The sequence below is a fragment of the Mycobacterium hackensackense genome (assembly GCF_025822555.1).
GTDB lineage: Bacteria > Actinomycetota > Actinomycetes > Mycobacteriales > Mycobacteriaceae > Mycobacterium > Mycobacterium fluoranthenivorans.
The window spans coordinates 168,914-395,761 of the sequence record NZ_JACKUC010000029.1; the positions used below are offsets into that span (position 1 = coordinate 168,914).

Annotated in this window: 221 protein-coding genes, 2 tRNA genes and 1 pseudogene (1 of these 224 running past the window's edge); 72 read left to right on the forward strand and 152 right to left on the reverse strand. The window is 68.2% G+C overall.

Annotated elements, in window-relative coordinates; genetic code table 11:
- A protein-coding gene (locus H7J86_RS03935; RefSeq protein WP_267289479.1) for a dienelactone hydrolase family protein crosses the window boundary here: on the forward strand, positions 1-379 show its 3' portion. The gene continues 371 nt to the left of window position 1, outside the view; only the last 379 of its 750 coding nucleotides appear in the window; its start codon lies off the left edge, out of view; the stop codon is at positions 377-379.
- 22 nt (positions 380-401) lie between these two features.
- The gene (locus H7J86_RS03940) at positions 402-1,319 is read left to right on the forward strand and encodes an HpcH/HpaI aldolase/citrate lyase family protein (protein ID WP_090356617.1); all 918 of its coding nucleotides are present in this window, start codon (positions 402-404) and stop codon (positions 1,317-1,319) included.
- On the opposite strand, the gene H7J86_RS03945 is transcribed toward H7J86_RS03940, so the two are convergent.
- Both H7J86_RS03945 and H7J86_RS03950 read right to left on the reverse strand, forming a co-directional pair.
- Positions 1,313-1,768, reverse strand: coding sequence for a hypothetical protein (locus H7J86_RS03945; RefSeq protein ID WP_090356619.1), 456 nt, complete (start codon positions 1,766-1,768; stop codon positions 1,313-1,315). The genes H7J86_RS03940 and H7J86_RS03945 overlap by 7 nt on opposite strands.
- Positions 1,769-1,790: 22 nt before the next feature.
- Positions 1,791-2,351, reverse strand: a complete 561-nt coding sequence (locus H7J86_RS03950; protein ID WP_267290571.1) for a TetR/AcrR family transcriptional regulator — start codon at positions 2,349-2,351, stop codon at positions 1,791-1,793.
- Between the two features lie 116 nt (positions 2,352-2,467).
- Between H7J86_RS03950 and H7J86_RS03955 the strand changes: the two genes are divergently transcribed.
- From H7J86_RS03955 to H7J86_RS03965, 3 genes are read left to right on the forward strand one after another with little or no spacing between them, the layout of a single operon-like run.
- Entirely contained in the window at positions 2,468-3,895 is a 1,428-nt protein-coding gene (locus H7J86_RS03955) for an ABC1 kinase family protein (RefSeq protein ID WP_267289481.1), read from the forward strand.
- Complete coding sequence (locus tag H7J86_RS03960; RefSeq protein WP_267289484.1) at positions 3,882-5,066, forward strand: cytochrome P450; 1,185 nt, start codon at positions 3,882-3,884, stop codon at positions 5,064-5,066. Before H7J86_RS03955 ends, H7J86_RS03960 begins: the two co-directional genes overlap by 14 nt.
- A complete protein-coding gene (locus H7J86_RS03965) occupies positions 5,066-5,971 on the forward strand; it encodes an NAD-dependent epimerase/dehydratase family protein (RefSeq protein WP_267289486.1) in 906 nt (301 codons plus the stop codon). The genes H7J86_RS03960 and H7J86_RS03965 overlap by 1 nt, the downstream gene beginning before the upstream one ends.
- Before the next feature lie 8 nt (positions 5,972-5,979).
- On the opposite strand, the gene H7J86_RS03970 is transcribed toward H7J86_RS03965, so the two are convergent.
- Genes H7J86_RS03970 through dapB form a run of 4 tightly spaced genes read right to left on the reverse strand, consistent with a single transcriptional unit; the run spans position 5,980 to position 8,606 of the window.
- Complete coding sequence (locus tag H7J86_RS03970) at positions 5,980-6,927, reverse strand: DUF1214 domain-containing protein (protein WP_267289487.1); 948 nt, start codon at positions 6,925-6,927, stop codon at positions 5,980-5,982.
- Between the two features lies 1 nt (position 6,928).
- The gene (locus tag H7J86_RS03975; protein WP_267290573.1) at positions 6,929-7,339 is read right to left on the reverse strand and encodes a flavodoxin family protein; all 411 of its coding nucleotides are present in this window, start codon (positions 7,337-7,339) and stop codon (positions 6,929-6,931) included.
- A gap of 44 nt (positions 7,340-7,383) precedes the next feature.
- Entirely contained in the window at positions 7,384-7,872 is a 489-nt protein-coding gene (locus tag H7J86_RS03980) for a hypothetical protein (protein ID WP_090356630.1), read from the reverse strand.
- Positions 7,872-8,606, reverse strand: a complete 735-nt coding sequence (gene dapB / locus H7J86_RS03985; protein WP_090356632.1) for a 4-hydroxy-tetrahydrodipicolinate reductase — start codon at positions 8,604-8,606, stop codon at positions 7,872-7,874. Before dapB ends, H7J86_RS03980 begins: the two co-directional genes overlap by 1 nt.
- 36 nt (positions 8,607-8,642) lie before the next feature.
- On the opposite strand from dapB, the gene H7J86_RS03990 reads away from it, so the two are divergent.
- Both H7J86_RS03990 and H7J86_RS03995 read left to right on the forward strand, forming a co-directional pair.
- Entirely contained in the window at positions 8,643-9,401 is a 759-nt protein-coding gene (locus H7J86_RS03990) for an META domain-containing protein (RefSeq protein ID WP_267289489.1), read from the forward strand.
- 9 nt (positions 9,402-9,410) lie between these two features.
- A complete protein-coding gene (locus H7J86_RS03995) occupies positions 9,411-10,319 on the forward strand; it encodes an NAD-dependent epimerase/dehydratase family protein (RefSeq protein WP_090356636.1) in 909 nt (302 codons plus the stop codon).
- Here the strand turns inward: H7J86_RS03995 and aldR are convergent.
- Entirely contained in the window at positions 10,308-10,823 is a 516-nt protein-coding gene (aldR, locus tag H7J86_RS04000) for an HTH-type transcriptional regulator AldR (RefSeq protein WP_090356638.1), read from the reverse strand. The genes H7J86_RS03995 and aldR overlap by 12 nt on opposite strands.
- Positions 10,824-10,948: 125 nt before the next feature.
- Between aldR and ald the strand changes: the two genes are divergently transcribed.
- The gene (gene ald / locus H7J86_RS04005) at positions 10,949-12,064 is read left to right on the forward strand and encodes an alanine dehydrogenase (RefSeq protein WP_090356640.1); all 1,116 of its coding nucleotides are present in this window, start codon (positions 10,949-10,951) and stop codon (positions 12,062-12,064) included.
- 54 nt (positions 12,065-12,118) lie between these two features.
- Here ald and bla read toward each other — a convergent pair whose 3' ends face one another.
- From bla to H7J86_RS04035, 6 genes are all read right to left on the reverse strand, one after another.
- The gene (bla, locus tag H7J86_RS04010; RefSeq protein ID WP_267289491.1) at positions 12,119-13,021 is read right to left on the reverse strand and encodes a class A beta-lactamase; all 903 of its coding nucleotides are present in this window, start codon (positions 13,019-13,021) and stop codon (positions 12,119-12,121) included.
- Between the two features lie 16 nt (positions 13,022-13,037).
- Positions 13,038-14,381 (reverse strand): M16 family metallopeptidase, encoded by a 1,344-nt coding sequence (locus H7J86_RS04015; protein ID WP_090356643.1) that lies wholly within the window; start codon positions 14,379-14,381, stop codon positions 13,038-13,040.
- Positions 14,359-16,605, reverse strand: a complete 2,247-nt coding sequence (locus H7J86_RS04020; RefSeq protein ID WP_090356645.1) for a polyribonucleotide nucleotidyltransferase — start codon at positions 16,603-16,605, stop codon at positions 14,359-14,361. The genes H7J86_RS04015 and H7J86_RS04020 overlap by 23 nt, the downstream gene beginning before the upstream one ends.
- A 273-nt stretch (positions 16,606-16,878) precedes the next feature.
- Entirely contained in the window at positions 16,879-17,376 is a 498-nt protein-coding gene (gene lppU / locus H7J86_RS04025; protein ID WP_443677653.1) for an LppU family putative lipoprotein, read from the reverse strand.
- Complete coding sequence (gene rpsO, locus H7J86_RS04030) at positions 17,373-17,642, reverse strand: 30S ribosomal protein S15 (protein WP_090356648.1); 270 nt, start codon at positions 17,640-17,642, stop codon at positions 17,373-17,375. The genes lppU and rpsO overlap by 4 nt, the downstream gene beginning before the upstream one ends.
- A 96-nt stretch (positions 17,643-17,738) precedes the next feature.
- The gene (locus H7J86_RS04035; protein ID WP_090356650.1) at positions 17,739-18,752 is read right to left on the reverse strand and encodes a bifunctional riboflavin kinase/FAD synthetase; all 1,014 of its coding nucleotides are present in this window, start codon (positions 18,750-18,752) and stop codon (positions 17,739-17,741) included.
- Positions 18,753-18,843: 91 nt separating this feature from the next.
- Between H7J86_RS04035 and mntR the strand changes: the two genes are divergently transcribed.
- Positions 18,844-19,545 carry a manganese-binding transcriptional regulator MntR gene (gene mntR, locus H7J86_RS04040; protein WP_267289493.1) on the forward strand — a complete coding sequence of 234 codons (702 nt, stop codon included), beginning with the start codon at positions 18,844-18,846 and terminating at the stop codon, positions 19,543-19,545.
- Positions 19,546-19,566: 21 nt separating this feature from the next.
- Here mntR and H7J86_RS04045 read toward each other — a convergent pair whose 3' ends face one another.
- The 4 genes from H7J86_RS04045 to pptH all read right to left on the reverse strand — a co-directional run bounded on the left by H7J86_RS04045 (position 19,567) and on the right by pptH (position 22,882).
- Positions 19,567-20,172 carry a type II toxin-antitoxin system Rv0910 family toxin gene (locus H7J86_RS04045; RefSeq protein ID WP_267289495.1) on the reverse strand — a complete coding sequence of 202 codons (606 nt, stop codon included), beginning with the start codon at positions 20,170-20,172 and terminating at the stop codon, positions 19,567-19,569.
- A 156-nt stretch (positions 20,173-20,328) separates the two neighbouring features.
- Positions 20,329-21,237, reverse strand: a complete 909-nt coding sequence (truB, locus tag H7J86_RS04050; RefSeq protein WP_267290575.1) for a tRNA pseudouridine(55) synthase TruB — start codon at positions 21,235-21,237, stop codon at positions 20,329-20,331.
- 20 nt (positions 21,238-21,257) lie between these two features.
- Positions 21,258-21,923, reverse strand: a complete 666-nt coding sequence (pptT, locus tag H7J86_RS04055; RefSeq protein WP_090357252.1) for a 4'-phosphopantetheinyl transferase PptT — start codon at positions 21,921-21,923, stop codon at positions 21,258-21,260.
- Positions 21,920-22,882, reverse strand: coding sequence for an ACP phosphodiesterase PptH (pptH, locus tag H7J86_RS04060; protein ID WP_167158614.1), 963 nt, complete (start codon positions 22,880-22,882; stop codon positions 21,920-21,922). Before pptH ends, pptT begins: the two co-directional genes overlap by 4 nt.
- Before the next feature lie 157 nt (positions 22,883-23,039).
- Between pptH and H7J86_RS04065 the strand changes: the two genes are divergently transcribed.
- Entirely contained in the window at positions 23,040-23,612 is a 573-nt protein-coding gene (locus H7J86_RS04065; protein ID WP_090356661.1) for a DUF3558 domain-containing protein, read from the forward strand.
- Positions 23,613-23,640: 28 nt separating this feature from the next.
- Positions 23,641-25,293, forward strand: a complete 1,653-nt coding sequence (locus tag H7J86_RS04070; RefSeq protein WP_267289497.1) for a CocE/NonD family hydrolase — start codon at positions 23,641-23,643, stop codon at positions 25,291-25,293.
- Here the strand turns inward: H7J86_RS04070 and H7J86_RS04075 are convergent.
- Positions 25,282-25,848, reverse strand: a complete 567-nt coding sequence (locus tag H7J86_RS04075) for a DUF1802 family protein (protein WP_090356662.1) — start codon at positions 25,846-25,848, stop codon at positions 25,282-25,284. The genes H7J86_RS04070 and H7J86_RS04075 overlap by 12 nt on opposite strands.
- On the reverse strand, positions 25,845-26,111 hold the full coding sequence (locus H7J86_RS04080; protein WP_090356664.1) for a DUF2277 domain-containing protein: 267 nt from the start codon (positions 26,109-26,111) through the stop codon (positions 25,845-25,847). The genes H7J86_RS04075 and H7J86_RS04080 overlap by 4 nt, the downstream gene beginning before the upstream one ends.
- Before the next feature lie 22 nt (positions 26,112-26,133).
- On the opposite strand from H7J86_RS04080, the gene H7J86_RS04085 reads away from it, so the two are divergent.
- The 8 genes from H7J86_RS04085 to deoC all read left to right on the forward strand — a co-directional run bounded on the left by H7J86_RS04085 (position 26,134) and on the right by deoC (position 34,911).
- Positions 26,134-26,895: an enoyl-CoA hydratase gene (locus tag H7J86_RS04085; RefSeq protein WP_090356666.1), complete on the forward strand. Its 762-nt coding sequence runs from the start codon at positions 26,134-26,136 to the stop codon at positions 26,893-26,895.
- A gap of 111 nt (positions 26,896-27,006) precedes the next feature.
- Entirely contained in the window at positions 27,007-28,005 is a 999-nt protein-coding gene (locus tag H7J86_RS04090) for a substrate-binding domain-containing protein (protein ID WP_267289499.1), read from the forward strand.
- Positions 28,006-28,048: 43 nt separating this feature from the next.
- A complete protein-coding gene (locus tag H7J86_RS04095; RefSeq protein WP_267289501.1) occupies positions 28,049-29,137 on the forward strand; it encodes a galactitol-1-phosphate 5-dehydrogenase in 1,089 nt (362 codons plus the stop codon).
- 2 nt (positions 29,138-29,139) lie between these two features.
- On the forward strand, positions 29,140-30,699 hold the full coding sequence (locus H7J86_RS04100; RefSeq protein WP_267289503.1) for an FGGY-family carbohydrate kinase: 1,560 nt from the start codon (positions 29,140-29,142) through the stop codon (positions 30,697-30,699).
- Positions 30,699-31,664, forward strand: coding sequence for a sugar-binding transcriptional regulator (locus H7J86_RS04105; protein WP_267289505.1), 966 nt, complete (start codon positions 30,699-30,701; stop codon positions 31,662-31,664). The genes H7J86_RS04100 and H7J86_RS04105 overlap by 1 nt, the downstream gene beginning before the upstream one ends.
- 1 nt (position 31,665) lies before the next feature.
- Positions 31,666-33,195 (forward strand): sugar ABC transporter ATP-binding protein, encoded by a 1,530-nt coding sequence (locus H7J86_RS04110; RefSeq protein WP_267289507.1) that lies wholly within the window; start codon positions 31,666-31,668, stop codon positions 33,193-33,195.
- Positions 33,188-34,189 (forward strand): ABC transporter permease, encoded by a 1,002-nt coding sequence (locus H7J86_RS04115; RefSeq protein WP_267289509.1) that lies wholly within the window; start codon positions 33,188-33,190, stop codon positions 34,187-34,189. The genes H7J86_RS04110 and H7J86_RS04115 overlap by 8 nt, the downstream gene beginning before the upstream one ends.
- Before the next feature lie 32 nt (positions 34,190-34,221).
- Positions 34,222-34,911: a deoxyribose-phosphate aldolase gene (gene deoC, locus H7J86_RS04120; protein ID WP_267289511.1), complete on the forward strand. Its 690-nt coding sequence runs from the start codon at positions 34,222-34,224 to the stop codon at positions 34,909-34,911.
- Between the two features lie 5 nt (positions 34,912-34,916).
- On the opposite strand, the gene H7J86_RS04125 is transcribed toward deoC, so the two are convergent.
- From H7J86_RS04125 to rimP, 7 genes are all read right to left on the reverse strand, one after another.
- Positions 34,917-36,230, reverse strand: a complete 1,314-nt coding sequence (locus tag H7J86_RS04125; protein ID WP_170847206.1) for an MATE family efflux transporter — start codon at positions 36,228-36,230, stop codon at positions 34,917-34,919.
- Positions 36,231-36,235: 5 nt separating this feature from the next.
- Positions 36,236-37,234, reverse strand: coding sequence for a DHH family phosphoesterase (locus H7J86_RS04130; RefSeq protein ID WP_267289512.1), 999 nt, complete (start codon positions 37,232-37,234; stop codon positions 36,236-36,238).
- On the reverse strand, positions 37,209-37,703 hold the full coding sequence (rbfA, locus tag H7J86_RS04135; protein ID WP_090356674.1) for a 30S ribosome-binding factor RbfA: 495 nt from the start codon (positions 37,701-37,703) through the stop codon (positions 37,209-37,211). Before rbfA ends, H7J86_RS04130 begins: the two co-directional genes overlap by 26 nt.
- 37 nt (positions 37,704-37,740) lie before the next feature.
- Positions 37,741-40,584 (reverse strand): translation initiation factor IF-2, encoded by a 2,844-nt coding sequence (infB, locus tag H7J86_RS04140; protein WP_267289513.1) that lies wholly within the window; start codon positions 40,582-40,584, stop codon positions 37,741-37,743.
- Positions 40,585-40,685: 101 nt separating this feature from the next.
- Positions 40,686-41,033: a YlxR family protein gene (locus H7J86_RS04145; RefSeq protein WP_139169925.1), complete on the reverse strand. Its 348-nt coding sequence runs from the start codon at positions 41,031-41,033 to the stop codon at positions 40,686-40,688.
- Positions 41,034-41,091: 58 nt separating this feature from the next.
- Positions 41,092-42,093: a transcription termination factor NusA gene (gene nusA, locus H7J86_RS04150; protein WP_090356678.1), complete on the reverse strand. Its 1,002-nt coding sequence runs from the start codon at positions 42,091-42,093 to the stop codon at positions 41,092-41,094.
- Positions 42,090-42,626 carry a ribosome maturation factor RimP gene (gene rimP / locus H7J86_RS04155; protein WP_235683620.1) on the reverse strand — a complete coding sequence of 179 codons (537 nt, stop codon included), beginning with the start codon at positions 42,624-42,626 and terminating at the stop codon, positions 42,090-42,092. Before rimP ends, nusA begins: the two co-directional genes overlap by 4 nt.
- Positions 42,627-42,778: 152 nt before the next feature.
- On the opposite strand from rimP, the gene H7J86_RS04160 reads away from it, so the two are divergent.
- Positions 42,779-43,309, forward strand: a complete 531-nt coding sequence (locus tag H7J86_RS04160) for a hypothetical protein (RefSeq protein ID WP_267289514.1) — start codon at positions 42,779-42,781, stop codon at positions 43,307-43,309.
- Entirely contained in the window at positions 43,306-43,767 is a 462-nt protein-coding gene (locus H7J86_RS04165) for a ferritin-like domain-containing protein (RefSeq protein WP_090356682.1), read from the forward strand. The genes H7J86_RS04160 and H7J86_RS04165 overlap by 4 nt, the downstream gene beginning before the upstream one ends.
- Positions 43,768-43,770: 3 nt before the next feature.
- Here H7J86_RS04165 and H7J86_RS04170 read toward each other — a convergent pair whose 3' ends face one another.
- The 11 genes from H7J86_RS04170 to mqo all read right to left on the reverse strand — a co-directional run bounded on the left by H7J86_RS04170 (position 43,771) and on the right by mqo (position 57,700).
- Complete coding sequence (locus H7J86_RS04170; protein ID WP_187099018.1) at positions 43,771-45,513, reverse strand: proline--tRNA ligase; 1,743 nt, start codon at positions 45,511-45,513, stop codon at positions 43,771-43,773.
- 11 nt (positions 45,514-45,524) lie between these two features.
- Complete coding sequence (locus tag H7J86_RS04175; protein ID WP_267289517.1) at positions 45,525-46,208, reverse strand: 4a-hydroxytetrahydrobiopterin dehydratase family protein; 684 nt, start codon at positions 46,206-46,208, stop codon at positions 45,525-45,527.
- Positions 46,205-47,839, reverse strand: coding sequence for an MFS transporter (locus H7J86_RS04180; RefSeq protein ID WP_372517217.1), 1,635 nt, complete (start codon positions 47,837-47,839; stop codon positions 46,205-46,207). Before H7J86_RS04180 ends, H7J86_RS04175 begins: the two co-directional genes overlap by 4 nt.
- Positions 47,736-49,055, reverse strand: a complete 1,320-nt coding sequence (locus H7J86_RS04185; RefSeq protein WP_090356689.1) for an alpha/beta hydrolase — start codon at positions 49,053-49,055, stop codon at positions 47,736-47,738. Before H7J86_RS04185 ends, H7J86_RS04180 begins: the two co-directional genes overlap by 104 nt.
- A gap of 73 nt (positions 49,056-49,128) precedes the next feature.
- A complete protein-coding gene (locus H7J86_RS04190; RefSeq protein WP_170847207.1) occupies positions 49,129-50,694 on the reverse strand; it encodes an MFS transporter in 1,566 nt (521 codons plus the stop codon).
- Positions 50,695-50,726: 32 nt separating this feature from the next.
- On the reverse strand, positions 50,727-51,926 hold the full coding sequence (gene cobA, locus H7J86_RS04195) for a uroporphyrinogen-III C-methyltransferase (RefSeq protein WP_267289521.1): 1,200 nt from the start codon (positions 51,924-51,926) through the stop codon (positions 50,727-50,729).
- A complete protein-coding gene (locus H7J86_RS04200) occupies positions 51,923-53,275 on the reverse strand; it encodes a cobyrinic acid a,c-diamide synthase CobB (RefSeq protein ID WP_267289523.1) in 1,353 nt (450 codons plus the stop codon). Before H7J86_RS04200 ends, cobA begins: the two co-directional genes overlap by 4 nt.
- Before the next feature lie 11 nt (positions 53,276-53,286).
- Positions 53,287-53,901 carry a cob(I)yrinic acid a,c-diamide adenosyltransferase gene (gene cobO, locus H7J86_RS04205; protein ID WP_267289525.1) on the reverse strand — a complete coding sequence of 205 codons (615 nt, stop codon included), beginning with the start codon at positions 53,899-53,901 and terminating at the stop codon, positions 53,287-53,289.
- Between the two features lie 10 nt (positions 53,902-53,911).
- Positions 53,912-55,756: a magnesium chelatase subunit D family protein gene (locus tag H7J86_RS04210; protein ID WP_267289527.1), complete on the reverse strand. Its 1,845-nt coding sequence runs from the start codon at positions 55,754-55,756 to the stop codon at positions 53,912-53,914.
- Between the two features lie 23 nt (positions 55,757-55,779).
- The gene (locus H7J86_RS04215) at positions 55,780-56,247 is read right to left on the reverse strand and encodes a GNAT family N-acetyltransferase (protein WP_090356696.1); all 468 of its coding nucleotides are present in this window, start codon (positions 56,245-56,247) and stop codon (positions 55,780-55,782) included.
- Positions 56,248-56,260: 13 nt separating this feature from the next.
- On the reverse strand, positions 56,261-57,700 hold the full coding sequence (gene mqo, locus H7J86_RS04220) for a malate dehydrogenase (quinone) (RefSeq protein ID WP_276065024.1): 1,440 nt from the start codon (positions 57,698-57,700) through the stop codon (positions 56,261-56,263).
- 207 nt (positions 57,701-57,907) lie between these two features.
- Here mqo and H7J86_RS04225 point away from each other — a divergent pair, with 207 nt between their 5' ends.
- On the forward strand, positions 57,908-58,924 hold the full coding sequence (locus H7J86_RS04225) for an alpha/beta hydrolase (RefSeq protein WP_267289531.1): 1,017 nt from the start codon (positions 57,908-57,910) through the stop codon (positions 58,922-58,924).
- A gap of 11 nt (positions 58,925-58,935) precedes the next feature.
- Positions 58,936-60,324, forward strand: coding sequence for a mycothione reductase (gene mtr, locus H7J86_RS04230; RefSeq protein WP_090356701.1), 1,389 nt, complete (start codon positions 58,936-58,938; stop codon positions 60,322-60,324).
- A 15-nt stretch (positions 60,325-60,339) separates the two neighbouring features.
- Here mtr and nicT read toward each other — a convergent pair whose 3' ends face one another.
- The 7 genes from nicT to H7J86_RS04265 are packed head-to-tail and all read right to left on the reverse strand — an operon-like array spanning position 60,340 to position 66,842.
- The gene (nicT, locus tag H7J86_RS04235; protein ID WP_187099010.1) at positions 60,340-61,410 is read right to left on the reverse strand and encodes a Nickel transporter NicT; all 1,071 of its coding nucleotides are present in this window, start codon (positions 61,408-61,410) and stop codon (positions 60,340-60,342) included.
- 48 nt (positions 61,411-61,458) lie between these two features.
- Positions 61,459-61,788, reverse strand: coding sequence for an ArsR/SmtB family transcription factor (locus tag H7J86_RS04240; protein ID WP_267289533.1), 330 nt, complete (start codon positions 61,786-61,788; stop codon positions 61,459-61,461).
- A gap of 20 nt (positions 61,789-61,808) precedes the next feature.
- Positions 61,809-62,555 carry a FadR/GntR family transcriptional regulator gene (locus H7J86_RS04245; protein ID WP_090357262.1) on the reverse strand — a complete coding sequence of 249 codons (747 nt, stop codon included), beginning with the start codon at positions 62,553-62,555 and terminating at the stop codon, positions 61,809-61,811.
- A 41-nt stretch (positions 62,556-62,596) separates the two neighbouring features.
- Entirely contained in the window at positions 62,597-63,370 is a 774-nt protein-coding gene (locus H7J86_RS04250; RefSeq protein ID WP_090356707.1) for a 3-oxoacyl-ACP reductase, read from the reverse strand.
- 19 nt (positions 63,371-63,389) lie between these two features.
- Complete coding sequence (locus H7J86_RS04255; protein ID WP_267289535.1) at positions 63,390-64,760, reverse strand: aldehyde dehydrogenase family protein; 1,371 nt, start codon at positions 64,758-64,760, stop codon at positions 63,390-63,392.
- Complete coding sequence (locus H7J86_RS04260) at positions 64,757-65,506, reverse strand: gamma-glutamyl-gamma-aminobutyrate hydrolase family protein (RefSeq protein WP_187099007.1); 750 nt, start codon at positions 65,504-65,506, stop codon at positions 64,757-64,759. Before H7J86_RS04260 ends, H7J86_RS04255 begins: the two co-directional genes overlap by 4 nt.
- The gene (locus H7J86_RS04265) at positions 65,493-66,842 is read right to left on the reverse strand and encodes a glutamine synthetase family protein (protein WP_267289537.1); all 1,350 of its coding nucleotides are present in this window, start codon (positions 66,840-66,842) and stop codon (positions 65,493-65,495) included. Before H7J86_RS04265 ends, H7J86_RS04260 begins: the two co-directional genes overlap by 14 nt.
- 166 nt (positions 66,843-67,008) lie before the next feature.
- Here H7J86_RS04265 and H7J86_RS04270 point away from each other — a divergent pair, with 166 nt between their 5' ends.
- Positions 67,009-68,583, forward strand: a complete 1,575-nt coding sequence (locus tag H7J86_RS04270) for an amino acid permease (protein ID WP_187099005.1) — start codon at positions 67,009-67,011, stop codon at positions 68,581-68,583.
- A gap of 26 nt (positions 68,584-68,609) precedes the next feature.
- On the opposite strand, the gene H7J86_RS04275 is transcribed toward H7J86_RS04270, so the two are convergent.
- The 4 genes from H7J86_RS04275 to map (H7J86_RS04290) all read right to left on the reverse strand — a co-directional run bounded on the left by H7J86_RS04275 (position 68,610) and on the right by map (H7J86_RS04290) (position 72,246).
- On the reverse strand, positions 68,610-69,173 hold the full coding sequence (locus tag H7J86_RS04275) for an alpha/beta fold hydrolase (protein ID WP_090356717.1): 564 nt from the start codon (positions 69,171-69,173) through the stop codon (positions 68,610-68,612).
- Between the two features lie 62 nt (positions 69,174-69,235).
- Positions 69,236-69,898 (reverse strand): hypothetical protein, encoded by a 663-nt coding sequence (locus tag H7J86_RS04280; protein ID WP_267289539.1) that lies wholly within the window; start codon positions 69,896-69,898, stop codon positions 69,236-69,238.
- A gap of 9 nt (positions 69,899-69,907) precedes the next feature.
- Positions 69,908-71,392, reverse strand: coding sequence for a cobyric acid synthase (locus tag H7J86_RS04285; RefSeq protein WP_267289541.1), 1,485 nt, complete (start codon positions 71,390-71,392; stop codon positions 69,908-69,910).
- Positions 71,389-72,246 (reverse strand): type I methionyl aminopeptidase, encoded by an 858-nt coding sequence (gene map / locus H7J86_RS04290; protein ID WP_090356723.1) that lies wholly within the window; start codon positions 72,244-72,246, stop codon positions 71,389-71,391. Before map (H7J86_RS04290) ends, H7J86_RS04285 begins: the two co-directional genes overlap by 4 nt.
- Positions 72,247-72,347: 101 nt before the next feature.
- On the opposite strand from map (H7J86_RS04290), the gene H7J86_RS04295 reads away from it, so the two are divergent.
- Positions 72,348-72,725: a PaaI family thioesterase gene (locus tag H7J86_RS04295; RefSeq protein ID WP_090356725.1), complete on the forward strand. Its 378-nt coding sequence runs from the start codon at positions 72,348-72,350 to the stop codon at positions 72,723-72,725.
- Here the strand turns inward: H7J86_RS04295 and H7J86_RS04300 are convergent.
- The 6 genes from H7J86_RS04300 to dxr all read right to left on the reverse strand — a co-directional run bounded on the left by H7J86_RS04300 (position 72,722) and on the right by dxr (position 79,781).
- Positions 72,722-73,312, reverse strand: coding sequence for a DUF1707 SHOCT-like domain-containing protein (locus H7J86_RS04300; RefSeq protein ID WP_090356727.1), 591 nt, complete (start codon positions 73,310-73,312; stop codon positions 72,722-72,724). The genes H7J86_RS04295 and H7J86_RS04300 overlap by 4 nt on opposite strands.
- Before the next feature lie 48 nt (positions 73,313-73,360).
- Positions 73,361-75,178, reverse strand: coding sequence for a penicillin-binding transpeptidase domain-containing protein (locus tag H7J86_RS04305; RefSeq protein ID WP_187099003.1), 1,818 nt, complete (start codon positions 75,176-75,178; stop codon positions 73,361-73,363).
- Between the two features lie 97 nt (positions 75,179-75,275).
- A complete protein-coding gene (locus H7J86_RS04310) occupies positions 75,276-76,130 on the reverse strand; it encodes a GNAT family N-acetyltransferase (RefSeq protein ID WP_187099002.1) in 855 nt (284 codons plus the stop codon).
- 57 nt (positions 76,131-76,187) lie between these two features.
- Positions 76,188-77,345: a flavodoxin-dependent (E)-4-hydroxy-3-methylbut-2-enyl-diphosphate synthase gene (ispG, locus tag H7J86_RS04315; RefSeq protein WP_090356734.1), complete on the reverse strand. Its 1,158-nt coding sequence runs from the start codon at positions 77,343-77,345 to the stop codon at positions 76,188-76,190.
- Positions 77,346-77,370: 25 nt separating this feature from the next.
- Positions 77,371-78,606, reverse strand: a complete 1,236-nt coding sequence (locus tag H7J86_RS04320) for a M50 family metallopeptidase (protein ID WP_187099001.1) — start codon at positions 78,604-78,606, stop codon at positions 77,371-77,373.
- A complete protein-coding gene (dxr, locus tag H7J86_RS04325) occupies positions 78,603-79,781 on the reverse strand; it encodes a 1-deoxy-D-xylulose-5-phosphate reductoisomerase (RefSeq protein WP_090356737.1) in 1,179 nt (392 codons plus the stop codon). The genes H7J86_RS04320 and dxr overlap by 4 nt, the downstream gene beginning before the upstream one ends.
- A 163-nt stretch (positions 79,782-79,944) precedes the next feature.
- Between dxr and H7J86_RS04330 the strand changes: the two genes are divergently transcribed.
- Positions 79,945-80,622: a fasciclin domain-containing protein gene (locus tag H7J86_RS04330; RefSeq protein ID WP_267289543.1), complete on the forward strand. Its 678-nt coding sequence runs from the start codon at positions 79,945-79,947 to the stop codon at positions 80,620-80,622.
- A 104-nt stretch (positions 80,623-80,726) separates the two neighbouring features.
- Positions 80,727-82,412 (forward strand): cytochrome c biogenesis protein DipZ, encoded by a 1,686-nt coding sequence (locus H7J86_RS04335; RefSeq protein WP_267289545.1) that lies wholly within the window; start codon positions 80,727-80,729, stop codon positions 82,410-82,412.
- Here the strand turns inward: H7J86_RS04335 and sigI are convergent.
- Entirely contained in the window at positions 82,403-83,242 is an 840-nt protein-coding gene (gene sigI / locus H7J86_RS04340) for an RNA polymerase sigma factor SigI (protein ID WP_267289547.1), read from the reverse strand. The genes H7J86_RS04335 and sigI overlap by 10 nt on opposite strands.
- Positions 83,243-83,313: 71 nt before the next feature.
- On the opposite strand from sigI, the gene H7J86_RS04345 reads away from it, so the two are divergent.
- Positions 83,314-84,168, forward strand: a complete 855-nt coding sequence (locus H7J86_RS04345; RefSeq protein WP_267289549.1) for an NAD(P)H-binding protein — start codon at positions 83,314-83,316, stop codon at positions 84,166-84,168.
- Positions 84,161-84,604: a nitroreductase/quinone reductase family protein gene (locus tag H7J86_RS04350; RefSeq protein ID WP_267289551.1), complete on the forward strand. Its 444-nt coding sequence runs from the start codon at positions 84,161-84,163 to the stop codon at positions 84,602-84,604. The genes H7J86_RS04345 and H7J86_RS04350 overlap by 8 nt, the downstream gene beginning before the upstream one ends.
- Before the next feature lie 2 nt (positions 84,605-84,606).
- On the opposite strand, the gene H7J86_RS04355 is transcribed toward H7J86_RS04350, so the two are convergent.
- Genes H7J86_RS04355 through H7J86_RS04375 form a run of 5 tightly spaced genes read right to left on the reverse strand, consistent with a single transcriptional unit; the run spans position 84,607 to position 89,501 of the window.
- Positions 84,607-85,371: an SDR family oxidoreductase gene (locus H7J86_RS04355; RefSeq protein ID WP_090357264.1), complete on the reverse strand. Its 765-nt coding sequence runs from the start codon at positions 85,369-85,371 to the stop codon at positions 84,607-84,609.
- On the reverse strand, positions 85,368-86,204 hold the full coding sequence (locus H7J86_RS04360) for a MerR family transcriptional regulator (RefSeq protein WP_267289553.1): 837 nt from the start codon (positions 86,202-86,204) through the stop codon (positions 85,368-85,370). Before H7J86_RS04360 ends, H7J86_RS04355 begins: the two co-directional genes overlap by 4 nt.
- 52 nt (positions 86,205-86,256) lie before the next feature.
- Entirely contained in the window at positions 86,257-87,141 is an 885-nt protein-coding gene (gene puuE / locus H7J86_RS04365) for an allantoinase PuuE (protein ID WP_170847227.1), read from the reverse strand.
- A 45-nt stretch (positions 87,142-87,186) separates the two neighbouring features.
- Positions 87,187-88,032 (reverse strand): TIGR03619 family F420-dependent LLM class oxidoreductase, encoded by an 846-nt coding sequence (locus H7J86_RS04370; protein WP_267289555.1) that lies wholly within the window; start codon positions 88,030-88,032, stop codon positions 87,187-87,189.
- A complete protein-coding gene (locus H7J86_RS04375) occupies positions 88,032-89,501 on the reverse strand; it encodes an amino acid permease (protein WP_267289556.1) in 1,470 nt (489 codons plus the stop codon). The genes H7J86_RS04370 and H7J86_RS04375 overlap by 1 nt, the downstream gene beginning before the upstream one ends.
- Positions 89,502-89,609: 108 nt before the next feature.
- Here H7J86_RS04375 and H7J86_RS04380 point away from each other — a divergent pair, with 108 nt between their 5' ends.
- Positions 89,610-89,864, forward strand: a complete 255-nt coding sequence (locus H7J86_RS04380) for a DUF2631 domain-containing protein (RefSeq protein WP_090356757.1) — start codon at positions 89,610-89,612, stop codon at positions 89,862-89,864.
- Positions 89,865-89,878: 14 nt separating this feature from the next.
- On the opposite strand, the gene H7J86_RS04385 is transcribed toward H7J86_RS04380, so the two are convergent.
- Both H7J86_RS04385 and H7J86_RS04390 read right to left on the reverse strand, forming a co-directional pair.
- Positions 89,879-91,234, reverse strand: coding sequence for an FAD-binding oxidoreductase (locus tag H7J86_RS04385; RefSeq protein WP_267289558.1), 1,356 nt, complete (start codon positions 91,232-91,234; stop codon positions 89,879-89,881).
- Positions 91,235-91,249: 15 nt separating this feature from the next.
- On the reverse strand, positions 91,250-91,798 hold the full coding sequence (locus tag H7J86_RS04390; RefSeq protein WP_267289560.1) for a hypothetical protein: 549 nt from the start codon (positions 91,796-91,798) through the stop codon (positions 91,250-91,252).
- 149 nt (positions 91,799-91,947) lie between these two features.
- Here H7J86_RS04390 and H7J86_RS04395 point away from each other — a divergent pair, with 149 nt between their 5' ends.
- Together H7J86_RS04395 and H7J86_RS04400 are read left to right on the forward strand one after the other, a co-directional pair.
- Positions 91,948-92,652 (forward strand): DUF427 domain-containing protein, encoded by a 705-nt coding sequence (locus H7J86_RS04395; protein ID WP_267289562.1) that lies wholly within the window; start codon positions 91,948-91,950, stop codon positions 92,650-92,652.
- Between the two features lie 22 nt (positions 92,653-92,674).
- A complete protein-coding gene (locus H7J86_RS04400; RefSeq protein ID WP_187098989.1) occupies positions 92,675-93,145 on the forward strand; it encodes an SRPBCC family protein in 471 nt (156 codons plus the stop codon).
- On the opposite strand, the gene H7J86_RS04405 is transcribed toward H7J86_RS04400, so the two are convergent.
- From H7J86_RS04405 to H7J86_RS04425, 5 genes are read right to left on the reverse strand one after another with little or no spacing between them, the layout of a single operon-like run.
- Positions 93,134-94,048: an alpha/beta hydrolase gene (locus tag H7J86_RS04405; RefSeq protein WP_267290577.1), complete on the reverse strand. Its 915-nt coding sequence runs from the start codon at positions 94,046-94,048 to the stop codon at positions 93,134-93,136. The genes H7J86_RS04400 and H7J86_RS04405 overlap by 12 nt on opposite strands.
- A complete protein-coding gene (locus H7J86_RS04410) occupies positions 94,048-94,767 on the reverse strand; it encodes an SDR family NAD(P)-dependent oxidoreductase (protein WP_090356769.1) in 720 nt (239 codons plus the stop codon). Before H7J86_RS04410 ends, H7J86_RS04405 begins: the two co-directional genes overlap by 1 nt.
- Positions 94,764-95,546 (reverse strand): HpcH/HpaI aldolase family protein, encoded by a 783-nt coding sequence (locus tag H7J86_RS04415; protein ID WP_267289564.1) that lies wholly within the window; start codon positions 95,544-95,546, stop codon positions 94,764-94,766. The genes H7J86_RS04410 and H7J86_RS04415 overlap by 4 nt, the downstream gene beginning before the upstream one ends.
- Before the next feature lie 14 nt (positions 95,547-95,560).
- Complete coding sequence (locus H7J86_RS04420; protein ID WP_267289566.1) at positions 95,561-96,523, reverse strand: zinc-binding dehydrogenase; 963 nt, start codon at positions 96,521-96,523, stop codon at positions 95,561-95,563.
- A complete protein-coding gene (locus H7J86_RS04425) occupies positions 96,523-97,707 on the reverse strand; it encodes a cytochrome P450 (RefSeq protein ID WP_267289568.1) in 1,185 nt (394 codons plus the stop codon). Before H7J86_RS04425 ends, H7J86_RS04420 begins: the two co-directional genes overlap by 1 nt.
- Positions 97,708-97,837: 130 nt before the next feature.
- Between H7J86_RS04425 and H7J86_RS04430 the strand changes: the two genes are divergently transcribed.
- On the forward strand, positions 97,838-98,659 hold the full coding sequence (locus H7J86_RS04430) for an SMP-30/gluconolactonase/LRE family protein (RefSeq protein ID WP_187098987.1): 822 nt from the start codon (positions 97,838-97,840) through the stop codon (positions 98,657-98,659).
- 26 nt (positions 98,660-98,685) lie between these two features.
- Entirely contained in the window at positions 98,686-99,498 is an 813-nt protein-coding gene (locus H7J86_RS04435) for a thioesterase family protein (RefSeq protein WP_267289570.1), read from the forward strand.
- A 10-nt stretch (positions 99,499-99,508) separates the two neighbouring features.
- Here the strand turns inward: H7J86_RS04435 and H7J86_RS04440 are convergent, their stop codons facing one another.
- Entirely contained in the window at positions 99,509-101,440 is a 1,932-nt protein-coding gene (locus tag H7J86_RS04440) for a flavin-containing monooxygenase (RefSeq protein ID WP_267289572.1), read from the reverse strand.
- A gap of 85 nt (positions 101,441-101,525) precedes the next feature.
- Here H7J86_RS04440 and H7J86_RS04445 point away from each other — a divergent pair, with 85 nt between their 5' ends.
- Together H7J86_RS04445 and H7J86_RS04450 are read left to right on the forward strand one after the other, a co-directional pair.
- Positions 101,526-102,167, forward strand: a complete 642-nt coding sequence (locus tag H7J86_RS04445) for a TetR/AcrR family transcriptional regulator (protein ID WP_267289574.1) — start codon at positions 101,526-101,528, stop codon at positions 102,165-102,167.
- Positions 102,168-102,209: 42 nt separating this feature from the next.
- On the forward strand, positions 102,210-102,908 hold the full coding sequence (locus tag H7J86_RS04450; RefSeq protein ID WP_090356781.1) for an NIPSNAP family protein: 699 nt from the start codon (positions 102,210-102,212) through the stop codon (positions 102,906-102,908).
- A gap of 10 nt (positions 102,909-102,918) precedes the next feature.
- Here H7J86_RS04450 and H7J86_RS04455 read toward each other — a convergent pair whose 3' ends face one another.
- The gene (locus tag H7J86_RS04455; RefSeq protein WP_267289576.1) at positions 102,919-104,175 is read right to left on the reverse strand and encodes a cytochrome P450; all 1,257 of its coding nucleotides are present in this window, start codon (positions 104,173-104,175) and stop codon (positions 102,919-102,921) included.
- Between the two features lie 87 nt (positions 104,176-104,262).
- Between H7J86_RS04455 and H7J86_RS04460 the strand changes: the two genes are divergently transcribed.
- Positions 104,263-104,808, forward strand: coding sequence for a TetR/AcrR family transcriptional regulator (locus tag H7J86_RS04460; protein ID WP_187098983.1), 546 nt, complete (start codon positions 104,263-104,265; stop codon positions 104,806-104,808).
- 9 nt (positions 104,809-104,817) lie between these two features.
- A complete protein-coding gene (locus tag H7J86_RS04465; protein ID WP_267289578.1) occupies positions 104,818-106,992 on the forward strand; it encodes a glycoside hydrolase family 3 C-terminal domain-containing protein in 2,175 nt (724 codons plus the stop codon).
- On the opposite strand, the gene H7J86_RS04470 is transcribed toward H7J86_RS04465, so the two are convergent.
- Positions 106,970-108,139 carry a CaiB/BaiF CoA transferase family protein gene (locus tag H7J86_RS04470; protein ID WP_267289580.1) on the reverse strand — a complete coding sequence of 390 codons (1,170 nt, stop codon included), beginning with the start codon at positions 108,137-108,139 and terminating at the stop codon, positions 106,970-106,972. The two genes, H7J86_RS04465 and H7J86_RS04470, sit on opposite strands and share 23 nt — an antisense overlap.
- A gap of 43 nt (positions 108,140-108,182) precedes the next feature.
- Here H7J86_RS04470 and H7J86_RS04475 point away from each other — a divergent pair, with 43 nt between their 5' ends.
- Together H7J86_RS04475 and H7J86_RS04480 are read left to right on the forward strand one after the other, a co-directional pair.
- Positions 108,183-109,298, forward strand: coding sequence for a phosphotransferase (locus H7J86_RS04475; protein WP_267289582.1), 1,116 nt, complete (start codon positions 108,183-108,185; stop codon positions 109,296-109,298).
- The gene (locus H7J86_RS04480) at positions 109,291-109,866 is read left to right on the forward strand and encodes a TetR/AcrR family transcriptional regulator (RefSeq protein ID WP_090356792.1); all 576 of its coding nucleotides are present in this window, start codon (positions 109,291-109,293) and stop codon (positions 109,864-109,866) included. The genes H7J86_RS04475 and H7J86_RS04480 overlap by 8 nt, the downstream gene beginning before the upstream one ends.
- Before the next feature lie 10 nt (positions 109,867-109,876).
- Here the strand turns inward: H7J86_RS04480 and H7J86_RS04485 are convergent, their stop codons facing one another.
- The 3 genes from H7J86_RS04485 to H7J86_RS04495 all read right to left on the reverse strand — a co-directional run bounded on the left by H7J86_RS04485 (position 109,877) and on the right by H7J86_RS04495 (position 114,091).
- Positions 109,877-112,060, reverse strand: coding sequence for a molybdopterin-dependent oxidoreductase (locus H7J86_RS04485; protein ID WP_267289584.1), 2,184 nt, complete (start codon positions 112,058-112,060; stop codon positions 109,877-109,879).
- A gap of 73 nt (positions 112,061-112,133) precedes the next feature.
- Positions 112,134-113,225: a dual-specificity RNA methyltransferase RlmN gene (gene rlmN, locus H7J86_RS04490; RefSeq protein ID WP_090356796.1), complete on the reverse strand. Its 1,092-nt coding sequence runs from the start codon at positions 113,223-113,225 to the stop codon at positions 112,134-112,136.
- A gap of 14 nt (positions 113,226-113,239) precedes the next feature.
- Positions 113,240-114,091, reverse strand: a complete 852-nt coding sequence (locus H7J86_RS04495) for a LysR family transcriptional regulator (RefSeq protein ID WP_090356797.1) — start codon at positions 114,089-114,091, stop codon at positions 113,240-113,242.
- A 164-nt stretch (positions 114,092-114,255) separates the two neighbouring features.
- Here H7J86_RS04495 and H7J86_RS04500 point away from each other — a divergent pair, with 164 nt between their 5' ends.
- Complete coding sequence (locus H7J86_RS04500) at positions 114,256-115,182, forward strand: DMT family transporter (RefSeq protein ID WP_267290579.1); 927 nt, start codon at positions 114,256-114,258, stop codon at positions 115,180-115,182.
- Here the strand turns inward: H7J86_RS04500 and H7J86_RS04505 are convergent.
- The 4 genes from H7J86_RS04505 to H7J86_RS04520 form a co-directional block, all read right to left on the reverse strand.
- A complete protein-coding gene (locus H7J86_RS04505) occupies positions 115,093-115,962 on the reverse strand; it encodes a phosphatidate cytidylyltransferase (RefSeq protein ID WP_267289586.1) in 870 nt (289 codons plus the stop codon). The genes H7J86_RS04500 and H7J86_RS04505 overlap by 90 nt on opposite strands.
- Entirely contained in the window at positions 115,963-116,520 is a 558-nt protein-coding gene (gene frr / locus H7J86_RS04510) for a ribosome recycling factor (RefSeq protein ID WP_090356801.1), read from the reverse strand. It lies immediately after the preceding gene.
- 25 nt (positions 116,521-116,545) lie between these two features.
- Positions 116,546-117,271 carry a UMP kinase gene (pyrH, locus tag H7J86_RS04515; RefSeq protein ID WP_090356802.1) on the reverse strand — a complete coding sequence of 242 codons (726 nt, stop codon included), beginning with the start codon at positions 117,269-117,271 and terminating at the stop codon, positions 116,546-116,548.
- Between the two features lie 96 nt (positions 117,272-117,367).
- Positions 117,368-118,048 carry a class I SAM-dependent methyltransferase gene (locus H7J86_RS04520; protein WP_090356804.1) on the reverse strand — a complete coding sequence of 227 codons (681 nt, stop codon included), beginning with the start codon at positions 118,046-118,048 and terminating at the stop codon, positions 117,368-117,370.
- 36 nt (positions 118,049-118,084) lie between these two features.
- Here H7J86_RS04520 and H7J86_RS04525 point away from each other — a divergent pair, with 36 nt between their 5' ends.
- On the forward strand, positions 118,085-118,516 hold the full coding sequence (locus tag H7J86_RS04525; protein WP_090356806.1) for a MarR family winged helix-turn-helix transcriptional regulator: 432 nt from the start codon (positions 118,085-118,087) through the stop codon (positions 118,514-118,516).
- A 37-nt stretch (positions 118,517-118,553) separates the two neighbouring features.
- On the opposite strand, the gene H7J86_RS04530 is transcribed toward H7J86_RS04525, so the two are convergent.
- The 12 genes from H7J86_RS04530 to rpsB form a co-directional block, all read right to left on the reverse strand.
- Complete coding sequence (locus H7J86_RS04530; RefSeq protein ID WP_276064968.1) at positions 118,554-118,823, reverse strand: EF-Tu/IF-2/RF-3 family GTPase; 270 nt, start codon at positions 118,821-118,823, stop codon at positions 118,554-118,556.
- Between the two features lie 19 nt (positions 118,824-118,842).
- A complete protein-coding gene (locus H7J86_RS04535; RefSeq protein WP_267289588.1) occupies positions 118,843-120,813 on the reverse strand; it encodes a primary-amine oxidase in 1,971 nt (656 codons plus the stop codon).
- Positions 120,810-122,330 (reverse strand): APC family permease, encoded by a 1,521-nt coding sequence (locus H7J86_RS04540; RefSeq protein WP_187098977.1) that lies wholly within the window; start codon positions 122,328-122,330, stop codon positions 120,810-120,812. Before H7J86_RS04540 ends, H7J86_RS04535 begins: the two co-directional genes overlap by 4 nt.
- Positions 122,331-122,354: 24 nt before the next feature.
- Complete coding sequence (locus H7J86_RS04545) at positions 122,355-123,092, reverse strand: ABC transporter ATP-binding protein (protein WP_090356808.1); 738 nt, start codon at positions 123,090-123,092, stop codon at positions 122,355-122,357.
- A 6-nt stretch (positions 123,093-123,098) separates the two neighbouring features.
- Positions 123,099-123,659 (reverse strand): ABC transporter permease, encoded by a 561-nt coding sequence (locus H7J86_RS04550; RefSeq protein ID WP_090356810.1) that lies wholly within the window; start codon positions 123,657-123,659, stop codon positions 123,099-123,101.
- 2 nt (positions 123,660-123,661) lie between these two features.
- On the reverse strand, positions 123,662-124,831 hold the full coding sequence (locus tag H7J86_RS04555) for an ABC transporter permease (protein WP_267289590.1): 1,170 nt from the start codon (positions 124,829-124,831) through the stop codon (positions 123,662-123,664).
- A 119-nt stretch (positions 124,832-124,950) separates the two neighbouring features.
- Positions 124,951-125,409, reverse strand: coding sequence for a DUF350 domain-containing protein (locus H7J86_RS04560; protein WP_090356813.1), 459 nt, complete (start codon positions 125,407-125,409; stop codon positions 124,951-124,953).
- Positions 125,410-125,425: 16 nt separating this feature from the next.
- Positions 125,426-126,589: a glutathionylspermidine synthase family protein gene (locus tag H7J86_RS04565; protein ID WP_267289592.1), complete on the reverse strand. Its 1,164-nt coding sequence runs from the start codon at positions 126,587-126,589 to the stop codon at positions 125,426-125,428.
- Positions 126,590-127,090, reverse strand: coding sequence for a hypothetical protein (locus H7J86_RS04570; RefSeq protein ID WP_308204837.1), 501 nt, complete (start codon positions 127,088-127,090; stop codon positions 126,590-126,592). It lies immediately after the preceding gene.
- Between the two features lie 121 nt (positions 127,091-127,211).
- A complete protein-coding gene (locus H7J86_RS04575) occupies positions 127,212-128,606 on the reverse strand; it encodes an amidase (RefSeq protein WP_267289594.1) in 1,395 nt (464 codons plus the stop codon).
- Positions 128,607-128,714: 108 nt separating this feature from the next.
- Entirely contained in the window at positions 128,715-129,530 is an 816-nt protein-coding gene (tsf, locus tag H7J86_RS04580; RefSeq protein ID WP_090356821.1) for a translation elongation factor Ts, read from the reverse strand.
- Positions 129,531-129,557: 27 nt separating this feature from the next.
- Positions 129,558-130,367 carry a 30S ribosomal protein S2 gene (rpsB, locus tag H7J86_RS04585; protein ID WP_090356822.1) on the reverse strand — a complete coding sequence of 270 codons (810 nt, stop codon included), beginning with the start codon at positions 130,365-130,367 and terminating at the stop codon, positions 129,558-129,560.
- Positions 130,368-130,679: 312 nt separating this feature from the next.
- On the opposite strand from rpsB, the gene H7J86_RS04590 reads away from it, so the two are divergent.
- On the forward strand, positions 130,680-131,210 hold the full coding sequence (locus H7J86_RS04590; RefSeq protein WP_267289596.1) for a M23 family metallopeptidase: 531 nt from the start codon (positions 130,680-130,682) through the stop codon (positions 131,208-131,210).
- Here the strand turns inward: H7J86_RS04590 and H7J86_RS04595 are convergent.
- The 8 genes from H7J86_RS04595 to H7J86_RS04630 all read right to left on the reverse strand — a co-directional run bounded on the left by H7J86_RS04595 (position 131,158) and on the right by H7J86_RS04630 (position 138,087).
- On the reverse strand, positions 131,158-132,045 hold the full coding sequence (locus H7J86_RS04595; protein ID WP_090357276.1) for a tyrosine recombinase XerC: 888 nt from the start codon (positions 132,043-132,045) through the stop codon (positions 131,158-131,160). The two genes, H7J86_RS04590 and H7J86_RS04595, sit on opposite strands and share 53 nt — an antisense overlap.
- A 38-nt stretch (positions 132,046-132,083) precedes the next feature.
- Entirely contained in the window at positions 132,084-133,244 is a 1,161-nt protein-coding gene (locus H7J86_RS04600) for an alpha-hydroxy-acid oxidizing protein (protein WP_267289598.1), read from the reverse strand.
- A 4-nt stretch (positions 133,245-133,248) separates the two neighbouring features.
- Complete coding sequence (locus H7J86_RS04605) at positions 133,249-134,112, reverse strand: siderophore-interacting protein (protein WP_187098968.1); 864 nt, start codon at positions 134,110-134,112, stop codon at positions 133,249-133,251.
- Between the two features lie 66 nt (positions 134,113-134,178).
- Positions 134,179-135,318 carry a DNA-processing protein DprA gene (gene dprA / locus H7J86_RS04610; RefSeq protein ID WP_267289600.1) on the reverse strand — a complete coding sequence of 380 codons (1,140 nt, stop codon included), beginning with the start codon at positions 135,316-135,318 and terminating at the stop codon, positions 134,179-134,181.
- Positions 135,308-136,825, reverse strand: coding sequence for a YifB family Mg chelatase-like AAA ATPase (locus tag H7J86_RS04615; protein ID WP_267289602.1), 1,518 nt, complete (start codon positions 136,823-136,825; stop codon positions 135,308-135,310). The genes dprA and H7J86_RS04615 overlap by 11 nt, the downstream gene beginning before the upstream one ends.
- A complete protein-coding gene (locus H7J86_RS04620; protein WP_090357278.1) occupies positions 136,825-137,187 on the reverse strand; it encodes a YraN family protein in 363 nt (120 codons plus the stop codon). Before H7J86_RS04620 ends, H7J86_RS04615 begins: the two co-directional genes overlap by 1 nt.
- A gap of 110 nt (positions 137,188-137,297) precedes the next feature.
- Positions 137,298-137,639 (reverse strand): hypothetical protein, encoded by a 342-nt coding sequence (locus tag H7J86_RS04625; protein ID WP_267289604.1) that lies wholly within the window; start codon positions 137,637-137,639, stop codon positions 137,298-137,300.
- Positions 137,640-137,727: 88 nt separating this feature from the next.
- Complete coding sequence (locus H7J86_RS04630; RefSeq protein ID WP_090356832.1) at positions 137,728-138,087, reverse strand: heme-binding protein; 360 nt, start codon at positions 138,085-138,087, stop codon at positions 137,728-137,730.
- Between the two features lie 98 nt (positions 138,088-138,185).
- Here H7J86_RS04630 and H7J86_RS04635 point away from each other — a divergent pair, with 98 nt between their 5' ends.
- The 5 genes and pseudogenes from H7J86_RS04635 to H7J86_RS33535 form a co-directional block, all read left to right on the forward strand.
- Positions 138,186-139,085: a DUF6745 domain-containing protein gene (locus H7J86_RS04635; RefSeq protein WP_267289606.1), complete on the forward strand. Its 900-nt coding sequence runs from the start codon at positions 138,186-138,188 to the stop codon at positions 139,083-139,085.
- A gap of 117 nt (positions 139,086-139,202) precedes the next feature.
- Positions 139,203-140,219, forward strand: a complete 1,017-nt coding sequence (locus H7J86_RS04640; protein WP_267289608.1) for an iron ABC transporter substrate-binding protein — start codon at positions 139,203-139,205, stop codon at positions 140,217-140,219.
- Positions 140,220-141,770 (forward strand): ABC transporter permease, encoded by a 1,551-nt coding sequence (locus H7J86_RS04645; RefSeq protein WP_267289610.1) that lies wholly within the window; start codon positions 140,220-140,222, stop codon positions 141,768-141,770.
- Complete coding sequence (locus H7J86_RS04650) at positions 141,767-142,807, forward strand: ABC transporter ATP-binding protein (protein WP_267289612.1); 1,041 nt, start codon at positions 141,767-141,769, stop codon at positions 142,805-142,807. The genes H7J86_RS04645 and H7J86_RS04650 overlap by 4 nt, the downstream gene beginning before the upstream one ends.
- A gap of 377 nt (positions 142,808-143,184) precedes the next feature.
- Positions 143,185-144,222, forward strand: a pseudogene (locus H7J86_RS33535) (non-ribosomal peptide synthetase); the annotation flags it as partial.
- A 965-nt stretch (positions 144,223-145,187) separates the two neighbouring features.
- On the opposite strand, the gene H7J86_RS04660 reads toward H7J86_RS33535, so the two are convergent.
- Both H7J86_RS04660 and H7J86_RS04665 read right to left on the reverse strand, forming a co-directional pair.
- Entirely contained in the window at positions 145,188-145,988 is an 801-nt protein-coding gene (locus H7J86_RS04660) for an acyl-CoA thioesterase (protein ID WP_267289614.1), read from the reverse strand.
- Positions 145,985-147,190 carry a CoA transferase gene (locus tag H7J86_RS04665; RefSeq protein ID WP_267289616.1) on the reverse strand — a complete coding sequence of 402 codons (1,206 nt, stop codon included), beginning with the start codon at positions 147,188-147,190 and terminating at the stop codon, positions 145,985-145,987. The genes H7J86_RS04660 and H7J86_RS04665 overlap by 4 nt, the downstream gene beginning before the upstream one ends.
- A 23-nt stretch (positions 147,191-147,213) precedes the next feature.
- Between H7J86_RS04665 and H7J86_RS04670 the strand changes: the two genes are divergently transcribed.
- Positions 147,214-147,909 (forward strand): dienelactone hydrolase family protein, encoded by a 696-nt coding sequence (locus H7J86_RS04670; RefSeq protein WP_267289618.1) that lies wholly within the window; start codon positions 147,214-147,216, stop codon positions 147,907-147,909.
- On the opposite strand, the gene H7J86_RS04675 is transcribed toward H7J86_RS04670, so the two are convergent.
- From H7J86_RS04675 to rplS, 4 genes are read right to left on the reverse strand one after another with little or no spacing between them, the layout of a single operon-like run.
- A complete protein-coding gene (locus tag H7J86_RS04675; protein ID WP_024450376.1) occupies positions 147,906-148,211 on the reverse strand; it encodes a DUF2469 domain-containing protein in 306 nt (101 codons plus the stop codon). The two genes, H7J86_RS04670 and H7J86_RS04675, sit on opposite strands and share 4 nt — an antisense overlap.
- A complete protein-coding gene (locus H7J86_RS04680) occupies positions 148,208-148,945 on the reverse strand; it encodes a ribonuclease HII (protein WP_267289620.1) in 738 nt (245 codons plus the stop codon). Before H7J86_RS04680 ends, H7J86_RS04675 begins: the two co-directional genes overlap by 4 nt.
- Before the next feature lie 11 nt (positions 148,946-148,956).
- Positions 148,957-149,772, reverse strand: coding sequence for a signal peptidase I (lepB, locus tag H7J86_RS04685; RefSeq protein ID WP_267289622.1), 816 nt, complete (start codon positions 149,770-149,772; stop codon positions 148,957-148,959).
- A gap of 46 nt (positions 149,773-149,818) precedes the next feature.
- The gene (rplS, locus tag H7J86_RS04690; RefSeq protein WP_090356852.1) at positions 149,819-150,160 is read right to left on the reverse strand and encodes a 50S ribosomal protein L19; all 342 of its coding nucleotides are present in this window, start codon (positions 150,158-150,160) and stop codon (positions 149,819-149,821) included.
- 347 nt (positions 150,161-150,507) lie between these two features.
- Between rplS and H7J86_RS04695 the strand changes: the two genes are divergently transcribed.
- Complete coding sequence (locus H7J86_RS04695; protein WP_267289624.1) at positions 150,508-151,452, forward strand: serine hydrolase; 945 nt, start codon at positions 150,508-150,510, stop codon at positions 151,450-151,452.
- Here the strand turns inward: H7J86_RS04695 and trmD are convergent.
- The 8 genes from trmD to H7J86_RS04735 form a co-directional block, all read right to left on the reverse strand.
- Positions 151,449-152,132, reverse strand: coding sequence for a tRNA (guanosine(37)-N1)-methyltransferase TrmD (trmD, locus tag H7J86_RS04700; RefSeq protein ID WP_187098959.1), 684 nt, complete (start codon positions 152,130-152,132; stop codon positions 151,449-151,451). The genes H7J86_RS04695 and trmD overlap by 4 nt on opposite strands.
- A 5-nt stretch (positions 152,133-152,137) precedes the next feature.
- Entirely contained in the window at positions 152,138-152,662 is a 525-nt protein-coding gene (gene rimM / locus H7J86_RS04705) for a ribosome maturation factor RimM (protein WP_267289626.1), read from the reverse strand.
- Positions 152,663-152,678: 16 nt separating this feature from the next.
- A complete protein-coding gene (locus tag H7J86_RS04710) occupies positions 152,679-152,921 on the reverse strand; it encodes an RNA-binding protein (protein ID WP_090356861.1) in 243 nt (80 codons plus the stop codon).
- Positions 152,918-153,397 (reverse strand): 30S ribosomal protein S16, encoded by a 480-nt coding sequence (gene rpsP, locus H7J86_RS04715; RefSeq protein WP_187098957.1) that lies wholly within the window; start codon positions 153,395-153,397, stop codon positions 152,918-152,920. The genes H7J86_RS04710 and rpsP overlap by 4 nt, the downstream gene beginning before the upstream one ends.
- A gap of 169 nt (positions 153,398-153,566) precedes the next feature.
- On the reverse strand, positions 153,567-154,016 hold the full coding sequence (locus H7J86_RS04720; protein WP_090356863.1) for a nuclear transport factor 2 family protein: 450 nt from the start codon (positions 154,014-154,016) through the stop codon (positions 153,567-153,569).
- A 34-nt stretch (positions 154,017-154,050) separates the two neighbouring features.
- Positions 154,051-155,286 (reverse strand): osmoprotectant NAGGN system M42 family peptidase, encoded by a 1,236-nt coding sequence (locus H7J86_RS04725; RefSeq protein ID WP_090356865.1) that lies wholly within the window; start codon positions 155,284-155,286, stop codon positions 154,051-154,053.
- Positions 155,287-155,336: 50 nt separating this feature from the next.
- A complete protein-coding gene (gene ngg, locus H7J86_RS04730; RefSeq protein ID WP_267289628.1) occupies positions 155,337-157,046 on the reverse strand; it encodes an N-acetylglutaminylglutamine synthetase in 1,710 nt (569 codons plus the stop codon).
- 2 nt (positions 157,047-157,048) lie between these two features.
- Positions 157,049-158,857, reverse strand: a complete 1,809-nt coding sequence (locus H7J86_RS04735) for an N-acetylglutaminylglutamine amidotransferase (protein ID WP_267289630.1) — start codon at positions 158,855-158,857, stop codon at positions 157,049-157,051.
- A gap of 145 nt (positions 158,858-159,002) precedes the next feature.
- Here H7J86_RS04735 and H7J86_RS04740 point away from each other — a divergent pair, with 145 nt between their 5' ends.
- The 3 genes from H7J86_RS04740 to H7J86_RS04750 all read left to right on the forward strand — a co-directional run bounded on the left by H7J86_RS04740 (position 159,003) and on the right by H7J86_RS04750 (position 162,368).
- Positions 159,003-159,875, forward strand: a complete 873-nt coding sequence (locus tag H7J86_RS04740) for a D-alanyl-D-alanine carboxypeptidase family protein (protein ID WP_267289632.1) — start codon at positions 159,003-159,005, stop codon at positions 159,873-159,875.
- 64 nt (positions 159,876-159,939) lie between these two features.
- Complete coding sequence (locus H7J86_RS04745; protein ID WP_267289634.1) at positions 159,940-160,761, forward strand: D-alanyl-D-alanine carboxypeptidase family protein; 822 nt, start codon at positions 159,940-159,942, stop codon at positions 160,759-160,761.
- A 74-nt stretch (positions 160,762-160,835) separates the two neighbouring features.
- The gene (locus H7J86_RS04750) at positions 160,836-162,368 is read left to right on the forward strand and encodes a diflavin oxidoreductase (RefSeq protein ID WP_267289636.1); all 1,533 of its coding nucleotides are present in this window, start codon (positions 160,836-160,838) and stop codon (positions 162,366-162,368) included.
- On the opposite strand, the gene H7J86_RS04755 is transcribed toward H7J86_RS04750, so the two are convergent.
- Both H7J86_RS04755 and ffh read right to left on the reverse strand, forming a co-directional pair.
- Positions 162,365-163,438, reverse strand: coding sequence for an amidohydrolase family protein (locus H7J86_RS04755; protein WP_267289638.1), 1,074 nt, complete (start codon positions 163,436-163,438; stop codon positions 162,365-162,367). The two genes, H7J86_RS04750 and H7J86_RS04755, sit on opposite strands and share 4 nt — an antisense overlap.
- Before the next feature lie 3 nt (positions 163,439-163,441).
- Positions 163,442-165,010, reverse strand: coding sequence for a signal recognition particle protein (ffh, locus tag H7J86_RS04760; RefSeq protein ID WP_267289640.1), 1,569 nt, complete (start codon positions 165,008-165,010; stop codon positions 163,442-163,444).
- A 114-nt stretch (positions 165,011-165,124) separates the two neighbouring features.
- Here ffh and H7J86_RS04765 point away from each other — a divergent pair, with 114 nt between their 5' ends.
- The gene (locus H7J86_RS04765; protein WP_267289642.1) at positions 165,125-167,311 is read left to right on the forward strand and encodes a molybdopterin-dependent oxidoreductase; all 2,187 of its coding nucleotides are present in this window, start codon (positions 165,125-165,127) and stop codon (positions 167,309-167,311) included.
- 216 nt (positions 167,312-167,527) lie between these two features.
- On the opposite strand, the gene H7J86_RS04770 is transcribed toward H7J86_RS04765, so the two are convergent.
- The 5 genes from H7J86_RS04770 to map (H7J86_RS04790) all read right to left on the reverse strand — a co-directional run bounded on the left by H7J86_RS04770 (position 167,528) and on the right by map (H7J86_RS04790) (position 171,800).
- Positions 167,528-168,187 carry a nuclear transport factor 2 family protein gene (locus H7J86_RS04770; RefSeq protein WP_267289644.1) on the reverse strand — a complete coding sequence of 220 codons (660 nt, stop codon included), beginning with the start codon at positions 168,185-168,187 and terminating at the stop codon, positions 167,528-167,530.
- Between the two features lie 235 nt (positions 168,188-168,422).
- The gene (locus tag H7J86_RS04775; RefSeq protein WP_267289646.1) at positions 168,423-169,427 is read right to left on the reverse strand and encodes an NAD-dependent epimerase/dehydratase family protein; all 1,005 of its coding nucleotides are present in this window, start codon (positions 169,425-169,427) and stop codon (positions 168,423-168,425) included.
- The gene (locus H7J86_RS04780) at positions 169,424-169,939 is read right to left on the reverse strand and encodes a nuclear transport factor 2 family protein (RefSeq protein WP_267289648.1); all 516 of its coding nucleotides are present in this window, start codon (positions 169,937-169,939) and stop codon (positions 169,424-169,426) included. The genes H7J86_RS04775 and H7J86_RS04780 overlap by 4 nt, the downstream gene beginning before the upstream one ends.
- A gap of 150 nt (positions 169,940-170,089) precedes the next feature.
- The gene (locus tag H7J86_RS04785; protein WP_267289650.1) at positions 170,090-170,953 is read right to left on the reverse strand and encodes a helix-turn-helix domain-containing protein; all 864 of its coding nucleotides are present in this window, start codon (positions 170,951-170,953) and stop codon (positions 170,090-170,092) included.
- A 55-nt stretch (positions 170,954-171,008) separates the two neighbouring features.
- Entirely contained in the window at positions 171,009-171,800 is a 792-nt protein-coding gene (gene map, locus H7J86_RS04790) for a type I methionyl aminopeptidase (protein WP_267290581.1), read from the reverse strand.
- Positions 171,801-171,884: 84 nt separating this feature from the next.
- Between map (H7J86_RS04790) and H7J86_RS04795 the strand changes: the two genes are divergently transcribed.
- Positions 171,885-172,151: a helix-turn-helix domain-containing protein gene (locus tag H7J86_RS04795; RefSeq protein WP_090356887.1), complete on the forward strand. Its 267-nt coding sequence runs from the start codon at positions 171,885-171,887 to the stop codon at positions 172,149-172,151.
- Here the strand turns inward: H7J86_RS04795 and H7J86_RS04800 are convergent.
- The 4 genes from H7J86_RS04800 to ftsY form a co-directional block, all read right to left on the reverse strand.
- A complete protein-coding gene (locus tag H7J86_RS04800) occupies positions 172,148-174,622 on the reverse strand; it encodes a [protein-PII] uridylyltransferase (protein ID WP_090356889.1) in 2,475 nt (824 codons plus the stop codon). The genes H7J86_RS04795 and H7J86_RS04800 overlap by 4 nt on opposite strands.
- An 80-nt stretch (positions 174,623-174,702) precedes the next feature.
- Positions 174,703-175,041 carry a P-II family nitrogen regulator gene (locus tag H7J86_RS04805; protein WP_003881099.1) on the reverse strand — a complete coding sequence of 113 codons (339 nt, stop codon included), beginning with the start codon at positions 175,039-175,041 and terminating at the stop codon, positions 174,703-174,705.
- Positions 175,042-175,046: 5 nt separating this feature from the next.
- Positions 175,047-176,402: an ammonium transporter gene (locus H7J86_RS04810; RefSeq protein WP_372517218.1), complete on the reverse strand. Its 1,356-nt coding sequence runs from the start codon at positions 176,400-176,402 to the stop codon at positions 175,047-175,049.
- A gap of 166 nt (positions 176,403-176,568) precedes the next feature.
- The gene (gene ftsY, locus H7J86_RS04815; RefSeq protein WP_267289652.1) at positions 176,569-177,930 is read right to left on the reverse strand and encodes a signal recognition particle-docking protein FtsY; all 1,362 of its coding nucleotides are present in this window, start codon (positions 177,928-177,930) and stop codon (positions 176,569-176,571) included.
- Positions 177,931-177,955: 25 nt separating this feature from the next.
- Between ftsY and fni the strand changes: the two genes are divergently transcribed.
- Positions 177,956-179,002 carry a type 2 isopentenyl-diphosphate Delta-isomerase gene (gene fni / locus H7J86_RS04820; protein ID WP_090356894.1) on the forward strand — a complete coding sequence of 349 codons (1,047 nt, stop codon included), beginning with the start codon at positions 177,956-177,958 and terminating at the stop codon, positions 179,000-179,002.
- On the opposite strand, the gene smc is transcribed toward fni, so the two are convergent.
- From smc to H7J86_RS04835, 3 genes are read right to left on the reverse strand one after another with little or no spacing between them, the layout of a single operon-like run.
- Positions 178,989-182,573, reverse strand: a complete 3,585-nt coding sequence (smc, locus tag H7J86_RS04825; RefSeq protein ID WP_090356896.1) for a chromosome segregation protein SMC — start codon at positions 182,571-182,573, stop codon at positions 178,989-178,991. The two genes, fni and smc, sit on opposite strands and share 14 nt — an antisense overlap.
- A 26-nt stretch (positions 182,574-182,599) precedes the next feature.
- Positions 182,600-182,884: an acylphosphatase gene (locus H7J86_RS04830; protein ID WP_267289654.1), complete on the reverse strand. Its 285-nt coding sequence runs from the start codon at positions 182,882-182,884 to the stop codon at positions 182,600-182,602.
- Entirely contained in the window at positions 182,868-183,317 is a 450-nt protein-coding gene (locus H7J86_RS04835) for an OsmC family protein (RefSeq protein WP_090356900.1), read from the reverse strand. The genes H7J86_RS04830 and H7J86_RS04835 overlap by 17 nt, the downstream gene beginning before the upstream one ends.
- An 83-nt stretch (positions 183,318-183,400) precedes the next feature.
- On the opposite strand from H7J86_RS04835, the gene H7J86_RS04840 reads away from it, so the two are divergent.
- A complete protein-coding gene (locus H7J86_RS04840) occupies positions 183,401-184,072 on the forward strand; it encodes an Rv0361 family membrane protein (protein WP_267289656.1) in 672 nt (223 codons plus the stop codon).
- 2 nt (positions 184,073-184,074) lie between these two features.
- On the opposite strand, the gene mutM is transcribed toward H7J86_RS04840, so the two are convergent.
- From mutM to H7J86_RS04855, 3 genes are read right to left on the reverse strand one after another with little or no spacing between them, the layout of a single operon-like run.
- Complete coding sequence (gene mutM, locus H7J86_RS04845; protein ID WP_090356904.1) at positions 184,075-184,944, reverse strand: bifunctional DNA-formamidopyrimidine glycosylase/DNA-(apurinic or apyrimidinic site) lyase; 870 nt, start codon at positions 184,942-184,944, stop codon at positions 184,075-184,077.
- Entirely contained in the window at positions 184,937-185,629 is a 693-nt protein-coding gene (rnc, locus tag H7J86_RS04850; protein ID WP_267289658.1) for a ribonuclease III, read from the reverse strand. The genes mutM and rnc overlap by 8 nt, the downstream gene beginning before the upstream one ends.
- A complete protein-coding gene (locus tag H7J86_RS04855) occupies positions 185,626-186,183 on the reverse strand; it encodes a YceD family protein (protein ID WP_090356907.1) in 558 nt (185 codons plus the stop codon). The genes rnc and H7J86_RS04855 overlap by 4 nt, the downstream gene beginning before the upstream one ends.
- Before the next feature lie 163 nt (positions 186,184-186,346).
- Here H7J86_RS04855 and H7J86_RS04860 point away from each other — a divergent pair, with 163 nt between their 5' ends.
- Both H7J86_RS04860 and H7J86_RS04865 read left to right on the forward strand, forming a co-directional pair.
- The gene (locus H7J86_RS04860; protein WP_267289660.1) at positions 186,347-187,516 is read left to right on the forward strand and encodes an LLM class flavin-dependent oxidoreductase; all 1,170 of its coding nucleotides are present in this window, start codon (positions 186,347-186,349) and stop codon (positions 187,514-187,516) included.
- Complete coding sequence (locus H7J86_RS04865; protein WP_267289662.1) at positions 187,513-188,724, forward strand: SfnB family sulfur acquisition oxidoreductase; 1,212 nt, start codon at positions 187,513-187,515, stop codon at positions 188,722-188,724. Before H7J86_RS04860 ends, H7J86_RS04865 begins: the two co-directional genes overlap by 4 nt.
- Before the next feature lie 10 nt (positions 188,725-188,734).
- On the opposite strand, the gene H7J86_RS04870 is transcribed toward H7J86_RS04865, so the two are convergent.
- From H7J86_RS04870 to H7J86_RS04905, 8 genes are all read right to left on the reverse strand, one after another.
- Entirely contained in the window at positions 188,735-189,997 is a 1,263-nt protein-coding gene (locus H7J86_RS04870) for an HNH endonuclease signature motif containing protein (protein WP_267289664.1), read from the reverse strand.
- 331 nt (positions 189,998-190,328) lie between these two features.
- The gene (gene sepIVA, locus H7J86_RS04875) at positions 190,329-191,072 is read right to left on the reverse strand and encodes a cell division protein SepIVA (protein ID WP_090356913.1); all 744 of its coding nucleotides are present in this window, start codon (positions 191,070-191,072) and stop codon (positions 190,329-190,331) included.
- An 87-nt stretch (positions 191,073-191,159) separates the two neighbouring features.
- Positions 191,160-191,636 carry a pantetheine-phosphate adenylyltransferase gene (gene coaD, locus H7J86_RS04880; RefSeq protein WP_090356915.1) on the reverse strand — a complete coding sequence of 159 codons (477 nt, stop codon included), beginning with the start codon at positions 191,634-191,636 and terminating at the stop codon, positions 191,160-191,162.
- Between the two features lie 11 nt (positions 191,637-191,647).
- Complete coding sequence (gene rsmD, locus H7J86_RS04885; RefSeq protein WP_267290583.1) at positions 191,648-192,196, reverse strand: 16S rRNA (guanine(966)-N(2))-methyltransferase RsmD; 549 nt, start codon at positions 192,194-192,196, stop codon at positions 191,648-191,650.
- Positions 192,193-195,585, reverse strand: coding sequence for a pyruvate carboxylase (locus tag H7J86_RS04890; protein WP_267289666.1), 3,393 nt, complete (start codon positions 195,583-195,585; stop codon positions 192,193-192,195). The genes rsmD and H7J86_RS04890 overlap by 4 nt, the downstream gene beginning before the upstream one ends.
- A gap of 36 nt (positions 195,586-195,621) precedes the next feature.
- Positions 195,622-196,242: a vitamin K epoxide reductase family protein gene (locus tag H7J86_RS04895; RefSeq protein ID WP_187098936.1), complete on the reverse strand. Its 621-nt coding sequence runs from the start codon at positions 196,240-196,242 to the stop codon at positions 195,622-195,624.
- Positions 196,239-196,970: a DsbA family protein gene (locus tag H7J86_RS04900; protein WP_090356920.1), complete on the reverse strand. Its 732-nt coding sequence runs from the start codon at positions 196,968-196,970 to the stop codon at positions 196,239-196,241. The genes H7J86_RS04895 and H7J86_RS04900 overlap by 4 nt, the downstream gene beginning before the upstream one ends.
- A 35-nt stretch (positions 196,971-197,005) precedes the next feature.
- Positions 197,006-198,091 (reverse strand): alpha/beta hydrolase, encoded by a 1,086-nt coding sequence (locus H7J86_RS04905; protein ID WP_276064970.1) that lies wholly within the window; start codon positions 198,089-198,091, stop codon positions 197,006-197,008.
- On the opposite strand from H7J86_RS04905, the gene H7J86_RS04910 reads away from it, so the two are divergent.
- The 4 genes from H7J86_RS04910 to H7J86_RS04925 all read left to right on the forward strand — a co-directional run bounded on the left by H7J86_RS04910 (position 198,090) and on the right by H7J86_RS04925 (position 201,821).
- Positions 198,090-198,929 carry an aldo/keto reductase gene (locus H7J86_RS04910; protein WP_090356925.1) on the forward strand — a complete coding sequence of 280 codons (840 nt, stop codon included), beginning with the start codon at positions 198,090-198,092 and terminating at the stop codon, positions 198,927-198,929. The two genes, H7J86_RS04905 and H7J86_RS04910, sit on opposite strands and share 2 nt — an antisense overlap.
- Before the next feature lie 6 nt (positions 198,930-198,935).
- On the forward strand, positions 198,936-199,778 hold the full coding sequence (locus H7J86_RS04915) for an aldo/keto reductase (protein WP_090356928.1): 843 nt from the start codon (positions 198,936-198,938) through the stop codon (positions 199,776-199,778).
- Positions 199,779-199,818: 40 nt separating this feature from the next.
- Complete coding sequence (locus tag H7J86_RS04920; protein WP_267289668.1) at positions 199,819-200,124, forward strand: intersectin-EH binding protein Ibp1; 306 nt, start codon at positions 199,819-199,821, stop codon at positions 200,122-200,124.
- 74 nt (positions 200,125-200,198) lie between these two features.
- Complete coding sequence (locus tag H7J86_RS04925) at positions 200,199-201,821, forward strand: serine/threonine-protein kinase (RefSeq protein ID WP_267289670.1); 1,623 nt, start codon at positions 200,199-200,201, stop codon at positions 201,819-201,821.
- A 4-nt stretch (positions 201,822-201,825) separates the two neighbouring features.
- On the opposite strand, the gene H7J86_RS04930 is transcribed toward H7J86_RS04925, so the two are convergent.
- From H7J86_RS04930 to H7J86_RS04940, 3 genes are read right to left on the reverse strand one after another with little or no spacing between them, the layout of a single operon-like run.
- Positions 201,826-202,521: an HNH endonuclease family protein gene (locus H7J86_RS04930; protein ID WP_187098931.1), complete on the reverse strand. Its 696-nt coding sequence runs from the start codon at positions 202,519-202,521 to the stop codon at positions 201,826-201,828.
- Complete coding sequence (recG, locus tag H7J86_RS04935; RefSeq protein WP_267289672.1) at positions 202,518-204,734, reverse strand: ATP-dependent DNA helicase RecG; 2,217 nt, start codon at positions 204,732-204,734, stop codon at positions 202,518-202,520. Before recG ends, H7J86_RS04930 begins: the two co-directional genes overlap by 4 nt.
- 2 nt (positions 204,735-204,736) lie before the next feature.
- Entirely contained in the window at positions 204,737-206,356 is a 1,620-nt protein-coding gene (locus H7J86_RS04940; protein ID WP_267290587.1) for a DAK2 domain-containing protein, read from the reverse strand.
- A gap of 210 nt (positions 206,357-206,566) precedes the next feature.
- Between H7J86_RS04940 and rpmB the strand changes: the two genes are divergently transcribed.
- Positions 206,567-206,761 carry a 50S ribosomal protein L28 gene (gene rpmB, locus H7J86_RS04945; protein WP_267289674.1) on the forward strand — a complete coding sequence of 65 codons (195 nt, stop codon included), beginning with the start codon at positions 206,567-206,569 and terminating at the stop codon, positions 206,759-206,761.
- Positions 206,762-206,827: 66 nt separating this feature from the next.
- On the opposite strand, the gene H7J86_RS04950 is transcribed toward rpmB, so the two are convergent.
- Both H7J86_RS04950 and H7J86_RS04955 read right to left on the reverse strand, forming a co-directional pair.
- Positions 206,828-207,511 carry a uracil-DNA glycosylase gene (locus H7J86_RS04950; protein ID WP_267289676.1) on the reverse strand — a complete coding sequence of 228 codons (684 nt, stop codon included), beginning with the start codon at positions 207,509-207,511 and terminating at the stop codon, positions 206,828-206,830.
- A 27-nt stretch (positions 207,512-207,538) separates the two neighbouring features.
- The gene (locus H7J86_RS04955) at positions 207,539-208,489 is read right to left on the reverse strand and encodes a thiamine-phosphate kinase (protein WP_187098928.1); all 951 of its coding nucleotides are present in this window, start codon (positions 208,487-208,489) and stop codon (positions 207,539-207,541) included.
- Between the two features lie 93 nt (positions 208,490-208,582).
- On the opposite strand from H7J86_RS04955, the gene H7J86_RS04960 reads away from it, so the two are divergent.
- Both H7J86_RS04960 and H7J86_RS04965 read left to right on the forward strand, forming a co-directional pair.
- On the forward strand, positions 208,583-208,825 hold the full coding sequence (locus tag H7J86_RS04960) for an Lrp/AsnC family transcriptional regulator (protein WP_187098927.1): 243 nt from the start codon (positions 208,583-208,585) through the stop codon (positions 208,823-208,825).
- A 9-nt stretch (positions 208,826-208,834) separates the two neighbouring features.
- The gene (locus H7J86_RS04965; protein ID WP_090356945.1) at positions 208,835-209,380 is read left to right on the forward strand and encodes a DUF3515 domain-containing protein; all 546 of its coding nucleotides are present in this window, start codon (positions 208,835-208,837) and stop codon (positions 209,378-209,380) included.
- Here H7J86_RS04965 and H7J86_RS04970 read toward each other — a convergent pair.
- Genes H7J86_RS04970 through H7J86_RS04980 form a run of 3 tightly spaced genes read right to left on the reverse strand, consistent with a single transcriptional unit; the run spans position 209,377 to position 212,611 of the window.
- Positions 209,377-210,480 carry a D-alanine--D-alanine ligase family protein gene (locus tag H7J86_RS04970; protein ID WP_090356947.1) on the reverse strand — a complete coding sequence of 368 codons (1,104 nt, stop codon included), beginning with the start codon at positions 210,478-210,480 and terminating at the stop codon, positions 209,377-209,379. The two genes, H7J86_RS04965 and H7J86_RS04970, sit on opposite strands and share 4 nt — an antisense overlap.
- Before the next feature lie 40 nt (positions 210,481-210,520).
- Positions 210,521-211,624 carry a cystathionine gamma-lyase gene (locus H7J86_RS04975; protein ID WP_267289678.1) on the reverse strand — a complete coding sequence of 368 codons (1,104 nt, stop codon included), beginning with the start codon at positions 211,622-211,624 and terminating at the stop codon, positions 210,521-210,523.
- A 6-nt stretch (positions 211,625-211,630) separates the two neighbouring features.
- The gene (locus H7J86_RS04980) at positions 211,631-212,611 is read right to left on the reverse strand and encodes an NAD(P)H-dependent glycerol-3-phosphate dehydrogenase (RefSeq protein WP_267290589.1); all 981 of its coding nucleotides are present in this window, start codon (positions 212,609-212,611) and stop codon (positions 211,631-211,633) included.
- Between the two features lie 64 nt (positions 212,612-212,675).
- Here H7J86_RS04980 and cofC point away from each other — a divergent pair, with 64 nt between their 5' ends.
- From cofC to mutT1, 3 genes are read left to right on the forward strand one after another with little or no spacing between them, the layout of a single operon-like run.
- Positions 212,676-213,329, forward strand: coding sequence for a 2-phospho-L-lactate guanylyltransferase (gene cofC, locus H7J86_RS04985; protein ID WP_267289680.1), 654 nt, complete (start codon positions 212,676-212,678; stop codon positions 213,327-213,329).
- A gap of 46 nt (positions 213,330-213,375) precedes the next feature.
- Complete coding sequence (locus H7J86_RS04990; RefSeq protein ID WP_267289682.1) at positions 213,376-215,538, forward strand: RNA degradosome polyphosphate kinase; 2,163 nt, start codon at positions 213,376-213,378, stop codon at positions 215,536-215,538.
- Between the two features lie 45 nt (positions 215,539-215,583).
- Positions 215,584-216,522 carry an 8-oxo-(d)GTP phosphatase MutT1 gene (gene mutT1 / locus H7J86_RS04995; RefSeq protein WP_187098926.1) on the forward strand — a complete coding sequence of 313 codons (939 nt, stop codon included), beginning with the start codon at positions 215,584-215,586 and terminating at the stop codon, positions 216,520-216,522.
- 79 nt (positions 216,523-216,601) lie between these two features.
- Here mutT1 and H7J86_RS05000 read toward each other — a convergent pair whose 3' ends face one another.
- The 3 genes from H7J86_RS05000 to leuC form a co-directional block, all read right to left on the reverse strand.
- On the reverse strand, positions 216,602-217,291 hold the full coding sequence (locus H7J86_RS05000) for an HU family DNA-binding protein (protein WP_187098925.1): 690 nt from the start codon (positions 217,289-217,291) through the stop codon (positions 216,602-216,604).
- Positions 217,292-217,493: 202 nt separating this feature from the next.
- On the reverse strand, positions 217,494-218,087 hold the full coding sequence (leuD, locus tag H7J86_RS05005) for a 3-isopropylmalate dehydratase small subunit (protein ID WP_090356958.1): 594 nt from the start codon (positions 218,085-218,087) through the stop codon (positions 217,494-217,496).
- A 14-nt stretch (positions 218,088-218,101) separates the two neighbouring features.
- The gene (gene leuC / locus H7J86_RS05010) at positions 218,102-219,547 is read right to left on the reverse strand and encodes a 3-isopropylmalate dehydratase large subunit (protein ID WP_090356960.1); all 1,446 of its coding nucleotides are present in this window, start codon (positions 219,545-219,547) and stop codon (positions 218,102-218,104) included.
- A gap of 77 nt (positions 219,548-219,624) precedes the next feature.
- On the opposite strand from leuC, the gene H7J86_RS05015 reads away from it, so the two are divergent.
- From H7J86_RS05015 to H7J86_RS05025, 3 genes are all read left to right on the forward strand, one after another.
- Positions 219,625-220,326, forward strand: a complete 702-nt coding sequence (locus tag H7J86_RS05015) for an IclR family transcriptional regulator (protein ID WP_090356962.1) — start codon at positions 219,625-219,627, stop codon at positions 220,324-220,326.
- Between the two features lie 185 nt (positions 220,327-220,511).
- Complete coding sequence (locus H7J86_RS05020) at positions 220,512-221,789, forward strand: DUF1800 domain-containing protein (protein ID WP_090356964.1); 1,278 nt, start codon at positions 220,512-220,514, stop codon at positions 221,787-221,789.
- A gap of 10 nt (positions 221,790-221,799) precedes the next feature.
- Positions 221,800-222,996 (forward strand): DUF1501 domain-containing protein, encoded by a 1,197-nt coding sequence (locus H7J86_RS05025; protein ID WP_090356966.1) that lies wholly within the window; start codon positions 221,800-221,802, stop codon positions 222,994-222,996.
- Positions 222,997-223,040: 44 nt separating this feature from the next.
- Here the strand turns inward: H7J86_RS05025 and H7J86_RS05030 are convergent.
- From H7J86_RS05030 to H7J86_RS05050, 5 genes are all read right to left on the reverse strand, one after another.
- Positions 223,041-223,116 (reverse strand) — tRNA-Glu (locus H7J86_RS05030).
- Positions 223,117-223,176: 60 nt separating this feature from the next.
- Positions 223,177-223,251, reverse strand: a tRNA-Gln gene (locus H7J86_RS05035).
- Positions 223,252-223,366: 115 nt separating this feature from the next.
- Positions 223,367-224,827, reverse strand: coding sequence for a glutamate--tRNA ligase (gene gltX, locus H7J86_RS05040; RefSeq protein WP_267289684.1), 1,461 nt, complete (start codon positions 224,825-224,827; stop codon positions 223,367-223,369).
- A gap of 6 nt (positions 224,828-224,833) precedes the next feature.
- Positions 224,834-225,616 (reverse strand): fumarylacetoacetate hydrolase family protein, encoded by a 783-nt coding sequence (locus tag H7J86_RS05045; protein ID WP_090356970.1) that lies wholly within the window; start codon positions 225,614-225,616, stop codon positions 224,834-224,836.
- Between the two features lie 9 nt (positions 225,617-225,625).
- The gene (locus H7J86_RS05050) at positions 225,626-226,804 is read right to left on the reverse strand and encodes an alpha/beta hydrolase family protein (protein WP_443677652.1); all 1,179 of its coding nucleotides are present in this window, start codon (positions 226,802-226,804) and stop codon (positions 225,626-225,628) included.
- Positions 226,805-226,848: the final 44 nt, after the last annotated feature.

Sequence of the window (226,848 nt, forward strand, 5' to 3'; positions counted from 1 at the left end):
CACCGGCTACTGCATGGGCGGGCGGGCCTCCCTGATCGTGGCCACCCGGGTACCCGAGCGCGTCGCGGCGGCGCTGTCGTTTCACGGCGGCCGGCTCGCGGTCGAGGACGATCCGGACAGCCCGCATCTGCTGGCCGACAAGATCACCGCGGTCGTCTATGTCGGCGCCGCCGAGAACGACGCCTCCTTCACCACCGATGACGCCAAGCGGCTCGAAGATGCCCTGTCCGGCGCCGCCGTCGAACACACCATCGAGTTCTATTCCGCCGCGCACGGTTTCGCGGTGCCCGATCACGCGGCGGTGTACGACGAGGCGGCCGCCCAGCGGCACTGGGCGAACACCGAGCGAGTATTCGGGGCCGCTTTCGCCCGGGCGTAGCCGGTAAGCGACGATTGACGGCGTGTACGACCAGCCCAGCACCTTCGAACCCGACCCCGCCGAGCCCGGATTCCGGATCGACCCGGTACTCGCGCGCAGCTGGCTGCTGGTCAACGGCGCCCAGTACGACCGTTTCGCGGCGGCCGCCCAGTCCCGCGCGGACATCGTCATCCTCGACATCGAAGACGCGGTGGCCCCGAAGGACAAGGAACACGCCCGCGGCAACGTGGTGCGCTGGCTGGGCGACGGCAACACCGACTGGGTCCGGATCAATGGATTCGGCACACCGTGGTGGGCCGACGATCTGGAGATGCTGAGCGGCACCTCGGTCGGCGGCGTCATGCTGGCCATGGTCGAGTCCGTCGACCATGTCACCGAGACCGCGCGGCGCCTGCCCGACGTGCCGATCGTGGCACTGGTGGAGACGGCCCGCGGGCTGGAACGCATCACCGAGATCGCGGCGGCCAAGGGTACGTTCCGGCTGGCTTTCGGCATCGGCGACTTCCGCCGCGACACCGGTTTCGGGGACAACCCCGCCACGCTGGCCTACGCCAGGTCGCGGTTCACCATCGCCGCCAAGGCCGCGCAGCTGCCCAGTGCCATCGACGGGCCCACGGTCGGGTCGAGCGCCCGCAAGCTCAGCGAGGCGACCGCCGTGTCGGCGGAGTTCGGGATGACGGGCAAGATCTGCCTGACCCCCGAGCAGTGCCCCACGGTGAACGAGGGGCTGTCCCCCTCACAAGAGGAAATCAGCTGGGCCCGAGAGTTTTTCACCGAGTTCCAGCGGGACGGCGGCGAAATCCGCAACGGCTCGGATCTGCCGCGTATCGCGCGCGCCAACAAGATCCTGGATCTGGCCAAGGCCTATGGCATCCACGAGTCCGACTTCGGCGACGATCCCGATCACATCCCCGCGCCGTCGGACACCTTCCACTACTGAGTGTCGTCGCGGTGCAGGAAGGTCCGCACCGCCCGCAGCACACCACGGCCAGCATAGATTCCGGCGGCCACCGACACGATGATCATCGCGATGAACATCACCAGCCAGTTGGCGCGACTGTGGCTGACGTTCCACCACACGATGGTGAACAGCACGGCACAGAGGAACACCACGATGTCGCGCCAGTTACCCCGGTAGGACAACGCCGCCTCGCGGATCTCACGGCTGCGCTCACCCGCGCTGATCAGTTCGTCGATGCGCATGTCGATGCTGGCCTGCAGCCGCGCTTTGCGCTCGACCTGATCCGGCGGAATACGCTCGAGCAGGTCGAGATCCTTGGCGATGAGCCCACGCATGTCCGGCGGTTTGAGGTTCCCCGCGATCACGCCCAACATGGCCCCACCGGCGATCGGGGCGGCGCCAAGTGCGAGTTCTGCGATCCCAGGCATAGCGGGGAGCGTACCGCCCGCGTCAGTTTTGACGCAGGGACTCGATGCGGTCGGCCAGCATGACGGTCCACTCCGCGACATAGTCCTCGTCCGCGATACCGGGCTGCGGTGTGTGGAACACGATGGTGCTGACTCGTTTTCCGAGCAGGGCGTTCACACCGAAGGTCGCGATCCGGCGGGCATCGACCGGCGCCAGGTTGGGCGCGCAGGCGGTGAGCCAGTCCGCGAGTTCGGTGCACAGTCCGTCGACGAGCGCGGCATAGGCATCGTGCACGCGGGCGGAGTCTGCGGCGGGGGTCCGCGCCGCGACCTGGAGGAATTCACTCTCCTGGTCCAGGACGCTCAGCAGGTAGCGGCACAGCAGGGTGAGCTCTGTGCGCAGATCACCCAGACCTGCGAACAGTGCACTGATGTCGCGCATCGCCCGGCGCCTGTCGAGCTGGCGGTCGATGCCGGCCGTGAGCAGGGCTTCCTTGGATTTGAAGTGGTTGTAGAGCGCGCCGCACCCCGGGACAAGGCCGGCCGCCTTCTCGATCTGGTTGATGCTGGTCGCCCGGTAGCCCTGCTCGCCGAACAGCCGCATGCCCTCATTGACCAGTCGTTCCTTGGTCGATACGTCCACCCTTGACCGTCCATAAGTGAGTACATATATTTGGTATGACTGCACTATAGCAAGCGGCCCGCCCGAGGAGGACCCTGATGTCCGGTGACGATCGCGCCGTCCCGCGCGGCCGGGTCCGTCGCACGATGCCGGTGGCCGGTTTCACCGCCCGGGCCGCCGGGGGCCGGGTGGTGGCCACCCTGCGGGAGAAGGCGGGCAACACCGGCGCAGTGGAGCGGTTCCATGAGCGCACCGCCGAGCGGTACGTGGAACTGCTCGGCCGCTCCAAAGGTGTCCTGATGAAGGCCGGCCAGTTGGTGTCGATGGTGGATGCCGGCGCGATCGGCGCGGGTGAGCTCACTCCGTATCAGAAGGCCCTGACCAGCCTGCAGGCCGACGCCCCGCCCATGGACAGCACGCTGGCGCTGCGCACACTGGAGAACGAGCTGGGCAGGCCGGTCGATACCGTGTTCGCCGAGTTCGACACCGAGCCGGTCGCGGCGGCCTCCATCGGTCAGGTACACCGTGCCGTCCTGCAGGACGGCCGTCGGGTGGCCGTCAAGATCCAGTACCCGGGCGTGGCGCAGGCCATCCGCGATGACCTGTCCAATACCGAGTTGCTCTCCACCGTCTTCCGGTTCGCCGCCGGCGCGGCGGGAACGCTGGGAGCGGCGATGCCCGATATCGGGGAGGCCGCCGCCGAGATCTCGGCGCGCATCTCCGAAGAACTCGACTACCGGCAGGAAGCCGCCCACATCGATGCCTTCGGTGAGCTGTATCGCGGCCATCCGTTCATCCGGGTGCCCGAGGTGATTCCCGAGGCCTCGGCCGACCGTGTGCTGACCATGACGTATCTCGATGGACTGGATTGGGCTGCAGCCCAACAGGCCGACCAGGATCTCAAGAACACCTGGGCCGAGGTGATCAGCCGGTTCCTCACCGGTTCGTACCGACACGGCAATCTGTTCCACGCCGACCCCCACCCCGGCAACTATCGGTTCGGCCCCGACGGCACCGTCGGATTCCTCGACTTCGGCTGCGTGAAGGTGCTCACCGAGCACACCCGCCAGATGATCGTCGCGATGCTGCAGGCCGCGATGAACTGCAGGAAGGACGAGCTGCGCGCTTGCATGATCGAGAGTGGTTTCTTCGCAGAAGATTCCACGCTCACCGCCGACGACGCCTTCCAGTGGTACGCGGGCATCATCCACGAGTTGCTCGGCTCCCAACCGGCCGCGTACACCGAAGCGGCCTCCGCACGCGCCATCGAGTACCTCATCGACGTGCGGTCCGCCGATCACCCGATGCGGCGGATGTCGGTGCCGCCCGACTTCGTGTTCTTCTCCCGGCTCAACCTGTCGATGAACGCCATCTTCACCGTCTTGCACGCCACCTTCCACACCCGCGCCGCGGTCGACGATATGGACGGGATAGCCGAGCCCGTAAGCGATCTCGGCCGAAGGCATATCGCCTGGGTCAGAGAGCGCGGCCTTCCGTTCGGACTGGATCACCATGACCAGCGCTGATATCACCGGTGCCCGCCTGCCGTGGGATGCCGCCGATCCGTACGAGTTCTACCAGGCGCGCCGCGCCGAGGGCAGTGTGGTGTGGGACGAGGCCGCCCAAGCCTGGCTGATCCTGAGTTATGACGCGGCCCGTCAGGTGCTCGGCGGCACCGGCTGGACCAGCGATCCGTTCTCCAACGCGCTGGCCCAGGCGTCCTCGGATGCCGTCAGCCGTGAGTTCTCGCGCAGATCCATGCTTTTCGCCGACGGCGCCGACCATCGCCGACTACGCGGGTCGGTCCGGGACGTCTTCACCCGCAGCTTCATCGAGAACCTCGGCTCGGGTGTGGAGTCCCTCGCCGACGATCTGATCGGCCATCCGCCCACTGGACACGACTTCGACTTCATGGCCGATATCGCCCTTCCGCTGCCCATCGCCGTGGTCAGCGCGTGGCTGGACCTCGATGCCGAGGCCGCCCATCTGCTACGCGAGGTCTCCCCCGTCATCATCCGCATGCTCGGGACCCTTGCCGACCCGGCCGAGATGGCCGCGGGTGCCACCGCCTCGGCGAGGCTGATGGCCCAATTCCTGCCCACCGCGGCCGACCGCCGGATGCACCCGGGTGACGATCTGTTGAGTTTCCTCGCCGGCGATCCCGACCTCCCGCTCGACGAAGTCGTCATGACAGCCATCCTCATCGCCGTGGCCGGACACGAGACCACCGCCAATCTTCTGGGCGCGGCAATGGTCACGTTGCTCACTCCGGACGGTGACGGCACCCGCATCGCCGACCGCATCGACGCTGCAGACCCAGCGGTGGTCACCGAACTGCTCCGCCTGGACGCGCCGGTGCAATCCACCGTCCGCACCGCCACCGAGCCCCACGAACTCGACGGTGTGGAGATCGCGGCCGGCGAGAGCACCCTGGTCGTGATCGCTGCCGCCAACCGCGATCCCGCCGTGTTCGAGCAACCCGACCGCTTCCGGCTCGACAGAACGGCACCGGCGCCGCTGTCCTTCGGATACGGCGCGCACTACTGCCTGGGCGGCGCGCTGGCGGCCCTCGAGATCTCGATCGCCCTGCCGAAGATCCTTGCCCGCCAACCCGTTCTGCACGGGGCGGTGCGGTGGCGGGACACGCCGGCCATCCGGGGTCCGCTTGTCGTGCCGATGGCGTTCGGCGGCCCGTAGTGCGCGTCTTCGTGACCGGGGGCACCGGCGCCATCGGTGGTTACGCGGTACCGGCGCTCATCGCCGCGGGCCACACCGTCTCGGCCCTGGCTCGCACCCCCGCGACGGCCGCGGTCCTGCGTGGTCAGGGTGCGACACCGGTGCCGGTGTCGCTGTTCGACCGCCACGCGCTCACCACCGCCTTTGCCGGTCATGACGCCGTACTGAACCTTGCCTCCGCACTACCGTCGACGAGCCGGTTCCTGCTGAAGTCGGCCTGGACCGAATGCCACCGCATCCGGACCGAGGGCTCGGCCGCGGTGGTCGACGCGGCGACCGCGGCCGGAGTCGGGCGGCTGGTTCAGGAGTCGGTGGTGATGATCTACCGCGCCGGCGCCGACCGGTGGATCGACGAAAGTTGGCCGACGGAGCACTATTTCATCGCCACGGGCAATCACGCCGCGGAGACCAACGCCCGGCGCTTCCCCGGTGCGGCCGTGATCCTGCGCTTCGGCATCTTCTACGGCCGCGGCGCCGCGCACAGCGAACAGCTCATGGCCTTGGCGCGCCGCCACATCGGGTTCGCGGCCGGGCGACCGGACAGCTATCTGTCGTCCATCCACCTCGCCGATGGCGCCGGCGCCGTGGTGGCGGCGCTTGATTGTCCGGTCGGCACCTACAACGTCGTCGATGACGAACCCGTCAGCGCGCGCGACAACGTGGCCGCGATGGCGGCAGCGGTGGGCTCCCGTGCCTGGTTGCGTGGCCCCGGCCGGGCAGCCCTCCTGCTCGGCGACCGGTCCACGTCGATGACCCGGTCACTGCGGGTGAGCAACGCGCGGCTGCGCTCGGCCACCGACTGGGCGCCGCGGTATCCCAGTGTGTGCGAGGGCTATCGGGCGATGGCGGCTCAGACCGCCGGGTGAGCTGTATGTCATCCGCCGGTGAGCGCAGGTACTGTCCAGGCGCCGGTGAAGAACTCGCTGCGCGGGCGGTACAGCCGAATCAGGTAGTTCCAGCCAATCGGTGTGACGATGCAATTGGGTGGAGCGTCGTCGCCGACCTCGGCCCGCAGGCGCACGGTGATCGAGCCGTCCTCGTTCGGCACTCCGGTAATACTGTTGACCGAGTATAGGTTTCGTGGATTCGGCTCGAAGAAACCTGCAGCGTTGTACACCGAGACCGACCAGAATGCCTCCACCGGAACATCTTTGAAGGTCAGCTCGTACTCGCCCGGCGGTAACGCCGGGTCGACACCGACATAGGAAGCCTCCGACGTCGGCAACCCGCCCCATCCTGCGGCGGTGCCGATGAGATGGTGGACCGGATCCACCTCGTCCGGACGTCCGAATGTCCGATCGAATGCGGTCAGACCACTGGCCAGGCTCAGCAGGGCTTCGCGTGTTTTGTCCAGACTTGCGCGGTCGTAATCCGGCGCGATGAAAGCTTCCGAAGAGCTCGTTTCCAGCTTCATACGATCCTGCAGGGCGCTTACCACAGCGACATCGTCAGGGTCGAGCGGATCGACCAGGGTGCGGACACCGACCATGACGTACCGCGATCCACTCAGCTCCTGTGTCAGAAGGTGGCGGCCCGGCTCGTGCAGGATGACGTTGATGTAGTGGTCCTCGTTCACCACCATCGCGGACATGTACCGCCCGCCGGAGTCGGGTAGGGAGAGCCAGGCCGGTTCCGCAAGGTCGAGGATGGCAAAGCTGTACAAGGTGTCCCGGTTCAGGCGGATGACGGTCTGCTCGTCGATCGACGCCGGTAGGCGGTTGTGCCGGAACACATTGACCCCGCCCGCGTCGCGCTGGATATCGGCGAACATCCTGTGCGTCTCGGCACGAACAAAGTTGTCGGCATTGACCAACACCGCCATATCAGGTTCTCCCGTCGATCAACTGAGCGGCGACCGTCGCGCCCAGATTCCAGCACGCTTCGAGGTCGGATTTGGCGGGCTTGCCCGAAACCACGACATACTCGGCCGCTTTCACCCAGCCCAGTCCCGCGGTGATCCCCGTGATCGCACGCTCGGCGCCTTCGGTGCCCTCATTGCCGTGCAGCCATAGTCCGAACGGTCTGCCCCGGGTGGAATCGAGGATCTGGTAGTACGACTCGTCGAAGGCATGTTTGAGCGCCCCGCTCAGATATCCCAGGTTGACCGGGCTGCCGAGCAGATAGCCGTCGGCTTCCAGCATGTCCACCGGCGACACCGTCAGCGCCGGACGGCGCACCACCTCCACGCCTTCGATCTCCGGATCCGTCGCACCCGAAAGCACCGCCTCGAACATCTCCTGACAGTGCGGCGACGGGGTGTGGTGCACGACCAGCAGCTTCACGCGCGTTCCACGGCCCGTTCCATATCGACCGCCGTGCGCATCGTCTCGCGGGCCCGGCTCCGGTCGCCGGCGTAGTCATAGGCCCGGGCCAGCCGGTACCACCGCACCCAGTTGTCCCGGTCGGTTTCCAGTTCCTCGCGCACCGTCTCGAAGAGACCGTCGGCCGCGTCGCGGTCGATCCGCCCCGACGGCATCCTCGGCAGGGCACTGACGTCCAACTCCATCCCGGCCTCGCGGGCCAGACGAGCCAGCCGCTGGTGTGCGAATCCGGCCCGCAGGGTGCTCACCATCGCCCACAGTCCGACGATGGGTAGCAAGAGCAACGCCACCCCCAGCCCGATGGCCGCGGCCTTGCCGGAGGCGATGAACGCCACGGCGATCCGGCCGAGGATGACGAAGTAGACGACCATCGCGACGCACATCAGGCCGATCAGGAGCTGGATGCGCAGGCTGCGCACACCTGACTGTCTGTCCGAGCCGGCCATTACAGGTCGAGGAGCGGTTCGATGCCGATGGTCAGGCCGGGGCGCTGGGCCACCTTGCGCACCCCGAGCAGCACCCCCGGGACGAACGACGTCCGATCCAGGCTGTCGTGGCGGATGGTCAGCGTCTCCCCCGTGGTGCCGAACAGCACCTCCTGGTGCGCGATCAATCCGGCCAGCCGGATCGAGTGCACCGGGATCCCGTCGACATCGGCCCCGCGTGCACCGTCGAGGCCCGTACTGGTGGCATCGGGGTTGGGCGGCAGACCTTTTCGTGCTTCCGCGATGAGCTTGGCGGTGCGCGTGGCCGTGCCCGACGGCGCGTCGGCCTTGTACGGGTGATGCAGTTCGATGACCTCGACGGACTCGAAGTGCCGCGCGGCCTGCTTGGCGAAGTGCATGCTCAGCACGGCACCGATGGCGAAGTTCGGGGCGATCAACACCGACGCCCCGGGCGTGGCATCGAGCCAGGCCCGGACCTGGGCGAGGCGTTCCTCGGTGAAGCCCGTGGTCCCGACGACGGCATGAATCCCGTTGTCGATCAGGAACTTCAGGTTGTCCATCACCACATCGGGATGGGTGAAGTCGATGACCACCTCGGTACCGCTGTCGGTCAGTGTCGACAGCGCGTCACCCGCATCGACCTCGGCCGACAACTCCAGATCGGCGGCATCCCGCACGGCGGCGACCATGGTCGCACCGACTTTGCCCTTGGCACCCAGCACCGCAACTCGCATGGGGGAAGCCTACTGCGGGGTCCGTACCGTGGAGCCATGCGCCTTGTCCCGTTCCTTGTCGCCGTGCTGGCCGTGGCCGGCAGCGCCGGTACCGCTACGGCTGATGAGACCCCCACGCCCGAAGGCCGCACCTTCGTGTCGGTGGCGGTCACGGGCGAGCAGATCCCCGGCAACGGGCCGTTGACGCTGGGTTTCGCCGACGGCCGGCTCTCGGCGTTCGCCGGCTGCAACCGCGGGTCCGGCCCGGCCGATCTCAGCGGTGGGCATCTGACGACACGGCTGGCCACCACGATGATGGCCTGCCCGGCGCCCCTGGGTGACGCCGACGCGTGGATGGCGCGGTTCCTCGAGTCCGGCCCGGCGTGGTCGTTGAATGCGGACACCCTGACGTTGAGCACCGCCACCGCGACCGTCACGCTGCGTGACAAGTCGGTCCTTGACCCCGACCGTCCGCTCGTCGGCACCGGTTGGCGGGTGGACACGCTGGTGACCGGGCAGGCCGCCATGACCTCGGTGGCGCTGGAGCAGGCCAGGCCCGGATTGACGTTGCGCGCCGATCGGACCGTCACCGGTTGGACGGGTTGCCACACCTTCTACGGTCGCGCCGAGATCGTCGGCGATACGGTCACGTTCGGCCCCCTCAACACCAGCGGGCCGGTATGCGACGGTGAACTCGGTGACCTCGAACGGTCGATCCTGCGCGTACTCCACGGCCCGGTCCAGGCCTCGATCGACGGCGATCACCTGACACTGACCGGCGCCGAAGGCACCGGATTGGTGCTGCGCGCCGAGTAGCATCTGGCCATGCGTGGCTCGAAGATCCTCATCACAGGTCCGACCGGACAGGTCGCGGCTCCCCTGGCGTTATCGCTGGCAGCCGAGAACGAGGTGTGGGGTATCGCCCGTTTCACCGACACTGCGGCCCGAGAGAGCCTGGAACGCGCGGGAATTCGCTGTGAGAAGGTCAACCTCGCCGCGGGCGACTTCAGTGGCATCCCGTCCGATTTCGACTATGTCCTCAACCTCGCGGTCGCCAAGAGCGGACGTTGGGACAAGGACCTGGGGGCCAACGCCGAATCGGTGGGTCTGCTGATGGCGCACTGCGCCGACGCGAAGGCATTCCTGCACTGTTCGTCGGCCGCGGTGTACGACCCGCCCGATGACGAGCCGCGCACCGAGACCGCAGCACTCGGCGACAATCACAAGTCACTGCTTCCGACGTACTCGATCTCCAAGATCGCCGGTGAGGTGGTCGCCCGCACGATGGCCCGCGCGCTCGGTGTGCCGACGGTGATCGCCCGGCTCAACGTGCCCTATGGCGACAACGGCGGCTGGCCGTTCTATCAGATGGAGATGATGCGCGCCGGGGTGCCGATCCCCGTGCCGCCCGGCGGTCCCGCGCGCTACAACCCCATCCACGAGGACGACATCATCGCGACGCTGCCGAAGATGCTCGCCGCGGCGTCGGTACCCGCGACAACGGTCAACTGGTGCGGTGACCAGACCGTCAGCCTGCAGGAATGGTGCACCTACATCGGCGAACTCGTCGGCAGCGAGCCGGTGTTCGAAGAGAGCGAGCAGGCCTTGCGTGGCGGCCCGACCGACACGACACGGATGCACGAACTGGTCGGCGGCACGGCGGTGGACTGGCGCGACGGTATCCGCCGAATGGTGGCGAACTTCCACCCCGAGTTGGTATCCCTAGAGCGGTGACGCGCCCCGCAGGTGCTCGAAGATCAACGAGGTCTGCGTACCGGCCACGTCGGCGTCGGCGTTGAGGTTCTCCACCACGAACGCGCGCAGGTCATCGGTGTCACGCGCGGCCACGTGCAGGATGAAATCGTCCCCACCGGCCAGGAAGTACACGTCCATCACCTGGGGCCGCTTGCGGATGTTGGCGATGAAGTCCCGGATTCGCCCACGCGCGTTGGACTGCAGGCTCACCGAGATCATGGCCTGCATCGTCAGCCCCACCGCCGCCGGGTCGATATCGGTATAGAACCCGCGGATCACCCCGATGTCCTGCAGGCGGCGTAAGCGGCCGTGGCAGGTCGACGGGGCGATCCCGACGATATCGGCCAGCGCGCTGTTGGAGATGCGGGCGTCGGCGTGCAGGGCCAGCAGCATGCGCCGGTCGATATCGTCGAGCTCCGCCGGCCGAACATCCTTCGGCGCGGGTGCCAGACGCGCGCGCGGTGCTGCTGATTGTTCACGCATGACGGCATCTTATCGAATTAACATCATAGTCATTGCTGTTGGGTCGAAGGTTCTTCACAATTGGACACAACATCCACCGTATCCACGGTATCCGCCGTATCCACCGGTTCACACAGGAGCATGAAATGCGCGTCGGCATCCCGACCGAGATCAAGAACAACGAGTTCCGCGTCGCCATCACCCCGGCCGGCGTGGCCGAATTGACCCGCCGTGGCCACGAGGTCCTCATCCAGGCCGGCGCGGGTGAGGGTTCGGCACTGTCCGACAGCGACTACAAGGCCGTCGGCGCGCAGATCGTCGCCACCGCCGATGAGGTGTGGGCCCAGGCCGACCTGCTGCTGAAGGTCAAGGAGCCCATCGAGGCCGAGTACGCGCGCCTGCGTAAGGGCCAGACCCTGTTCACCTACCTGCACCTGGCCGCGTCCAGGCCCTGCACCGACGCCCTGCTGGCCTCGGGTACCACCTCGATCGCATACGAGACCGTGCAGACCGCCGACAATGCGCTGCCACTGCTGGCCCCCATGAGTGAGGTCGCGGGCCGGCTGGCCGCCCAGGTCGGCGCCTACCACCTGATGCGCACCCAGGGCGGTCGCGGTGTCCTGATGGGCGGCGTCCCCGGTGTCGCCCCCGCCAAGGTCGTCGTGATCGGCGGCGGTATGGCCGGTGACAACGCGGCCGCCGTGGCCTGGGGTATGGGCGCGCACGTCACCGTGTTCGACCTCAACGTCAACACCCTGCGCAAGATCGATGCCGAGTACGGCGGCGCCATCGAGACCCGCTACTCCTCGAGCCTGGATCTCGAAGATGCGGTCAAGCAGGCCGATCTGGTGATCGGCGCGGTCCTGGTGCCCGGCGCCAAGGCGCCCAAGCTGGTCACCAACGCGACTGTCGCCCAGATGAAGTCCGGTGCGGTCCTGGTCGACATCGCGATCGACCAGGGTGGCTGCTTCGAGGATTCCCGGCCCACCACCCACGACGACCCGACCTTCGCGGTGCACGACACGGTGTTCTACTGCGTGGCCAACATGCCGGGTGCGGTGCCGCGGACGTCGACCTACGCGTTGACCAACGCCACCATGCCGTACGTGCTCAAGCTCGCCGACAAGGGTTGGCAGGCCGCGTGCGCCGCGGATGCCGCACTGGCCAAGGGACTCTCGACGCACGAGGGCGCGCTGCTCAACGAGCACGTCGCCAACGACCTCGACCTGCCGTTCACCGACCCGTCGACCGTCCTGATCTGATACCTCACCCCCACCGTCGCCCGGCTGGATTTCTCCGGCCGGGCGATGTGTACGTCACGGGTGATTCGGATCCAGCAGGTAGGGCAACACCAGGGTGGTGAGCTCACCGATCAGCGGCCGCAGGGCGTCGGCCTTGGGATCGTCGACCGCTGAGCGCGTCATGATCGCCAGCAGCACGCGCTGCCCCTCGGGTCCGAACGCGACACCGACGTCATTGGTGCTGCCGTAGTCGCCGCTGCCCGTCTTGTCCGCCGTCGACCAGCCCGCCGGCAGACCGGCCCGCATGCTGGATGTCTGATTGGCCCGCATCCACTGCTCCAGCAGCAGCCGTTGCGCAGGGGCCAGCACATCCCCGGTCAGCAGTGCGCGATACCCGCCGGCCAGGGCCGCCGGCGTGCTGCTATCGCGGGGGTCGCCCGGGATCGCCGAGTTCAGCTCCGTCTCCCAACGGTCCAGGCGGGTGCGGTCGTCGCCGATGCTGCGGGCGAACGCCGTGATCGCAGGCGGGCCGCCGAGGCGCCTCAGCAACAGGTTGGCGGCCGTATTGTCGCTGCGCTGCAACGCCGCCTGACACAACTCGGCCAGCGTCATCTGGCTGCCCGCCCTGGGTCCGGTTACCGGCGAGTTCGCGACCACCGCGCTCGGGTCGACGAACTCCGTTGTCTCCAGCGCCAATTCACCGCGGCCGACCTGCTCAAGCACCCGACCCGCGGCATAGGCCTTGAAGGTCGAGCACATCGCGAACATCTGGTCGGCCCGATGCGCCACCGCCCCCGGGGAATTCAGGTTCACGGCCGACAGACCGACCACGGCATTGTGCCTGCGCTCCAACGCACCGATCCGCTGGTCGAGCGGCGGCAGCGGTTCGGCGGGGTCGGCGTGCACGCGTTCGGCACTGCACGCGGCCACCGCGAAGGTGAAGCCGCCGATCAGGACAGTTCGCCGGGACAACCGCATGTCCCGACTGTACCCATCAGCCCGCGATATGGCGAAGACGTTGCGGCAGTGAGCGTTTCGATTTGTAGGGCCCCAAGACCGCGGCACCGAGCGGTTTGCTCAGCAGTTTGCGTGCCACCGCGTTCACCTCGTCGAGGGTGACGGCATCGATCTGTTCCAGGGTCTGGGCGATGGTGCGGTGTGCGCCGTAGTTGAGCTCGCTGCGGCCCATCCGGTGCATCCGCGACCCCGAGTCCTCCAGGCCCAGCACCAGGCCACCACGCAACGAGCCCTTGGCAATCCGGCATTCGGCTTCGGTGAGACCGTCGCGGGCCACCTCGTCGAGCACATCGGTGGCCAGCCGCACCACCTCGTCGAAACGCTCCGGCAGGCAGGCCGCGTACACCGACAGCGCACCGGCGTCGGAGAACATGTCGATGGTCGAATACACCGAGTACGCCAGTCCTCGGGACTCCCGGATCTGCTGGAACAGACGGGAACTCAGACCACCACCGAGCGCGGTGTTCAGTACCGACATCGCCCAGCGGTGTTCCCAGTACCGTCCGGGTGTACGCACACCGGCGAGCACGTGGCTCTGTTCGCCGTCGCGGTTGACCACCAGCAGACCCGGCCGTCCGGGCACCCGCCCGGCACCCTTGCGGGGCGGGAGCGCGGTGCGCCCCCGGACCAGATGCGGGCCGAAATACTCGCGCGCCAGGGCGACGACCCGCTTGTGGTCGACATTGCCGGCCACCGCGAGCACCATGCGCTCCGGCGTGTAGCGACGCACATGGAACGAGTGCAGCTGCGCGCGGGTCATCGCCTCGATGGACTCCGCGCTGCCGATCACCGGGCGCCCGACGGGGTGATCACCGAACATCGCGGTCAGGAACACGTCACCGAGGGTGTCCTCGGGGTCGTCGTCGCGCATGGCGATCTCTTCGAGCACGACATCGCGTTCGACTTCGACATCCTCGGCGGCACAACGGCCGCGCAGCACGACGTCGGCCACCAGGTCGACGGCGAGTTCCAGGTCGGCGTCCAGCACGTGGGCGTAGTAGCAGGTGTGCTCGCGTGCGGTGAACGCGTTGAGCTCGCCGCCCACCGCGTCCATCGACTGGGCGATATGAACCGCCGAGCGCGTGGGTGTCGACTTGAACAACAGATGTTCGAGGAAATGCGCGGCGCCGGCCACCGACGGACCCTCGTCACGCGATCCGACGTTGACCCACACCCCCACCGACGCGGAATGCACCGACGGGATGTACTCGGTGACCACCCGCAACCCTCCGGGCAGTGCGGTGACCCGCACTGCCTCGGAGGTGTCTTCGCCGCGACTTCCGCGGCGTAATGCGGGTTTAGGCGTCAGCGGTCGCGGCATCTGTGACTGCGGGCTCCGCCGAATCATCTCCGGTGGCCTCGCCCTCTTCGGCGACCAGCACCAGCGAGATCTTGCCGCGGTTGTCGATATCGGCGATCTCCACCCGGAGCTTGTCACCGACCTTGACGACATCCTCGACCTTGGCGATGCGCTTGCCGCGGCCCAGCTTGCTGATGTGCACCAGCCCGTCGCGACCCGGCAGCAGCGACACGAACGCACCGAAATCGGTGGTCTTGACGACCGTGCCGAGGAACCGCTCGCCGGTCTTGGGCAGCTGCGGGTTGGCGATCGCGTTGATCATGTCGATCGCGGCCTGGGCCGCCTCGCCGTTGGAGGCGCCGACGAACACGGTGCCGTCGTCCTCGATGGAGATCGACGCACCCGTCTGCTCGGTGATCGAGTTGATCATCTTGCCCTTGGGCCCGATGACCTCGCCGATCTTGTCGACCGGCACCTTGATCGTGGTGATCCGCGGTGCGTACGGGCTCATCTCGTCGGGCTCGTCGATGGCCTCGGCCATCACGTCGAGGATGGTCAGGCGCGCGTCCTTGGCCTGGGCCAGCGCACCGGCCAGCACCTTGGACGGGATGCCGTCGAGCTTGGTGTCGAGCTGCAGCGCGGTGACGAAGTCCTTGGTGCCTGCGCACTTGAAGTCCATGTCGCCGAACGCATCCTCGGCGCCGAGGATATCGGTGAGCGTGACGTAGCGGGTCTCCCCGTCGACCTCGTCAGAGACCAGACCCATAGCAATGCCCGCTACCGGCGCTTTCAGCGGCACACCGGCGTTGAGCAGCGACATGGTCGAGGCGCACACCGAGCCCATCGAGGTGGAACCGTTGGAGCCCAAGGCTTCTGACACCTGGCGGATGGCGTACGGGAACTCCTCCACCGAGGGCAGCACGGGCATCAGGGCCCGCTCGGCCAGCGCGCCGTGGCCGATCTCGCGGCGCTTGGGCGAACCGACGCGACCGGTCTCACCGGTCGAATACGGCGGGAAGTTGTAGTGGTGCATGTAGCGCTTGGAGGTCTCCGGTCCCAGCGAGTCGATCTGCTGGGCCATCTTGACCATGTCCAGTGTGGTCACACCCATGATCTGGGTCTCGCCGCGCTCGAACAACGCGCTACCGTGCGCCCGCGGGATGATGGCGACCTCGGCGCTCAGGGCGCGGATATCGGTGACACCGCGACCGTCGATGCGGAAGTGATCGGTCAGGATGCGCTGGCGCACAAGCTTCTTCGTCAGCGATCGGTAGGCGGCACCGATCTCCTTCTCGCGGCCCTCGAACTGGCCGGCCAGGCGCTCGAGCACCTCACCCTTGATCTCATCGGTGCGCTCATCGCGCTCGGCCTTGCCGGCGATGGTCAGCGCCTGCGACAGCGCCTCGGTGGCCACCGCGGCGACCTGGCCGTAGACGTCGTCCTGGTATTCGGGGAACAGCGGGTACTCCGCGGTTTCCTTGCCGGCGGCCGCGTGCAGTTCCTCCTGCGCGGTGCACAGCGCAGCGATGAACGGCTTGGCGGCCTCCAGGCCCTCGGCCACCACGGCCTCGGTCGGCGCACCCGCGCCACCGGCGACGAGCTCGATGACCCGGTCGGTGGCCTCGGCCTCGACCATCATGATCGCGACATCGTCGCCGGCCTTACGGCCCGCGACGACCATGTCGAACACCGCACCCTCGAGCTGCTCGACGGTCGGGAAAGCGACCCACTGGCCGTCGATCAACGCCACGCGGACGCCGCCGACCGGGCCGGCGAACGGCAGGCCGGAGATCTGAGTGGACGCCGAGGCGGCGTTGATGGCGAGCACGTCGTACAGATCCTTGGGATCCAGGCTCAGGATGGTGACGACGACCTGGATCTCGTTGCGCAGGCCGGACACGAACGTCGGGCGCAGCGGGCGGTCGATCAGGCGACAGGTCAGGATCGCGTCGGTCGACGGGCGGCCCTCACGGCGGAAGAACGAACCGGGGATGCGGCCCGCGGCGTACATCCGCTCCTCGACGTCGATGGTCAGCGGGAAGAAGTCGAAATGGTCCTTCGGGGACTTGCTGGCGGTGGTCGCGCTCAGCAGCATCGTGTCGTCGTCGAGGTAGGCGACGACGGAGCCGGCGGCCTGACGGGCCAGCCGGCCGGTCTCGAAGCGGATGGTGCGGGTGCCGAAGCTCCCGTTGTCGATGACGGCGGTGGATTCAAACACGCCTTCGTCGGTTTCAACTGCAGACATATGTGTCCGTACAGCCTCTCTTGGTCAGGTATTCAACTGTTTCGCGCGTCAGCGAACGTGAGACCCGTCCCGGATACGGCTACGGCCGTCGATCGAAGCGGCCGGGATGAACTCCCGGCAGCCACTACCGAAGACCGCCCGATACCTCGAACGGTGCGGTGACGCACAGGAACGGTGCGCGCGGAAACACGCGAACCGCACCAAGTGTCAGGGCCCAGTGGCCTAAAACACCCCCATGTTACACCGGGACGAAACTGCCACTGGCAAGCAGTGTCACGAGACGTCCTCGACGCACACGGTGAACTCGCGCTGGTCGTACGGGTAGCCCAGGCCACTCCCGCACTGATCGACGTTGGCCACCCCTTGCAGGATCTGCGTGGCGCGCTGGCGATGCGGCTGGGTGGTGTCGCCGCAATCCACCCGGATGGGGTCGCGGCCATGCTCCGGATCGATGCTCATGCAACCGCCGGGCACCCAGTCGATATCCATACAGGTGGTGCCGCCACCGTCACCGAAGGTGCTGTGCATGGAGTAGTACGAGTCGGCATCGGTCGGACACTCGTCGCCGGTGGCAACGGTGGCGATGACCTTGTAGTTCGACTCGGGGCTTCCGCACTGCGCCTTGATGGCCTCCGGACGGTCCGGCGGACCGCCCACTTTCAGGCAGTCCCCGGCCCGCAGATCCGCGGCAGCAGCCGACGAACAACCGGTGGTGAGTCCCCCCACGAGAAAACAGAACGCGGCCAGCGCGGCCGCGGCCCGCCGCGTCAGCGACGCAGACCGAGGCGCTCGATCAGCGACCGATAGCGCTCGACGTCGACCTGCGCGACGTACTTGAGCAGCCGGCGCCGGCGACCGACCAGCAGCAGCAGCCCCCGCCGCGAGTGGTGGTCGTGCTTGTGCATCTTCAGGTGTTCGGTCAGATCGGAGATCCGCTTGGTCAGCAGGGCCACCTGAGCCTCCGGCGAGCCGGTGTCGGTGTCATGCAGGCCGTACTGGCCGAGGATTTCCTTCTTCTGTTCGGCAGTGAGCGCCACGAAACAACTCCATCAAAAAGGTCCGCGAGGATTATCTGAGGCACGGCCGCCGCGAACTGCAGCACGCGCTGGGTCGCCGCGAAGTCTAGCAGCACCTCACTGCGCAGCGAGAATCGTGCGCGCCTTGGCGGTATCGCCTTGCATCGCGACCACCAGGTCGTCGACCGAGTCGAACTTCTCCTGGCCACGGATGCGCGCCACGAAATCGACGGCGACGTGCTGGCCGTACAAGTCTGCCTCGGTGTCCAGCACGAAGGCCTCGACCGTGCGGGTGCGCCCGGAGAAGGTCGGGTTGGTGCCCACCGACACCGCCGCCTGGTAGCGCTGTCCGGGGGTGACGGTGCCGACCACCGGGCCGTGCCCGAGCACGGTGAACCATGCCGCGTAGACCCCGTCGGCAGGGATGGCCGAATGCATGGGTGGCGCGACATTGGCGGTCGGGAAGCCGAGCACGCGGCCGCGCCCGTCACCGCGCACCACCACACCTTCCACCCGGTGCGGCCGGCCCAGCGCCTCGGCGGCGGCGACCACGTCACCGGCGTCGACGCAGGACCGAATGTAGGTCGACGAGAACGTCACGGTCTCGTCCCGGAGCAAGACCCCGTCGCTGCGCTCGCCCAGACCGGGTTCGGCCACTTCGGACACCAGGGTCATCCCTTCGACGGCGAAGCCGAACCGCTCACCGGCCTTGCGCAGCAGGTTCACATTGCCCGCCGCCTTCTTGCCGAAGGTGAAGTTCTCCCCCACCACCACCTCGACGGCATGCAGGCTTTCCACGAGGAGCTCGTGGATGTAGCGCTCCGGGGTCAGTTTCATGAAATCCGCGGTGAACGGCATCACCAGGAAGACGTCGATACCGGTCTCCTCGACCAGTTCGGCGCGCCGGGTCAACGTGGTCAGCTGCGCCGGATGGCTACCGGGAAAGACCACTTCCATCGGATGCGGGTCGAAGGTCATGAGCACGGTGGGTACACCGCGCGAGCGGCCGGATTTCACCGCATGATTGATCAATTCGGCGTGTCCGCGGTGAACACCGTCGAACACCCCGATGGTCACGACACATCGTCCCCAGTCTGTGGGGATGTCTTCCCGGCCCCGCCACCGTTGCACAACGCAAGCCTACGGCGCGCACGCCTCGCCGTCTGCTCCGGATCCCCGGATCAGGTGATGATTGCCTAAACTTTCTCGGTGTGAGGTCCACGTGAGTCCCAACGGCAACCCGCACGACCTGACGACGGTTGCTCAGGACTACCTGAAAGTCATCTGGACCGCGCAGGAGTGGTCCAGGGAAAAGGTGAGCACCAAGCTGCTCGCCGAACGGATCGGCGTGTCGGCGAGCACGGCGTCCGAATCGATCCGCAAGCTCGCCGATCAGGGCCTCGTCGATCACGAGAAGTACGGCGCGGTGACACTGACCGACGCCGGCCGGCGTGCCGCGCTGGCGATGGTGCGCCGACACCGATTGATGGAGACGTTCCTGGTGCGCGAACTCGGCTACGGCTGGGATGAGGTGCACGACGAGGCCGAGATCCTCGAGCACGCGGTATCCGACCGCATGCTGGACCGCATCGACGCGAAGCTGGGCTTCCCCACCCGTGATCCGCACGGAGATCCGATCCCGGCCGCCGACGGCAGGGTGCCCACGCCGCCGGCCCGCCAGTTGTCGGCATGCAACGACGGCGATACCGGGACCGTGGCACGCATCTCCGATGCCGACCCGGAGATGCTGCGCTACTTCGACAGTGTGGGCATCAGCCTGGACTCGCGGTTACGCGTACTGGCCCGGCGTGACTTCGCCGGCATGATCTCGGTGGGTATCGAAGGCGACGGCACCGAGGACGGCGGTCACGCTACGGTCGACTTGGGAAGCCCTGCGGCACAGGCGATTTGGGTTGTGCCCTAGCAGTTTCGGCGACCCGGCCGGCTAACGCACCAGGCGCAACTGCGGGCGTGCCGACGCCTCGCGGGCCTGCACTTCGCGGGCACGCATATCCAGCCCGGCCAGGCTGTCCACCAGCCGGCACACGCCGTCGGCCTCGACGGCCTCCAGCAGCGCCGGACTCAGCAACGCGCCGCTGAACTGTCCGCTGGCGGTGATCCACGACCCCGAGCCCGCGGGTGACACGCGGAACATCAACCGCACCGACAATCCCTCAGCGCCGGTGGCGGCCAATTCGATTCGGGTGCCCTCGTCGACCGACTCGACAACCCAGTCCAGAGTGTTGGTGACGCCCAGCATGCGCAGCTTGGCGCTGAGCCGGGTACCCGCGGCGACGGTGGCAGGCGGCGGCGTGACCCAGCTGTCGTGCACGGCGAACCACTGACCCCAGGTGCGGGGGTTCGTGAGTACCTGCCACACCGCCGCCGGGGAAGCGGACAGATGCTGCGAAGCATCGATATAGCCGACGGGCGCTTCACGTTCGCGGTGCGGGAAGATCCGTGCGCGGTCTCGTCGCGACACAAGGCGCCGTCCGTCGATGTGGTCTGCGGCGTATCCGAACCACTCGGAGGGATGAGCGGGCAGCTGCATCGTCATATCTGTAACAACGCAAGCCGAACGACCGCGGTTCCCGTGAATTCTTGTGGTGCTGATCTCGAATTGGTCACGACCCCGGGATGAACCACAACACGCTGGACGCGTGTTGTGGATGTGGCGCACGGGGCTGTCGAGGCCTGGTGTGGCGCGCTACAGCGTGGCCGGCCGCAGCACGACGATCGATTTGGTACGAGCGGGACCGTCCTGCAGCAGCGCGATCACCCGGCCGTCCGGCGCGGTGGCCGCGTACACCCCGTCGATACCCGCGGGCGCGAGCGCCCGGCCGTGCCGGGCGTCCTCGGTCTCGGCGTCGGTGAGATCACGTCTCGGGAACCCGAGCAGGCAGGCCTCGTCCAACCCGTAGGACAACCGCGCGGCGTCGGCCAACTCGTCGAGCGTGCGGGCCTCGTCCAGGCCGTAGCGCCCGACCCTGGTGCGCCGCAGCGCGGTCAGGTGCCCGCCGACCCCCAGGGTGGCGCCGACATCGCGGGCCAGCGCCCGGATATAGGTACCCGACGAGCAGTCCACCTCGACGTCGACATCGACGAATTCGCCGGCCGCCGGCACCGCGGCCTGAGCGTCCGATCTGCGCACGGCGAGCACCTCGAACCGGTCGATGCGCACCGGCCGCGCGGGCAGTTCGACCGTCTGCCCTTCCCGGGCCAGCTTGTAGGCCCGCTGCCCGTCGACCTTGATGGCGCTGACCGACGACGGCACCTGGGAAATGTCTCCGCGCAGGACCGCCACCGCCGACTCGATCTGCTCATCGGTGATATGCGTCGCGGAGACATCTTGCAGCACTTCGCCTTCAGCGTCCTCGGTGGATGTCGTCCGGCCGAGCCGAATGGTCGCGGCATAGGACTTGTCGGTGGCGGTGAGCAACCCGAGGATCTTGGTGGCCCGTTCGATGCCGACCACCAGCACGCCGGTGGCCATCGGATCCAGCGTCCCCGCATGTCCCACTTTGCGGGTACCGAAGAGCCGTCGGCAGCGGCCCACCACGTCATGGCTCGTCAGCCCGGCCGGCTTGTCGACGATCACCAGGCCCGGCGGGATCACGCTCTGGCCCGCTGCACCGGTCACAGCGTGATCGCCGTCAGCGCCAGACCGTCTCGCACGGTCCACCGCCCGGCCAGCACCTTCAGCGGTGGCCCGGACTCGGCGGCGGGATCGATGAGGATCCTCGACTCGAAGGTGCCGGCCGAACCCGAGGAGTCGGTGGTGAACCTGATGTGCGCATCCTCGAATCCCAGCCAGCGATGCGTGAGGGGAAACCACGCCTTGTAGGTGGCTTCCTTGGCGCAGAACAGGATCCGGTCCCAGTGCAGTCCCCCCGGCAGGCCGCCGAGTTCGAGGCGTTCCACGGGCAGACTGATCGCGTCGAGCACACCCTTGGGCAGCGTGTCGTGCGGTTCGGCGTCGATCCCCAGCGCGCGCACCTCGGCGCTGCGGCCCACCACCGCGCCACGGAACCCGTCGCAGTGCGTCAAACTCCCGACCACCCCGTCGGGCCAGCACGGTTCACCCTTGTCTCCCTTGAGGATCGGCACGGGCGCCAGCCCGAGTTCGCCGAGGGCTTGCCGGGCGCAGTGCCGCACCGTGACGAATTCGTTGCGCCGCTTGGCCACCGAACGCGCCACCAACGGCTCCTCCTCCGGTAACGGCGCCAGGCCGGGAGGATCGTCATAGGTTTCGGCGGTCACCACGACCTCCGACACCACCGTACGCAACAAACTCACGGTCAGTACCCCCGCCGGGTCTTGATGCGTTCCTGCATCTTCTGGGCGTTCTCGCGCATCTCGGTGGTGATCTCGAAGTGCCCGCCGAATTCGTTGAGGTAGCCGGGCGCGTAATTCGGGTCCGGCAGGATCTGTCGCAACCAGCGATATGGCTTGCGGCGCCGCCATTCCCGCGGATAGCCGACCGAGACCTCCTCGAACCGCACGCCGTCGTACCAGGTGGTGCGCGGGATGTGCAGATGCCCGTACACCGAGCAGATGGCGTTGTATCGGGTATGCCAGTCCTTGGTCGCCGTGGTGCCACACCACAGCGCGAACTCGGGGTAGAACATGGCGTCGCAGGGTTCGCGCACCAGCGGGAAATGGTTGACCAGCACCGTCGGGTTCATCCAGTCCAGATCCTCCAGCCGCTTGCGGGTCTGGGCCACCCGGTCCCGGCACCAGGCGTCGCGGGTGGCGAACGGTTCGGCGGACAGCAGGAACTCGTCGGTCCCCACCACGTTGCGTTCCCGGGCCACCGCCAGTCCCTCGGCCTTGGTCGCGGTGCCCTCGGGCAGGAACGAGTAGTCGTAGAGCAGGAACATCGGCACGATGGTGGCCGGGCCGCCCTCCTCGTTCCACACCGGGAACGGGTGCTCCGGGGTCACGATGCCCATCTCGTCGCACATGGTGACGAGGTAGTCGTACCGGGACTGCCCGAAGATCTGCATGGGGTCCTTGTTGGTGGTCCACAACTCGTGGTTGCCCGGCACCCAGATCACCTTGGCAAACCGTCGGCGCAGCAGATCCAGCGCCCAGCGGATCTCGTCGGTGCGCTCACCGACGTCACCGGCAACGATCAGCCAGTCCTCGGGCGAGGACGGGTAGAGCGATTCGGTGACGGGCTTGTTCCCCGTGTGACCGGTGTGCAGGTCGCTGATGGCCCACAGCACAGGCCGGCGCTGATCTCGTGACGTCGCGGACACAACGGATCAGCCTACTTGCGCCACCCGTGGGCCTCCGGGCGAGCACGCGCCGAGCAACTAGAACCTGTTCTCATTTCCCGTCCGGACGCCCGATGCACCCTTGTACACTCCCCCGCAGTGCTCGATTGGGACGCACTGCGAAGTTCGAGGGGGTGTGATGGCTGCCAAACTGCGTCTGCTGTCGGCGCTGTGCGCGCTGGTGGCCGCGGTGATCGTGGTGTGGCAGGCCAACCCGGCCGGCGCTCCTGTGCAGGTCCGCGCCGCCGACCTGCCGCTGACCAACGTCTCCACGACCATCAAGTGGCCGGTCATCGAGACCACCGATCCGTCCCCGTTCGACCCCTGCCGGGACATTCCGCTGGACGTGGTGCAGCGCATCGGGCTGGCCTTCACGCCGCCCACCCCGGAGGACGGACTGCGCTGCCACTACGACGCCGGCAACTATCAGATGGCCATCGAAGCCTTCGTCTGGCGGACCTACGAGCAGTCCCTGCCCGCCGATGCGATCGAACTGAACATCGGCGGCCACCGCGCGGCGCAGTTCTGGATCATGAAGCCCACCGACTGGAACGACCGCTGGTGGATCACCTGCATGATCGCCTTCAAGACCAGTTACGGCGTCCTGCAGCAATCGGTGTTCTACTCGCCGGTCGATTCACCGGATCGCCCGGACTGCCTGCAGACCAACCTGCAACGCGCCAACGAACTGGTTCCGTACTACAAGTTCTGAGCCGGCGGGCGTGGGTAATGTTCGTTAGGTGAGCTCCAGAATCTCGCAGCTGTCCCGGCACGCCCTCGGCCGCGCCCTTCACCTCCCTCCGCCGATCTGTGACTACGCCGTGCACCGGGCGCTGCCGGTACCGATGCGCGACGGGGTGGAGCTGCTGGCCGACCATTACCGTCCGCTGACCCCCGCCCCCGCGGGCACCCTGCTGGTTCGGGCCCCGTACGGACGCCGATTCCCATTCACCATCTTTTTCGGCAGTATCTACGCCGCCCGTGGCTACCACGTCGTATTCCAAAGCGTGCGTGGGACGTTCGGGTCCGGTGGCACGTTCACGCCGATGGTCAACGAGGTCTCCGACGGGATCGACACCGCCGCCTGGTTGCGCGAACAGCCCTGGTTCACGGGGACATTCGCCACCATCGGGTTGTCCTACCTCGGCTTCACCCAGTGGGCGCTGCTCACCGATCCCCCACCGGAACTGGTCACCGCGGTGATCAGCGTCGGTCCGCATGACTTCGCGCAATCCTCCTGGGGCACCGGGTCGTTCTCGCTCAACGACTTCCTCGGTTGGAGCCACATGATGTCCCACCAGGAGGACCCGAACCTGGTGCGGGCGGTCGTGCGTCAGGCCCAGGCCGGCCAGCGCGTCGGCGCCGCGACGATGGATCTGCCGGTGGGCGCGGCCGGGCGGCGGCTCCTGGGCGACGGCGCACCCTGGTACGAGTCCTGGCTGCAGCCACCGGACGAAGACCCCGAGCTGTGGGCCCGCCTGGCGGTGACCGAGGCGCTGGACCGGGTGGACGTCCCGGTGCTGTTGATCAGCGGCTGGCAGGATCTGTTTCTGGACCAGACGCTGGCGCAGTACCGGCGTCTGCGCGAGCGCGGCGTCGACACCGCGCTGACCGTCGGGTCCTGGACGCACACCCAGTTGATGCAGCGGGGCGCCTCGGTTGTCCTGCGCGAGACGCTGGACTGGCTGGGCACCCACCTGGCGGGCCGGCCCAGCGCCCCTCGCAGTCCGGTGCGGATACACCTCAACGGCGGTGCCCCCGGGGACGGCTGGGTCGATCTGCCGGACTGGCCGCCTGCATCGACGGACCACACGCTCTATCTGCAGGCCGCTGGCGGGCTCTCGGACGCACCCGGACAGGGTGGTCTCACCTCGAGCTTCACCTACCATCCCGCCGACCCCACCCCCACCATCGGCGGACGGCTGCTCTCCGCCAAGGGCGGCTACCGTGACGACACCGCGCTGGGCGCCCGCGCCGACGTCCTGACCTTCACCGGAGCCCCGCTGCCCGCGGATCTGTATGCGGTGGGAGTTCCGGTGATCGAACTGGCCCACCACACCGACAATCCGCATCACGACCTGTCCATCCGGGTCAGCGAGGTCGATGCACGGGGGCGGTCGCGAAACGTCACCGATGGTTTCCGGCGGTACACCGGCTGCTCCGAGGACGTCGTACGGATCGAACTCGACGCGATCGCCCACCGCTTCGCCGCCGGTACCCGCATCCGGGTCGTGGTGGCGGGCGGTTCGCATCCGCGGTTCGCCCGCAATCTGGGCACCGGTGAACCCACCGAGACCGGTCAGACGCTGCGCCCGGCGACCCACACCATCACCCACGACGACCGCTCGCGGCTGATCCTGCCTGCGGGCCGCCCGACCCCGTCAGCCGACTGAATCGCGGACCCGTCCGGCGATCGCCGCCAGGGTCTGCGCATCGTGCACCGGCGCGCCGAAATCCTGCGGTACGGCGAGCTGTACCCAACTGGCGCAGCCCGCGTACTCCGGTGTGCGGGGCAGCCGGATCGGCACCGCCAGCGGGTGGGCCTGCACCACCAGCACCGTCAGGCGATGCCTGGGGCGGAAATCCAGCCGATCGGTTCGCACCGACTCGGCGGTCCAGATGTGCAGGTCGGCGATCTCTTCGATGGCCTCGGGCCGATTCACCTGCACCGCGGCCACCACCGTCGCCCCGGCCCGCAGCACGACCGCCTCCTCGGTGCTGTCGGCCTCCTGACCGCCAGGGGCCAGCAGGTCCCGATGCTCCGGGCGTACCCGCTGCGCATGGCTGTGCGCCACCGTGGGAAACAGCAGAAACGGCGCCGCGGCCGCCGCCGGATCGAGGGAGAAGCGCTTCTCGTGGATACCGCCCTTGCGCAGCAGCACCGTCTGGCGGCCGTCGAGCAGGGCCCGCACCGCGGCGCTCCATTCCTTGAGGGCAGGTGAATTCACTTGGCCGCCAGGCGAGCCCGCACCTCGGGACGGCGCAGCGGCGGCACCGTCTTGGGCGGTTGACGGCGCGGCGGCAGTTGCCGCAGCAGCCTGGTGGTGATCTCGGTGACCTCGGCGACCGCCGTCTCGAATGCCGCTTCGTTGGCGGCGGTGGGTCGGGTGATACCGCTGACCTTGCGGATGAACTGCCGGGAGGCGGCTTCGATCTCCTCAGCGGTGGCGGCCGGTTCCAGACCGCGCAGCTCGGTGATGTTTCGGCACATACCCCCACGATATGTTCATGCGATGACCTCTGCTGACGTCCTTCTCATCGAGACGACCGACCGTGTCCGCACGCTGACGTTGAACCGGCCGCAGGCGCGCAATGCGCTCTCGGCGCAGCTGCGCACCGCGTTCTACGCAGCGCTGCGCGCCGCCCAGGCCGATGACGCTGTCGACGTGGTGATCCTCACCGGCGCCGACCCGGTGTTCTGCGCAGGGTTGGACCTCAAGGAACTCGGCGACACCACCGAGTTGCCCGATATCTCCCCCAAGTGGCCGCCGATGACGAAACCGGTCATCGGCGCGATCAACGGTGCGGCGGTCACCGGCGGACTCGAGCTCGCGCTGTACTGCGACATCCTCATCGCCTCCGAACAGGCCCGCTTCGCCGACACCCACGCCCGGGTCGGATTGCTGCCCACCTGGGGCCTGTCGGTGCGGCTGCCGCAGAAGGTCGGCGTCGGGCTGGCCCGGCGGATGAGCCTGACCGGGGACTACCTGTCCGCCGCCGACGCGCTGCGCGCCGGGCTGGTCACCGAGGTCGTGGCCCACGACGAGTTGCTGCCCGCGGCGCGCAAGGTCGCCGCCTCGATCGTCGGCAACAACCAGAAAGCCGTTCGCGCCCTTCTGGATTCGTATCACCGAATCGATGCCGAGCAGACCCAGGCCGGTCTGTGGATCGAGGCCGAGTCGGCGCGGGCCTGGATGGCGGACACCTCCGGTGACGATATCGCCGCCAGCCGGGCCTCGGTGTTCGAGCGGGGCCGCGAGCAGGTACGCCCCTAGCCGTTGCTCATATGAGCAAAAATATGCGCATGTGTTGACGCGGTCTCTTTGCCCTTCCTAACGTGATGGCCGTCACGCGCCTCGACGCCGAGGCACAAGTTAGGAGTAGCGATGAGACTGGCAAGAGTTGCGGCCGGGTTGGCAATCTCGGCCACGGTGGCCATCGGTTCCACCGCCTGCACCATGCCCGGGGACAAGGGCGCCACCGGCGGCAACACGGCCGGCGACGGCGCGGTCAAGATCGGGTTCAGCCAGGCGACCCAACAGAGCCCGTTCTACGTCGCCCTGACCGACGCCGCCAAGCAGACCGCCCAGCGGGATGGCAACGAGCTCTTCTTCGCTGATGCCAACGGTGACGTCACCAAGCAGAACAACGACGTCCAAGATCTCATCACCCGCGGGATCAACGTCCTGGTGATCAACCCCGTCGACCCCAAGGGCGTCGCTCCGTCGATCGCCGCCGCGTCGGCGGCGGGCATCAAGGTCGTCACCGTCGACCGCCCCGTCCAGAGCGGCGCGGCCGCCTTCGTCGGACGGGACAACAAGGCCATGGGCCAGACCGTCGGCGAGGCGGCCGTGACCGCACTCGGTCCCGCCGGCGGGACCATCATCGAGATCCAGGGCGACGCCGGCGGCGCGGTCGCCCGCGACCGCCACGACGGGTTCGCCGCCGCGGTCAACGGCCACCCCAACATCACCGTGGTCGACGGTCCGTACAGCGACTACATCCGGTCCAACGCCGTCACCGCCATGCAGGACCTGCTGCAGGCGCACCCGGACGTCAAGGCCGTCTACGCCCAGAACGACGACATGGCACTCGGGGCGCTGCAGGTGCTCGACGAGAACAACCGCCGTGACGTCTTGGTGTTCGGCGTCGACGGGCTCATGGAAGCCGTCCGGGCCATCGCCGACGGCAAGCAATACGTGGCCACCGCCCTCAACGACCCCAATATCGAAGGGCAGCTCGCCGTCGAGACCGCCGTCAAGGTGGCCAAGGGTGAATCGGTCCCCGAATTCATCGACGCCGGTACGGGTTTGGTCGACAAGACGAACGCCGCATCGCTGGTCGGCGACACCACCTTCGCCAAGGCGCCGGCGCCCCCGGCCTGATCCGCACCGACACTGCCACCTCGACTCCAGGAGATTCACACCGATGACCACCGAAGCACCCACCCGTGATCTGGCCGCCGATGACGTCATCCCGCAGACCATGACCGCCGCCGTCATGCACGCTCCGGGCGATATCAGGGTGGAGGATGTCGCGGTGCCCAGGCCGGGGCGCGGGCAGGTCCTGCTCAAAGTCGCCGCCTGCGGTGTCTGCGGCTCGGACATCCCGCGGATGCTGCACAACGGCGGCTACATCATGCCGATCATCTGTGGCCACGAATTCTCCGGCTGGGTCGTCGAATTGGGCGAGGACGTCACCGGTTTCGAACTCGGCGAACTCGTCTCGGTGCCACCGCTGATCCCCTGCCGCAGTTGCGATTTCTGCCTCAAGGGTGCGTTCGGGCTGTGCGAGAACTACGACTACTTCGGTAGCCGCTGCGACGGCGCCTACGCCCAGTACGTGGTGTCGCCGGTGGGCAATCTGCTCAAGATGCCCGCAGGTATCGACCCGCGGGCCGCGGCCATGATCGATCCCGCAGCGATCGCGTTGCACGGATTGTGGAAGACGGGGCTGCGCGCCGGGCACCGCGTGCTGGTCATCGGCGCGGGCCCGATCGGCCTGTTCGCCGTCCAGTGGGCCCGGCTGCACGGCGCGACCGAAGTCGTCACCGTCGACCTGAGCGAGGAGAAGGCCGCCATGGCACGCGAAGCCGGCGCCACGGCGGCGGTGCAGGGCGCCGAGGAAGCCCGCGCCCTGGGCGGGCGCGGATTCGACATCGTGCTGGAATCCGCGGGCGTGCCCGTGACGGCCGATATGGCGGCCAACCTGACCGGGCCGCACGGGCACGCGGTGTTCATCGGCATTCCGCACGCCCCGGTGCCGCTGGGTAAGGACACCTTCAACCGGTTCATGCGTCTGGAAGCCAGCCTGCACGGATCGTGGAACTCGTTCTCCGCGCCGTTCCCCGGCGATGAATGGCGCACCTCGGCCCAGTTGATGTCCACCGGGCAACTGAGATGGGAATTCATGATCACCCACGAACTGCCGTTGTCGGCCCTGCCGCAGACCATGCACCAACTCGGCGAACGATCGATCTTCTCGTCGAAGGTTCTGTTCCTACCCAACGAGGACTGATCATGGGAATCCTGCTGTCGATCGACCTGGGCACCGAAGGTGCCCGGGTGGGAGCGTTCACCGAGGACGGACGCGCGCTGGGTGAGGCGCACCGGACCTATCCGACCCAGTTCCCCAAACCGGGCTGGGCGGAACAGGATCCGCGAGACTGGTGGGAAGCCCTCACCGGAGCCACGCGCGAACTGCTGAGCACCGCCGAGTGCCGGGCTTCGGGTGACGTGGTGGCGATCGCGGCGGCCACCACGGCGTCCACCGTGGCCGTGGTCGACGCCGCGGGCGTGCCGCTGCGACCCGCCATCCTGTGGATGGACTGCCGCAGCAGCGCGGAATCCGAACGCACCGCGAAGATCTCTGCCGAGTTCCCGATCCTGGACTGGTCCGGGGGCTCCGATGCCGCGGAATGGCTTGTGCCCAAAGCAATGTGGTTACGTTCACACGACGCGGAGAACTATCGCCGGGCGGACCGGATCGTGGAGGCGGTGGACTACGTCACCTTCCGCCTCACCGGCCAGTGGGTCGGCTCGCAGATGAACGCGGTGTGCAAGTACAACTACGACACCATCGCCGGGCGGTTCCCCACCGAGTTGTACGCCGCGCTCGGGGTCGAGGATCTGGCGGCCAAACTGCCCGATCGGATCGTCGAGGTGGGCGGGGTCGCCGGCACGTTGTCCCCCACCGCCGCAGCCGATCTCGGTATCTCCGGCAGTCCCGTCGTGGCGGTCGGCGGCATCGACGCGCACGTGTCGTTGCTGTCCTGTGGCGATGACCTCGACGGGCTGGTCTCCCTGGTGTCGGGCACCTCCTCGGCGATCATCGCCGAGGTCGACGTGCCCACCGACACCCACGAGATCTGGGGCCCGTACCCGCACGCCCTGCACCAGGGCAAGTGGCTGGTCGAGGGCGGTCAGGTCACCAGCGGCTCCGTACTCAAGTGGACCGGCGAGTCGATCATGGGAGTGCCCAGGACCGACCTGCCCGGACTGATCGCGCAAGCCACCGCGGTCGATCCCGCACAGCACGGCCTACGCGCACTGGACTACTTCATGGGCAACCGCACACCGCATCGTGACCCGACGCTGCGCGGCGCCGTCCTGGGCCTGTCGCTGGGCACCACCAAGGCGGAGCTCTACCGGGCCATGGTCGAGGCGGTTGCCTGCGGCACCCGCGCGGTCATCGACTCGTTCGAACGCGCCGGGGTGTCCTGCCGGCGCCTGGTGTTCTCCGGCGGTATCGAACGAAACCCGTTGTGGCAGCAGGTCACCGTCGATGTACTGGGCCGACCGGCCGAATTCGTCGTCGGCGCGAACCTGACGCTGCGGGCGTGCGCGGCGATCGCCGCCACCGGTGCCGGGGTGACCGCCTCCCTCGTAGAAGGATCCCGGCTGTTCGCGCCTCAGGTGCGAACCCTCGAACCGGATCCGCAACGAATTCCCGTCTACCAGGACACTTATCGGGACTATCAACGCCTGACCGCCATGGTGGCGCAGTTCACGAAGGACGGCGCCCATCGGCCGGCCACCGGAGCTGCCACGCCGGCACGGCCCATCGAGCTGATCCGCTGATGACGCATCCGGCCGACCGCAGTCACATCGAACTGCTGCTGCACGTCGCCCAGTGCTACTACGAGCACGGGCGCACCCAGGAGGACATCGGGCACGAACTGCACCTGACCCGCTGGAAGGTGGGCCGCCTGCTGGACGAGGCGCGTGAGGTCGGCATTGTCCAGATCAAGATCGTGCATCCGCAGGCCCGCCGCGCCCACCTCGAGGTGGCGCTACGCAGCGAGTTCGGGCTGCGGGAGTGCATCGTGGTGCCCGGCCCCGAAACACCGGGCTCCGACGGGCACATCGCCGCCGCGGCGGTCGGCTACCTCAAGGCCAACGCATCGTGGATCACCACGTTGGCCGTCTCGTGGGGTAACACCCTGCAGCACATCGCTGCCGTGCTGCCGGCCGGATGGACCAGCGGGATCGAGGTGATCCAGGCCAACGGCGGGGTCAGCCGTTCGGTACGGCCCACCACCGCAGCCAATATCGCCACGAGCATCGCGCACAGCGGCAACGGCCGGGCCACGCTGCTACCGGTGCCCGCCATCGTCGAGCGGATCGAGACGCGCGACGCGCTGTACACCGAGGGATTCGTCGTCGACGTGCTCAGCGTCGCCCGCCGGGCCGACGCGCTGCTGTTCTCGCTCGGGGCGCTGGGGCCCAGCTCGGTGCTCGTCGAATCCGGTGCGGTGACGGCCGGCGAGCTGCGTGAGCTGGAGTCCCTCGGCGCCTGCGGGGACGTGCTGGCGCACTACATCACCGCCGCGGGTGAGATCGCTCATCCCGGGATCGACCGCAGGACAGTCGGGCTCGGCCTCGACGATGTCAAGAACGCCCACTGCGCGATCGCCGTGGCGGCGGGCCCGGACAAGGTGCCCGTGGTCCGCGCCGCGCTGCGCAACGGGCTGTGCACCGTGCTGATCACCGACGAACCCACCGCGACCACCGTTCTCGAACAGAGCGCGGTGTTGGAGGCATGACATGACATCGCTGCATCCCAGGCCGCCGGTCGTCTCGGCGGTCCCGACGGCGCTGAAGATGACGGGCATCGTCAAGACCTTCCCGGGCACCAGGGCCTGCAACGGCGCCGATCTGGAGGTCACCGAGGGTGAGGTGCACTGTCTGCTCGGCGAGAACGGCGCCGGCAAGAGCACCTTGATGAAAATCCTGTCCGGCTCCTACACACCCGATGCCGGGACCATCACCCTGGGCGACCGGACGATGGTGTTCGGCTCACCGCTGGACGGGGTGCGCGCCGGTATCAACACCATCTACCAGGAACTCGATCTGGTACCGGATATGACCGTAGCGCAGAACCTGTTCCTGTGCCACGAGCCCCGGCGCGGACCCTTCGTCGCCCGCAGACAGCGAGACCGGCTGGCCGCCAAGGTGATTGACCGGGTCGGGGGCACGTTCGGCCCGTCGAGCATCGTCGGTCAACTCTCGGTGTCCGACCAACAGCTCACGGCGATCGCCAAAGCGCTGACCACCGATGCCCGCATCGTGGTGATGGACGAACCCAGCGCAACCCTCACCGAACACGATCTGGCCGCGGTGTTCCGGGTGATCCGGGAACTCACCGCGGCCGGGAAATCGGTCATCTACATCTCGCACCGCCTCGACGAGGTCAAGGAGATCGGCGACCGGGCGACCGTCATGCGCGACGGCGCCACCGTCGGCGTGTTCGATGTCGCCTCGGTGTCCAAAGAGCAACTCGTGGAGGCGATGATCGGCCGCGCCGTGGCGGTTCGGCCTCCGCGCCGCGTTCACGACACCGTGGCAGATCCGGTGCTGCGCGTGCGCCGCGCGGTGGTGCCGAACCTCATCGACGTCCGCGACATCACCGTCGGCCGCGGCGAGATCGTCGGCCTGGCCGGTCTCGGCGGATCGGGCCGGTCCACCTTGCTCGCCGCGCTGTTCGGCGACCGGCGGGCCGATCTCGACATGACCTTCGCGGGCCGGCACGTCACCTCGCTCACCCCGCGGGGCGCCGTCGGCATGGGCATGGGCCTGGTGCCCGAAGACCGCAAACGCCAGGGCCTCTTCCTGGAGCAGTCCATCCTGCGCAATGCGGCGATCGCCACCTTGCGCCCGCTGCGGCTCAATCCGCTGGCGCGTGCCCGCCAGGTGTGCGTACCGCCTTTGCAGCGTCTGGGCGTCAAGTTCGCCGATCTCGGCCAACCGGTCGGCCAGCTCTCCGGCGGCAATCAGCAGAAGGTGGTGCTCGCGAAGTGGATGGCCCGCGGGGTCGACCTGCTGCTGCTCGACGAACCCACCCGCGGCCTGGACATCGGGGCGAAAGACGACCTGTTCGAACAGGTTCACGCGCTCGCCGACACCGGTGTCGGTGTCGTGATGGCGTCCAGTGAACTCAGTGAGCTGACCGAGAACTGCAATCGGGTCTGGGTCATGCACGAGGGCCGCAACATCGCCCAGTACCAGCCAGCGACCACCCCGGCAGCGGATATCGCCCGCTGCATCGTCACAGGAACGAAGCCCACCCATGACTGACCTGATAGATCGATCCGCAACCCCCGGCCCCCTCACCGTCGCAAAAGCTCAGCGCCGCAACATCATCATGCGGTTCAACCTGCTGTTCATCTTCATCGCACTGTTCGTGGTGGCCTCGGTGTCCGCGCCACAGTTCCTCACCAGCCAGAACATGGCCAATCTGCTCCAGCAGTCCAGCCTCACCGGCATCGTCGCGATCGGCATGACGGTGGTGATCCTGACCTCCGGTATCGATCTGTCAGTTGGCAGTGTCGCCGCGCTGTCGGGCATGCTGGTGGCGATCTTCATCGGCGCGGGCATCCCGTGGCCGGTGGCCATGGCGCTCGCGATCGGTGCCGGGCTGGTGCTCGGCGGCGTGATGGGCGGCCTCAGCGCCTATCTGGCACTCCCGGCATTCATGGTGACGCTGGCCGGCATGCAGAGCATCCGTGGCCTGACCTACCTGACCACCAACGGCACCCCCACCACCGCCGAGATCCCGATGGGGCTGCGGTTCCTGGGCGCGGGGTCCATTGCCGGCATCCCGGTGGTCGGGGTGATCTTCGTGCTCACCACGGTGATCGTCGGGCTCGTGCTGCGGCGGACCACCTTCGGTGAACACCTCTACGCCGTCGGCAGCAATCCGCAGGCGGCTCGCCTCTCCGGATTGCCCGTGCAACGCATCGCCACCGCGGCCTATGTCATCTCCGGTGGCCTGGCGGCGCTGACCGGCGTATTGCTCACCGCACGCCTGACCATCGGCCAGCCCACCGCGAACACCGGCCTGGAACTCGACGCGATCGCCGCGGTGGTTCTCGGCGGCACCAGCCTGTTCGGCGGAAAAGGCGGCGTGATGGGCACTTTCATCGCCGTGTTGTTGCTCTCGGTGCTGCGTAACCTGTTCAATCTGTTGGGGCTCAGCTCGTTCTTCCAGATGCTGGTCACCGGCCTGATCCTGATCGCGGCACTGATCATGAACTACCTGCTCGACCGCCAGTCCAAGAGCGCGGCCTGACCGCACCGCACGACCACCCCCGAAGGAACCCGATGAGCACCTCCCCCACGCCCACCGCCCCCGCCGTCGCGGCCGTCATCGACCACACCCTGCTCAAGCCGGAAGCCACGGCCGCCGACGTCGCCGCACTGGTCGCCGAAGCCGAGGAACTGGGCACCTACTCCGTGTGCGTGTCACCGTCGATGCTCCCGATCACGGTGCCCGCACGTCTGAAAGTGGCCGCGGTATGCGGGTTTCCCAGCGGGAAGCACACCTCGGCCGTCAAGGCTGCCGAAGCGGCCGAAGCCGTGCGCAACGGGGCTGACGAGATCGACATGGTCATCGACGTCGGCGCCGCCAAGGAGGGGGCATTCGACCGGGTGCAGGCCGATATCGCCGCCGTGCGCGCGGCCGCTCCGGCACCGACCGTCCTGAAGGTGATCATCGAATCCGCGGCGTTGACCGACCACGAGATCGTCGGGGTGTGCCTCGCCGCGGTGGCCGCCGACGCCGATTTCGTCAAGACCTCCACCGGTTTTCATCCCGCCGGCGGGGCGAGCGTGCACGCGGTGGAGTTGATGCACCGCACCGTGCGCGACGCCGGGCTGCAGGTGAAGGCGTCGGGCGGGGTGCGCACCATGGAACAGGCGGTGGCGATGATGGCCGCCGGGGCCACCCGGCTGGGGGTGTCCGGCTCGCGTGCGCTGCTGACCAGCGCCGGCAGCGGGGACACCACGTACTGAGGCCCCTAGCCGGTGCCCGCCACCAGCCAGCGTCCCGAGAAGGCGCGCCAGCCGACGAAGACCAGGCGCAGCACCATGAACGTGCTCAGCCCGGACCAGATCCCCACCAAACCCCAGCCGAAGGCCAGCGACAACCAGATCAGCGGCAGGAACCCGACCAGCGCACTGATCAGGGTGGCGTTGCGCATGAACTTCGCGTCCCCGGCGCCGAGGAGCACACCGTCGAGGGCGAACACCACCCCGGCAACCGTCAACTGCCCCACCATGAACCACCAGGGCGCGACGATCTCGTCCAGCACCGCCGCGTCGGAGGTGAACAACCCGGGCAGCATCGGCGCCCCGAGCGCGAACACCAGCGCCAGCACCGCGGCGGCCACCGTCGAGTACACCGTCACCCGCCACGCCACCCCTTTGGCATGGCCCAGCCGGCCCGCCCCCAGCGCCGCACCCACCAACGACTGCGCCGCGATGGCCAGCGAATCCAGTACCAGCGCAAGGAAGTTCCACAACTGCAGAACCACCTGATGGGCAGCCACCGCGGCCGCACCGAAGCGAGCCGCGACCGCTCCCGCCGAGACGAAACAGGCCTGGAACGCCAGCGTCCGCAGCGCCAGATCGCGGCCCATCACCAGCTGCGCCTTGAGCAACGGCGGCCGGATACCCAGCGGTACCCGCTCCACCAGCAGGGCCCGCACGAACAAGCCGGCGGCCAGCCACTGCCCCACCAGGTTGGCCACCGCCGATCCGGCCAGCCCGAGCCGCGGAGCCCCGAGGAGGCCGTACACCAGGGTCGGGCACAGCAGCGCTGAAACACCAAAGCCGACAAGCACATAACGCAGCGGGCGGGCGGTGTCCTGCACACCGCGCAGCCAGCCGTTACCGGCCATCGACACCATGATCGCGGGGGCGCCCAGGATCGCGATCCGCAACCAGGGCAGCGCCGCGGCAGCGATCTCGCCGCCTCCGGAGATGGCATTGCACAGCGGCACGGCGAAGATCTGCACGAGGAGCACCACCAGCAGCCCCAGCCCCAGCGCCAGCCAGGTGGCCTGTACGCCCTCGCCCACCGCGGCGCGGCGGTCGGCGGCACCGAAGAAGCGGGCCGCGCGTGCCGTGGTGCCGTACGACAGGAAGGTCAGCTGGGAGCTGACCAGCGAGAGCACCAGACCGCCGATCGCGAGCCCGGCCAGGCTCAGCGCACCGAGCCGCCCGACCACGGCGATATCGAAGAGCAGGTAGACCGGTTCTGCGGCGAGCACCCCGAGGGCGGGCAGCGCCAGACCTGCGATGCGCCGTGCGGTGACCGGCTGGTCGGACAAATCGCTCAGCCGAGGACGCGGCGCAGCCCCGCGGCCACTTCGTCGGCGGTGCCGGTGGCCGTGTAGCCGGCCGCGCGACGATGCCCGCCGCCGCCGAACTCACTGGCCACCAGGGAGATGTCGAGCGATTTCGACCGCATCGACACCGACCACGTCCCGGGCTCGATCTCCTTGAACACCGCGGCCACCTCGGCCTCGGCGGTGGTGCGCACGATATCGACGATGCTCTCCACTTCCTCCGACTGCGCCTTGGACCATTCGTCGTGTGCCACCACGACATACACCAGTCCGTGGCCGTCGGCGGCGTCGGCGATCAGCTGAGCCGAACCGAGCACACGCGAGAGCATCGGCAGCCACGTGAAGGGATGGGTGTCCATCAGGGTGCGGCTGATCCCGGCATTGTCGACGCCCAGGTCCAGCAGCCGCTCGGCCAGCCGATGCGCCCTCCCGGTGGCCCACCGGAACGAGCCGGTATCGGTGGTCAGCCCGGCGTACAGGCAGTGCGCGACCGCACCGTCGATCGGTTTACCCCAGGCGTCCAGCAGCTCGGCCACCATCATGGTGGTCGAATCGGCCGACGAATCGACGTAGTTGGCGGTGCCGAACAGTGCGTTGGACGCGTGGTGATCGATCACCAGCACACCGCGCGCACCGTCGACGAGCTCGGACAGGCTGCCGAGCCGGTTCACGCTGGGGATGTCGACCGTGACGACGAGATCGGCATCGCGGCGCACCCGGTCCGGCGCGACCAGCAGGTCCACGCCGGGCAGGCTGCGCAACGATTGCGGGAGCTCGGCCGGGGTCGCGAAGACGACCTGGACGTCGATCCCGGACCCGGCCGCGACCTGAGCCAGCGCCAGCCCGGCGCCGATCGTGTCGGCATCGGGATAGACGTGACAGACCACCACGATGGAACGGGCTGCGGCGCACAGCTCTGCCGCGCCGTGCGCGTCGACCCGCGCGCCGGTGAGCGCTACCTCAGCCCTCGGATCGGTCGTCGTCACTGGTGTCCTCAGCCGTGCTGGTCGTACGGTCACCCTCCACCCCAGTCACACGGTACGGGTCGGGGTCACCTGCCGGCACGGCACCCTCCCTGGCCCGGGCCAAGTCGGCGTCGGCCGCCCGGACCCGCGACAGCAGCTCCGCCATCCGGTTGGCGGTATCGGGCACGGTGTCCCGGGCGAACGCCAGCGTCGGGGTGAATCGCACCCCGGTGCCGGCGCCCACCTTGGACCGGAGCACACCTTTGGCGCTCTCCAGCGCCGCGGCCGCGCCGGCATAATCCGGCTCGTCCTCCAGTGTCGACCCCAGCACCGTGTAGTACAGCGTGGCGTCGTGCAGGTCCGCAGTCACCTTGGCGTCGGTGATCGTCACACCCGCCAGTCGCGGATCCTTGATCTCGTACTCGATGGCCGAGGCGACGATCGTGGAGATCCGCTTGGCGAGCCGTTTGGCGCGTGCGGGATCAGCCATTAGATCTCCGCCTCATCTGTCCTCTTCGCTCCGCTCATCAGACGCGCGCTTTTTCGACCAGTTCGTAGGCCTCGATGACATCGCCTTCTTTGATGTCGTTGTACGTCAACGTCAGACCGCACTCGTAACCGTCGCGGACCTCGGTGGCATCGTCCTTCTCCCGCTTCAGCGACGAGATGGTGACCGTCTCGGCCACCACGACGTTGTCGCGGATGAGGCGCGCCTTGGCGTTGCGCCGCATGATGCCCGAGGTGACGAGGCAGCCGGCGATATTGCCGACCTTCGACGACCGGAAGATCGCCCGGATCTCGGCGCGGCCGAGCTCCTTCTCCTCGTAGACCGGCTTGAGCATGCCCTTGAGCGCGGCCTGGATCTCGTCGATGGCCTGGTAGATCACCGAGTAGTACCGGATGTCGACGCCCTCACGGTTGGCCAGCTCGGTGGCCTTGCCCTCCGCCCGGACGTTGAAGCCGATGATGATCGCGTTCGAGGCCGACGCCAGGTTGACGTTGGTCTCGGTGACGCCACCGACACCACGGTCGATGACGCGCAGCTCGACCTCGTCGCCGATGTCGATCCCCAGCAGGGCTTCCTCCAGCGCCTCCACGGTGCCGGAGTTGTCGCCCTTGAGGATCAGGTTCAGCTGGCTGGTCTCCTTCAGCGCGGCATCGAGATCGTCGAGGCTGATGCGCTTGCGGCTACGGGCGGCCAGCGCATTGCGCTTGCGCGCACTGCGCCGATCGGCGATCTGCCGGGCGATCCGGTCCTCGTCGACGACGAGCAGGTTGTCGCCGGCACCCGGCACCGAGGTGAAACCGATCACCTGGACCGGCCGCGACGGCAGCGCCTCCACGACGTCCTCGCCGTGCTCGTCGACCATGCGACGGACACGTCCGTAGGCGTCGCCGGCCACGACCGAGTCGCCGACCCGCAGGGTGCCGCGCTGGATGAGCACCGTGGCGACCGGGCCGCGACCGCGGTCCAGGTGCGCTTCGATGGCCACACCCTGGGCTTCCATATCGGGGTTGGCCCGCAGATCCAGCGCCGCGTCGGCGGTCAACAGCACCGCTTCCTCCAGCGCCTGGATATTGGTGCCGTTCTTGGCCGAGATGTCGACGAACATGGTGTCGCCACCGAAGTCCTCGGCGACCAGCCCGTACTCGGTCAGCTGGGCCCGGATCTTCTGCGGATCCGCACCCTCCTTGTCGATCTTGTTGACCGCGACCACGATCGGCACATCGGCGGCCTGCGCGTGGTTGATGGCCTCCACCGTCTGCGGCATGACACCGTCGTCGGCGGCGACCACCAGGATCGCGATATCGGTGGCCTTGGCACCACGGGCACGCATGGCGGTGAACGCCTCGTGACCGGGGGTGTCGATGAAGGTGATGAGCCGCTCGGCACCGTCATGCTCGACGGCGACCTGGTAGGCGCCGATGTGCTGGGTGATGCCACCGGCCTCACCCTCACGGACGTTGGCCTTACGGATGGTGTCGAGCAGGCGGGTCTTGCCGTGGTCGACGTGACCCATGACGGTGACCACCGGCGGACGCTGTTCGAGGTCCTCTTCGCCGCCCTCGTCCTCGCCGTAGGTGAGGTCGAAGGATTCGAGCAGTTCGCGGTCCTCGTCCTCCGGGGATACGACCTGCACGACGTAGTTCATCTCGCTGCCGAGCAGTTCCAGGGTCTCGTCACCCACCGACTGCGTCGCGGTGACCATCTCACCGAGGTTGAACAGCGCCTGCACCAGCGAAGCCGGGTTGGCGTTGATCTTGTCGGCGAAATCGGAGAGCGACGCGCCGCGGGCCAGCCGGATGGTCTCGCCGTTGCCGTGCGGCAACCGCACCCCACCGACGACCGGGGCCTGCATGTTCTCGTACTCGGCGCGTTTTGCGCGCTTCGACTTGCGGCCACGACGGGGCGCACCACCGGGACGGCCGAAGGCACCCGCGGCGCCGCCGCGCTGACCGGGACGGCCACCGCCGCCACCTCCGCCACCGGCACCGGGCGCACCGCCACCACCGGGACGGCCGCGGAATCCACCGGCCGCACCGGCACCTGCGCCGGCACCACCGCCGGCGCCGCCGCCGCGGTAGTTACCGCCGCCACCGCCGGGACGCGCACCCTGACCGGGGCGCGGACCGCCACCGGGACCGGGACGGGGACCGCCGGGGCGACCCGTTGCGCCGGGTCGGGCGCCGGGCGGGCGAGGGGGCATGTTGCCGGGCGAGGCACCGCCCGGACGAGGTGCGCCGGGACGCGGGCCACCGGCACCGGGGCCGGGGCGCGGACCGCCCGGGCCGGCCTGCGGACGCGGGGCCGGACGCTCGACCGGCTGCTGGGACGAGAAGGGGTTGTTGCCGACGCGGGGTGCCCGCGGAGCCGGCTTGGGACCGGGACGCGGACCCGGACGGGCATCAGACGGGGCGGCCGAGGCGGCAGCCGCCGCCGGGGCAGCGGGGGCCGGTGCGACCGGCGCCTCGGGGGCGGCCGGTGCGGGGCCGGGCCGGGGGCCCGGACGCTGGGCAGGCGCCGCGTCGGCCACTGGGGCCTCGACGGGAGCTGCGGGCGGAGCCGCGGGTGCCGGCGGCGGAGCTGCCGGGGCCGGGGCGGCCGGGGCCGGCGGTTTGGGGCCGGGCCGGGGTCCGGGGGTCGGCGCGCCACCGGTGGGCGACGACGGCCGAGCGGCGGGGCTCGCGGACTTGGCGGGTTTGCCGCCGCCGAACGATTCCCGCAGACGGCGGGCCACGGGGGCCTCGACCGTCGATGATGCCGATTTGACGAATTCGCCCTGATCGCTCAGTCGGGCGAGCACTTCCTTGCTGGTAACACCGAGTTCCTTAGCCAACTCGTGTACACGGGCCTTACCTGGGGCTGCCACTACATCTCCTCATCTGGAGGCGACAGCGGTGGTAGGGCCGCGCCTCGGGTTTAGCTATGACGCATGGTCATCGGGACTTCACGGTGTGCTCATGTTCTTCGCTACCTGTTCTCTTGACCGTGATGATCGGGCGGCCGAATTGCTTCGACGTACTCGACCACCCCGGAAACTTCCGGTGAACCGGTGATCCGTAACGCTCGGACGAATGCCCGCCGCCGGATCGCCGCTTCGAGGCATTGTCGGTCGGGATGCAACCATGCACCCCGCCCCGGCAGGCTACCCGCTGAGTCGACGGTTACGGCGCAATGACCGGTCCCGTCGAGGACAGCGGCCAGCCGAAGCAGATCGACGGCCAACTCTCGCTTCCGGCACCCCACACACGTTCGCACCGGCCCATCAGGGCTTCGGTGCGCACGAGGCTGGGAAGTCGGAGTCTCGCGCTGGATCACGGCTCAGTCTACCGTCACCGTTCGCCCAGACAGAATCGCGTGTCGGGGTGGCTCGCGCTCAGCCCGTTCCGGGCTCGGCGGCGTCGCTGCGGATATCGATCCGCCAGCCGGTCAGCCGCGCCGCGAGCCGGGCGTTCTGCCCTTCCTTGCCTATCGCCAGCGACAGCTGGAAGTCCGGCACCACCACCCGGGCGGCGCGGGTGGCCTCGTCGATGACGCTCACCGACACCACCTTGGCCGGGGACAGCGCATGGGCCACGAACCGTGCCGGGTCGGGGTCGAAATCGATGATGTCGATCTTCTCGCCGGACAGCTCGCTCATCACATTGCGCACCCGCTGCCCCATGGGGCCGATACACGCCCCCTTGGCGTTCAGCCCGGACACCTTCGACGCCACGGCGATCTTGGAGCGGTGGCCGGCTTCCCGGGCCACCGCGACGATCTCCACCGATCCGTCGGCGATCTCGGGCACCTCGAGCGCGAAGAGTTTGCGGACCAGATTCGGGTGGGTACGGGACAGCTCGATCTTGGGTTCGCGCACGCCGCGGCTGACGCCGATGACATAGCAGCGCAGGCGGTCGCCGTGCTCGTAGCGCTCCCCCGGCACCTGCTCGGCCGGACGGATCATGCCGTCGGATCCCTTGGCCTCGGTGCCCACGCGCACCACCACGTTGCCGCGGGCGTTCTCCCGGGCGTCGCGCTGTACGACGCCGGCGACGATATCGCCTTCGTGCGCGGCGAACTCGCCGTACATCTGCTCGTTCTCGGCGTCGCGCAACCGCTGCAGGATCACCTGGCGCGCGGTGGTCGCCGCGATACGCCCGAATCCCTCTGGGGTGTCGTCCCATTCGTTGATGAGATTGCCGTCATCGTCGGTCTCCCGGGCCATCACCTTGACCACACCGGATTTTCGGTCGACGTCGATCCGTGCGTCCGCCTCGTGGCCCTCGGTATGCCGATAGGCCGTCAACAAAGCCGACTTGATGGTCTCGACGACCACATCTACCGAGATGCCCTTGTCGGCTTCGATGGCATGCAGCGCCGCCATGTCGATGTTCACGCGTCGCCCCCCTTTCCAGACTGCTCCACCAGATCCAATTCACGTTGATTGGGTGGCGAAAATTCAACTTGTACAACAGCTTTGGCGATCTCAGACAATTTCAGTTCCCGGACCGAGAGCTTGCCCCGATCGGCGATCACGAGGCGTACGGCGCCATCGCCGACATGGCCGATCCGCCCGGTGACGACGGACCCGTCCTCGAGCACCACCTCGACCTTGCGTGTGCGGGCCCGCCGGAAGTGTTTTTCCTCGGTCAGCGGACGATCGACGCCGCGCGATGTGATCTCCAGCACGTAGGGTGCGGTGTCGGCACTGTCGAGTGCGTCCAGCAGCGGCGAAGCGATCCGCGACAGGGCGGCGATGGCTTCCAGGTCCAGACCGTCATCGCTGTCGGCGATCACCGTGATGCGCGGCGGTCGGGTCGACGAGTTGACCACGACGTCCTCGATTTCGTAACCCGCGCGCGCGAACTCACCGTCGAGTAGCTCGAGCACTTGCTTCTGCGTCGGCAGCAGCGGGACGTCCGGTGCCACGGCGAGCTCCTCATCTTGAGTTGTGCGGACACATTCCAGGCTGGGTGTGACCGAGTAATCGGTTACCAAACGATACGCCAGGCGCGGCTGCGCTTTGGCCAAACGAACCGCAGCGCAGCGAACCGCCCCACCCACCATGGCAGGATGTGGGCGTGCCGAGCGCCTTGCCCACAATCACCCGCCGGCGGCTGTTGGCCACGGCACTGCCCGCAGGGATGGCCCTGACCGTGCTCGGTTCGGCAGCCGCGTGCGCGCCCCCGCCGCCGCCACCCGAACTCGCCGATCTGGTAGGGCAATTCGAACGCGCGCACGCCGACAGCCGGCTCGCGGGGCTGGCCGCCACCACCGCACGACCCCAGATCGCCCCCATCCTGACCACCGTCGCCTCCGAACGCGCCGCACACGCCAGGGCACTCGGCGACGAGATCACCCGGCTCACCGGCGGCCAGGCCCCCACCACGCCGTCGGCACCGTCATCGGCGGCCCCGACGTCCACCGCATCCGGAGCCGTCCCGGCACCCACGGTGGCCGACGTCACCGCAGCCCTGCAGGCCTCGGCCGAGGACGCCGCACGCTTGGCGGTGAAGCTCTCCGGCTACCGCGCCGGACTCCTCGGCTCGATCGCCGCGGCGTGCACGGCGTCGTACCAGGTGGCCCTCGCCGACCCAGGGCAGGCCCGATGACCTCCCCGCAACCGAATCGGCCCACCGACGCGGCTCAGGGCGCGTTGTTCGACGCGGTCGCCACCGAGCACGGCGTGATCTACGGCTACGGCGTGGTATCCGCGCACTCCACCCCCGACGACAACGACCTGGTGGCCGAGTCCATGGCCCAGCACCGGGAGCGGCGCGAGCAGGCGATCGCCCTACTCGCCGCGCGGTCGGTGCCGGCGCCGCAGCCCGCCGTGGGTTATGAGCTACCGCTGGAGGTCTCCGATCCCACCCAGGCCGCCCAGCTCGCCGTCCGGATGGAAGAGGACGCGGCGGTGGCCTGGCGGGCGGTGCTCGAACAGGCCACCACCGGTGCGGACCGCACGTTCGCGGTGACCGCCCTGACCCAGTGCGCGGTGCTGGCCGCACGCTGGAGCCAGGTGCTCGGCACCGCCCCGGTCACGCTCGCGTTCCCGGGCGGCACCGAGTAGGGCCTATCCGGTGAGCGCGGCCGCGATCTCGGCCGACGCGCCGTCCACCGCGATCTCCCGGGTCTCGCCGGTGAAGCGGTTGCGCAGCTCGACCACGCCATCGGACCAACCGCGGCCCACCACCACGATCCACGGGACGCCGAGCAGTTCGGCGTCCTTGAACTTCACCCCGGGCGAGGCGGTGCGGTCGTCGAGCAGAATCTCGACACCGAGGCGATCGAGCTCGCCGGCCAGCTCGATCGCACCGGTCCGGGCGGCGGCGTCCTTGTTGGCGATCACCACGTGGGCGTCGAACGGCGACACCGAGGCCGGCCACCGCAGACCGATCTCGTCGTGGTTCTGCTCGGCGATCACCGCCACCAGCCGCGACACCCCGACACCGTAGGAGCCCATGGTGAGCCGCACCGGCTTGCCGTTCTCGCCGAGCACGTCCGCGGCGAACGCGTCGGTGTACTTGCGGCCGAGCTGGAAGATGTGGCCGATCTCGATGCCGCGCGCCGAGGTCAGCAGGCCGGCACCATCCGGCGACGGGTCACCGTCGCGCACATCGGCGGCCTCGATGGTGCCGTCGGCGACGAAATCGCGGCCGGCGACCAGACCCACCACATGCTTGCCCTGTTCGTCGGCACCGGTGATCCAGGCCGTGCCATCCACCACCCGCGGGTCCACCAGATAACGAACACCGTTGGCCTGCAGCGCTTTCGGCCCGATGTAGCCCTTCACCAGGAACGGGTTCTTGGCGAAGTCGGCGTCGTCGAGCAGCGCGTACTCGGCGGGCTCCAGCGCCGCGCCGAGGCGTTTGTCGTCGATCTCCCGGTCGCCGGGGATGCCGATGGCCAGCAGTTCCCAGTCACCGCCGGGCTCACGAACCTTGAGCAGCACGTTCTTGAGCGTGTCGGCCGCGGTGGTCGCACCCGGCAGCGCCTGGTTGGCCCAGTCCACGAGCGCGGCAATGGTCGCGGTGTCCGGGGTCTCGTGCACGACGGGCTCGGGCTGCCCGTCGATCGGCCGGGATTCCGGGACCGCGGTGATCACCGCCTCCACGTTGGCGGCGTACCCCGATTCCAGGCAGCGCACAAAGGTGTCCTCGCCGATCGGGCTCTCGGCCAGGAACTCCTCCGAGGCGCTGCCGCCCATCGCCCCCGACACCGCCGACACGATCACGTACTTGATGTCGAGGCGGCCGAAGATGCGCTGATAGGCCTCGCGGTGCGCGTGGTAGGCGTTCTTGAGTCCGTCGTCGTCGACATCGAAGGAGTACGAGTCCTTCATGACGAATTCGCGGCCACGCAGGATGCCCGCCCGGGGCCGCGCCTCATCCCGGTACTTGGTCTGAATCTGGTAGAGCCGCAACGGGAAATCCTTGTAGGACGAGTACTCGCCCTTGACCGTCAAGGTGAACAATTCCTCGTGGGTGGGGCCGAGCAGATAGTCGTTGCCACGACGGTCCTGCAGGCGAAAGAGGTTGTCGCCGTACTCCGTCCACCGATTCGTGGTCTCGTACGGGGCGCGCGGCAACAGCGCCGGGAACAGGATCTCCTGGCCGCCGATCGCGTTCATCTCCTCACGGACGATGCCCTCGATCTTGCGCAGCACGCGCAGGCCCAGCGGCAGCCAGCTGTACAGCCCGGGCCCGATCGGGCGGACATAGCCGGCGCGGATGAGCAGCTTGTGGCTGGGCACCTCGGCATCGGCGGGGTCTTCGCGCAGGGTTCGCAGGAACAGTTCGGACATCCGGGTGATCACAGCGGGCCAGCTTAATCGCGGCCCTGCCACGTGCAGACACACACCTCGTTGCCTTCGGCATCCGCGAGCACCGTGAACGCCGGCGCGCGGCGGTCGCTGAGCAGCACGCCGCCCGCCGCCAGCGCCGCCCCGATACGGGCCGGCGCGTCGTCGTGCGGGACGTCCACATCGAGGTGGAGGCGATTCCGCGGCTGCTGCCCGCCCGGCACCCGCGGCGCGTCCATCTGCTGGAACCAGATCGCCGGACCGCGACCGGCGGGGTCGACCAGCCCGGCGGTCAGGTCGGACGCACCGGACTCGTCGACGTACCCGGTGACCGCCTTCCAGAACGGCCGCACCGCCGGGATGTCCAGCGCGTCGATGGCGATCTCCAGGGCCTGAACCGACACCGCACCCACCGTCGTGGCCCGGCCACCCGCGGCCACGACGGCCGAGATCGCCTGCGCCAGCCGGATGTCTTCGGTGGTGACCCCGCGCGCCGAGCGCACTCGGAGCACCGCCCGGTCGGCCCTGATGTCGACGCCGAGGCGGTCCTGTGCGCCCTCTGCCGACGCCGCGGTCACCGCGACGGCGGCGGCATCCGTCAGCGAGGGCACCCGCACCTCGGTGTGGAGGGCCCCGAGTACCAACCGCCAGCCCAGCGCGCTGACCGCATCGGAGATCTGCTGACGGCTGGGCAGTGCTGCGTCGGTCATAGCTCCCCCGCGTCCACGGCTTCCTTGGTGTGCTGTGCCTGGGCGATATCGCGGGCCGAGAATCCGATGAACAAGGCGGCCACCCCGACCAGTACGGCGATGGCCGCCACCCACAGCAACGAATACGTGTAACCGTGGCCGAGCGCGTCCAACTGGGCCGGTGTCATGGCCCCGACCGGCCCGGTGGTGCCCCCGAGATAGAGGGTGCGCGAGGTCTGCACCGCCTGGATGACCACCAGGACCAGCGGGCCACCCAGGTTGTAGACCATCAACGTCACCGAGGACACCGGCCCGATGTCGCGCGGTCCGACCTTGGCCAGCGTGCACAGCGGCAGGATCACCGAGATGACGCCGATCCCGGCGCCACCGACCACCACCGGGACGAAGAGGTCCGGGAAGTACGGGATCGACCTGTCCAAGGTGGATCCGAAGAGCATCGCGGCCAGCACCAGCAGGCCGCCGCCGACGATGACCCACCGCGGTGCCACCCGGGGCGCCAGCCGGGTCGCGACGACATTCCCGGCCACGAACGCGAGGGCGAACGGCATGAAGCAGATCCCGGCCCGCAGCGGCGAGTAGCCGAGCACGTCCTGGACCAGCAGGCCGATCATCACGCTCAGCGTCAGCATCACCCCGCCGGCCAGGAAATAGGCGGCGAACGAGGCCACCCGGTTGCGGTCGTCGAACATCGACAGCGGTACCAGCGGATTGTCGGCACCCCGCTCGTCGATCAGGAATGCCAGGAAGAACACCGCGGCCGCCACCCCGGCGCCGATCACCCAGGGGTCGGTCCAGCCCAGCGGCGGCCCCTGGGTGAACACCAGCACGGCGCAGGTGCAGGCCATGGTGGCCAGCAGGGCGCCGGTGACGTCCAGTTTGAGCCGCTCCTGCCTGGTCTCGGCGAGCCTGGTCACCGCGATCCAGACGATGACGATGCCGATCGGCACGTTGACCAGGAAGGCCAGCCGCCACGACAACCCGGTCAAGGCGCCGCCGAGCACCAGCCCCAGCACCGAACCGAGGCCCTGCATGGCCGCCGACACCGCCAGCGCCTGATTGCGGGCATGGCCGACGGCGAAGGTGGTGGCGATCAGCGCCAGTCCGGTCGGTGCCGCGACGGCGGCACCCACACCCTGCACCGCGCGCGCGGCGATCAGGGTGTACGGCTCGGTGGCCAGCCCGCAGACCAGCGATGCGATGGTGAAGACCCCGACGCCGGAGATGAACGCCCGCTTGTGCCCGATCGCGTCGCCGACCCGTCCGCCGAGCAGCAGCAGGCCACCGAAGGTGAGCACATAGGCGGTGATGACCCAGCTCTTGGCCGCATCGGTCATGCCGAGTTCGGCCTGCATGTGGGGCAGCGCGACGATGACGACGGTGCCGTCCAGGGTCGACATCAACTGCATGCCGGTGATGGCGACGATGGCGACACCCATCACCTTGTCCGACAGGCGCGCGATGCCACGGTCTGACGCTGACATGCCACCCGACCCTACCTGCGGCCCACACCGGCTACCGGGACGATGGTCAGGCGGCGTGGACGGCGGGGTTGGGCGTCCCGGGGATGCCGAGCCGGTCCGCCAGCCACGGCAACGTCGCTGCGAATGCCCGGGATGCGAACGCCCAGTCATGCCGGCCCGGCCAGGTCTGCACGGCGCCGTCGATCCCGTAGGTGCGGGCGAGGGCGTTGAGTGTGTTCGCGGCGACGTCCTGCCCCTCGGGGTTGGCCAACGGGTCATGCCCCGGCTCCCCGCTGGGCACCACGAACCGTGCCGACAGGTCGGTGTACCGACCGTGGCGGGCCATCACCGTCGCCGGATCGAATTCGGCCCATGCGGCCGAGTCGCCACCGAACAGGCGGTCGATGGATTGCTCCTTGGTGCCCGAGTTGGGGCCGAGGTCACCGGCGATATCGACGAAGGCGCTGAACAGCTCCGGGCGCCGCACACTCAGCTCGACCGCGCAGGTACCGCCCATGGACCAGCCCATGATGCCCCACCTGCTCCGGTCGGGGCTCACCCCGAAGTTCGAGATCATGTAGGGCACCACGTCTTTGGTCAGGTGCAGCGAAGCGTTTCCCCGCGTCCCGTTGACGCATTCGGTGTCGTTGTCGAAGCTTCCGGTGGGGTCGACGAAGACGAACACCGGTGCGGTCCCGCCGTGGGCGGCCGCGAAGGCATCGATCGTGGCGGCCGCATCGCCGGCCCGCAGCCAGTCCGCCGGGGTGTTCAACTGCGCGCCGATCATCATGACCGTCGGCAGCCTGGGCGGCGGATTGCTGGCGAACCAGGCGGGCGGCAGGTAGACCAACTCGTCACGATGGGCGAAACGGGAGGCTGCCGGGCTGATCGTCACCGGCAGGACCACCCCGTGCGCTGGATGTGCGTGCGCCAACTGCAGTTCGGTGACCGTCATCCGGTCGGCCTGATCCGGTACCGCGGGGGCTGCCAGCCTGGTCCACGCACTGTTCACCGTCGGGAAGTACCCCACCCAGACATTGATCATCAGCACCGCGCACAGCGCGCAGGCCGGCACCGCGGCAACCGACACCACACGCCGCCACCACCGGGTCCGAACCCAGCCGAGCACGGCGACGACAGCGCAGAATCCGGTCAGCGCGATCCACAGCCACAACGGCCGCGGCGCCGGATCACCGGCGATGCCGATGGCCGCGATATAGGAGTGCACACCGCCCGCCAGCGCCACCCCACAGACCGCGGCGAGCGCGAGCACGCGCCGACGTCCCCGACGCACCGCGGCGGGCACCACCAGGGCCAGCGTGGCGATCTCGATCAGAGGGGGCAGTAAACCGTGTGTCAGCGGGACGGTGCCGAGGAAGTGCCACACCGTCAGACGGCGGGCGCGGGCATACGGGTCACGGCGTCAGGCTAGAGCGGCTGCCTGTGAGGCAACTGACCGCTCAACCGTCGAGCTCTCCGGCGTCCAGCGCGTCCTTGACTTCCTGCGCGTGCGCGACCTCTTCGGCCGAGTAGCGGATGAACAGCGCGACGGCGCCCACCAGGACGGCCACCGCGGCCACCCACAACAGACCGTAGGTGTAACCCTGGTCCAGCGCGTGGTGTTGGGCGGCGTCCATGTTCTTGACCGGGCCGGTGGTACCGCCCAGGTAGAGGGTGCGCGAGGTGATCACGGCCTGGATGATCGCGAGCACGACCGGCCCGCCGAGGTTCTGCAGCATCAGGGCGATCGCCGAGACCGGACCGATCTCGTCGAAACCGACACCGGCAATGGCCGAGACGGTCAGCGGGACGACGATCATGCCGATCCCGAAACCGCCGACCGTGATGGGCAGCACCAGGTTCGGGAAGTACGGGATACCGGCATTGAGCGTCGAGCCGTAGATCATGGCACCGAGCACCAGCACACCACCGGAGATGACCAGCCAGCGCGGCGCGAACTTGGACACCAGCACCGAGGAGACGCCGAGTCCGATACCGAGCGCGATGACGAACGGGATGAAACCGATACCCGCCTTGAGCGCGCTGTAGCCCATGATGTCCTGCACGTACAGGCCGATCAGCACGGTCAGCGTGAACATCACACCGCCGGCCAGGAACACCGCGGCCAGGGTCGCGACACGGTTGCGGTCCCGGAACAGCGAGAACGGCACGACGGGGTTCTCCGCGGAGCGCTCCACATAGAAGAAGGCGAAGCCGAACAGCACCGCGCCGGCGCCGGAGGCCAGGGTGAGCGGCGACAGCCAGCCCTGCTCCGGGCCCATCGAGAAGCCGAAGACCGCGGCGGTGCACGCCAGGGTGGCCAGGATGGCACCGGCGGCATCCAGCTTCATCCGAGCGCGGTCGGTCTCCTTGAGGGTGGTGTGCGCCAGGTAGAGCATCACCAGGCCGATGGGGATGTTGACCAGGAACGCCAGCCGCCAGGACACCTCGGTGAGTGCCCCACCGACCACCAGACCCATCACCGAGCCGACGCCCGTCATGGCGGCGAACACGGCGGTCGCGGCGTTGCGGGCCGGACCCTTGGGGAAGGTGGTGGCGACCAGCGCGAGCCCGGTCGGTGAGGCGATGGCCGAGCCGACACCCTGCAGCAGGCGGGCGATGACCAGGGTGGCCTCGTCCCAGGCCACACCGCACAGCACCGAGGCGATGGTGAACAGCGCGACGCCGACGATGAAGGTGCGCTTGCGCCCGATGGTGTCGCCGAGGCGGCCGCCGAGGAGCATCAGTCCACCGAAGGTCAGCACGTAGGCGGTGATCACCCAGCTGCGGCCGGCATCCGAGAGCCCGAGTTCGTCCTGGATCTTGGGCAGAGCGACGATCGCGACGGTGCTGTCCATCGTGGCCAGCAGCTGCATGCCGCCGATGGCGATGACCGCGGCGATGAAGTTCCAGGACGGCAGCCAGGCCGGAAGCCGACCGCCGCGCTGCGCCCCGTCATGCTCGATGCGAACAGGCAGCGCGCGGTTGTTCCCGCGCGCTCGCTCTGCGTCGTTGAGAGCCGTCATGCGGGTTACCTTACAGTAATCTTAAGAATCCTTTAACTCCCGAAACCGGCCACGGGCCCGATCACGATGATCGCCGGCGGCCTGATTCCCTCGCTGCGGACCGTGTCGGCAACGTCGGAAAGCCGGGCACGCACCGTCCGCTGGGCGGCCGTCGAGCCGTGCTGCACCACCAGGACCGGCGTATCCGCAGGTCGGCCGCCCGCCAGCAGGACATCGGCGAACAGTTCGATGCGTTCGACGGCCATCAGCAACACGATGGTCCCCGTCATCTGGGCCAGCGCATTCCAATTCACTAACGATTCGGGATGCTCCGGCGCAACATGGCCGCTGACCACCACGAACTCGTGGTTGACGGCGCGGTGCGTGACCGGCGTACCGGCCAGCGCGGGAACCGCTATGGCACTGGTCACACCCGGCACCACGGTGACCGGGATCCCGGCCTCGGCGCACGCGAGCACCTCTTCGTAGCCGCGGGCGAAGACGAACGGGTCACCGCCCTTGAGCCGCACCACGAACTTGCCGGCCCTGGCGCGGTCGATGAGGACCTCGTTGATGGCCTCCTGTGCCATGGCCCGCCCGTACGGGATCTTGGCGGCATCGATCACCTCGACGTGCGGGGCCAGCTCGGCGAGAAGTTCCGGCGGGGCCAACCGGTCGGCGACGACGACATCGGCGTGGGCCAGCAGCCGCCGTCCCCGCACCGTGATCAGTTCGGGGTCACCCGGTCCCCCGCCGACCAGTGCGACCCCCTCGTGCACGGTGTCCGGCGCCTGCCCGGAGATCAGGCCGCGCAGCAGCGCTTCGTGGATGGCGGTGCGGATGGCCGCCGACCGCCGGTGCTGCCCGCCGGCGAGCACGCCGACCGACAGGCCGTCGAACTCGAAGGAAGCCGGGGTGACCGCGGTGCCGTCCCGCGCGGCGTCGGCGCGCACGCAGAAGATGCGGCGCCGCTCGGCCCCGTCGACGATGGCGGCGTTGACGTCCGGATCGTCGGTGGCGGCCAGCACGTACCAGGCGCCGTCCAGATCCTCGTCGCGGAAGTCGCGCAGGGTCAGGGTGATCGGGTGCATGGCCTCGACCGCCGGGGTGGCGGATCGGGTGACGACATGCACATCCGCCCCGACCGAGATCAGCAGCGGCAACCGGCGCTGGGCCACGCTGCCACCGCCCACGACGACAACTTTGCGCCCGTGCAGGCGCAGACCGACGAGGTAGGCGTTCTCTGAACTCACCCGGCGAGCTTAAAGGTTGCACCGGCGGCCACGAACCGGGTGATGGCCTGCGGGTGTGCGGCCGGGTGGGTATGCAGGTAGCCGGCGTGGATGCCGCGGTGCACCGCGCCGTCGCGGCCCAGCCCGCCCCGATAGGCCCAGGCCTGCTCGTAGTCGGTGGCGAAAGTGACTGCGGTGCGATGGAATTCGTGTCCGGAGACCCGCTCGCCGACCCGGTGCAGCGACGAGTCGGTGACCGCCACCGCGTCCCGGTAACCCAGGGTCAGGCGTTCGGTGAACCGCGCCGTGCCCGCCAGCACACCGCACATCGGTACCCCGTCGAGATCGTCGACCAGATAGGTCAGCCCGGCGCACTCGGCGTGCACCGGGGCGCCCGCGGCGGCCAGCTCCCGGATCTGGGCCCGTACCGTCTCGTTGGCCGAGAGTTCGGCGGTGAACTGCTCCGGGAAACCGCCCGGGATGACGACGGCGGTCGCCGCGGCAGGCAGTTCGTCGGCCAGCGGGTCGAAGTCGACGACATCGGCCCCGGCGGCGACGAGCAGTTCCCGGTGTTCGGCGTAGCCGAAGCTGAAGGCCCGCCCGGCGGCCAGGGCGACGGTCACCCCGCGCACCGGTTCGGCCACCGCGGGACTCCACGGCGCAGCGGTGACCCCGGACCCGGCGGCGGCGACCACGGCGGCCACGTCGACGTGGCGGGCCACCAGATCGGCCATCGCCGCCACGGCCCGTTCGGCGTGCCGGCCGTATTCGACGGCGGTCACCAGGCCGAGATGGCGGGACGGCACCTCGAGTTCTCCGGCGCGCGGGATGGCGCCCAGCACCGGTACGCCGACCTGTTCGCAGGCCTGCCGCAGCACCTGCTCATGGCGCGGCGAGCCGACCCGGTTGAGGATCACCCCGGCGAAGCGCAGCCCGCTGTCGAAGGTCGAGAAGCCGTGCAGCAGTGCGGCGATGCTCTGACTCTGGCCCCGCGCGTCGACCACCAGCACCACCGGCGCACCGAGCAGGCCCGCGACCTGGGCGGTGGATCCGCGGGCCGGCCCGGGGTCGGGTGCGATACGGCCGTCGAACAGACCCATCACGCCCTCGACGACCGCGATATCGGCGTGCGCGCTGCCGTGCCGGTACAGCGGGCCGATCAGGTCCTCCCCGACGAGCACGGGATCCAGATTCCGACCCGGCAGCCCGGTGGCCAGGGCGTGATAGCCCGGGTCGATGAAGTCGGGACCCACCTTGAACGGGGCGACCCGGTGTCCGGCGCGGCGCAGCGCGCCCATCAGACCCGTCGCCACCGTGGTCTTACCGCTGCCCGAGGCGGGGGCGGCGATGATGACCGCTGGTGTCGCCACGCTCACCGTCGCTACCACTCGATACCGCGCTGACCCTTGCGGCCGGCGTCCATCGGGTGCTTGATCTTGGTCATCTCGGTCACCAGATCGGCGGCCTCCAGCAGACGCTGCGGCGCGTCCCGGCCGGTGATCACCACATGCTGGTTACCGGGGCGGTCGGCCAGCACCTCGACTACCTCTTCCACGGAGATCCAGCCCCACTTGAGCGGATAGGTGAACTCGTCGAGGACGTAGAAATCGTGGCGCGCATCCGCGAGCCGGCTGCGAATCTCGGCCCAGCCGTCCCGGGCCGCCTCGGCGTGGTCGACCTCGGACCCGTGCTTACGCGTCCACGACCAGCCCGACCCCATCTTGTGCCACTGCACCGGCCCGCCGACACCGTGCTCGTCGTGCATCCGGCCCAGGGCGGTGAAGGCGCTCTCCTCGCCCACTTTCCACTTGGCGCTCTTGACGAATTGGAACACCGCGATATCGAAACCCTGGTTCCAGGCGCGCAGCGCCATACCGAAGGCTGCGGTCGACTTCCCCTTGCCGGGGCCGGTGTGCACCGCGAGCAAGGGAGCATTGCGGCGCGCCTTGGTGGTCAGCCCGTCATTCGGAACCGTGAGCGGTTGCCCTTGTGGCATGAGACATCTCCTAGGCTGCTGATTTGACCAGCGAGGTCAGCTCGCCGGCCTGCAACTGACTCAGACGGACCGCGGGGGCATCGAGCTGCTGAGCCAGCCGGGTGGCCAACCCCAGTCGCACGTAGGACGTCTCGCAGTCCACCACCACGGCGGCGACACCCTCGGCCACCAGTAACCGGGCAGCCGTCTCGGTGCGGCCCAGCGGATCGGCACCGCCGGTGGCCCGCCCGTCGGTGAGCACGACCACCAGCGGGCGCCGGGACCGGTCCCGCGCCTTCTCCCGCAACACGACGTCGCGTGCGGCCAGCAGACCCTGCGCCAACGGGGTTTTGCCCCCGGTGTCGAAGCGCGCCAGTCGTCGTCCGGCGATGTATACCGAGGAGGTCGGGGGCAGCAGCACCTGCGCCCGGTCCTGACGGAAGGTCACCACCGCAACCTTGTCGCGACGCTGGTAAGCGTCCCGCAGCAGCGACAGCGTGGCACCGCTGACCGCCGACATCCGGTCCCTCGCGGCCATCGACCCGGAGGCGTCGACCACGAAGATCACCAAGTTGGCCTCCCGGCCTTCACGCACCGCGCGCCGGACATCCTCGGGCCCGATGCGCGGCCGGCCGGCCCGGCGCTGATTGCCCGCGGCCGCCAGCACCGAGGCGAAGATATGCACCCCGTGACCGTCGCCCGGTACGTCGGTGGCCGCCACGGTGGCGCCGGTGCGGTTGCGCGCCCGCGAACGGCGGCCCGGGGCGCCCTCACCGACACCCGGGACGAGCAGCGCCTTGGTCCGGAAGGTCGCCGCGGGCGGCGCGCTGGGACGGCTCGCACCGTTGCCCGAATTCCTCTGCGGCGCAGGACTCTGGGCGCCATCGGACGCCTCGGCGCCCTCGGATGCTTCGGCCCCACCGCCGCCCGGCGGGTCGGGATCCGGTTCCTGCTCCGATTGATCGGCCGCGGCCAACGCCTCGTCGAGGCGATCCTGATCCAGTCCCGGATCGTCGAACGGGTCACGGCGGCGGCGGTGCGGCAGCGCCAGTTCCGCGGCGATCCGGATGTCTTCTTCGGCCACGGTCGTACTACCACGCCAGGCCGCGTGTGCCACCGCCGTGCGGGCCAGCACCAGATCCGCGCGCATCCCGTCCACGTCGAAGGCCGCGCACAGGGCGGCGATCCGCCGTAACTCGTTGTCCGGCAACACGACATCGACCAGCGCGGCCCGGGCGGTGGTGATCCGGGCCGCCAGTGCGGCGTCCTCGTCGGCGTAGCGGTCGGCGAACCCCCGCGGGTCGGCCTCATAGGCCAGCCGCTGCCGGATCACCTCGACGCGCACATCGACATCACGCGAGGCTGCCACATCGACGGTGAGCCCGAACCGGTCCAGCAGCTGCGGGCGCAGCTCCCCCTCCTCGGGATTCATGGTGCCCACCAAGACGAACCGGGCGTCATGGCTGTGCGAGATACCGTCCCGCTCGATGTGCACGCGGCCCATCGCGGCGGCGTCCAGCAGCACGTCGACCAGGTGGTCGTGCAGCAGGTTGACCTCGTCGACGTAGAGCACCCCGCCGTGGGCCCGGGCCAGCAGACCCGGTTGGAAGGCCTGCTCGCCGTCGCGCAGCACCCGTTGCAGATCCAGCGATCCGACCACCCGGTCCTCGGTGGCACCGATCGGCAGCTCCACCAACCGCGCCTCGTCGTCGACCTGGGACAGCACGGTCGCCAGGCCGCGTACCGCGGTCGATTTGGCGGTGCCCTTCTCGCCGCGGATCAGCACCCCACCGATATCGGGGCGCACCGCGCACAAGATGAGCGCAAGACGGAGCCGGTCGTGGCCCACCAGCGCGCTGAACGGGTAGTTCGCCATCGTAGAGCTCACTGTCGAGGTCACTATTGCTGTCCCGCTCCCAAGCCCGGCCGGATCATCGGCACGTGGGGAATGCCGTCCTCCAGGAATTCGTCACCGTCGCGGACGAAACCGTGCGCGCTGTACATCTCCTGCAGGTAGGTCTGCGCGTCGATCCGGCACGGATAGTCGCCGACCTCCGCGATGGCGGCCTGCATCAGCCGGGCGGTGTGCCCGTTCCCGCGTTCGGTGCGTTTGGTGCACACCCGCCCGATTCGGAACACCTTCTCCCCGCGGGGGTGCTCCTCCATCAACCGCAACGTCGAAATCACCTGTCCGTCAGGGCTTTCCAGCCAGAAGTGCCGGGTCTCGGCGAGCAGATCACGGCCGTCGAGCTCCGGGTAGGGGCAGGCCTGCTCGACCACGAACACCTCGACGCGCAGCTTGAGCAGCTCATAGAGGGTGGCGGCGTCGAGATCCTGCGCCCAGCTCCGGCGCAGCGCGACCGTCATCGGCGCACCGTCGTCACACGGCTGCCGGCGTGTCGAGCTGCAGCACCTTGGTGCCCCAATCCCATACCTCGCGGTACAGGCCGGGTTCGCCGGACAGCTTGGTACCCAGCGACGGCACCATCTCCTTGAGTTTGGGCTGCCAGGACGGGTACCGGTCCCCGAAGCAGCGCTCCATCACCTCCAGCATGGCGGGCACCGCGGTCGACGCTCCGGGCGAGGCCCCGAGCAGACCGGCGATGGAGCCGTCGGCCGCCGAGAGCACGGTGGTGCCGAACTCCAGCACGCCACCGGCACCCTGGCGCCTGATCACCTGCACACGCTGGCCCGCGATATCGAGTTCCCAGTCGGAATCGCGTGCGCTGGGCGCGAATTCGCGCAGTGTCTCGACCCGGTCGGCCTCGCTCAAGAGCAGCTGGCCGATCAGGTACTTGAGCAGACTCGTCTCGGTCAAGCCGACACCGAGCATCGAGGTCATGTTGTTCGGTTTGACCGACAGCGGCAGATCGGTGACCTTGCCCTGCTTGAGGAACTTCGGCGACCAACCCGCGAACGGACCGAACAACAGGTAGGACCGCCCGTTGATCACCCGGGTGTCCAGGTGCGGCACCGACATGGGCGGTGCGCCGAGCGGGGGCGCGCCGTACACCTTGGCCTGGTGCGCCGCCGCGAGCTCGGGATTGTCGGTGCGCAGCCACTGGCCGCCGACGGGGAACCCGCCGAACCCCTTGGCCTCCGGGATACCGGCCTTCTGTAGCAGGGGCAGCGCACCGCCACCGGCGCCGACGAAGACGAACTTGGCGTTGATCTTGTACTTCTCGCGGGTACGCCGGTTGACGTAGCTGATGGTCCAGGTGCCGTCGGACTCCTTGCGCAGGTTGCGCACCTGGTGGCCGAACAGCGTCGTCATGCCCTGGGCGGCGCCGTACCCGATGAGCTGGCGCGAGAGCGAACCGAAATCGACGTCGGTGCCGGACTGGGTCCAGTTCAGCGCGACCGGTTCGGAGAAGTCCCGCTTGGCCGCCATCAACGGCAACCGGCGGGCGAACTCGTCGGCGTCGTCGATGAACTCCATGGAGGCGAACAGCGGGTTGCCGACCAGGGCCTCGCGGCGGGCCTTGAGGTAGGCGACGTTGGCCGCGCCGTGCACGAAGCTGACATGCGGGATCGGGTTGAGGAAGTTGCGCACGTCGGGCAGCACACCGTTCTCCACGGCGTAGGCCCAGAACTGGCGGGAGACCTGGAACTGCTCGTTGACGGTGACGGCCTTGGTGATGTCGATGGTGCCGTCGGCCTTCTGCGGCGTGTAGTTCAGCTCGCAGAGCGCCGAGTGCCCGGTGCCGGCGTTGTTCCACGGGTCGCTGCTCTCGGCAGCGGCGCCGTCGAGGCGTTCGATCAGCGTGATCGACCAACTGGGCTCGACCAGTCGCAGCAGCGCGCCGAGGGTGGCGCTCATGATTCCCGCACCGACGAGCACGACGTCGGTCTTGGCTACCTTGGGGTCAGACACCGTTGGCTGGTCCTTCGTGTCGCATGGCCCGCCGCAGGTGGTACGCGACGGTTCTTCTGGTTCTCAGGTTATCGCGACGGGTCCACCGGGTAACGGGCCGTGCCGGGTGCTTTCGGTCACCTGTGCGGATAGGCGTGCGGATAGGGTGAAGCCGTGACGGCATCGCAGGGCCATTCGCATGCGCAATGGAAGCCCGACGTCCTGCCCGGCTACCGGGCGCTCACCCTGGCGCTGGGAGCCGACCCGGATGGCGAGGGCGACCTGGTGGCCACCCTGGTGCACCGGGAGCGGGACAACCCGCGCGCCCGGGCCGTGCTGGTGGTGCACGGGTTCACCGACTACTTCTTCCACACCGAGCTCGCCGACCGCTTCGCCGCCCGCGGATTCGACGTCTACGCCCTGGACCTGCCCAAGTGCGGCCGGTCCCGGCTGGAAGGGCAGACCCCGCACTTCACCACCGACCTGGCCCGCTACGACACCGCGCTGCAGGCCGCGCTGGCGCATATCGACGCCGCCGAGGTGCTGGTGTACGGCCATTCGGCCGGCGGGCTCATCGTGACGCTGTGGCTGGACCGGCTGCGCCGCCGCGGCGCCGACGGGCGCATCACGGGTCTGGTGCTCAACAGCCCGTGGTTCGATCTGCACGGACCGGCGATCCTGCGCAGCGCGCCGACCTCGGCGGCACTGATCGCCCTGGCCCGGCTGCGCAAGATGCAGGTCATCCGCAGGCCCGTCGCCGAGGGCGGCTACGGCAGCACCCTGCACCGCGACCACGCGGGGGAATTCGACTACGACCTGGAATGGAAACCGCTGGGCGGGTTCCCGGTGACGTTCGGCTGGATCAACGCCATCCGGCGTGCGCAGGCGCGCTTGCACCGCGGCCTGGATGTCGGGGTGCCCTCGCTGATCCTGCGGTCGGGGCACAGCGTCGCGGAGTCCTCCGACCCGGACCTCATCCAGCGCGGGGACGCGGTACTCGATGTCGCCCAGATCGCGCGGTGGGCCGGGTGTGTCGGCAACCGCGTCACCGTGGTGCCGATCACCGACGCCAAGCACGATGTGTTCCTGTCCCTGGCCGGGCCGCGGGCCGCCGCCTACCGGGAGCTCGACGCCTGGTTGGATTGGTACTTGAGTAACCAGAATCGTTCATTCACAACACAATCCGGATAGGGCGCAACCGCGTGCAGCATTACGACCTGACCATCATCGGTACCGGCTCGGGCAACAGCATCCCCGACCCCGGGTATGACGCCCGCTACGGCGATATGCGCATCGCCCTCTGCGAGCAGGGCACCTTCGGTGGCACCTGCCTCAATGTCGGCTGCATTCCGACGAAGATGTTCGTCTACGCGGCCGAGGTCGCCCACACGGTGCGGACGTCGGCCCGGTACGGCATCGATGCGCATATCGACGGGGTCCGCTGGCCCGATATCGTCGACCGGGTCTTCGGCCGTATCGACCCGATCGCGGCCGGTGGCGAGGCCTACAAACGCGGGCTGTCCAATATCGACGTGTACTCCCACCACACCCGGTTCACCGGCGTGCGGGACGGCCGCTACCTGTTGCGTACCGAGGCCGGTGACGAGTTCAGCTCGGATCAGGTGGTCATCGCGGCGGGTTCGCGCGCCACGGTGCCGCCGGCGATCCACGACTGCGGCGTGGCGTACCACACCAGCGACACCATCATGCGGATCGAGGAACTGCCCGAGCATCTGGTGATCGTGGGCGGTGGTTTCGTGGCCGCGGAGTTCGCGCACGTGTTCTCCGCGCTCGGGGTACGGGTGACCGTCGTGGTGCGCGGGCCGGGGATGCTCACCCACTGCGATGAGACGATCTGCCATCGCTTCACCGACCTGGCGAAGCAGAAGTGGGATCTGCGCACCCACGTCAACGTGACCGGCGCGCGGACCGAGGCGGGACGCACGGTGCTCGAACTCGACGACGGGTCCGAGATCGACACCGATGTGCTGCTGGTCGCCACCGGCCGGATCCCGAACGGGGACCTGCTGGACGCGCAGACGGCCGGGGTGGCCGTCGAGGACGGCAGCGTGGTGGTCGACGAGTACCAGCGGACCACGGCGCGCGGCGTTTTCGCGCTCGGCGATGTGTCCTCGGCGTTTCAGCTCAAACATGTGGCCAATCACGAAATGCGCGTGACCCGGCACAACCTGCTCCAAGACTGGGATGACACCGCCTCGATGGTGGCCAGCGATCACCGGTTCGTGCCCTCGGCGGTGTTCACCGAGCCGCAGATGGCGATGGTCGGCCTCACCGAATCCGAGGCGCGAGACGCCGGCCTGGACATCGTGGTCAAGGTGCAGAACTACGGGGACACCGCGTACGGCTGGGCAATGGAGGACACCGTCGGTGTCGCCAAACTGATCGGCGAGCGTGGCACCGGCCGAATCCTGGGTGCGCACATCCTGGGGTACCAGGCCTCCTCGATCATCCAGCCCTTGATCCAGGCGATGAGCCTGGGCCAGACCGCCGAAGAGGTTGCCACCAAGCAGTATTGGATCCATCCGGCCCTGCCGGAGGTGATCGAGAACGCGCTGCTGGGCCTGCTCTGACCCGGACCGGAGTGGTCAGGCTCCCGGCACGGCCTCCCAGCGTTCCTCGATCCGGCCGAAACGCCAGATCCCCAGGGAGACCAGCCAGGTCACCACGAACAACCCGACGATGACGAAGCCGACGAATTCCAGGTCGGCCGAACCGACGACGGCCAGCGGGCCCGACGTGATGCCCAGCCGGTCGACGAGCAGACCGGTCAGCACGATCACGCCGATGACCAGGGCGACGAAGACCGAGAGCACCGTGACGGTGAGGTTGTAGTACACCTTGCGGATCGGCTTGAGCAGCGCCCAGCCGTAGGCGCGGGCCATGAAGATCCCGTCCAGGCTGTCGAACAGACTCATCCCCGCAGCGAACAGCACCGGCAGCACCAGGACGGCGTACCAGGGCAGGGTGAACGCTGCCGCCCCGGCCGCCAGCACCAGCAGCGCCACCTGGGTGGCCGTGTCGAATCCCAGACCCATCAACAGGCCGACCGGGTACAGGTGCCACGGCTTGCTGACCCGGTCCATCACCCTGCCGAGCAACCGCGCCAGGAAGCCGCGGCGGTGCAACTGCCGCTCGAGTTCGGTCTCGTCCAGCTCACCGCTGCGCATGGCCCGGAACACCTTGGTGATACCGACCACCGCCGCCAGGTTGGTCAGGCCGATCAGGATGAGGAAGGTGCCCGCGACCACCGAGCCGATCAGGCCCAAGGTCTGCAGCATCGCCGAACCCTCGTCCTGTACCGGGCCGATGACGGCGCGCACGCCGAGCGCCAGCAGAAACGCCAGGCCGAACACCACGCTGGAATGCCCGAGCGAGAACCAGAACCCGGATGACAAGGTCCGGGTTCCCTCACCCACCAGCTTGCGCGTGGTGTTGTCGATCACCGCGATGTGGTCGGCGTCGAAGGCGTGCCGAACGCCGAGCAGGTACGCCGTCAGTCCGAGCCCGACCCCGAACACACCGGCCGAGCCCAAGGTGATGTGTTGGGGCGCCACCCCGAAAATGAGCACGCCCCAGCCGAATACGTGGAGCGCGAGGACCACACCGCCGATGGTGGCAATCGAGATCACGTCGGAGCGATCGAAGCGCGAGGCCATCAACGGAGCGTAGGACGCCCGGTGACATCTGTCTAGATGAACAGATGATCAGGAGTGCCGGGCGCCGATCCAGTGCAGCAAGTCGTGCACCACCTCGTCGTCGAGCCGGTAGGTCACCATCCGGCCGACCCGGGTGCTGGTGACCCAGCCCTGATCGCGCAACACCCGAAGCGCTTGTGACACCGCATTCTCCGAACGCCCCAGCGCGGCGGCGAGATCGCTGACGCAGATGCCGGGAGCCCGGTGCAGCGACAGCAGGATCTCGAGCCGATGCTGATCGGAGAGCAGATCGAAGCGCCGAGCCCAGCCACCGGTGTCGACATCGGACAGCGCGGCGGATGCGCGCTGCACGACGGCGGGGTCCCCGGTATCGGTCACCCGATGAATCGTAGTGAACGTCAGTCCAGGAAACCGTGCAGCAGCGCGGTCGAGCCGGCGATATGGGCCGCCATCGCGGCCGCGGCACCCTCGGCGTCCCCGGCCAGGATCGCCATCACGATGGACTCGTGTTGTTCGTCGGAGTGCGCGATATTGCGCGACAACAGTGGGATCTGGTCCAGCAGGGCATTGATCCGCATCCGGTTCTGGGCCACCAGCGGTACCAGCGACGGTGATCCCGCGGCCTCGGCGATGGCCAGGTGCAGTCGGGAGTCCAGCCTGCGGTAGTCGTCGGGGTCGGCGCCGCGCACGTCGCGCAGCCGCGACCAGAGTCCCTCCCTGTCGACGGCGGTCAGGCTGCGCCCCGCCGCCATCCGCGCCGCGCCGACCTCCAGGATCTCCCGCAGCCGCACCGCGTCGTCGATCTCCTCCCGGGTGATCCCCCGCCGCTCGGCGCCGGTGGGCAGGACGGGCATTTCGGTGGCCAGGAAGGTGCCGCCGTAGCGCCCGCGCTTGGAGACCAGATAGCCGGCGTCGGCCAGGGATTTGATGGCCTCGCGGACGGTGTCCCTGCTGACGCCGAGCCGCGCTGCCAGTTCCCGTTCCGGCGGCAGGGATTCCCCCGGCGCCAGCACACCGAGCCGGATGGTCTCCAGCAGCCGCCCGACGGTGTCCTCGAAGGCGTTGCCCAGCCGGACCGGGCGCAGCAGTGACGATGCCGCCGCCTCCGCGGCGGGGCGCTCACTTGCGGGCAGTGGATCCGGCATCGGATCGGACACGGACATCTGTCGGAACTTACTGTGCCGGCTCAGAGCGGAGTCACGTAGTGGCCACTGATGCCACCGTCGACCAGGAAGGTCGATCCGGTGATGAACGATGCGTCATCGCTGGCGAGGAACGCGACCGCGGCCGCCAGCTCCTCGGGCTCGGCGAACCTGCCCACCGGCACGTGCACCAGCCGGCGCGCGGCGCGCTCGGGATCCTTGGCGAACAGCTCCTGCAGCAGCGGCGTGTTCACCGGTCCCGGGCACAGGGCGTTGACCCGGATGCCCTGGCGGGCGAACTGCACCCCGAGCTCGCGTGACATGGCCAGCACCCCGCCCTTGGACGCGGTGTAGGAGATCTGCGAAGTGGCCGAACCCATCACCGCGACGAACGACGCGGTGTTGATGATCGAGCCCTTCTGGGCGGGCACCATATGGCGCAGGGCCGCCCGGCAGCACAGGTACACGCTCTTGAGGTTGATGTCCTGCACCCGCTGCCAGGCCGGCAGCTCGGTGTTCTCGATCAGGTCATCGTCGGGCGGGCTGATCCCGGCGTTGTTGAAGGCGATGTCGACTCCCCCGTGCACCTCGAAGGCGGTGTCGAAGAGCCGATCCACCGCGGCTTCGTCCGAGACGTCGACCTGCACGAACGTGACGTTCAGCTCATCGGCGACGGCCTGCCCGGTGACCGGGTCGATATCGCCGATCACGACGACGGCACCTTCGGCCTGCATCCGCTTGGCCGTCGCCAATCCGATACCGCTCGCACCCCCGGTGATGACGGCGACCTTGTCCTTCAGTCGCTGGGTCAGATCCATCTGGCACTCCTCTGCTGGCTCAACTGTCCGCTTCGCTCACGGCGAAGAAGACATTCTTGGTTTCGGTGAAGGACAGCGGCGCGTCGGGGCCCAGCTCGCGGCCCAGGCCGGACTGTTTGAAGCCGCCGAACGGGGTGGTGTAGCGCACCGACGAGTGCGAGTTGACGCTGAGGTTGCCCGCCTCCACCGCCCGCGACACCCGCAGGGCCCGTGACACGTTATCGGTCCAGATCGACCCGGACAGCCCGTAGGAGGTGGCGTTGGCGAGAGCGATCGCATCGGCCTCGTCCTCGAACGGCAGCACCGTCACCACCGGCCCGAAGATCTCCTCGGTCACCGTGCGGTGGGTGCGGTCCGGGGTGAGCACCGTGGGCGCGAACCAGTACCCGGCACCCGCCGGGGCCGATCCGCGGAAGGCCACCGGCGCGTCGTCGGGAACATAGGCGCACACCGACTCCCAGTGCGGTTTGGACACCAACGGTCCCATCTCGGTGGCGCGGACGGTCGGGTCACCGACCACCACGCCCTTGACGGCCGGTTCGAGGAGTTCCATGAACCGGTCGTAGACGTTGCGCTGCACCAGGATCCGGCTGCGGGCGCAGCAGTCCTGACCGGCGTTGTCGAACACCCCGTAGGGTGCCGTGGCGGCGGCGCGCTCCAGATCACAGTCGTCGAAGATGATGTTGGCGCTCTTGCCGCCCAGCTCCAGCGTGACGCGTTTGACCTGTGCGGCCGCCCCCGCCATCACTCGGGTACCGACCCGGGTGGAACCGGTGAACACCACCTTGCGCACCTCGGGGTGGGTGACGAACCGCTCCCCCACCACCATGCCCGCCCCGGGCAGCACCTGGAACAGGTCGGGGTCCAACCCTGACTCAACGGCCAGCTGACCGAGCCGGATCGAGGTGAGCGGCGTCCATTCGGCCGGTTTGAGCACGACCGCGTTCCCGGCGGCCAGCGCCGGGGCGAACCCCCAGGCCGCGATGGTCATCGGGAAGTTCCACGGGGTGATCACCCCGACCACACCGAGGGGCTCGTGGAAGGTCACGTCCAGGCCACCGGCGACCGGAATCTGCTTGCCGGACAAGCGTTCCGGACTGGCCGCGTAGTAGGTCAGCACATCGCGCACATGGCCGGCCTCCCACTCGGCCTGGCCGATCGGATGCCCGGAGTTGGCGACCTCCAGCGCCGCGAGTTCGTCGATATGGGCGTCCACGGTCGCGGCGAAGGCGCGCAGTCCCGCGGCCCGTTCCGCGGGCGCCAGCCGGGCCCAGCGACGCTGGGCCGACACCGCGCGCGCCACCGCGTCATCGACCGCGGCGACGTCGAGCAGATCGACGGTGCGCAGCACCTCCTCGGTGGCCGGATTGACGATCTCGGTGACGCTCATGAAACCCTTTCCGACGCATAGCTGGTGGCGGCCTGCACCAGGCCGGCGAACAGGCGCAGGTCATCGAGCCGTTCCTCGGGATGCCACTGCACCGCGAGGACGAACTGCTCGCCCGGCAGCTCGACCGCTTCGATCACCCCGTCGGCGGTCTCCTGGGCGCTGATGATCAACCCGTCACCGAGCCGGTCGATGGCCTGGTGGTGATAGCACTGGGCGTGCGAGGACTCGCCGATGAGGGCGGCCAGCCGGGTTCCGGGAACGGTGTGCACGGCCGAGGTGGAGAACACCGCGTTGCCCTGCTGGTGGCGGCTGTGGCCGAGCACATCGGGCAGGTGCTGGTGCAGGGTGCCACCGAGGGCCACATTGAGCACCTGGGCGCCGCGGCAGATGCCGAGCACCGGCATACCGCGGCGCAGGGCCACCGCCAGCAGCGCGAACTCCCAGTCGTCGCGCGGGCCGGCCGGCTCGTCGGTGGCCGGATGCCGTTGCTGGCCATAGCTTTGCGGGTCGACGTCGCGGCCGCCGGTGATGATCAGTCCGTCGACACCGTCGAGCACCCGCTCGGCCACTGCGGTGCCGGCCGGCTGCGGCGGCAGCAGCATCGCCGTCCCGCCGCCGAGGTTGACACCCTCGATGTAGATGGCCGGCAGGAAACTGGCCTGCACATCCCACACCCCCGTCTGCGCCTGCTGCAGATAGGTGGTCAACCCGATGACGGGTCTCGTTCCGGCGTCAGAGCCGCTCAAAGCCGCGTCTCCTTTCCCAATCCGTGACGGCACCGTTGAAGGCCGTCAGTTCGACACGCGCATTGTTGAGGTAGTGGTCGACGACGTCGTCGCCCAAGGCGGACCGGGCCACCGCCGATCCCGCGAACAGATCGGCCGCCTCGGCCAAGGTGGTGGGCAGGCGTGCGGCCCCACCGCTGTAGGCATTACCGGTACATGCCGGCTCCAGTTCCAGACCCTGTTCGATACCGTGCAGACCGCCCGCGATGAGGGCGGCGACGGCCAGATATTGATTCACGTCGCCGCCGGGCGCGCGGCATTCCATCCGCATGCCGTGGCCGTGCCCGACCACCCGCAGCGCGCAGGTGCGATTGTCCATACCCCAGGCCACCGCGGTGGGCGCGAAGCTGCCGTCGACGAAACGCTTGTAGGAGTTGATGTTCGGCGCGTAGAACAACGTCAGCTCACGCAGGGTCGCCAGCTGGCCGGCCACGAAGCTGCGGAACATCGCCGACATGCCGTCACCGTCGGCGTCATCGGCGAATACCGCGGTGCCGTCGGCACCCCGGAACGACAGGTGGATGTGGCAGCTGTTGCCTTCGCGCTCATCGTATTTCGCCATGAACGTCAGCGACTTGCCGTGTTGGTCGGCGATCTCCTTGGCACCGTTCTTGTAGATCGTGTGGTTGTCGCAGGTGACCATTGCGTCGGCGTAGCGGAACGCGATCTCCTGCTGGCCGAGATTGCATTCCCCCTTCACCCCCTCGCAGTACATTCCGGCGCCTTCCATACCGCGCCGGATATCGCGCAGCAGCGGCTCCATCCGGGTCGAGGCCAGCATCGCGTAGTCGACGTTGTAGTCGGTCGCCGGCGTCAGCCCGCGGTAGTCGGCCGCCCAGGCGGCCCGGTAGCTGTCGTCGAACACCATGAATTCCAGTTCGGTGCCGACGAAAGCGACCAGCCCCCGGTCGGCGAGTCGGTCGAGCTGGCGACGCAGGATGCTGCGCGGCGCCTGGACCACGGGGCGCCCGTCTGTCCAGGACAGATCGGCCATCACCAGGGCGGTCCCGGGCAGCCAGGGCAGCAGTCGCAGGGTGCTGAAATCGGCCGTCATGACCATATCGCCGTAGCCGGTTTCCCAGCTGGAGATGGCGTACCCGTCGACGGTGTTCATGTCCACGTCGACGGCAAGCAGGTAGTTGCAGCATTCGGCGCCGTGGGCGGCGACGTCCTCGACGAACAACCGGGCCGACACCCGTTTGCCGGTGAGACGGCCCTGCATGTCGGTGAACGCGACGATGACGGTGTCGATCTCACCGTCGGCGACGAGATGTTCGAGTTCGATCTGCGTCAGCATGACGTCCTCTCTACGACGAGAAGTCAACCATTACCGCCATGTGAGTAGCGCAGGGCAGCATCATTCACCTACAGATTTACACATCTGTCACGCCAAAGGTAGGACAGCAGACCAATAGCGGCCTATTCTCCCCCTAGATCCGGGGGCTGCGATAAAGGAGAACACCGTGCCAGAAGGCCACGAACTGCTCGATGAGGACGAGAGGCATCTCGCCAGCCTGGGTTACGCCCAGGAACTGCACCGGTCTTGGTCGGGGTTCTCCAACTTCGCCATCTCGTTCTCGATCATCTCCATCCTGGCCGGCTGCTTCACCTCGTTCGGGCTCGGCTGGAACAACGGCGGTCCGGCCGCCATCGCCTGGGGCTGGCCGATCATCTCGGTCTTCATCCTGATGATCGGGCTGTGCATGTCCGAGTTGGTCTCGGCATTCCCGACCTCCGGTGGAATCTATTGGTGGGCAGCCAAACTCGGTGGCCCCAAGGCCGGTTACTACACCGGATGGCTCAATCTCGTCGGCCTGATCGCCATCCTGGCGTCGGTGGCGTACGGCAGCGCCACCTTCCTCGACCTGACCTTGAGCACCTTCAGCGAGACATGGGCCTCCGGATACAGCCTGACCAGGGTCTTCGTCATGTTCCTGGTGATCCTGGCGATCGTCGCGACCATCAACATCTTCTCCTCGCACCTGCTGGCCGTGATCAACAACATCTCGGTGTGGTGGCATGTCGCGGGCGCGGTGATCGTCATCGCGATCCTGTGGCTGATCCCCACCCGACACGCCGGCCTCTCCACCGTGTTCGCCACCACGGTCAACAACACCGGCTTCTTCGGCGGGTCGACCTCGGGGCTGGGGTTCCTGTTCTTCGTGCTGCCGATGTCGGCGATCCTCACGCAGTACACGATCACCGGATACGACGCGTCGGCCCACCTGTCCGAGGAGACCAAGAGCGCGGCCGACGGTGCCGCCAAAGGCATCTGGCGCTCGATCTTCTACTCCGCCATCGGCGGCTGGATCCTGCTGCTCAGCTTCCTGTTCGCCGTCCAGGATGTCGACGGGGTGACGGCGGGCGGCGGCGCGGTCGCCACCATCTTCACCCAGGCGATGGACTCCAAGTGGGTCGGCATCGTCCTGCTGATCTCGACGGCGGGCCAGTTGTTCTGCACCACCGCCTGCCAGACCAGCGCGTCCCGGATGTTGTTCGCCTTCAGCCGTGACCGTGCCGTCCCGGGTCACCAGCTGTGGTCCAAGCTGAGCGCCAAGCGGGTGCCCGCCAACGCCGTGATCGTGACCGCCGTGATCGCGGCCATCATCACGCTGCCGGCCCTGGTCGAGGTCGACATCAACGGCGCACCGGTCCCGGTCGCGTTCTTCGCCGTCGTCTCGATCGGTGTCGTGGGCCTGTATCTGTGCTTCGCGGTGCCGATCTACTACCGATGGAAGGCCGGCGATTCATTCCCGATCGGCAAGTGGAATCTGCGCGGCCACCACAAGTGGATGGCTCCGCTGGCACTGATCGAGATCGTCGTGACCTCGATCATCGCGATGTTCCCGACCTCGATCGGCGGCGCACCCTGGGATCCCAGTTTCGAGTTGAAGTTCGTCAACTACACCCCGATTCTGGTGGGCGTCGTCCTGCTGCTGCTGGCGATCTATTGGCAACTGTCGGTGCGGCATTGGTTCACCGGACCGGTCAAGCAGGTCGACCTCAGCGGGGACGCGCTGATCGATGACGGCGTCTGACCGGCCCGCTCACCGGATCATTCCCCCTACCACGTGCTGGTGCGCATCACGATCTCCGCGGCCACCTGGGCGGTGGACTCGCCCGCGTTGCGCCGGCTGACCAGTTCGACCTGCCGGTACTCGCCGTAGACGTACCGCTGGCTGGCCTGTGCCACCGCACGCGCGGCCGGATTGCTCACCAGCACAGTGGTGTTCAGTTCCACCGGCGGACAGTGTTCGTCACGGACGACGCCGGACTGGTCGGCGACCCGTGGATGTCCCCGGTCGATCACCACCAGCCCGATGAACCGATCCAGCCGCGTCGCCGCCAGCTCCCAGGCCAGTTCGCCGCCGAACCGGTCGCCCACCAGCAGACCCCAGCGCACCCCGAGGGCATCGAGCACCCCCACCACCGCTTTGGCCGTCAACTGGGGGTCGGGGTAGATGACGATCGTCCGGAGCGAGGCGGTGTGCAGGCGCTGGCACACGGCGTCGTAGGCGCGGGCACCGGGCGCGGCGGCGCCGAGCAGCACCACCACCCCGCCCTTGTCGGGGCCTGCCACCTCGACAGCGACAGGCACCCCATCGACGGTCACCATGGTCGAGGGCATTGCGTCACGCTAGGACATGTCCCGGTCCGGCGCGGCCGTTTTGGCCGGTCTGGCACCGGCTGTCAGCGTTGCCCGATGCGGGCGGCCTGTTTGCCGGTCACCTGCAGGAAGGTCTGCGGCAAGGTGCCCTTGGCCGTGATGCCGGGGTCGGGCGTCGGAAAGCCGACCGCGAAAACCGCCATCCCGTCCACGTTTTCGAACGAGGAGTACACGCTGGTGCGCTCGCTGCCGAGCTGCATGGTCTGCTCGAAGACGAGCGCGCCCGGCCGCTCGGTGGGCAGACCGGTGGTGGTCATCGGTATTCCCGGCGACGACCGGTCGAAGAAGGTTTCGTAGTGCGCGCATCGCTGCGCCGTCGCCGCGATCGCGTCCAGATCCAGTTGCCGGCTCAGCACGGTGACGAGCATGCGGACACCGTCGTAGCTGACGGTGTACTTGGCCGCGCTACCCGGGCCGCGTTCGGCCGTCGCGGCGATCACCCGGGTGAAACCGTCACTGCACCCTTGCGGGGTGGACAGCATCGCCGGCGGTCCGCCAGTGCCGTCAGGTTCCCCGGGTCGTTCGACGATCCGGTCATAGCGCACACCGGGTGCGAAGTCCGCCGACGTGAGCAGTACCGACTCCAGCCGTGCGCCCGGCCAGGTGGCGCTCCCCGCCACGACGTGGGCGCATCCACTCTGCATGAGCGCGATCAGCATCGCCGGGACCAGCAGGCGTGCGATCATCGGCCCAGATTAACCACTGGTGAGCGCGCTGGCGATGACCGCACGCCGCGGTGGCCCGCCGAGCAGCCCCAGAACGGCCTGCAGGTCGAGATGCGCGGCCAGCGCATCTGCCATCACGTCCAGCTGGGCGTCGCGCCGGGCCCGCACGTCGGTGTCCGCGGCCACGACGAATCCGGTGCGGCCCGCCGCGGCGGCGGCTTCGGTGAGCCAGGCCCGGCGCTCATCGTCGTTGTCCAGCAGGCCATGCCAGTGGGTACCGAACACCGCGCCGCGGCGGATCCCCACCCCGAGCCAGTCCTGCTCACCGGACCGGCGCACCTGCCCGTGGTGAATCTCGTACCCGTGTAGCGGAGTCTCCCAGTGCCGCAACGTCTTCGCAGGGTCGAACACGATATCGGCGTCCAGCAGCCCGAGGCCTTCGACCGTCCCGGACCGCGACTCGACGGGGTCATCGATCCGGCGGCACAGCATCTGGAATCCGCCGCACACGCCCAGCACCGGCCGGCCGGCCGCGGCATGCGCCACCACCGCGGCCGCCAATCCACGCTCCCGCAGCCACGCCAGGTCCGAGACCGTGGCCTTGCTGCCCGGCAGGACCACCACGTCGGCGTCGCCGATATCGCCGGGGTCGGCGACCCAGCGCACCAGGACACCGGGTTCACAGGCCAGCGCTTCCACATCGGTGGAGTTGGAGATGCGCGGTAACCGGACCGCGGCCACCCGCAGCCATTCGGATCCGCGCGGTGCCACCGGCTCGCCGAGGGTCGCACCGGCGGTCACCGACAGCGAATCCTCGGTGTCCATCCAGAGCGAGTCGAGGTGCGGGATCACGCCGTAGGTGGGCCGTCCGGTCAGCGCCTCGAGCTGGTCCAGTCCGGGAGCCAGCAACGCGCGGTCGCCGCGGAACTTGTTGACCAGGAATCCGCTGATCAGCTTCTGGTCCTCGGGTTCGAGCACCGCCACCGTGCCGAACAGGTGCGCCAGCAGGCCCCCGCGATCGATATCGCCGACCAGCAGCACGGCCAGCCCGGCCGCGCGCGCCAGGCCCATATTCGCCAGATCACTGGCGCGCAGGTTGATCTCGGCGGGCGAACCCGCCCCCTCGCAGATCACCGCATCGAATTCGGCTCGCAGTGCGGCCAATTCGTCGGCGACCACACCGGCGAGCTCGCTGCGGCGGGTGAAGTAATCGCCGGCGGCCATGGTGCCGGCTACCTGGCCGCGCACCACCAGTTGCGAGGTCCGGTCACTGCCGGGCTTGAGCAGGATCGGGTTGAACCGGATGCTGGGCGCCAGGCCTGCGGCGCGGGCCTGCATCGCCTGAGCCCGGCCGATCTCACCGCCCTCGATCGTGACGGCGGAGTTGTTGCTCATGTTCTGCGCCTTGAACGGGGCCACCCGCATCCCGTGGCGGGTCAGCAGTCGGCACAGCCCGGCGACGACCATCGATTTACCGGCGTCGGAGGTGGTCCCGGCGACCAGCAGTGCACTCACACCAGGGTGAGAATGTCGGCGCCGTCCGCGGTGACCACCAGGGTGTGCTCGAACTGCGCGGTCCACTTGCGGTCCCGGGTGGCCACCGTCCAGCCGTCATCCCAGATCTCGTAGTCCAGCGCACCGAGGTTGATCATCGGCTCGATGGTGAACGTCATGCCCGGTTCGATCACCGTCTCGACGGCGGGCTGGTCATAGTGCAGCACCACCAGACCGTTGTGGAACGTGGTGCCGATCCCGTGCCCGGTGAAATCGCGAACGACGTTGTAGCCGAAGCGGTTCGCGTAGGCCTCGATGACGCGGCCGACCACCGAGAGCTGGCGGCCGGGTTTGACCGCCTTGATGGCCCGCATGGTCGCCTCGTGCGTGCGCTCCACCAGCAGCCGGTGTTCCTCGGACACGTCACCCGCCAGGAAGGTGGCGTTGGTGTCCCCGTGCACCCCGTCGATATAGGCGGTGACGTCGATATTGACGATGTCACCGTCCTCGATGACGGTGGAATCCGGGATGCCATGGCAGATCACCTCGTTCAGGGAGGTGCAGCAGGACTTCGGGAATCCCTTGTAGCCCAGCGTCGACGGATAGGCGCCGTGGTCGATCATGTACTCGTGGGCCACCCGGTCCAGGTGATCGGTGGTGACGCCGGGGGCGACCGCCTTCCCGGCCTCGGCGAGTGCGCCCGCGGCGATCCGGCCGGCCACCCGCATCTTCTCGATCACCTCGGGCGTCTGCACCCAGGGTTCGTGGCCCTCGACGGCGGTCGGCTTCCACGCGTACTCCGGGCGCGGGATCGACTTGGGCACCGGAAGGGTCGGGGACAACTCGCCGGACCGAAGGGGCGCGCGAACAGGCATGGCGGTCAGCCTACCGAGATCGTGACCGGCATCGGGGTCAGGCCGGACACCCAGGGTAGAACCTGACTCTCCATCCGCGGTAATGGTGTTACCGTACGGCGGTGAACGACGAGCACATCCTGCACCGGCTCGACTATGTCGAGGTCGAGTCGACCGGGGACCGGCTCGTGATGGAGATGGACAACCGTCCCGATCTGGCGAATGTGCGCGGCGCGCTGCAGGGCGGCCTGGTGGCCACCCTCATCGACATCGCCGCAGGCATCCTCGCCGGGCGGCACACCGGCGTCGGTCACGACGTCACCACCGCCGACCTGAACATCCACTTCCTGGCGCCGGTCATGGGCCGGGCGCGTGCGGAGGCGACGATCGTGCGAGCGGGCCGACGGCTCATCGTCACCGCCGTGGATGTCACCGATCTCGACCGGAACCGGCTGGCAGCCAGGGCCACCCTGACATTCGCGGTGCTCGAGCCGCGCTAGGTGCGGCGCCGCAATCGCGGCGGCGACCACGAGCGCCGCGGTCCCCGGATATCCACCGAACCGCAGACCACCTTGCCGGTGAAGACGATGTGCGGCGTGCCTTCGGCCGGCGCGTCCCGGCGGTGGTCGTTGGCGCTGCCCACCACCACCTCCACATCGTCGATCGAGGCGCTGGCGCCGTCGGGTAGCCGGATGTCGAGTCCGCCGAACTTGAGGTCGAGCTCGACCACGATCATCGGACCGGCGAAGCGCGCCCGGGTGAGGTCCAGGTCCACCGAACCCATCCGCCGGTGCAGGGCCAGCCGGGTGGGCACCACCCATTCCCCCTGCCGCTTCAGCGAGCCCATCACACCGCGCAGTTCCACCCGGTCGGCGGCCGAGGTGACGATGGCGCCGGGCCCGGGCAGGTCACCGACCAGGGCGTCCAGATCCGTGTGCAGGCGGGCCTGGGAGACCAGCGCCGAGCGCTCCTCGAATTCGCCGATGTCGATCAGCCCGAGCGCCACCGCATTGTGCAGCCGCCGCAGCGTGCCGTTGCGGTCCGCATCGGACACCCGCATGGTCGCGTAATCGTCAATACCTGTCATCGCCCCTGCATCCTCCAGCAGTCAGGCTACTGCGCGGGCGGCGCGAGATCAGGCCAGGTAGTCCGGCGGCAGACCGTTGAGCATGTCCCGGCACATCCGGACCGCGTATTCCGAGCTGCCACCACCGACGATCAGCGCGGCGAAGGCCATATCCCCGCGATAGCCGGCGAACCAGGCATGCGACCCGCCGTTGAACTCGGCCTCACCGGTCTTGCCGCGGACATCGCCCAGCCCGTTGAGTTCCTTGGCGGTGCCGTTGGTCACCACCAGCCGCATCATCGGCCGCAGCGCGTCGAGCATCTTCGGCGAGATCGCCGCCGCCGTCCCGTTGACCTGCGTCGGGCGCCCCAGGATCAGTTGTGGCACAGGTGTTTTCCCGGCCGCGACGGTAGCCGCGACCAAGGCCATCCCGAACGGGCTGGCCAGCACCTTGCCCTGGCCGAAGCCGTCCTCGGTGCGCTCGGTCAGATCCACCGTCGGGGGCACCGAACCGGTCACCGTGGGGATGCCGTCCACCACATAGTCCGAACCGAGGCCGTACTGGGCGGCGGCCTGGTTCAGGCCACGCGGGGGCAGGGTACTGGCCAGCTCGGCGAACGTGGTGTTGCACGAGTTGGCGAACGCCCGCGACATGGGCACCGTGCCCAGGTCGAAGGTGTTGTAGTTGTTGATGGTCCGGTGACCGATATCCAGTGACCCCGGGCAGCCCAGCAAGGTGTTCGGCGTGGCCATATCCCGGTCGACGACGGCGCCGGCGGTGATGATCTTGAAGGTCGATCCCGGCGGGTACAGGCCCATGGTGGCGGTCGGCCCGTCGGCGTCGGCGGCGGCGTTCTGGGCGACGGCCAGGATCTCGCCCGTCGACGGCTTGATCGCCACGATCATCGCCTTCTTGCCCACCATGTTGACCGCGTCCTGCGCCGAGTTCTGCACCGCGCGGTCCAGGCTGATCGTCACCGAGGGCGCCGGAGTGCCCGGCACTTCGTTGAGGACGTCGACATCGACGCCGTTCTGGTTGACGCTGACCACCCGCCACCCGGCCTGGCCCACCAGATCGGTGGACACCGCCTTCTTGACCTCGGAGACGATGGCCGGTGCGAACTTCGCGTCCGTGGGCATCATCTCGGGCTGCGGGGTGATGACCACCCCTGGGCGCCGGGCGATCGCCGCCGATACCCGGTCGTTGTCATCGGTACGCAGCGTGATGAGGTCCAGCGGGGTGGTCGACGAGCTGGCCTCTTCGGCCAGCCGCTGCGGGTCCAAGGTGTTGTCGAACGGTCGCAGCGCATCGACCACGGCGCGGGCCGTGGGCATCAGAGCGGCACCGGCCACCCGGGCATCGAGCGCGTAGTGGTACAGGTAGCCGGGAACCAGGACGTCGGTGCCCCCGCGCTCGTTGACCGAGGCCCGCCGGGGCGGGTCGGCCCGCAGCGCCAGGGTCTGATTCTCGCCCAGTTGGGGATGCAGCCCGGTGGCGCTCCAGCGCACCTGCCAGTGCCCCTCTTCGCGGATCATGTTCAGTTCGCCGTCGTAGGTCCACACCCGGTCCTTGGGCAGGTGCCAGCTGTAGCGATATTTGATGGTGCCGGTGTCCTCGGCGTATTTGGAGCCCAGGATCTGGGTGTCCAGCCGGGTGGCCTGCAGCCCCGACCACGCCTCGTTCAGCGCGGCCTGGGCTTGCGCCGGGTGATCGGCCAGATCTGCCGCGGCGGTGGTGTTCCCGGTGGCCAGTGCGGCGAAGAACGCTTCGGCGGTGGGCTCGGGACCGTTCGGCTTGGGGGTGCAGGCACTCAGCGTCGTCGCCGTCGCGACGACGGCCATGACGGCCGCCGCAATTCGCGAGACCGGTGTGGTGATAGTTGCCATTGAGGCAAATGTTAAAACTGTGGCGACCGCCGCAGGCGGAGGCGCACCGAGACCGGACCGTGATGGGTTCGAGATGGAGGCGCGAGCTGCGGTTCTGTCAGTCCAGGAGCACGGTCGCGAAGGTGCCCACCTGGGTGAAGCCGATCTTGGCGTACGCGCCGCGGGCGACGTGGTTGTAACCGTTGACGTAGAGGCTGGCGATGCGCCCGCTGCGCAACACCGCATCGGCCAGGGTGGCGGTGCCCGCGGCGCCCAGTCCCCGCCCCCGCCACTGCGGATGCACCCAGACACCCTGGATCTGGCCCACCGTCGGCGACTGCGAACCGATCTCGGCCTTGAAGACCACCTGACCGTCCTCGAAGCGGGCCCACGCCCGGCCCGCCGCGATCAGACCGGCCACTCGACGCCGGTAGCCGCGTCCGCCGTCGCCCATCCGCGGGTCGATCCCCACTTCGCCGATGAACATCTCGATGGCGGCCACCAGATAGGCGTCGAGCTCCTCCATCCGGACGGGCCGCACCGCGGTGTCGACGGCGCACAGCGGCGCAGCCGACAACGCCATCAGCGGTTGCTCGTCACGCACATCGCGGGCCGCTCCCCAGCCCGCTTCGAGCCGCCGCCACAGCGGCAACACCATCTCGGCCCGTCCCACGAGTGACGAACATCGCCGCGGCGCGCTGAGCGCTTTGTCGGCGAACGCGGCGATATCGTCCGGGCCGCCGCGCAGCGGAATGAGATTGGCTCCCGCGTAACACAGTGATTCGGTGACGCGGCGACGCGTCCACAACTCTCCACCGATGGCGTTCGGGTCGACACCGTAGTCGAGGACCCGGCACGCGACCATACAGGCGCCGACCGGGTCGTCGTCCAGAACCACACGTACCGAATCCAGGTCACGCACCACCGAGACACGGCGCTCATCGGTGAGGCGGTAGAGGGGCGGAGCCGACATGAAGGTTCTTTCTGAGCTACCGGAGCCGGAGGGTGACCCCGCTCACAGGGGCCTGTTTCAGCTTACGGTGACAACGGGCGAACCGCTGGCACTTGCCCCCGGGTCCAATTCGGCCGCGATGCGCATGGCCTCTTCGATCAGGGTCTCCACGATCATCGCCTCGGGCACCGTCTTGACCACTTCACCCTTGACGAAGATCTGACCCTTACCGTTGCCCGACGCGACACCGAGGTCCGCTTCGCGGGCTTCGCCCGGGCCGTTCACCACACAACCCATCACCGCCACGCGCAACGGCACATCGAGCCCGTCCAGTCCCGCCGACACCGCATTGGCCAACGTGTACACGTCGACCTGGGCGCGCCCGCAGGACGGACAGGACACGATCTCCAGGCCGCGCGGACGCAGGTTCAGCGATTCCAGGATCTGGTTGCCGACCTTGATCTCCTCGGCCGGCGGCGCCGACAGCGACACCCGGATGGTGTCGCCGATACCGCGCGACAGCAGCGCACCGAAGGCGACGGCGGACTTGATGGTGCCCTGGAAGGCGGGGCCGGCTTCGGTGACACCCAGGTGCAGCGGATAGTCGCACCGGGCGGCCAACTGTTCGTAGGCGGCCACCATGATCACCGGGTCGTTGTGCTTGACGCTGATCTTGATATCGCCGAAGCCGTGCTCCTCGAACAGCGAGGCCTCCCACAGCGCGGATTCGACGAGCGCCTCCGGGGTGGCCTTCCCGTACTTCTCCAGCATCCGCTTGTCCAACGACCCGGCATTGACCCCGATCCGGATCGGGATGCCCGCCGCGCCCGCGGCCTTGGCCACCTCTTTGACCCGGCCGTCGAATTCTTTGATGTTGCCGGGGTTCACCCGCACCGCCGCGCAGCCCGCGTCGATGGCGGCGAAGATGTACTTCGGCTGGAAATGGATATCGGCGATGACGGGGATGTTCGCCTTCTTCGCGATGATCGGCAGCGCGTCGGCATCCTCCTGCCGGGGGCAGGCGACCCGGACGATATCGCAGCCCGACGCGGTCAGCTCGGCGATCTGCTGCAGCGTCGCGTTGATGTCATGGGTCTTGGTGGTGCACATCGACTGCACCGAGATCGGCGAGTCGCTACCCACCCCCACATCGCCCACCTTGAGCTGGCGGGTCTTGCGACGCGGCGCCAGAACGGGCGGCGGCGGGGCTGGGATACCCAGGCCGATGGAAGTCACTTCATCTCCAAACTTCAGGGTCCGACTACTGGAACAGTCTGATGGGATTGACCAGGTCGGCAGTGACGGTCAACAACATGTATCCGACAACGAACACCAGCACCACATAGGTGGCGGGCATGAGTTTGAGGTAGTTGACCGGCGCGGCAGCCACCTTGCCGCGCGCCGTGCGGATCATGTTGCGGACCTTCTCGAACACCGCGATCGCGATATGACCGCCGTCGAAGGGCAGCAGCGGGATCAGGTTCACCGCGCCGAGCACGAAGTTCATCTGGGCCAGGAAGAACCAGAACGCCACCCACAGGCCGTGGTCGACGGTGTCGCCGCCGATGATGCTGGCGCCCACCACGCTGATCGGGGTCTCGGGGTCGCGCTCGCCGCCACCGATGGCGTGCACCAGCGCGCCGACCTTGGTGGGGATCTTGGCCAGCGACTTGCCGAGTTCGACGGCGAGGTCACCGGTGAAGGAGAAGGTGGCCGGGACGGCGGTCAGCGGGTTGTACCGGGTGGGGCCCGGCGGCTGCGCCGCACTCACCCCGATGGCGCCGACGGCGATCGTCTTGTCGGCATCCTTGTCGGCGAAGCGCTGGGTCTGGGTGACGTCGACGACGGTGGCGATCCGCTCACCGTCGCGTTCGTAGACGATCGGCACCGGGCCGGAGAGCTTACGGATGGCGGCGGCCATATCCGCGAAGGTCGCCACATCGGTGCCGTTGACCTTGACGATGGTGTCGCCGGCCTTGATGCCGGCAAGCGCGGCCGGGCCGGGGCCCGGTTCCGGGCACGGCCCGAACGGGTTGTCCCCGCCCTTGCTGATCTGCGGTGCCACACAGGCGGTTTGACCGACGATCGCGGTGGTCGGCGGGTGCAGGTTGGGCAGGCCCCAGATGACGGCGATGGCGTAGATGAGCGCCAGGCCGATGGCGAAGTTCATCCCCGGGCCCGCGAACAGCACGGCGACGCGCTTCCACACCTTCTGCTTGTACATCGCGTGGCGCTGCTCGTCGGGGGCGAGCTCTTCGACCGAGGTCATGCCGGCGATATCGCAGAAGCCGCCCAGCGGGACGGCCTTGACGCCGTACTCGGTGTAGCCGAGCTTGTTCGGCCGCATGGTCGACCACAGGGTGGGACCGAAGCCGACGAAGTAGCGGCGCACCTTCATGCCGGTGGCGCGGGCCACCCACATGTGCCCGCATTCATGCAGGGCCACCGAGACCAGGATGGCCAGCGCGAACAGCGCGATGCCGATAGCGAACATCATCGGGCTGCGGTGACCTCCTGCGTCGATTCGGTGCGGATCAGGCGCCTGGCCTCGGCCTTGGCCCAGTCCTGTGCGTCGAGTACTTCTTCCACGGTAGCGGGTGCGGCGGCCCACTGGTCTGCGGCGTGCAGCACGTCGGCAACAGTTCGCACAATCGAGGGGAACGCGATACGCCCCGCGAGGAAGGCCTCGGCGGCCTCCTCGTTGGCCGCGTTGTAGACCGCGGTGAGGCAGCCGCCCCGCCGACCGGCTTCCCTGGCCAGCTCCACCGCGGGGAACACCTGCGCGTCCAGCGGTTCGAACGTCCACGTCGACGCGGTGCTCCAGTCGCAGGCCTGCGCGGCCCCGGCCACCCGGTCCGGCCAGCCCAGGGCCAGCGCGATGGGCAGTTTCATATCGGGCGGGCTGGCCTGCGCCAGCGTCGAGCCGTCGGTGAACGTCACCATCGAGTGCACGATCGACTGGGGATGCACCACGACCTCGATGCGGTCGTAATCGATGCCGAACAGCAGATGCGTCTCGATCAGCTCCAGGCCCTTGTTGACCAGTGACGCCGAGTTCAGGGTGTTCATCGGTCCCATCGACCAGGTCGGGTGCGCACCGGCCTGTTCGGGGGTGACGCTGGTCAGCGCCTCCGCCGACCAGCCGCGGAACGGCCCGCCCGAAGCGGTCAGCACCAGGGCGGCGACCTCGTCGGCGCTACCGCCGCGCAGGCACTGCGCCAGCGCCGAATGTTCGGAGTCCACCGGCACGATCTGTCCGGGCGCGGCGGCCGCCAGCACCAGGGGGCCACCGGCTACCAGTGACTCCTTGTTCGCCAGTGCCAGCCGGGCCCCACTGTGCAGGGCGGCCAGGGTCGGCTTCAGTCCGAGCGCACCGACCAGGGCGTTGAGCACCACGTCGGCCTCGGTGTCCTCGACGATGCGGGTGGCCGCGTCGGGCCCGCGGTAGGCGGCCTCGATGGTGGCGTCGGGGTCGGCGACGGCCACATTGCGCACCCCCGTCTCGGCGGCCTGCCGGGCCAGCAGCTCGGCGTTGCCGCCGCCGGCGGCCAGACCCACGACCTCGAAGCGATCCGGGTTGGCCGCGATGACCTCGAGCGCCTGGGTGCCGATGGAACCGGTGCTGCCCAGCAGCAGCACCCGCACGCGTTCCTGCCCTCCGACGTTCGTCACCGTCCCATTGTGCCGCGTGGGATCACCCTCGGCGGAATCGACGCCGGATGCGTCGTGTCACGCCGGCTCGACAGGTCACCCATCCGGTCCGCACATCGCACCGAATACATCGGTGAGGGCGGCCCAAAAGACCGCTCCGGAACAGATTCGAGTGACAACAGTGATGAACCAAGCTCAATCGAAAACACTCGCGGTGATCGGTCTTTCGGCGGTCACCCTCTTCGGAGGTATTGCGTGTTCCAAGGATTCGTCCACGAACGCCAGTGCCGCACCGGAAACCGGCACCTCGGCGAGCATGACTGCGATGACATCGCCCGCGGCGACTTCGGCGATGGCCGATCCCGCCGCCGGTCTGGTCGGCAACGGGTGCGCCGTCTACGCGCAGCAGGTGCCCAGCGGGCCCGGTTCGGTCGCCGGTATGGCACAGGACCCGGTTGCCGTGGCCGCCTCGAACAACCCCATGCTCAAGACGCTGACCTCGGCGTTGTCGGGCAAGCTCAATCCGAACGTGAACCTGGTCGACACGCTGAACAGCAACCCCGGTCTCACCGTGTTCGCGCCGACCGATGACGCCTTCGCCAAGATCGACGCGGCCACCCTGGACAAGCTCAAGACCGATTCGGATCTGCTGACCAAGATCCTCACCTATCACGTGGTCGAGGGGCAGGCCAGCCCCATGCAGGTCACCGGACAGTACAAGACGCTTCAGGGCGGCACCGTCACCGTGACCGGATCCGGTCCGGGGCTCAAGGTCAACGACGCGGGCCTGGTGTGCGGCGGCGTGAAGACCGCCAATGCCACCGTCTACATGATCGACACCGTGCTCATGCCCCCCGCCTGAGTCCAGCTGCAGCACAACAGAACCCACGTGCGGCGTCCCGATTCGCACCCCCCCGTGGCACTCGGGGCGCCGCACGTGCCTGGACCGACCGGGAAGTCACGCGCATGCTCACCGTCATCGCCATCGGACTTCTCGGCGGTCTGATCACCGGCATCTCGCCGTGCATCCTGCCGGTACTCCCGGTGATCTTCTTCTCCGGCACCCAGAGTGGACCCACCTCCGCACGCCGGCCCTATCTGGTGATCGCCGGCCTGGTGCTGAGCTTCACCGCCGTCACCCTGACCGGTTCGGCGGTGTTGTCGCTGCTGAATCTGCCGCAGGACGCGCTGCGGTGGGTGGCGCTGGCCGCCCTGACGGCCATCGGTATCGGGTTGATCTTCCCCCGGTTCGAGGCGATTCTGGAGAAACCGTTCGCCCGCCTGCCGCAACGGCAATTCGGTTCCGGAACTTCGGGTTTCGGTCTCGGCCTGGCCTTGGGGGTGTTGTACGTGCCCTGCGCAGGGCCGGTGCTGGCCGCGATCATCCTGGCCGGCGCCACCGGCAATATCGGGTTGCCGACGGTGGTGCTCACCGCGTCGTTCGCGATCGGCGCGGCACTGCCGCTGCTCTTCTTCGCGCTGGCCGGGCGGCGGGTGAGCGAACGCGTCGGCGCCTTCCGCCGCCGCCAGCGTGGCATCCGCGTCTCGGCCGGCCTCGTCACCCTCGCGCTGGCGGTGGCCCTGGTGTTCGATCTTCCGGCCCACCTGCAGCGAGTCGTACCCGACTACACGGCGGCGCTGTCCGATGCCGTCGGCGGCGACCGGCAGATCCGCGACACACTCAACCTGGGCGGGATCGTCAACGACCAGAATGCCGGGCTGTCCAATTGCTCCGACGGTGCACCCGAACTCGAAAGTTGCGGCCCGGCACCGGATATCAAGGGCATCACGGCGTGGCTGAACACGCCGGGGAACTCCGCTGTCGACCTCGCGGCGCTACGCGGCAAGGTGGTGCTCATCGACTTCTGGGCCTATTCGTGCATCAACTGCCAACGCAGCATCCCGCACGTCACCGACTGGTACCGGGCCTACCGGGACGCCGGGTTCGACGTCATCGGTGTCCACACCCCGGAGTACGCCTTCGAACGGGTTCCGGCCAACGTCGCCGGCGGGGCCCGCGATCTGGGCATCACCTACCCCGTCGCGCTGGACAACGGTTACGCCACCTGGACCAACTACCGCAACCGCTACTGGCCCGCCCACTACCTGATCGACGCCGAGGGCACCGTCCGGCACGTGAAGTTCGGCGAGGGCGACTATGACGTCACCGAGAAACTGATCAGAGAGCTGCTTTCCCAGGCGCATCCGGACCGTGCCCTGCCCCCGCCGACCGGCGCACCCGACACCACCCCCCGGTCGCAGCTGACTCCGGAGACCTACCTCAGCGTGGGGAAAGTGGTGAACTACGGCGGCACCGGCACCTACGACCAGGGCACCGCGACCTTCGATCTCCCGGCCCGTCTGGCCGACGACACCTTCGCCCTGCGCGGTCCGTGGCGACTCGACTACCAGGCCGCCACTGCCGGGGCCGACGGCGCCCAGATCGCGCTGAACTACCACGCCCGCAACGTCTATCTCGTCGTCGGCGGCAACGGCACCGTCGAGGTGACCACCTCCGGCGGCACCCGGCGCATCCCCGTGCGCGGACCGCCCAACATGCGGCAGATCGTCGCGGGCGACTCCGCCGGGCCCGGCCATCTCGACGTGACGTTATCCCAGGGCCTGCAGGCGTATTCGTTCACCTACGGCTGACGGGCGGCCGGGTCCGCGGTGGCTTCGATCTTGATGACCCGCTCGCCGCGCAACGTCAGCACCACCACCGCGAACAACCGGCCGCGGTCGAAGGCCAGCAGCACCGGTTCGGCCGCGCACACCACGGTGGCGCCCGGCCCCAGGTAGCGCAGCAGGTTCACCGCCACGTCGTGCCGACCGTGATTCACCTGCGCGGGTACGGGCGGATCGGCCAGCACCGTGCCCACCCCCCAGACCTCGGGGTCGAGCACCGCGGTCAGCGCGGTCAGGTCGCCGTTGGCGCAGGCCGTGATGAATGCCTCGGTGACGTGGCGGTGCTCGGCCCGGGTCACCTCCACCAGGCCGGGTCCCGCTCCGGTGACCTTGGCCCGGGCCCGGCGGGCCAGCTGCCGGCAGGTGCCCACCGGCCGGCCCACGGTGGTGGCGATCTCCTCGAACGGCGCCCCGAAGACGTCGTGCAGCACGAATGCCACCCGCTCCCCCGGGCTGAGCATGCGCAGCACCGCCAGCAGCGCCGCGCTGACCTCGTCGTCCAGCGTGACCCGGTCGGCGGGGCCGGGCGTGGGGTCGGGGACCGTGGCCGTGGCGCTGTCCCCGCCGAGGTGGACGCGGCGCACCCGCGCCGAGCGAAGCAGATCCAGACACAACCGGCCCGTCACCACCGTCAGCCAGGCCCGCACGTCCTCGATGGGCTCGCCGGCCCGGGCCAGCCGCAGAAACGCTTCCTGCGCAGTATCTTCGGCGTCGCCGATATCGCCGAGCATCTGGTAGCCGAGGTTCACCAGGTAGGCGTGGTGCTCGCGCCAGGCGGTGTCGATCGAGTCGGTCATGGTGTTATGACGATCTCGCACCGGGAAAAGTTACGGGTAACTTTCCGCCCCGGGGTTCCGTCCTTGGTGGCATGAAAACAATTCTGGTCACCGGAGCGACCGGCAACGTCGGCCGCCCCCTCGTCGCACATCTTCTCGACGCCGGGGTGGCGGTCCGCGCCGTCACCCGTTCGGCCTCGCCCTTCCCGCCGTCGGTCACCTCGGTGCCGACCGCGGCGGCCGGAATGCCGGGCGCCGACGCCGTCTTCCTCAACTCGCGCGCACTCATCGGCGAACTCGAGGCCACCGTGGAACTGGCGCGGGCGCACGGGGTGCGCAAGCTGGTGGCACTGTCGGCGATCAATGCCGAGGACGAGGATGCGCGCCAGCCCTCGCGGGTGCGCGGTGATCGCAACCGCGAGTGCGAACAGCTCGCGGTCGCCTCCGGCCTGGACTGGGTGAGCCTGCGGCCCACGGTGTTCGCCTCGAATTTCGCGGGGATGTGGGCAGGGCAGATCAGAGCCGGGGACGTGGTCAGCGGGCCGTACGCGCAGGCGTGCACCGCGGTGATCGCCGAAGCCGATATCGCCGCGGTGGCGGCCGTCGCACTGCTGACCGACGCCCTCGACCGAACGCGGATCCCACTGACCGGCCCGCAGTCGCTGACCAATACCGAGCTGGTGCAGGTGATCGGCGCCGCGCTGGGCCGCGACCTGCGCTATGTCGAGCTGCCGCCCGACGCGGTGCGCGAGCGGTTCGCCGCCATCGGGTTTCCCGCCGCATTCGCCGACGCCTATATCGGCCTGCTCGAGGCCGGGGTCGGCCGGCCGGCACCGGTCACCGACGAGGTGCAGCGCATCCTCGGCCGGACCGCCACCACCTTCGCCCGGTGGGTCGGCGCCCACCTCGCCCTGTTCGCCGAATATCAAGGAGCAGAACATGTCTGATGACCCCACACCGCCGAGCTGGCTGAAGACGATGAACAAGCTGGTGGTCGCCCTGGGCCGGCTCGGGGTACCGGCCGGACCGTCTCAGGTCCTCACGGTGCCGGGACGCAAAACCGGGCAACCGCGCAGCACACCCATGACGCCGTTCGAGTACGGCGGTGCGTTGTACACGGTGGCCGGCTACCCCGGTGCGGACTGGGCGGCCAATGCCCGCGCCGCCGGCGCAGGTGTGTTGACCAGGGGCCGGCGCGCACGCCGGGTGCGCATCGTCGAGCTGACCGCCGAGCAGTCCCGGCCCGTGTTACGCGCGTTCGCGCAGAAGGTGCCGGTCGGGGTGGGGTTCGCCAAACGGTCCGGGCTCGTGGTGCACGGCACACCGGAGGAGTTCGAGGCACTGGCCGGGCGGCTGGCCGTGTTTCGTCTCGACGACCGGTGAGCTCACACCGTGCGGACGGTCCCGCCGTCGACGACGATATCGGCGCCGACGACCGATCCGGCGGCATCCGACACCAGGAAGCCGATGACCTCGGCCACTTCGGCGGGCTGGGCCGGCCGGCCCAGCGGTATGCCGCCGAGTGCGGCCATCAGGGATTTCAGCGCCGCGTCCCGGTCGGTGCCCTCCCCTTCCGCGATCCTGGCCACCAGGGCGTCTGCGGCCTCGGTCCGGATGAAACCCGGCGAGACGGTGTTGACCCTGATTCCCTTGGGCGCCAGCTCGTTTGCCAATCCCTTGCTGTAGGCCCGCAGCGCCGCCTTGGCCGCCGCGTAGCCGAGGGTGCCGTCATACAGGGGCATGCGGCTCTGGATGGATCCCACGTGCACCACCGCCCCACCGCCGGCGGCGATCATCGCCGGCAGCAAGGCCCGGTCCAGCCGGACGGCGGCCATCAGATTGAGTTGCAGCTCAAGGGCCCAGTCCTCGTCACCGAGATGGGCGAACCCACCGGCGGGAGCACTGGAACCGCCCGCGACGTGCACCAGGATATCGGTGCCGCCGTGGCGGCGGACCTCGTCGGCGACGACGGCCGCACCCTCGGGCGTGGTCAGGTCGGCGGCGACGAAATGGTCGGCGGTGACGGTCTCGGGGCGGTGTCGCGCCACGGCGGTCACCGAGACACCGCGCTCTTGTAACCAGTGCACCACCGCGGCGCCGGTGCCCTTCGTGGCACCCGTGACGACTGCCCGGCGCTGCCCCGCGGTCATCGCCGGCCGCCGCGGTCGGACCGGAAGATCGGCCAGCACAGGTCGGTTCGCCACTGCGCCGGATCCGGGGTGTCCCAGGCGAACCGCTCGTAATACTCGCGCAGGGGTCCGTCGACGCTGATCTCGTGCCGGGTCGCGTAACTGCCCAGTTCGGTGTAGGCGAGGTCCACGTCGTCATGGGGTCCGTCATGACGCACGACCAGCAGCTCGGCGGCCGGCACGGTGTACTCGGCCACCCGCCCGACCGGACGGACCGGTCCGGTCGCCGGGATGAACACGGTGGCCGGTCCGTGGTCACGGTCGAAGATCCCGAAACCGAAAAGGGCTCCGGGCGGCCCGGTCTGGGTCAGGTGCTGGGTGCGCACGGTCGCCTGCAGTTCGGCGACGGCACCCTCCCACCAGGTCGGCAGGTCGTCGCGGTCCACGTTGTCGTGCACCGCCACCGCGGCGGTCGTGGGCACGCTGCGATGCTCCAGCTTCCACGCACCCCGCGGCGGGTCGAGGATGTCCCGCAGCGCGTCGACCGCGGCCCGGGTATCGGCCAGCTGCGCCTCCAGCCGCTGCAGGTGGGTGCCGATCAGCGCATTGCGACCGGCGGGGTCGGCGGCCAGCACCGCCTTGACGTCGGCGATCGACATATCGAGTGCGCGCAACCGGCGCACCACCGCCGCGGTGGGCAGCTGGTCGTACGAGTAGTACCGGTATCCGGTGCCGGGATCGACATAACTGGGCGCCATCAGCCCGATGTCGTGATAGTGCCGCAGCGTCTTCACGCTCAACTGCGTCATCCGGGAGAAGTCACCGATGGATACCGTGTCGGAGGAGTCAGGCATGTGGCCAGTCTGGCGTCTCCCCCTGCGGGAGGGTCAACACCGCGCCGGTCGATCACTGAGCCGGGAAGCGCTCGATCCAGTGCCGGGCGATGTCCACCCGGCGGGCGATCCACACCGAGTCATGGGACTGCACATGGTCGAGGAACCGTTCCAGTGCGGCGATGCGGGCGGGCCGGCCCACCAACCGGCAGTGCAGGCCCACCGACAGCATTTTCGGCGCACCGGCCTCGCCTTCGGCGTAGAGCACATCGAAGGCATCCCGCAGGTAGGTGAAAAACTCTGTTCCGCTGGGAAACCCACTGGTGGAGACGTACTTCATATCGTTGGTGTCCAAGGTGTAGGGCACCACCAGGTGATCGCGTCCGCCGACCCGAGTCCAGTACGGCAGGTCGTCGGCATAGGAATCCGAGTCGTACAGGAAGCCGCCGTGCTCCACGACCAGCTGCCGGGTCTGCGGGGAGTCCCGGCCGGTGTACCAGCCCAGCGGCGCCGAACCGGTCAGCTCGGTCATCAGTGCGACGGCCTGTTCCAGGTGGTCGCGTTCGACGTCGACGTCGGTCAGTTGGTAGTTCAGCCAGCGCAGGCCGTGACAGGCGATCTCGTCGCCGCGGGCGGTGAACGCCGCCACGGCCTCGGGATTGCGGGCCAGTGCCATGGCCACCCCGAAGATCGTCAACGGCAGCCCGCGACGTTCGAAGGTCCGCAGCACCCGCCACAACCCCGCGCGCGAGCCGTATTCGTACAACGATTCCACGCTCAGGTGCCGGTTCGGAAACGACTGTGCGCCCACGACATCGGACAGGAAAGTCTCCGAGCCCGCGTCACCGTGCAGCACGGAGTTCTCGGCACCCTCCTCGTAGTTGAGCACGAACTGGACGGCGATGTTGGCCCCGCCGGGCCATTGCGGGTCGGGTGGGTGCGGCCCGTAGCCGACCATGTCGCGGGGGTACGTCACCGAAGTAATGTCGCACGCCGGGCGGCGTCACCGCATCTTGATGATGACCTCGTCGGCGAACCGGGCGATCGCCCCCGCCATATCGTCCGAGCCGAACCAGGGAGCACACATCACCGCGGTGATCCCGACCTCCTCGGCCCGCTGGAACACGTCCAGCGTCGGCACCTCGAGCAGGGCCAGCATGATCTCGAACGGCTCGTTCTCCCGGCCGTATTCGCGCCGGAGCACGGTGAGCCGGTCCACGTAACGCACCGCTTCGTCGAGCCGGTAGGCGGTGCCGACCCAGCCGTCGCACAGCCGGGCCGCGCGGCGCAGCGCCACCTCGGTCTCGCCACCGCACAGGATCGGCACCGGCGCGGGCGGGTGCGGCTCCAGCATGAGTTCAGGCACCTGGTAATGCTCGCCGTGCCAGGACACCCACCCACCGCGCCACAGTTCGCGCAGCGCCGGGATCATCTCGTCCAGGCGTGCACCGCGGGTTCCGAAATCCTGGCCCAGCAGCTCGAATTCCTCGCGCATCCACCCCGCTCCGACGGCCAGCGCCACCCGGCCCGCCGAGATGACCGAGGCGGTGGCCACCAGTTTGGCCACCGCCACCAGCGGTCGCGACGGGGCGACGTAGATGGCGTTGGAGAATCGCAGCCGCGTGGTCAGCGCCGCCATCGCCCCGATGAGCACCCACGAGTCGGGCCACGCCGTCTCCGGCTGCCACGGCGGAACCCCTTCTGGGGAAGGGTATTTCGATTTCAGGTCGCGCGGATAGACCAGATGGTCGGCGCTGATCAAGCCGTCGAACCCGGCGTCGTCGAGCAACGGCGCCAGCCGCAACGCGGCGGCGGTGTCCATGAACGCGGTGCCGCTCCAGAACTGCATCAGCGCAGCGCCACCTCGCGTTGCGCCAGTACCGAATGCCGCCGCCCGTAGGCCAGGTAGACCACCACACCGACGGCCATCCAGATCCCGAACCGCAACCAGGTCAGGCCGGTGAGGTTGAGCATCAGCCACGCGCACGCGGCGATCGAGGCCAGCGGCAGCAGCGGCACCCACGGCACGCGGAAGCCGCGCGGCAGGTCCGGCCTGCTGCGACGAAGCACCAGCACGCCGGCCGAGACGAGGATGAAGGCGAACAGGGTGCCGACGTTGACCATCTCCTCCAGCTTGCCGATCGGGAACACCGCCGCCGCCACCGCGGTCAGCACGGCCACCAGGACGGTGATGCGCACCGGGGTGCCGCGGGTGCCGGTGTGGGCCAGCCGGCGCGGCAGCAGGCCGTCCCGCGACATCGCGAACAGCACCCTGGACAGTCCGAGCAGCAGCACCATCACCACGGTGGTGAGCCCGGCGAGGGCGCCGATCGAGATGACCTTCGCCGCCCAGTGCACGCCGTTGAGCTCGAACGCCGTGGCCAGGTTGGGATGGCCGTTCCCGGCCTGCTTGAGGTCGGCGTAGGACGCCATCCCGGACAGCACCACCGATACCGCGACATAGAGCAGGGTGACCACCGCGAGCGAGGCGAGGATGCCCTTGGCCACATCGCGCTGCGGATCGCGGGTCTCCTCGGCGGTGGTCGCGACGACATCGAAGCCGATGAACGCGAAGAACACGATGGAAGCCCCCGCCAGCACGCCGTAGAAGCCGTAGTGACTGCCCGCGGCGCCGGTGAGCAGGGAGAACACCGACTGATCCAGGCCGGTTCCGGTCGCATCCGCCGATTCCTGGGCAGGGATGAACGGCGTGTAGTTGGCCGCCTTGATGAAGAACGCACCGACGATCACCACCAGCAGCACCACCGCCACCTTGACGGCGGTGACGACGGCACTGAAATGCGAGGACAGCTTCGTGCCGAAGGCCAGCAGGGTGGCCACCACCGCGACGATCAGCAGCGCACCCCAGTCCAGCGTGAGCGCGCCGATCTCGGTGGTTCCGCCGGCGAACCCGAACACGGTGCCCAGGTAGCTGGACCAGCCCTTGGCCACCACCGCCGCCCCGATCGCGAACTCCAGGATCAGATCCCAGCCGATGATCCAGGCCACGAACTCGCCGAAGGTGGCATACGAGAAGGTGTAGGCGCTGCCGGCCACCGGCACCGTCGAGGCGAACTCGGCGTAGCACAGCGCGGCCAGGCCGCAGGTGACGGCGGCGATGACGAAGGACACCGAGATGGCCGGGCCGGTGATGTTGGCCGCGGTCGAGGCCGTGACCGTGAAGATGCCGGCGCCGACGACGACGGACACCCCGAACACGGTGAGGTCCCACCAGGTGAGGTCCTTGCGCAGCCGGGTTCCGGGCTGGTCGGTATCGGCGATGGACTGCTCGACGGATTTGACTCGACTGCCTGCCATCTTGGGAAAGTACCCACAATCGACGGCCGGTCGGGCCGGATCGCCCGGGTGTGCCAGAATGTCGAACCAGACAAGTCTGGACCAGATGTAGACCGACGAGGAGCAACCGTGGCCAACACCGAGGTCGAGCGACACACCGGTGTCGACGTGGAAGAAGTTCCGTCCGCCGCGTGGGGTTGGTCGAAGGAGAACCACACCTGGATCCACATTGGCGGCATCCTGTCGGCCATCTTCCTGCTGTGCATGCTGCGCGGTAACCACGTCGGCCATGTCGAGGATGTGTTCCTGATCCTCTTCGCCATCGGCATCCTGGGCGTGGTGGCCCGCGACTGGTGGGCCCGCCGCGCCGGCTGGTACCGCTGACCGCGTCAGCGGGATCAGCGAAAAAGCACCGCCGGGTTGAGATAGCCGGTCGGATCGAAAGCCGTCTTCACCGCCCGCATCGCCGCGATATCGGCGTCCGTGCGCGACATGGACAGGTAGTCACGTTTGCGGCTGCCGACGCCGTGTTCTGAGGACACGTTGCCGCCGTGCGCCGCGATCAGGGTCATCATCGCCGCGTAGAGGGCGCGCTCCCGTTCCCCGGTGAGGGTGCAGCGCACCAGGTTCAGATGCAGATTGCCCTCCCCGATGTGGCCGAACAGCACCGGGATGGCATCGCGCGTGTGCTCGGCCACCAGTACGGTGGCATCCTCGGCGAAGCTCGCGATGGCGTGCAACGGTAGCGACACGTCGAATTTCAGCGGCGGACCGTACACACCGAGGATGTCCGCCACCGCTTCGCGAACCTGCCAGAGTCGTTGCTGGGCAAGGGTGTCCACCCCGACGGCGGGTTCCCCGCGCACGCCGGGCACATCGAGCAGCTCGGCCAATCGCTCCGTCGGATCCAGGTCGGCGGCCAGTTCTATCAGCAGTAGCCACGCGCCCCCGACGGGGGCCGCGACACCCAGATGCTCGGCGGTCAGTGCGGCGGCACGGGCGTCGAGCAGTTCCAGCGCCGCGATACCGTCGGTGTCCCGGAAGACACGGCCGGCCTCGACGAGCGCGGCCAGGTCGTCGAAACCCGCGATGGCCGTGACCCGGTGCGCGGGTACCGGATGCAGCCGGAGATCCACTTCGGTCAGCACACCGAGGGTGCCCTCCGCGCCGACCAGCAGGGCGGTCAGGTCGTAGCCGGTGTTGTCGCTGCGCACCTGGCTGTGCCGGGCCAGCACGCTGCCGTCGGGCAGGGCCACCTGCAGGCCCAGGATCTGCTCGCCCATATTGCCGTAGCGCACGGTGCGCAGCCCGCCGGCATTCGTCGACGCCATCCCGCCGATCGTCGCCGAATCGCGGGCGGCCAGATCGACCCCGAAGAGCAGCCCGGCCGCGTTGGCCGCACGCTGGACCGCGGCCAGGGTGACGCCTGCGCCCACGGTCACCCGGCGTTCGGCCACGTCCACCTCACCGAGCGTGGTCAGCCGCTCGGTGGACAGCAGCACATCGTCGTGTTCGGGTACCGTGCCGGCCACCAGGGACGTCCGGCCGCCCTGCACCGTCACACAGGCCCCGGCATCCCGGCACACCGTGAGCACGGCCGCGACCTCCGCGGCGGTTCCGGGGCGCACCAGGGCCTGCGCGTGACCGCGGTAGCGGCCCGTGTGGTCTATCGCGCGCCCGGCCAGCACCTCGGGATCGGCGCTGACGTACCCGGCGCCGACGGTCGAGGCCAGCCGGTCGAGCAGTGGGGTCATCCCCGAATACTAAAGCTAGCTAACCGATATGAGATCAGGACCGTCCGATGGGTACCACAACGCACAGCTGTGGAATTCCTCCGTGGCGGTGACGGTGGCCGGGTCGCCCCCTGCGGCGGCCATCGCGTGCGCCTTGAATGCCCGCGCCGCGGGACTGAGTCGGTGCTGCACCGGCTCCACCCTGCCCGCCATCTCCGACGGCTGCGATCCCCAGACCGATACCTCGATGGCCCGTCGTTCCACCGCCCGCACCACGTCGCGGCGCATCCGGGCATCCATCCCCCAGGCTTGCGCCGACACCGCGAGCGCCGCGGGATCAGCGGTCACGAGGTCGAAATTGGTTTCCAGCGCGCACGCCCGGACACCGAGGATATCCAATGGGCGTGAGCCATACCGCTGCGGCACAAGCACTTTGACCTTCCAGCCGGCGCGCACGCGGTCGAACATCCAGCCGCCGGCCGCGCGCACCGCGTCCAGCGGATCGACCGCGACGACCGAGAGTTCATAGGACAGCCGCGCGTGCAGCGGGTGGGCATCGTCGAGGCGAAATGAGCGGGCTTTCATGCGGTCTCACTCCTTGGGGACGGGACTCGGACGGCGGGAGGGCAGGCCGGGAGGGCATCGCCATACCCACAGCGTGACATTTTGTACCGTTTCTGTAAAGCTCTGTGGGTCAGCTGTCCGCCCCATCGCCTCGTTCGTGGAGTGCCGTCATGAGTCTTTACGCCGGTCGCGGCCCACTGGGCCCCGACCCCGCGGGGTGGTGCTTTCCGCCGCTGCCCGACGATGTCGTGTTCATCGAGCCACATCCTCGCCGCGTTCAGGCAGTGGTCAACGGCCGCATCGTCATTGATACCGAAGCCGCGTTGATGGTCCATCGTCGCGGCCACCCCCTCGCCTACGCGTTCCCCCTCGGCGAGACCGCCGATCTCCCCACCACGCCACTGCCCGAGAAGCCCGACCATGTGCACGTCCCGTGGGACGCCGTGGACACCTGGCTCGAAGAGGGCCGCACCCTGGTGCACTATCCGCCGAACCCCTACCATCGGGTCGACTGCCGGCCCGGCCACCGCGGGCTGCGGGTGACGGTCAACGGCGCCACCCTGGTGGACACCGCCGAATCGACGGTGCTGTTCGAGACGGCCTTGGCGCCGCGCCTGTACGTGCACCCCACTCAGGTCCGCACGGACCTGCTGCGCCGCTCCGCCACCACCGCATACTGCAACTACAAGGGGTACGCGACGTACTGGTCGGCGGTGGTCGGTGACGCGGTCATCGAGGACATCGCCTGGAGCTACGAGACGCCGCTGCCCGAATCGGCCCCGATCGCGGGCTTCCTGAGCTTCGACGAGACCCGCACCGAGGTGCTCGCCGAACTACCCGGTGGCAGCCACGGCGACTGCGGTTGCTCCACCTGACACCGACCCGAGAGGAACCTCCGTGGGCATCGTGACCACCAGCTCGTCAACCACTTTCACGCACTCCGCAGAGACGATCTACGACTTCGTCACCAACCCGGCCAACTGGACCAAGACCTACCCGAACGCCCCCCGCATCAGCGGTCTCGACGGCACCCTCCCGCTGCGCGTCGGTGACACCTGGCAGGAGTCGCATCCGACGGCCGACCGCACCTTCACCTGGCAGCTGGCCATCGCCACCAGGCCCAGGCTGTGGGTGTTCAGTTCGGTGGGCCGGCTGTCCGCCGACAGCGCCGGTGAGGTCGGCTTCGACGGCCGGATGACCATCGAGTACCACTTCAGCACACCGGGACCGGACCTCACCCTGTTCACCAGGACGATGACCATCGAGGCCTACCGGGATGCGCCGATGTCGGACGGGTTCTTCCGCATCGTCAACCCGTCCCATATCGACGCCTATCACGCCGCCGTCGCACGCGAATTAGCCGTGTAGTGCGCGGCGCAGGGCAGCTCCCTGCAGGGCGAAGAGCTGCCCACTGGTCTCCCACTGCGGCAGCAGCGATTCGAAGCCGTGGCAGGTGCCGGGGAAGACATGCAATTCGCATGCCACGCCGGCCCACATCAACCGCAGCGCGTAGTCGACGGCCTCGTCGCGCAACGGGTCGAGCTCGGCACAGCTGATGAAGGCGGGTGCCAGGCCGGCGAGATCGTCGCGGCGACCCACCACCGCGCCGGCCTGCGCCGCCCCGGTGCCGCCGAGGTAGTGCCGCCACATCAATCGTGTTGCCGGGCCGTCGAATCCGGGGGTGCTGTCGAATTCGTCCTTCGAGGGTGTCGGCCGGTCATCGAGTACCGGCTGGTGCAGCAGCTGGAAGGCGACCGGCGGAGCCGCACCCGCTGCCGCCCGGTGCGCCAGCCCGGCGGCGAGCGAGCCGCCGGCGCTGCTGCCCGCGACCGCGACCCGGCCCGGGTCGATACCGAGCACGGCGGCGTTCTCGACCACCCAGTCCAGCACCTGGCCGGCATCGTCGAGGGCGGCCGGGTACGGGTGCTCCGGTGCCAGCCGGTAGTCGACGGAGATGACGGTCACCCGCGCCTGCCGGGCCAACTCGACGCACAGGTGATGGTCGGTGTCCAGATTTCCCAGCATGAAGGCGCCGCTGTGGCAGAAGACGACGGCGGGCTCGCCGCCGCCCCGATAGATCCGCACGCCGGTCCCCCACGCCACCTCATCGGTGACCTGTACGCCGGTGCAGTCCAGCAGCCGGGCCGTCTCCCTGCGGCGGGCGTCGAGGGAAGCCCTTACCGCGGTGAGCTTTTCGGCCGACAGGTCGGTGCGTGCCCCGGCCAGATGCCGCAGCGCCGGGGCCAGCCGCTCGTCGATACCCACCGGGATCAACCGATCTTCAGGATCTGACCGCCGTCGACGACGAGTTCGGCACCGGTGATGAACGACGCCTGGGCCGAGACCAGGAACGCCACCGCGTCCGCGATCTCGGCGGGCGTCCCCAGCCGACCGTGCGCGGCCAGCCGGTCCTGGGTGCGGTCATCGAGCATCGGGGTGGCCACCGGGCCGGGAAACACGGCGTTGACGCGGATACCGGACGGAGCGAGTTCGACCGCGGTGGCCTGGGTGAGACCGCGCAGCGCCCACTTCGACGATCCGTACGCGGCGTGGTGCGGGAACGGCCGGACGGCGCTGGTGCTGCAGGTGTTGACGATCGACGCGCCGTCGGCCGCGGTGAGGGCCCCCAGCGCGGCGCGGATACCCAGGAACGGGCCCAGGCAATTCACCCGCCAGCTGCCCTCGAAGCCGGCCGCCGTCTCGTCGGCCAGCGCGGCCCGGTGCAGCACGCCGGCGTTGTTGACCAGCGTGGTCAGCGTCCCGAATCGGTCGACCGCGGCGGCCACCGCGGCCGCCCACTGCTGTTCCGAGGTGACGTCCAACGCCATCGCGATGACACCGTCACCGTAATCCGCTGTGCTGGTGCGGAGTTCGTCTATACGCACATCGCCTGCCACCACCCGATATCCGTCGGCGTGCAGGCGTGCGACGATCGCGGCACCCTGCCCGCCGGCCGCGCCGGTGACGAGGGCGACCGGGGCCGTGCTCATACGTAACCCCGGGATTCGTCGGTGATTGGCGCCCCGTCTTGTGCCTCGGCCAGGTGGGCGGCCGCACCCCGGCGCAGGGCCTGGGATTCCGAGGCCAGGGTGATCATCCGGAAACCCAGTGCCGCCGCCGCCTTTCCGAGCGTGCCGGTGCCCGCATGCACCCCGGTGATCAACCCGGCCGCGGTGCCGGCGCGCTGGATGCACGTCATCGCGTCCGTCATCTGCGGGTGGCTCCAGGCGTCCGCCAGGCGCAACCCCATCGAGATGGCCAGATCCGCGGGACCGACATAGAGGCCGGCCACTCCGGGTACGGCACAGATATCGTCGAGCGCGGCCAGCCCGCGTGCCGTCTCGATCATCACGTACACACCGGCCCTGGACTGTAGTTCGGCGATGTCGTGGCCGAGGCCGGCGCGCAACGGCCCGAAGCTGCGCACACCGGCGGGGACATAGCGGGTGGCGGCGACCGCCGCGGCGGCCTGTTCGGCCGATTCGACCATCGCGATGATCACCGCATCGGCACCGGCGTCGAGCACCCGGCCGATCGGTGCGGGATCGACCGAGGGCAGGCGTACCGCCGTCGCGATCGGGACGTGCTCGAGGCGGCGCAGCAGCAGCGCGATATCGGCATCGTCGAGATAGCCGTGCTGGGCGTCGAATCCGACATAGTCATAACCGGCGTGGGCGAACTCCTCGGGGCCCAGCATGGTGGGGCCGACCACCCAGCCGCCCCAGATCTGTCGCTGCGCCGCCAGCGCATCCTGTAGTCGCGAACTCATGCCTGGGTTCCCACTCATGCCACCAACGCGATCTTGACCCGCGCGGGATCCGGGCGGCAGGCCAGCTCGAAGGCCTGCTGCACCTGCGCGACGGGGAACGTGTGGGTCAGGTAGGCCGGCAAGAGCGCGGGATGCTCCCGGGCGAAGGCGTCGGCACGCTGTAACACCCGCCGCCGGTCCAGGGTCACCCCGGATTTCAGGGTGAGGTTGTTACGCAACATGATCCGCATGCTGATCGGATAGCTGTCGTCATCGGGCACCCCAAAGTAGAACACCGTACCCCCGAAGGCCGCGGCTTCCACCGCGTGGCCGAGGGTCGCCACCTGGTGTCCGACGGCTTCGATGACGATATCGGGCCGGGCGGCGGGATCGAGGTGGCGCACCCAACGGTCACTGGTGGACCGCACGGCGGTGTCGACACCGAAGGTCCCGGCCAGCGCCGACCGGTCGACGGGGTCCACACCGGTGACGTGCGCGGCGCCGAACGCCTTGGCGACATAGGAGAACAGCAGCCCGATCGAGCCCTGCCCGATCACGGCGACCCGCTTGCCGGTCAGGTCGCCGAGTTGCTCGACGGCGTAGAGCACACACGCCAGCGGCTGCAGGCCGATCGCGTGCTGCGGCGTCAAACCCGGCTCGTAACAGGTCAATCCGTCGCCATCGGCGATCACCTGGGCCATCAGGCCGTCGAATCCGGACGCCCAGCCCACGACGCGATCCCCGAGCGCGTGATCCGGGTGCGCACTGGCCAGGACCTCGCCGGCGATCTCGTGGATCGGAAAGCCGTCCATCTCCGCAGCACAACAGCCGGTGTCGCCGGGCAGTTTGCCCTGCGTCCCCCGGAAGCCGGGCAGATCGCTCCCGCAGATGCCGGCCGCCAGGAACCGAATCAGCACCTGGCCGTCCGCAAGGCCGGCAGGCTCGGCAAGATCGATACGCGCGAACGTGTACGGCGCGACGAGGCGGTAACCCCACATCACGCCGCCACGCCGACGTCGACGGGAACAGAGTTCCACCCCCACTGGAAGCTGGACGGTGGCCGGGACGCCGCCTCTTCCCGCACCGTGAACTCGGGGACTCGCTTGAGCCATTCGGTGACCAGGATGGTGATCTCCAGGCGGGCCAGGTGAACGCCGAGGCAGAAATGTGTCCCGCGGCCGAAGGACAGGATCCTGGCACTGCGCCGATCCCATTGGAAATCATCGGGATTCACGTACTCCCGGACGTCTCGCGCCGCCGATCCGAGCAGGGTGATGATCCGCTGTCCGGGATTGATGGTGGTGCCGTGCAGCGTGAACGGTTTGCGCAGGGTGCGCGCGAACCACTGGGCCGGCGCGCAGTAGCGGATCATCTCCTCGCGGGCGACCGGGACATTGGCATCCAGGTCCGCGCGCACCGCGGCCAGCTGCCCGGGATGCCGTAGCAGCTCCCACAGGCCGTGCGCGACGATCTTGGGTACCGTCTCGGTGCCCCCGATGAACACGCCGAGCATCTGCACCGCCGCCTCCATATCGGTGAACCCCGACCCATCGGGCAGCCGGTAGTCGATCAGGTTGTCCGCGATCGCGAGCGGCGGCCCGGCACCGGCCCGCCTGCGTTCGATGATCGGGGTGAGGTATTCGAGGTAACCGGGCCGGGCGTTGGCCACCTCCACCCCGCTGCCGGGCTCGGCCAGACTGCCCGCGTTGACCGTGGCCAGCACATCCGGGGCCAGCTCAACCGGCAGACCGACGAGTTCGCACACCATCGAGGCGGCCACGATCCCACCGTAGTCCTGGGTGAGATCGAATGAGCCGAGCGGCAGCAACGCGTCGAGCCGGTCGTTGGCGAGCCGGCGGATCCGGTCGGCGAAGGTGGCGGCGGTGCGTGGCCGGAACTGCCCGGACGTGCACCGGCGCACGTCCTCGTACAGCGGTGAGTCGAAGTTGGCGTGAAACGGCATCGGGTGCAGCGGCGGGTCAGACACCGGACCGTCGTGATGCCGGGCGAGAATCGTTGCGGCGGGCAGCGTTCCCTCCGAGGGTACGAACGTGCCGTCGTTGATCGCCAGCACATCCCAGATGTCGGCGAACCGCGACAACGCGTAGGTGTCCCACTTCGGCAGGTAGTAGACGGGGTACCGGTCACGCAGCACCCGATAGTACGGCAGTGGATTCGCCATGACCGCGGGATCGAACGGATCGTAGGCGAAGTCTGATGAGGCAGAGCCGGCGGACTGTCGCACCTCCCGAGCGTGACATTTCCGTCGTGTTTTGTAAAGGTGCAGGGCACTCGTCGGCTATCGTGGCCACATGACGGTGCAGTCGCTGGCCAACGGATTCTGCTTCGGCGAGGGCGCACGGTGGTTCGAGGGCCTGGTGTGGTTCTCCGACATGCTGGGCGAAGCGGTGCACACCGTGACACTGTCCGGCGAGATGTCCACCCTGCCGCTACCGGGACATGCCCCGTCCGGGTTGGGATTCCGGCCCGACGGGACGCTGCTGATCGCCTCGACACAGGCGCGCCAGGTGCTGCGATACGACGGCGAAAACGTCTCCGTCCTGGCCGATCTCAGTGAGCTGGTGCCCGCCGATCTCGGCGATATGGTGGTGGACGCCCATGGTCGGGTCTATCTCGGCTCGCAGGCCCGCACCGGCGGTGTCCTCGTGCGCATCGACACCGACGACAGCGTGCACGTGTCCGCGGGCGATCTCGACTTCCCGAACGGCATGGTCATCACACCGGACGGCGGCACCCTCATCGTGGCGGAGTCGACGGCCCGTCGCCTCACCGCGTTCACCCTCGACGAAGCGGGCGACGTGCACGACCGCCGGGTGTTCGCCGACGGGCTGGACGGCCCGCCCGACGGCATGGCCGTCGATGCCGCGGGCGGTGTCTGGGTGGCCATGACGCTGGCGCACCGGTTCGACCGCATCCTCGGCGACGGAACCGGTGTCCACACCGTCACCGACCGTATCGAACTGGACGGGCGCACAGCGATCTCCTGTGCGCTCGGCGGCCCGGAAGACCGCACCCTGTTTCTGCTGTCCTCGACCGAGGCCTATCCGCAGCGCCTGATCGGCACCAAACTGTCCCGGCTCGACGCGGTGATGGTCGACATCCCCGCCCCCTGACCTGCACCAGAACCTGAAAGCGAGCCATGTCGGACTGCTATTACGAACTGATCGACGTCGATACCAGCGGCGAGCGATTCCGGGCCACCGACATGGTGCGCAGCACTTGGTCGGCGGATATCCAGCACGGCGCCCCGCCGTCGGCCCTGCTGGTCCGCGCGCTCGAGCGGTGCGAGCAGCGCGAGGACACCCGGCTGAGCCGGGTACTGGTGGACCTGCTCGGACCGGTTCCGGCCACGGGTGACTTCTGGGTCCGCGCGGCCCGCGAGCGAGCCGGCAAGCAGATCGAGCTCATCACCGCCGAGATGCTGGCACCGGGTCCGGACGGCGCGGTGCGCCCGGTGGCGCGGGCCAGCGGATGGCGATTTCAGCACCAGGACACCGCCGATGTGGTGCATGCCGCCGAGGCCCCACTGCGCCCGCTGTCGCAGGCCCGCAGCCGCGATATGGCCGAGCACTGGGATCCGAACTACCTGCACAGCATCGACTGGCGCTGGCTGACAATGCCTTTCGGTGACGGACCGGGAGAGTCCTGGCTGTCCCCGACGGTGGACCTGGTCAAGGGTGAGGCGCTCACGCCGTTGCAGCGGTTGTTCACGGTGGCCGACGATGCCAACGGGATCGGCACCAAGATCGATATCCGCGCGTTCACCTTCCTCAACACCGATCTTGCCGTGCACATCCACCGGATACCCGACGGTGAGTGGATCGGTATCCGCGCCGAGACCGATTACGGACCGGATGGGATCGGGACCACCCGGGGCACCTTGTTCGACGAGCACGGCGCCGTCGGCGCGATTCAGCAGTCGGTCCTGGTGCGGCGCAGACAGAATCGCTGACCCCGCACGGTCAGCGCAGCACGTGGTCTTCCGGTGACACCGATCGCGTGCGTTTCCAGTAGTCCACGCAGCCGAACGGGTTCAGCACGTACACACCCCCGTCGGGCGACTTGTACCAGGAGTGCTCGATCGACGGGTGCCCCCACATCAACGTGGCCACCTCGGTCTGGAGCTCACCGTGGTAGCGCGCATACGCCGCCTCGGTCGGTTCGATCGTCTGCTTGCCCGCCTCGATCGTCATCCGCAGTGCCGCCCCGATATAGCGCATCTGGCATTCGAGCATGAAGATGACGCTGCCCGCATGGGCCAGTCCGGTACCCGGCCCGGCCATCATGAAGAAGTTCGGGAAGCCGGGCACCGAGATCCCGTTGAACGCACCGGGTTTGCCGTTCCAGACCGACGAGAGGGGCACCGCGCCGCGTCCGATGACCTCCATCGGACACAACACCTCGGAGGCCCGGAAGCCCGTCGCCAGCACGATGACATCCACGTCGTGCCGGCTTGTCGCGGTGTGTATCGAAGTCCGGTCGATGCCGGCGATCGGGTCGTTCACCAGATCGACATGGTCTCGCCGCAGGCAGCGCAGCCAACTGCCGTTGTCCTGCAGCATCCGCTTGGCCATCGGCGGGTAGTCCGGCGTGACCTTGCGCGCCAGCTCTGGAAGATCGCCGACCTGATCGTCGATCCAGGTGGCGAAGATCTCGCGTCGAGCCGCACTGGCCGCATTGGCGGTATGCGGAAAGTCCGGCCAATCCGGGTCGGCGCGCACCAATTCCAACAATCTGTCGCTGGACTGCCACATCAACATGAACCGATACCAGCGCGAGTAGCCCGGCAGATGGCGCATCGCCCACCGTTCGCCGGCGCCGACTTCGGCGTGATAGCGCGGGTTGGGCGCCATCCACTGAGGGGTGCGCTGGAAGACCGCCAGGTGGTCGACATCGTCGACGATGGCCGGCCCGATCTGGAAACCGCTGGCCCCGGCCCCGATGAGGGCCACCCGCTTACCGCTCAGCTCCACCGCGTGATCCCACTGGGCCGAATGGAAGACCGGCCCGTCGAAGGTCTTCAGGCCGGGGAGATCGGGGATCAACGGCCGGTTCAGGAATCCGACACCGGAGATGACCGCCGATGCGGTGCGCACCTCGGTCCGTCCGTCGCGGTGACGCAGCGTCACCGACCACCGGGCGGTGTCGTCATCCCACTGGGCCCGCTCGGCCTCCAGTCCCCAGTGCACGTACGACTCGATCTCGTGGTCCGTCATGACTTTTCGGAAGTACGCATGCAGTTCCGGCTGGCGCGTGTAGTAGGCCGTGAAATCCCCGACGTGTTCGAAGGAGTACGAGTAATAGTGACTGGCCACATCGACCCGGCAACCGGGATAGGTGTTCTCGAACCACGTACCGCCGACATCGAGGTTCTTGTCGACGATCTCGAACGGGATACCGGCCTCTTTCAGCCGGATCGCGGCGAGCAGCCCGGACGCTCCGAAACCGATGACGAGCACCGAGAAGCCGGGCGGCGGTACCAGGGCGCCCGGCCCGGCGATGGCACGGGGATTGTGGCCGCGAAGATCCATCTCCTCCATGTAGAGCGCGGCGTTGTCCTCGGGCACCGGCTCGCAGGCGATCCAGTCCATCACCTCGCGGATCAGGCGGTCGTCGATCGGCGGTGCCGACGGGCAACCCGCATCACGCCACGCGCAGATCGCCGTGAGCGCCTGGCGCCGCAGCTGTTGCCTGTCGCCCTCCGGGAGCATGCCCTGAAACTCATTCTGGACGAACTGCACCGGGCGGATCGGCCCGCGGACGAAATCCGGATCGCCGGTGATCTGCACGACCGAGGCCATCAGGGCGGGCACCGAGAGGTGGTCGAGCGCCGCGGCGATCGTCGCGTCATCGATACCGACGATCGACTCGGTGACCAGATGCCTACCGCCCATGAACTCTCCCTGTCTTGACACCCAGAAGTGTTCTTCATGGCACTCATGAGTGTCAATAGCGCGATTTCGGCGCTAGACTCTCCCTGTGCCGAAACCCGTTCCCGTCACGGTGGCCGAGGCGAAACGCCAAGCCACCGTCGACCACATCCTGGCGCTGGCACGACGACTGGTCCTGCACGACGGTCTCGACGTCACGATGGATCAGCTGGCCGCGGCCACCGGAGTGAGCCGGCGGACGCTCTTCCGGCTGTTCGACACCCGCGAGAAGCTGGTCGGCGCCGCGTTCGAAGCGGGTATGAGCGGCTACGTTCGCCAACTGCCCGAATATGGGCATCCTTTCGGCGATCCGGGCAGCTGGCTGCGGGCCACCTGCGAGACGGCGCACCACATGAACGCGACCATCGGTCCCGGCTTCTTCGAGCTGGCCTCACGCCGCGACCTCCCGCCCGACCTGGCCGCCGCGGAACGCCTGCGGCGCAGGGAGTTCCGTGGCGCCATGACAGCCATCACGCGCACGCTCTGGCAGGCCACCGGCAGCGCGGCCGACCCGCCGCCGGCGCTGAACACCACGGTGACCGCACATCTGAGCCCGCACTTCACCGCCGCCCTCATGGTCGACGCCGACCGGGACTGGCAGACCGCGGCCGAGCTGGCCTACGGAGCGATCGCGACGGTGCTCGCCACCGAATCGGGTTACACCCTGCCGGATTTCGGTCCGCGAGGCTGACCAGCCGTCGACGAGTGAGACAGGAGCCGCGCCACCATGAGCATGAAGAAGTACTACGGCCACACCCTGCTGTATCTGCACGAGACGATTTCCCTGGGCCGCAGTGACCGGTTCTGCGACGTCTTCGCCGAGGTCTACCAGCCGATGATGGAACAACTCGGGGCACGGCTGTTCGCCCTCTGGGAGAGCACCCCCTACAACGGGCACTGGCCCCAGGTCACCGTGATCTGGGAGATCGACGCCTTCGCCGATTACGCCAGGATCGGGCGCGCGCAGGCGCGCGGCGGCAGCCACGCCAAGGCCGCCGGCCAGTGGTCGGAGTACCTGGCCGAGGCCGGGGCCCACGGCGAGGGCAGGATCATGTACGCCGGCAAGTACAACAAGACGCTGAGCCAGCTCAAGGCGGCGAATTTCGGTGCGGGCCTGGTGATCCAGGAGATCATGCAGACCAAACCCGGCCGTCAGGATGACTACATCCGTGAACTGGAACGGCTGTACGTGCCGTGGTCGGAGTCCACCGGCAAGCGCTGGCTGGGCTCGTTCATCACGACGTTCCGCTTCAACGAGGTCATCCACTATTGGGCGCTCGACGGGGATTGGGCCTGTTTCGAGAACCACTACCCGTCCTGGAAGGACGCCCCGCCCGCGGAGATCGTCACCTGGATGAGCGTGGCGCCCGCGCTCCGCGACGGCTGGGAGGATTCGATCTTGTCGGCCCTGCCCGCGCATCCGTTGCCTTAGCGCATCCCCGTCACCGGATGTGCGCCGGCACGCGCTTGATGCCGTGCACGAACGAGCTGTACAGCAGGTCCGGCTCGCCGAACTCGATGGTCGTGAGCCGGGTGAGCAACTCGCGGAACAGATTCCGCAGCTCGGTCTTCGCCAATTGATTGCCCAGACAGAAGTGGGGGCCGCCGGCGCCGAAGCCGACGTGCGGGTTGGGCGAACGACTCAGGTCGAACCGGCCCGGCGCGTCGAACACCGATTCGTCGCGGTTGGCCGAGCAGTAGAACAGTCCCACCTTGTCCCCGGCGCCGATCATCTGCCCGGCGATCTCGACGTCCTCGGTGGCGAAGCGGGCGAACTGCAGCACCGGTGTCGACCAGCGCACGAATTCCTCGACGGCAGTGCCGATCCGGGCGTCGAAGTCGGCCATCAACCAGTCCCGCTGCTCCGGGTTGGCCGCCAGCGCCATCATGGCGTGCGTGGTGGTCTGTTTAGTGGTGTCGTTACCGGCTGACGCGAGCAGGATCAGGAAGGCACCGATCTCCTCATCGGTCAGCCGATGACCGTCCACCTCGGCGTTGACGATGCTGGTCATCAGGTCATCGCCGGGGTTCGCGCGGCGGAACTTGGCCAATTCGATGCCCGTGTTGGAGATCAACATGATCTCGTTGATGGTCGCCATGGCGCGTTCTTCGAGCGTGGAGAACTCGTCGTCGCTGATGCTGAACAACTTCTCGGCGGCCTTGGCCAGGGCGGGCTGGTCGGCCTTGGGCACCCCCAGCATCGAGGAGATGGTCACCATCGGCAGGCGCGCCGAACAGGCCTCGACGAAGTCGACATCACCCACCCCGATCAGGTCATCGACCACCGCGACCGCGTCACGGTGTATCTGCTCGTCGATCTCGCGGACGTGGCGCGGGGTGAACGCTGCGCTGATCAGTTTGCGATACACCGTGTGCGTGGGCGGATCCATCGTCAGGAAGAAGGTGGCGAACTTCTGCACCTCGGCAGGCATCGGATCCAGCGCCACCCCGCGCTCCGAGGTGAACAGCTCGGGGTGCTGGCTGGCGAATTGGATGTCGGCACGGCGGGTCAGCGCCCAGAAACCGGGCTCCTCGACATCGAAGAGGGTGGGCATCGGCCGGTGCCAGGAGACTCCGTCCGCCGCCCGCAGCCGGGCAAAGGTGTCATCCCGCACGGCGAACGGCTGATTCCAGAAATCGTGCGAGGTGATGTCGAACGGGCTGTATTCGCGTGCCTGCGGCGTGCTGGCGACGGTCACGGGGCGTTCCCTCCTACAGGGCTTGCGACGGCGATGTCGCGACAGATTGAGCGTGACAGTTGTGCGATAGTTTGTAAAGCTGTGGGGATGGCCGAACCAGTGCTCGCCGCGGACGCGAACAGCACGCGCGAACGCATCCTGGCCGCGACCGCCGAAGTCCTGGGCAACTACGGCATGACCAAGCTCAGCCTGTCTGAGGTCGCAGCCCAGGCCGGCGTGTCGCGTCCGACGCTGTATCGCTGGTTCGCGTCCAAACAGGAACTGTTGGACGCGTTCGTGGTCTGGGAGCGCAGACACTACGAGCGCGCCGTCGCGGCCGTCGTGACGCGGCTGCCCGCCGCCGAACGACTCGACGCCGCGCTTGCGGTCATCGTCGAATACCAGCAGTCCTACCCGGGCCTGCGGATGGTGGATATCGAACCGGAACAGGTCATCGCCCGGCTGGCGCAGTTCATCCCGTTGATGCGCGAACGCCTGGAACGGCTCACCGACGGCCCCGAGGCGGCGGTCGCGGCCGCCACCGCGGTCCGGGTCGCCGTCTCGCACTACCTGGTGCGCAGCGATGACGGCGACGACTTCCTGGCTCAGCTGCAACACGCCACGAGGGCCAGGACGCACAGTTCGCGTCGGTAGCCTGGCGCCATGGCCGATCTCGGTGGACTCGATGTGTCACAGGCAGCGGCGCTCGGCAGCGGCGCCACGTTCTGGGCCACCAAGGCGGTCGGACCGGTCCCCGCCATGGTGCTCACCGACGGTCCGCACGGCGTGCGCAGGCAGTCTGGCGGCGGCGCCGATCATCTGGGCCTCGGCGAGAGTGCGCCTGCGACGTGTTTCCCACCCGCGGTGGGCCTGAGCCAGGCCTGGGATCCGGAGTTGGTCGAGCGGATCGGGGTGGCCCTGGGCGAGGAGTGCAGGGTGCTGGGGGTGCATGTGCTGCTGGGCCCCGGCATCAATATCAAGCGAGATCCGCGGTGTGGGCGCAACTTCGAGTACTTCTCCGAGGATCCGTTGCTGTCCGGTGTGCTCGGCGCGGCCTGGGTTCGCGGTGTGCAAAGCCGCGGCGTGGCCGCGTCGGTGAAGCATTTCGCGGCCAACAATGCCGAATTCGACCGGATGCGAGCGAGTTCCGATATCGACGAGCGCACCCTCCGGGAGATCTATCTGCGCGCTTTCGAGTTCGTGGTGCGCCAGGCCCGACCGTGGTCGCTGATGTGTTCCTACAACCGCATCAACGGTGTGTACGCGGCCGAGAACACGTGGCTGCTCACCGAGGTGCTGCGTGGTGAGTGGGGTTTCGACGGGGTGGTGGTCAGCGATTGGGGCGCGGTGGCCGACCGGGTCGCGGCGGTCGCCGCCGGGTTGGATCTGGAGATGCCGGCGACCGGCGGCGCGTCGGACCGCGATGTCTTCGAGGCGGTCGAGCAGGGCAGGCTCGCGGCCGGTGTGGTCACCCGGGCCGCCGGGCGGGTCGCCCGCCTGGCCGGGAGGACACATGAACAGACTTCCACCCCAACGTCATTCGATATCGAGGCGCATCACGCCCTGGCCCGCGAGGCCGCGGGCCGCGCCATTGTGCTGCTCAAGAACGACGCCGACCTGCTCCCGCTGGCGCCGTCGCGGATCGCGGTGATCGGCCGCCTTGCCGAGCAACCTCGCTTTCAGGGTGGCGGTAGTTCGCGGGTGAATCCGACGCGGCTGGACAGGGCATTGGACGAGATCCGCAGGCTCGCCGGGGATCACGAGGTGACGTATTCGGATGACGCGACTCACGCCGCGGCCGCCGATGCGGCCGTGGTGTTCCTGGGCCTGAGCGCCGAGGACGAATCCGAGGGCTTCGACCGCCCGCATATCGATCTGCCGGCAGAGCAGATCGCCCTGCTCCGTGCGGTGGTGCGGGTACAGCCGCGGACGGTGGTGGTGTTGTCCCACGGCGGGGTGGTGCGCCTCGATGAGGTGAGTGCGCTGGCTCCGGCCGTCCTCGACGGTGCCCTGCTCGGGCAGGCCGGTGGCGGCGCCATCGCCGATGTGCTGTTCGGCGTGGTGAATCCGTCCGGACGGCTCGCCGAGACGGTGCCCGTGCGACTGCAGGACACGCCGGCGTTTCTGAACTTTCCGTCCGAACGGGGCCACACCCAGTACGGCGAACGGATTTTCGTCGGCTATCGCTGGTATGACGCGCGTGAGCTGCCCGTGACGTATCCGTTCGGACACGGCCTGTCCTACACCACATTCGGCTATCGCGGTATGGAGATCACCGAACACGGCGACGGACTGACCGTCGCCGTCACCGTCGCCAACACGGGCGCCCGGCGTGGTCGCGAGGTGGTGCAGGTCTATGCGGGCAAGAGCGCCTCCCGGGTGAGCCGTGCCCCGCGCTGGCTGGTGGGATTCGGGTCGGTGACGTTGGATCCCGGCGAAGACCGTGTGGTCGAGATAGCGATATCCCGGCATGACCTCGCGTACTGGGCCGATCGCTGGACCGTCGAAGGAGGCGACTACATGCTGTGGACCGGGGCGTCCAGCCGCGATCTGCGGTTGCACGCCACGGTGACACTGGCCGGTGACGAGCAACCCGTGCCGTTCACCGCCGAGTCGACCCTCGGTGAGCTGTGGGCAGACCCCTCGGCTGCAGCGTTGATCGCGGCGACGATGGCCGAGTTGCCGGGCGCAGCAGCAGGCCTCGCGATGAGCCCCGAACTTCTCGCGATCATCGCGTCCACCCCGCTGGACCGGCTCGTCGGATTCAGCGGTGGCCGGCTGACCCAGGACCGGCTGGCGGCGTTACTGGTCGAGATCAACGATCGGCGCGCGCCCTGAGCTCAGCCAGGATCTCGTCGGTGTGTTCCCCCAGCTTGGGGGCCACCGTCCGGGGCGCCCACGGCGTGGCGGAGAAGTCGGCCGGGGTGGCGACCATAGGGATCGACGAATCCCCTTCGGGCACATAGACGATTCCCCCGGTGGCGTGGAACTGCTCGTCGGCGACGACATCGTCGAGCGAGTTGATCGGCGACCAGAAGAAGTCCGGTTCCCCGTCGAATACCGTCGCCCAGTCGGCCAGCGGCCGGGTGGCGAAGATCTCGTCCAGGCAGGCGATCAATTCGCGCGCATGCACGAACCTGTCGCGGGGCTTGGCGAACTTCGGGTCGGTCAGCCAGTCGGTGCGGTCGACCGCGCGGCACAGCGCCGGCCAGTGCCGCTCCCCCTGCAGACCGACGATCCAGAACCGCCTGCCGTCCCCGGCGGCGTAGTTGTTCATGCACGGATTCGCCATCGACTCGCGCTCGCCGATCGCCACCTGCTGCCCGGTCAGCAGCAGCGTGTTGAGATCGAACGACACGGTGTAGGCACCTTGGCGGTACAACGAGGTGGTCACCAGTTGCCCGGCGCCGGTCCGCGTCCGGGCCAGCAGCGCCGCGCACACCGCGGCCGCCAGCGTCATCCCCGCCGAATGATCCCCCATTCCACCCCGCTGAAACGGCGGTGTCGCACCGGGCCGGGTGAGCAGATCGGCGATGCCGGCGCGGGCCCAGAATGCCGCCACGTCATACGCGGCGCGATCGGCGTCGGGGCCTTCGGTGCCGTATCCGGTGATCAGTCCGTACACCAGCCGCGGGTTGATCGCGGCCACCGACTCGTGGTCCAGGCCGAGCCGGCGCAGTGCCGCGGGACGCAGATTGGTCACGAAAACATCTGCGGCGCTGAGCAACTCGACGGCAGTGTCACGCCCCGCGGGCGTGCCGAGGTCCAACACGATGCTGCGCTTGGAGCGGTTGTCCATCTCGAAGGGTGGGTTCACCTCACCGTCGAGACCCATCATCGCGGCGAAGGTGCGTGCCGGGTCGCCGGCCGGGGGTTCGATCTTGATGACGTCGGCGCCCCAGTCCGCCAGGATGGCACCGGTCGCGGGTGCAGCCACCCAGACACCGAGTTCGATCACGGTGAATCCGTCCATCGGCCCGGCCATGACGCCCCTTTACAATCAAACGCACATTTGTAAACATCGACGGATGTCCTCGCTGCGCCGGCGCGTCACACCCGTCCTCGGCCTGACCGCTCATCTCGGCCGCGGTGTGCAACGTATCGCAACCGACGCCGCCATCGGGCGGATGCGGACAGTCCCACGCCGGATCGGCGACCTGAACGCCGCGTTCCTGTCCGGCCTGCTGGGCCGCGAGGTCGAGTCGGTGGCGGTGATCGGGGGTGACGCCGGCACCTCGTCGCGTGCGAGGCTGGCGCTCACCGGCGCCGGTGTGCCCGCCTCGGTGTTCGTGAAGATGCCGGCCGAGACCGCCGCAACCCGGCTGATGGGCGAGCTCGGCAGGCTGGCCGACACCGAGGTGCGCTTCTATCGCGACCTCGCCCCCCGTCTGCCCGAGGTGCCGGTGAGTCACGGCGGGATGTTCGATGCCCTCACCGGACGCTTCGTGCTGGTGCTCGAGGATCTGACGGTCGACCGGTGTGAGTTCCCCGACACCCTGCATCCGTTGTCCGTCGACCAGGCGGCACTCCTCGTCGAACTGCTGGCCCGCGTCCACGCCACCTTCTGGGAGCGGGTGCCCTCGTGGACGTACTCCGCCTCCGGTGACGCCACCTCCCTGCTGACCGGGTCATTGGCCCGCACCTCGGTTCGCCGGCTGGCCGGCCGGACCACCATCGCCGTGGACAACGGCCGCTTCATCAATGACCACTACCGCGCCGTCGCGGCACTCATCGACGCGGCCCCGCACACCGTCATGCATGGGGACGCGCACCCCGGAAACGTGTACTTCCGCAATGGAAAAGCCGGTCTGCTCGACTGGCAGGCGGTGCGCCGCGGGCATCCGTCGCGAGAGCTGTCCTACACGTTGATCACCAGCATGACCACGGCCGACCGGGTGGACCATCAACGCGAACTGCTCGATGTGTACCGGCGCGCCCTGGCCGCGGGTGGCGGTCCCGAACTCGGCGGCGACGAGCTGTGGGACAGGTACCGCCAGGCCGCGCTGTACGCCTATGTCGCCACCCTCATCACGGCCGGTATGGGTGGCATGCAGGACGAGACGATCGCGTTCGAAGGCCTGGGCCGCGCGGTCGCGGCACTCGACGATCTCGACACGGTCAAGACACTGCAGGCGAATGTGTAATGCACCAGCAACTACCATCAGGGATGTGAACAAGCCATTGACCACCGATGCGAGTGAGGACACCTCGACGCGACGGCGGATTCTGGTGGCCACGGCAGAGGTGCTCGGGCGCAGCGGACAGACCAAGCTCAGCCTGTCCGAGGTGGCGCTTCAGGCCGGTGTCTCCCGGCCCACGCTGTACCGGTGGTTCGCCTCCAAGGAAGAGTTGCTCGCCGCGTTCGGCCAGTACGAGCGCGAGATGTTCGACACCGGTATGAGCCGGGTTACCTCGGGTCTGCGCGGCAATGAAAAGCTCGATGCCGCACTACGATTCATCGTGGAATACCAGCAGTCCTATTCGGGGGTGCGGGTGGTGGACATCGAACCCGAGGTGGTGATCGGGCAGCTGTCCCACATCATCCCGCTGATGCGCGCCCGGCTGCTCAAGCTGATCCCGGGGCCGAACGGGCCGGTGCGCGCCGCCACCGCCATCCGGGTGGCGATCTCGCACTACATCGTGCGCAGCGATGACGACGGTCAGTTCCTGGCCCAGCTGCGACACGCGGTGGGCATCCGCCAGACCGACTAGGACCAGCGCGCTACACACTCTCCAACCGCACCGCGACCCCGTTGAGCACGGCCATCCCGGCCAGCGCCTCCAGATCTTCGGGCCGGTTGGAGGTCAGTTCGTTGACGTTGGCGCCCGGCACCGTGTTGGCCAGGTGCCAGCCCCCGCCCCGATGTCCCCAGCCCTGCGGGATCGCGACGGTGCCGGCCACCATCTCGTCGGTGACCAGCACGCCCGTCTCGATCTTGCCGTGCGCGGAGACGATCCGTACCCGGCCCCCGTCGACGAGGCCGGCGGCCGCGGCATCGGCGGGATGGATCCGGGTGTTGTGCCGACGGTCCCCCTTCATCAGGGTGGGGCTGTTGTGCATCCACGAGTTCTGCGATCGCATCTCACGAATACCGATGGCCAGCAACGGAAACCGTGGATCGGCGGGATGGTTGCGGCCCAGCCGGGCGATCTCCGCGGCGATCTGCGGTGGGTCCAGGTGTACCTTGCCGTCGGGGTGGCGCACCACATCGGACAGGATCCCGGTCGGTGCGTGCTGCGCCAGCACGATACCGTGCGGGTGTTCGCCGAGTCGGGTGAGATTCAGTCCCCGGCGCCGCAGTCCGAACAGGTCGCCGTGCGGGCCGGTGCGCAGCAGCAGCCCCATCAGCCGGCGTGGCGTCATCCGCCCGATACCGCGCCGGTCCAGCCAGGCCAGCACGCGGTTGAACCGCAACAGCGGGCCGGTGGCGAACAAGGCCATACCCATCCGGCGGGCGATCTCGGAGTACACCTCCCATTCCGGCCTGGCCTCCCCGTAGGGTTCCAGCACGGGTTCGCACGACTGGACGAACAGTGTCGGTGAGCAGGCCGCGAACGCGATCGGCAGGTCGTCGCGCTCCAGCATGGTGGTGGCAGGTAATACGTAGTCCGCCAACCGGTTCGTCTCGTTGATATAGAGGTCGAACGAGACGAACAGGTCGAGACGGCGCAGCGCCGATTCCAGGGCCGCGCTGTTGGGCACCGACAGCACCGGGTTGCCGGCGACGACGAAGAGCGCCCGCAGTTGCCCTTCGCCCTCGGTGGTGATCTCGTCGGCCATGAGTGCGGCCGGGAAGGTACCGAGGACGTCGGGAAAGCCACCGATCCGCGAACGGGTCTTGCCGTAGCTGAAGCTGTCGACCCGCTCCCCCATCTCCTCCAGCGGGATGACCGAGTGCGACATCAACGTGCCGCCGGGCCGGTCCAGGTTCCCCGTCACCGCGGTGAGGGCATCCAGCAGGAAGCTGACCAGGGTGCCGTGCCTGCCGAGGCAGGCACCGGTCCGGCCGTAGGCGGTGGCGCTGGGCGCCGCGGCGAAATCACGGGCCAGGGTGCGCACCACGGCCGCGTCCACGCCGGTGCGTGCCGCCGTCTGCTCGGGCGGGAAGGGCGCGCACAGTGACCGCAGCGTCTCCAGGCCGCGCGCCTGGTGGTCGATATCGGCGTGCAGGCCCTCGGCGAACAGCACATGCAGCATCGACAGCAACAGCCACGCATCCGAATCCGGTCGCACCGCGATGTGCTCGTAATGGCGGGCGGTCTCGGTACGGCGCGGGTCGAGTACCACCACCCGTCCACCACGGCCGACGATCGCGGCCAAGTCGTCCTTGATGCGCGGCGCACGGACCGCGCTGCCGTGCGAGACAAGCGGATTCGCGCCCAGCATCAGTAGGAAGTCGGTGCGCGGCAGATCCGGGAACGGCAGCTGGCTGGCGGCACCGTAGAGCAGCTTGCTGGCCACGAAGCGGCTGTTGATGTCCTGGGACCCCGCCGAGTACAGGTGCCGAGATCCGATGCGGGCCATGAAGATGCCCGACCACACGCTGGATGCGTAGCCGAACGCGGCGGGGTTGCCGAAGTACTGCCCGACCGAGGCCCCGCCGTGTTCGGCGACCACCGCACTCAACCGTGCGGCGATATCGTCGATCGCGGTATCCCAGGCGACCCGTTCGAAGGTGCCGTCCTCGCGGCGGCGCATCGGATGCAGGACACGGTCCGAGTCGTTCTGGACATCGGTGAAGGCGATCCCCTTGGGGCATGCCCGCCCCTTGGACAGTGGATGATCCTGATCCGGGCGCAGTGATACCAGCCGGCCGGCCGAGACGGTCGCGATCAGGCCGCACATCGGCTCGCAGATTCGGCAGTAAGTGACCTTCTGCTCGTCGGTCACGGGGCTGGGCGACATCGCCAAATCGTGACACTTCAACGCGACCGTGTAAAGCTGCCGGCCGATACCGGCTTGTCCAGAACCGGGCCGATCAGCCCTCGGCCGCCAGCTGGCCGCACGCGGCCGCGATCTCGCGCCCGCGGGTGTCGCGGACGGTGCACGAGACCCCCTTGGCCAGAACCCGTTTGACGAACTCGCGCTCGACCGGCTTGGGACTGGCATCCCACTCGCTGCCCGGGGTCGGGTTCAGCGGGATCAGGTTCACATGCACCAGCGGCCCCAGCTTGCTGTGCAACTTCTTGCCGAGAAGGTCTGCGCGCCAAGGTTGGTCGTTGACATCGCGGATCAGGGCATACTCGATGGACACCCGACGGCCGGTGCTATCGGCGTAATAGCGTGCGGCATCGAGGACTTCGTCGACGCTCCAGCGGTTGTTCACCGGGACCAGGGTGTCGCGCAGTTCGTCATCGGGCGTGTGCAGGGACACCGCCAGGGTGACCCCGAGTTTCTCGTCGGCGAGCTTGCGGATGGCCGGTGCCAGCCCGACGGTGGACACCGTCACCGAGCGGGCGCTGATCCCGAAGCCGTCCGGCGGCGGGGCGATGATCCGGCGCACGGCAGCCAGCACCCGGTTGTAGTTGGCCAGCGGCTCACCCATACCCATGAAGACGATGTTGGACAGCCGGCCGTCATGCTCTTCGCGCATCGCGAACGACGCGGCGCGCACCTGCTCCAGGATCTCCGCGGTGGACAGGTTGCGTTTGAGGCCGCCTTGACCGGTCGCGCAGAACGGGCACGCCATACCGCAGCCGGCCTGTGACGAGATGCAGACGGTGTTGCGCTGCGGATAGCGCATCAACACCGATTCGAAGGTGGTGCCGTCCAGCGCGCGCCACAGCGTCTTGCGGGTTTCGCCGGCATCGCACTGGATCTCGCGAGCCGGCGAGATCAGCGTCGGGAACAGCTCGCCGGCCACCGAGGCGCGCACGGCGGCCGGCAGGTCGGTCATCTGGTGCGGATCGGCGATGAGGCGCCCGTAGTACTGATGGGCCAGCTGTTTGGCCCGGAATTTCGGCAACCCGAGCTCGGTGACGGCCGCCACCCGCCCGGCTTCGTCGAGATCGGCCAGGTGCCGCGGCGGCATACCGCGGCGGGGTGCTTCGAAAACCAGTTCCTGCTTCATGATCGATTCCAGTATCAGTCTTGTCCGGCGAGAACGTCACGCACGGTCTGTTCGACGGTATCGAGGATCCCCGCGTCGACCCCGGCCCGGCCACGGACGAACACCGACGCGCGACTGGCCGGAGGCAGCCCCTCGGCCAGACAGAGGCCGTCGGGCAGCCGGCCGATCATCGGCAGCAGCGCCACCCCCAGCCCCGACCGCACGGCGGCGAACAGGCCGGACAGATCGGCGGATTCGGCGGCGATGCGGTAGCCGATCTTCATCCGGTCCAGCGTGGCGAAGGTCGGTTCGCGCAGGGTGCACGGTTCGGAGAACATCACGACCGGCAGCGGCTGGTTGGCCGGCGCGGCGAAACTGCGACCCGAGACCCATTTCAGCGCAAGCGTTCCGGAGGCATGCGCCGGATCCAGACCGGATCCGTCGAGCATCACCGCGAGGTCGACGAGGCCGTGTTCGATGGCGTCGGCCAGCATGACGTTGCGATCGAGCCGGAAGCGCAGCCGCCAGTCGGGTAACCGTTCGCCCAGCGCCGCGGTGAGCCCCGGCAGCATGACATCGGCACCGTGTTCGGTGGCGCCGATCAGCAGCACCCGCTCCTCGGCGGCGCCGAGGTCGGTCAGCGCCCCGTCGTGTGCGGCCAGGATGGTCCGGGCGTGCCCGAGCACGCGGTGTCCCAGTTCGGTGAAGGCGACGCCGCGGCCGGAGCGTTCGACCACCGGGCCGCCGACGACGGCCTCGATCCGCCGGACATGCTGGCTGACCGCGGACTGCGTCATGTGCAACACCGCGGCGGCGCGGTGAAACCCACCACAGTCGGCCACCGCCACCACGCTGCGCAGCGGCGCGATGTCCAGCACCTGACCCATGCCGTCAAGGTACTCCGATCAGTGCATACGATCAAAAATCGAGCCTTCGGCGGTTGATCGTGCAGCTATTCCCAGAAATCGATCAGCATTCACGATCAATCGTGATAGCCGATATTCGTTGGACCTTGCGCCACCGGGCAACCCACCATGAACCCATGACCCCGATGCCGTTGCGTACCGCGACGACCGTGACGTTCTTCTATGCGCTGGGCTACCCGATCGGCAACCTGGCCGTGCACGCACTGTCCCCGATGGCGGTGCTGGCGTTCCGGTTCGGGCTGGCGGGCACGATCCTTGGGGTGTGGGCGGCGTTGTCCGGGGTGCGGTTCCCGACCGGGCGCACCCTGGCCCATGTCGCGGTGGCCGGGCTGCTGATGCAGGCCGTGCAGTTCTGCGCGCTCTACATCGCCATCCAGCACGGCGCCCCGGCTGTGCTGTGCGCGGTGGTGATCGCGATGAACCCCGTGGCCACCGCACTGCTGGCCGCAGCGTTCCTGCGGGACCGGTTGACCTCACGGCGCGTCATCGCCCTGGTGCTCGGCGTCGCCGCCGTACTCGCGGCGTGCGCGACCCGCCTCATCGCGACCGGCGGGGTGGACCCCGTGGTCGGGCTCCTGCTGGTGGCCCTGCTCGGCCTGGCCGCAGGTGGGGTCTATCAGCAGCGGTTCTGCGCCCATATCGACTTCCGCGCCTCCACCTCGGTGCAGAACGCCGTGGCGTTCGTGCCGGCCCTGGCGCTGACGCTGAGCACGCCGATCGAAGTGCACAACATGACCCACGCGGTGTTCGCGGTCGCCGGCGTCGTGCTGCTCAACGCCACCCTCGGCGTCTCGCTGTACGTGCGAGCCATCAGCCATCACGGTGCGTCGTCGGTGGCGATGCTGTTCTGTGTGATTCCCGCGGTCGCCGGGGTGCTGTCCTGGCTGATGCTCGGCGAGCGGGTCACCGTCGGGATCGCCGTCGGTTTGGTGCTCGGCGCGGTGGCGTGCTGGCTGAACGCGTCAAGCCAGCAGCGTCAGGACGATCCAGCCGACGACCGCGGACGGCAGCATCGCGTCGATGCGGTCCATGATCCCGCCGTGACCGGGTAGCAGCGTGCCCATGTCCTTGATCCCGAGATCGCGCTTGACCTGAGACTCGACCAGGTCACCGAGCACGCCGGTGACGACCAGCAGCACACCGAGTGGCACGCCGACCCAGGCGGGCTTGTCCAACAGGAACGTGACCGACAGCACCGCGGCGGTGATACCGAACAGCAGCGATCCGCCGAGGCCCTCCCAGGATTTCTTGGGGCTGATCGCCGGCGCCAGTAGGTGCTTGCCGAACAGCACCCCCGCGACGTAGCCGCCGATATCGGCGAAGACGACCGTCACGATCACGGTGAACACCCGCACCCCACCGTGGTCGGCGAAGATCAGCAGTGCGGTGAACGCGGCGAACATCGGGACCCAGGTGGCCAGCAGCACGGTGGCGGCGATATCGCGCAGGTAGTTGACCGGTTGCTGGTCCAGACCTTGGCCGACGAGCCGCCAGACCATGCAGACGACGATGGTCGCGCCGTAGGCGCCCAGGAGACCCGCCACGCCGAACGGCCAGGTCAGCCAGATCATGGCCTGGCCGCCGGCGAGCAGCGCCAGGGTGGGCAGCGCGTAGCCGTGTTCGCGCAGGCGCCGGATCACCTCGTGGGTGGCGATCCCGATCGCGACAGCGAGCAGCGGCAGCCACCAGATCGGCGCGAACAGCAGGGTGCCGATGGCCAGGGCGCCGAGGACCACCCCGACCGCGATGGCGGCAGGCAGATCGCGGCCGGCGCGCGACGTCTTCTTGGGTGGCTCGGTCTGTGCCACGGGACTGGGGTGCTGAAAGGTCATCTAGACCTCCAGCAACTCGCCTTCCTTGTGCTTGACCAGTTCGTCGATCTGGGCGACGTACTGCCCGGTGCTCTTGTCGAGGTCCTTCTCCGCGCGGCCCACCTCGTCCTCGCCGGCCTCGCCGTCCTTCTTGATCCGGGCCAGCTCGTCCATCGCCTTACGACGGATGTTGCGGATGGACACCTTGGCGTCCTCACCCTTGGACTTGGCCTGCTTCACCAGTTCGCGTCGGCGCTCCTCGGTGAGCTGCGGGACGGAGATCCGGATGACGTTGCCGTCGTTGGACGGATTGACACCCAGATCGGAGTTGCGGATGGCGTCCTCGATGGCGCGCAACTGATTGGCCTCATAGGGCTTGATGACGACCAGGCGGGCCTCGGGCACGTTGATGCTGGAAAGCTGCGTGATCGGCGTCGGCGAACCGTAGTAGTCGATGTTCAGCCGGGAGAACATGCCGGGGTTGGCACGGCCGGTACGGATCGACGCGAGGTCGTCGCGCGCCACCGTCACCGCCTTCTCCATCTTCTCTTCGGCGTCGAAGAGGGTTTCGTCGATCACAGGGTCTCCTTCACATGCGCGGCTGTCAGCTGGTGACCAGTGTTCCGATCTTCTCACCTGCGACCGCTCGCGCGATATTGCCGTGGATGAGGAGATTGAACACGAGCATCGGCATGCCGTTGTCCATACAGAGGCTGAAGGCGGTGGCATCGGCAACCTTCAGTCCGCGATCGATCACCTCGCGGTGGGTGATCACGGTCAGCAATTCGGCGTCGGGCACCTCACGCGGGTCGGCGGTGAACACACCGTCGACGGCCTTGGCCATCAACACCACGTCGGCGCCGATCTCCAGCGCGCGCTGCGCGGCGGTGGTGTCGGTGGAGAAGTACGGCAGCCCCATACCGGCGCCGAAGATGACGACCCGGCCCTTCTCCAGGTGCCGCCGGGCGCGCAGCGGGATGTAGGGCTCGGCGACCTGCCCCATCGTGATGGCGGTCTGCACGCGGGTGTCGATACCTTCCTTCTGCAGGAAATCCTGCAGCGCAAGGCTGTTCATCACCGTGCCGAGCATGCCCATGTAATCGCTACGGGTGCGTTCCATACCGCGCTGCTGCAACTGGGCACCGCGGAAGAAGTTGCCACCGCCGATGACGACGGCCACCTGCACACCGCTGCGTACCACCTCGGCGATCTGCTGCGCCACCAGCGCGACGACGTCGGGGTCCAGGCCCACCTGTCCACCGCCGAACATCTCGCCACCGAGTTTGAGGAGCACTCGGGAGTACGCCGGCCGGATCTGTCCCTCCGTCATCAGGCTCCTTCGCTTCCGACACAGAATCGCCACCATCCTGCCTCATGACGGTGCCCCGGCCACGTCGGGGTGGCCGGGGTACCGGTGGAAGTTTGGTCAGGCGCGGTGTGCGGTGAGAAGCCAGGCGCCCACCGATTTGCGTCCATTCGGCTCATCGCGGACGTCCGCTCCGGCGAAGGCACCGAAGTCACCGAGCTCCGGCGGCACCTGGGCGTGGATTCGGGCCGCCCGGATCTCGTCGATCTCCCAGTACTTGCCGACGACTTCGCGCAGTTCCTCGGAGGTGACCGGGTTGACCGGGCCGTCGGTGGGCATACCGGTGGCATCGAAGACCAGCACGAAATACGACGCTCCGGGCGCGGCCGCGCGGACTATGGACTGCTGGTAGCCCTCACGCAGCTCCACCGGCATCGAATGGAACAGCGTCGAGTCGATGATGGTGCCGAACCGCCCGTCGTATCCGGTGAAGGCGCTGATATCGGCGACGTCGAAGGTGGCGTTGGTCAGTCCTCGCCGGGCCGCTTCGGCGCGGGCCAGCTCGATCGCGGTGGGCGATGAGTCCAGTCCGACGGTCGTGAAGCCCCGCGCGGCGAGATCCAGGGCGGTGGCCGCCTCACCGCATCCGGCGTCCAGCACGTCACCGTGCACGCGTCCGGCGGCGATGAGAGCGGCGATCTCGGGCTGCGGTTCCCCGATACTCCACGGCGGCCGGGCACCCTCGAAATCCGGCGCCTCGCCCCGGTAGGCCGATTCGAACATCTGTTGTGGTGTGGTCATGTCTCCGGTATATCAACGTAGTTGATATGTGTCAATATGCTTGACATGGGTGACGCACTCGACGATCTGCCGCTGGGCTACCTGCTGCACCGAGCTGCCATGGCGTTGCGGTCTGAGGTGACGACCTCCGTCCTGGAGCCCCTGGATCTGACCTTCGCCCAGTACCTCTGCATGCGGATCCTGTCCAAGGCTCCGGGAAGCTCCAACGCCGAGCTCGCGCGCCAACTCAACGTCTCCCCGCAGGCGATGAACATGGTGGTGCGCGGGCTTGAAGACCGGGGGCTGGTCTCCCGTCCGGCCAGCGTGGCCTCGGGACGCGCGCTGCCCGCCGAGCTGAGCCGGGAGGGCGTGGCGATACTCAGCCGAACCGACTCCGGTGTGCGCGCCGCGGAACTGCAGGTGTTGGGCAACCTCGCCGAAGACGAGCGTTCCCAGCTGAAACGGATCCTGGCGGCCGTCGGCGAGTAGGCGTCCGCAACCGGCCACAAGCCGGCGATCTGACCCTTCAGATCGTGAAAGTCGCTGCGCCTTCCGGCCTATCCCGCAGTACCGACCCGCGCGCGAAGTCCGCCTTGTCCGCGGTCCTGAAGAGCAGGCCGATATTGTCGCCCGCCGATGCCGTGTCCAGTGACTTGCGGAAGGCTTCGATCCCGTCCACCCGGAAGGTCCGGTCGGCCACCCACAGGGTGTCACCGACACGGACCTCTCCGGCATCCACGCGACCGGTCACCACGACGCCGCGGCGCGTGATCACGAATACATCCTCGATCGTCATGCTGAACACGCGGGCAATGCTAGTGCTGGTGGCAGGCTTTCGGCGGGGACGGCGGCAGATCCAGCGCCGGGTTACCGTCGAAGAAGCCGATCGGCTTGAGATGGAAACCCGTGTAGGCACACGGCATCACGGGCCAGTCCTCGGGGCGCACCACGTGATGGGCACCGAGGGTGTACCAGAGCACCACATCGGTGTCTTCCAGCGGCGCATCGTCGGCAACGAACTCGGGCAGGCCCTGGACGTCGGCCGACTGGTACATGTAATCACCGGCGGCGAACATCTCCGACGGGTCGTACTTGGTCACCCACAGGTTGTGCTGCACGAATCGGGCCCGGTCGTAGATGTAGGAGCCCTCCTGCACCATCACCGGCACGATCTCCTTGGGCACCAGCTTGTAGGCCACCGGTGCACCGAGTTCGTTGACCTTCGACGGATTGGTCACCTTCCAGTACCGGCCGGTCTCCCAGTTCCAGTCGCGGGCGCCCTCGGCCTCCGACGCCACCAACGTGTCCTGGGTGATCCACGCGTTGTGGTGCGGGTTGAGTGCCGGATCCGGCTCGGGCACCGAATCGACCTCGTACACACTGTTCCCGGCGCCGTCGATGCTCATGTCGAGCCGGAAGTTGAAGAAGTGCTGGTGATTCGGACCGTAGATGCCGGGGGCCACCATCTTGCCCCAGCGGGGCGTCTCCCCCTCGGGCACCGCACCGGTGGTCAGCACACCGGAGAGCTTGACCTCCACCTCGATCGAGGCGTCGTTGTAGAAGTACCAGAAGAATCCGTACTCGTAGTTGCCCACCGTGCAGATCATCGACACGACCAGCCGCCGCGAGCGGCGCACCTCCACTTCGCCCGTGCGGAAGTCGGTGTGCTTCCAGGAGATACCGAAGTCCTCCTCGTGCATGCAGATCGCGTTCGGGATGACCACCGCGTTCCCGTTGGAATCGTTGACCGTACCGTCGAAGTAGTGGATCTCGCCCAGACAGTCGCAGCCCAGCGTCAACGGATTGGCCGAGAAGCCCATCCCGACCTCGCCCATGTCGAACACGTTCTTGTTCCAGTGCGTCGGCGAGGTGTCGCCGTAGGGCACCACCATCTCCGAGAGCGACCCGCGGTAGAGGATCGGGCGTGTCTCGCCGCGATCCGTGTAGGTCACCTCATGGATCGTCACACCCTCGCGGGGATTGAAGCCGATACGCAGAGACCACTTCTGCCACTGCACCTTCCATCCGTCCACGGTGAAGCTCGGGCCGTCCGGCTGGGTGATCTCGATCGGCTTGACGTCATCGCGGAACTGCGTGAACGCCGGCCGGTTGTCAGGTGAGAACATGAACTGTTCGGAATAGTTGCCCGCGGTCGGCGGCAGGGGAACCACCCCGTGGTCCTCGATATCGATGACCGTCATCGTGTCCAGGTCGAAGGTGACGATCAGCCCCTCGACGGGTCGCGCGTACCCGTGTTCGGACGGTGCGGCACGCATGAACGTCAACGGACGGCAGATCAGCGGCGAGTTCTCGTAATGGTCGCCCGCGCCGTAATAGCCCGCAGGCCAGGGGTCGATCATCGCGAGACTGAAGTCGGTGACGCCACGCTTGCGCATCGCCTCCTGCCACCGCGGGTCCTCACGGACCTTCTCCTCCACACCCGTCATGTGTTCGACGAGGTAAGAGGGGAACCGGCCGGGCACCCCCTTCCACGATTCGATGACTCGGGCGCCGAGGTCGACGACCGCTTCATAGATCATCTTGGCGGCCGCGTCGTACATGCTCACGAACGCACACCGCTGGACTTCGAGTCCCTCGAAGTTCAGCCCGGCAGTCTTGTCCGGCTCGGCGAGCTGAATCATGACGAATTTCAGTGTGGGAGTGGCATATTCCGACCCCGTGATGACCGCCGCGGCTGCCTCGATCTCGGCGCCCGACAGCGGGTCGAGCGGGTAGAACGTGGCATCACTGGCAGTGCCCGTCGCGCGGGTGTCTTCCATGGTCACTTGGCGGTTTCCTCTGCTTCCTTGGTGAGATCGAACACCGCGAGATGGGCCAGGGCATCGTCTTGGGACACCTTGTGCGCCGACCGTCGGCCGAAGACGTAGACGACCAGGCCGAGCGCGAACATCCCGACGCTGATGCTGCCGACCCACGTCATCCACTCACCGTCCCCGACGCCGGAACTGGTCAGCCAGGACTTCGCGAACGAGTAGTAGACGCCGGCGATGGTGCCGAGGGTGCCCACGACCACGGTGATCCAGACGCCGACCATGCCACCGGGGATGCGCCAGAACGTCTCGCTTGCATACCGGTCGGCATACTTCTTGCGGGCGATGACGACTGGGATCAGGAAGAAGAATCCGGAGAGCAGCCACACCGTCGACAGGCCACCCTGCAGGAAGATCGTCGTGTTCACCAGGCTGCTCTGCGAGTAGAGCCCGATGATCAACAGCGAGGAGAGCACACCCTGAATCAGGATGGCGCTCACCGGGTTACGGGTGCGCGGGTTGAGGTGGGTGAAGATCCGCGGCAGGTGGCGTTCCAGGCCGGACACGAAGATCAGCCGGGAGTAGGCAACCTGGTAGGTCATCAGCGCCACGACGATGATCAAGGCCAGCACCACCGCGCAGATCTCCATCAGGCCGGGGAATCCCGAGACGCCCAGCATGCCGATCACACCCGTGACCGCGTCGATCTGATCGGTGGGCAGTGCCATCATGGTGCCCAGGGTCGTCAGCAGGTAGATGGCCACCAACGCGGCGGAACCCCAGAGGATCATCCGCGGGCCGCTCTTGCGGACCGACAGGAACTCGGCTCCCATGTTGTACGGCGTCTCCACGCCGAGCAGGTACAGCAGAACCGTGCCGTACAGGAAGCCCGATACCGCGAAGTTCGGGATCACGGCGTCATGCCAGTTGAAGGGGGTCGCCGAGCCGTGTTTCACCGCGAACAGCACGCCGCAGATGAAGATGGTCAGTGCGAGAATGCCGAACACGACGAAGACGACGTTCATGATGCGCTGGTTGGCGGCGAGTTTGGCGAGCGCCAGCCCTACCACCACCCACATGATGACCAGCTGCAGGATGACGCTCGTCATCACCCCGAGTTCGGTGTGAAACGCCAGCAACAGGAACGAGAGCACCACCGCCGGGGAGGACGCCGCGTTCAGGATCACCGGCACCCAGGACAGGTAACCGCCGATGAAGCCCCACGTCTCACCCATCGTCCGGGTGGCCCAGATGTACACACCACCCTGGCCGGGCCACAGGTTGCCGAGTTCGACGACGGCCATGCCGGCGGGAACCAGGAAGGTCAGGATGCCGAGGATCCACATCGGGATGGCGGTCCACCCACCGGTGGCCATCACCGAGGAACCGGTGATCCAGCAGATGATGAACACATAGGCGGCGGTGAGGCCGAATGTGCTCATCACCTTGGGCAGGATCTGTTCCGGTACCAGTTCGGTGGTCATCAGCTTGTCGCGTTCGGCGGTGGCCGAGTGTTCGAGTTCTTGTGTCATGACTAGTCTCCCAATACCGTTGGATCAGTTGACGATCTGTCCGTCTCGCATCCGGACAACACGGCTCGCTTCGTCGGCCACCGTGGGGTCGTGTGTGCTCGCGACGACCGTGACGCCGAGCGTCGAACACAGGTCGCGCAGCATGCGCACCACCGTCTCCCCCGTGCGGTGGTCCAGATTGGCAGTCGGCTCGTCGGCCAGTACCAATGTCGGATTGCTGATCAGCGAACGCGCAATGGCGGTGCGCTGCTGCTCGCCGCCGGACATCTTGGTCGGCTGGTGATTGATCCGGTGCCCCAATCCGACCAGTTCGAGCAGTTCGGTGGCGCGCTTGCGCAGCGCCTTGCGGTCATACGGCTCGAACATCAGTGGTAGTTCGACGTTCTCGACGGCAGACAAGAAGGGGATCAGGTTGTAGCTCTGAAAGATGAACCCGATCGTGTCGTGCCGCAGCGCGGCGAACTGGCTCTCCGAGATCGTCGAGGTGTCTTGACCCGCGACGTGGACGGCGCCCTTCGTCGGGCGATCCAGGCCGCCGATGATGTTGAGCAGCGTCGACTTGCCACTTCCACTGGGGCCCATCAGGCAGACGAATTCGCCCGGCATGACCTTCAGCTCGACGGCGATGAGTGCCTTGACGACCTCGTCCCCCAGTTTGTGCAGCTTCCACACATCGGAGATCTCGATGACCGGCGCGGCGCCGGCTGATGCGCCGTCGGCCACCGTGACCGAATCGGTGGCGGATTCGTTGATGGCAGTCATGTCTTCCTATCCCGTGCTCAACGATCGGATGGGTGGGCGAGACGCCGCATTCCAGGTGGGGACGACACTGGTGGCCAGCGCGGCGACCACACTGACGGCGACGGCGATGGCGGTCCCCAGCGCGAGGCCGCCGATCGCCACCCCGGTCGGGACGAAGCCGACGGCCCCCAGCACCAGTCCGGCGATCACCGCCAGCACCGCCCCGCCGACGGCCCCCAGCAGGGCGGCGATGACGGGTTCGACGAGCAGCGCGACCACGACGGGTGCGCGGGGAATTCCGTTGGCCCCCAACACGCCCAGCTCTCTGGTCCGCTGGGCTACCGTCCTGGTGGTGGCGACCGCCACCTCGACCACACCGACCAACAACACGGTGACGGCGATGAGCACCACAGCGGCGCTGATCTCGTCGGCGTGGCCCAGCGATGCCGACTGGGCCCGGATCCCCTCCGACATCCCGAAGACGATGACGACCAGAAAGGCACCCGTGGCGGTGGTGATGGCGGGCAGGATCATCTCACCGAGCCGGCGCCGCGCCGCCAGCCAGCCGTACGACAGTCCGTAGCGCATGGCTACCTGCCTCCCAAAAGGTCGACGGGCCGTTGTTGCAACAGCCGGTGCACCGGGATCAACGCTCCGACGATCGCCATGGCGGGGATGAACGCGGCGACCATACCGGCGGCCTGTGCCCACGCGGTCACGGTCGCGATACCCGGAATCACCAGAGCGACAGCCGCTCCCGCACCCAGTACACCGACCAGATAGGCGACCACGAAGACGATGGCCGACTCGACGAGGAAGAAATACAGCACTTCGTCGGCGAGTCCGATACTCGACATGATGCCGAACTCCCGTTTGCGTTCGGCGACGGCGGCCAGGAAGGAGGACACGGCGATCACGAAGCCGAGAATGAGGCCGATGGTGGAGATGAGCCCCAGCGTGGACCCGGTCACCTTGCCGGAGAACAGCGCCGAGAAGTTCTGCTCGAAGGTCAGCGGTCCCACCCCGCCCACCGTGTCATAGATCAGTCCCGATCCGTTGCGGTCGGGCTGCACCGCCGGATCCGTGGTGGTGGGCAGCCCGGTCGCGGCGCCGAAGATCTGGGCCAGGTCACGGCGCTTCTGCTCACCTTCGGGTGCGGTGATGGTCCACCACCCGTTGTCACCCACCACGCTGTGCGCCAGATCGGTTGACACGGTGGCAGATTCGCCCGGGCCGGAGGGATCCACCACGAGGCTCTGTCCACCGATCACCACGCGGTCTCCGGGGCCGACACCCAGTCGGGTCGCCAGCTGCTCCCCCACCGCAGCGTGGCCGGCGGCCACCGAGTCGTTACCGCGTACGGACACCGTCATACCGTTGACCGAGGTGGTACCGGACAGCGTGCGGACGGCCGACCAGTCGGCGGGCACGACGGTGATGGCGGAGGCGGGGCCGTCGGCCACCAATGCCAGGGCCGCGGTGTCATAGTGCACCCCGGCGGCCGGCACCACCCACAGCTGCGCGCCGCCGATCACATCGGTGACCGACTCCGCTCCTGTGATAGCGAAACTCGCGGCGATGGTGCGTACCACGGTGACGCATGCGATCGCCAGCGCGATACCGAGGACGGACAGGACGAATCGGTCGGGCCGGCGCCTGATGTTCGCCAGGGCGAAACGCACCAGGCACAAAAAAGTGTTACCGGACGCGGTGGCGATCTCCGGTGGTCGCGTGATCGTGAGTGGTGCAGCGGACTCCACGGAAGGGATGGTGGGCGCGCTGTGTTTCGTCGAAAGCTATCTGCGGTATCTGCCGCGTTAACGGAGACTGCTTGCGATTACAACAAGGTGTCTCGACGACAACGGATTTCGTCGTCGGATCAGAGAATCGCGGCCGCGATGATCAGCCCGAAGGCCAGATACGACGCCGCCACGACCAGCACTTCGGGGGTGAAGCGCTCCTCGGCAAGCACGCGGCCGATGTCGACACCCTTGATCACGCCGACCAGGCGGACCGAGAACGCCTGGGCGGCAATGCCCAGCAGACCGAACACCAGGGTCTTGATCAACCCGCCGACGAGATCACCGGTGGAACTGTAGATCGCCAGCACGATGATCAGTGCCATCGACAGGACACCGGAGGCGGTGATGGCGGCGGCGTTGGGTCGTCCGGCTTGTACCAAGGTGCGCAGCGGACCGGGCGTGGTCCAGTCGATGACGAAGAAGCCCAGGACCATCAGCGCGATACCGACGATCGTGTACAGCACGATGGCCGACACACCGTGGCCGACGATCGACCAGTAGTCCGGTCCCAGGGCCGAGAGGGTGGCGCGGTTCATTGACGGATCCTTCCGGTCACAGCGGAATACGATGGGGGACGAATGCGGCGCCGTCATCGGTGATGAGGCCGGAGGTCTCCCGGATGCCGAGCCCGGCGGATTCGTCGCCGACGATCCACGCACCCAGCGCGGGCCGCATATCGTCGAATTTCGGTAGTGGGTCCAGCAGTTGGTAGACGTAGCCTTCTTCGCCGTAGACCCCGCCGGTCTCCATATCCTGCCCGGCCCCGACCACGCTGATATTCGCCCCTTCACGGCCCAGCTTGGGTTTGCGGACGTATTCGGTGAGCTCGTGCGGGCTGTCCAGATAGGCGGGCAGCAGGTTGGGGTGGCCCGGGTACATCTCCCAGAGCACCGCGAGGATGGCCTTGTTGCTCAGCAGCGTCTTCCACAGCGGTTCCACCCACATGGTCGACGGCAGCAGATCCAGGGCGTGGCGCCCGAAATCGTCGTCGAGGATCCACTCCCACGGGTAGAGCTTGAACAGCGACGCGATGGGGGCTTCCTCGAGATCGACGAAGCAGCCCAGGTCCCGGTCGAACCCGATGTCCTCGATCGAGAGGCCGACGGTGTGCAGGCCGGCTTCGGCCGCGCACTCCTGGATGTAGCCGAGCGTGACGTTGTCCTCACCGCTCGCGTCGGCTGAGGACCAGGTGAAGTGGGTTTCCTTGCCGGGCAACCGATCCCGGATCTCGCCCCACCGCGCGACGAGGCGTTCGTGCAGCGAGTTCCACTGGTCGTCGGCGGGAAAGACGTCGGTCTTCCAGTGCCATTGCAGGATCGCGGCTTCCAGCAGCGAGGTCGGGGTGTCGGCGTTGTACTCCAGCAGCACCGGCGGCCTGCGCCCGTCGTAGCGCAGATCGAATCGCCCGTACAGGTGCGGATCGCTGCGACGCCAGGACTTCTCGATGTGCTCCCAAGTCCACTCGGGCAGGCCGAAGTCTCGGTAGCGCTCCGCCAGCACCACGTGTTCTACGGCATCCAGGCACATCGAATGCAGCACCTCGACGGAGGCTTCCAGCGACAGCACCTCGTCCATATCGAAGACGTAGTGCACCGACTCGTCCCAGTACGGCCGATCCGCACCGGCCGAATCACGCGCCGGGGTGCCGAAGCACATGCCCTGCTCGGCCACGATCCGTTCCCAGCCCGGTCGCGGGGAACTGTGCTCACGGCGCATTCAGCTGCCCGAGCTTCCGTGGCTGGACGAGCCGAAGCCACCGCGCGAGATCGACGATCCCGAACTCGTCTTGCCGGTGGTGCCCTTGGGGAGTTCGAGGGTGCCGCCCCGCGCCGTGGTCCCGATTCCGCCGTTGCTGCCGCCGTAGTAGTAGCGGTACGGCGAGCCGGCGAAGATGAACAGCCCGCCCGTGCCCGCGTAACCGCTGCTGCAGTAGCTGTCCGGCACCACCTGGTTGCTCCCGTCGGCGACACAGGTGGCCGAGACCGTGTCTTCGTGCAGTACCTGGTAGCCCAGCGCGATGGCCCCCACGACGCCCACGACGGCGACCGAGCCCATCAGGACTTTCTTCCCGGTGGCCGCGCGCTTCTCCGCGTTCTCGCGTTGCAGGGCGGCGAACTGTTCGGCGGCTTCCCGGGCCCGGCGCGCCTTATCGCGCTGACGGGCCTCGGCGACGGTGGGCGGCCGCGGTGTTGTCGAGCCGGGGTCTTGATAGCGCATGGAGCCCCGCGGCTCCGGTGGGCGCTCGGGCGCGTCGTCGGACCCGGATTCCATCCATCCCCCCAAATTTTTCTCCCGCCCAGCGGCCTTCCCCATCCAGCCGCCTCACAGCATAGAGCGGTCAATCCTGGATGCGGGGGAACGCCTGGGCCTCCTCGAGTTCGTAGGCAAGTTCCAGCAGGAGACGTTCCTGCCCGACCGGCGCCGCGAACATCATCCCGACGGGCAGGCCGTCGGCGGATTGGCCGAGCGGCAGCGAGATCGCCGGGTCCCCGGTGACGTTCTGCAGCGGGGTGAAGGCGACCCAGTCGATGAGCCGGTCGATGATCTGCTCATACGGGGCTGTCGGATCGAGGTGCCCGATCCGGGGCGTCACGTCGGCGAGGGTGGGCGTGAGCAGGACGTCGTAGGAGGCGGCCAGCCGCGCGATGGTGCGGCGGGTCCGGGCCAGCCGGCCGATCACCAGCGGCATGCGCACCAGGTTGCGGCCGGCCAGCTGTTCCAGCCCGAGGGTCAGGTTGTCCAGTTTTGTCTTGTCGAAGCTGGGGCCGAACGTGCGCGGTCCACCGCGCACCAGGGCGAACGCCAGCAGCGACCAGTACAGCAGGAAGTCGTTCATGAACGACGCCGGCACCGGGTTGGCGATTTCGGTGACCCGGTGCCCGAGACTCTCCAGCAGTGCCGAGGTCTTCATCGTCACCTCGCGGATCTCCGGGCTGGATTCCCGCGCGATCGATTCGGTGCACACCGCGATGTGCAGCCGCCGGCCGCCGGGCCCGGTGACGTCGCCGATGGGCGGCAGCTTCGGGTTCCGCTGCAGGCGTTCGGCCTCGCGGTAGTACGCGGCGGTGTCACGCACGGACCGGGTGAGCACCCCGTTGGCCACGATGCGCAGCGGCATCTGGCGCATCGCCTTGTCCAGCGGCAACCGCCCACGGGACGGTTTGAGGCCGACCAGTCCGTTGCAGGCGGCCGGGATGCGGATGGATCCGCCACCGTCGTTGGCGTGCGCGATCGGCACCACGCCGGCGGCCACGAAGGCGCCCGATCCCGACGACGACGCCCCGGCGGTGTGGGCGGTGTTCCACGGGTTGCGCACGGGCCCGAGGCGGGGGTGCTCGGCCGAGGCACTGAAGCCGAACTCGGAGAGCTGGGTCTTGCCCAGGGCGACCAGACCGGCGCCCAGGTAGCTGCGGGCGAAATCGCCGTCGACGGGCGCCGGCCGCGGTGTCCAGGCGTCGGTGCCGTCCATCGTCGGCATCCCGGCGACATCGGAGTTGTCCTTGACGAACGTCGGTACCCCGCCGAAGAAACCGTTGCGGGGTGCGGCCGTGCGGGCTCGGTCGAATGCCGGGTAGGCCAGCGCGTTCAGCGCCGGATTGACGGCTTCGGCCCGGGCGATCGCGGCCTCGACCAGTTCGGCCTGCGAGACGTCGCCGGCCCGCAGCGCGGCGGCCAGCCCGACCGCATCCAGATCGCCCAGGGCGTCATCGCCGAAGGCGTGCACACGTGTCATGAGCCCGACGGTACCAGTACGTACCACGCCGCTGGGAGGTTCCCGACGCAAAGAACCCCGCGTCGCGGAGGCGACGCGGGGTTCTTCTGGCCGCAATGGGCCGAGCTGTTACTGCTGGCCGACCTCGAACCGGACGAACCGGGTCACGGTCACGCCGGCCTCGTCGAGCAGCGCCTTGACGGACTTCTTGTTGTCCGACACCGACGGCTGATCGAGCAGCACGACATCCTTGTAGAAACCGGTGACGCGACCTTCCACGATCTTGGGCAGCGCCTGCTCGGGCTTGCCCTCCTCCTTGGCGGTCTCCTCGGCGATGCGACGCTCGTTGGCGACGACATCGGCGGGCACCTCTTCACGGGTCAGGTACTTGGCCTTGAGCGCGGCGATCTGCAGGGCGACCGCGTGCGCGGCCTCCTCCGAGGCGCCGGTGTACTCGACCAGCACGCCGACGGCCGGCGGCAGGTCGGCCGACCGCTTGTGCAGGTAGGTCTCGACCTGACCGTCGAAGTACGCCACCCGGCGCAGCTCGAGCTTCTCGCCGATCTTGGCACTGAGGTCCGCGATCAGTTGCTCGACGGTGGTGTCGCCCGACTTGGCCGCCTTGAGAGCGTCGACGTCAGCGGCCTTGGAGGCTGCCGCGGCGGTGACGATCTGGTCGGCGAGCGCCTGGAACTCCGCGTTCTTGGCGACGAAGTCGGTCTCGGAGTTCAGCTCGATGAGCGCGCCGTCCTTGGCGGCCACCAAACCCTCGGCGGTCGCGCGCTCGGCGCGCTTGCCGACATCCTTGGCACCCTTGATGCGCAGTACCTCGACGGCCTTGTCGTAATCGCCGTCGCTCTCGGTCAGGGCGTTCTTGCAGTCGAGCATGCCGGCGCCGGTCAGCTCCCGAAGGCGCTTGACGTCGGCAGCGGTGTAGTTAGCCATGAAAGCGGTTCTCCTTGAACTGAGAAATCAGGAAGCGTCAGTGGTGGTCTCGGCAGCGGCTTCGGTGCCGGTGGTCGCGCCGGCCAGCAGCTCCTGCTCCCACTCGGCCAGCGGCTCGGCGGCCTCGGCTGCTTCGGTCTTGCCGGCACCGGCACGGGCCTGCAGGCCCTCGGCCACGGCGGACGCGATGACCTTGGTCAGCAGCGCGGCCGAGCGGATCGCGTCGTCGTTGCCCGGGACCGGGTAGTTGACCTGGTCGGGGTCGCAGTTGGTGTCGAGGATGGCGATGACCGGGATGCCGAGCTTGATGGCCTCGTTGACGGCCAGGTGCTCCTTGTTCGTGTCGACGACCCAGATGGCCGACGGCACCTTCTGCATGTCCCGGATACCGCCGAGGCTGCGCTCCAGCTTGTTCTTCTCACGCGTGAGCATGAGGATTTCCTTCTTGGTGCGGCCTTCGAAACCACCGGTCTGCTCCATGGCCTCAAGCTCCTTGAGGCGCTGCAGACGCTTGTGCACGGTGGAGAAGTTGGTGAGCATGCCACCCAGCCAGCGCTGGTTCACGTAGGGCATACCGACCCGCGTCGCCTCAGCGGCGATGGACTCCTGGGCCTGCTTCTTGGTGCCGACGAACATCACGGTGCCGCCGTGGGCGACGGTCTCCTTGACGAACTCGTAGGCCTTGTCGATGTAGGTCAGCGTCTGCTGCAGGTCGATGATGTAGATGCCGTTGCGGTCGGTGAAGATGAACCGCTTCATCTTGGGGTTCCAGCGCCGGGTCTGATGCCCGAAATGGGTGCCGCTGTCGAGCAGCTGCTTCATGGTCACTACGGCCACGATGGTGCCTCACTTATATATCGGTTGTCGCCCGGCATCGGGTGATACCGGACCCTGGCGTCCGCTGCTGCCGGACCCGTTTCGGTTTCCCGAAGCGGGACCGCCCGGCAAGCTGGTGCAACCCTGGTTCCCGGAGGGAATGGCGATTGCAAAGCAGGCGCGCGAAGTCAGCCCACAAAAGTGAGCTGCGGGTAGCAGTTTACACCGTGGATACCGGTGCTTTTACCACCGCAGTTATCCACAGTCGGGCCCTCATCCACATTCTCCGGCGACCGCCTTCCCATACCGACGGCGGACCGCTGAACTGGGATGATGAGGTTTCTCGCCGTGCTGTCGGCAATGCTCGCCGCGGCCGCCCCGGCACACGCCGACACCACCCGGCTGGGCTGGCCGCTACAGCCCCGCCCAGCCGTGACACGCGGCTTCGACGCCCCAGCACCCAACTGGAACCGCGGCCACCGCGGTGTCGACCTCGCGGGGGCACCCGGACGACCGGTCTATGCCGCCGGGCCCGGGACGGTGGTGTTCGCCGGCGAACTGGCCGGCCGGCCACTGGTGTCCATCAGCCACCCCGGTGGCTTGCGCACCAGCTACGAACCGGTGCGCGCGACGGTGCGGGCGGGCCAGCTGGTGGCCGCCGGAACCCCGATCGGTGTGCTGATCGCCGGGCATGTGGGCTGTCCCGCCGCGGCGTGCCTGCACTGGGGCGCGATGTGGGGCCCGGCCGCGCGGGCCGATTACGTCGATCCGCTGGGGCTGATCGCCGAGACACCCATCCGGCTCAAACCGGTCAGGCTCGCGGGTGCGCCTGGTCGTGGACCGCCCGCAGTCGCGCCACCGTGACATGGGTGTAGAGCTGCGTGGTGGCCAGTGAGGAATGGCCCAGGAGCTCCTGCACGATGCGCAGATCGGCGCCGCCCTCGAGCAGATGGGTGGCCGCGCTGTGCCGCAGTCCGTGCGGCCCGATATCCGGTGCACCGTCGACCGCGGTCATGGTGTCGTGCACGACGGTGCGGACCTGACGCTGGTCCACCCGGCCGCCGCGGGCTCCGAGGAGCAGGGCCGGCCCGGACTTCTCGGTGGCCAGCTCGGGCCGACCATCGGTGAGCCAGGCGTGCAGAGCCACCGCGGCCGGCTGCCCGAACGGCACAGAGCGTTGTTTGTTGCCCTTGCCCAGCACCCGCAGCACCCGCCGCGACGTGTCGACATCGTCGATGTCCAGCCCGCACAGCTCGCTGACCCGGATACCGGTGGCATAGAGCATCTCGACGATGAGCCGGTCCCGCAGCGCGAGCGGATCTCCCTGCTGCGCACCGGAGTTGAGCGCCTCCAGCGCGTCGAGCGCCTGATCCTGGCGCAGCACCGCGGGCAGGGTGCGGTGAGCCTTGGGGGTCTGCAGCCGGGCCGCCGGGTCGGTGCGCAGCAGACCCCGGTGGCACGCCCACGCGGTGAACGTCTTGACCGCCGAGGTGCGCCGGGCCAGCGTGGTGCGCGCCGCTCCCGCACCGGCCTGCGCGGCCAGCCAGGAGCGCAGCGTGATCAGGTTCAGGCTGTCCAATCCGCCGCCGGTGAATTCGAACAGTGCCCGCAGGTCACCGAGGTAGGCGCGGCGGGTGTGCGCGGATCGGCCACGCTGAAGCTCCAGGAATTCGTCGAATTCCTCCAGAAGGGGCCCAATCTGCACTCCCCCACCGTGCTCAGCCGCACGCGCCCTGTCTAGGTGACGCGCCGCAGCGTGTCCGGGGTGAGATCCGCCAGTGACCGGTAACCGTCGATCGCCATGATCAGGTCGGCCTCGGCGAGCAGGGATCGCAAGACGTGCACCACGCCGTCGACGCCGCCGAGCGCCAGCCCGTAGGCATACGGCCGCCCGACGCCGACCGCGGTGGCACCCAGCGCGAGCGCCTTGACGATGTCGGCGCCGCTGCGCACCCCGGAGTCGAACAACACCGGCAGCCCGTCGGCGGCGGCCACCACGTCGGGCAGGCAGTCGATGGCGGGCAGGCCGCCGTTGGCTTGGCGGCCGCCGTGGTTGGAGCAGTAGATGCCGTCGACCCCGGCGTCGCGGGCGCGGCGCACGTCATCGGGATGGCAGATGCCCTTGACCAGCAGCGGCAACGTCGTCAGGGTCCGGAGCCAGGCCAGGTCGTCCCAGGTGACGCATTGGCCGAAGTTCTGGATCCAGCTCAGGATCGCGCCCTGTGGGTTCTCCTCCGGCGGCTGCGCCAGCCCGGCCCGGAACACCGGGTCGCTGGTGTAGTTGGTCAGGCAGTGCCCCCGCAACTGCGGGAAGTTCGAGGTGCTCAGGTCGCGCGGCCGCCAGCCGGGCACCCAGGTGTCGAGCGTGACGATGATGCCCTTGAACCCGGCGGCCTCGGCGCGCGCCACGAAACTCGCCGCCAGCTCACGGTCTTTCGGGGTGTAGAGCTGGAAGAAACCCGGGGTCTCACCGAATTCGGCGGCGACGGACTCCAGGGGGTCCGCGGTCAGCGTGGAGACCACCATCGGGACGCCGGTCCTGGCGGCCGCGCGGGCCGAGGCGATATCGCCGTGACCGTCCTGGGCGCATAGCCCGATCACCCCGATGGGCGCCATGAACAGCGGCGACGGCAAGGTCAGCCCGAACAGCTCCACCGTCAGGTCGCGTTCGGTGGCGCCGACGCACATCCGCGGGATCAGGCCCCAGTTCTCGAACGCGGTGACGTTGACCCGCTGGGTGCGTTCGTCGCCGGCACCCCCGGCCACATACGACCACAGCGACGGGGACATCGCCTTCTCGGCCCTGGCCTCCAGTTCGGCGTAGCCGATCGGGAGGGTGGGCACGACCCCGGAGAGGCCCTGGAAGTAGATCTCGAGCTGATAGTCGCCGAATGCCATGGGGTCAGTCTGACTGGCCCGCTTCGACTTTCGCCAGCTCCGCTTTCCACTGCCGGAAGGTCTCCTCGGTCCGCCCGCGGCGCCAGTACCCGGAGATGGAGGCCCACTTGGCCTCGACACCGCGCTCTTTGCGCAGATAGGGCCGCAGATTGTGCATGACGGTCTGCGCTTCGCCGTGCACGAAGACCTGCACCTGACCGGGCAGCCATTCGGCGGCGCGCACCGCCGCGATGAGCGGCGCGTGGTCACCGGCGACCGAGTCGGGCACCTGATCGGCACGGCCGCCGCGGTGGATCCAGTGCACCGCGACGCCCGACGGGGCGGTCAGGTCGAGCTCGTCCTCGGGTCCGGCGACCTCGATGAAGGCCTGCCCGACCGCGGTCGGGGGTAGGGCGTTCAGTGCGGCGCTGATCGCCGGCAGTCCGGCTTCGTCACCGGCCAGCAGGTGCCAGTCCGCGGCGGGGTCCGGCGCGTAGGCACCGCTGGGGCCCATCAGGTAGGCCAGCTGGCCGGGTTGGACCTTCGCGGCCCACGGGCCGGCCACCCCCTGCTCGCCGTGCACCACGAAATCGACTGTGATCTGGCGCTTTTCGGCATCGACACGGCGGACGGTGTAGGTGCGCACCGTGGGTCGCCGATCCTCGGGCAGCTCGTTGAAACTGTCCAGGGTCAGCGGTCGCGGGAGCGCGCTCACATCGGCACCGTCGGGGAGGATGACGAACTTGACGTAGGAGTCGGTGAACGCGCTGGGGGTGAAGGTGTCAAAGCCCTGCCCCGCCCCGGAGCCACCGAGCACCAGCCGGATCATGTGCGGTGTCAGCTGCGTGGAGCTGATCACCTCGAAGGTATGGACCGGACGTCCCGCCACAGTGCCTCCCCGTTCTGTTAGACGATCTCCGCACCACTGTACGAGTGGCCGGCCGGCGGCGGTCGGCTACGCCGGCGTGGACCGCGACACGATCCGCCACCTGCCTTCCTTTCGCTGCACCAAGCCCGACACCTCGAGCAGCGCCAGCGGCCCGAGGACGGACTCCGCGGGAAGGGCAGCATCGACCGCGATCTCCTCAAGGCTGCGATAACCCCGCGCCGGCAGCGCCTCGTACACCAGCCGCTCGGGCCGGGACAGCCCGTCCAGTGCTGCGACCGGGTGTTCGGGCTCGTCGGCAAACTCCCCGGCCTTGCCCACGATCTCGACCAGTTCGTCGGGCCGGTCCACCAGCAGCGCCGTGCCCCGCAGCAGCACATGGCAACCCGCTGACGCGGAGGACGTCACCGGTCCGGGCACCGCACACACCACTCGTCCCATCGCCGCGGCCCACGAGGCGGTGTTGGCCGCCCCGCTGCGCAGCCCGGCTTCCACCACGACGGTGGCACGCCCGAGCGCGGCCACCAGACGATTGCGGGCCAGGAAGCGGAACCGGGCCGGACGCACGCCGGGTGGGTACTCGGTGAGCAGCAATCCGGTCTGTGAAATCCGGTGCAGCAGAGCCGAATGACCGCTCGGATACGGCACATCGATACCGCCGGCCAGCACGGCGACCGTGCAGCCCTCGGCGGCCAGCGCCGCCCGATGGGCCGCGCCGTCGATCCCGTAGGCGCCGCCCGAGACCACCGCCACATCGTGTTCGACGAGCCCGTCCGCCAGGGTCGCGGCCATATGTTCGCCGTAGGCGGTGGCCGCCCGGGTGCCGACGATGGCCGCGGCGCGGTCGGCGATATCGTCCAGGCGCGCGGGCCCGATCGCCCACAGCACCATCGGCACCCGCCCGTCCTGTTTCCTCCTGACGTCTTCGGCCCCGAACGCGGCGAACGACAGGTACGGCCACTCGTCATCGTCCGGCGTGATCAGCCGGCCGCCGCGACGATCGAGCATCGCCAGATCGTCTGCCGAGCGGTCGATATCCCGGCGCCCCGCCACCGCATCGGTCAACGACGGCGGCTCGGTGCCAGACCGTATCCTGGCGGCCGCCTCGACCGGACCGTGCACGCCGACGTACTCGGTCAGTGCGGGACAGGGTGGTTCGGTCACGCGGGACAGATAGGCCCACGCCCGCCGGGTCTGGTCATCGGCCATCGTTGACCACCTCATCGCGGAAGCTCAGCGCCGTGCCCACGTCCACCACCGTCGGAGATTCCTTGCCGGCCAGATCGGCGATGGACCATGCGACACGCAGGGTTCGGTCGACTCCGCGGATGCTCAGCGTGCCGCGATCGAGCGCTGTGCGCAGCGGTGCCATGGCCTCGCGGCTCAGCCGGAACGCGCGCCGCAGGATCGGCCCGGGCACCTCCGCGTTCGTCCGCACCCCGACGGCCTGCCATCGGTGCGCCGCGGCGGCCCGGGCGTTGGCCACCCGTTCCCGGACCACCGCGGTGGGTTCGGGGACCTGGTCGCCGAATGCCCCGCCGCGCACCTGATGCATCTTGACGCGCAGATCGACCCGGTCCATCAACGGGCCGGACAGCTTGCCCAGGTAGCGCCGCTTCACCGCGGCCGGGCACACACAATCGCGGGGATTGGCCGGTGCACAAGGACATTCGTTGGCCGCGAGAATGAGCTGGAACCGCGCCGGGTATTTCGCCACCCCGTCGCGGCGGGCCAGCCGGATCTCGCCGTCCTCCAGGGGCGTCCGCATGGCTTCCAGCACGCTGGTACCGATTTCGGCGCATTCGTCCAGGAACAGCACGCCGCGGTGCGCCCGGCTGACCGCACCCGGGCGGGCGATGCCCGAGCCACCACCGACCATGGCCGCGACACTGGAAGTGTGATGCGGTGCGATGAACGGCGGCTCGGTGATCAACGGCGTGGCCCCGGTCAGCAACCCGGCCACCGAATGGATCGCCGTCACCTCCAACGCCTCCTGCTCCGTCAACGGCGGCAACAACCCCGGAAGCCGTTGCGCGAGCATCGTTTTACCGATCCCCGGCGGCCCCGACAGAAACAGGTGATGCGCACCGGCGGCGGCCACCTCGACCGCATACCGGGCCTGGGTCTGCCCGACCACATCAGCAAGATCAGCCACCACCGCCGGCGCAGGCGCCACAGTCTCCAGACGAGCGGCCAACCCACCCTTGCCCGCCAGCCACGCCTGCAACTGACCCAGCGTGCGCACACCCCACACCTCGATACCATCCACCAGGCTGGCCTCGGCGAGATTCTCCTCGGGCACCACGACCACCGGCCACCCCTCGTTCTTGCCCGCCCACACCGCCGGCAGAATCCCGGTCACCGGCCGCACCCGCCCATCGAGCGCCAATTCCCCCAGCAGCAAGGTCTTTTCCAGCCGCGGCCAGTCCTTCTTCCCGTGCGCGGACAACACCGCAGCCGCCAACGCCAAGTCGTACGCCGAACCGTTCTTGGGCAGCGTCGCCGGTGACAACGCCAGCGTCAACCGCGACATCGGCCAGGTATTGCCACAATTGGTGATCGCCGCACGCACCCGGTCCCGCGACTCCTGCAACGCCGCATCCCCCAAACCCACCAGATGCACCCCCGGCAGACCAGAGGTGATATCCGCCTCGATCTCGACGATCACCCCCGCCACCCCACGGATCGCCACCGAAAACGCCCTCCCCAGCGCCATCAGCCGACTCCCCGCACATGCGCCAACTCCGGCACCCGGGTCCGCCCGATCCGCACCCCGACCACATCGATGCGCACGCCGGCCCAACTGCCCCGCTGCTGCGCCAGCCACACCCCGGCCAACCGCCGCAACCGACGCACCTTCGCCGGCGTCACCGCCTGCGCCACCCCACCGAAGGCATCACTGGTCCGGGTCTTGACCTCCACGAACACCACCGTGGAACCATCCGCAGCGATCACATCCAACTCGCCGTAACGGCACCGCCAATTACGTTCCAGCACCCGCAAACCCAAGGCCTCCAGGTGCGCCACCGCCAACCGCTCCCCCAACGCACCGATCTCGGCGCGACTCCATGTCTCCATGGACCCCAGGATCGACCGCACAACCGACAACATCACCCACGCCGGCACCCAAAACGGCTAGTTATCCACAGTCACCGATCCATCCACAGGCCCCGGCCGAAACCGGCCTTCTACCAAGCGAGTAACTGCGATTTCGGCGCCCGAGCGACGGAGTCGAACTCACCCAGCACCGAGACGTTCGTCCCGGCCGGCAGCACCGTGGTCAGTTCCTCGGCCAGCATGCGCAGTGACCGCGGTGACGGTTTGTCCACATCCACCAGCAGCAGGTATCTGTTCGTTTCACGGATACCCGCGGAGCTCAGCAGTTCCGATGCCAGCACACTGCCAGCACGGCCGGCAGGTCGTCGCGGTAAGGACTCCAGGAACGGCTGCACCGACGCGAGCACCATGTCGTGCTGTTCAGCCAGTGGGCCGTCCGCTGCCATGTCGATCGAGATCACCCACGTGGTCATCCCGACCACGTTAGGGTGGCCCGCTTCTAGGAAGCTGAGTAAGCGGGTACTCGCTTTCAGGCCAGCGCGTCGAACGCCCGTCTGGCCGTTAGGCCAGCGCATCAAACAGCGCCGCCAGCTTGCCCGGCGACACCGAGACACCGCACTGGCTGCGCAGCGAGGTCAGCGGGCGAGCGATGTTCTGCAGGTCCAGGAACTCGCCGGGGTGTCCGGTGAAATAGCCCCTGATCGCCGCGGACGCATCACCGGTGTCCTGATTGCCTGCGGCGGTGAGGACATCGTTGGCGCCGGGATGCGCATCGAGGTAGCTCCCCGCTTGCGCGAGCACGCCGCTGGCGGTGCTGGCCAGACCGCTCGCCGAACACGGGTCGGCCGCGGCTGCGGTCGGGGCCGTGACGGTGGCGAGAACGGCAGACGCGCTGAACAGGAGGAGGGCAATCGGCTTCATTGCTCGATCCTATGGATTCGCTACGACATCGCGCAGACTTTGCGCGGACCGGCTCGCGTGTCCCGGGACTTGTCGGACCTCCGCGCTACGTTGCGCCCATGACTTTCGACATGGAGTCCTACGTCGACCTCGACCTCCCCACCAGGCGTTCCCCGGGCGTCGGCTCGTTCGATGCCGATGCCGCCCTGGATCTGGTGACCGAGTTCTGCATCTCGCGGGATGTGTACCTGGGCACCAAGTACTCGGTCATCCCGCAGTTGGACCGGGCGCTGCGGATCGCGTCCTTGATCGGGCCGGACAAGCGATGGTCCCGGATCGCACGTTGGTCGGGCAATGACGATACCGGCGCTGCCCCCGGGGCCATCGTGCCGAACGATCTGCGGGACATCCTCTACAGCCGGTTCGTTGCTGCCATGCCCGATGCGCGATGGCTGCCACCGATCAGCGTGGTGTCCGTCAGCAGGTGGGCCCGGTTCTCGCAGTCGATGCGCAGCGCCCGGGACCTCGATCTGGGCTGGATCGTCCCGATTCACCGGGAAGTGCTTCTGGTGCCGATGCCGACGGTCCGCTATGCCGACGGCAGTGCCGGTGTGCTGCACGACGATACCGGCCGCCCGGCCATCGAATGGTCTGACGGATCCGGCATCTACTATCTGCACGGCACCGAGTTCGGTGAATCGGTCTATCAGCGGATCGTCGGCCACGAGATGACCATCGAGGCCGTCGCCGGCCTCCGGAACGCCGATCAACGGTCGATTGCGTTGCGCTACCTCACTTTTGAGCAACTCGTCGGCGGGTCCGGCGCGCAGTTGGTCGACACCGATGCGCGCGGCGCCGGCCTTTACCGCCTGTCCCTGCCCCCACGGCTGACGCGAGACCGCGCACCGGGGTACGGCACGTTCGACTACTTCATCCACCGGCGGGATGCAGGTGATGTGGTCGAATGGGTCGACCCGCGAAATGCTCTGCGCCACAAGGCTGAATCCAACGCGGACTGAAGTGCTCGGGATCACCGACGGACAGTGACTCCGAATCGAAGTCGAGGGCGCGGAGAAGTAACCGCACCGGCACGGGTATGTTGCTAAGGGCAGCCTCAACTTAGGAGAGGATCCTTGATGCGTGCCCGATGGGGTCGATTCACCGCCTTGTTCGCGGTCCTTGCGCTGGTCGCCGCCGCGACTGCTTGCTCGTCGGGCACGCCCAACGACGAACTGCTGATCTACAACGCTCAGCACGAGTCGCTGGCCAAGGAATGGATCGAGGCGTTCACCAAGGAGACCGGGATCAAGGTCACCTACCGGCAGGGCGGTGACACCGAGCTGGGTAACCAGATCATCGCCGAGGGAGCTGCGTCTCCGGCAGACGTGTTCCTCACCGAGAACTCACCGGCGATGGCCGCGGTCGAGAAGGCCGGACTCTTCGCCGACGTCGATGCGGCCGTCCAGCAGCAGGTGCCCGCGCAGTACCGCCCGGCGTCGAACAAGTGGACCGGCGTCGCCGCGCGCACAACGGTGTTCGTCTACAACAAGGCAAGACTGCAGGAGAATCAGCTGCCGAAGTCGATCATGGACCTGCAGTCTCCGCAGTGGAAGGGTCGCTGGGGCGCACCACCCGCCAAGGCGGACTTCCAAGCCATCGTCGCGGCCATGCTCGCCCTCACCGGTGAAAAAGCCACCGCGGCCTGGCTGTCCGGGATGAAGACCAACGCGACCATCTTCCAGGACAACATCGCCACCCTGCGCGCGGTCAACGACGGTCAGGTCGACGGCGGCATCATCTACCACTACTACTGGTTCCGGGACCAGGCCAAGACCAAGGACATCAGCGCCAACACCGCGCTGCACTACTTCCGCAACCAGGACCCCGGTGCGTTCATCAGCATCTCCGGCGGCGGCGTCCTCAGTTCGAGCAAGAAGAAAGACCAGGCCCAGCAGTTCCTGCGGTTCATCACCGGCAAAGCCGGTCAGGAGGTCCTGGAGAAGGGCACCTCGTTCGAATACCCGGTGGCCAGCGGCGTCCCGGCCAACCCCGCCCTGCCTGCGCTGGACACCCTGCAGGCACCCCGGGTGGATCCCTCTGACCTGAACGCCACCAAGGTGACCGACCTCATGACCAGCGCCGGCCTCCTGTAGGTGGTCACTACCCAGGCCCCGCGCACCACCCGCACCGGAGCCGGACCGCTGTTGAGCGGGACCGTCGCGCTGCTGGTGGCGTTGACGTTCATCCCGCTGGGCTACGTCGCCTGGGCGATTGTCTCCACCGGGCCCGCCCGCGTGTACGCGTTGGTGGTCCGTCCCCGCGTCGGGGAACTGCTCGTCAACACCGTCGGGCTGGTGGTGGTGACGGTGCCGATCTGCATTGCCCTCGGGGTGGCCGCGGCCTGGTTGGTGGAACGCACCGATGTGCCCGGCCGGGCGGTGTGGCGCCCACTGCTGGTGGCCCCGCTGGCAGTGCCGGCCTTCATCAACAGCTACGCCTGGGTGAGCGTCTGGCCGCAACTGCACGGATTCGGCGCCGGGGTGCTGGTCTCGGCACTGTCCTACTTCCCCTTCGTCTATCTGCCTGCCGCGGCCACGCTGCGCGGGCTCGACCCTGCTGTCGAGGAATCCGCACGCGCCCTGGGATCCAGCCCGGTCGGGGTGTTTTTCCGGGTGGTACTGCCGCAACTGCGGTTGGCCGTGCTGGGCGGCGGCCTGCTGATCGGGGTGCATCTGCTTGCCGAGTACGGCGCCTTCGCCATGCTGCGGTTCGCCACCTTCACCACGGCGATCTTCGAGCAGTTCCAGGCGACCTTCGACGGCGCCGCAGGCGCAACCCTGGCCGGGATTCTGGTGACGCTGTGCCTGGTGCTGCTGCTGGCCGAGGGCACGTTGCGCGGCAAGGCCCGCTTCGCCAGGATCGGCTCGGGTGCCCCCCGCATACTCACCCCGATTCCGTTGCGCGCCTTCGGGCCGGCGGCGACGGCCGGGCTCGCCGCGCTCACTGCTCTGGCGCTCGGAGTGCCGGTGTGGACGTTGACGCGCTGGTTGCTCATCGGCGGCACCGCGGTGTGGTCGCTCAGCGATCTGGGCACCGCCCTGCTGCAGACGACCCTGCTGGCAGCGGGGGCCGCGATATTGGCCACGGTGCTGGCATTTCCGTTCGCCTGGCTGGCCGTTCGGTTCAGCGGTCCCCTCGCCCGCACCGTGGAGGGCGCCAACTTCATCACCAGCGCGATGCCGGGCATCGTCACCGCGCTGGCATTGGTGACGGTCGCCATCCGGTTCGCCCCCGGGCTCTATCAGACGACCGCCCTGGTGCTGTGCGCCTACCTGTTGATGTTCCTGCCCCGCGCGTTGGTGAATCTGCGTTCCGGCCTGGCCCAGATCCCGCCCGCACTGGAGGAGGCATCGCTGTCTCTGGGCCGATCCCCCGCGCACACCTTCTTCCACGTGACGCTGCGGTTGACCGCTCCCGCCGCGGCCGCCGGGATGTGCCTGGTGTTCGTGGCCGTCGCGACTGAACTGACCGCCACCCTGCTGCTCGCCCCGACCGGCACCAGAACGCTGGCCATGCGGTTCTGGTCACTGTCCAGCGAGCTGGATTACGCCGCCGCCGCGCCCTACGCGACGGTCTTGGTCCTGCTCTCCATCCCGGTGACGGTGTTGCTGTTCAGACAGTCGACAAAGGTGGCGGCCGCATGAACACCCTTGACGTCACGTCACTTTCGAAATCGTTCGGCACCGCACGGGTGCTGGATTCGGTGAATCTCACACTGACGCCCGGCAGTACGACGGCGGTGGTCGGCGCATCCGGTTGCGGAAAGACCACCCTGCTGCGACTGGTCGCCGGGTTCGAGAATCCCGACGCGGGGACCGTCGAGATCGACGGCACACAAGTGGCCGGTCCGGGCCGCTGTGTCCCCGCGCACCGACGAGCCGTCGGGTACGTCGCCCAGGACGGCGCCCTGTTCCCTCATCTGAACGTGGGCGCGAACATCGCCTACGGCCTGCACGGCCGGCTGGGCAGGAAAGCCATTCGCGAGCAGGTGGCACGACTGCTGGAGACGGTGTCGCTGGACCAGTCGTTCGTCGCCCGCCGCCCCCACGAATTGTCCGGCGGCCAGCAGCAGCGGGTCGCGCTGGCCCGCGCGCTGGCTCGGCGACCGGCACTCATGCTGCTCGACGAACCGTTCTCCGCGCTGGACACCGGCCTGCGAGCCGCCACCCGAAAGGCGGTCACCCAGGTGCTGCTCGACGCGGGTGTCACCACCCTATTGGTCACCCACGACCAGGCCGAGGCGCTCTCGATCGCCGACCAGGTCGCGGTGATGCGCGACGGGCGGTTCACCAGTGTCGGTACCCCGCAACAGGTCTACCGCAATCCCGCGGATCAGTTCACCGCCGAATTCCTCGGCGACTGCGTCCTGCTGCCCTGCACGGTGCGCTCCGGTAGCGCCGAGAGCGCACTGGGCCGGGTCCCCGTGGCGGCGGACGACGGTCCGGGCACCCTGATGCTTCGGCCCGAACAGCTGCGCGCGACCGTCACCGCCGACTCCCACGGCGGTACCGGTCTCGGCATCGTCGTCGGCAGCGAGTTCCTCGGACACGAGGTGCTGCTGACGATCGACCCCGGCGGGGATGCCCCTGCCTTCACCGTCCGCCAGCACAGCATCGACCCGCCGCCGGTCCATGCCAAGGTGTGCATCGACATCATCGGAAGCGGCCTGGTTTTCCGGTGAGCCCGCTCATCGACCACCTGGCGTCCCTCGGCGAGCGCCCGGCAGTGCACGGCGCGGAATCGACGCTGACCTACCGCCAACTCGCGGTCCAGGTATCCAGTGCCGCAGCGCAATTCACCGGTGATCGCGGTATCGCACTGATCGAGGTGCGCAACGACATCACCACACTGGTGCAGTATCTGGGCGCACTGGCGGCCGGGCATGTCCCGCTTCCGGTTCCGGCCGGGCGCGATCACCGCGCCCTCATCGAGTGCTACCGGCCCGATTTCGTCGCCGACGCCGGCGGGGTACACCATCGCGGAAGGCAGGGGCACCGCCTACACCCGGAGTTGGCGCTGCTGCTGTCGACATCGGGCAGTACCGGTTCCCCCAAGCTGGTGCGGTTGTCCTCCGAGAACCTCTTGGCCAATGCCGCAGCCATCGCCGACTACCTCGATATCCGTGAAACCGACTGTGCCGCCACCACGTTGCCGATGTCCTATTGCTATGGACTGTCGGTCATCCACAGTCACCTGCTGCGCGGAGCCGCGTTGCTGCTGACCAACCTGTCGGTGACCGACGACGAGTTCTGGACGCTGTTCCGCCGCTACCGCGCCACCACGTTCGCCGGGGTGCCCTACACGTTCGATCTGTTGGAGCAGATCGGATTCGACTCCATGGACCTGCCCGATCTGCGCTACATCACCCAGGCCGGTGGCCGGATGGCGCCGCGGCGGATCCGTGAGATGGCGACGCTGGGCCGACGCCGGGGGTGGGAGCTTTTCGTCATGTACGGCGCCACCGAGGCCACCGCGCGGATGGCCTACCTGCCGCCGCATCTTGCGCTGTCCCTACCGGGTGCGATCGGGCGGGCGATCCCGGGCGGGCAGCTGCGGGTCGACGCCCCCGACGGTGAGATCGGCGAACTGACCTACCGCGGACCGAATGTGATGCTCGGCTACGCACACAGTGCCGACGATCTCGCGCTGGGCCGCACCGTCGACATACTGCGCACGGGTGACCTGGCCCGGCACCTCGGCGACGGCCTGTACGAGGTGGCGGGCCGGGCCAGCCGGTTCGTGAAGATGTTCGGTCTGCGGATAGATCTCCAACGCTTGGAGGCATCCCTGCGCGACCGCGGCATCCTCGCGTGGTGCACCGACGACGCCGACACCCTCGTGGTGGCCGCACTCGCCGACCCGGCGCAGGTGCGCGACGCCGTGGCCGCCATCACCGGCGTGCCACCGGCCGCCGTGCGCGCAGCCCGGGTCGACGAACTGCCGGTGCTGCCCTCCGGTAAACCGGACTATCCGGCAGTGCGGGCGCTGGTCCCGGCGCACGCGGCAACATCCACCGTCCGTGCGGTGTTCGCCGATGTCCTGCACCTCGACCCCGACCGCATCGATCCCGGCGCAAGTTTCGTCGATCTCGGCGGCAACTCCCTGACGTATGTGGCGATGTCGGTGCGGCTGCAGAAGGTCCTCGGCCGGCTACCGCCGCAGTGGCAGCAGGCCCCGGTGCACGATCTGGAACAGGCCGCGCAGCCGGCTACGCTCGGCACCGCGCTGGAAACCAGCATCGCCCTGCGGGCGCTCGCGATCGTCTTGATCGTCGGATCCCATGCGGGACTCTTCACACTCTGGGGTGGCGCACACATCCTGCTCGGTCTGGCGGGCTACAACTTCGGCCGGTTCTGCCTGACGCCGGTATCCCGCAGCGACCGGGTCCGCCATCTGCGCCACACCATCGGCTGGATCGCCGTTCCGGCGATCGTCTGGGTGGCCGTCGCACTGGTCGTCACCGACGATTACCACGCCACGAACCTCTTGCTGGCCAACAAGTTTCTCGGCCCAACCGACAGCATGACGGCCGGGCGGTTGTGGTTCGTCGAAGTGCTGGTGTGGATCCTGCTGGGCCTCACCGCGCTGTGCTGGCTGGGCGACCGCGCCGAACGACGGCACCCGTTCGCCTGCGCCGCAGCGTTTCTGGCGCTCGGGCTGATGCTGCGCTACGAATTCCCCGGCCGCGACGGGTGGTTCACCATGGTGGCATTCTGGTTCTTCGCAGCGGGGTGGACGGCGGCGAAGGCCACCTCGGCCTGGCAGCGCCTGGCGGTCACCGCCGTGCTCGCTTCGGGGATCCACGGCTACTTCGGCAACACCAACCGGGAGATCCTCGTGTTCACCGGGCTGGCGCTGCTCATCTGGCTGCCGACCGTGCGGTGCCCGGCGCCGCTCGCGATGATCGCGGGCGTGGTTGCCGAAGCGTCGCTCTACACCTACCTCACACACTTTCAGGTGTACCCGTTGTTCGGCGAGCACCGGCTGCTGGGTGTCCTGGCTTCCGTCGCCGCGGGCATCGCGTTGAGTCAGCTGATCAACGGGATCCGCAGGCGCATCCGTCAATCCCGGTCGGCCAACAATCCTTCCTGGACCAGGGTCGCGGCGATGACGCCGTCGGCGCGCACCAGGCTGGCGGTGATGACGCTGCGCCCCCGCGCCGCCGCCGGTGAGGACGACTCCAGCAGATTCCACTCGTCGGCCCGGACCGACTGATGCAGCCAGATCGACGAATCGGTGGTACCGGTGCGGTGCGTGCGGTCGCTCATGGAGTGGCCGTGCACCTGTGAGGCCGGGTCGACCCCGTACAGATCGGTGATGTACACGGCGATCAGCGTGTGCAGCAACGGCACATCGGGCAGCGGCGCGGTCACCCGCCACCACATCCGCCGGACGAAATCCGGTCCGGAGCCGACGTCCTCGATCCGGATGTCGAGTTCCTCCAACGGCAACGACGGCGCCGGACCGGGCGGGCCGGTCGGCGGCAAGGTGTCCGGGTGCGCGGGCAGCACGGTGTGTACCCCGTGTTCGGGGCCGGCCAGCGGCACGGTGAACGACACCGTCGCGGCGGTGAGCAGCCGACCGCCCTGGCGGCTTTCGACGCGGCGGGCGGCAGCGGTGCGCCCGTCGTACATCCGATCCACCCGCAGGTCGAGCACCGCGCCGGCATCCCCGCCGCGCAGGAACTGCAGGTGCATGTTGGTGGGCTGGAATGCCGCATCGAGGGTGTGGCAGGCGGCGGCCAGGCTCTGGGCGGCGATCAGCCCGCCGAAGGCCCGCTTACCCTCGGGCCCGCTGGCCACGCCCGTCCACGCGTCATGACCTGCCTCCGTGAGGTCGAACAGTGCCGCGAGCGCGCTCATGCCACCGTGCCGGCTTCGGTCAGGCGGGCGAGCTCGTCCGCCTCCAGCCCCAGCGTGTCGACCAGCACCTGCGCGGTGTGGTCACCGAGCGCGGGTGACGGCACCGCGGGCGGGTAGCTGCCGTCGATGGCCACCGGCAGCCCCGGCGCCAGGTAGCTACCGACGCGGGGCTGGTCCAGGGTGGTGAACAGCGGGTTGTCGGTCACCGACGGGGCGGCGGCGGCGTCGGCGAAGCTGCGGTAGCGTTCCCACAGGATCGAGGTACCCGACAGCGCGGCGCTGATCTCCTCGGCGGTGTGCGCGCTGAACCACGGGGTGAACAGCCCGGTCAGCGCATCGCGATGCTGGTAGCGCCGGCCTTCGTCGGTGAAATCGGCACCCAGCGATTCCCCGAGCGCCGCAACCGCTTTGGCGTTGCCGGTGACCTCGGACAGGTCCCGGAAATGCCGCCCGGTCAACGCGACGATCATGAACGCGGCACCGTCGGCGCTGGTGAACTGTTGTCCGTACTGGCCGTAGATCGAGTTGCCGATGCGCGGCCGGTCCGTGCCGTTGATCATCACCTCGGTCAGAAAGCTCAAGTTGCCCGCGGTGGCCAGCGCGACGTTCTCCAGCGGGATCGACACCCGCTGGCCCTGTCCGGTGGCATCGCGGTGCCGCAACGCGGTGGTGACGGCCAGCGCGGTGTACAGACCGCAGGCCACATCCCAGGCCGGCAGGACGTGATTGACCGGAACGTCGAGGCCTTCGGGCCCGGTCACCAGCGGAAATCCCAGGCCGGCATTGACGGTGTAGTCAACCCCGGTGCCGCCGTCGGCGCGACCGGAGATCTCCACATGGATCAGGTCGGGCCGCACCGCTGCCAATGTGTCGTACGAATGCCACTGCCGCCCAGCCACATTGGTGATCAGCACACCGGCCTCGGCGATCAGCCGAACCACCAGGTCCTGTCCCTGCTCCGAGCGCATGTCCACCGCGACCGACCGCTTGCCCTTGTTCAACCCGGCCCAGTAGATGCTCTCACCGTCGCCGGTCACCGGCCAGCGCCGGTAATCGGCGGCCCCGCCCACCGGGTCCACCCGGATCACCTCGGCGCCCAGCTGGGCCAGCGTCATTCCGGCCAGGGGTACGGCGACGAAACTGGAGATCTCGATGATGCGCACACCGGCCAACGGCCGGAGCGCCTCAGGTGCGTCAGTCACCCCGGTCACGTTACGTTGGTGCCGTGCCCTCGATCACGCTCGATACCCCTGCCGGTCCCATCGACGCATTGCTGAGCACCCCGACGGGGCCCGGGCCGTGGCCGGGGGTGGTGGTCGTGCACGACGCCTTCGGATACCGGCCGGACAACGAGGCGGTCTCCCAGCGGATCGCCGACGCCGGCTATCTGGCCCTGACCCCGAACCTGTACGCACGGGGCGGCCGTGCCCGCTGCATCACCCGCGTCATGCGGGAACTGCTGACCCAACGTGGGCGCTCACTCGATGACATCTTGGCCGCGCGCGACCATCTGCTGGCCCTGCCGGAGTGCACCGGCGCGGTCGGCATCGCAGGCTTCTGCATGGGCGGGCAGTTCGCACTCATCCTCTCCCCCAAGGGATTCGGTGCATCGGCCCCGTTCTACGGCGTACCCTTGCCACGCAACCTGGACCGCACGCTGTCCGGTGCCTGCCCCATCGTGGCGAGCTTCGGCCGCCGCGATGTACTGGGCATCGGCGCGCCGGAGAAGCTCAGGCGAACCGTGAACGCCCACCACATCACCGCCGATATCAAGGTCTACCCGGAAGCCGGGCACAGCTTCGCCAACCAACTGCCCGCGCAGCCGCTGCTACGGGTCGCCGGGTTCGGCTACAACGAGGCCGCCACCGCGGACGCCTGGACGCGGGTGTTCACCTTCTTCCGCGAACACCTGCGGGCTTAGTCGGGCAACCGCAGTTCGGGCTTCTCCACCTCTTCGATGTTCACGTCCTTGAAGGTGATCACCCTGACCTGCTTGACGAAGCGCGCCGGGCGGTACATGTCCCACACCCAGGCATCGGCGAGCCGCAGTTCGAAGTAGACCTCACCGTCGGCGTTCCGCGGCACCAACTCCACACTGTTGGCCAGATAGAACCGGCGCTCGGTCTCCACCACGTAGCTGAACTGCCCGACGATGTCCTTGTACTCGCGATACAGCGAGAGCTCCATCTCGGTTTCGTACTTCTCGAGATCCTCGGCACTCATCTGCTCTGCTGTCCTTCGTCTAGGTTGGGTTCCATCATTCCGCACTGCGCTTCGGTATCCAACCGCGGACGCGTCGCCTCGACCGATCCCGCAACGCGTGCGATATTGGCGAACGAGAACCGGTGCTGGCGGCACGGGCCCAGTCGCTCCAACGCCTCGGTATGGGCCGCCGTGCTGTAGCCCTTGTGTTCGGCGAAACCGTATCCGGGGTGCTCGGCCTCCATGGCGACCATCATCCGGTCGCGACTGACCTTGGCCAGCACGCTCGCCGCGGCGATACAGGCGGCGGCCGCGTCACCGCCGATCACCGGCAGCGACGGAACCGCCAGGCCGGGTACCCGGAAGCCGTCGGAGAGCACGTAACCGGGACGCATCGGTAGGCCGGCGACCGCGCGGCGCATCCCCTCGATATTGGCGAAGTGCACCCCGCGTCGATCCACCTCTGTCGATCCGATGATCACCACGTGATAGGCCACGGCGTACCGGCGGATCAACGGGAACAGCCGCTCCCGTTCGGCCTCGGTGAGCCTCTTGGAATCGTCGAGGGCGTCCAGGCTGGAAAGCCGGTTCGGGCCGAGCACGCACGCGGCCACCACCAGTGGACCGGCACACGCACCGCGCCCCACCTCGTCCACACCCGCCACCGGGCCGAGTCCGCTGCGGTACAGCGCGGACTCCAGGGTGCGCAGGCCGGATCTGCGGATCACGGTCCTCGGGGGCCAGCTCGCCGGCAACGCCGCAGCTCCTAGGAGGCGGGAGCCGTCTGCGGGTTCACGCTGTGCACGCCACCCCAACGCGATGGCGGCCACGCGATGAACCGGGCCTTACCGATGACGTTGTCGACGGGCACCGTGCCTGCCACCGGATCGCCGGTGCACAACAGGCCCTTCTGCGCATCGGCAGGCAGATTGCTGCAGTGGGCGCGCGAGTCGGCCGAATGAGTGCGGTTGTCGCCCATCACCCACAGCCGGCCATCGGGCACCTTGACCGGGCCGAACTCATTGCCCAGGCAGGGGTAGACGTTGGTGTCGGCCATCATCGTCGTCGGGTCCAGGTAGGGCTCGTTGAGCTTCTTCCCGTCGACGGTCAGCCCGGTCGCCGCTCGGCATTCGACGGTCTGGCCGCCGACCGCGATGACCCGTTTGACCAAGTCGTTCTCATCCGGGGGCACGAAACCGACGAAGGACAGCGCGTTCTGCGCGAAGCGGATCACCGGGTTGTCCGACCGGATCGACTTGTAGCCGATATTCCAGTTCGACGGGCCTTTGAAGACGATCACATCGCCGGGCTCGGGCTTGGAGAAGTCGTAGGTCAGCTTGTCGACCATGATCCGGTCCCCGACGCAGCCCGCGCACCCGTGCAGGGTGGGCTCCATCGATTCGGACGGGATCAGGTACGGGCGCGCCACGAAGGTGAGCACCACGTAGTACATGACCAGCGCGATGGTGACCAGGATGACGCCCTCACGCAGGGCACCGCCCTTGCGCTTGGGCTCGTCGCCGTCTTCGGATACATCCTCGACGGAGTCTTCCGCCGTGCCTTCTTTTTTGTCGTCGGTCACGGCATCAGGGTAATCAGCGTCATGCCGCGTTCCCTGGCAGGGCGCGTCAGCGCTTCTCCTTGATCTTCGCCTTCTTGCCGCGCAGTTCGCGCAGGTAGTACAGCTTGGCGCGACGCACGTCGCCACGGGTCACGACATCGATGTGGTCGATGTTGGGCGAGTGCACCGGGAAGGTCCGCTCGACGCCGACGCCGTAGCTCTCCTTGCGCACGGTGAAGGTCTCCCGGGCGCCGCCGCCCTGGCGCCGGATCACGGCGCCCTTGAAGACCTGGATGCGCTCCTTGGAGCCCTCGATGACCTTGACGTGCACATTGATCGTGTCGCCGGGGCCAAAGGCCGGGATATCCTCGCGCAGCGACGCCTGATCGATGAAGTCCAGCGTGTTCATCGGTGACACTTCCTTGCTGTTAGCGGCTCGTGTCAAACCACGCCGGGCGCGGTCGAGCCGAGGTATTTCGGGTGTATCGGGTTCTGCGTCACGCAGCAGGCTTCACGCTTCACAGGCGAGGCCGTGCGCAGACAACTGCTCAATTGTGCCAGACGGCACGCATACGACGAAATCGCCGTATACGGGCACGAAACGCCCGGAGTCGGTAGCTGCGCGGCAACGGCACTCTGCCGTTAGGCTACGTAAACGTCACGACCGGCATCCAGGGGTCCGAGCTCGGGCCGAAAAGTCTCGGTTTACCCAGCGGTTCACCCGGTTACTGACATGCCACGTCAAGGAGGAGAGCTATGCGCGCGCGGCCGTCGAAGTTGATGACGGTGACCGCGACCGTGCTCTGTACCGGCGCGCTGGTATCGGCCTGCGAGGCCAAGGTCTACGGGACCCCGCCCCCGCCCCCCGAATCACCCCAGCTGACCGTCATCGCGCCTTTGGGCAACTCCGCCCCGCTGCCCGAGACGCCGCCCGACCAGCCGACCGCCGCATTCGACGGACTGGACATGCGTATCCGACAGGCCACCGCGGAAGCCGCCAGATCCGGCGCCGATATCACCGTGGCCATCCTCGACCGCAACACCGGCCAGCTGGTCACCAACGGCGCAGCCGATACCGTGGCGATCGCCTCGGTGGTGAAGCTGTTCATCGCCGACGATCTTCTGCTGCAAGAGGCCAAGGGCCAGACCACTCTCAGCCCCGACGACCGCCGGATGCTCGATGTCATGTTGCGCTCGTCGGATGACAGCGCCGCCGAGGTCTTCTGGAATCGCAGTGGTGGTAGCGCGATCATCAACCGGGTCGTCGCGCGCTACGGGCTGTCGGCGACGCGGCCGCCGGGTAACGGCCGCTGGTACAACACCACCAGCACGGTGACCGACCTGGTGCGCTACTACGACATGCTGCTGGCAGGCACCGGTGGACTGCCGCTGGCCGACGCCAGCATCATCTTGTCCAATCTCGCCGAATCCACACCCACCGCCCCCGACGGCATGGTGCCCGGCGGGGTGTACCCGCAGCGCTTCGGGATCCCGGAGGGATTACCCGCGGAACCCGTTGCGGTGAAACAAGGGTGGATGTGCTGCATCGGCGCCGACTGGATGCACCTGTCCACCGGGGTGATCGGCCCGGACCGGCGCTACGTGATGGCGATCAGTTCGATGCAGGCCGCCGACGCCACCAAGGCGCGCCAGACCATCACGCAGGCGGTGGCCACGATCTTCCCCGGCGGGCGTATCTAGACCTCGTCGAGCAGGTCCGGCCGACGGTCACGGGTGCGCGCCAGCCCCTGCTCGTGCCGCCACGCCGCGATCTTGGCGTGATCGCCCGAGAGCAGCACCGGCGGCACCTCCAGGTCGCGCCAGACCGCCGGCCGGGTGTAACTGGGCCCCTCGAGCAAGCCGTCAGAATGCGAATCCTCAAGGTGGGACTGCGGATTGCCGAGCACCTCGGGGAGCAGTCGCACCACGGCCTCCACCATGACCAGTACCGCGGCTTCACCACCGGCCAGCACATAGTCGCCGATGGAGACCTCTTCGACGCGCATCCGGCGGGCGGCGTCATCGGCCACCCGCTGGTCGATCCCCTCGTAACGGCCGCAGGCGAACACCAGATGCGATTCGGCACTCCAGCGTTGCGCGACGGCCTGGGTGAACGGTCGCCCTGCCGGCGTCGGGATCACCAGAAGTGTTTCCGGCGAACAGATCTCGTCGAGCGCCTCACCCCAGACGGGCGCCTTCATGACCATCCCCGGGCCGCCGCCGTACGGGGAATCGTCCACCGAGCGGTGCACATCGTGAGTCCACCGGCGCAGATCATGAACACCGACGTCGTAGATGCCCGCGTCGATGGCCCTGCCGGGCAGCGCCTGCCGCAACGGTTCCAGATAGGCGGGGAAGATCGTGATGACGTCGATCCGCATGGCGATTACAGATCTTCGAGATTGAGCAATCCGTCGGGCGGATCGATCACGACGAGCTGGTCGTCCAGCGACACCGACGTGACGATGGCTCCGACGAACGGCACCAGAATCTCGGCGCCCTCGGGGGTCGTGACCGACAGCAACTCGCCGGCCGCGGTGTGCAACACCTCGGCGACGGTGCCGACCGCGGCGCCGGCGACGGTCCGCACGGCCAGCCCTTCGAGTTCGTGGTCGTAGAACTCGTCGGGATCGGTGATGGGGGGTAGATCGTCGGTGTCCACCAGGAACACCGTGCCGCGGACTTCGTCGGCGCCGTTGCGGTCGTTGACGCCGGCCAGCCGCACCAGCAGCCGGTTGCCGTGCTCGCGCACCGCCTCGATGACGAATTCGCGCTGCGCACCGCCACGCTTGAAACCGCGTAACCGGGCGCCCGGGGTGAACCGGGCGTCCGGATCGTCGGTGCGGACGTCGACGACGACCTCGCCGCTGATGCCGTGGGCCTTCACGACCCGACCGACGACGAGATCCATTCCGTGCCCGCCCGACCTACTGGTCGGTGTCGACCACGTCGACGCGGATGCCCCGGCCGCCGATGCCGGCGACCAGGGTGCGCAGCGCGGTGGCCGTGCGACCACCACGGCCGATGACCTTGCCCAGGTCCTCGGGGTGCACATGGACCTCGACGGTGCGGCCGCGCCGGTTGGTCACCAGGTCGACACGCACGTCATCGGGGTTGTCGACGATCCCGCGAACGAGGTGCTCGACGGCGTCGACGACTACAGAGCTCATTCGGCGGCGGGGGCTTCAGTCTCGGTGGCCTCAGCGGCGGCTTCGGCAGGAGCGGCCTCGGCCTCGGCGGCTTCCTCCTTCTTGGAGGGCGCCTTCTTCTTCTTCAGCTGGGTGGCCTCGCCGGTGGGCTCGTTGTCCGCGGCGGCCAGGGCCGCGTTGAACAGATCCAGCTTGGACGGCTTGGGCTCCTTAACCTTCAGGGTGCCCTCGGCGCCCGGCAGGCCCTTGAACTTCTGCCAGTCACCGGTGACCTTCAGCAGCGCCAGGACGGGCTCGGTGGGCTGCGCGCCGACGCTCAGCCAGTACTGCACGCGCTCGGAATCGACCTGGATGAGGCTCGGCTCTTCCTTGGGGTGGTACTTGCCGATGACCTCGATGGCGCGTCCGTCGCGGCGGTTGCGCGCGTCGGCGACGGCGATGCGGTACTGGGGGTTGCGGATCTTGCCGAAGCGGGCGAGTTTGATCTTGACAGCCATGGTGAAGCGTTTCTCCTGTGATTGCCACGCTGGCAATTCGGCGATCCGGGCGGGGTGCCGGGATCCGGTTTTGCCTTTGCGTGTGTGACCGGGGTGCGGCGCATCTAACGTGTCGCACGCGGACAGCCGACCATTGTGCCAGAACGGCGACAGCCAGCCCAAATCCCCGTCAGACCACCCGGTCGAAGCACTTCACCTCGACGCGCCGCGTCATCCGCCAGCCGTCGGCGGTGCGCACGAACTCGTCCTCGTACCAGAGCCCACAGAACAGCACCTGCTGCTGTTCGCCGCTGGAGCCCGATGTCGCCGCCGGGGCGGCTCCGAGCACCATGGGGTTGAAGCACAGCGTCCGCGAGCTGGCGGTGTCGCCGGTGATACGGATATCGAAGTTCCCCAGCATGTGCGCGTACGCCGGGAAGTTCGGCAGCACCTGAGCCAGCCATGCCTTCACCTCGGGGAACCGGCCGTCCACCCCGCCCATGGCGCGGTAGTCGATATAGGCGTCCTCGGTGAACACGTGATCCAGGTCGTCGAACCGGCGGTTGTCGATGGCCGTCGAGTACGCCACCAGCAGATCCTGGATTTCCAGGCGGTCGGAGATCTCTTCGATGCTCAGCACGCCTCGATTGAACCACCGCGGTGGCCCGGACAGGTCAGGCTTGCGGTCCTTCGGCGGGCGGCCAGTGTTCGCCGGACCACTCCCCCGGTTCGGCATGGTCACCGCGCGAGAGCGGCACCCACTGCTCGGTGGGCGCGGGCTGCTTCGACGACGGGAAATCGCGCAGCTTGCCCGACGGTTTGGCGTCCCACTTGGCGAATGTCAGCGGGGTCTGCAGCCAGGCGAACAACAGGTTGTAGACGGCTTCGAGCGAGTCGATGTGGGTACGTTCCCAGCCGTGGCTGCCGTCCAGCCCGAAACCGACCAGCGCGGCCCGGGTGTTGGCACCGGCCTCGATGGCCGCCGCCGCGTCGGAACGGTAGAAGCGGAACACGTCGCGCGCGTAGGGAATCCGGCGCTCGTCGGCCAGCCGGCAGAGCTTGCGGGTGAGGTGGTAGTCGAACGGCCCGTGCAGGTCGGCCATCGGGATGGTCACGCCGTCCTCGATGGAGTGCTGGCCCGGCGCGCAGACCGCGTTATCGACCGACACCAGTTCCGCGACGTCCGGGTCCAACCCGTGGCTGGCCCCATGGCCGACCTCCTCGGTGATGGTGACCATGATCGTCGTCTTGTGCGGCAGCACGATGCCACCCTCGGCGACGGTCTTGGCCAGGGCCAGCGCGACGGCGACGCCGGCCTTGCCGTCCAGGTGTCGCGAGACGATGAAACCGTCGGCGGTGAGCTCGGGCGCGGCGATCAATGCGACGAAGTCGCCGACGTTGAACCCGAGGCGCTCCAGGTCGTCGCGGGTGGCGACCTTGCGGTCGATCCGGACCTCAACGCCCGGCCAGTCCGTGGGCTGGGTGTCGATCTCGTCGCCGAACGCGTGCCCGGACGCCTTGAGCGGCATCACGGTTCCGGTGAAGAATTCCTCGGGATCGTCGGTGAAGATGCGCACCCGGGCACCGGTGGCAAAGCGCGCCGAGAACGTTCCCACCGGGATGAGCTCGAGCCGGCCGTTGTCCTTCAGATCCCGGACCATGCAGCCGATGGTGTCGGCGTGCACGACGACCGCCCGGTCGGTGGTCTTCGACTCGCCGGGCAGCTCCGCGGTGAGCGCGCCCCGACGGGTCAGGGTGAACGGCACCCCGAGGTCGTCGAGGACGTCGCCGATCAGCTGCATGACGGCGTCGGTACGTCCCGACGGGCTCGGCGTCTGCAACAGACCGAGCAAGGTGTCGATCATCCACGCGCGGGTCGCCTCCGGCATCGCGGCACGTTCGGACTTCATGTCTCCTCTTCTCATCCTCGAATCGGGGTCGCATAGGCAACCCCGGCGGCCTAGCCCTGATCGACCGGTTCGGGCTGCCAGGCCCACGGTGTGGCCGCGGTACGGGGAAAGAGTAGATCCACGAAGGCCTTTGCCGTCGGGCGCGGTTCATGATTGGCCAACCCGGGGCGCTCGTTGGCTTCGATGAACACATATTCCTCACCGTCGACCGCGGGCACCATCAGGTCGATACCGGTGACGGGAATGCCGATCGCGTCGGCGGCGTCGATGGCCACCCTGGCCAACGTGGGGTTCACCTCGTCGGTGACATCACAGATGGTGCCGCCGGTGTGCAGGTTCGCGGTGCGCCGCACGGTCAGCCGTTCGTTGACGGGCAGCACCTCGTCGAGCTCCCAGCCCGCCTCCCGCACGGTGTCGGCGGTGACCTCGTCGACCGGGATCACGGATTCCCCGTGGGTGGCCGCCGATCGCCGGCGGCTCTGCGCCTCGATGAGCTGCCGCACGGTGTGTTTACCGCTGCCCACCACCTCCGGTGGGCGCCGGACTGCCGCGGCGATCACCTTGCCGTTGATCACCAGCAGTCGCAGATCCTCACCCTCGCAACGCTCTTCGATGAGCACGTCGGGGCAGTGCTTGGCGGCCCAGCTCAAGGCCCGGTCCAGCTCGTCGGGTTGGGTGACCCCGACGGTGATACCGGCCCCCTGCTCGCCGCGTGCGGGCTTGACCACGACCGACCCCACCTCGCGCAGGAAGGCGTAGTCCTCGTCGTCGAAGGTCGCGGTCCGGCCCCGCGGCACCCGGATACCCGCCTCGGACACCACTCGGCGTGCCACGCGTTTGTCGTCGCAGCGACTCATCGCCACCGCATTGGTCAACTCCGACAACGACTCTCGGGTGACGACACTGGTTCCCCCGTGGGTCAGCCGCAGGTAGCCACCCTTACCGTCGAGCACCTCCACGTGAATCCCCCGCATGATGGCCTCATCGGCGATGATGCGGGCGTACGGGTTCAACTCGGCGAAGCCCTCCTCCTCCTGCACCGGGGCGAAGAGCTTCTCGTTGATGGCGTTCTTGCGCTTGATGCCCAGCGCGGGAACGCGGCGGAATCCCATCCGTTCGTACAGCGCGATCGCGCCCTCGTTGTCGTGCAGCACCGACAGGTCCATCTGGGCGCGGCCGCGCCGGATGAACTCCTCCACCAGTGAGCGCACCAGCAGGCCCCCGACACCGGGCCGCGACACCGACGGGTCCACCGCCAGGCACCACAGGCTTGAGCCGTTCTCGACGTCCCCGAACAGTTGCTGATGGTCGATACCGGTCACGGTGCCGATCAGTGCGCCGGTGTGTTCGTCGGTGGCCACCAGATAGACCATGTGCCGCTCGTGCTCGACGTTGTTCCACATCAGGTCGATATCGGCGGGCACCATCCGGCAGCGCAGGTAGATCTCGTTGATCGCGGCGCAGTCGGCCGGCGATTGCACGGGACGCACCACGACCCCGGGCACCTCACCCGGCCAGAATTCGCCGCGGTCGTCGAATGTGAGCCGGTAGGTGAAGCTGGGGTCGATGAAGAACTCCTGCGGGTGCAGGGCCACGAAGACGTGCGGGGCATCGAGGTACATGCCGATATCGCGGCGGCCGCTGGCCTCGGCCCGCAACGCGGTGCCGAACTCCGCAGGGTCGTCGAACGTCTGGCCGAAGACCAGCCGGCCCCAGCCGAGGTCCTGCACCACTCCGACGTCATCCCGTGTCTCCGACATGGTCAACTACGGCCTCCATCGATGTGCTCGGCAAGCCACATCTCCAGCAATCCGATCTGCCACAACGGATTACCGCGCAGCGGAGTGAGGTTTCCGTTCGGGTCGGAAAGCAGGTCGCCGACGGCCCCGGCGTCGAACAGTCCGCGGGAGCGGGCGGCGTCGCTGTGCAGCGCGTCGCGCACCAGGTCCAGGTAGGGCCCCGCCAGGTGTTTGAGCGCGGGCACCGGGAAGTAACCCTTGGGCCGGTCGATGACGGCATCCGGGATGACCCGGCGCGCAGCCTGTTTCAGCACACCCTTGCCGTCATGGGCGGTCTTCAGGCCCGGCGGGCAGGTCGCGGCCAACTCGACGAGTTCGTGGTCGAGGAACGGCACCCGGCCTTCCAGTCCCCACGCCATGGTCATGTTGTCCACCCGCTTGACCGGGTCGTCGACCAGCATCACGGTGGTGTCCAGCCGCAGTGCCCGGTCGGTCGCGGTGGCCGCACCGGGGGCGGCGAACTGCGCGCGCACGAAATCGCCTGCCACGTCCGTGTCCAGCCGCCATTGGGGTTGCAGCAGCGCGTTCACGCCCGAGTTGTCGCGGTCGAAGAAGGCGGTGCGGTATCGCTGCAGGGCGCCGTCGACGTCACCGTCGCCGGCGTGCGCCATCGGCGGGTACCAGTGGTAGCCGGCGAAGATCTCGTCGGCACCCTGGCCCGACTGCACCACCTTGACATGCTTGCTGACCTCTTGGGAGAGCAGATAGAACGCCACACAGTCGTGGCTCATCATCGGCTCGCTCATCGCCCCGATCGCCCCCGACAGTGCGGGCAGCATCCGCGCGGTGTCGATACGGATCTGATGATGGTCGGTCCCGAAGTGCCGGGCGATGACATCGGAGTATTTGAACTCGTCGCCCTCTTCGCCGCCCGCGGCCTCGAAGCCGATCGAGAAGGTCTGCAGCCCATGCTGTCCCGCCTCGGCCAGCAGCCCGACGATGAGGCTGGAATCCAGTCCGCCGGACAGCAGGCAACCCACCGGCACGTCGGCCACCAGGCGCCGCTCCACCGCGGTGCGCAGCGAGGCCAGCACGGCCTCTTCCCAGTCGTTCTCCGACCAGGACGCGCGCTCCGGCACGCGCTCGAAGACCGGGGACCAATAGGTCCGTTCCACCCGTCGGCCCTCCGGATCGATCCGCATGACGGTGCCCGGGGCGAGCTTGTGGACACCGCGCAGGATCGTGTGCGGGGCGGGGACCACCGAATGGAAGCTCAGATAGTGGTGCAGCGCAACCGGATCGATCGAGGTGTCCACTCCGCCTGCGGCCACCAGCGCGGGCAACGTGGACGCGAACCGGAAGGCGCCGGTCGGCCCGGCGATGTCGGCCCAGTACAGCGGCTTGACCCCGAGCCGGTCCCGCGCCAGCAGCACCGCGCCGGTGTCGGTGTCGGTGACCGCGAAGGCGAACATCCCGTACAGGCGGTCGACCACACCCTCGCCCCACGCATGGAAGCCCTTGAGCACCACTTCGGTGTCGCTGTGCGAGAAGAAGCGGTAGCCCTTCGCGATCAGATCATCGCGTAGTTGCGGGTAGTTGTAGATGCAGCCGTTGAAGGCCACGGTCAGGTGCAGCTCGGGGTCGTGCATCGGCTGGTGACCATGACTGGACAGGTCGATGATCGCCAGGCGCCGGTGCCCGAAGGCCACCCCGTCCTTCGCCCAGAATCCGCCGCTGTCGGGTCCGCGCGGGACCATGGTGTCAGCCATCGACGCGATGGCTCCGATATCTGCTGCCCGTCCGCGAGCGATCTCGCCCGCGATGCCGCACATGGCGTGAACCACCTCTTCCTTTTCAGGGGCGACCGAGCATGGTGCTAGCGCGATACGTCGCCCGCGAGCACGGGTACCCGCCTGGAACGGCTTCAAACCCGCGACCCGGATCACAGTGGGTGCTCCGCGCTAGGCTGATGCACCCATGGGGCGATTCCTGACCGTGCTGCTCACCTGCCTGGCGCTCGTCGTGACCTCGGGGCCGCCGCCGGCCTCGGCGGATCTGGAGATACCCGCCGGCGCCGCGCCCGCGCCGGACGGACCGGCGGAGGCCTGGCTGGTCGCGGATATCGACAGCGGCGAGGTGCTGGCCGCCCGCAACGAATTCGGCCGGTACGCCCCGGCGAGCACCATCAAGGTCCTGCTGGCCCTGACAGTCCTCGACGACCTTCCGCTCGACGCGACCGTCGTCGCCAACGACGCCGACACCAAGGTCGAATGCAACTGCGCCGGGGTGACACCCGGCGTGACCTACACCACACGTCAGTTGCTCGAGGCGCTGCTGCTGGTGTCGGGCAACGACGCCGCCAACACCCTGGCCACCATGCTCGGTGGCCGCGATGCCGCGATCGCCAAGATGAACGCCAAAGCGGTGTCCGTCGGCGCGACGGGGACCATCGCCGGCAGCCCGTCCGGACTCGACGGCCCGGGAGTCGACGTCTGGACCACGCCGCACGACCTGGCGGCGATCTTCCGCGCCGCGCTGGCGCATCCGGTGTTCGCCGAGATCACCGCCCAGCCCACCGCGCTGTTCCCGAGCAAGACCGGTGACCGGGTGCTGGTCAACCAGGATGAGATGCTGGCCCGCTATCCCGGCATGCTGGGCGGCAAGACCGGATTCACCGATCTGGCCCGAAAGACCTTCGTCGGCGCGGCGCAGCGCGACGGCCGGCGCCTGGTGGTGGTGTTGATGCACGGGCTGATCCATGAGGGCGGGCCGACGTATTGGGATCAGGCGTCCGCCCTGCTGGACTGGGGATTCGCCCAGGGCCACGGCAGCTCCGTCGGCGCGCTGTAGATGATGCAGAACGGCAACCTCACCGCGCGCTGAGCGAGTCCTGTGCGCCGTAATCTCGACGCGCGTGCGAAGACTCCTGACGGCGACGCTGCTCACCGTGACCGCAGCCCTGAGCGCTGGGGTCGCCTATGCGGCCCCGGACGCCGAACTCGCCGGCGTGCAGGCGTTCGCCAACGGGCCGGCCAAGGCCTGGCTGCTCGCCGACCTGGACACCGGGGCCGTGCTGGCCGCCCAGGATCCCTACGGCAGCTATGCCCCGGCGAGCACCATCAAGGTGCTGCTGGCCACCGTCGTACTGGACAATCTGCGGCCGGACAATTTCGCGCGCGCCAACGCGTCCCATACCAAGGTCGAATGTTCCTGCGTCGGACTGAAACCCGGCCAGGCCTACACCACACGCCAACTGCTGGAAGCGCTGCTGATGGTGTCGGGCAACGATGCGGCGAACATGCTGGCCGATATGCTGGGCGGCCAAAAGGTGGCGGTGGCGCGGATGAATGCCAAGGCACAACAGCTCGGCGCCCGGCACACCAAGGCGTCCTCCCCTTCCGGGCTGGACGGTCCCGGTTGGGAGACGGTGACGACACCGCACGATCTCGCGGTGATCTTCCGCGCGGCGCTGACCTATCCGCTCATCGCACAGATCATGCGGGAGCCTTCGGCGCAGTTCCCGGGTCGCGTGCTCACCAATCAGAATGAGCTGCTGAGTCGCTATCCGGGCGACCTGGGCGGCAAGACCGGATACACCAACTTGGCCCAGCACACCTATGTCGGCGCCGCCCAGCGGGGTAACCGCCGGCTGGTGGTGGTCCAGATGTACGGCAACGGGGATCTGTACGGACAGGCGATCGATCTGCTCGACTGGGGTTTCAGCCGGTCCGCGTAGGGTGGCCACCGCGTGGCACCGCATATCAAGTAAGGTGACCCTAATTTTGCGAACGCACATTGAGGGGAACCGAGTTGACCGGCACTGCAGAGATATCGATGATCGTCGCCTTCGGCACGGACATGGGCAATGCCGAGGATGCCGCGATGACCTTCGCCGAATCGGTCGCCCCGCTGGGCATCCAGGCCGAGGCGATCGAACTGAACCAGGTCGAGGTCTCCGAACTGCAGTCGGCCACCCATTTCCTCGCGGTCGTGTCGACCTTCGGCGAGGGTGAATTCCCCGATAGCGCGACGCTGTTCTGGGAGGCGCTCGAATCCAGCACCGAGCGGTTGGAGAATCTGAGCTTCTCGGTTCTGGCGCTCGGCGACAGCTCGTACGAATTCTTCTGCAACGCAGGCAAACTGCTCGACGCGAAGCTGGAGCAGCTGGGGGCGACCCGAATCGTCGACCGGGTGGATGTGGACGGTTTCTACGAACAGCCGGCGAAGGCGTGGACCGCCGATGTGGTGAAGATCCTGACCGCCGAGCGCGGCGCCACCGCACCCACCGAGGCCGTCGCGGCACCAGCCGCGGCCCGGGAACGCCACGAGGAGTTCGAGGCGGCGCTGGTCGTGAACAGGTTGCTCACCGCCGCCGAATCCGACAAGGAGGTGCGCCACTACGAGGTCGATCTCGCCGGGTTGGGCCTCACCTACCAGGCCGGCGATTCCCTGGCGGTGCATGCCACCAACGACCCGGCACTGGTCGCACTCATCCTGGCCGAGCTGGGCGTGGGACCCGATCACATGGTGCCCGACCACGACGAACCGCTCGGCGTGCTGCTGACCGAGCGGCTGGAGATCCGCACGCCGTCGCGCGCGCTGCAGGACGTGGCCGGTCCGGCCGCCTACGGAGAGGATGTCCTCGACCTCATCAAGCGCGCCGGCCTCAAGACCGAGGAAGTCTTGGATACCCTGCGCCCCTTGGGATTCCGTGACTACTCGATAGCCTCCAGCCCACTGGTCCACCCCGAACGCATCCACCTGACGGTGGCCTCGGTGCGCTATCCCGGTGCCGACCGTGATCACAGCGGCGTCGCGTCGACCTTCCTGGCCGACCGCGCCGACCGCGTCCGCGTCCACCTGCGCCCCAACCACAACTTCCGGCTGCCCGCCCCCGACGTTCCGATCATCATGATCGGGCCCGGCACCGGTATCGCCCCGTTCCGCGCCTTCCTGCAGGAACGCGAGGCCACCGGCGCGACAGGCCGCGCGTGGCTGTTCTTCGGCGACCGCCGCCGGGCCACCGACTATCTGTACGGCGCGGAACTGGAGGACTTCCTGGAGTCGGGCGCGCTGACCCGGCTCGACCTGGCGTTCTCCCGCGATCAGGATGCCAAAGTCTATGTGCAGCACCGGATGTCGGAGAATGCCGAGGAATTCTTCAGCTGGCTGGCCGACGGCGCGTACGTCTACGTGTGCGGCGACGCCGACCGGATGGCCAAGGATGTCGACGCCACCCTGCACGAGGTCGTGGCACGTGGCGGCGGCATGGACGCCGACGCCGCGCATACCTACGTCAACGACCTCGTGAAGTCACATCGCTACGTGCGCGACGTCTACTAGTAGACCCGCCCACGCAGGATCACCACATCCGGGTGCCCGACACCGGCCAGCCGGGGATCCTCGGTGAAGCACAACAGGTCCGCGGACTCGCCGTGCTCCAGCGCCGGCCGACCCAACCAGGCGCGGGCATCCCAGCACGCCGCGCCCAGCGCGTCGGTGGCACTCAAGCCCACGGTCCGCAGTGCCGCGATCTCGTCACCGATCCGGCCGTGCGCGATCATCCCACCGGCGTCGGTACCGGCGAAGATCGGCACCCCGGCCTCGTGGGCGGCGCCGACGCGCTGATGGCATGAGGCGTACAGCTCGCGCATATGGGCGGCGTAGGACGGGTATTTGCCTGCCGCATCGGCGATCCCGGGAAAGTTCTCGATGTTGATCAAGGTGGGTACCAGCGCCGTACCGTGTGCCAGCATCAGGTCGATGGTGTCCTCGGTGATGCCGGTGCCGTGCTCGATACAGTCGATGCCGGCGTTGATCAGGCCGGGCAACGCGTCCTCGCCGAACACGTGCGCGGTGACACGGGCGCCGTTCGCGTGCGCGGCCGCGATGGCGTCGACGAGGATGCCGTCGGACCACAGCGGGGCCAGATCGCCGATCCCGCGGTCGATCCAGTCACCGACCAGCTTCACCCAGCCGTCGCCCCAACGGGCTTGTTCGGCGACGGCGGCGGGCAGCTGCGACTCATCCTCGATATCGATGGGCAGACCCGGCATATAGCGCTTCGGCCGGGCCAGGTGTCGGCCGGCGCGGATGATCCGCGGCAGGTCCTCCCGGTCGTCGAAAGCACGGGTGTCCACCGGGGATCCGGCATCGCGCAGCAGCAGCGCGCCGGCGTCGCGCTCGGCCTCGCCCTGCGCGACGGCCTCATCGAAGGTGGTGGCGCCACCGGGCTTGAGCCCGACGTGGCAATGGGCGTCGACCAGCCCCGGGATGATCCAGCCGCCGGCCCCGTCAGCCCCGAACACGGTGTGGGCGCCGGCGATCGGTTCCGCCGACAACACCCCCTGGTGGATCCACCACTGCACCTCCTCGCCGTCGGGCAGGCCCCGGCCGCGAACGTGCAGCGCCACGGGCTACTTCTGGCCCGGGAACTTCAGCTTGGACAGGTCGAAGTCGGCCAGGCCCGGTGGCAGTTCGTCGAGGCCTTTGGGCATATTCGACAGATCCGGGAAGCCCGCGGGCAGCCCGCCCACGCCAAGCGGATTGGCGGCCTTCGGCGGCGTCGGGCCGCGACCCTTCTTCTTGCCCGCCTGCTTGTTCTTGCCCTTGGCCGCCTTGCGCGGAGAGCTCTTGCGGCCGAACGGCATTCCCATCTGCCCGGCCATCTGCGACATCATCTTTCGAGCCTCGAAGAACCGATCCACGAGTTGATTGACCTCGGAGACGCTGACACCGGAGCCGTTGGCGATGCGCAGGCGGCGGGACGCGTTGATGATCTTCGGATCGGACCGCTCCGCCGGTGTCATCCCGCGGATGATGGCCTGTACCCGGTCCAGCTGGCTGTCGTCGACGGCGGCGAGCGCGTCCTTCATCTGGCCGGCACCGGGCAGCATGCCCAGCAGGTTCCCGATCGGCCCCATCTTGCGGATTGCCAGCATCTGCTCGAGGAAGTCCTCCAGCGTCAGCTCCCCGGAGCTGATCTTGGCGGCGGCATCCTCGGCCTTCTGCTGGTCGAAGACCTGCTCGGCCTGCTCGATGAGGGTGAGCACGTCACCCATGCCGAGGATGCGGCTGGCCATCCGGTCCGGGTGGAAGACGTCGAAGTCTTCGAGCTTCTCCCCTGCCGAGGCGAACAGGATCGGCACACCGGTGATCTCCCGGACCGACAGTGCCGCACCACCGCGGGCGTCACCGTCGAGCTTGGTCAGCACCACGCCGGTGAAGCCGACGCCGGACCCGAAGGCCTCGGCGGTGCTGACGGCGTCCTGACCGATCATGGCGTCCAGGACGAACAGCGTCTCGTCGGGCTGCACGGCGTCGCGAATGGCCGCGGCCTGGGCCATCAGTTCCTCGTCGATGCCGAGGCGGCCGGCGGTGTCGACGATCACGACGTCGAAATGCTTGGCTTTCGCCTCGGCCAGGCCCGCAGCCGCCACCGACACCGGGTCGCCGGTGGTCATCTGTTCGATCGAGACGCCGTCCGGTGACACCCCGGGGTGCGGCGCGAACACCGAGACGCCGGCGCGCTCACCGACGATCTGCAGCTGGTGGACCGCGCCGGGGCGCTGCAGGTCGCAGGCCACCAGCAGCGGGGTGTGGCCCTTGGCCTTCAGCCACTTGGCGAGCTTGCCGGCCAGCGTGGTCTTACCGGAGCCCTGCAGACCGGCCAGCATGATGACAGTCGGTGGGGTCTTGGCGAAGGCGATCTGGCGGGTCTCGCCGCCGAGGATGCCGACGAGCTCCTCGTTGACGATCTTGACGACCTGTTGGGCCGGGTTGAGGGCGCCGGAGACCTCCGCGCCCTTGGCGCGATCCTTGATGCGCCCGACGAACGCGCGCACCACGGGCAGCGAGACGTCAGCCTCGAGCAGGGCCAGCCGGATCTCGCGCGCGGTCGCGTCGATATCGGCGTCGGTCAGCCGACCCCGCGAGCGCAGGCCAGCAAGTGCACCGGTCAACCGGTCAGACAGCGATTCAAACACCTGGTAAGCCTAACGGTCGGGCGCAGGGGCGAGGAACTCACGCGGACTCGGCCCGCAGCCCGGTGTGCCCGCGCTAGTCTGCGAGCGCACGCTGACCAAGTCGCCGGAGGCCCCATGACAGCGATCGACGTCCCCCTGCCCGAGGTCCGCAACTCGTCGCACGAGGCCAGGAGCACCACTCATCTCAGTCAGTGCACCCTGTGTGAGGCGCACTGCGGGATCCACGTGACGGTGACCGACGGGAAGGTCAGCCGCATCGAGGGCAATCCCGACGACGTGTTGTCCAAGGGCTACATCTGCCCGAAGGCCACGGCGATGGGCGGTCTGCACGACGATCCGGACCGGCTGCGCACCCCGATGCGGCGGGTGGGCGACGGGTTCGAGCCGATCGGCTGGGACGAGGCGTTCGCCGAGATCGGTGCCCGGCTGCGCCGGGTCCGCCGGCTCCACGGGCCCCGGTCGGTGGGCATGTACCTGGGCAACCCGGCCGCACACAGCTCCGGTGCCGGTTACGGGATGCTGCTGCGGATGGCCCTGCGGACGCCGAATTTCTTCACGGCCTCCTCGATCGACCAGATGCCACACGAGTACGCGGCCTGGCGGGTGTTCGGTTCCAACGTGCTGATGCCGATCACCGATATCGACCGCACCCACCGGCTGGTGGTCCTCGGTGCGAACCCGGCGGTGTCCAACGGGTCGTTGTCGATCATGCCGGGCGCCAAACGGCGGATCAAAGCGGTGCGCGACCGCGGCGGGAAGGTCGTCGTGATCGACCCGCGCCGGACCGAAACCGCCCGGTTGGCCGATCAGCATGTCGGGGTGCGCCCGGGCGGGGACGTTTTCCTGTTGCTCGGCATGCTGAATGTCCTTGTCAGTGAAAACCTGTGCGACACCGCCCTGATCGCCGAACAGGCGACCGGCTGGGCCGAGCTCGGGCGGCTGGTCGCCTCGGCCACCCCGGAGGCCGTCGCCGAGCGGGCGGGGGTTGATGCCGACACCATCCGCACCCTCGCGCGCGAGCACGCCGCAGCGGAATCGGCCGCGATCTACGCCCGGATCGGTATCTGCCAGCAGGAGACCGGCACCCTGGTGAGCTGGCTGGTCATGGTGATCAACACGGTGACCGGCAACCTGGACCGGCCGGGCGGGACGATGTTCTCCACACCGATCGTCGACGCTCCCCGGCTGGCCAAGCGCCTTCCCCTCAAGCACGGGAAGTTCACCGACCGGTCCGGACGGTACAAGTCGTTCCGTTCCGAATTGCCCGCGGTGGCCATGGCCGAGGAAATACTCACCCCGGGCGACGGCCAGATCCGGGCGATGATCACCTACGCCGGCAACCCGGTGTCGTCCATCCCGCAGAACGGCCGCCTCGACGAGGCCATGGCGACCCTGGATCTCTATGTGGCAGTGGATATGTACGTCACCGAGACCAGCCGGCACGCCGATTTCATCCTGCCGCCGGTGTCGCCGCTGGAACGCGCGGACGTCAGTCTGCTGACCACCGTTTTCAGTGTGCGCAACAACGTCCGGTACCAGCACCGGTCCTTCGTCCCGCCGGCAGGTGCCAAGGAGGACTGGGAGATTCTCACCAGGCTGGCACTGGAGTTGCTGCCCACCCCGCTGCGGCGGGTGCCTGCGGCGCTGCGCAGCCGGCTGATCGATGCGATCAACCCGATGCGCGTCGCCACACTGGTATTGGCGACCGGACCGTACGGCCGGCTGCGGCGGGGTCGCAACGGGATCACCATGAATGACCTGCGGTCCAGCCGGGGTGGCCTGGATCTGGGTCCCCTGCAGCCACGCCTGCGTGAGGTCATCGCCACCCGCGACCGCAAGGTCGCGCTGGCGCCGGCAGAGTTCGTGCAGGCCGCTGCGGCGTACCTGCGCGAGTCCGCCGACCGTTCCGAGCGCACCTACGATCTGCAGCTCATCGGGCGTCGGCAACTGCGCAGCAACAACTCGTGGCTGCACAACGTGCCCACGATGACCGGCGGGAACAACAAGTGCACCGTCCTGATGCACCCCGATGACGCGCTGGCCCGCGGGCTTGCCCAGGGTGACACCGTCCGGGTTGCCTCGGCCGTCGGGGAAATCGATGTGCCGCTGGACATCAGCGAGGACATCCGGCCCGGCACCGTCGCGGTGCCGCACGGCTGGGGTCATCAGGGCACCGGTTGGCGGCACGCAAGCACCCTGCCCGGGGCGAACGTCAATGCGCTGCACGACCCCGATCAGGTGGACGCATTCACCGGGACGGCCGCGGTGAACAACACCTGGGTGACCGTCACCGCCGGCTGACTCGGCGTCCTCACCCGAAACTCACGCGCATCGTCCTCGACGTGGGCGTCGATCACTTCCATGGCCGGGGCCAATACTGCGTTCGCCCACAACACATCGTCGGGCGTACACGAATCTCCGGGCAGGTCACGGGCGAGGATCAATCCGACTCTCATCGCAATGCAACGCGACGATTGGCCGTCGACCTTCACCGGAACGCCCTCGAAGATCTGCCCGTCACCCGCCGACGATGGCCTTTACCTTGGCCGCAACGTCGAGCAGCGAGGCGTCCGACTGAATCACCGCGCCGTTCGCAGGATTGATCAGGTCGATCCGAGTCCTGGTGAGTTTCGACGTCTTCACCACCCACTTACCGTCGGTCTTCACGTAGGTGTCGTTGTAGTGACCGTAGCCGTGCACTCCGAGCGTGCCGCCGAAGACCAGCACGTCTTCCAGCGTCCACAATCCCGAAGCGGTGGTGGCGGAATTCACCTTGATATGCGGATCGGAGCCTTGATGATGTGTGGTGGCCCCACCAAGAGTGAGCTTCAGGAACGAGATGAACGCGTCACGGCCGTAGAGGATCGGACCCGCGCTGCAGGTGGTGTCCTCGACGACGTTGGGGTCGAGAAGATCACGGAGGCCATCCCAGTTCTTCGCATCGATGCTCGCGAAGTACGTCGCTTTGAGTGCCTTGATGGCATCGACCTCCACGCCCGAATCGTCACCGGGCGATGAATAACCACACAGACTCGGCAACGGCAAGGGGTCGGCGTTCACCATCGGGACGTTGACACCGCCCAACATCATGACCGCCGTGCCGACGGCAACGGCGCCCTGGCGCATGCGCCGCTGAATGTCTTTGCGGGAGAACAGGAAGTTATCTTCTACGGGCATTACTCTTCTCTTCCTTGAGTGGGGATTCGATGATCTCTGGGCCACCCGGAGCGCGCCGGCGGATATGAACAGGATGTCGATAGTTCAACATAGACACCCGAATATATGAAGCCTAGACAGGCTCGACGAACCCGTCAAGCACTCCACGACAGCAAGTTGGCGCGAGCCCGCTCGGCGCTGGTAATCAGATCGCTTACCGCAGAACATTTTTCAGATACGGAGGGTCTCTGCCACCCTAGACACGCTGAGCTGCAAAGAATTTGGCAGCCTTGTCAATTGCGATGTCGACACCTTGAGGCTCCCAACCGAGCTCGCGGGCCGCCTTGCCATGGTCGAGAGGCGACATGAGTGCGGCCATGCGCAATCCGACCACCGCAAACGGCAGGTCGCGCCGCAACACTCGACTCGCCAGATCGTTGAGATGAGCCATGAAGTACAGCACTCCCATGGGGATGCCGATGCGGGGCGGCCGCCGTCCCGTCGCGGCTGCGGCGATCGCGTGCACTTCGCGCGTGCTCAGATAGCGGTCGGAGATGATGTAACGTTCCCCGACCTTGCCGCGCTCTGCGGCGAGCAGCATGGCGCGGGCCGCGTCCTCGATGCCGACCACCTCCGATGAGAAACGGAAGTAGAACGGGAACTTGCCGGCCGCGACCCGCGCAATGAGTGAGCCGTGCGGTGTCGGCTGCCAGTCGCCGGGACCATATGTGGTGGAAATGCAGAGGGCAACGCCGGGCAGGTTCTTCTCTCGGCAGTACCGCAGCAGGAGATTCTCCGCCTGCACGCGACTGGCGATGTAGGCACCACCGTCAGTCCAGTTGTGCACATCGACTTCAGTCACCGGTCTGCTGTTGCTGATAGCCAATGTGCCTGTGGTACTGGTGAAGACGAACTTACGTAGGCCGGCCGCCGCTGCCGCATCGAGAACGTGTCGCAACCCCTCGACATTGGTGCGGAACAACGGCGTGGGGTCTCGAAGCCACATCCGCGCATCGACCACGCAGTAATACACGACGTCGCAACCGGCCATCGTGTGTGCCAGCGCAGCATCATCGAAGACGTCTCCGAAACACCGTTCGACGGTGAGATCATCTATGCCGCGGGTGTCACTGGTGCGGCGAAGCATGACGCGCACGTCCTCCCCCGCTTCGACGAGCTGGCGCGTGACGTGGGAGCCGAGAAATCCGCTCGCGCCGATGACCAACTTCTTCGGGTGACCGCGGCCACCCAGATCATTCATTGTGCCGCGCGTTTTCGAGCCAGCGATGCGCCGATATCGCGAAGCGAACGCGGAACACGAACGGAGAAGAAAGGATTGAAGAGGTCCTCCCTGAGTCGAGTGAGCCGTGACGTTCGGATGACCCACTGGCCGTCGACCTTGGCGTAGGTTTCGTGATAATGGCCGTAACCGAGAAGGTTCACGCCGGGTGCCAGCCGGATCACGTCTTGCATCGCCCACACACCCGTCGCCGTGGTCACTGATGTCAAGGTGATCTCGGGTGAATGGACTTGGTGCACGGTGGGTTGGGAGGGCTTGCCGAGGTGTTCGCGGACCGACTGGACGAAATGGTCGGCCCCGGTGATCAGCCGGCCGCCCGCCTCAGACGTATCGCTGATGAAGTCCTCCGCGAACAGGGTTCGCCACGCAGCCCAGTCCTTGCTGTCCAGCAACCGGCAGTAGCGTGCCTTCAGCTGCCGAATCTCTTCGAGATCACTGAGCCACACCACGCCACCGAACTCCGATACCGTCACCGCACCACCCACCTGCCGCCGCCGCCCCGACAAGACGAATATTCAACTTCAGTAGCTGAATATGCGAAACGTAGCGGAGGCTGCCGTGCGCGTCAATGTGTCGGCGTGCCTGCCACTCGCATCGCCAGCGGTCCGGCCCGGCCAGATCTCCTAGGAAGCCTGTGCGGTGATCGCATCGGCCAACCGGCGCAGCCGGTGTCCGATCTGCTCGATCTTGCGAGCGGACAGATCAGCGAACGGATGCACGCCGATGTTGTGGGTTACCCGGCCGCCTGAGTTGAACACCGGGGCCGTGATCGATCCGACGTAGTGACGCTGCCGGCCGGCAGGAGTCGGCTTCGGACCGCTGGCCATCTCCACCAGCACCTGGTCGAGATTGTGGCGCATCGAATCCGAGAGCGCTTCGGACTGCAGCCTGGTCATGACGGGCAACGCAGACACCATCTCCGGGCTCAAGCGTTCCACGCTGAAGCCCTGGCCCAAGGTGTCGTCGAGGAACTGCTCGAGCTGAGCATGGAATGCCGGACTGTTGACTCCGCTGCGCCGAATCCATGCTCGGCGTTCGTCATCGGGCTCCCATGCGGCGAACGCCGGACCGAACGGAGCGGCGAAAGGTAGGCGGTCGCCGACCGACGGATCCCACTGATCGTCGGGACCGTTGGCTCCGGTGACGAATGCCACGATGATCAACTGATTCCCGACGCGCTCGGACACCGATGTGGCGTATCCGGTGTCAGCGGTGGCGGCCTGCGCGGCGGCATTCAAGCTCAGTGCAGACTGGTCGATCTGCCTGATGAGGCCCACCAGTGCCGCGCCGATCGCGAATGCCTTGGTGTCGGGATCCCTGGTCACCCAGCCCGTGTCGACGAGCTCCTTCATGATGGCGTACGCGGTTGCCTGGTTCAGATCCAGTTCTTTGACGATGTCGCTCAGGCGCGTTGAGGTATCCCGGCGTTGCGTCAGGAGTTCAATGATCTCGACGACCCGACGGGTCGGCGGGGACGAACTGGTCACGAGAACTCCTGCTGCGAGGCTGTGGATCATTCGAAGACTACTGGCAGCACAGTCGTTAGTCAGCCATCGAGGCCGTGACCCGCTCTCGCGAGGTGAGCACCAGCGCAGCGCCGTCGGTGACGGCGACGGTGTGCTCACTGTGCGCCGTGCGGGAACCGTCCGCCGAGCGCAGGGTCCACCCGTCGGGGTCGAAGACGATCCGGTCGGTGCCTGCCGCGAACCAGGGCTCCAGTGCCAGCGTCAGCCCGGGACGCAGGGTGAGACCGCGCCCGCGGCGCCCGATGTTCGGGACGTGCGGATCCTCGTGCATGGTCCGACCCAGGCCGTGTCCACCGAACTCGGTGTTCACCAGATACCCGTAGTCGGCGGCCACCTCGCCGATCGCGGCGGAGATGTCCCCCAGTCGGTTCCCGGGCAGCGCCTGCGCGATACCCGCCGCCAGCGCCTCCTCGGTGGCCGCGATCAAGCGCCGATCTTCGGCTCGCGGGGTGCCGATGATGATGCTGCGAGCCGAATCTGCCACCCATCCGTCGATGGAGACCGCGATGTCCATGGTCAGCAGGTCGGCGTCGGCGAGCACGTAGTCATGCGGAAGCCCGTGCAGCACCGCATCATTGACCGACAGACAGATGACATTGCGGAACGGCCCGCGCCCGAACGACGGCGCGTAATCCCAGTAGCACGACTGGGCGCCACGCTCGGCGATCAGCACCCGGGCTCGCTCCTCGAGCTCGAGCAGGTTCACCCCCGGCCGTGCGCGGCCGGCCAGGTCATCGAGCAGCTCGGCGATGAAGGTCCCGGTGACGTCCATCGCCGCGATCTCGTNTGCCGTCTTCAACTCCACCAAAGCCATGCCTCCTGAGCGGTATGAAAATACCACCGTACCCGAGTGATCGGTATTTTCATACCGAGTCCGAGGTAGGCTGACCGCATGGTGCGCCTCCCGCTGACCGCAGAACAACTCGCCGCCGGCAAGCGCCTGGGCGAACAACTCCGTCAGGCGCGGGGCAACCGCACCCTCGCCGAAGTCGCCGAAGCCGCGGCCATTTCCCCGGAGACACTGCGCAAGATCGAAACCGGCCGGCTGGCCACCCCGGCGTTCAGCACCATCGCGGCACTGGCCCGCGTGCTGCCGTTGTCACTGGATGCGCTGGCCGAGAGCTGCTTCGCCCGGGCCGATCTCCGGCATACGGGTTAGCTGGCCTCGGACACCGGCTTCGGTGGAGCGGGGAGTACCCCGTACAGGTCGCGCTCGAGTTCGCGGCGGAGTGCGGCAGTCTCCTCGGTCAGTACCGGAACCGTGATGCAGAAGACGTCCACCACCGCCGATCCCAGGGTGGTGACCTTGGCCCAGGCGATATCCAGCCCGTCGCGCTCGATCACCGCGGTCAGGCGGGCCAGCAGACCCGGCCGGTCAGCGGCACGCACCTGCACGATGAACTCGTTCGGACCGGAACCCTCCGACCACAGGATCCGCGGCGGGGCGCTGACCTGGTTCACCGGGACGGCGGACACGACCTCCCCCGCCCTGGTGTTACCGGCCGCATCCCGATCACGGTGTTCCAGCGATTCGATGACATCCAGTTCGTCGTCGAGCGCCAGGATGAACTGCTGACGCAACAGTCCGGCCGCCGGTGGCGACCCGAAATGCGGTGACACCACGAACGTGTTGATCGCCATGCCCTCGTGGCTGTTGACCGACGCCGAGTGCACGCGCAGCGAGTTGAGTGCCAAGACCCCGGCCGCCTTGGACAGCAGTCCGCGGCGATCGGGTGCGATCATCGTGACGTTGTGGATATGCGCACCGTCGCCCGGGACGAGGTCGACATGCACACCCGCATCCGATGCCAGCGAGAGATAACGCGGATCGATGGGGTCGGGCTGCGGCAGCGACTCACCGGCCATCACCAGGCGGCACCGCCGCACCAGATCGCCGATCAGCGAAGCCTTCCAGTCTCCCCACACACCCGGGCCGGTGGCCAGCGAATCGGCTTCGGCCAGCGCCTGGAGCAACTCGAGCAGCACGGGGTCACCGCCGAGGGCGTTCACCACGTGATCGATGGTCTTGGGGTCCTGCAGATCGCGGCGGGTGGCGGTATCGGGGAGCAGCAGGTGATAGCGCACCATCTTGGACAGCACCTCGATATCCGAGGGCCACAACCCCAACCGGGTGCCCACCTGGGTGGCCAGCTCGGCCCCGATCACACTGTGGTCGCCGCCGCGTCCCTTGCCGATATCGTGCAGCAGTGCGCCCAGCACCAGCAGGTCCGGCCGAGCCACGCGGGTGGTGAAAGCACTTGCCCGTGAGACGGTTTCGACCAAATGACGATCGACGGTCCAGATGTGCACCACATCGCGGGGCGGCAGGTCGCGCACCGCACCCCATTCGGGGAACAACCGGCCCCACAGACCGGTGCGGTCCAACGCCTCCACGGTGGCCACCGCGGCGGGGCCGGCCGACAGCATGACGAGTAGGTCTTTCAGCGCCGCACGTGGCCACGGTGTACGCAGTTCCGGTGCGGCGCCGGCCAACCGGCTCAACGTGGAGGCGGCGATGGGCAGTCCGGTGGTGGCGGAGGCGGCCGCGACCCGCAGGATGAGCCCGGGATCGCGTTCCGGTCGCGCGTCGCGGGCCAGGATCACCTCGCCGGCGAATTCGATCACTCCCTCGTCGAGCGGCCGGCGGGCCGGTCGGCGCAACGCGGCGAACCCGCGCCGCGGCAAGGCATTCCCTGCCGTGCGGATACCGGCGTCCACGTAGTAGCTGACGGTGCGGGCCGCGTCGGAGAGCATCCGGGCCAGATCGAAGCGGTCCCCGATGCGCAGCGAGGCACCGATCTCGTCGGCGTACTGGGCCAGCACCTGGTCCCGACCGCGTCGCGAGATGCGGTGCAGTTCGGTGCGCACGTTCAGCAGCGCCAGATGCGCGCCACCCAAGGTGCCGGTGGGCGAGGCAAGCATCCGGCTGGGATACACGTCCGCGAGCTGCGCGATCGCCAGCGCGTTGAGCAGCTGGACGTCACGTAGGCCGCCGCGGCCGTTCTTGAGATCCGGTTCGGCACGGTGCGCGATCTGTCCGCTGCGCTGCCAGCGGGCCTGGGCGTGTTCGACCAACTCCTCGAATCGAGGGGCGATACCGGTGCGCCACTGCCGTCGCGCCCCGCCGATCAGCAGGGTGGACAGCTCTTGATCGCCGGCGATATGCCGGGCATCGAGCATCGCCAGTCCGGCGGACACGTCCTCGGCGGCCACATTGAGCGCCTCCGGCACGGTGCGCACACTGTGGTCGATGCGAATGTTGGCATCCCACAACGGGTACCACAGCAGGTCGGCGACCTGGCTGACGATCTCGGCGGGCATGTTGTCATGCAGCAGCGTCAGATCCAGATCCGAGTAGGGCAACAGCTCACCGCGGCCGAGGCCGCCGGTCGCGACGATCGCGAAACCACTCGTGGCCGTGATGCCGATCTCGGTGGCTTTGGTGGTGAGCCAGAATTCGTTGAGATCGAGCAGGGCGGCCCGTAGCGCAGCCGAATCGAGCTGGCGCCCACCGGCGGTCAGCAGTTGTTCGGACGCCTTGGCCAGATCCGTTGCCGGACGCAGCGATCCCGCCGCCGGCGCCTCCCATCGGGACGCTCCGGCAGCGGGATCTGGTGTCTGCTCTGTCATTCGGTCCTCCCCCGGCCATACCTAACAAACGGTCAATTACTGCAATTGGCCGGGAGAGACCCCCTCAGCTCAGCGTGCGGTCAGAGGGCGTCGGCTCCCCGCTCACCGGTGCGCACCCGCACGACGGTGTCCACGGGGCTGACCCACACCTTGCCGTCACCGATCTTGCCGGTGCGGGCGGCCTGAACGATGACGTCCACCACCTTGTCGACAGCGGAGTCATCGACCACGACCTCGACTCGCACCTTCGGCACGAAATCCACGGAATACTCCGCGCCGCGGTAGACCTCGGTGTGGCCCTTCTGACGCCCGTAACCCTGGACCTCGCTGACGGTCATCCCGAGGATGCCCGTCTGCTCGAGACCGGTCTTCACGTCTTCCAGGGTGAACGGTTTGACGATCGCAGTAATCAGCTTCATTTTCCTCATCCCTCCGCGCCGTGGCGACCAAGAACGGAACCGGTTCCGACAGCGACGAAGTCGTAACCGCTTTCAGCGTGCTCGGACTCGTCGATGCCGGAGGCCTCCTCTTCCTTGTCCAGACGCAGGCCAATGGTGTATTTCACGATCAACGCCAAGATAGCCGTACCGATGGCCGAATACGCAAGAACCGCGCCGGCCCCGATGGCCTGCTTGATCAGCTGATCGACGCCTCCGCCGTAGAACAGGCCGGCGACGGCGGCGGGTGCCTCCGGCGCGGCGACCAGGCCCACCATGAGCGTACCGATGATGCCGCCCACCAGGTGGACACCCACGACGTCGAGCGAATCGTCGAAGCCCAACTTGAATTTCAGGCCGACGGCCAGGGCGCACACCACACCGGCGATCACACCGATGGCCAGGGCGCCAACGACGTTCACCGAGGAGCAGGACGGGGTGATGGCGACCAGACCGGCCACGATGCCCGAAGCCGCACCCAGCGAGGTGGCCTTGCCGTCGCGAATGCGCTCGGTGACCAGCCAGCCGAGCATGGCCGCCGCGGTGGCCACGGTCGTGGTGATGAACGTCGCACCGGCGATACCGTTGGAGCCCACCGCCGAACCGGCGTTGAACCCGTACCAGCCGAACCACAGCAGGCCGGCGCCCAGCATCACGAAGGGCAGGTTGTGCGGCCGCATCGGGCTTCCGGGCCAGCCGAGACGCTTGCCCAGGATGATCGCCAGCACCAGACCTGCCGTACCGGCGTTGATGTGGACCGCGGTACCACCGGCGAAGTCGATCGCCTTGAGCTTGTTGGCGATCCAGCCACCGTGCTCGGCGGTGACACCGTCGAACGCGAAGACCCAGTGCGCCACCGGGAAGTAGACGAACGTGGCCCACAGCCCCGAGAACAGCAACCACCCGCCGAACTTGAGGCGGTCGGCCACCGCACCCGAGATCAGGGCGACGGTGATGATCGCGAACATCGCCTGGAAGGCCACGAACACCGTCTGCGGGATGGTGCCGGCCAACGGGATCGAGACCGCCGCGTCCTCCGGGTGCAGCTGCAGGTAGGTGCCGCCGATCAGGCTCTTGAGTCCCCAGTACTGAGTGGGATCTCCGAACAGGTTGAACTTGTCGTTGCCGAAGGCCAGCGAGTAGCCGTACAGCACCCACAACACCGTCACCACGCCCATGGAGCTGATGCTCATCATGATCATGTTGAGCACGCCCTTGGCTCGCACCATGCCGCCGTAGAAGAACGCCAGACCTGGCGTCATCAGCAACACGAGTGCGGCACTGGCCAGCATCCATGCGGTATCACCGGTGTCCGGTATACCCATCATCGGAAATCCGTCCACTCCCAGCATCCTCCTTCGACATGCCACGGTTAGGCACCGTTGACCTGGTAGGGAACTCTGGCGAGTAGTTGTTTCGCCGACGACGCGCTGGCGTTTCGTGCACGTGAACGGATCGACCGGTTTCGTTTCTCCGGTGTTACGCGCTGCAGGTTTACCGGCTGATGACCTACACCAGGAGGGCGTCGACGAACGCCGACGGCTCGAATGGGGCCAGATCGTCGGGGCCTTCGCCGAGACCGACGAGCTTGACCGGAACACCGAGTTCCTGCTGCACGCGGAACACGATGCCGCCCTTCGCGGTTCCGTCGAGTTTGGTCAGCACCACACCGGTGATGTCGACGACCTCGGCGAAAACCTTGGCCTGCGGCAGGCTGTTCTGGCCGATCGTCGCATCCAGCACGAGCAGCACCTCGTCCACCTTGGCGCGCTTCTCGACCACGCGTTTGACCTTGCCGAGCTCGTCCATCAGACCGGTCTTGGTGTGCAGGCGTCCCGCGGTATCGACCACGACGACGTCGGCGCCGGTCGCGATGCCCTTGTCCACGGCGTCGAAGGCCACCGAGGCCGGGTCCGCCCCCTCGGCTCCGCGGACCACTTCGGCGCCCACCCGCACCGCCCAGCTCTGCAGCTGGTCGGCAGCGGCCGCCCGGAAGGTGTCGGCCGCGCCCAGCACGACGCGGCGGCCGTCAGCGACCAGCACACGGGCCAGCTTGCCCACCGTGGTGGTCTTGCCGGTGCCGTTGACCCCGACGACCAGCAACACCGCCGGCTTGTCGGCATGTGGCAGGGCCCGGATCGAGCGGTCCAGCTCCGGCCGCAGCGCGGCGACCAACACCTCCTTGAGCACGGCGCGGGCGTCGGCCTCGGTGCGGGCCCCGGAGCTGGCCATCTTCTCGCGCAGTGCCGCAACCACGGAGGTGGTGACCACCGGGCCGAGGTCGGCGATCAGCAGGGTGTCCTCGATCTCCTCCCACGACTCCTCGTCGAGGTCGCCGCCGCCGAGCAGGCCGAGCACGCCGCGCCCGAGCGTGTTCTGCGATTTCGCCAGCCGCCCGCGCAGCCGCTCCAGGCGGCCTTCGGTCGGCGCAATGGCGCCGCCATCGACCGGGGCGGGGGCGATCTCCTCGACGACCGGGGCGGGCTCGGGCTCGGGTGCAGGCTCGGGTTCGGCGACGGGTGCAGGTTCGGCCACCTCGACCGGCGGCTCGGGCAGCTGCACATTGGAGATGGTGCGTTTCGGTGCGTCGCGGGGTACCGCGGCGTCATCGCCCACCCCCGGCGAGCCGGTCCCCGTCGAGGTCTGTGCCGGTTTTGTCGGCGCTTCACCGGTGGGCGCCGGTTTCGGCGGCGCCTCGGCAAAGGTGATCCCGGAGGCAGCGGTGTACCCGCCGGAGCGATCGATCGGGGTGGCGGTGTCCTGCTTCGATAGGGTGATCTGCCGGCGCCGGTAGCGCACCAGCCCGACAACCAGCGCAGCGACAACCAGAACGGCGATGACCGCAAGTGCGATCCACAGAGCATCTGACACGCCGCCATTGTCTCAGGGCGGCCTCATGACGATCGGCCCCGGCTTCTCGTCCAGCCCAGGTGACGGCATTCAGATACGCAAACGCCGCCATATCGACGTGTGTCTGTCCGAGCCCGTCGAATACCAGACGGTGCGAACGGGCCTGGAGCGCTACCGTCTGCCCTACAACGCGCTCACCCAGACCAGCCTCGCCGAGATCGACCTGAGCACTGATTTCCTCGGCGTCGGACTGCGGGCACCGGTGTTGATCGGTTCGATGACGGGCGGCTCCGAGCTGTCCGGGACCATCAACCGCCACCTGGCCGCGGCCGCGCAGGCGCTGGGGATCGGCATGATGCTCGGTTCGCAGCGGATCATGCTCGGCGACGATCTTGCGCCGACGTTCCGGGTCCGCGACGTGGCCCCCGACGTGCTGCTGGTCGGCAATATCGGGCTGGCCCAGCTGACCCCTGCGGTGCTACCCGAGCTGACCGACGCCCTGGGCCAGGTCGGCGCGAATGCCCTTGCCGTGCACACCAACCCACTGCAAGAAGCGGTCCAGCGCAATGGCGACACCGATTTCACCGGGTCGGTGGACCGGTTGCGCGAACTCGCCACGTCCATCGGGTATCCGGTACTGCTCAAGGAGGTCGGCCACGGGATCGGCGCCGCCGCGGCGGCGCAACTGGAAGGCATCCCGATCGCCGCCGTCGACGTGGCCGGCGCCGGCGGCACCTCATGGGCCCGGGTGGAACAGTTCGTCCGCTACGGCCGGATCAACGATCCGGAGCTGGCCGAATGGGGTATCCCCACCGCCCAGGCTCTCGTCGAAGTGCGCCGCACGCTGCCGGGTATGCCCCTGGTCGCCTCCGGCGGCATCCGCACCGGCATGGACGCCGCCAAGGCCATCGCGCTGGGCGCCGACGTGGTGGCCATCGCCCGGCCGCTCCTGGTGCCGGCGATCGAATCCGCTGCGGCCGTGCAGGATTGGCTGCAGCGTTTCATCGCGGAGCTGCGCATCTGCCTGCACGGCTGCGGCGCGGCCGATCTTTCGGCGCTGCGCGATATCGGCGTGAGCGCTACGGCGTGGTGACCAGTTCCTGGCCGCGCATCCGCTGCGAGATCACCTGGGTGATGCCGTCGCCCTGCATCGTCACGCCGTAGAGTGCGTCGGCGATCTCCATGGTCGGCTTCTGGTGGGTGATGACGATCAGCTGGGACTTCTCCCGCAGCTGCTCGAACAGGCCCAGCAGCCGGCGGAGGTTCACGTCGTCCAGCGCCGCCTCGACCTCGTCCATGATGTAGAACGGTGACGGCCTGGCCCGGAAGATGGCCACCAGCATGGCCACCGCCGTCAGCGACTTCTCGCCACCGGACAGCAGCGACAGTCGCTTGACCTTCTTGCCCGGCGGGCGCGCCTCGACCTCGATACCGGTGGTGAGCATGTCCTCCGGATTGGTCAGCAGCAGGCGCCCCTCGCCACCGGGGAACAGCGAGGCGAACACCTGCGTGAACTCGCGTTCCACATCCGCGTAGGCCTCGGCGAACACCGTCAGGATCCGCGCGTCGACATCCTCGATGACATCCAGCAGGTCCTTGCGGGCTGCCTTGACGTCCTCCAACTGCGTGGACAGGAAGTTGTAGCGCTCCTCCAGCGCGGCGAACTCCTCCAACGCCAGCGGGTTGACCCGGCCCAGCTCGGACAGCTCACGCTCGGCTTTCTTCGCCCGGCGTTCCTGGGTGGGCCGGTCGAACGGCATCGGCGCCGGCGCGGTGACCTGCTCGCCCCGTTCCTTGGCCTGCTCGTATTCGGCCATCTCCAGTTCGGTCGGCGGCAGCGGCACCTGCGGGCCGTACTCGGCGATCAGGTCGGCGGCCGCCAGCCCGAACTGTTCCAGCGCCTGCTGCTCCAGCTGCTCGATCCGAAGGGCCGCCTGCGCTTTGGCGACCTCGTCGCGGTGCAGCGAATCGGTGAGCGCGGTGATCCGGGCACCGAGCTCGGTGACCTCGGTGCGGGCCCGGCTCAGCGCCTCGGCGCGCATCTGACGTTCGGTGGCCAGCTCGTCACGGACCCGGGAGGCCGCGGCCACCGTGGCCCCCAGCCGGGCGGCGACGAGGCGACCCGACTCGGCCACCGCGGCCGCCACGGTCGCCGCATACTCGCGTGCCTCCCTGGCGCGCAGCGCACGCGCCCGTGACTCCCGCTCGGCAGCCGCCGACCGGCGAAGTGAATCCGCCCGGCCACGAACGGCATTCGCCCTTTCCTCGGCCGTGCGTACCGCCAGCCGGGCCTCGACCTCGGTGGCGCGTGCGGCGTCGGCGGCGACGGTGTGCTCCTGCCGGTCCACCTGCTCGACCTCGAACATCGGTTCCTGCTGGGCGTTGTGCAGCCGGGTTTCGAGCTCGGTGAGTTCCTCGACCGTCGCGTCCCGGGTGGCTTCCAACTCGTCGCGCTGTTTGATCAGGCGCTGCCACTCGGCATCGGCGTTGCGGGACTCCTGGCCCAGCCGGCCGAGCTGTTCGTAGATCGCCGAGATGGCGGCATCGGATTCGTTCAGTGCGGCCAGCGCCTGCTCGGCGGCGTCCTGGCGGGCCTGCTGCTCCTGCTTCGCCCCGGCCAGTGCGGCCGTCAGTTCGCCGCTCTGCCGCTCCACGGTGGTCAGTTCGGCGCGGGCCTTGTCGATCTCCGAGGCGATCTCCAGCGTGGACACCTTGCGGTCGGAACCGCCGCTGACCCAGCCCGCCCCGACCAGGTCGCCATCGAGGGTGACGGCCCGCAGATGCGGCTGCGCGGCAACGAGATCCAGGGCGGCCGAAAGGTCGTCCAGTACCGCCACATCGGCGAGCATCGCAGTGATCGCGCCGCGCAGCCGGTCCGGGACCTCCACCAGGTCGATGGCCCACTGCGCGCCATGGTTCAACGCGCCGGTGTCGGTCCGCGGCCGAACCGGCCAGTCCCCCAGCACGATCGCGGCCCGGCCGCCGTCGGCCTCCTTGAGAGCGGCGACCGCCGCACGTGCGGCACCGTGGTTCTCCGCCGCCAGCGCGTCGGCGGCGGAGCCGAGCACCGTCGCGATCGGCACCTCGAACCCGGGACGTACCCGGATCAACTTGGCCACGGTGCCGAAAAGACCACCGTCACTGTGATTCTCAGCGAGCCATGCCGCGCCGTCCTTACGGGCCAGGCCGACCGACAGCGCGTCGATACGGGCCTGCAGCGACACCATCTGGCGTTCGGCGCCCCGCTCGGCCGCCTGCAGTTCCGCGACCCGTTCATCGGCCAGCCGCAGCGCCGTCACCGACCGGTCGTGCTGGTCGTCCAGGCCGACCTCGCCCTCGTCGAGTTCACCCACCTTGGCCTGGACCAGCTCGAACTCGGCCTGGGCGTGTTCGACCCGGGCGGCCGCCTCCTCGATGCGCGCGGTCAGCCGGGCGATACCGTCATCGGTCGATTCGACGCGGGCGCGCATGGTCTCGACCTGCCCGGACAGCCGAGCCAGCCCTTCCCGGCGGTCGGCCTCGGCGCGGGCCGCGGCGCGCTGCGCCCGTTCGGCCTCGGCGGCCACGCGTTCGCGCTCGGCCAGCTCGGCGCGGGCCGCCTCGAGTGCGTACCGCGATTCCTCGAGCTCCTCCAGCAGCTGGCGTTCCTCCTCGGCGACCAGATCGGCCTCGGCCTCCAGGGCCTCCGGGTCCCGGCCGGGAGTCGCCTCCGGCGCGGAGTCGAGCAACTGGGTGCGTTCGGAGGCGATACGCACCGTGGCGCTCACCCGCTCGGCCAGCGCGGACAGCCGAAACCAGGTCTGTTGGGCCGCGTCGGCCCGCTCGGACAGTTCGGCCACGGCCGACTCATGGGCGGTCAGCTCGAGGGTGGCCGCCTCCAGCCTGGTGTTGACCGCGTCGTGCTCGCGGCGCAGCGTGGTCTCGGCCTGGTTGGTGTCGTTGAACTCGGTCTGTCGGGTGAGCAGATCGTCGGCGGCCAGCCGCAGCCGGGCGTCCCGCAGATCGGCCTGGATGGTCTGGGCGCGGCGCGCCATCTCGGCTTGGCGGCCCAGCGGCTTGAGCTGGCGGCGCAGTTCGGTGGTGAGGTCGGTGAGCCGGGCCAGATTGGCCTGCATCGAGTCGAGCTTGCGGACCGCCTTCTCTTTGCGCTTGCGGTGCTTGAGCACCCCGGCCGCCTCTTCGATGAAGGCGCGACGGTCTTCGGGGCGCGATTCCAGGATCTCGGAGAGCTTGCCCTGCCCCACGATGACGTGCATCTCACGGCCGATGCCGGAGTCGCTGAGCAGTTCCTGCACATCCATCAGCCGGCAACTACTGCCGTTGATCTCGTACTCACCCGCTCCGTCGCGGAACATCCGGCGGGTGATCGACACCTCGGAGTACTCGATGGGCAGGGCGTTGTCGGAGTTGTCGATGGTCAGCGTGACCTCGGCGCGGCCCAGCGGCGCCCGCGAGGACGTGCCGGCGAAGATGACGTCCTCCATCTTGCCGCCGCGCAGCGTCTTGGCGCCCTGCTCGCCCATCACCCAGGTCAGGGCGTCGACGACGTTGGATTTACCCGACCCGTTCGGCCCGACGACGCAGGTGATCCCCGGCTCGAAGCGCAGAGTCGTCGCCGCTGCGAAGGACTTGAAGCCCTTCAGCGTGAGACTCTTCAAATGCATGACGGATAACCCTACCGTCGAGGGGATTAACGCTCGGTGAAGCCCGGGATCTGTTCGCCCGCGTCGGACCAGTCCGCGACCACGGTGTCCACCGTCCCCGGCGTGCCGCCGCCGCGCAGCAACTCCAGCAACCGTTCACACGCCGGGCGCGGCCCCTGCGCCACCACGTACACCCTGCCGTCGGGGCGGTTGGACGCGAAACCGGTCAGGCCCAGTTCCAGCGCCCGAGACCGGGTCCACCACCGGAAGCCGACGCCCTGCACGTGACCGTGCACCCAGGCATTCAGCCGGACGTCAGGGCCGGCGTCCACCGGACCCCGATGCTCTTCGCGCAAGCGGCTCATCGCTGACCTCGAACTTCACCTCGGTGCCCGACTTGAGGGTGCGCCCGACGGTGCACACCTGGTCGATGGCGCGTTCCACCACCACGAGCAGGCGTTTGACCTCGTCCTCGGACAACCCGGACAGGTCGACCTCGAGCGTCTCCTCGAGCAGCGGGTAACGCTCCTGCTCGCGGTCCGCGGCCCCCGATACCCGCAACGTGGCGGCGTAGTCGTCGCCGAGCCGGCGCCGCAGTGGCTGATCGCTGCTCATGCCGCTGCATGCGGCGAGCGCGATCTTCATCAGCTCGCCGGGGGTGAACACACCCTCGACGTCCTCGGACCCGACGAGTACCTCCGCGCCGCGGGAGCTGCGACCGGTGTAGCGGCGCACCCCGGTGCGCTCCACCCACAGTTCTGTCATGACGTCATTCCTACCCGCTACGTGCGGTTCCCCGCTGCGGACCCCACCCCGAGTTAGGGTGAAGTGCAACACCTCCAGGAGCGATGACCGTGACGTACTACCCGCCCCCACAGCCGGGGCCGCAGGGGCCCGGCCCCCAGGGCTGGAATCCGCAGGGCTGGAATCCCCAGGAGGCCCCCGCCGTGCCCTACCCGGCGTACGACACGCCCCCGCCATATGGCTATCCGCCTCAAGCCGGATACGGCGTCCCGCCTCAAGCGGGATACGGCGGCCCGTATCAGTATCCGTACCCGTATCCGGCACCGCCGCCCAAGCGCAGACGCGGCTGGCTGATCGGCGGCGCCATCGCCGCCGTCGTCGTGGTCATCGCGCTCGTCATCGGCGGCATCGTGGTGTTCCGCTCGGGCGGCGTCACGCAGGCGTCCAAGGACGAATCCGAAATCCAGCAATTGGTCAAGGATTTCAACGCCGCGGGCAGCACAGGCAAGTTCTCCGATATGGCGCAGTATTTCTGCAAGGCCGAGGCCGGGATGTTCGGCGCGCTCAGCCAGCTCGGCGAGATCCTGCAGGGCATCGAGGCGCCCAGCACCGCACCGAAGGCCGACGTGACCGCCACCGATATCAAGGTGAAAGGCGATGTGGCGTCGGCCCGGATGAACACCGGCGGCCCCTTCGACACGGCCTATTTCCGCAAGGAATCCGGCCAGTGGAAGGTCTGCATGTCCGCGGCCACGGAGTTCAACCGCAAGCAGTAGGTCTACAGAGCCGACCGCCGCACCCGGGGCGGCGGTTGGCATTTCGGGCAGTAGAACGACGACCGGTTCATGAACTTCTCCCGCCGCATCACCGCGCCGCAGCGCCGGCACGGAAGGTCCACCCGCCCGTAGGCATCCAGGGACCGGTCGAAATACCCCGACTCGCCGTTGACGTTCACGTACAGCGAGTCGAATGAGGTGCCGCCCTGGGCCAGTGCGGCCGTCATCACCTCGGCGGCGGCGTCGAGCACCTCGGCCAGCTGCTTGCGCGGCAGCCCCGATGCCAGCCGGCCGCCATAGATCCGGGCGCGCCACAACGCCTCGTCGGCGTAGATGTTGCCGATGCCGGACACCACGGTCTGATCCAGCAGCTGCCGTTTGACCTCGGAATGCTTGCGCCGCAACACCGTCACCACACCGTCACGGTCGAAGGCGGGATCCAGCGGGTCGCGGGCGATATGCGCGACGGGTAGCGGCACCCCATCGGCTCCACCATCGTCACTCACCAATTCCGTCACCATCCAGCCGCCGAAGGTGCGCTGGTCGACGAAGCTCAATGCGGTGCCGTCGTCGAGCACCGAGGCGATGCGCAGGTGCCCGGGATTGGCAACCGGACCCAACAGCATCTGCCCGCTCATCCCCAGATGGACCACCAGCGCATCACCGCTGTCGAGGGTCAGCCACAGGTACTTTCCGCGCCGACCGGTGCCCGCGATCGTGGTGCCGCGCAGCCGGGCCGCCAGGTCGGCGGGGCCGCCTTCATGGCGGCGCGCCGCCCGCGGATGCAATACCTGAACCTCGGCGATCCGGCGGCCGACGATATGGGCGTCGAGCCCGCGCCGCACCACCTCGACTTCGGGAAGCTCAGGCATCCTTGAGTGCATTCCACGCGGCCGCGGCGGCCTTGAGTTCGGCCTCTTTCTTGGTGCGGCCCACGCCCTTGCCGTGCTCGACGGCGGCGACCACGACGACTGCGGTGAACTCCTTGTCGTGGTCGGGGCCCTCAGAGGTGACGGCATACGACGGCGCACCCATACCGCGGGCGACCGTCAGTTCCTGAAGGCTGCTCTTCCAGTCCAGGCCGGCGCCGAGCGTCGGTGCGGTGTCGAGCAACTCGCCGAACAACCGCAGGATGGCTTCCCGGGCCACCACGTTGCCGTGCTCGATATAGATTGCGCCCAAAAGGGATTCGACCCCGTCGGCCAGGATGCTGGACTTGCCCGCGCCGCCCGAACTCTCCTCGCCCTTGCCCAGCAACAGGTAGGCCCCCAACCCCTGCTCGCCCAGTCCCCGCCCGACATCGGCCAGCGCCTGGGTGTTGACGATGCTGGCGCGCAGCTTGGCCAGGTCACCCTCGGCGCGGTCGGGGTGCCGGTGGTAGAGCTCCTCGGTGATGGTCAGCCCGAGCACGGCGTCGCCGAGGAACTCCAGGCGCTCGTTGGTGGGCAGACCGCCGTTCTCATAGGAGTAACTGCGGTGGGTCAGGGCGATGGTGAGCAGATCATCGGAAAGGGTGACGCCGAGCGAGCGGAGCAAAGGGGCGCGGTCGACGGTCACGCATCCGCTCCGGGGCCGGAGATATCGTCTTTCAGCGCGGCCAGCTTGGCCCAGCGCGGATCGATCTTGTCGTGCTGGTGACCGGGCTCGGCCGAGGCCAGCGCGACACCGCAGTCCGGGCACAACCCGGCGCAGTCGTCCTGGCACATCGGGGAGAACGGCAGCGCCAACCCGACCGCGTCCACGATGGGCTGCTCCAGGTCCACCCGGTCGTCGACGACATGACCGACCTCGTCTTCCTCGGTCGTCTTCTCGGTGGTGCTGCCGGGATAGGCGAACAGTTCGGTGAGGTCGATGGACACGTGACCGGTCACCGGTTCCAGGCAGCGCACGCACTCACCGGTGGTGGGTGCCGACACCGTGCCGGTCACGAGCACACCCTCGGACACCGATTGCAGCGTGAGATCCAGCTCGATCGGTGCGCCCGCCTCGATGCGGATGAGGTCCAAACCGATCCGGGACGGCGAGGGCACCGTCTCGGCCACCGTGATCATCGAGCCGGGACGGCGCCCCAACCGCGAGATGTCGATGACGAGCGGATTCGAGGCGGCCATGCCGCTGATCCTACTTTGGTGTGGATGGGCGCCCATCGGGGCCGATCCTCGATCATCGAGATTTTTATTCACCGGCGCCGCTGTGGCCGGTGAGATCGGTGGCGTCGCGCATCGCGCACAGCTGGTGGCGTTTTCCCGGGCCGCGGCCGCCGATACTCGACCCGTGACTGTGAAGCTGCATTGGTTCCTGCCCACCTACGGCGACAGCCGCCTGATCGTCGGCGGGGGCCACGGCACGCCGGCCGGCGCCGCCGGAGGCGATCGCGAGGCCACCATCGACTACCTCGCCTCGATCGTGCGCAGCGCCGAGCGTTTCGGTTTCACCGGAGCCCTCATCCCCACCGGCGCCTGGTGCGAGGACGCGTTCGTCACCGCCGCGTTGCTGGCGCGCGAGACCACGTCGCTGTCATTCCTGGTGGCGTTCCGTCCCGGTCTGGTCAGCCCCACGCTGTCGGCTCAGATGGCCGCCACGTTCGCCCGGCATGCGCCGGGCCGCATCCTGCTCAACGTCGTCGTCGGGGGCGAGGCGCACGAGCAGCGCGCCTTCGGCGACCACCTCGACAAGGACGCCCGCTACCGGCGCTGCGATGAGTTCCTCGACGTCGTGCGCCGGTTGTGGGCCGGCGAGACCGTCACGCACAAGGGTGAGTTCCTCGACATCGAAGAGGCCGCGCTGGCGGTACCGCCGAACCCGGTGCCGCCGTTGTACTTCGGGGGCAGCTCGAAGGCGGCCGGCCCGGTGGCCGCTCGGCATTCCGATGTGTACCTCACCTGGGGCGAACCGCCGGCCGCGGTCGCCGAGAAGATCGCCTGGATCCGTGCGGAAGCCGCCGCGCAGGGCCGCACGCTGCGTTTCGGGATCCGGCTGCATACCATCTCGCGCGACACCTCCGAAGAGGCCTGGGCACAGGCCGACAAGCTGGTCGCCGCCCTCGACGAGGACACCGTGCGCGCCGCGCAGGCCGGCCTGGCCCGCAGCCAGTCCGAAGGCCAGCGCCGAATGCTGGCCCTGCACGCCGCCAACCGGGCCGACGGTACGTGGAGCGATGCCCGCAGCCTGGAGATCGCGCCGAACCTGTGGTCGGGTGTGGGTCTGGTGCGCGGCGGGGCGGGCACCGCGCTGGTCGGCAGCCACACCGAGGTGGCCGACCGGATCGCCGAATACGCCGAGATCGGCATCGACGAGTTCATCTTCTCCGGCTACCCGCACCTGGAGGAACTGTTCTGGTTCGGTGAGGGTGTGGTGCCGCTCCTGCGGCAGCGCGGCCTCTTCAACGCGGGCGCCTCGGAGGCACCGAGCGTGTCCATCCCGTTCGTGGGCTCGGCACGGTGACCCGGGCGGTCACTCGCATCCTCGACGCCGATCACGCACTGGCGGTAGCCGCGGCACTGTCGGAGGCGTTCGCCGAGGGGGCCGGGGCGCGCGACGCAGGACGCGAACTCCCCCACGAGCAGGTGCAGGCCCTCAAAGATGCCGGGCTGCTCGCCTTGTCGGTGCCGGTCGCGTTCGGCGGGATCGACGCGCCGGCGTCGGTGATCGCCGAGGTGTTCCGGCTGCTGGCGCACGCCGACGCGTCGCTGGCGCAGATACCGCACTCGCACTACACGTTCCTGGAAGCGGTGCGCCTGCAGGGCACCCCGGCGCAGCAGGAGTTCTTTTACGCGTTGGTGCTCGATGGGGCACTTTTCGCGAACGCGCAATCCGAACGCTCCGGTCGTATCGACGTCGACACCACGGTCCTGGTGCCTTCCGCATCCGACGACTACCTGTTGTCGGGCCGCAAGTTCTATTCCACCGGCGCACTTTTCGCCGACTGGGTGATCGTGCGGGCCTCCATACCGGAAGACCCGGCGCAGACTCCGACCTCGTCGACGCCGAAGGCGGTGGCCTTCGTCCCGGCCGGCGCGCCCGGGCTGACGGTGGTCGACGACTGGGACGGGATGGGTCAGCGCACCACCGCGTCGGGCACGGTCACCCTCGACGATGTGGTGGTGCCCGCCGCCCACGTGATTCCGTTCACGCCGATCTTCGCCGGCCCCAGCGTCTATGGCGCGCGGGCGCAGCTGTTACACACCGCGCTGGATGTCGGGATCGCCACGGCCGCCCTGGCCGAGGGCGTCCGTCAGGCCGCCAAGGCGCGGCCACATTTCGAGTCCGAAGAGTCGGCGGCCGTGGACGATCCGACGCTGATCCAGCTCGCCGGGAACTTCACCGTGACGGTCCGCGGCGCGCAGGCACTGCTGGCCGAGGCCGGGCGGGCGGTGGACCGGGCCGCCGCCGACCTGAACGCCGACAGCGCGGCTGAGGCGTCGATCGCGGTGGCGGTCGCCAAGGTGGCCGCCACCCGCGCATCGCTGGAGGCGGCCAGCACGCTCTTCGAACTCGGCGGAACCCGAAGTGCTTCGGCCACAGCCAATCTGTCCCGCTACTGGCGTGATGCGCGGACGCACACCCTGCACGATCCGACCCGCTGGAAGGTGCAGCACATCGGCCGCTACACGCTGTCCGGGACGTTGCCGCCCCGGCACGGTCAGCTCTAGTCGCATCGTCTCAGAACGGGATGGGTTCCTCGTCGAGGGCGGCGACTTCGTAGAGGTGGTCCTCGAGTTGCCAGGCCAGGAGACGACGTTCGGCGTCGTGTCGATTGATCCGCTCGCGGTTGATCCCACGTTCCTCGGCGACGCGTTGCGTGTTTTCCTCAGCGCGGCTTCGGGTACGACGAGGCATCTTCAGAGCGCGCAACGGGTTCGGTTGCCCAACCGGGGCCACGGCCGGCACGCCGGTGGGGGTGGCAAGGTGTGGGAACCAGTGCGCCCCTTCGGGCCTGGTGGTGTGTACCTCACCGGTGGGTGTACGCCATTCGACAGTGCCGTCGGGGTACTGGGTGTCGGTCCATCCGTCGTGGAACGTCTTGAGCAGATGGTGAAACCTGCATAGACACTTCAGGTTTGATGGATGCGTCGGGCCGGCTGGCCATGGCACGGTGTGGTCGATATCGCAGTATTCGGCCCGTATCGCACAGCCCGGAAAGCGGCAGGTGAGATCGCGGGTGCGCACGAACTCGGCCAACGCCGTGCCGGGCCGGTAACCGGGCTCGGCCGCATCTGGCGGGATCTGGACCTCGCGGATCATGGCGGTCGGGGCCAAGGTGGCGACCTGGTCGGCAGGCAACAGTCCATACCCGGGCAGATACCCGGGAGCGTGCGGGTCACCGGCCACGGTGGCAGGGGACGCGATCACATGGATCACGAGCCGGCTCGCGGTGGCGGGCCGGCCGGGGTCGGCGGCCGGGCAAGCACCGGAACCGCACAGACAGGCCAGTGCCGTGCCCATCCCGATCGCAAGGATCGCATCGGAGCGGCGTTGGTCTTTGGTGCGCGGATCATCGGCGCACACCCCGTCGGCCATGGTGTCCAGCAGGGCGTCGAGCGCCGCCGCGGCGGTCGCATCGACGCGCGCCCAGATATCGGCGAGTCCGCACGGGAGCGGTTCGATATCCACCCTCCGTTTGTCTCGCGCCGGGGTGGGGGTCCGTACCCCGACCGGGTCGGCACGCGCGATGACCTCATCGATGCGCTGTTCCTGGGCCGGCCCGGACAACCGCACCCATCCGAGGATCTCGGCGGCCACGGCCCGATCCACCATCGCGAGCCGCGCGGGATCGTCCACCAGGTCGGTCCGGGTGATCACCGTGCAGATCAGCCGGTAGTCCACCTCGCCGGACAGGTACACGGTGGCCACTGCCGGCAACCGGTCCCGTAGCGCGATCGCCAATTTCAGCTGGGCATCCGCACGCGACCGAGAAATCCCCAACCCGACCGCCACCTCGGCCCCCCAGGCCGGCGTACCCGTCGATCACCCAATTCAGCCGCTCGGTGTCATCGCCAGGCGCGCGGATCTCATAAAGATCGGCGATCGCCTCCAACCGCCGCGCGCCCGCAGCGTTCTCCTCGCGCGCGGCGGCGGTCATCCGGTCCAGCGCCTCGCCGGCGGCCGACCGATCCAGAAGAGTTCGAACATACGTGCGATCGTACGACGACCCTCTGACACGTGCATCGCCCCGACGCTTAGGGCATCTAGGCACATTCCCGCCAACGAAAACCCTTAGCCCCACTAAGCGTCGAGGCTGAGTACAGCGCAGGTTCTAGGCCGAGCGGGTCACGTAATCGTGCGTGCCGGCGGCGGTGCGCAGCTGATGCCGGCCACGGCTCACCGAGCGCAGGGTGCCGTTGAGGTAGTCCTCGAACTCGGCGAGCTTGCTGTCGACGTAGATATCGCATTCCCCGCGCAGGCGATCCGCCTCGGCATGGGCGGAGTCCACCAGGCGGGTGGCCTCGGCGGTGGCCGTCTGCACGATCTCGGTCTGTGAGACCAGCCGCTGCTGCTCCTTGATGCCTTCCTGCACGGCCTTCTCGTAGGAGATGTTGCCGTTCTCGATCAGGCGGTCGGCCTCGGACTTGGCCCGGCCCGTGCTGGCCTCGTATTCGCGCTTGGCCGCAGCGCCGATGCGCGCCGCCTCGTCACGGGCGTCGGCGACGGTCCGCTCGGCATGCGCACGCGCTTCGGCGACCATCCGGTCGGCCGCCGACTTCGCCTCGGCCATCATCCGGTCGGCCTCGCTGCGCGCATGGTTGAGCAGGGAGTCGGCCTCCGCATTGGCCGAGGACACCGTCGAATCGGCGTGCTCGCGGGCCTCGTTGAGCATGGCGTCCCGGGCGTCGAGCACGTCCTGGGCATCATCGAGCTCGCCGGGGATGGCGTCCTTGATGTCATCGAGCAGTTCCAGGACGTCGCCACGGGGCACCATGCAACCGGCCGTCATCGGCACGCCGCGTGCTTCTTCCACGATCGCACTGAGTTCGTCAAGCGCCTCAAAGACTCGGTACACGGCAACACCCTCCAGGCGTAGTTGTTAGTGACCAGTGTGCCTGGTGTTACGCCTGTGACTCGGTTTGTCGTGCGGTGTGTCGCGCGGTCAGCTGTTCAGCTTGGCGCGCAACCGGGCGTTGACCGGTTCCGGCAGCAGGTCGCTGACATCGCCGCCGAGTGCGGCCACCTCTTTGGCCAGCGACGACGAGACGAACGAATAGCGCGGCGTGGTGGCCACGAAGAAGGTGTCCACCCCGGCGACGTGCTTGTTCATCTGCGCCATCTGCAGCTCGTATTCGAAATCGGTCCCGGTGCGCAGCCCTTTGACGATGGCCGTCAGGCCGCGTTTTTTGACGAAGTCGACCACCAGGCCGCTGCCGGCCTCCACCCGAAGATTGGACAGGTGGCCCGTGGACTCCCGGATCAGTTCGATGCGCTCCTCGGCGCTGAACGTGCCCTTCTTGTTCGGGTTGACCAGCACCGCCACCACGACCTCGTCGAACTGGGCGGCCGCCCGCTCGAAGATGTCGATATGACCGAGGGTGACCGGGTCGAAGGATCCTGGGCAAACGGCGCCACTCATGCCCCAAGACGCTACGCGATGCCGAACTCCAGCCGGGTATCGCCGTAGCGCCGATCGTCGACGGGTTCCCAGCCGTCGGGCCAGCTCAGTGCGGGACCGCCGGCGGCACGTTCGACGACGGCGACGGCACCGGCCGCCACCCACCCGTGCCGCAGCAGCGCGGCAAGCACCGCCTCGACCTCGGTGGCCCCCAACTCATAGGGCGGATCGGCGAACACCAGATCCACCGGCCGGCCGGCTCCACCGGCGAGCACCTTGGCCACCGGCGCACACCGCACGGTCCCCGCGGCGCCCAGCGCGGCGATGTTGTCGGTGATCACCGCTGCGGCCTTGCGGTCCGATTCGACGAACAACGCCCTGGCCGCCCCACGCGAGAGCGCTTCCAACCCGAGCGCCCCCGAACCCGCATACAGGTCGAGCACCTGCGCACCGTCGAAGTCCATCCGCGCCGCCAGCACGTTGAACAGGGACTCGCGGACCCGGTCGGTGGTGGGCCGGGTCCCTTTGGCGGGCACCGAGATACGGCGCCCGCCATAGGCTCCGGCGACGATCCGGGTCAGGTCGCTGCCCCCACCACCACCAGCAGGTCGCCGCCTTCGACCTGTGCCGTGGCCCCGACGGCGACGCGCGCCACGGTGCCGGCCTTGGGCGCGGTGATGGCGGCCTCCATCTTCATGGCCTCGATCGTGGCGATGGTCTGCCCGGCCTCGACGGCGTCCCCGACCGCGACACCGACGGTGACCACCCCGGCGAACGGGGCCGCCACATGATCGGGATTGGTCTTGTCGGCCTTCTCGGCGGCCGGAACTTCGGCGGCCACCGATTCGTCGCGCACCAGCACCGGGCGCAGCTGCCCGTTGATGATGCACATGACCGTGCGCATACCCCGTTCGTCGGGCTCGGAGATGGCCTCCAGGCCGACGATCAGCTCGACACCCTTCTCGATCCGGATGCGGTGCTCGTCACCGTGGCGCAGTCCGTAGAAGAACTGATTCGCGCTCAAACCCGAAGTATCGCCGTATATTTCGCGATGGGCTTCAAACTCGCGTGTCGGGCCGGGGAACAACAGCCGATTCAGTGTCGCCTGCCGCACCGGCCCGGCCTGCGCCAGCAGCTTCTCGTCCTCGACGGCCAGGGCGACCTCGGGCTTGGCCGGCGCGCGGCCCTCAAGGGCCTTGGTGCGCAACGGTTCGGGCCAACCTCCCGGCGGATCACCGAGTTCGCCGCGCAGGAACCCGATCACCGAGTCCGGGATATCGAATCGGGCCGGGTCGGCCGCGAACTCATCGGCGGTGACTCCGGCGCCGACCAGCGCCAGCGCCAGATCGCCCACCACCTTGCTGGACGGGGTGACCTTCACCAGCCGGCCGAGCACCCTGTCGGCGCCCGCGTAGGCACCCTCGATCTGCTCGAACTGGCCACCGAGCCCCAGCGCGATGGCCTGCTGGCGCAGATTGCTCAGCTGGCCGCCGGGAATCTCGTGGGTGTAGACCCGGCCGGTCGGGGCGGGTAGGCCAGACTCGAACGGCGCGTATACCTTTCGCAGTGCCTCCCAGTACGGCTCCAGGGCGCAGACGGCGTCCAGGGACAATCCGGTGTCGAACGAGGTGTGCGCCGCGGCCGCCACGATCGACGACAGCGCCGGCTGGCTGGTGGTGCCCGCCAGCGGTGCAGCCGCACCGTCAACCGCCGACGCGCCCGCCTGCCAGGCCGCCGTGTAGGTGGCCAGCTGCCCGCCGGGCGTGTCATGGGTGTGCACGTGCACCGGCAGATCGAACCGCGACCGCAGTGCCGCAACCAATGTCGCCGCCGCGGGCGGGCGCAGCAGGCCGGCCATGTCCTTGATGGCCAGCACATGCGCCCCGGCGTCGACGATCTCTTCGGCCAGCCGCAGCCAGTAGTCCAGGGTGTAGAGCCGCTCAGCCGGATTGGACAGGTCGCCGGTGTAGGACATGGCGACTTCGGCTATCGCCGAACCGGTTTCGCGCACCGCGTCGATGGCGGGGCGCATCGATTCGACGTTGTTCAGCGCATCGAAGATGCGGAAGATGTCGACCCCGGTGTCGGTGGCCTCCTGGACGAACGCGTTGGTCACGATCTCCGGGTACGGCGTGTAGCCCACCGTGTTGCGGCCCCGCAGCAGCATCTGCAGACAGATGTTCGGGATCGCCTCACGCAGGGCGGCCAGCCGCTCCCACGGGTCCTCCTTCAAGAACCGCAGCGCGACATCGTAAGTCGCCCCACCCCAGCATTCGACGGACAACAACTCCGGCGTCATATGCGCCATGTACGGCGCGACGGCCAGCAATCCGGTGGTACGCACGCGGGTGGCCAACAGCGACTGATGCGCATCGCGGAACGTCGTGTCGGTGACGCCGACAGCCGGCGAATCCCGCAGCCAGTCGGCGAACCCCTGCGGACCCAGCTCCACCAACCGCTGCTTGCTCCCTGCCGGCGGTTGGCCCGACGTGACGTCGACATCGGGCAGCTTGTCCTGCGGGTAGACCCGCTCACGGTCCCGATTGGGTGAGTTGACCGTCACCTCGGCCAGGTAGTTGAGCATCTTGGTACCGCGATCGGCGGGAATGTGCGCCGTCAGCAACTGCGGCCGGTCGTCGATGAACGAGGTCGTCACCCGTCCCTCGCGGAAATCGGGATCGTCGATGACGGCCTGCAGGAACGGGATATTGGTCGACACCCCGCGAATCCGGAACTCCGCCAACGCACGTTTGGCGCGGGCCGCCGCCACGCCGAAATCCCGGCCGCGGCAGGTGAGCTTCACCAGCATCGAATCGAAGTGCGCGCCGATCTCGGCACCCAGGTTCGTGCCGCCATCGAGCCGGATGCCCGCACCACCCGGGGAGCGGTACCCGGTGATCCGGCCGGTGTCCGGGCGGAACCCGTTGGCCGGATCCTCGGTGGTGATACGGCACTGCATGGCCGCCCCGCGGATGGTCAGGGTGTCCTGCGCCAGGCCCAGCTGCGCCAGCGTCTCCCCCGCGGCGATGCGCAACTGAGAGGACACCAGGTCCACATCGGTGATCTCCTCGGTCACCGTGTGCTCCACCTGGATACGCGGATTGCACTCGATGAACACGTGGTGGCCACGCTCGTCGAGCAGGAACTCCACCGTGCCCGCACAGAAATACCCGATACCGCGGGCGAAAGCGACTGCGTCCGAACAGATCCGGTCCCGCAGTTCCTGGCTGAAGTTCGGTGCGGGGGCGAGCTCGATCACCTTCTGGTGACGGCGCTGCACACTGCAGTCCCGTTCGAACAGGTGGATGACCTCGCCGGTAGCGTCGGCGAGGATCTGCACCTCGATATGGCGCGGGTTGAGCACCGCCTGTTCCAGGTACACGTTGGGATCGCCGAACGCGGACTCGGCCTCTCGGGAGGCCGCCTCGATCGCCTCGGCCAGCCCGCCGAGATCCACCACGCGCCGCATACCGCGGCCACCGCCGCCGGACACCGCCTTCACGAACAACGGGAATTCCATCTCGGCGGCCGCCGCCACCAGCTCCTCGACCGACGCCGACGGCGCCGAGGAAGACAGCACGGGCAGCCCGGCCTCGCGCGCGGCGTCGATGGCACGGGCCTTGTTACCCGTCAGCTCCAGCACGTGCGCACCGGGACCGACGAACGTGATACCCGCCCGCGCGCACGCCGCCGCCAGTTCCGGGTTCTCCGACAGGAAGCCGTAACCGGGATACACCGCATCCGCCCCGGCGTGCTTGGCGACCCGGATGATCTCGTCGACGGTCAGGTAGGCCCGCACCGGATGCCCGACCTCACCGATCTGATACGACTCGTCGGCCTTCAGGCGGTGTGGCGAATTGCGGTCCTCGTACGCGTACACCGCGACGGTGGCGATACCGAGTTCGTATGCCGCACGAAATGCGCGGATGGCGATCTCACCGCGGTTGGCTACCAAGAGTTTGGAAATCACGAGGTGAACCCTAACTTTCCCGCCGTAACCCCGGTGTTACAGAAGCGTTGACCAGTAATTCCAGAACCTCACCAGGATCATCAGCAGCAGTGAGGTGAACCAGAGCGCCACCAGCGACCAGCGCCATTGGTAAAGCAGACGGCCGACGGTGCTGGTCGCGGCCTCCCCACGCAGGGCGATGGACGCGGCGACGACGAACAGCGGGATGGTGACGGACCAGACCACCATGCAATACGGGCACAGTGCACCGATGCGGTACAGGCTCTGGAAGATCAGCCAGTGGATGAACACCACGCCCAGGGCGCTGCCGATCGTCAGACCGATCCAGTACCAGCGCGGGAGCCGCACTTTCGCCACCGCGAGCACACCGGTGACCACGACGACGCTGAAGGAACCGATGCCGATCAGCGGATTGGGGAAACCGAACACCGACGCCTGATGGGTGATCATGACCGACCCGCAGGACAGCACCGGGTTGATGCTGCACGACGGCACGTAGGCCGGGTTGATCAGGAGCTCGATCTTCTCGATCGTCAGCGTGAGCGCCGCCGCCAGTCCGGCGATGCCGGCGATGAGAACCCACCACGCACTCGCGGGGCGAACGTCCTCGTCCGCCTCGACGGAGTCCGCCGGGTCGACGGTGGCGGCAGTGGTCACGTCAGCCCCGGCACGTCGCCGACGATCTCCTTGACCTTGGCGACCAGCGCTTCGGGGGTGCTGAACTGGTAGTCCTCGCCGTTGATCCGGACCGTCGGCGTGGAATTGATCTTGGTGGCCTGAGCCAGACCCTGCACCATGTCGACGTACTTGTTCTTGTTGACGCAGTCCGGGACCTTGCCGGCCGCACCGGCCTGGCGCGCCGTCTCGATGATCTGGGCATTGGTCGGGAACGTCTGCGCGGTCTCGTTCGGCTGCTGCGCGTACATCGCGGCGTGGAAGCGGCGGAACGCGTCGATGGACTCGTCGGCCACGCAGTAGGCGGCGCCGCCGGCCCGGGACGGATAGTTCTGGTTACTCGGGGCGTCGAGGATCGCGACCATGTAGTAGTCGGCGGCCACCGCGCCGGTGTCGATGAGCTTGCTCACCGTCGGACCGAACTGCTTCTCGAACGCGCCGCAGTGCGGGCACAGGAAGTCTTCGTAGAGCGACAGCACCGCCTTCGGTTCGGAGGTGCCTTCCTTGGTGATGAGCTTGCTCGAGGTCACCCGGACGGATTTCGCCTCACCGGCGGGGGCCTTCTTGTCACCGGACATCACGATGTAGAGGACCAGCGCCACGGCGAACACGACGACCACGGAGGTCAATCCGATCTGGATGAGCAGATTGCGCTTGCGGTCGGCGGCCTTGAGGTCATAGCTGGCCGGACGTTTGGGTTTGTTCGCCACGGGGTGCAGCCTACCGGCGCCCCGCGCGGACGTTCTCAGGTCCGGCTCAGATGGGCCCGCAGCGCCGATGTCAGGTCGGCCACCGCGGCCTCGCTCCCACCCCCGAGCGGGAAGAAATTGGCGAAGGCGTGCACCAGCGAGCCGTACTCCCGCCAGTCGACCGCGACCCCGGCGGCGGCCAGCGCCCGCGCATAGGACCGGCCCTCGTCACGGAGCGGGTCGAACCCGCCGGTGGCCACGAGCGCCGGTGACAGGCCCGACAGATCGGAGGCCAGCAGCGGCGACACCCGCGGATCACCGGGGTCGGTCGCCGACCCGGCCAGGTAGTGGTGCCGGAACCAGTCCATATTCGCCTTGGCCAGGAAGAACCCGTCCGCGAACAGGGTCTTGGACACCGTCGAGCCCTGGAAATCGGTGACCGGATAGAGCAGCACCTGCAGAACCGGCAATCGCACGCCGGCGGCCCGGGCCGACTGCGTGACGACCGCGGCGAGATTCCCGCCGGCGCTGTCACCGCCGACGGCCACTCGACCGGGGTCGGCACCGAGTTCACCGGCATGCTCCAGCGACCAGCGGTAGGCGGCGTCCGCGTCGTCGGCCGCGGCGGGCGCCTTGTGCTCGGGCGCAAGCCGGTAGTCGACGGACAACACGTGCACGCCGGCGTCGTGGCAGAGGCGTCGGCACAGCGCGTCGTGCGTGTCGATGCCACCCTCGACGAATCCGCCGCCGTGGTAGAAGACCAGCAGCGCGGCACCGTCACCGGACCGGTAATGACGCACCGGGATCGGACCGCCCGGTCCGGGAATCGTGAAGTCGCGGACCGGGACCACGACCGGGGTCCGGAACGCCGCGGCCGCGCGGCTCAGCTGCCGGCGCGAGACGGGAATGTCGTCACTGGCGCTCAATCCACGCACACCGGTCAGGTGCTGCGCCGCGAGCATCAGCTGCAGCGACGTGTCCAGGGTGTTGCCGTCGATGGTGATCGACCGGCGCCCCAGGAGCAGCCGTTTCACCGGGTCGGGGATTCTGGCCATGACCGGTACGCCGATTCGGCCGGCCGTGCTGGCGGCCCGCAGACGTAACCGCCCGGGATTCCGCCATGCTGGCAGACTTTGCGTCATGACTCCTCCTACGCAACCCACGATCGTGCTGAACGACGGCAATGCCATACCAACCGTCGGGTTGGGAGTCTGGCAGACGCCGCCGGAAGAGACGCAACGCGCCGTCGAAGCGGCCCTGTCGACGGGCTACCGGCATATCGACACCGCGGCCGTGTACGGCAACGAGACCGAGGTCGGTCACGCGATCAAGGCCTCCGGGGTGCCGCGCGAGGAGGTGTTTCTGGTCACCAAGCTGTGGAACGCCGACCAGGGTTACGACAAGGGTCTGAAGGCTTTCGACGTCAGTGCCGAGCGTCTCGGCGTCGACTACGTGGACCTGTACCTCATCCACTGGCCCGTCCCGGCGGCCAACCTGTTCGTGGATTCCTTCAAGGCGCTGGCGCACCTGCGCGAGCAGGGCCGGGTTCGGTCCATCGGGGTGAGCAACTTCGCCCCCGAGCATCTGCGCACGCTGATCGCCGATACCGGGATCGTCCCCGCCGTCAACCAGATCGAATTGCACCCGCGTCTGCCGCAGCAGGAGTTGCGGCAGGTGCACGTGGAGCTGGGCATCGCCACCGAGGCCTGGAGCCCGCTGGGCCAGGGCGGACTGCTCAGCGACCCGGTGGTGACCACCGTGGCGGACACGCACGGCAAAACACCTGCCCAGGTGCTCATCAGATGGCACATCCAGCTGGGTAATATCGTGATCCCGAAGTCGGTGAACCCTGACCGGATTGCGAGTAATTTCGACGTGTTCGATTTCGAACTGAGCGAGCAGGACATCGCATCCATCGCCACGCTCGACGACGGCGCACGGCTGGGTCCCGATCCACGCACGTTCAATTTCACAGGGTAGGTAGACATGACCTCGGTAGCTGCTGTGCCCAATGTTGGGCTCAGCGATGACAACACCATTCCGGCGCTGGGTATCGGTGTCGGTGAGCTCTCCGACACCGAAGCCGAGCGCGCCGTCGCGGCGGCACTGGAAATCGGTGTGCGCCTTATCGATACCGCTGCCGCCTACGGCAACGAAGCGGGAGTCGGGCGCGCCATCGCCGCGTCCGGCATCCCGCGTGCCGAGATCTTCGTCACCACCAAACTGGCGACGGCCGACCAAGGGTTCCAGTCCGGGCAGGATGCCGCCAAGGCCAGCCTGGAGCGTCTCGGCCTGGACTACCTCGATCTGTACCTGATCCACTGGCCGGCCGGGGACACCAGCAAGTACGTCGACAGCTGGGGTGCGCTGATGCGCCTGCAGGGCGCCGACAAGCTGGTCAAGTCGATCGGTGTGTGCAATTTCGGCGCAGAGGAACTCGCCACGATCATCGATCTCACCTACAACAGCCCGGTGGTCAACCAGATCGAGCTGCACCCGCTGCTCAATCAGGCGGCGCTGCGTGCGGTCAACGCCGAACGCAATATCGTCACCGAGGCCTACAGTCCGCTCGGGGTGGGCAAGCTGCTGAGCAACCCGGCCATCACCGCGATCGCCGCCGAGTACGGCAAGACCCCGGCTCAGGTGCTGATCCGGTGGAGCCTGCAACTGGGCAACGTGGTGATTCCCCGGTCGTCCTCACCCGAGCGCATCGCGGAGAACGTCGACGTGTTCGACTTCGAGTTGACGACGACGCATATGGCGACGCTGAACTCGCTCGACGACGGCACCCGGTACCGCCCGGATCCGGCCACCTACACCGGCACCTAGCGTTCATCGCGCGGACATCTCGATGGAGTTACCTGCGCCGGTGGGTTTTTCGGTGCGAGCAGGGGCCGCGAGCCTCGCCCTGACGCTCGTGGCGGTGGCGTTGCCGGTGGCCGCCGCGGCTCCGTCGGGAACGTGTCCGCCCGGTGAGGTCGAGGACTTGTACACCGGTGTGTGCATGCCGCATGTGGTGCCGAACTCACCGCAGATCACCTTCGGCTCGGGACCGGATCCGCTGCCCGAGGTGGACGGTATCCCGTGCACCGGACAGAACTCGTACGAGTGCCTCGGCCTGGGCGAGGAGCCGCCGACGCCCAGTCCGTCGCCGACGTCCAAGGTCGGGCGCTGACGCGTCGACGGGGCTGCCGGGGGCTCGCCCCGCAATTACTGGCAGCTGACCGGGTTGCCTCCTATGGTTAGCCGGTGGAAGGAACTCCGTTCGGCCGGTACCGCCTGGTCAGGGTGCTGGGCCGGGGCGGTATGGGCGAAGTGTGGCAGGCCTTCGACACCACGATGAATCGGGTGGTCGCGCTGAAAGTGCTGCCCGCCAACCTTGCCGACGACGACACCTACCAGCGCAGGTTCCGCCGCGAGGCCCAGATGGCGGCCGGGCTGGATGAGCCCCACATCGTCCCGATCCACGATTTCGGCGAGATCGACGGTCGCCTCTATGTGACGATGCGGCTGATCGACGGCAAGACCGTGCACGAACTCCTCGAGGGCGGCCCGCTGTCACCCCCACGGGCCGTGGCGATCATCGAACAGATCGCCGCCGCACTCAATGCCGCCCATCGCGTCGGTCTGGTGCACCGTGACGTCAAACCGTCGAACATCTTGGTCACCGACGAGGACTTCGCCTACCTGATCGATTTCGGTATCGCGCGCAGCGCCGGGGCCACCAAGTTGACCAGCACCGGCTCCACGATCGGCACCTTGTCCTATATGGCGCCCGAGCGGCTGTCCACCGACAGTTCCGATGCCCGCGCCGATGTGTACGCGCTGACATGTGTGTTGCACGAATGCCTGACGGGCTCGCAGCCGTTTCCCGGCGACAGCGTGGAACGGCAGATCGCCGGCCACCTCACTCTCCCCCCGCCCCGGCCGTCGACGCTGCGGCCCGGTATCCCGCCGCACCTGGATCAGGTCATCGCCACCGGCATGGCCAAGAATCCGGAGCACCGCTACGCCACCACCAGGGATCTGGCGGTGGCCGCCCGTGCGGCCCTGACCACACCCGCGGCACCCGCGGCACCCGTGCCGATCGCGCCCGCCACACCGACCGCCGTCGGAACCTGGGCTCCCCCGGCCACTGCGGCCCCGTATCAGCAGTGGGCCGCACCTGCGGCGCCGGCCTGGCAGCCCGCCACCCAGAACACGGCACCGTGGTGGCGCGGACCGGCGATCCTGATTCCCCTCGGCCTGCTGGTCGTCGTCGTCATCGCCGTGGCCGCCGTCCTTCTCATCATCAACGGACAGTCCGGCAACTCGACCGGTCAACGGGTCGCCGGTACCACCGCCGCCCCGCGGACATCCGCCGCAGCGGGCACGAATACCACTGCACCGCAGTCGACTTCGTCATCCACGCCGACATCCTCACCATCTCCATCGGGACCGGTGCAGCTGCAGACCGCCGACGGGCTGGCCGCCCTGATGGAAACCATCCGGGGCAAGTTCGCCGACACCATGGGCTACCAGTTGGTGGTCTACCCCACCTACGCGATCCTCGACCGGGCCGATCCGACGAACTCCCATGTCGAGCACAGCTATATGTACCGCGGCGACAGCTGGCAGGAGTGGGGCTCGCCGACCTCCACGAGTTCGTTCGATGTGCTGGCCGATCTCGGCGCCATCAACGTGCCCGCCGTCGCGGCCACGCTGGCCGCCGCGCCGATGAAGCTCGGCGCACCGGACGGGAGCGGGGTGTACCTGATCGTGGAAGGTGCCGAAGGTGGGGTCCTGGAATTGGCCGTCCATTCGACGGCCCCGGGCACCGGCTTCATGCAGGTCAATCCCGACGGCAGCATCAAAGAGGTGTTCCCGCCCTAGCCCCTCAGGCGGCCGGGCAGGTGGCGGCCGCCTCGCGCAGCACCGCCGCCGAGGGCATGTCGACCGGGAGTCCGTAACCGCGCAGCACGGCGGCGAACTGCACCGCGTACTGACACCAGAACGCATGATTGGGCGGCATCCAGCGCGCGGGTTCGGCATCGCTCTTGTCCTGATTGGCCTGCCCCTCAACGGCGATCAGATTGGCCGGGTCGTTGGCGAAGCGCAGCCGCAGCGCATCCGTCCAGTTCCGCGCACCCAGATCCCAGGCCAGCGCCAACGGCACGATGTGGTCGATCTGCACCGACGCACCGACCTGATTGCCGCGCACGAACGCGATCGCGTTGTCGGTGTACGGGTCGTGCAGTGTGCCGGTGGCCACCGCCTGGGGGCAGCGCTTGATCGCCACGTAGGTCTTGTCGACGAGATCCCGGTTGAGGATGTCGTTTCGGGTATCGCACCCGTTGTGCCCACCCGGAGCGTCGTTGAGGTCATCCCAGGCATCGCCGAACGCCGCGCGGCGATAGTCGTTACCCCGGTCCCGCGCCGGGATCTCGGGGATCCCCGACAGGATGTCCACACCCGCTGCGACGGTGGGGATATCGGCATGCGCGAGCCTGCCCGCGTCGGTCTGGGTGAGCACCTGCACCGCGACGACGACCGCGAGCACCACCCCGGCCGCCAGCGGCCACAGCCGCCTCACGACATGTCCAGGTACTGGACTCGCTCGGTGTCGGTGAACTGCGCGGCCAGGACGTCGAGTCCGGGTTGGCGCGGATTGTCCTGGTAGGCAGCCTGACAGAACTCCCGGGCGGCCTCGATGATGTGCTGGTGGTCGGCCAGGGACAGAAACCGCAGGGTCATTCGCCTGCCGGACTGGCTGTAGCCCAGCACATCTCCCTCACGGCGCTCCTGCAGATCCAGATCGGCAAGGGCGAAACCGTCGAGGGTGCCGGCCACCGCACGCAGCCGGTCGGCGGCCTTGGTCGATTCCTTCGTCCTGGACACCAACAGGCACAGGCTCGGATGCTCGCCGCGGCCGATCCGTCCGCGCAGCTGATGCAATTGGCTGATCCCGAATCGCTCGGCGTCCATCACCACCATGACGGTGGCATTGGGCACATCCACCCCGACCTCGATGACGGTGGTGCAGACCAGCACATCGATCTCGCCCGCCCGGAATGCACTCATCACCGCGTCCTTCTCGTCGGCGGGCAGCCGGCCGTGCATCAGCCCCAGCCGCAGTGCCGACAGCGGGCCGTTGCGCAGGAACTCCAGCAGTTGCAGCACGGTGATGGGCGGCGGCCCCTGCTCGTTCTCCGATTTGTCGGACTCGTCGATGCGGGAGGCCACCACGTAGGCCTGCCGGCCGGCGGCGACCTCCTCCACGATGCGCGCCCACACCCGATCCAGCCAGGCGGGTTTGTCGGTGGTGAACACCGCATTGGTGGTGATCGGCTGACGACCGCGGGGCAGCTCACGCAACACCGAGGTTTCCAGGTCGCCGAACACGGTCAGTGCGATGGTGCGCGGGATCGGCGTGGCCGTCATGACCAGGAGATGCGGAGTGATCCCACCGGTTGCCTTGGCCCGCAGTCGGTCTCGCTGTTCGACGCCGAACCTGTGCTGTTCGTCGACGACCACCATGCCGAGCTGATGGAACTCCACCGACTCCTGGATGAGGGCGTGGGTGCCGATCACGATGCCCGCCGCGCCGGTGGCGATCTCATCGCGGACCTGACGCTTCTGCTGTGGCGACATCGACCCGGTCAGCAGCGCGACCCGGGTGGCACCCTCGGGAGCCCCGAGTTCGCCCGCCGTCGCCAGCGGTCCGAGCACCGACCGCACCGAGCGGGCGTGCTGCACCGCCAGGACTTCGGTGGGGGCCAGCAACGCGCACTGGTAACCCGCGTCGACCACCTGCAGCATCGCCAGTACCGACACGATGGTCTTACCGGAGCCGACCTCACCCTGGAGCATCCGGTTCATCGGGCGGGCCTCGGCGAGGTCGGCGGAGATGACCTCAAGCACCTCACGCTGGCCACCGGTCAGCTCGAACGGCAACTGCCGCAAGAGCGCCCCGGCCAACCCGTCATCGCGCTTCGGGGCGGCCGGACCGGTCTCACCGAGCTCGCTGTAGCGCCGGGACACCAGCGCCCATTGCAGGCCGACGGCCTCGTCGATCGCCAACCGTTCCTGGGCCCGCGTGCGTTCGACCGCGTTCTCCGCCAGGTGAATCGCCCGCAACGCCTGGTCCTCGGAGATCAGATCCCATTGCCGCACAATCGCTTCCGGGAGGACTTCGGGGACCGGATCGAGCACGTCGAGCACCTGGCGCACGCACCCGTAGACATCCCAGCTCTGCACTTTCGCCGTCGCGGGATAGATCGGGAAGAAGTCACGCTCGAAGGCGGCCAGCAGGTCATCTCCCGCGGAGGCCTCCGCGATCGACTTCAGCGACTTGGTGCCGATGGTGCGCCCGCTCGGGGAGTCCAGGACCAGGAAGGCCGGATGGTCCAACTGCACTGTCTGGCGGAAGAATTTGACCTCCCCCGACATCATCAGCCGGGTGCCCGGCACCAGATCCTTGATCAAGTAGTCGGCATTGAAAAAGGTCGCGGTCACCTCGGGACGGCGGTTGCCCAGTGTCACCCGCAGGTACATCCGCTGCCGCTTACCCGGCTGGCGCCGCATCGGTTTGGCCACCGCGTCGGTGATGACATCGACGAGGGTGACATGGTCGCCCTCGGTGAGCTCGAGTTCCTCACCCTCCCCGCTGACCGACATGCCGTCGCTGTACTTACGCGGGAAATGACGTAACAGGTCGTTGACGGTGCGGAGTCCGAACGCCTCCTCCAGCTTGTCGGCGGCCTTGGCCCCCAGCACGTTGACCAGCCGTTCGCCCAGTGCGACCACCGTTACTCCACCCCGATCAGCAGTGCGTCCCCATGGTGGTCGGTGCGGTAACTGATCACCTCGGCACCGAGATGTCGCTCGTGCACATGCCTGCGCAACTGCTCACCCACCGCGTCGTCGACCCCCGCACCGATCAGGACGGTCACCAGTTCGCCGCCGGACGCCAGCAGCAGATCAACCAAACCCGTTGCAGCCGAGCCGATATCGTGGGCGACGATCAGCACCTCGTCACCGGTGATGCCGAGACCGTCGCCGGGTTTGCACGCACCCGCCCACGTCAGCGCCGACTCCGTGGCCACCCGAACCGCACCGTGCCTGGCGCCCGCCGCGGCCCGCGCCATGGCGTAGCCGTCATCGACGGTCTGGCGGCCCGCGTCGTGCACCGCCAATGCGGCCAGACCCTGCACCATCGATGCGGCCGGCACCGGCACCACGTCGATACCCCAGCCGGTGGCCGCGGTGCAGCCGGCGACGAGTTCCTCCGCGGCGACAAAGCCGTTGGGCAACAACATCACCTGTTCGGCATCGGCCTCGACGAGCGCCCGCAGCAACCGCTGGGCGCTGATGGGCGCGCCGTCGTCGGGCCGCAACACCCGGGCGCCCTCGCCGGCGAACAGTTCGTCGGCGCCGTCACCGTCGACCACCGCGAGCACCGCGCGGTCCCGGCTCCGGTGCGCATTCGGGTGGGCTCCGGTCAGCGCGGTGATCTGGATCCGGCTGAGCACGCCGGCCGCCAGACCCGCCTCCACGGCCGCGCCGGCATCGTCGGTGTGCACGTGCACCGAATGGCTGCCGGCGGCCCCGCTGGAGGCGGCCGCGGCGATGGCCACCGAATCCCCCAGCTGGTCCAGTGCGCCGCGCAGTCTGTCGACATCGCCCTGGCTGCATCCACTGAGCAGATACATCACCTCGAACCGGGGAGTGGCCGAACCGGCGGAGACCTCGAGGTGCGGGGTCGCCGGTTCGTACCGCTGCCGCCGTGGCGCGCTGCCGGTGAGGGTCATGGTCATGGCATCCAGCAGCACCAGCAGACCCCGGCCGCCGGCATCCACGACGCCCGCCTCGGCCAGCACGTCGAGTTGGTCGGGGGTCTTCTCCAGGGCGATCGCCGCCGCATCGGCGGCCGATGCCACGACCACGCCCACCTCGGCGCCCGACGCGGCCACGTCCTCGGCGGCACCCGCGGCGGCCTGCAACACCGACACGATGGTGCCGGGCACCTCCTGGCCCATCGAGGCGACGACCAACCCCTCGGCGCGGCGCAGCGCCTCGGCCAGTACCGGTCCGTCGATCTCGGCGAGGCCGAGCCCGGCGGTGACCTCGGCGAGGCCCCGCAGAATCTGCGAGAGGATCACCCCGGAGTTGCCGCGGGCCCCGTGCAGGGCGCCGTCGGACAGGGCCGCGGCCACGCCGGCGACTCCGGTGACGATGTCCTGGCCGATCCGGTCATCAGCCCAGACCACCGCGGCCCGCATGGTGAACAGCATGTTCGTCCCGGTGTCGGAATCCGCCACCGGGAAGACGTTGAGGCCGTTGATCTCGTCGGTATGGGTGATCAGGTGCCCGACGGCGTGGTGCGCCCAATCCCGCAGGCCGGCCGCATCGAGCCGAACTCCCGAAATCTCGGCCACCTCACCTCCACTGACGCACGTTCAGACCGCGCCAGCCTAGCCACCGCACCCGACAATCCGGCGCGCTGCTGCACAGGTTGTGGACCGTTTTGGCGATCCGTCACCCCGGCCGGTATCCTGGTCAGGTTGTCGGGTCGACTCGCGACGCTTTGGCGGCGCAGCATCCAGACCCCCCAAGTACTGATACAAGGAGTTCTCGATATGGCTGCCGTGTGCGATATCTGCGCGAAGGGCCCCGGCTTCGGCAAGTCGGTGTCGCACTCGCATCGTCGGACCAACCGTCGCTGGGATCCGAACATCCAGACCGTGCGTGCCGTCACCCGTCCGGGTGGCAACAAGCAGCGCCTGAACGTGTGCACCTCCTGCCTCAAGGCCGGCAAGGTCGCCCGCGGCTGATCTAGGCCGCACTCCGCGTCGATAGGCCGGTGGACTTCGGTCCGCCGGCCTATTTGCGTGCTCGCCTCATGGCAGGCGCCAATCGATGGGATCGGCACCCAGCCCGGTCAGCAGCTCGTTGGTCCTGCTGAACGGCCGGGAGCCGAAGAATCCGCGGGACGCCGACAGTGGCGACGGGTGCACCGACTCGATCACCGCACAGTCGCCTTCGGCCAGCATCGGCTTGAGGGTGGCGGCGTCGCGTCCCCACAACACCGCGACGAGCGGCTGCGGCCGGGCCACCAGGGCCCGGATCGCCCGTTCGGTGACCGCCTCCCAGCCCTTTCCGCGGTGTGAGGCCGGACTGCCCGGCCGCACCGTGAGCACCCTGTTGAGCAGCATCACGCCCTGCTGCGCCCACGGCGTGAGATCACCGGTCGCGGGTACCGGGTGCCCCAGGTCGGTGCTGTACTCGTTGAAGATGTTGCCCAGACTGCGCGGTACCGGGCGGACATCGGGTGCCACCGAGAAGCTCAGACCCACCGCATGCCCCGGCGTCGGGTACGGATCCTGGCCGACGATGAGCACCCGCACGGCCTCGAAGGGAAAGGTGAACGCCCGCAAGACGTTCTCGCCGGCCGGCAGGTAACGGTGCCCGGCGGCCAGTTCCTCACGCAGGAATTCCCCGAGTGCCGTGATCTGCGGGGCCACCGGCTCGAGCGCGCGCGCCCACCCCGGTTCGACGAGTTCGGTCAGAGGGCGTGGTGTCACGAACGCCCAAACTAGCGTGTCGCGCGTTCAGAACGACTGCCAGCCCGTGCTTCCACGCCACGGCTCACCGTCGAGGTCCACGCCGGCGGCGCCGTCGAGCACACGCCCGATCGTGCGCCAGCCAGGTGGCGGCGCCCCGGCGAAGGTGGCCACCAGCGCATGGTCCTCACCTCCGCCGAGCACCCAGTCCCAGGCGTCGTCGCCGGTGCCGGCGGCCACCGGGGCCAGCGCGTCGTGGTCGGCCCGCAGCGCCTGCCCGGACAGGTCGATGCGCACCCCGGAGGCCGCCGCGATATGCCCCAGATCGGCGGCCAGCCCGTCGGACACGTCGGTCATCGCGCTGGCGCCGGCCCGCGCGGCAGCCGCACCCTGCCCGTACGGCGGTTCCGGCACCAGATGCCGCCGGCGCAATTCGGCCGGCTCGCAGATTCCCTTGAGCCACAACGCATAGCCGGCCGCCGAGCGGCCGAGTTCGCCGATGACCGCCACGATGTCACCGGGCCGTGCGGTATCCCGGCGTACGGGTTCGCGACCACCGAGGTCACCCAGGACGGTCACCGAGACGACCCACAGCGGTGCACTCACCAGATCGCCGCCGGCGATCCCGGCACCGAACTTCGCGGCCTCGGCCCACATCCCGTCGCTCATGGCGACCGCCGCCGAGGCCGGCGTTTCCTTGGGGGCCCCGAAAGCCACCACGAACGCCGTCGGGGTGGCGCCCATCGCCTCGGCATCGGCGGCATTCTGGGCGACCGCCTTGCGGCCGATGTCGTACGGCGTGGACCAGTCCAGCCGAAAGTGCCGGTCCTGCACCAGCATGTCGGTCGACACCACGGTGCGGCCGTCGCCGGCCAGCACGATCGCCGCGTCGTCGCCGGGGCCCAGGGCCACCGACGGCGGTTGCGCACGTCCCGCCACGATCCTGTCGATGACGGTGAACTCCCCGACCTGCGCCAGGGTGGGGTCCCTGTCCGTCATCTCACCTGTCTCCACCCTGAACAGTCACGCGACCTGCGGTACGTTTGGTCCCTGCGACGCCGAGTCTATGTACTGGAATGGAGGGGACACCCGGTGGTGGAGGCTTTCATGCTGATTCAAACCGAGGTGGGCCGTGCCGAGGTCGTCGCCAAACAACTTGCCGGACTGCCCGGGGTGCTCTCCGCCGAGTACGTCACCGGGCCGTACGACGTGGTCGCCAGGATCGGCGCCGCCACCATGGCCGAACTGCATGACGGGGTTGCCGCACAGGTGCAGCAGGTGACCGGTATCACCCGCACCCTGACCTGCCCGATCGCCGACGGGGCCGCCCCATAGAGTTGCGGGGTGCCCGATCCCGATATCCAGGACGGTCCGCCCCGGGGCCTGATCATCGCGGCGGCCGGTGTGGCGCTGGCCGCAGTGGTCGTGCTGCTCAGCCTCGCCGCCATCCGCCAGACCGATCCGGCTCCCCGTCCGGTGGCGATCGCCGCCGCCCCGGCCCCGGCTGCCGACGGACCGCAGTGCGCGGCGCTGCTCGCGAGCCTGCCCGACCAACTCGGTGACTACCACCGCGCCGTGGCCGTCGAGCCGGTGCCCGCGGGTGCGGCCGCCTGGCAGCAGGAGTCCGCGAACACCGAACCGGTGATCCTGCGCTGCGGACTGGACCGGCCCGCCGATTTCGTGGTGGGGGCGCCGCTGCAGGTGGTCGACGAGGTGAGTTGGTTCGAGGTCAAAGGCGACGGCTCGAGCACCTGGTTCGCGGTCGACCGCGGGACCTACGTGGCGCTGACGCTGCCGCAGGGGTCGGGACCCACGCCCATCCAGCTGATGTCACGCACGATCGCACAGGTGATGCCGGCGCAGCCGCTCAATCCCGGCCCGCCGCGCTAGCGCAGGCCGGTACCGCGGGCGACGGCGGTCTCGACCATCGTCGCCAACAGGGTGGGATAGTCCACGCCGCTGGCCGCCCACATCCGCGGGTACATCGAGATGGTGGTGAACCCGGGCATCGTGTTGATCTCGTTGATCACCGGGCCCTGCTCGGTGAGGAAGAAGTCGACCCGGGCCAGGCCCTGGCAGTCGATGGCGCGGAAGGCCCGCATCGACAGCTGCCGGATCTCTTCGGCGACGGTGTCGTCGACCTTGGCCGGCACGTCGAGTTCCGCGGCGTCCTCCAGGTACTTCGTGGCGAAGTCGTAGAAGCCGTCCTCACGGCCGCGCACACCGGCCACCCGGATCTCGCCCACCGTGCTGGCCTCCAGATGGCCGTCGGGGAACTCCAGCACCCCGCATTCGAGCTCGCGGCCGGGCACCGCGGCCTCGACGATCACCTTGGGGTCATGCGTGCGTGCGTGGGCGATGGCCGCGGGAAGCCGGTCCCACGCCGTCACGCGGCTGACGCCGATGGACGACCCGCCGCGCGCCGGCTTCACGAACACCGGCAGGCCCAATCGTTCCCGGTCCTCCAGTTCCAGCGTGGCGTGGTGTGCGCGCAGCACCACCTGGTCACCGATCGGCAGGCCTTCGGCGGCCAGCAGCTTCTTGGTGAACTCCTTGTCCATACCGGCCGCGCTGGCCAGGACCCCGGCGCCGACATAGGGCACCCCCGCCAGTTCCAGCAGCCCCTGGATGGTGCCGTCCTCGCCGTAGGGACCGTGCAGCACCGGGAAGACGACGTCGACGGCGGCCAGCAGGTCACCGGCGGCCTCGTCCAGGGACAGCAGCTCACCTCGGCGGAGCGGATCGGCGGGCAGCGCCAGCGCGGTTCCGGAGGCTCCGGTCACCTCGGGCAGCGTGCCGTCGGTGATGGCCAGAGTTTCCGGGCTGCCGTCGGTGAGCACCCAGGATCCCTCGGGCGTGATCCCGACGGCGACCACTTCGAACCGTTCCGGGTCGAGGTTGCGCAGGATACTGCCGGCCGACACACACGAGATCGCGTGCTCAGAGCTGCGTCCGCCGTAGACGACGGCGACGCGGATACGGGCACTCACAATCAGGAGACGTTACCGGCTGGCGCCGCGGCGGGGAGTTTCAGCCCAGCGCGCTCTCGATATCGGCGACGATGTCGTCGGTGTCCTCGATACCCAGCGACAGCCGCGCGAAGCCCTCGCCGACCGGGTCCCCCCAGCGGGCCCGGCGGTCCACGCAGGTGTGGATGCCACCGAAGCTCGTCGCGGCCACCAGCAGCGAGCTGCGCTCGACCAGGGCGTGGACGGCCGCCGCGTCCTCGAGTTCGACGGCCACCAGACCGCCGAAGCGCTTCATCTGTTCGGCCGCGACCGGATGCGAGGGGTCACCGGGCAGCCCGGGATAGCGCACCGACCGGACGGCGGGGTGGTCGCGCAGCATCAGGGCCACCGCCGCGGCGTTGCGGCACTGCCGTTCGATCCGCAGACCCGCGGTGCCCAGACTGCGCAGCGCCAGCCATGCCTCGAACGGCCCGAGCACCGGCCCGGACAGCAGCCGATCCCGCTCGATCCGGGTCATCAGCTCGTCGTTGCATCCGGCCACGTACCCCGCCAAGAGGTCGCTGTGCCCCGACAGCGCCTTGGTGGCGCTGGCGACCACGAGGTCCGCGCCCAGCGACAGCGGTTGCAGACCCAACGGTGTCGCGGCGGTGTTGTCCACCACCAGAGTGCTTCGGCGGCCCCGGCAGATGGTGGCCAGGCGGTGCAGATCGACCACATCCAGCGTGGGGTTCACCGGCGTCTCGGCCAGCACCACATCGGCGTCCGCGGCCGCATCGCACATCTGCGCCGCGGTCGCCTCGACAACGTTGACCCCTTGCCGGGCAAGGTATTCGGCCGCGTACCGGCGGACCTGATAGTAGCCGTCGGCCGGCACCACGAGCGTGGTCTGCGGCCCGGTCAACACCCGCAGCACCGAGGTGATGGCGCCCATCCCGGAGCCGTAGGTCAGCGCGGTCGACGCGCCCTCCAACTCCGCCAACGCCGATTCCAGTTGACGCCAGGTCGGATTCGAGACCCGACCATAGGTGTCCAGATCCCCGGATTCGTCGGCCGCCAGGTGGTAGGCCGAGGCCGGAACCGGCGCGGGAGCGATCGGAGCACCCGGACTTGCATGGCCGCCAACGACTTTGACCGTTCGGGTGGAGTCCCCGTATGTCCCGCTCATGCCGGCCTACTCCGGTTTGGTGCTGCGCCCGAGCAGCAGCATGACGGCATCGGTGACGGACAACCCGCGGTGGCAGACCTGGTGGACGGCATCGGTGAGCGGCATCTCCACGTCATAGCTGGACGCGAGTGCGAGCACCGACCGGCACGAGGTCACCCCCTCGGCGACGTGCCCTTCGGCGGCCTCCAGCGCGGATTCCATCGAACCGCCCAGCCCGAGACGCTCCCCGAAGGTGCGATTGCGCGACCGCGGCGACGTGCACGTGGCGACCAGGTCACCGACGCCGGCCAGCCCGGCCAGGGTGGCGCCTTTGGCGCCCAACGCGATTCCCAGCCGCATGATCTCGGCCAGGCCCCGGGTGATGATCGCGGCCGAGGTGTTCTCCCCCAGCCCGACACCCGCGGCCATGCCGCAGGCCAGCGCGATGACGTTCTTACAGGCGCCGCCGATCTCGGCGCCCACCACATCGGCATTGGTATACGGCCGGAAGTACGGCGTGGACAGGGCACGTTGAAGGGCGACCGCCCGGCCGGAGTCGCTGCAGGCGACCACCGTGGCCGCCGGTTGCCCATCGGCGACCTCTTTGGCCAGGTTGGGCCCGGACACCACCGCGACCCGCGCCGGGTCGGCACCGGTGACCTGCACCACCACCTGACTCATCCGCATGAGCGTGTCCAACTCGATGCCCTTGGCCAGGCTCACCAGCGTGGCGTCGACACCGATCAGGTGCTTCCAGTGCTCGAGATTGGTCCGCAGCGTCTGCGACGGCACCCCCAGCAGCACCGTGCAGGCACCGTCGAGCGCCTCGGCCGGATCGCAGGTGGCCCGGATGCTCTCCGGCAGCGCCGTGTCCCCGAGGTAGAACGGATTGCGATGGGTCGCGTTGATCTCCTCGGCAAGCTCGGGACGGCGCGTCCACAACGTCACACCGTTACCGGCATCGGCAAGCACCTTCGCCAGCGCTGTTCCCCATGCACCGGCACCCATCACCGCGGCTTCGACCACGCTTCACCCTAGCGCGATCACCCCCGTGCGCCGGCCGGCTGGCAGGATGGCAAGGGTGGGGACACAGGTGGGCCTGGTGATCGCGGTCAAGCGGCTCAACGCCGCCAAGACCCGGCTCGCGCCGGTGCTGTCGGCGGCGGCGCGTGAGCGTCTGGTGCTCGCCATGCTGGCCGACACCATCTCGTCGGCGGCAGCGGTGCCCGCGGTGAGTTCGATCACGGTGGTGACACCGGACCCGGCGGCGGCCGCCGCCGCCGTCGAACTCGGCGCCCAGGCACTCGCCGATCCCACCCCCGACGGCCATCTCGACCCGCTCAACAACGCCCTTGCGGCCGCCGAAAGGTCCAGCGCGACAAAGGCGATGATGATCCTTCAGGGTGACCTGCCGGCACTGCGCACCGACGAGCTGAGCGATGCCATCACCGCGGCGGCAGCGCACCGGCGCAGCTTCGTCGGCGATCGCCACGGCACCGGCACCTCCGCACTGTTCACCTTCGGCGCACCGCTCGACCCGCGGTTCGGCACGGATTCCGCACGCCGCCACGCAGATTCGGGTGCGGTCGAACTCACCGGCGATTGGCCGGGCCTACGCTGCGATATCGACACCCCCGATGATCTCGCCGCGGCGTTGCGCCTCGGTGTCGGCCCGGCCACCAGCCGGGTGATCGGCAAGCTGGCGTGTACGGGCACCGACTGTTAGTCGCGCCGCACTGGAATGCGCCGTGGCGATGCGCAATGATCGGTACATGACCGAAGCCGACACGCGACCCGCCGACGCCGAGTGGACGTCACCCGAGAACACCCCCGACGCGCCGCCCGCGGCGACCGCGGATTCACCCGCGGACGCCCTGCCCGAGGATCGTTACCTCAACCGGGAACTGAGCTGGCTGGATTTCAACGCCCGGGTGCTGGCGCTGGCCGCCGACAGCTCGCTGCCGCTGTTGGAGCGCGCCAAGTTCCTCGCCATCTTCTCTTCGAATCTCGATGAGTTCTATATGGTTCGGGTTGCGGGGCTCAAGCGCCGCGACGAGATGGGATTGTCGGTGCGCTCCGCCGACGGCCTGTCCCCTCGTGAGCAGTTGCGCCGGATCGGTGAACGCACCCAGCAGCTCGCCAGCAGACACGCCCACGTCTTCCTCGAGTCGGTGCGGCGCGGACTCGCCGAGCAGGGCATCATCATCGTCGCCTGGAACGATCTCGACGAGCACGAGCGCGACCGGTTGTCGACCTACTTCCACGAACAGGTCTTCCCGGTCCTCACCCCACTGGCCGTCGACCCCGCACATCCGTTCCCGTTCGTGAGCGGTCTGAGTCTCAATCTCGCGATCACGGTGCGCCAGCCCGATGACGGCACCCAGCACTTCGCGCGAATCAAGGTGCCCGACAACGTCGACCGGTTCGTCGAACTGCCCGCCCGGGAATTGGCGGACGGCACGGCCGGACCGGTCCGCTTCCTGCCGCTGGAGTCGCTCATCGCGGCGTTCCTCCCGGTGCTGTTCCCCGGTCTGGACATCGTCGAGCACCACGCCTTCCGGATCACCCGCAACGCCGACTTCGAGGTCGCCGAGGACCGCGACGAGGATCTGCTGCAGGCCCTCGAGCGGGAACTGGCCCGGCGTCGATTCGGCTCACCGGTGCGCCTCGAGGTGGCCGACGACATGACCGAGAACATGCTCGAACTGCTGCTGCGCGAACTCGACGTCCATCCCGGCGATGTGATCCAGGTGTCCGGTCTGCTGGATCTGTCCTCGCTGTGGCAGATCTACGGCGTGGACCGGCCGGACCTGAAGGACCGCCCGTTCGTGCCCGCCACACCACCGGCTTTCGGCGAGCGGGAGACGCCCAAGAGCATCTTCTCCACGCTGCGTGACGGCGACGTCCTGGTGCATCATCCTTACGATTCGTTCTCCACCACCGTGCAGCGGTTCATCGAACAGGCGGCCGCGGATCCCAATGTGCTCGCCATCAAGCAGACGCTGTACCGCACCTCCGGCGATTCGCCGATCGTCAACGCGCTCATCGACGCCGCCGAGGCCGGCAAGCAGGTGGTGGCGCTCGTCGAGATCAAGGCGCGCTTTGACGAGCAGGCCAACATCAAGTGGGCCAGGAAGCTGGAACAGGCCGGTGTGCACGTGGTGTACGGCCTGATCGGGCTCAAGACCCATTGCAAGACGGCGCTGGTGGTGCGGCGGGAAGGATCGGCAATACGGCGGTATTGCCATATCGGCACGGGCAACTACAACCCGAAAACCGCGCGGCTGTACGAGGATGTCGGCCTGCTCACCGCCTCCCCCGAGGTCGGCGCCGATCTGACGGATCTGTTCAACTCGCTGACCGGGTACTCACGCAAGGAGTCCTACCGCAACCTGTTGGTCGCGCCGTTCGGCGTGCGCAGAGGCATCATCGAGCGCATCGAGCGAGAGATCGCCGCGACCCGGGACGGCGCCCGGGGCCGAATTCGCATGAAGGCCAACGCACTCGTCGACGAGCAGGTGATCGATGCGCTGTACCGCGCCTCGCAGGCCGGTGTGCACGTGGAGGTCGTGGTGCGCGGAATCTGCGCGCTCAAGCCGGGCGTTCCCGGCTTCTCCGAGAACATCGTCGTCCGGTCGATCCTGGGGCGGTTCCTGGAGCACTCGCGAATTATTCACTTCAATGCCATCAACGAGTTCTGGATCGGCAGCGCCGACATGATGCATCGTAATCTCGACCGCCGTGTCGAGGTCATGGCCCAGGTGAAGGACCCCCGGCTCACCGCGCAGCTCGATGACATCTTCGAGTCCGCAATGGATCCGGCCACCCGATGCTGGGAACTGCGTGCCGACGGTCACTGGACGGCAATGCCACTCGAAGGTCAGACCGTGCGCGACCATCAGGTGTCGATGATGGAACGTCATCGACACCCCTGACGGATTCCTCTCGCGCCGGTCGCCGCACGAACCACAGGAGTTGATGTGCAGAACACGGTGACCCGCCCGACGACGATCTACGCGGCGGGCGCGGTGCTGTGGCGGGAAAGCGGTGTGCGCACCGACGGTGTGCCCGCGGTCGAGGTCGCCGTCGTGCACCGGCCCCGCTACGACGACTGGTCACTGCCCAAGGGCAAGGTCGACCCTGGTGAGACGGAACCGGTGACCGCCGTGCGGGAGATCCTCGAAGAGACCGGGTACGCCTGCCAACTCGGCCGGCGGCTCGCCGCGGTGACCTACCCGGTGGTGGAGGACACCAAGAAGGTGCAGTACTGGGCGGCGCGCACCCTCGACGGGGAATTCATCCCCAATGATGAGGTCGATCAACTGCTCTGGCTTCCGGCCGCCGAGGCAATGGAACGCCTGCACTACCCCCATGACCGGAAGGTGCTGCGACGCTTCACCAAAGTGCCGGCACACACCAGCACGGTGCTGATCGTCCGGCACGGGCGGGCGGGCAGGCGATCCCGGTACAAGGGCGACGATCGGGAGCGCCCGCTGGACAAGCACGGCCGCGCGCAGGCCGAATCCCTGGTGGGACAGTTGCTTGCCTTCGGCGGCGATCGCCTTTTCGCCGCGCCGCGGACCCGTTGTCATCAGACACTCACTCCCCTGGCCGAGGAACTCGGTGTGCCGGTCGACGACGAGCCGACACTCACCGAGGAGGCCTACAGCGATCGCCGCGGCCCCGGCCGCTCCCGCGTGCTGGAGATCGCCAACGAGTCCTCCGTTGCCGGCGGCACTCCGGTGATCTGCACTCAGGGCAAGGTGATCCCGGACCTGATCGCGTGGTGGTGCGAGCGCGATGGCGTCAAGCCGGATAAGTCACGCAATCGCAAAGGCAGCACCTGGGTGCTGTCCCTGGCCGACGAACGGTTGGTGGCCGCGGACCATATCGGCAGCCCGCTCGCCAGCGATGACTGAGGTCTCAGACTAGGCACACGCACGCGAAAACGCCGTGGATCGCGAGGATCCACGGCGTTGTCGTGTTGAGAGAAGTTCCCTACTTGCGGCCGCGCTTGACCGGAGCAGCCTTCTTGGCCGGAGCCTTCTTGGCCGGAGCCTTGGCGACGACCTTCTTGACCGGAGCGGCCTTCTTGACCGGAGCGGCCTTCTTCACCGGAGCGGCCTTCTTCACCGCGACGGCCTTCTTCACCGGAGCGGCCTTCTTGGCCGGAGCCTTCTTGGCAGCCGGAGCAGCCTTGGTCGCGACGGTCTTCTTGACCGGAGCGGCCTTCTTGGCCGGAGCCTTCTTGGCAGCCGGAGCAGCCTTGGTCGCCACGGCCTTCTTGACCGGAGCAGCCTTCTTGGCCGGAGCCTTCTTGGCAGCCGGAGCAGCCTTCTTGGCGGCGGTCCGCTTGACGGGAGCCGCAGCCACACCGCGCTTCACGGCCGGGCCGTCGGCCGGGAGCTTCTGCGCGCCAGCGACAACCGCCTTGAACTGCGCACCCGGACGGAAGGCCGGAACCGAGGTCGGCTTCACCTTGACGGTCTCGCCGGTGCGCGGGTTACGCGCCACGCGTGCGGCGCGCCGACGCTGTTCGAAAACGCCGAAGCCTGTGATGGTGACGCTCTCACCCTTGTGCACAGCCCGCACAATCGTGTCGACGATGTTCTCAACCGCCGCAGTAGCCTGTCGACGATCGGTGTCCAACTTGGCTGTGAGTGCGTCGATGAGCTCTGCTTTGTTCATGCAAACCCTCCGAAGTCAGTGGTCCACTCTGGACCGACTAGAGGACACGGTAAACCCACATGCTGCAGATTTCCAAGAGCCACGCGCAGTTTCAGGCATAGCTGTGAAAAATTTCTGGATTCGGTTGCCCCACTTGAGCGGTGGTACGGGCGTCCGAGAATGTGGTTGCCGGGCGGGATTTGGGCCCCCGGGAGGCCCGATTTCAGACCGGCAGAGTGGTCGGTTTGAAACTCGGACGACCCTGCTCGAAGGCCGAGATTTCGGCCTGTTTCCGCAGCGTAAGGCCTATATCGTCGAGTCCCTCGAGTAACCGCCAGGCCGTGTAGTCGTCAATCTTGAACGGCAGCAGGACCGTTCCGGCGGTGATATTCCGATCTTGAAGATTCACAGTGATTTCCAGCCCGGGATTCTGCTCGATCAGTTTCCACAGGAGTTCGACGTCATCGTGTGTGACTTCGGCCGCCAACAGACCCGCCTTGCCCGCATTGCCGCGGAAGATATCGGCGAATCGGGGCGAGATCACGACCCGGAACCCGTAATCCATCAGCGCCCAGACCGCGTGTTCCCGTGACGAGCCGGTGCCGAAATCGGGGCCGGCCACCAATACCGAACCCTTGTCGAAGGGCGCCAGGTTCAGGATGAAGGACGGATCGTTGCGCCAGGCGGCGAACAAACCGTCCTCGAAACCCGTTCGGGTGACCCGCTTCAGATATACCGCCGGAATGATCTGATCGGTGTCCACATTGGACCGCCGCAGCGGAACGCCGATTCCCGTATGAGTGGTGAAAGCGTGCATGACGAAATCTCCTTCTAGCGGCTCTGCGCGGCAGGCAGATCGGCGGGTGAGGACAGGGTGCCGCGAACGGCGGTGGCGGCGGCGACGGCCGGCGACACCAGATGGGTGCGCCCGCCCTTACCTTGACGGCCTTCGAAATTTCGGTTGGAGGTGGATGCGCAACGCTCCCCCGGCGCGAGCTGATCGGGATTCATGCCCAGACACATCGAACAGCCCGCCTGCCGCCACTCGGCACCGGCGGCGGTGAAGATCGCCCCCAGGCCTTCGGATTCGGCTTGTGCGCGCACCCGCATGGATCCCGGGACGACGAGCATCCGCACCCCGTCGGCGACCCGGCGGCCGTCCAGGATCTCGGCCACCACCCGCAGATCCTCGATGCGCCCGTTGGTGCACGATCCGACGAACACGGTGTCCACGGCCACCTCGCGCATCGGGGTACCCGCCCGAAGGCCCATGTACTCCAATGCCTTTTCCGCGGCCTGACGCTCATCGTCACCCGACATCAGCTCGGGGTCCGGCACGGTGGCCGACAGCGGAACGCCCTGCCCGGGGTTGGTGCCCCAGGTGACGAACGGGCTGAGCGTCGAGGCATCCAGGTAGACCTCGGTGTCGAATTCGGCGCCCTCGTCGGTGTGTAACCGGCTCCAGGCCGCCACCGCGGCGTCCCAGTCGGCACCGGTCGGGGCGTGCGGGCGACCCTTGAGGAATTCGTAGGTGGTCTCGTCGGGCGCGACCATGCCCGCCCGTGCACCGGCTTCGATACTCATGTTGCAGATCGTCATCCGGCCCTCCATCGACAGCGATTCGATGGCGCTACCCCGGTATTCGATGACATGCCCCTGCCCGCCACCGGTGCCGATCTTCGCGATGACCGCCAGGATGATGTCTTTCGCGCTCACGCCGGGGGGCAACACACCGTCGACGTTGACCGCCATGGTCTTGAAAGGCTTGAGCGGAAGCGTCTGGGTGGCCAGCACATGCTCGACCTCCGATGTGCCGATGCCCATGGCGATCGCACCGAACGCGCCGTGGGTGGAGGTATGACTGTCACCGCACACCACCGTCATACCGGGCTGTGTCAGACCCAGCTGCGGACCGATGATGTGCACGATGCCCTGTTCGACATCGCCCATCGGGTGCAACCGGATACCGAACTCCGCGCAGTTGCGGCGCAGCGTCTCCACCTGGGTGCGTGACACCGGATCGGCGATCGGCTTGTCGATATCGATGGTCGGAACGTTGTGGTCCTCGGTGGCGATCGTCAGATCCGGCCGGCGCACCGGGCGCCCCGCGAGCCGCAGACCGTCGAACGCCTGCGGGCTGGTGACTTCGTGCACCAGATGCAGGTCGATGTAGATGAGGTCGGGCTCCTTGGCCGCTCCCTCGCCGGGGCCGGGCACCACAACGTGGTCGTCCCACACCTTTTCGGCCAGGGTCTTCGGCTTGGTGGTCTGCTCCATGACAGTCTCGATTCGTGTTGGGGCGTCCTGCCGTGACGGGCTGGCTATCTCACGATACGGAACGCTAGTATCTCCCTATGAGACAGGATAGCGGCATCGGCGTCCTCGACAAAGCGGTGGGCGTGCTGCACACGGTGGCCGAATCACCCTGTGGCCTTGCCGAACTGTGCGAGCGGACCGGGTTGCCGCGGGCCACCGCACACCGTCTGGCCGCCGGCCTCGAAGTACATCGTCTGCTGGCCCGCGACCCGGAAGGCCGGTGGCGACTCGGCCCGGCCCTGACCGAACTCGCCGGACATGTCAACGACCCGTTGGTGGCCGCGGGCGCCGCGGTGCTGCCTCGCCTGCGCGAGATCACCGGCGAGAGCGTGCAACTGTATCGGCGCGAGGGCACCGCACGGGTGTGTGTGGCCGCGCTGGAACCGCCGGCCGGGCTGCGGGACACCGTGCCGATCGGCACCCGGTTGCCGATGACCGCCGGATCCGGCGCCAAAGTGCTGCTCGCCTTCAGCGATACGGCGACCCAACAGGCGGTGCTGCCGTCGGCGATGTTCACCGAGCGCACCCTTGCCGAAGTCCGCAAGCGCGGTTGGGCGCAGAGTGCGGCCGAACGCGAGCCCGGCGTCGCCAGTGTCTCGGCACCGGTGCGCGACGGCCGCGGCGCGGTGATCGCCGCGGTGTCGGTGTCGGGGCCGATCGATCGGATGGGTCGCCGTCCGGGAGCCCGCTGGGCTGCCGATCTGCTGGCCGCATCCGAGGCGCTGACCCGGCGGCTGTGAACCACCGGGCACTGCCGAATCGGGCAAACACCGTTCGCTCCAAAAAAGCTGTGAACCTGCACAGTTGGGCCGCGACTTTAGCAAACGTGTGATTGGCTCTATCCTTCCTTGAGAGACGGCCGCCGAGTTCGGCCCGAGGAGGTACCACGGCTTCGCAGTCACCCCAATGGCTCGCCACCGCACGCATGCTGCGCCGGGCCGGCTTCGGCGCGTCCGGTCCCCAGATCGATGCCGTCGTCGGACAGGACTGGTCGGTCTATCTGGACAAGGCCCTGAACATGGACCCGGATTCCGATCCGGGTGCGCTGGCCACCCCGATGCCGGCGCCGGTGACACCACCGATCCCGCCGGACAGCGCACCCCTACCGGTCCGCACCGAGTTCATCAAGGTGCTGTCCGGCCAGATGCTGGATCTGGGCGCCTGGTGGACCCGGCGGATGGCCGCCGTGCAGGAGCCCATCCACGAGAAGTTGACCCTGGTCTGGCACAACCACTTCGCCACCTCGGCCGAGAAGGTGCTCGCCGCCGAACTCATGGCGGCGCAGAACCAGAAGCTGCGCACCCTCAAACTCGGCGACTTCCGTGAGCTGGCCTACGCGATGCTCATCGACGCGGCGATGGCGCTGTGGCTCGATGCCGTGCGCAACACCAAGGCCGCGCCGAACGAGAACCTGTCGCGCGAGTTCATGGAGCTGTTCACGCTCGGCCACAACAACGGCTATACCGAGGCCGATGTGAAGGAGGGTGCCCGCGCCCTCACCGGCCGCTATGTCATCCCGGGTGCACAGACCGTCATCGCACCGGAAAACCACGACACCGCCGCGAAGACGGTGTTCGGCGTCACCGGAAACCACGACGACACCGCTTTCTGCGACATCGTGCTCAGCCAGCCGGGCTCACCGGGTTTCGTGGCGGGAAAGCTCTGGCGTCTGCTGGCCTCCGATACTCCCGCGCCGCCCGACGTCCTGGACCGCCTGGTGGCGGCCTACGGCCCGAACCGAGATCTGAAGGCGCTCACCAAAGCCGTCTTCCTCGACCCCGCGTTCACGGCGAGCGCCGGAAGTATGGTCACCCAACCGATCGAGTGGCTCGTCGGGATGCTGCGCTCGCTGGCCGTGCCGTTGGGCAGTCCCGACGCCGTCGCGGGCACCAACGTCGTCCTCACCGTCATGGGCCAGCGACCGTTCTTTCCCTACGATGTCGGCGGCTGGCCACGGGGCCAGGTGTGGCTGTCGAGCACCAGCACCGCCGCCCGGGTGTGGGCCGCCGACAAATTCGTCCCGATGGGTGACATCTCGGTGGTCCAGGAGGCCGCCCCGACCGACCGCGTCGACGCCGCCGGCTATCTGCTGGGCATCGGCGCCTGGTCCGACAGCACCGCCGCCGCCCTGAAACCGCTGCACGACAACCCGGTCCGGCTGGTCGCCGCTGCCGTCAACACGCCCGAATACCTGACGTCCTAGCGAGATACAGATGCCCGAGCTCAATCGCCGCAACTTCCTGATCGCCAGTGTGGGCGCCGCCGGCCTGCTCGCCGGGACCGCCGTCACGCTGCCGCACCTGCTCGATCAGGGACAGCAGCGCCCACTCGCCAAGGACAGCGGCATCCTGGTGATCGTCACGCTCTACGGCGGCAACGACGGGATCAACACCGTGATCCCCGTCAACGACAACGCCTATCACGATGCCCGCCGCGACCTCTCCTTCGCACCGCACGAGACACTCGACCTGGACGGGCACCTGCACCTGAACCCGGCGTTGTCCGGCCTCAAGGACATCTGGGACAGCAAGGAGCTCGCGATCGTGCGCGGGGCCGGGTATCCGAAACAGGACCGCAGCCACTTCCGCTCCATGGACATCTGGCAGACCGCCTCGCCGGACGCACCCGTGTCGACGGGTTGGATCGGTCGCTGGCTCGACGCAGGGGGCGACGACCCGCTGCGGGCGGTCAACGTCGGATCGGTACTGCCGCCGCTGGCCATCGGCGAGAAGCACGTCGCCACAGGACTTTCGGTGAAGATTCCGCGGATCCCCGCCGATGTCGCCGGCACCCTGAGCGCCTTGAGCTCCGCGGACTCCCACGACACCCCCTCGATGGCGGCGGTGCGGGCGAACTATCGGGACTGCGCCACAACCGATTCGACGTTCAGCAGCTTCACCGACAGCCCGTCCCCGGACGCCATCGACGATGCCGGCAAGCAGTTGGCCGAGGATCTCGATCTGGTGGCCACGTGTGTGCACTCCGGCGTGCCGACCCAGGTGTACATGGTGACGCTCGGGGGTTTCGACACCCATGCCAACGAGCGCGATGACCATCAGCACCTGCTGACGGCCCTCGACTCGGCGCTGGCGCCCTTCCTGAAGCAGATGCGGCGCAGCGAGCGCGGCCGCAATGTGGTGGTGATGGTGTATTCGGAGTTCGGCAGGCGCGTCGAGGCCAACGCGTCCCAGGGCACCGACCACGGCACTTCCGGCCCGGTGTTCATCGCCGGCCCCCGGGTCAAGGGCGGCTTCTACGGCGACGAGCCCAGCCTGACCGATCTGGCCGACGGGGACCTGAAGACCACGACCGATTTCCGTGACATCTATCACGAGTTGCTCAGCAAGACGCTCGCGAGTGATCCGGAACCGTCGGTGGGCCCCGGGCGCAAGAGCATCGGGTTCCTCTGACGAAAAAAGCCCCGGGACTCTCGTATGAGTCCCGGGACCTTCGGTGGTACCCCCGATGGGATTCGAACCCACGCTACCGCCGTGAGAGGGCGGCGTCCTAGGCCGCTAGACGACGGGGGCTAGAACTTAATCCGGTGAGAAAGCATAGCCGAGGAGCTTGTGCTGACCTAATCGCCGGATTGGCTGGGGTACCAGGACTCGAACCTAGAATGAGGGAATCAGAATCCCTAGTGTTGCCAATTACACCATACCCCAATATATGCCCATCACCGCTGGTCACGGGCATATTGGACCGGATCACTCGGCGGGGGTCATCCCGCTTTCACTTTCCGGACCGACGAGCAGACTACCAAAGATTCCGGGCCGGTTTTCACACCCCACCCCGTACCGCCCGCAACCTGGCCAGACTGCGCTCGGCACCGAGTAGTTCCATCGACTCGAACAGCGGAGGGCTGACCGTCGCACCGGTGATCGCGACCCGGATCGGGCCGAAGGCCTTCCTCGGCTTCAGCTCAAGACCCTCCAGAAGCGCCGTCTTCAGTGCCGCCTCGATGTTCGGCGTGGTCCACTCGCCCACCTCCGTCAGGGCCGTCAGAGCCGCGTCCAGCACCGGCGCGGCATCCGGCCCGAGTTCCTTGGCGGCCGCCTTCTCGTCCAGGGCGTAGGAGTCGTCGTCGAAGAACTTCAACAGGTCCCAGGCATCGCCGAGCACCACGATCCGTGTCTGCACCAGGGCCGCCGCTTCCGCGAAACCCGCTTCGTCGAGGTCGGTGGAGTGACCGTGCGCGGCCAGGTAGGCGTCCAGCCGCGCGGTGAAATCCTCCGGCGTGAGCAGCCGGATGTGCTCGGCGTTGATGCTGTCGGCCTTCTTCTGGTCGAACCGGGCCGGGTTGGAGTTGACGTTGGCGACGTCGAACGCGGCCACCATCTCCGCCAGGCTGAACACATCGTGATCGTCGGCGATGCCCCAGCCCAGCAGCGCCAGGTAGTTGAGTAACCCCTCCGGCAGGAACCCACGGTCCCGGTGCAGGAACAGGTTCGACTGCGGGTCGCGCTTGGACAGCTTCTTGTTGCCGTCGCCGAGAACGCTTGGCAGGTGCGCGAACTCGGGAACCCGCTCGGCGATGCCGATTCGGATCAGCGCCTGGTACAGCGCGATCTGACGGGGCGTCGAGGGCATGATGTCCTCGCCGCGCAGCACGTGGGTGATCTTCATCAAGGCGTCGTCGACCGGATTGACCAAGGTGTACAGCGGATCTCCGGTGGCCCGGGTGATCGCGAAATCGGGCACCGAGCCGGCCGGAAAGCTGACCGGACCGCGCACCAGGTCGTTCCAGGTGAGGTCTTCGTCGGGCATCCGCAACCGCAGCACGGGCTTGCGGCCCTGCGCCGCGAACGCGGCACGCTGCTCATCGGTCAGGTCCCGGTCGAAGTTGTCATAGCCCAGCTTGGGATTGCGGCCGGCCGCGAGGTGGCGCGCCTCCACCTCCTCGGGAGTGGAGTACGCCTCGTACACCTCGCCGGCGGCCTGGAGTTTGGCGATCACGTCGCGATAGATCTCGGCCCGCTGGGACTGACGGTAGGGCTCGTGCGGGCCGCCCACCTCGGGGCCCTCGTCCCAGTCCAGGCCCAGCCAGCGCAACGCATCCAGGATCGCCTCGTAACTCTCCTGGCTGTCACGGGCGGCGTCGGTGTCTTCGATGCGGAACACGAAGGTGCCCCCGGTGTGCCGGGCGTAGGCCCAGTTGAACAGCGCGGTGCGTACCAGCCCGACGTGTGGGGTGCCGGTGGGCGAGGGACAGAAGCGGACGCGGACGGACGGAATCGACATGGGCCTCTACTTCTGCTTGCGCACAACGGGATTGGTGAGGGTACCGATACCCTCGACGGTGATGCTGACGGTGTCCCCATCCTCGATGGGGCCGACACCCTCCGGTGTCCCGGTCAGGATCAGATCGCCCGGCAGCAGGGTCATCACCGCCGACACCCACTCGATGATCTCCCCGACATCGTGCAGCAGCAGCGCGGTATTGCTGTCCTGGCGCACCTTTCCGTTGACCTCGGTACGCAGATCCAGTCCCGACGGGTCGACCGCCGTCTCGATCCACGGTCCCACCGGACAGAAGGTGTCGTGCCCCTTGGCCCGCATCCACTGGCCGTCCTTGCGCTGCTGATCGCGCGCGGAGACGTCGTTGGCGATGGTGTAGCCGAGGATGTACTCGGCGGCCTTGGCGGCGGGTACGTCCTTGCACGGCCGTTCGATGACCGCCACGAGCTCACCCTCGTGGTGCACCGGATGGGCGTCGGCGGGCAGCTGGATGGGCACATTCGGCCCGATGATGGCGGTGTTCGGCTTGAGGAAGATGACCGGGTCCTCCGGCGGCTCGCCCCCCATCTCGCGGGCATGGGCGGCGTAGTTCTTGCCCATACAGACCACCTTGCTGGCCAGGATCGGCGCCAGCAGCCGGACATCGGCCAACGGCCAGCTGCGGCCGGTGAAGGTGGGGTTGCGGGACAGGTACTGCTCGGCTATTTCGCGGCACACCGCGTCGGAGTTGGGGTCGCCTTCGATCACAACGAAGGCGACACCATCGGGACTGGCGATTCGACCAAGACGCATTGGTCCAGCCTAGTGAGCGAGCTGGGCCTGCAGAAATGGGGTGGAGTCCGCCATCGATGCCAGCACGGTGCCCGAATGGTCGGCGTCGGGGTAGATCTTGAGCGTGACGTCCTGGCCCTGCGCCCGCAGCCGGTCATCGAGCTGGATGGACAGCGCGGGCGGTACGTCCTTGTCCTGCAGGCCCACTCCGAGGAAGATCGGCCGGTCATAGCCGCTGGTGGGCGTTCCCATATAGGCGTCCAGCGCTTCGGCGACACCGGGCAGGGTCGCCAGCGGCGCATCGAAGAAGGCGGGCGGCGTCATACCCGCCAAGGCCTGATCCAGCTGACCCTTGCAGAGGGATTGCGCCTTGTGCACCGCATCGCGCCCGGCCGGGGTCAGCACGCTGTCGATGTCCAGGTCGGGGCGGGCGTCACGCAGGCCCGCCAGGATGTAGGCGGTGTAGCTGTTGGCGGCCGGCCCCAGATTCGGTGGCAGCGCCATCTGCGGTCCCGCCTGGGCGACGATGCTCTCGACGTTGAACGGTGTCCCGGTGGCGACCACGCCGCGGTAGTCCAGTCCGGTGCCACGGGTGAACTGGGTGGCCCAGCGGGCACTGTTGACCGCCGCCCCGCCACCCTGGGACTGGCCGACGATGGCCCATTTCGGCGACAGCGGCAGATCCAGCTGGTGGCTGGCGATCACCGAGTCGACGACGCCGTGTGCGGTGGCCACGCTGTTGAGATAGCTCATCAGGCCGGGCGTGCCGAGCCCGGCGTAGTCCGACCCGACCACCACGTAACCCTGCTCGAGCCAGTGCGAAAGATATTCGTCGTCACGCTCGCTGCGGGGCCGCACGGACGGCGCGCAGTCATCGCCCAACCCGACCGTGCCGTGTGCCCACGCAATCACGGGCCAGCCACCGTCGGGGGCCTCACCGCGCGGCACGAACACCGCGGCTGTACTGACGGCGGGCGAATCATGTTGGTTCACTGTGGAATACAGAATCCGATAGGCGCGCGCCGCCCCCGGGACGCTCAGCGCGGGATCCATCGGCACTGACGTGATCAGGTTGCCGGGCGCCGGAATCGGGGCGTCGTAGTGGCGCGCGTCCAGCCCGGACCAGTCGGGGCCGGTCGCCGCGGCCGCCGGGGTGGCGGCCACGATCCCGAACGCCAGCAATACGGCGGTCACTCTGCACAGGTTCACCACGCCAGGCTAGGACAGGCGTCGCGTGTTCCATATATTGAGAA

What these genes read in the sequence shown, in the direction of transcription:
- H7J86_RS03945 (WP_090356619.1), bottom strand. Translation starts at nt 1,768, where the DNA reads ATGCCTGGGATCGCAGAACTCGCACTTGGCGCCGCCCCGATCGCCGGT.
- H7J86_RS03950 (WP_267290571.1), bottom strand. Translation starts at nt 2,351, where the DNA reads ATGCGGCTGTTCGGCGAGCAGGGCTACCGGGCGACCAGCATCAACCAG.
- H7J86_RS03955 (WP_267289481.1), top strand. Translation starts at nt 2,468, where the DNA reads ATGTCCGGTGACGATCGCGCCGTCCCGCGCGGCCGGGTCCGTCGCACG.
- H7J86_RS03960 (WP_267289484.1), top strand. Translation starts at nt 3,882, where the DNA reads ATGACCAGCGCTGATATCACCGGTGCCCGCCTGCCGTGGGATGCCGCC.
- H7J86_RS03970 (WP_267289487.1), bottom strand. Translation starts at nt 6,927, where the DNA reads ATGGCGGTGTTGGTCAATGCCGACAACTTTGTTCGTGCCGAGACGCAC.
- H7J86_RS03975 (WP_267290573.1), bottom strand. Translation starts at nt 7,339, where the DNA reads ATGTTCGAGGCGGTGCTTTCGGGTGCGACGGATCCGGAGATCGAAGGC.
- H7J86_RS03980 (WP_090356630.1), bottom strand. Translation starts at nt 7,872, where the DNA reads ATGGCCGGCTCGGACAGACAGTCAGGTGTGCGCAGCCTGCGCATCCAG.
- dapB (WP_090356632.1), bottom strand. Translation starts at nt 8,606, where the DNA reads ATGCGAGTTGCGGTGCTGGGTGCCAAGGGCAAAGTCGGTGCGACCATG.
- H7J86_RS03990 (WP_267289489.1), top strand. Translation starts at nt 8,643, where the DNA reads ATGCGCCTTGTCCCGTTCCTTGTCGCCGTGCTGGCCGTGGCCGGCAGC.
- H7J86_RS03995 (WP_090356636.1), top strand. Translation starts at nt 9,411, where the DNA reads ATGCGTGGCTCGAAGATCCTCATCACAGGTCCGACCGGACAGGTCGCG.
- aldR (WP_090356638.1), bottom strand. Translation starts at nt 10,823, where the DNA reads ATGCGTGAACAATCAGCAGCACCGCGCGCGCGTCTGGCACCCGCGCCG.
- ald (WP_090356640.1), top strand. Translation starts at nt 10,949, where the DNA reads ATGCGCGTCGGCATCCCGACCGAGATCAAGAACAACGAGTTCCGCGTC.
- bla (WP_267289491.1), bottom strand. Translation starts at nt 13,021, where the DNA reads ATGCGGTTGTCCCGGCGAACTGTCCTGATCGGCGGCTTCACCTTCGCG.
- H7J86_RS04015 (WP_090356643.1), bottom strand. Translation starts at nt 14,381, where the DNA reads ATGCCGCGACCGCTGACGCCTAAACCCGCATTACGCCGCGGAAGTCGC.
- H7J86_RS04020 (WP_090356645.1), bottom strand. Translation starts at nt 16,605, where the DNA reads ATGTCTGCAGTTGAAACCGACGAAGGCGTGTTTGAATCCACCGCCGTC.
- H7J86_RS04045 (WP_267289495.1), bottom strand. Translation starts at nt 20,172, where the DNA reads ATGCAGCTGCCCGCTCATCCCTCCGAGTGGTTCGGATACGCCGCAGAC.
- H7J86_RS04065 (WP_090356661.1), top strand. Translation starts at nt 23,040, where the DNA reads ATGGCTGCCAAACTGCGTCTGCTGTCGGCGCTGTGCGCGCTGGTGGCC.
- H7J86_RS04080 (WP_090356664.1), bottom strand. Translation starts at nt 26,111, where the DNA reads ATGTGCCGAAACATCACCGAGCTGCGCGGTCTGGAACCGGCCGCCACC.
- H7J86_RS04085 (WP_090356666.1), top strand. Translation starts at nt 26,134, where the DNA reads ATGACCTCTGCTGACGTCCTTCTCATCGAGACGACCGACCGTGTCCGC.
- H7J86_RS04090 (WP_267289499.1), top strand. Translation starts at nt 27,007, where the DNA reads ATGAGACTGGCAAGAGTTGCGGCCGGGTTGGCAATCTCGGCCACGGTG.
- H7J86_RS04095 (WP_267289501.1), top strand. Translation starts at nt 28,049, where the DNA reads ATGACCACCGAAGCACCCACCCGTGATCTGGCCGCCGATGACGTCATC.
- H7J86_RS04100 (WP_267289503.1), top strand. Translation starts at nt 29,140, where the DNA reads ATGGGAATCCTGCTGTCGATCGACCTGGGCACCGAAGGTGCCCGGGTG.
- H7J86_RS04105 (WP_267289505.1), top strand. Translation starts at nt 30,699, where the DNA reads ATGACGCATCCGGCCGACCGCAGTCACATCGAACTGCTGCTGCACGTC.
- H7J86_RS04110 (WP_267289507.1), top strand. Translation starts at nt 31,666, where the DNA reads ATGACATCGCTGCATCCCAGGCCGCCGGTCGTCTCGGCGGTCCCGACG.
- H7J86_RS04115 (WP_267289509.1), top strand. Translation starts at nt 33,188, where the DNA reads ATGACTGACCTGATAGATCGATCCGCAACCCCCGGCCCCCTCACCGTC.
- deoC (WP_267289511.1), top strand. Translation starts at nt 34,222, where the DNA reads ATGAGCACCTCCCCCACGCCCACCGCCCCCGCCGTCGCGGCCGTCATC.
- rbfA (WP_090356674.1), bottom strand. Translation starts at nt 37,703, where the DNA reads ATGGCTGATCCCGCACGCGCCAAACGGCTCGCCAAGCGGATCTCCACG.
- H7J86_RS04165 (WP_090356682.1), top strand. Translation starts at nt 43,306, where the DNA reads ATGACCTCCCCGCAACCGAATCGGCCCACCGACGCGGCTCAGGGCGCG.
- H7J86_RS04175 (WP_267289517.1), bottom strand. Translation starts at nt 46,208, where the DNA reads ATGACCGACGCAGCACTGCCCAGCCGTCAGCAGATCTCCGATGCGGTC.
- H7J86_RS04180 (WP_372517217.1), bottom strand. Translation starts at nt 47,839, where the DNA reads ATGACTGGGCGTTCGCATCCCGGGCATTCGCAGCGACGTTGCCGTGGC.
- H7J86_RS04190 (WP_170847207.1), bottom strand. Translation starts at nt 50,694, where the DNA reads ATGACGGCTCTCAACGACGCAGAGCGAGCGCGCGGGAACAACCGCGCG.
- cobO (WP_267289525.1), bottom strand. Translation starts at nt 53,901, where the DNA reads ATGCCACAAGGGCAACCGCTCACGGTTCCGAATGACGGGCTGACCACC.
- H7J86_RS04210 (WP_267289527.1), bottom strand. Translation starts at nt 55,756, where the DNA reads ATGGCGAACTACCCGTTCAGCGCGCTGGTGGGCCACGACCGGCTCCGT.
- H7J86_RS04215 (WP_090356696.1), bottom strand. Translation starts at nt 56,247, where the DNA reads ATGACGGTCGCGCTGCGCCGGAGCTGGGCGCAGGATCTCGACGCCGCC.
- mqo (WP_276065024.1), bottom strand. Translation starts at nt 57,700, where the DNA reads ATGAGCGCCACCCTCGGCGCGCTGCTGCGACTGGTCGAGCCCAGTTGG.
- nicT (WP_187099010.1), bottom strand. Translation starts at nt 61,410, where the DNA reads ATGGCCTCGCGCTTCGATCGCTCCGACGTGATCTCGATTGCCACCATC.
- H7J86_RS04245 (WP_090357262.1), bottom strand. Translation starts at nt 62,555, where the DNA reads ATGCCGGATCCACTGCCCGCAAGTGAGCGCCCCGCCGCGGAGGCGGCG.
- H7J86_RS04250 (WP_090356707.1), bottom strand. Translation starts at nt 63,370, where the DNA reads ATGGATCTGACCCAGCGACTGAAGGACAAGGTCGCCGTCATCACCGGG.
- H7J86_RS04255 (WP_267289535.1), bottom strand. Translation starts at nt 64,760, where the DNA reads ATGAGCGTCACCGAGATCGTCAATCCGGCCACCGAGGAGGTGCTGCGC.
- H7J86_RS04265 (WP_267289537.1), bottom strand. Translation starts at nt 66,842, where the DNA reads ATGCTGACGCAGATCGAACTCGAACATCTCGTCGCCGACGGTGAGATC.
- H7J86_RS04275 (WP_090356717.1), bottom strand. Translation starts at nt 69,173, where the DNA reads ATGCCCTCGACCATGGTGACCGTCGATGGGGTGCCTGTCGCTGTCGAG.
- H7J86_RS04280 (WP_267289539.1), bottom strand. Translation starts at nt 69,898, where the DNA reads ATGATCGCACGCCTGCTGGTCCCGGCGATGCTGATCGCGCTCATGCAG.
- map (WP_090356723.1), bottom strand. Translation starts at nt 72,246, where the DNA reads ATGCCTGTTCGCGCGCCCCTTCGGTCCGGCGAGTTGTCCCCGACCCTT.
- H7J86_RS04300 (WP_090356727.1), bottom strand. Translation starts at nt 73,312, where the DNA reads ATGACAGGTATTGACGATTACGCGACCATGCGGGTGTCCGATGCGGAC.
- H7J86_RS04305 (WP_187099003.1), bottom strand. Translation starts at nt 75,178, where the DNA reads ATGGCAACTATCACCACACCGGTCTCGCGAATTGCGGCGGCCGTCATG.
- H7J86_RS04310 (WP_187099002.1), bottom strand. Translation starts at nt 76,130, where the DNA reads ATGTCGGCTCCGCCCCTCTACCGCCTCACCGATGAGCGCCGTGTCTCG.
- H7J86_RS04320 (WP_187099001.1), bottom strand. Translation starts at nt 78,606, where the DNA reads ATGATGTTCGCTATCGGCATCGCGCTGTTCGCGCTGGCCATCCTGGTC.
- H7J86_RS04330 (WP_267289543.1), top strand. Translation starts at nt 79,945, where the DNA reads ATGAACCAAGCTCAATCGAAAACACTCGCGGTGATCGGTCTTTCGGCG.
- H7J86_RS04335 (WP_267289545.1), top strand. Translation starts at nt 80,727, where the DNA reads ATGCTCACCGTCATCGCCATCGGACTTCTCGGCGGTCTGATCACCGGC.
- sigI (WP_267289547.1), bottom strand. Translation starts at nt 83,242, where the DNA reads ATGACCGACTCGATCGACACCGCCTGGCGCGAGCACCACGCCTACCTG.
- H7J86_RS04345 (WP_267289549.1), top strand. Translation starts at nt 83,314, where the DNA reads ATGAAAACAATTCTGGTCACCGGAGCGACCGGCAACGTCGGCCGCCCC.
- H7J86_RS04350 (WP_267289551.1), top strand. Translation starts at nt 84,161, where the DNA reads ATGTCTGATGACCCCACACCGCCGAGCTGGCTGAAGACGATGAACAAG.
- H7J86_RS04355 (WP_090357264.1), bottom strand. Translation starts at nt 85,371, where the DNA reads ATGACCGCGGGGCAGCGCCGGGCAGTCGTCACGGGTGCCACGAAGGGC.
- H7J86_RS04360 (WP_267289553.1), bottom strand. Translation starts at nt 86,204, where the DNA reads ATGCCTGACTCCTCCGACACGGTATCCATCGGTGACTTCTCCCGGATG.
- puuE (WP_170847227.1), bottom strand. Translation starts at nt 87,141, where the DNA reads ATGGTCGGCTACGGGCCGCACCCACCCGACCCGCAATGGCCCGGCGGG.
- H7J86_RS04370 (WP_267289555.1), bottom strand. Translation starts at nt 88,032, where the DNA reads ATGCAGTTCTGGAGCGGCACCGCGTTCATGGACACCGCCGCCGCGTTG.
- H7J86_RS04375 (WP_267289556.1), bottom strand. Translation starts at nt 89,501, where the DNA reads ATGGCAGGCAGTCGAGTCAAATCCGTCGAGCAGTCCATCGCCGATACC.
- H7J86_RS04385 (WP_267289558.1), bottom strand. Translation starts at nt 91,234, where the DNA reads ATGACCCCACTGCTCGACCGGCTGGCCTCGACCGTCGGCGCCGGGTAC.
- H7J86_RS04390 (WP_267289560.1), bottom strand. Translation starts at nt 91,798, where the DNA reads ATGAAAGCCCGCTCATTTCGCCTCGACGATGCCCACCCGCTGCACGCG.
- H7J86_RS04395 (WP_267289562.1), top strand. Translation starts at nt 91,948, where the DNA reads ATGAGTCTTTACGCCGGTCGCGGCCCACTGGGCCCCGACCCCGCGGGG.
- H7J86_RS04410 (WP_090356769.1), bottom strand. Translation starts at nt 94,767, where the DNA reads ATGAGCACGGCCCCGGTCGCCCTCGTCACCGGCGCGGCCGGCGGGCAG.
- H7J86_RS04415 (WP_267289564.1), bottom strand. Translation starts at nt 95,546, where the DNA reads ATGAGTTCGCGACTACAGGATGCGCTGGCGGCGCAGCGACAGATCTGG.
- H7J86_RS04420 (WP_267289566.1), bottom strand. Translation starts at nt 96,523, where the DNA reads ATGTGGGGTTACCGCCTCGTCGCGCCGTACACGTTCGCGCGTATCGAT.
- H7J86_RS04425 (WP_267289568.1), bottom strand. Translation starts at nt 97,707, where the DNA reads ATGGCGAATCCACTGCCGTACTATCGGGTGCTGCGTGACCGGTACCCC.
- H7J86_RS04430 (WP_187098987.1), top strand. Translation starts at nt 97,838, where the DNA reads ATGACGGTGCAGTCGCTGGCCAACGGATTCTGCTTCGGCGAGGGCGCA.
- H7J86_RS04435 (WP_267289570.1), top strand. Translation starts at nt 98,686, where the DNA reads ATGTCGGACTGCTATTACGAACTGATCGACGTCGATACCAGCGGCGAG.
- H7J86_RS04440 (WP_267289572.1), bottom strand. Translation starts at nt 101,440, where the DNA reads ATGGGCGGTAGGCATCTGGTCACCGAGTCGATCGTCGGTATCGATGAC.
- H7J86_RS04450 (WP_090356781.1), top strand. Translation starts at nt 102,210, where the DNA reads ATGAAGAAGTACTACGGCCACACCCTGCTGTATCTGCACGAGACGATT.
- H7J86_RS04460 (WP_187098983.1), top strand. Translation starts at nt 104,263, where the DNA reads ATGGCCGAACCAGTGCTCGCCGCGGACGCGAACAGCACGCGCGAACGC.
- H7J86_RS04465 (WP_267289578.1), top strand. Translation starts at nt 104,818, where the DNA reads ATGGCCGATCTCGGTGGACTCGATGTGTCACAGGCAGCGGCGCTCGGC.
- H7J86_RS04470 (WP_267289580.1), bottom strand. Translation starts at nt 108,139, where the DNA reads ATGGCCGGGCCGATGGACGGATTCACCGTGATCGAACTCGGTGTCTGG.
- H7J86_RS04475 (WP_267289582.1), top strand. Translation starts at nt 108,183, where the DNA reads ATGTCCTCGCTGCGCCGGCGCGTCACACCCGTCCTCGGCCTGACCGCT.
- H7J86_RS04480 (WP_090356792.1), top strand. Translation starts at nt 109,291, where the DNA reads ATGTGTAATGCACCAGCAACTACCATCAGGGATGTGAACAAGCCATTG.
- H7J86_RS04485 (WP_267289584.1), bottom strand. Translation starts at nt 112,060, where the DNA reads ATGTCGCCCAGCCCCGTGACCGACGAGCAGAAGGTCACTTACTGCCGA.
- rlmN (WP_090356796.1), bottom strand. Translation starts at nt 113,225, where the DNA reads ATGAAGCAGGAACTGGTTTTCGAAGCACCCCGCCGCGGTATGCCGCCG.
- H7J86_RS04495 (WP_090356797.1), bottom strand. Translation starts at nt 114,091, where the DNA reads ATGGGTCAGGTGCTGGACATCGCGCCGCTGCGCAGCGTGGTGGCGGTG.
- H7J86_RS04500 (WP_267290579.1), top strand. Translation starts at nt 114,256, where the DNA reads ATGCCGTTGCGTACCGCGACGACCGTGACGTTCTTCTATGCGCTGGGC.
- H7J86_RS04505 (WP_267289586.1), bottom strand. Translation starts at nt 115,962, where the DNA reads ATGACCTTTCAGCACCCCAGTCCCGTGGCACAGACCGAGCCACCCAAG.
- pyrH (WP_090356802.1), bottom strand. Translation starts at nt 117,271, where the DNA reads ATGACGGAGGGACAGATCCGGCCGGCGTACTCCCGAGTGCTCCTCAAA.
- H7J86_RS04520 (WP_090356804.1), bottom strand. Translation starts at nt 118,048, where the DNA reads ATGACCACACCACAACAGATGTTCGAATCGGCCTACCGGGGCGAGGCG.
- H7J86_RS04525 (WP_090356806.1), top strand. Translation starts at nt 118,085, where the DNA reads ATGCTTGACATGGGTGACGCACTCGACGATCTGCCGCTGGGCTACCTG.
- H7J86_RS04530 (WP_276064968.1), bottom strand. Translation starts at nt 118,823, where the DNA reads ATGACGATCGAGGATGTATTCGTGATCACGCGCCGCGGCGTCGTGGTG.
- H7J86_RS04540 (WP_187098977.1), bottom strand. Translation starts at nt 122,330, where the DNA reads ATGACACAAGAACTCGAACACTCGGCCACCGCCGAACGCGACAAGCTG.
- H7J86_RS04545 (WP_090356808.1), bottom strand. Translation starts at nt 123,092, where the DNA reads ATGACTGCCATCAACGAATCCGCCACCGATTCGGTCACGGTGGCCGAC.
- H7J86_RS04550 (WP_090356810.1), bottom strand. Translation starts at nt 123,659, where the DNA reads ATGCGCTACGGACTGTCGTACGGCTGGCTGGCGGCGCGGCGCCGGCTC.
- H7J86_RS04560 (WP_090356813.1), bottom strand. Translation starts at nt 125,409, where the DNA reads ATGAACCGCGCCACCCTCTCGGCCCTGGGACCGGACTACTGGTCGATC.
- H7J86_RS04565 (WP_267289592.1), bottom strand. Translation starts at nt 126,589, where the DNA reads ATGCGCCGTGAGCACAGTTCCCCGCGACCGGGCTGGGAACGGATCGTG.
- H7J86_RS04570 (WP_308204837.1), bottom strand. Translation starts at nt 127,090, where the DNA reads ATGCGCTATCAAGACCCCGGCTCGACAACACCGCGGCCGCCCACCGTC.
- H7J86_RS04575 (WP_267289594.1), bottom strand. Translation starts at nt 128,606, where the DNA reads ATGACACGTGTGCACGCCTTCGGCGATGACGCCCTGGGCGATCTGGAT.
- tsf (WP_090356821.1), bottom strand. Translation starts at nt 129,530, where the DNA reads ATGGCTAACTACACCGCTGCCGACGTCAAGCGCCTTCGGGAGCTGACC.
- H7J86_RS04590 (WP_267289596.1), top strand. Translation starts at nt 130,680, where the DNA reads ATGAGGTTTCTCGCCGTGCTGTCGGCAATGCTCGCCGCGGCCGCCCCG.
- H7J86_RS04600 (WP_267289598.1), bottom strand. Translation starts at nt 133,244, where the DNA reads ATGGCATTCGGCGACTATCAGCTCGAGATCTACTTCCAGGGCCTCTCC.
- dprA (WP_267289600.1), bottom strand. Translation starts at nt 135,318, where the DNA reads ATGGCCGATGACCAGACCCGGCGGGCGTGGGCCTATCTGTCCCGCGTG.
- H7J86_RS04615 (WP_267289602.1), bottom strand. Translation starts at nt 136,825, where the DNA reads ATGGCGCTGGGGAGGGCGTTTTCGGTGGCGATCCGTGGGGTGGCGGGG.
- H7J86_RS04620 (WP_090357278.1), bottom strand. Translation starts at nt 137,187, where the DNA reads ATGGAGACATGGAGTCGCGCCGAGATCGGTGCGTTGGGGGAGCGGTTG.
- H7J86_RS04625 (WP_267289604.1), bottom strand. Translation starts at nt 137,639, where the DNA reads ATGACCACGTGGGTGATCTCGATCGACATGGCAGCGGACGGCCCACTG.
- H7J86_RS04630 (WP_090356832.1), bottom strand. Translation starts at nt 138,087, where the DNA reads ATGAAGCCGATTGCCCTCCTCCTGTTCAGCGCGTCTGCCGTTCTCGCC.
- H7J86_RS04635 (WP_267289606.1), top strand. Translation starts at nt 138,186, where the DNA reads ATGACTTTCGACATGGAGTCCTACGTCGACCTCGACCTCCCCACCAGG.
- H7J86_RS04640 (WP_267289608.1), top strand. Translation starts at nt 139,203, where the DNA reads ATGCGTGCCCGATGGGGTCGATTCACCGCCTTGTTCGCGGTCCTTGCG.
- H7J86_RS04650 (WP_267289612.1), top strand. Translation starts at nt 141,767, where the DNA reads ATGAACACCCTTGACGTCACGTCACTTTCGAAATCGTTCGGCACCGCA.
- H7J86_RS04660 (WP_267289614.1), bottom strand. Translation starts at nt 145,988, where the DNA reads ATGAGCGCGCTCGCGGCACTGTTCGACCTCACGGAGGCAGGTCATGAC.
- H7J86_RS04675 (WP_024450376.1), bottom strand. Translation starts at nt 148,211, where the DNA reads ATGAGTGCCGAGGATCTCGAGAAGTACGAAACCGAGATGGAGCTCTCG.
- rplS (WP_090356852.1), bottom strand. Translation starts at nt 150,160, where the DNA reads ATGAACACGCTGGACTTCATCGATCAGGCGTCGCTGCGCGAGGATATC.
- H7J86_RS04695 (WP_267289624.1), top strand. Translation starts at nt 150,508, where the DNA reads ATGCGCGCGCGGCCGTCGAAGTTGATGACGGTGACCGCGACCGTGCTC.
- trmD (WP_187098959.1), bottom strand. Translation starts at nt 152,132, where the DNA reads ATGCGGATCGACGTCATCACGATCTTCCCCGCCTATCTGGAACCGTTG.
- rimM (WP_267289626.1), bottom strand. Translation starts at nt 152,662, where the DNA reads ATGGATCTCGTCGTCGGTCGGGTCGTGAAGGCCCACGGCATCAGCGGC.
- H7J86_RS04710 (WP_090356861.1), bottom strand. Translation starts at nt 152,921, where the DNA reads ATGAGCTCTGTAGTCGTCGACGCCGTCGAGCACCTCGTTCGCGGGATC.
- rpsP (WP_187098957.1), bottom strand. Translation starts at nt 153,397, where the DNA reads ATGGCTGTCAAGATCAAACTCGCCCGCTTCGGCAAGATCCGCAACCCC.
- H7J86_RS04725 (WP_090356865.1), bottom strand. Translation starts at nt 155,286, where the DNA reads ATGAAGTCCGAACGTGCCGCGATGCCGGAGGCGACCCGCGCGTGGATG.
- ngg (WP_267289628.1), bottom strand. Translation starts at nt 157,046, where the DNA reads ATGTCGGAGACACGGGATGACGTCGGAGTGGTGCAGGACCTCGGCTGG.
- H7J86_RS04735 (WP_267289630.1), bottom strand. Translation starts at nt 158,857, where the DNA reads ATGTGCGGCATCGCGGGCGAGATCGCTCGCGGACGGGCAGCAGATATC.
- H7J86_RS04740 (WP_267289632.1), top strand. Translation starts at nt 159,003, where the DNA reads ATGGGGCGATTCCTGACCGTGCTGCTCACCTGCCTGGCGCTCGTCGTG.
- H7J86_RS04765 (WP_267289642.1), top strand. Translation starts at nt 165,125, where the DNA reads ATGACAGCGATCGACGTCCCCCTGCCCGAGGTCCGCAACTCGTCGCAC.
- H7J86_RS04770 (WP_267289644.1), bottom strand. Translation starts at nt 168,187, where the DNA reads ATGCCCGTAGAAGATAACTTCCTGTTCTCCCGCAAAGACATTCAGCGG.
- H7J86_RS04775 (WP_267289646.1), bottom strand. Translation starts at nt 169,427, where the DNA reads ATGAATGATCTGGGTGGCCGCGGTCACCCGAAGAAGTTGGTCATCGGC.
- H7J86_RS04795 (WP_090356887.1), top strand. Translation starts at nt 171,885, where the DNA reads ATGGTGCGCCTCCCGCTGACCGCAGAACAACTCGCCGCCGGCAAGCGC.
- H7J86_RS04800 (WP_090356889.1), bottom strand. Translation starts at nt 174,622, where the DNA reads ATGACAGAGCAGACACCAGATCCCGCTGCCGGAGCGTCCCGATGGGAG.
- H7J86_RS04805 (WP_003881099.1), bottom strand. Translation starts at nt 175,041, where the DNA reads ATGAAGCTGATTACTGCGATCGTCAAACCGTTCACCCTGGAAGACGTG.
- fni (WP_090356894.1), top strand. Translation starts at nt 177,956, where the DNA reads ATGACGATCGGCCCCGGCTTCTCGTCCAGCCCAGGTGACGGCATTCAG.
- smc (WP_090356896.1), bottom strand. Translation starts at nt 182,573, where the DNA reads ATGCATTTGAAGAGTCTCACGCTGAAGGGCTTCAAGTCCTTCGCAGCG.
- H7J86_RS04835 (WP_090356900.1), bottom strand. Translation starts at nt 183,317, where the DNA reads ATGACAGAACTGTGGGTGGAGCGCACCGGGGTGCGCCGCTACACCGGT.
- H7J86_RS04840 (WP_267289656.1), top strand. Translation starts at nt 183,401, where the DNA reads ATGACCGTGACGTACTACCCGCCCCCACAGCCGGGGCCGCAGGGGCCC.
- mutM (WP_090356904.1), bottom strand. Translation starts at nt 184,944, where the DNA reads ATGCCTGAGCTTCCCGAAGTCGAGGTGGTGCGGCGCGGGCTCGACGCC.
- H7J86_RS04855 (WP_090356907.1), bottom strand. Translation starts at nt 186,183, where the DNA reads ATGGCCGCCTCGAATCCGCTCGTCATCGACATCTCGCGGTTGGGGCGC.
- coaD (WP_090356915.1), bottom strand. Translation starts at nt 191,636, where the DNA reads ATGAGTGGCGCCGTTTGCCCAGGATCCTTCGACCCGGTCACCCTCGGT.
- H7J86_RS04910 (WP_090356925.1), top strand. Translation starts at nt 198,090, where the DNA reads ATGACTCCTCCTACGCAACCCACGATCGTGCTGAACGACGGCAATGCC.
- H7J86_RS04905 (WP_276064970.1), bottom strand. Translation starts at nt 198,091, where the DNA reads ATGACGCAAAGTCTGCCAGCATGGCGGAATCCCGGGCGGTTACGTCTG.
- H7J86_RS04915 (WP_090356928.1), top strand. Translation starts at nt 198,936, where the DNA reads ATGACCTCGGTAGCTGCTGTGCCCAATGTTGGGCTCAGCGATGACAAC.
- rpmB (WP_267289674.1), top strand. Translation starts at nt 206,567, where the DNA reads ATGGCTGCCGTGTGCGATATCTGCGCGAAGGGCCCCGGCTTCGGCAAG.
- H7J86_RS04955 (WP_187098928.1), bottom strand. Translation starts at nt 208,489, where the DNA reads ATGACGGACAGGGACCCCACCCTGGCGCAGGTCGGGGAGTTCACCGTC.
- H7J86_RS04975 (WP_267289678.1), bottom strand. Translation starts at nt 211,624, where the DNA reads ATGAGCGGGACATACGGGGACTCCACCCGAACGGTCAAAGTCGTTGGC.
- H7J86_RS04980 (WP_267290589.1), bottom strand. Translation starts at nt 212,611, where the DNA reads ATGGGTGCCGGTGCATGGGGAACAGCGCTGGCGAAGGTGCTTGCCGAT.
- cofC (WP_267289680.1), top strand. Translation starts at nt 212,676, where the DNA reads ATGGCAAGGGTGGGGACACAGGTGGGCCTGGTGATCGCGGTCAAGCGG.
- H7J86_RS04990 (WP_267289682.1), top strand. Translation starts at nt 213,376, where the DNA reads ATGACCGAAGCCGACACGCGACCCGCCGACGCCGAGTGGACGTCACCC.
- H7J86_RS05000 (WP_187098925.1), bottom strand. Translation starts at nt 217,291, where the DNA reads ATGAACAAAGCAGAGCTCATCGACGCACTCACAGCCAAGTTGGACACC.
- leuD (WP_090356958.1), bottom strand. Translation starts at nt 218,087, where the DNA reads ATGCACGCTTTCACCACTCATACGGGAATCGGCGTTCCGCTGCGGCGG.
- leuC (WP_090356960.1), bottom strand. Translation starts at nt 219,547, where the DNA reads ATGGAGCAGACCACCAAGCCGAAGACCCTGGCCGAAAAGGTGTGGGAC.
- H7J86_RS05015 (WP_090356962.1), top strand. Translation starts at nt 219,625, where the DNA reads ATGAGACAGGATAGCGGCATCGGCGTCCTCGACAAAGCGGTGGGCGTG.
- H7J86_RS05020 (WP_090356964.1), top strand. Translation starts at nt 220,512, where the DNA reads ATGCTGCGCCGGGCCGGCTTCGGCGCGTCCGGTCCCCAGATCGATGCC.
- H7J86_RS05025 (WP_090356966.1), top strand. Translation starts at nt 221,800, where the DNA reads ATGCCCGAGCTCAATCGCCGCAACTTCCTGATCGCCAGTGTGGGCGCC.
- gltX (WP_267289684.1), bottom strand. Translation starts at nt 224,827, where the DNA reads ATGTCGATTCCGTCCGTCCGCGTCCGCTTCTGTCCCTCGCCCACCGGC.
- H7J86_RS05045 (WP_090356970.1), bottom strand. Translation starts at nt 225,616, where the DNA reads ATGCGTCTTGGTCGAATCGCCAGTCCCGATGGTGTCGCCTTCGTTGTG.